Genomic DNA, 230,686 nt, shown 5'->3' with positions numbered 1-230,686 from the left:
AAACTTCTCTTGGTTTTGCTTTTATTTCCGGCTGTAATATGGGTGTTGTATCGACACTTCGTAGGCTTGCAGAATCGTTCTGTGCACATACTGATGCAAACACAAAAAGGAAAGCCGGAATAACTACATATACTTTCTTCATAGCTATCCTTTTATGTATAAATTATGTCCTTCTCGCTTATAGTTTTGCAATGTTTATGCCATGGGCAGGGTGGGGAACGATGGCTGTTTGGAAGATAAGAGAACAGTTACAAATGTGAAGACAATCAGCCTATTGAAAAAATATCCCGGATGACATATCCTGTAACAGATATTGATCACCCGGGATTATTGTTGTTGAGTTAATCTATTCTTCTGTCTGCGGTTGTTTCTTTACAGGCGCTGGCTCTTCGTCTGTTATAAATTGTTTTTCTGACAGGGAATGCACCAGCTCAGCTACCAGTGCCGTCCATCCGGTTTGGTGGCTGGCGCCAAGGCCCGCACCGGTTTCACCATGAAAATACTCATAGAACAAAACAAGATCGGCATTTTCTGAACGTTGATAAAACCAGCTGTATGCCCCATGCGCCGGGCGTTTGCCATGCTGGTTTGGTTGAAACAACGTGATCAATCGCCGCGTGAGTTCTTCGGCTACCTCTACCAAATTCATTTTATTTCCTGAACCAATAGGGCATTCCACTTCCAGCTCATTTCCATAAAACTCACCAAAGTGGCGAATTGATTGAATGATGATATAGTTTATCGGCATCCATAACGGGCCGCGCCAGTTGGAGTTGCCGCCAAACATATCTGATGTAGAATCGCCGGGTTCGTATTGTATCTTATATTCAGTACCACGGATGGTTACCGAAAACGGATTCTTTTCATGGTGTTTCGACAAAGCGCGTATGCCCCATGGTGATAAGAACTGCGTTTCATCCAACAACCGCTGCAACAGGAACACCACCCGTTCTTTTGGCACCAGTGACAGTAAAATAGTTTTGCCATCGCTTCTTTCTTCATTGGGCCAGAACTTATTATTTTTCTTCCGGTAGTTCTCGAACCAGGTGATGCGTTTTCTGAAATCACCCAGTTTATCGAGCATGCGCTTTTCAATGGTTGATACCGCGAAAAGACTGGTGAGGCCTACAATGGAGAAGATGCGTAAATGCAATGGTTCTGAACCGGCAATTGACAGGGTGTCATAAAAGAATTTGTCTTCCTGGTTCCACATGCCCTGCTCATTCAGCGCCTCGGCGATCATAACGAAGTGCTCGAAGAATTTTGTTGCAGTATCTTCAAATGAGTTATCGTGCATGGCTATTTCCAGGGCCATATCCATCATATTCAGGGCATACATCCCCATCCAGCTGGTGCCATCGGCCTGTTCCAGTTCCATATCGTTATGCACCAGGTGGCTGCGGTTAAATACCCCGATATTATCCAGGCCAAGGAACCCGCCCTGGAACATGTTGTTCCCATTGGAATCTTTCCGGTTTATCCACCAGGTGAAATTGATGATGAGCTTCTGGAAAATGCGTTTCAGAAATGGAATATCGCCCTTGCCGGTTTGCTTCTTTTCAATTCGGTACACTTCCAGTGCTGCCCAGGCCTGCACCGGTGGGTTCACATCACTGAAATTCCATTCATACGCGGGTAATTGTCCATCGGGTTTCATATACCATTCCCGCATGATCAGCGTAAGCTGGTGTTTGGCAAAAACCGGATCAACCATGGCCATGGGAATACACTGAAAGGCCAGGTCCCAGGCTGCATACCAGGGGTACTCCCATTTATCGGGCATGCAAATGATATCCTGGTTCTTGAGGTGTTTCCAATCATGGTTCCGCCCGGTTAACCTTGAGGCGCTTGCCGGCGTTATCTGGTCGCCGGTGGTTAGCCATTTTTCAACATCGAAGTGGTAATACTGTTTACTCCATAGTAAGCCTGCCAGCGCCCGGCGTTGAATTTTCGCCAGCCCGCTATTGGGCGTGTTGGCCAATACTTTTGCATAAAATGCATCTGCTTCCTCTTTCCGCAAAGTGAAGATGTCTTCAAAGCCAGGCTGAAAAGGAGTATCTATCATTTTATTGCTCAGGCGCAGATAAATGCTTTCTGACCGGCCGCCCTGTATCCTTAATTTGTATACAGGCGAAAACTTGGTCCCTGATTTCTTCTGCCGCAATGCCGCAATATTCTCTCCTTTTATGATGGCACCATGAAAGGCATCTTTGGTGAAAGGAGACAGATTGGGTTTGCCGTTCACTTTTTCAAAATTGGTTTCGTTCTCGGTGAACAGGCAATCGCGCGGGGGTTGAAAATATAAATAATAAGTTCCCAGCCGGTGATGAGTAGCTTTTACCGAGGTTTTATCGCGCCATGCAATAGAAGGTTTTTTCTTTGAGGCATCATGGCTCCAGCGGTTATAAAACCATAGGGTAGGCAATACTGTTATTTCGGCCGATTTGGTATGATGGTTATGAATATTGATCCTGATGCAAATATCACTTGAGCTATGTTTTGCGTAGGTAACGTTTACATCAAAATATTCATTGTTATTGAAGATGCCTGTATCCAGTATCTCGTACTCCGGCTCAGTGCGGGAGCGTTGTCTGTTTACAGATAAAAGGTCATCGTATGGAAATTTATTCTGTGGGTATTTATACAAATACTCCATGTAGTAATGGGTGGGCAAATTGTCGAGGTAGTAATACAATTCTTTCACATCCTCGCCATGATTACCTTCATAGTTGCCAAGGCCAAAAAGCCGTTCTTTCAGTATAGCGTCTTTCCCATTCCATACAGCTACGGAAAAACACAGGTTCTGAAAGAAATCAGAAATGCCGGCAATACCATCTTCGCCCCAACGGTAGGCGCGAAAACGGGCCTGGTCATGGGTTATATAATTCCAGGCATCGCTGTTTGGACTAAAATCTTCTCTTACAGTACCCCATTGGCGTTCGCTTAAATACGGTCCCCATTGCTCCAAAGGAATTGTCCTTGTGGAGTTAACCGCAAGTCGTTGATGTTCTGCACTCATGTTCCGGTTTTCTTCTGCTTTAAAAATTAATGCGCTGGCAAGCGACCGGCGGTAAGCATCAATTTATCGTTTTTGACTCAAAAATCCCCATTATGAAGTTACTGTATAAGAGACATTTAATAAAAGAATACTCCGTGTTTATCCCGGGAAATTAATAAAATGTAAATATGAGTCAGGGTTTATAAATATATCACATTACTAAGAATCCATTAGTTTTCCCTTTCCCTTATCCATATTTAAAAACGGGGTTAAGAGGTCAATGGGTACAGGGAATATGGTGGTTGAGTTATTTTCGGTAGCGATCTCCCTTAGGGTTTGCAGGTACCGCAAGGTAAGCGCGCTGGGCTGATCGCTCAGAATGCGGGCAGCATCTGCCAGCCGCTGCGAGGCCTGGTATTCCCCTTCCGCGGCAATCACCTTCGAGCGGCGTTCGCGTTCAGCTTCAGCCTGTTTGGCCATTGCCCGTTGCATTTCCTGGGGCAGGTCAATTTGTTTCACTTCAACGTTCGATACCTTTATACCCCATGGTTCGGTATGGGTATCAATGATCTGTTGCAGTTTCTGATTTATTTTTTCGCGTTGTGAAAGCAGGTCATCGAGCTCCGATTGTCCCAATACACTACGTAAGGTGGTTTGCGAGAACTGGGAAGTTGCCACCAGGTAATTCTCCACTTCTACAATGGCCTTTTGTGGCTGCAACACCCTGAAGTATACAACCGCATTCACTTTTATTGATACGTTGTCTTCGGTAATGATATCCTGCGGCGGCACATCCATTACCACGGTGCGCAAGCTTACTTTCACCATTTTGTCAATGACCGGTATTAACAGAATGAGGCCGGGCCCGCGAACTGCCATCAGGCGGCCTAACCTGAAGACAACACCCCGTTCGTATTCGCGTAAGATGCGAATGGCGCTTGAAAGAACAAAGACCAGGAACAACAATATAACAATGGCCGAAGCTGAGATAGGTAATGTGTTCATATAAAAATTGATTTATACTGAGGGCTCTATATATGGTTCAACCTGCAGGGTAAGATTTAAAAATCCGGTCACGACCACTTTCTTCCCTTCTGGAATAAGCCCCGTCGATGAGATGGCTTTCCAGATCTCCCCATGCATGCGCACCGTGCCAACGGGATTCAATTCACTTAACGACTGGCCAATTTCCCCCACCATGGCTTCGAGCCCGATGGCCGGCTTTGCCCGCTGGGCTTTTATTCCCATGCTTATTACGAACAGGAAGAACAGCGATGAAACAGCTACGGCTGTTATGATCACACTCAACGACAAACTGGCCATTGCCCAGGTTTCATCGGTTCTTATCAACATCAGGGAACCCAGCAATAAAGAAATAACTCCACCGATAGCCAGCAGGCCATGACTTACAATTTTTATTTCGAGCAAAAAGAGTATTACGCCAAAAACGATCAGCGCGAGGCCGGCATAATTTACCGGTAAGGTATGCATGGTGTACAGGGCAAGAATGATACTAATGCCGCCGATAATTCCGGGGAAAATAGCGCCGGGACTATAGAGTTCAAAGATCAATCCATACAGTCCCAGCATAAACAATATATACGCTACATTGGGATCGCTGAGAATGTTCAGCATTTTTTCACCCCAGCCCATATCGAGTGTTGTCACTGTTGCATTTTTTGTATGCAGCACAACGGTGCCTGTGCTAACGGGGATGCTTTTGCCATCGATACTGTTCAGCAATTCCTGTTCATTTGATGCGATCAAATTGATGACATTATTTTGCAGCGCTTCAGATTCAGTGAGTGACACACTGTTACTAACGGCCTGTGCGCCCCATTCCGCATTGCGCCCGCGTTTGGCGGCAATTGACCTGATGAACGCCATAGCATCGTTGGTAGCTTTTGCACTCATGATGGTATCCATTTCGCCCTGTGTAGTTACGGGATGCGCCGCGCCAATATTTGTACCGGGCGCCATGGCTGCAATATGCGCAGCCATAGTTATAAATACACCGGCCGAGCCGGCATGCGCACCACCGGGCGAAACATATACAATGATGGGAACCGGCGACTCGAGTATATCGCCTACAATAACCCGCGTACTTTTTAATAATCCACCAGGTGTATTCAAATGGATCAGTAAACAGGATGACCGTTCTTTTTGTGCAATGTCAATAGCGCGATGAATGAAGTCGGCGGTGGCGGGATTTATAGTAGCATCTAATTTTATGGAAAGTACTTTCTGCGCATACAATGCCCCCGGACTTACAATAAGCAAGAAGCAATATAGTAATAGGCGTCTCATACATTCAAATAGCTCTATCGTAATTTACTAAAATTGAGCGGGAATAGCAATTTTATAATTCTGCCCAAAAATTACATAAAACCAAATGTGTTGCAGGCCCAATCAGGCGTTTGGCGCTATATCTGAAACGCCCATCCGAGCAAAAGGCAGATCAATACAATAAGAGGAGAAGGAATGCGGGTAAATGTAAGCAACAGCCAGGTGCCCGCTATAACACCAATATTTACTAAACTAACAGTATGAAAACCGATCACAGAAATATCGCGCATCATATAAATGGTGCCGGCTACCATAATGCCAACTACCACGGCATTGATGCCTTCCATAGCGCGGTATACAATTACATATCGTTGCAGATTATACCAAATGGGAAAAAAGAAAAGTACCAGCAGGGCGCTGGGTAAAAAAATAGCAATGGACCCAATAACACAACCCAATATTTGCCAGCCAGTGCCTTTGTCTTTCATCGCCATTCCACCCATAAATGATGCAATGGAAAATACAGGACCGGGGATGGCCCTAACAACTCCGGCGCCGGTATAAAAATCGTTTCGCTCAATACTGATAACGCTTCCTTTTTTATTCAGGTTTTTTCTGATAACCACCGGCGACTTGGGGCGCTCAACATATTGCTCATACATCATGGGTATCAATACCTGTCCGCCGCCAAATACCAGGCTGCCGAAACGATAGGTATTTTCGAACAGGTTCAACGGGCGGCGATTGGGCCAGTCGTTCTTACGGGCCAATTCACTGACAACCCCGGCTACTAAAAAGATGATCGCGAACAGCCAGATATTTCCCCATTTTATTTGTTTAACGGGTTGCGCTTTTTCGGGAATGCGTTTATCACTCAGGTTAGTGACAAATCCGCCGATCACCAGCAACACCGGAAATATCCACGGCGATTTAAACAGGAAATAAGTAGTGATGGTACTCACTATCATTATCACCCGGGTAATATTATTATGTATGGCTAGTTTGAAAGACCGCGTTGCGGCAAAAGCCAGAAAGCCCACGGCCATGGGTTGAATGAATTTGAAGATGCCATTGCCCATTGACTGACTATCGAAAAATTGCAGCAGGAAAGAAAAGGCGCCCATCAAAATACAGGCCGGCGCAATCCAGATCATCAGGGTTAAAATGGCGAGCGGAATACCGCCGCGTTTATAACCGATGAGCGTTAATACCTGGGTAGAAGAAGCGCCGGGCAACAGCTGGCAAAAAGAATTATACTCAAGCAGTTCCTGTTCGGTAACATCATGCCGGCGATGAACAAAAGTTTTCATCACCATACCAAAATGCCCTTGCGGTCCGCCAAAGGCAGAAATACTATGAATAAAGACAGCTTTCAAGAAAGGTATATGGCGCAGAATAATCATTCCCATTCGTTCAATTCAACCTAAAGGGCACAAGTTAGGTAATGTGCAACATTTCGACGTCTTATAATCATGGTTTCCAGCGCGATCGGGGCTCAAAATAATTCCAGCACAAGGCCGAGAGTTTCCGGGTAAGTACCCAGGCCTCATTTGAGTTACCCCAACTTTGGTCCTGCAGGTTTTTGGTTTGAACCGAAAAAATGTACGGACCATGCGGCGCCATCACCAGCAATATTTCACTGCGCGATGCATTTACACAACCATTTTTAGATGCCACAAATATGTACGGCGGAATTTCCGCGATCGCTTGTTCATCATTATAATTTCTTCCCAACAACCTAATCATTTTTTCGCTGGAGCTTTTGCTGATCACCTCACCGCGATAGATTTTTTCCATCAGCGTACCCATTTCGCGCGGTGTGGTTTGTGCCCATCCGTATTGCTGGCGGTTGGCTTCCCGGCCCGGTGTTCTTGAATTCACCCGGGTATGAACCAATCCCAGGGAGTCGAGAATTTCATTGATGCGTGTGCCCGTTCCAGCCAAACTTTGCAACCACAAACTGGCAGTATTGTCGCTGGTGGTAAGCATCAGCATCATGACCTTGTTCAATCCTATTTTTTCCCCGTTTTTAAATGACCCCAGAATATCTTCCCCCGCATAAAACAGGGAGTCCTTATATTCCAGCGGTTGATGGTATTCAAGCTGACCTTTTTCAATCTTATCCTGAATACCGATCAGGATCGTGACCTTCACCATGCTGGCGGTAGGAAATATTGAATCTGCATTGACCATCGCACTTTTTCCCGTACGCAGATTTTTTACATACACCCCAATATCGCCATGCAGATCTTTCACAAGGTCGCTGAGCTGTTTTTGCAACCGGTGATCAACGGGTTGGGCCCATAAGGAAGAACCGAGGAATAATAACAGTGAAAATACAGTAATTATTTTCATAATATGAAAAGGTTCATTATTTTCTCTTTGCTCTGGTTGTTAGATAGCGGATGGAATTATTACTTGAGCACAAAGATTCAGTAAATAGTGAAAGGGAAAGGTGATTTTAATCAACTTCTAATAAAGTGATGATCAACAACGGGTTTATAGTTCCACGGTAGCCGGAAGTGGGATCGGTTGCAACCGGCAAATTACTGCAACCCTCATTGGTAGCCAGCGAACGCACAAATATAAAAGGTAAACGGGCAGTTTTGTGGCAGTACCGGCGCCCGCCCGGGATAACCTCAGCCTGTATTTTTTGGCGATAGTACACAGCCAAAACCCATAGTGCGAAATGTTGATGCAGGCGCTGCAACTTCCGCGATCAATAAACGCAGATCAACACCCAGGGCGTTGTTGAAAGCCAATATGGGCTGGCAATTTCAGGGGTGCGGTAAAAGTAAACTAACTACGTTCATCCGTTAGCGATAGTACCCGTTTCTCTCTATTTCCTGTAGCACTTTGTCTGGCACCAGATACCGGATCGATTTCCCATGCCTGATATTGTTGCGAATATGCGTAGCTGAAATTTGCAGCAGGGGCGCATCCATGATGGTTATACTGCCCTGCGAAAAATTATTGATCACTTCGTGGCCGGGCCGCCGGTATACGTAAATAGGGCAATGCTGCAGAATGAATTCATAGTTTTTCCATTTGGAAAGGTTTTCAAAACTGTCGCTGCCCATAATGATAGCGAACTGATGCGTAGGATATTTTTCATGCAAATAGGCCAGTGTATTCACGGTATAGGATGGTTGCGGTAAACGAAATTCAATATCGCTGGCTTTTAATTTCGGTTCCGTTTCGATGGCCAGCTGCACCAGGTTGAGCCGGTCGTAAGAATTCAACAAACTGCCCGATTGTTTGAATGGATTTTGCGGTGACACCACCAGCCATATTTGATCAAGATCAGAGTTCTGCAACATGTAATTGGCAATGATCAAATGACCATGGTGAATAGGATTGAACGACCCAAAGTATAATCCGATTTTCATCTGTAAATAATAATTGTGCTTTTGGCCAGCTGCTTATTGAATGAGTTGGCCAGGTTCTTACCATTGGCTTTGTAATTCCAGCTTTTAAAGTTCCTGAATTAACAGCGTCCGGTGACGAATAATTTCTGCAAAGAAACAGATTCAAAGATAGTGAGGATGAGTGGGTTGAAGGATTTTTGAAAGTAGGAGGACAGGAATTGCAATCTACAGTTCAGGTGATCAACTGTGGATCGCCAATGATTAATTATGCGGCGTTGGTAACTTACAATGGTGCATTACCTGGGAGCAATTGTGTATTACTCGCAAACAATGATGCATTACCCGGCGACAATGCAGTATAGTTCGGCGACATTGAATAACAGCTACCTGACTCTGGAGCATAAGTCGCTGACTTTGCAATGTAAGTAGCTTACAATGGTGCATTACTCACCAACAATGATGCATTGCTCACTAACATCGATGCGTTACTCGCAAACACTGGTGCATTGCTCGCTGACATTGATGAGTTGCTCACTAATATTGATTTGTTACTCGTTAACATTGGTGCATTGCTCACTGAGATTGATATGTTGCTCACTAACAATGGTGCATTGGTCAACAACTTTGAATGATAGGTAGCAGACCTTTGGACAAAAGTCACTGACTTTGACTGAGAAGTCACGAATTTATAAACACAAGTCGCGGAGCTATAGACCAAAGTCGCGGAGTAATGATACGAAGTCAGTTACTAATGATGCATTGTTAGCAAGCAATGATTCAGCGTAAGCAAGTAATGTTATAAAGTAAGTGAGTTATATAATGGAATAGGCAAGGGATATACCCTAATGGCAGCGGCATGCAGTCAAGTTTTTGACTTTAAATGTCCGGTTCAATATTCCTGGGGAAGGATGATAGAGGAACCCAACGGAGTTAAGGAGGAGAGTAAAAAAGAACCGGGAAGTGTTTATCTTATTCCCAGTTCTTCTACAAAAATGTTATCGGCTTCATTCAATCTTAAGCTGAGGTTATAGCCTGCCACAGTTATTGAGATGGGATCGCCCAGGGGAGCAATTTGTTCTACCTTAACCAATTCACCCGGCACACAACCCATTTCCATTAGTTTCAGAAACAGGTCGTTGTTTTCAAAAGAAAGTATGCGGGCAACGGTTCCTGTTCCTATTTCTGATAATCGTTTCATAATTCAATAGTCAACAAATGTAGCTTTGTATTATTTAAAGACTGTTACGAATTTCGAAAAATGCATAATAATAAATCAACTCCCCCCATTCAGTTTCACTTTTTATTACCTGTTTCTTTTACCCAACGAACGCTGGCTAAAGAAGTAATCCGGGATCTATTTAAGAAGGAGAAGACCAAATTGGAACAACTTCAGTACATATTCTGTTCAGACGAATACCTTTTGGAGATCAATAAACAACATCTACAGCACAACTATTATACAGATATCATTACGTTCGATCTTAGTAACAACCCAAAGGCTGTGATCGGGGAAATATATATAAGTGTTGACCGGGTAAAGGATAATGCCCAGAATTATGAAGTATCCTTTAAACAGGAATTATTAAGAGTGATCTTTCATGGAGCCCTGCATTTATGTGGTTATAAAGACAAAACTCAAAAGGACCAGGTCCTGATGCGAAAAGCCGAGGATAAATATCTACACTACTACTTATCTAAAGCTAAATAAGATGTTCCACGTGGAACCAAGATTATCAGCACCTTATTATCCTTACTTACTTCATTACAGAAGAACAAAGTGTCCCCTTTGGTAAGAACTGACCTTGGCCAAAGTAAATAGGAGTTCCGACTATATGATTGGAACTCCCTTTTCCTGTTTCCCGCCTTAAATAAATGATCAAGTTAGTTCCCCTGAACTCACCTTCTGCTCTTGCCAACCCTCCTAAAAACTTAACTATTCTAAGGTTCCTGAATACCCTTAGGACAAGCAATTTCCAGGGGTTCAAAACAAACATCAGTCTTCCCGACCTGAGGAGAAAAGAACCGAACTATTAAGGAGTCTTGAATTGAAATAACCTTAACTAACTATACTTATTACCCAATCTTTGATATTACCTGCTAACTAAAGAGACTAAATACCTGAAGTGATAGTCAAACTCTAAGTTCTGATCATCTATGAAGAATCTATTTAAACAGACCCCGAGTTCGTTCAACGACCTTATATAAAATCCTGGTAAAGAATCCCACCTTACCAGAAACTCCCTTCCTCAACAAAAGAGCTATGGTCCTAAGATTTCATAAATCCTTTCAAACTGAAAACCTCTAAAATCCTATCCTTAAGCCTCACCCTCTTATCCATACAGATAAGGCCAAAGGGGCAGGGTAACTAAAGGGAAAGAATACCTACCAGCAATATCCTGGAGATAAAAAGTCTATAATGAACATCGAGGAAGGCGCCTAAGTGAACCGTAAAAGTCAGGGATAAATCAACAATAAATACTCTAAGCCTTTGTTTCTCCCATCCAAGGTGAGCCAGGAAATACCAAATTGTATATAAAGTAGAAACCAACCTTTATAAAGGGCTTCCTTTAGATACAAGCTCTATTAGTAAATACAAGTTTAAGGGAAAACGGTGCCTTACAAGAAATGGGTAGAAACCTTCAACCCATAACCTTACTAAACCCATAAAGGGAGGGTAGGGAACCCAAAGGTTATACCATAGTGGAACAAGATGACCTTTACCAGGCACATACACTGGAATAAAAAAGGTCCATAATGACCTTACAACTACAGGCAAATCTTTCAAATAGGATAACCCTTTAAGCCTTGTGCATGTGGTCTTTCACTAATCCTTTGAAAGGGAAGGCTGGGTAATCGGGAACTATAACAAGGATAAAGCAAACTTTATCGGGAACATTCCAAGTTAAAAGAGTCCTTTTAAACCTACTATATCAGAGAGCCTACTCAATCAGCGAGGACTATCTTCTACCTTACCCCTTATCCTCCATTACAAATCTGTATAAATACGGGGGAACTCTGGCATTACTACAAGGAGATAACTAACCTTTACCAGGCATATCCTGGGAGGATCAAAAGCTGGAAGAATGGGTCAAAGACAGGATAATTGAACTTTTCAATCAGAAGACTATCTTCCACCTACCCCTAATCATCCCTTTCTAAACCTTAAAAATAAGGCTCGAGAACCTGGATTACAACAAGGAGGTAGCTAAGCTTTAAGAGGAATATCCTGGAAGGACCAGAAAGGTTGAAGGATAGGTCGAAGGATAGGATAATAGAACTCTTCAAACAGGAAGGGAATATCTTACCTTATTTTCCCTTTCTACTCCTTACAAATAAGGCCGGAGAATCCGGTTTTACAACAAGGAGGTAACCGCACTTTACAGGAATATCCTGAGAGGAGCAAAAGCTGGAGGAAGGAGTCAAGGATAGGATAATTGAGCTTTTCAATCAGGAGACTATCTTCCCTTTACCCTTATTTTCCCTTTCTAATCCTTACATATAAGTCGGGAGAATCCGAATAACTACAAGGAGGGTAACCAACCTTTATCAGAAATAACCAGGAAGGAACAAACTCTCGAACAATTGGTCAAAAGAAATGATAATTGAACTCTTCAAACAGGAAAGGACTACCTTCTACCTTGTCCCTAATTCTCCCCTTTCTACTCCTTTCAAATAAAGCAGGGGAACCCAGATTAATACAAGGAGCGGAGGTAACCAACCTTTACAAGGAAAAACCAGGAAGGAACAAAAGCTTGAAGAATAGGTAAAGGAGATGAGAGGTTACCCCTTTTAACAGGGGATTTAAATCTTCACCCTGTATAGGATCGACAAATAAAGACATCCTTAGTGGTAGGACTAATCAATCCCTATTAGAATCAAACTTGAAATCACCACACTTATATACCTCAATTACAGAGTAGTTGGTTCCACGTGGAACATCAAACCTCATTCCACGCAAAAGGAACATACCAGATCTGAAAGACTATTTATAGAAAACCCAATAACTAACTATACAAACGAATCTAATTGGGAGGGTAGAAGAAGAAAGATCAAAACTTGTAAGACTATCCTTTGTCCGTAGACTAATAAAACAGGATACCCTAAAATATTGGAAGGGCCCATCTTCCAGGGAACTTAGACATTCAAGAGGAGGGGAGTCCCCCACTTTTAAATATTTATAACCATAGACCTTTAAGAAAAAGGAAAAGGATAGCTAACAGAATTACCGGGTCAATTCCATAAATAGGTACCACTAATTAGAACCCTTCACCTGGATTATCAGTAGAATAGACCCCTTAAAAGAATGAGTAAACCAGTACCAGACAGATTCACCCAGATAAGTCCTTGTAAACAATTATCAAAAAAAGCACCCTCATCTAAACAACCCTGACTTAGCTGGTGCATGACCCTTCACTATTTCCTTCATTTGAACCCTATAAAAATCATGGTAAATGCACCTATTATGTACCAATCCCTAAGATCCCAATATCTATGCTCCATGATACGAAAGTTTGAAAAAACATGGGGCGAAGGCCCTTAGTAGATATATCCTAATTCCTGCTTAATGAGAAAACTCGCATACTAGTATGGTCCAGAGGCTTTCCCTATACCAATAAACCCAATCCAACATAAGACCAACCAGGTATAACCCTTCCTTAAGCAACCACTTAGTGCCCCAAAAATATTTCAGAGTTTACCAGAATGCTCACTATACATTTTATGGAACTGGCATAAAAGGAAATTTCTTAAGGGTCATCCAGGTTAAGGTTATCCCCCCTTTCTATCATTTTATAAAATGAGTTAACCCTCTACATCAATACTTCCTTTTACCTTTCGAATCCACAAGGGTGAACATTTATTTATCAGCTTTCCTATTGAAACAATAGAAGGGGATCAGTACCCAGGAGCCAAATTCGAACCAGCTATTTCAGACCCAGGATTAACTTAAAAACCCAAACAAATCATGAAGAATAACTTGAAAGGGAGAGTTTAGACGTTGATGGAGTTTAATGAGCGGTGTGTTGGTTATGTACTGGACTTATAGAATGCGTGGAGCGGGAAAGAGTAAAGCGATATTCTTCCTAAAGCAATCCTAAAACCCACCTTTCAATCCCCATTTTCCCTTACCCCTCCTTTTTCTCTTTTTACCCCTTGCTTACCATCTTGTAATTTTGCACCATGTTTCCAGAATACGATGTAATAGTTGTAGGGGCAGGTCATGCCGGTTGTGAAGCCGCCGCTGCTGCCGCTAACCTTGGGTCTAAGGTTCTTTTAGTAACCATGAACATGCAAACCATTGCTCAAATGAGTTGCAACCCTGCCATGGGTGGTATTGCCAAAGGTCAAATTGTACGTGAAATTGATGCCATGGGTGGATACTCAGGCATCGTCACCGACCTCAGCATGATCCAGTTTCGCATGCTTAACCTTTCAAAAGGTCCGGCCATGTGGAGTCCCCGTGCTCAAAGTGACCGCATGTTATTTGCCGCTACCTGGCGTGAGCTATTAGAAAAGACTCCTAATGTTGATTTTTACCAGGACATGGTAAAAGGTTTGGTCGTTAAAGATGGCCGCGCCTGTGGAGTAGTAACCGGCCTTGGTCATGAAATAAAATCAAAATCTGTTGTGCTAACTAATGGTACCTTCTTAAATGGTATCATTCATATTGGCGAAAAACAATTCGGCGGTGGCCGCGTAGCTGAAAAAGCTGCTACCGGTATTACCGAACAACTCGTTGAACTGGGCTTTGAAAGTGACCGCCTTAAAACCGGAACGCCACCCCGCATCGATGGCCGCAGCCTCGACTATAGTAAAATGGAAGAACAAAAAGGCGACGATGAAGTCGTGGGCTTCTCCTTTACAGATACCAAAAAACCTGTTGAACAACGTAGCTGCTGGATCACCTATACCAGCCAAAAAGTACACGATACTTTAAAAACAGGCTTCGACAGGAGTCCTATGTATGCGGGCAGAATTGAAGGAACGGGTCCCCGCTATTGCCCCAGCATTGAAGACAAGATCAATCGCTTTGCTGAAAGAGAAAGACACCAGCTTTTTATTGAACCCGAAGGCTGGAACACCATCGAGATCTATGTAAATGGTTTCTCTACTTCTCTTCCTGAAGAAGTTCAGTATGCCGCATTGAGACTTGTTCCCGGTTTTGAAAACGTACGCGTATTCCGTCCCGGCTATGCCATCGAATACGATTACTTTCCACCAACGCAGTTGAATCACACGCTCGAAACAAAAATCATCAGTAATCTATTTTTCGCCGGTCAAATAAATGGAACTACCGGTTATGAAGAAGCTGCCTGTCAGGGTTTGATGGCTGGCATCAACGCCCATCAAAAAGCAAAAGAACTGGACCCGGTTATATTAAAAAGAAGCGATGCTTACATCGGCGTTCTCATCGATGACCTCATAAGTAAAGGAACCGAAGAACCTTACCGCATGTTCACCAGCCGCGCAGAATTCAGAACTATCCTTCGCCAGGATAATGCTGACCTCCGGCTCACCGAATTAAGTTACCGGCTCGGATTGGCATCGCAGGAAAGAATGGACAAAGTGATCAGCAAAAAAGAAGGCGTTGAAAAAATAAAAGACATCCTGAAAGAAATATCGCTGGAGCCAGCTGAAGCCGATACCTTCCTGGCAGAAAATAATTCTGCCCCGCTTCCACAAAAACAAAAAGCCATTCAACTATTGTTACGCCCGAATATTTCATTGGATGGTATGATGGCCGGACTACCAAAAATAAAACAGGCGTTAACCGGATTCACTGAAGAAGTTATTGAGCAGGCCGATATCCAGATCAAATACAATGTGTATATCGAAAAAGAAAGAGAGCTCGTAAAAAGAATGAACCAGCTCGAAGATCTGCTGATACCAGAGAATTTCGATTATGATAGAATTGTCTCTCTGTCAGCCGAAGCCATGCAAAAATTCAAAAGAATAAAACCCCGTACATTGGGCCAGGCCAGTCGTATCAGTGGTGTAAATCCAAGCGATGTGCAGATCCTGATGGTGTATATGGGCAGGTAATTAAATTATAATTACTAATAATATATAATTGGTCAGTTGCATCTCCGGATTGCAATTGGCCAATTTCATTTTCAATTTATTTAAACCTGCGAATAGGGGACCGGTTCCAAAAATACTCTTCGAATGTTCGAAACCGTGTTCGCATATTGTGGTTCTGCCGAAACTTTCTTCCAGTCAGCATCTGCACTAAAAGCGGCCCAGTTCTTATCACGCTCTTCCATGTTTTTAAACGTGATCATATACGTTAGGCAGGGGAGGTTTGGTCCGGCAAGTACTTCGCCAAAAAATACAGGGGTCAACTTTGTTCTATAGAAAATGGGGAATTCCTCTTTATTAAACATCTTAATTTTCCGTTGAACCGCATCTTCACTGTACCCTTCGTAGGTGCGCAATTCAAAAATTCGTTGTTCTTTGGCGGGGACCTTTATAGCCGGCATTCCATCAAAGGCCAGTAACAAAGAAGTATTGACTCTATTGAAAACCGGCTTGTCGGCCGGCACCTGTCGCCAGGCTGTACTGTTCTTTAAAAAATCTTCGTCACGCTGCACACTCGCATTTATTGAAAGGTAATCTTCAAATGTTGGGTATACGATCAGCACATAAACTTTTGCCGGCTCGGTTTTACCGATCTCCTTAAAAACGCCAACCGTTTTAACCCCGAATTTATTCAGCGCCGGGATCAGGGATTTCTCCAGGTACTCATGCAACAGATTCTGATTGCTTCCAAAATGAATTTCATACTCACGCCATTCATAGAGTTCCTTTTTCTCCGCCTTGCTCGAATTTGCTAAAGTTGCCTGTCCTAAAAGAACGGCTGAGGAAGTCAGTGCTGCGTGCTCTATGAATTTTCTTCTTTTCATATGGAAGGGTTTATGTACCTATTCGAAAATGATGCAATCGACAATTTCTTCCAGAAACTGTTTATCGATCTCATTGAATGCAGCAAGTGCCTCACTGTCTACATCAAGCACACCCATCACTTTACCATCACGAATGATGGGCACCACAATTTCGGATCGCGACTTACTGCTGCAGGCAATATGTCCCGGAAATTTTTCTACATCAGGCACTATGATCGTTTGGGCTTTTTCCCAACTGGTGCCACAAACGCCCTTTCCCTTTCTGATGCGGGTACATGCAACCGGTCCCTGAAATGGCGCCAACACCAACTGGTTTTCTTTCACCAGGTAAAACCCGATCCACAACCAACCGAACTGTTCCATCAGGGCCGCTACGATATTCGCCAGGTTTGCCACCAGGTCAGGTTCACCTTCAACCAATGCTTTTATTTGGGGAATAACAGATTTATATTTTTCTTCTTTTGTGCCCTGCACAATGCTCAAGTCTTCTGCCATGGAGCAAATATAGTTTTATTGCAAATTCAACAAAATGGTTCGGCCCTAAAACGCCTTACCTAACAGCCATTGTTACGAAATTGGGGCTTTTCAATAGGTTATTCACAGACTTTTCCACACTATAATCCATATTTCGCGCTGATTTCCAACATTCTATCAATTGGCTTTTTGGAAGCTTTGCGCAATTCCTCATCCATGATGATCTCAGGCGTTTCGTATTCCATGCACAGGTACAGCTTTTCAAGCGTGTTGAGTTTCATGTGTGGACAATCGTTACAAGCGCAGCTGTTATTCGGTGGAGCGGGGATGAAAGTTTTATTGGGCGAAGCTTTTTGCATCTGGTGCAAAATGCCCGTTTCGGTAGCAACGATAAATTCAGTGGCATCGTTTTGCTGGGTGTATTTCAGCAAACCGGTGGTGGAACCGATATAATCGGCCAGGCGCAGAACGGCCTCTTCGCATTCGGGGTGTGCGATGAATTTGGCATTCGGGTGACGGATTTTCAATTTCGTGATCTTTTCGAGACTGAATATCTCATGCACCATGCAGGCGCCATTCCACAACACCATATCGCGGCCCGTTTTTTTCACCAGGTAGGCACCCAGGTTTTTGTCGGGGGCAAAAATGATCTTCTGGTTGGGTGGAACACTTTCCACGATCTTTTCGGCATTGCTCGAGGTGACAATGATGTCGCTCAGTGCTTTGATCTCGGCCGAGCAATTGATGTACGAGATCACGATGTGATCGGGGTGTTGATCTTTGAACTTTTTGAAAAGATCGGCCGGGGCGCTGTCGGCCAGGGAGCAACCCGCATTGAGATCGGGCAGCAGCACTTTTTTGTTCGGGTTCAGGATCTTCGCAGTTTCAGCCATAAAGTGCACGCCGGCAAAAACGATGATATCCGCGTTGGTTTTTTCCGCTTTTTGCGCCAGCCCCAAACTATCCCCAATGTAGTCGGCCACATCCTGAATATCGGGCTCCTGGTAATAGTGCGCGAGCAGGATGGCATTTTTTTCTTTTTTCAACCGTTCAATTTCAGAAAACAGATCGAGCGTGGGGTCAATTTCAATGTCGAGGAATCCGGCTTTCGCGATATTTTTTTTTGCGTTAGCTACGTGGATATCTTCCATAGTATTTATATTAATTCTATTTTTTTATAAATAATCTATTATTATTACGGCTGTGGATTCGTGGATAAAATGAAGACCGTAAAATTTGGTAAAGTTACAACAACCTGGTTATCCACGGTTTTCCACTTTCTTTCAACATACAACAAATAAGGACTGGTGTAGGTTTTAGCCAGTTTTCCACTCCGGTGGAATAAAAAGGATCGGGAAAAATTTAACGATAATAACATATAAAAAGTCTGTTAATGGCGGTGGAATAACTAAGGGTTTATATACACCGGGTGCTAGGGAAAAGTATTCAGTAAATCTTATTGGCCAACTATCCACTAAAACTGAAGGGCAAAAACCCGGGTTACCCACATGTTTTCAGGGTTATACAGTACCCCCTGTTAGCTTTGTTTTCACGGCCCTGTTCCACGATAGACGCCTATATTTAAATAAAAGGGTTTATTCACATGTATGGGTCCCTGTAAAACCTTTGCTCGATGCTGGTTTTGAGCGGTTTTCCACAGTTTGTTCATAAAGTTTTTTCTCCTATTTTTGCCATCCTTATTAAAAGAGGTATACACTTATAATATGTCAGTTATTCAAAAAATCCGCGACAAAGCAGCGTGGATCGTCATTGGTGCGATTGCATTAGCCCTTATAGCCTTTATTGTACAGGACGCCTTTATGGGACAGGGAGGCCGGGGCGGATGGTTTAGCGGAAGCTCAACCAGCCTGGGTAAAGTGAATGGTACCAATATCGACTACCGCGACTTTGAGACCCGTTACAAAATGGCCGAAGAAAACTATCGTGCCCAAAATTATCCCGTGAACGATCAATTGCGTAATAATATTCGCGAAACGCTCTGGAACGAGTTTGTTGAAGATGTGTTGATGGGTGATGAATACGAAAAATTAGGTATTCGTGTAGGTGAAAAGGAATTAGGTGACATATTATATGGAGCTAACCCTCCCCAAATGCTGAAACAGCAGTTTACCGATTCAACCGGTCATTTCAATGCTGGGGCAGCATACCAGGCGGTAAAATCATTGAAAAAAGGAACGCCTCAATTTGAGAGCTTCCAGGAATTTCAATATTCCCTGATGAAAAGCCGTCAGAAAGAAAAATTCACTTCGCTGCTGGGAAAAAGCATGTACGTTCCCAAATGGCTGCTCGAAAAAAGCAATGCCGAGAACAGTCAGCGTTCTTCTATATCATATGTAAATGTTCCTTATTCTTCTATTTCTGATTCTACTGTTAAAATAACAGATGAAGATGTGAAAGAATATGTGAATAAGAACCAGGAAATGTACAAACAGGAAAACGAACGCAGCCTGGTGTACGTAACATTTGATGCAGCCCCCAGCCAGCCCGATAGCCTGGCTATATTTGATGCTTTAGTTAAACAAAAAGAGGCACTGGCTGCTGCCAACACTACTACCGATATTCAAACCCTGTTGGCAAACAACTCAAGCGAAACACCTTATTTTGATGGTTATGTATTGAGCAGCCATATGCAAATGGGTAATGCCGATACACTTCGCAAACTGGCCGATGGCCAGGTGTTTGGTCCTTACCTCGATGGTCCTAATTATACCCTCGCTAAAATGGTTGGCCGTCGCAGCATGCCCGATAGCGTAAAATGCCGTCACATACTGATAAAGATCGCTGATCAGCAAGGTCAAACAAGAACCGATAGCGTTGCTCATAAACTGATCGATAGCATTGTAGCTGCTATTAAAGGTGGCGCCAACTTCGACAGCATGGTAGTTAAATTCAGTGATGACGCTGGCAGCAAGGATAAAAAAGGTGAATATGAATTCTCTTCCATGCAGTTCTCGAACCTGAGTAAAGAATTTGCTGAAACCATCTTCTATGGCAATACCGGTGATAAAAAAGTGGTAAAAGTAGAAGCTCCTGCTTACAGCGGATACCATTATATAGAAGTGCTGAGCCAGAAAAAAATTGAGACTGCCTTTAAGCTGGCTTACCTTTCGCGCCCCATCGTTCCAAGCGATGAAACTGTAAATGGCGCCAGTGGTATGGCTCAACAATTTGCATCAGAAAACCGCTCGCTCGATGCATTCAATGATAATGCTACCAAGAAAAAACTGAACAAATTCCCCAGTGAAGTAAAAGAATCTGATTTTATGATCATGGGTCTTGGCGAATCACGTGAAATTATTCGCTGGGCATTTACAGAAGCCAAAAAAGGCTCTGTAGCTGAACATGCTTACCTGGTAGGTGATAAATATGTGGTGCCAGCCGTTACTGGTGTTTATGAAAAAGGAACCATGTCGGTTGAAAAAGCCCGCCCGTTGGTTGAATACAAGATCCGTAATATTAAGAAAGCTGAAGAACTTACCAAAAAGATCGGCAACGCTGCTACACTGGATGCTGTAGCCCAGGCTACCGGTCAACAGGTAAGAAGGGCCGACAGTCTTGCTTTCGCCAGCACATTTATTCCTAATGTTGGTCCCGAAATGAGGGTGTTAGGTGCATCTTTCAATAAAGATTACCAGGCAAAAATTTCTACTCCCATAAAAGGAGAGATCGGCGTATTTGTAATTAAAGTGGAGAACATTTTTTCAACCCCCAATCCTAATTTTGATGCTAAAGCACAGCAACAGCAAATGCAGCAACAAATGGGAGCTATGATCGGGTACAGATCTATTGAGATCCTGAAAAAAACTGCTGACATAAAAGACAATAGGATCAAATTCTTCTAGTTGATAGATAATAAGTTAACGGGGCCAACGGGGTAATACCGGTTGGCCCCGTTTCTTTTTTGGGAAGTGCAAACAGGGATTCACTGATTAAATTTTTCCGTATTACCTTTGTACCTGTTCAGTGAAATTGAGTATTATGAGTGAAGAAATAGTAAATAAGGTCGCACAAAGCCAGCTGGTCACCCTTGACCTGGAAAGCTATTATCCTACGGATGAAATTGCGGTATTCGATCTGAAGCCGCATTTATTCATGGAGCTGATCCTGAAGGAAAAGGAATTCCGCACTGCTTTGCAAAATAACGATTGGAGTGTTTACCAGAATAAAGTAGTGGCTGTTACCTGCACTGCCGACGCCATTATTCCCATGTGGGCGTATATGCTGGTAGGTTCTTACCTGCAGCCTGTGGCAAAGGATATTATTTACGGCGATGAAAAAACAGCCCGTCAGCAACTTTTTGTACAACGCATTGAGGCCATTGATACAGAACCTTTCCTCGAGAAAAGGATCGTTGTAAAAGGTTGCGGCGATATACCTATAGGAGAGTTTGCCTACCTTGCCATCACGAAGAAACTGATGCCGGTAGCCAAAACCATCATGTACGGTGAACCTTGTAGTACTGTACCGATCTATAAAAAGAAATAACTAACTAACGATAAGCCTCCCGCCATAAAACGGGAGGCTTTTTTTTAGCCTGCCTGCCTAAAAGAATTAAAACCGTTCGACCATGGAAGTTGAAATCTTAGCACGGATTCAGTTTGCATTTACGATCGCCTTTCATTACATCTATCCGCCATTGAGTATCGGGCTCGGTTTATTGCTGGTGGTATTTGAAGGTATGTACCTGAAAACGGGCAATAAAATGTATGAACAGATCACCCGTTTCTGGATCAAGATCTTTGCTCTCATATTCGGGATTGGCGTAGCTACCGGTATCATTATGGAATTTGAGTTTGGCACCAACTGGGCCACCTACTCAAAATATGTGGGCGATATTTTCGGCAGCGCACTGGCGGCAGAAGGCATTTTTGCATTTGCACTGGAATCAGGCTTTTTGGGAATACTGATCTTTGGCTGGAACCGGGTAAGCTCGCGGGTGCATTTCTTTTCTACCATCATGGTGTTCCTCGGTTCCATGTTTTCGGCCATCTGGATCGTAGTAGCCAATTCCTGGCAACAAACGCCGGCCGGTTTTCATATTGTTGGCAGCGGCATGCAGGCCCGCGCCGAGATCACCGATTTCTGGGCCATGGTTTTTAATCCGTCGAGTGTTGACCGGCTCATTCATGTTTGGATTGCCGCGTTCCTCGCCGGTATTTTTTTAGTGTTGAGTGTAAATGCCTGGTATATTTTAAAAGGTAAGCACCTCGATATTGCCAAACGCTCATTCCGCATTGCACTGATAGCGGGTACTGTTTTTTCCCTGTTGCAGCTGGTGGCTGGGCACCGCAGTGCCGATGTAGTATATAAATACCAGCCTGCCAAGCTCGCCGCCCTTGAAGGTCATTATGATTCCATGGCGGTGGCCGATATGTTTTTACTGGGCTATGTAGATAATAAGAAACAAAAAACGACCGGGATAAAAATTCCCGGCGGTTTATCCTTTCTTACGCAATACGATTTTAATAAACCGGTGAAGGGATTGAATGCTTTTAAGCCCGAAGAAAGGCCCACACAGGTAAACACCATTTTTCAGTTCTATCACCTAATGATAGCCATTGGTGTATTTATGATCGGCTTAACGGTGTATGCCTCATGGTTGAATTATAAGAACAAACTGTTCGAAAAGCGATGGTTGATGTGGGTATTTGTGTGGGCGGTGCTTGGACCACAGATCGCCAATCAAACGGGATGGTTCGCTGCTGAAATGGGCCGCCAGCCCTGGGTGGTGTATGGTTTGCTTCGAACATCTGATGCCCTGTCGAAAACAGTAACGGCCAACCAGGTGGTTTTTTCATTGATCATGTTTATGGTGGTGTATATGTTGCTGTTTGTATTGTTCCTGTATTTGCTGAACAAAAAAATTATTCATGGGCCGGTTGACTATGGAACAAAAGAAGATATAGAGGAAGGCAGCAAGCGCGATAACCCGATATTGGACCACCACGCGTAGAATTTCTGATTTTGAGATGTAGTGATTTTGGGATTTCCTTTAATTCGGTCTTTGCTTCTGTATTCAGATCTCAAAATCGCGCAATCCCGAAATCTAAAAATTTCATGCTATTGTAATTATTGAATAAATTATCACAATGGAAACTTTCTTAGGACTTGACTACAATGTTTGGTGGTTTTTAGTTTTTGGCGCAACTATCAGTGGCTATGCGATACTCGATGGGTTCGACCTGGGCGCTGGTGCTTTGCACCTGTTGTTGAATAAAGAATTGAGCCGGCGCATTGCATTAAATGCCATTGGCCCCGTATGGGATGGAAATGAAGTATGGCTGGTGATTGGCGGGGGCGCGCTGTTTGCCGGTTTTCCCGTAGCCTATGCAGCGATCTTTTCTGCTTTTTATGTGCCGTTCATGATCTTCCTGGTAGGACTGATCTTCAGAGGTGTGGCGATAGAATTCAGAAGTAAGGAACCGGGATTGCTTTGGCGCAAAACATGGGATATCGTGTATTGCGTGGCTTCAATAATAATCTCTCTCTCACTTGGCCTCATGCTGGGTAATGTGGCTTACGGCATTTCATTAAATGAGCAAAAAGAATTCAGCGGCGACTGGCTCTCGTTCTTTAATTTCTTTTCAATTATGGTGGCCATAACAACGCTGGCTTTGTTCATGATGCATGGCGCTATTTATCTCACCATGAAAACCGAGAACCGGTTATACACCAAGTTGTATATTCTTGCCCGTCAGTTTATCATATTTTTTGTGCTGAGCTTTGTGATCACGACGCTGTATACGTTGTTATACATTCCGCACCTGGGTGATTTTTTCAGGGAGCATCCTTCTTCTTTTATCATTCCGGTGTTGATGGTATTATCTATTGCCAATATTCCGCGGCAATTGAAAATTGGAAAATACCGTTATGCCTTTATCAGTTCCTCAGTCACTATTTCTTTATTGCTGATAATGGTAGCGGTGGAAGTATTTCCTTATTTATTGTATTCGAAAGATAATCCGGCCAACAGTATAACGGTGCACAATGCGGCGGCATCGCCCAAAACCATGAAGATATTATTGATCATTGCCCTCATAGGTACGCCATTGGTAGGCATTTATACCTCATTTGTATTTTGGACGTTCAAGGGCAAAGTAAAGCTCGATGAAACCAGTTATTAGGAATTTCTGATTTTGTGATTTAGAGATTTTGAGATCTATTTTAGTTTGCGGGCTCTCCGATTATATTCAAATCCCAAAATCTCTAAATCTGCATTCTCTAAATCACTTTATCGTTGCACCAACACGTTCCAACAAGGCTTTAGTTTTTTTGATGCCTTCATCTTCACTTATTTTATCGCCTTCGTATTCGATACCCATGTATCCTTTAAACCCGGCGGCTTTCACCACTTTCAGCATTTTCACATAATCGGTTTCAATACAATTGCCCTGTTCATCAAAATCATGGGTCTTGGCGCTAACGCCTTTTGCAAAGGGCATCATTTCGCCAACACCTTTATACTTGTCATATTCTTCAATGCAGGGCGTGCCCCACAGTTGACCGCCTTCGCGTTTTAGACAGAAATTTCCAAAATCGGGTAGGGTGCCTACATTCTTGCGGTTTACCTTTTTCATTACCGTTGCCAGCCATTCCCCATTGGAAGTATAGCCGCCATGATTTTCCACAATCACATTGATGCCGGTTTTGGCGGCATATTCGCCCAGTTTCGAGAGGCTTTCAATGGCAGCTTTTTGTACTTCTTCGGCACTGCCCGTTCCGAATGCATTTACGCGAATAGTTATACAGCCGAGGTATTTGGCCGCATCAACCCATTTATAATGGTTTTCCACGGCCTGCATTCTTTTTTTGGCGTCGAGGTCGCCCAGCTCGCCTTCACCATCGCACATGATCAGGTGATTTTTAACGCCGTTATCATTACAGCGTTTCAGTAGCTCGGCCAGGTATTTCTCATCTTTTGCCTTGTCTTTAAAGAACTGGTTCACATATTCCACTACACTGATACCATATGTATTTTTTGCCACTGCCGGAAAATCGAGATTGTCGAGTTCCTTAGCGAACAGTTTTTTATGCAATGACCATTGGGCCAAAGAAATAGTAAAAAATAATGGAGCGGCGGCTTCGTTTGTTCCCGACGTATGCACGTTTGTTTGCATACCGGTTTGCGGTGAATTAATGAAGGATAAGCCGGTGGAAACGGCGCCAAATCCGGCTGCCAGTCCACCCAATTGTTTTAAAAAATGGCGGCGATTTGAGGGCATGTGAATAGTTTTGTTGAGTTGTTGAATTTACAACATGCCCGTAATATTTGAATGGCTTTCTTGTTAAAACCAACCTCTTTTCCTGAAATTCCGGAGCATCCAAAGGGGGATCAATAACATACACCCCACTGCCAAAAAAAATCCCCAACGATTATGGATGTAGGGGATCACTTCGAAGTTCATACCAAAGATGCCGCCGATGACAGTAGCCGGGGCCATAAGGCAGGTCACAATGGCCATTACCTTCATTACCTCGTTCATCTTCAGGTTCACATTGTTGATATAGAGGTCCTGCATACTCATGATGACATCGCGGTAGTTTTCGCTGAGATCAGCGGCCTGTACTATATGATCGTATACATCTTTATAATATTTGGTATGCCGGTCTTCGAGCAGATCGCTTTCACTGCGTATAATACCATTCAACAGGTCGCGTACGGGGGCAAAATTCCTTTTTAATACGATCAGCTCCTTTCGCAGTTGATTGATGCTTGCCAGCGAACGGGTATTGCTGTTGCGGATCACCTCTTCTTCTACTAATTCAATTTGCTCGCTCAGTTTTTCCATTACAATAAAGTAATTATCCACGATCATATCAAGCAGGGAGTAACAAAGGTAGTCGGCGCCACGTTGCCTGATCTTGACATTGTTGAGTTTCAGCTTTGTTCTGATCGGGTTAAAAACATCGCGTTGGGAATCTTCCTGAAAAGAAAGCACAAAGTTTTTGCCCAGCACAATGCTGATCTGTTCTGCTTCAACCGTTTTTTTCTGCTCGTTGAAATAAAGCATATTCAGCAGGCAAAACAAAATGCCATCCACCTCATCCATTTTTGGACGCTGGTTAATGCTAAGTATATCTTCAATAACCAGGGGGTGAATGCCGTAATAGTTACAAACGGTTTCCACATCATTCTTCCGCAGGCCATCAATGTTTATCCAGCTGATGTATTCGTTGTCTTTACAATGCAGGCATTCTGCCACCGTTTCTACCCCATATTCCTGAATGGTAGCTGCATTGTATTCATAAACCGAAATTTTAACCTCTTTGGCTTCTTCCCGTTGTGGCAATACTGTTGGGTTTACCTGCAATATTTCCTTGGTTCGGTCGGTGCCGAACAAAGATGGCAACATCAGGTAACGCAGGTACTTTTGCGGACTCATATAACAAAAATGGCTAAAAAATCTGAAATACAGAACCTGCGGCAAAATAAGGGCCACCTTCCCCGGCCGGGGAAGTAAATTAAATTGTATAACCGGTTTATTATTCTACAGAGTTGATGGTGAGGTCGGCCCCGAGGGTATTCCCTTCTATTTTTAACAATACCGGAAAGGCCGCATTATTGAGGATCCAGATACGGGTAGTGCCGTTTGAATTCTCCAACAAAAACGCATCAACCGGTTTGCCCGCCAGTTTTAATTGCTGTTGCTCAGTTGGTGCTTTCAGGGCAAAAGTTTGCTGATCAAAACTCATGGCCTTGTCTTTTTGCAACATACCCCATTGGGCTTTTGAAAACACAAGAATGCTTTGGTCATCAGGTACTTCTTCCTGGGAGCCGGGTGTGGGCTGGCCCCAGAAACCCTTCAGGGCGCTTTCCAATGATTTGCTTTTCATAATCCAGGCGCCACTGCCATAACCTTCAACCGTCCAACCCACTTTTAAGTAACCGGTATTTACCGAATCAAAGGAAAAAACGCAAGGGAAATTTTGTCCGTTTACATAGGCACTGTAGTTTAATTTGGTGCCCTGTTTAATAGATGGGGAAACTTTTTCCTGTGCCCATGACGACAGGGCAACCAGCAAGCAAACCGCCAGCATTATTTTTTTCATATAAAAAGGTTTTTGTGAATTTACGGAAAGCCGATTATTTGTAAGTTATTTAGTTTTTAAGTTGCAGGGAACGAACTCAATAACTGGCGCAAAAAAAACGGAGTTATCCTTAAGACAACTCCGTTTACTTATATCAGTAATATATATTTACAACTTCTCGTATAAAGCCCGCAGCTTTTCGCGCGTCATTATTTTTTCCCAGTCTTTACCCAGCGCATTTTCCCATAATGGTTTCATGCCCAGCGATACGTTGATCATGGTATCGAATTGCTCATCGGTAAGGCCTTTGCAAATACCAACGGGGATATCGATATTATTCTTCTCCACCATTTTTTTGAATTCCTTTACGCCTTCGGGATAGTAGGGCTCCAGGTGGTTCATTACAATACAGTTACCAATGCCATGCTTGGTACCCAGCAAATAGCTTAATCCATAGCTCACCGCGTGGGCCACGCCAACCTGTGAATAAGCGATGCTCATACCGCCGGCGTAGGAAGCCATCATCAGTTTGTCGTCACATTCGGCATCCCATTTATCTTTATTAACGAAAACTTCCCGGCACAGTTCCAGTGCTTTTTCGCCATATGATTTACTGAATTCGTTCAAATAGGTTCCTTCAAGGCTTTCAATACAATGGATATAGCAATCCATACCGGTATAGAACCGCTGGTTAACAGGTGCATTGGCTGTTAATTCAGGATCGAGCACGATTTGATCGAAAGGGGTGAAATCAGAATTCATCCCCAGCTTACGGGTTGGCCCGGTAAGTACGGTGGTGCGCGACACTTCGGCCCCGGTTCCGCTTAAAGTAGGAATACCGGCTTTATATACCCCCGGTACTTTAACGAGGTCCCAGCCCTGGTAATCGGCTGAAGAACCGGGGTTGTTCATCATCAGCGAAACCGCTTTGGCCAGGTCGAGGGTAGAACCGCCGCCAATACCAATGACGCCGCTCACGGTGCCAAACTCATCTTTTAATTGTTTGGCCAGTTTATCAACCTGGGTGGTCTTTGGTTCGTAGGTAACATCGGCAAAAATAATTTTGTCTTTACCGCGCAGGGGGATACGGCTAATAAGCGATTTGCCGTCGCCGGTAGGGGCGCCGTTCTCAAAAAAATGATCTACCAAAAAGATCATCGGCGCATCGCCTTTTCTATGTGGAGCTAAAATTTCATCAAGCTGGTTAAAACTGCCTCGGCCATAAACAACAAAGCTGACCATTTTAAAGTTTCTGAACTTCATATGCTTACGCTAAATGATTTTTAAAAGATACTGTGATTTAGCGGTGCGAAGGTAGTGGGAAAGCGTGAAAAGTGGAAACGGTCCGCCAGCTGGCAGAGGAAATAGCCCACCGTAATTTGTAACCGGTTCGGGGTTAGCGGGAAAACAATAAACCAGGAAAACCTTGCCCTTTACCAGCCAGCAGCCCACTCCCCACTCACTAATTTCCAATCGCTTACTTCCAGGCCGGGCTCATGGGCCATACTTTGGCCGTTGAAATGCGGGTAGCCCCGTTTTCGCTGAAAAATTCAATGCCATCATGGCCAGTAGCCGGGAAAAGCTGGGCGGTCAACACGGTGCTGCCATCATTGGCAAATACTTCCATAATGCTTTTATCGAGGAAAATATGCAACCGCAATTTGCCCTCCTGCAGCGGAACACGGGCCGAAGTATATTGCCAGGCAGTAAACTGATTATCGAAGCTGGTATTGCCGCTTTTTGAACGGTCGATGTACAATTTTGAACTGGCGGCCTCATAGCCGATAATAATGGATTGCCCGCCCCCGGCAGCCAGCCTTATTCCGCAATTGGCGTTTTTGGCGGGAACCAGTTCTGCATCCAGCTCAAGTACCTGGCCTTTGGCCGGAAATATTGCTACACTATTTACAGTCTTGTTCTGCCATCCGGTTACCGGGCCCCGAAGTGATTGTAACGCTTTCACTGGTTGCTGTAACAGCACCCAGGCATTACCCCACTTTTTCAGCTTCAATGTACGCGGAACCGATAGGGCGCTGCGCCAGGGCGAGGTGGGAATTGACTGGCCATATTTCCAGTTGTTCGCCCAGCCCAGTAAAACAGGGTCCTGGCCGGCGGGTAAATTATTATAGGTGACGCCTGCATAAAAATCAGGACCATAATCGGGGCGCAAAATGGTATCGGTTGGGTTTTCATTTTGAAAACGCGTTCCATTAAAATCACCTACAAAATATTGCATGGTGGTTTGCTGCGAATTAATGAGCACCCATTTGCTTTTTCCGGGCTGGCCATTGATGGGCACCTGCAACAGATCGGGACACTCCCAAATATCATTGGTATCGCCGGCCGGACCAAAATCGCTTTCATGCGTCCAGCTTTTTAAATCAACAGAGCTATGGAACTGAACCAGGTGCTCATGCGGTAATACTGTGGCCATGATCCATTTTTTGGTGGGTGCATACCAGAAAACCTTCGGGTCGCGAAAATCTTTTTTATTGAGGTCGAGCACGGGATTGCCTTCATATTTTTTCCAGGTTCTGCCATCGTCGAGACTGTAAGCGATGTGCTGGTTTTGCTGGTAATCGTCAATTTTTGATTTATCGGGAATAATGTGCGCGGTATAAATAGCTACCAGTGGAACCTGATTGGGTTTTTCAGCAAAATGGCTGCTGTTGTTTTTGTCGACCACACAACTGCCGGAGAAGATCATATTTTTATCATCTTCCGGAATGGCCAGCGCCAGGGGGTTCCAGTGAACTAGGTCGGCACTAACGGCATGGCCCCAACTCATATGGCCCCAGGTATTGCCCATAGGATTGTATTGATAGAACAGGTGATATTCTCCTTTATAATATACCAGTCCGTTAGGATCGTTCATCCAGTTATGATGAGGTGTAAAGTGGAATTGCGGGCGATAGGGTTCTTTATAGGTTGGTTTATTTTGTGGGAAAACCGAAAAATGGATCATACCTATAAATAATAGCAGTAAGGGTTTCATAATACGAGCAGTTTTGGGGGGAGTGAAAGGGTTATGCTAAATCTAACTCTTTTATGGGATATGGCAGAAAAATTAAATAGGACGGTCAGTCTGCTTATTAATATACTAAAAAACCACTTATAGACAAAATCTATCAGTTTATAGATTAATCCGATAAAAATCTATATCTATTTTTGGCATCTTTGCGCCACCTATCCAGGCATCCGCCAGCCGGCGGATATCGATTGTTTCCCAGCCATATATTAAAAGCCGAAGGTCTAAAGCCAACGCAATAATGCGTTTGGTCCATTAATTGTAAAAATTTTAAATCACAATATGAGTAACAAAGTGTTGTCTATCGGAACTCAGTTCCCGGCATTTAAAAAGAAAGCGGTTGTATCTATAGAGAAAGGAAAAGAGTTTATTGAGCTGACCAATGAGTACGCTACAGCAAAAGGTAAATGGACTGTTATGTTCTGGTGGCCGAAGGATTTCACTTTCGTGTGTCCGACTGAAATTGCAGAATTCAACAAAAAGCACAGCGAATTCACCGACAGGGATGCTATTTTGATCGGCGCTTCAACCGATTCGGAATTTGTGCATGCTGCGTGGAGAAGAGATCACAGCGATTTGCGCGATCTGAAATTCCCCATGCTGGCCGATACTTCAAAATCACTGGCTGAAGAGCTGGGAATTCTGGATGCAGAAGAAAAAATTGCTTACCGTGCTACATTCATCATCGATCCGCAGGGTATTGTACGCTGGGTAAGTGTATATGACCTGAATGTTGGCCGTAACGTACAGGAAGTTGTTCGCGTGCTCGATGCACTGCAAACAGACGAGCTGTGCCCCTGTAACTGGCAAAAGGGTCAGGAAACCCTGACTAACCAGTTAAGCATGAACTAATATTTTTCAGAGTTTGGATAACGCTACGGGGCCGGCTGTAAATGGATTGCGTTCCGCCACTGCTCTTTCGCGAAGCAAGGGCTGGTGGACGCCTCTTTGAAGTCGGGCCCCGTTCTTTTAAAAAAACGTAATATCATGAGCCAGGCAGTAGCCATACAGAATGAGACGTTCACCAATCTGTTGAATGATCTGCAAATACCCGATTATAGCCCCTCTTCCGCCGCGCAACAATTGTTACAGGCAGAATCGAAATATATAAAGGACCTTAAGATCAATGTGAGCAATGTGCTGAACAATACGCAGTACCTGAATAAAAAGGAAGCGTTGTTGCTGGCATATGCCGTTGCGGTGAATGAAAAATTCGATCTGTTGAAAGATACTTTCCGCACGCAGGCCCAGGAAGCGGGCGCCGCCGATGCCGAGCTGGCTGAAATAGTTTCGTGCACATCCCTGATGAACGCGAACAATATTTTCTACCGCTTCCGTCATTTTATGCAAAAGGATTTTTATTCCAATACACCGGCCGGTATAAAAATGAGCATTATGATGAACCCGGTGTTAGGCAAGGAATTCTTTGAGCTGGTGAGCCTGGTCATTTCTTCTATCAATGGTTGCGAAATGTGCATCACTTCGCATGAGCAATCCATTTTACAACATGGCGGTTCCGAAAGCCGTATTCTGGAAGGAGTGAAGCTGGGAGCGATCATCAGGTCGTTGATAACCGTACTGGCTTAATGGGAAGGGCCTCAAAAATTTTTTTCAGGTAGTCAACAAGGATAATGTAAAAGGGAAGGGTTCCACCGACTGGAAGTCCTTCCCTTAGCTATTTTATGCCACCAGCGCAGCTGCGCCAAAAACGCCGGCACTGTCGCCGAGGCTGGGTTTTAAAATTTGAACATCTACCCGGTTGTTGAAAATAAATTTATGCAGCGATTCTACACCGGCGGTGTAAATGCTGTCGATATTTCCAACCCCACCTCCTATAACGATCACATCAGGATCGAGCATATTGGTGATAACAGAAACAGCCTTGCCAAAGAAATGGTGCAGCCGGTCAATGGTTTTGATGGCTGCAGGGTCATTACCCTGCAGGGCATGCGCCAGAATATCTTTTAATGACAACATGGAACCGGTAATGCTTTTATAATACCGTTGCAAACCGGGCCCTGATAAAACGGTTTCTACACAACCGGTTTTGCCACAATAACAGGGACCGCCCGATTCATCGAGGAAATTATGGCCCCACTCGCCGCCGATGCCGTGTTTGCCATTCCAAACGTGTCCGTTAATTACAATACCCCCGCCAACGCCGGTGCCCATAATAATACCAAATACCATTTGAGCATTGGGTGCTTTTTCTTTTACAACACCCCAGTGTGTTTCGGCAAGGGCAAAGCAATTGGCGTCATTGGCCAGCACGCAGGGAATACCCAGTTTTTCTTCCAGGTCTTTTTTTAGTGGTTTTCCATTCAGTGCTGTGCTGTTGCAGTTTTTCATGGTCTGCAATATGGGGTCCAGCACGCCGGGCGTTCCTAATCCAATGCGGGCCGGTTCAAGACCCGATTGCTTTTTCATCGTTTTTACCAGCTGATCGATTTGGCCAATGATGTGTTCATATCCTTTATGACCTTCGGTATCGATGCGGGTCCTGAGAATGGGTTGCGGATTATCCAAAGAAGGAACGATAGCGCCTTCTATTTTGGTTCCGCCCAGGTCAATGCCCCAAAGTGGTTGCGTCATGTTGGTAGTTAAGTGGTTTAATTCTTCAATCATTTTAACAGCCTGGCTGCTCTTTCCAGGTCTTCGGGCGTATCAATTTCAACGCCCATATAGTCTGTTACGACCATTTTTAATGGTATTCCGTTTTCGAGGTAACGGAGGCATTCAATTTTTTCAGCGGCTTCCAATGGGGTCATGCGCCAGGTAGTGAAGCTCATGAGGGCCTCTTTGCGAAAGGCGTATACACCAATATGTTCATAATAAGTAATGATGGCTTCGTTGTTCCGCGGGTAGGGGATAATACTTCTGCTGAAAAAAAGCGAATTCATGTTTTTGTCAACCGCCACCTTAACATAATTAGGGTCGGCAATGAATTGCGGTTCTTTCAGCACCTGCATCAGGGAAGCCACCTGCACTTTGGCGCCGGCTTCACCTTCAAATACCTGTAATAATTTGTGCAGCGGTTCTTTTTTTACAAAGGGTTCATCGCCCTGCACATTTACGACGATATCTGTTTCTATATCGGCCACTGCTTCGGCAATGCGGTCGCTGCCGCTTTCATGCTCCTGGCGGCTCATACAGGCTTTGCCGCCATTTGATACAATTTCATTATAAATAATTTCACTATCGGTCACCACCCAAACTTCATCAAATAAACCTGTGGCTACGGTATTGTCATAGGTGTGGCGAATAACTGTTTTGGTACCCAGCTGCTGCATTAATTTGGCAGGAAACCGGGTTGCCGCATAGCGGGCCGGGATCATTGCAATTTTTTTCATCGGGATAAAGATAAGAAAAGCAGCTTTGAATGATGGCTAAACGCGGTCATTTCATTATATTTGAATGGGTTCCATTTTCCCTCCTGCGATTTGCCTGCCATGAAATTTTACCAAACTATTCTGTATGCAAGCTACCGAATTGCTAAAGTCTTATTTTGTGGATACCAATACCTGGGATGAAATGTACCGGGAGTCATCTGTGCGCGAACAGTACCAGCGGGTGGTTGAATTTATGCAGCAGCTTGATCTGGAAGAGTTGAACAAAAAAGAGGAGCTGGCCAAACGGCTCTTTATGAGCCAGGGCGTCACGTTCACCGTTTACAGCAGCGGCGAGGGCATTGAGAAAATTTTTCCATTCGATATTATTCCCCGTATCATTACCGCAGCCGAGTGGGAGCATATTGAAAAAGGCATCAAGCAGCGGCTGAAGGCCCTGAACCTGTTTTTAAAAGATGTTTATCACAATCAGTTTATATTAAAAGATGGGATAGTGCCCATCGACATGATATATAGTTGCCCGCACTATTTACGCGAAATGTTCAACCTGCCGGTGCCTTACGATCTGTATGTGCACATTGCGGGCATCGATCTCATCCGCAACAACGATGGTTCTTTTTATATATTGGAAGATAACCTGCGAACGCCCAGCGGCGTAAGCTATATGCTCGAGAACCGCGAGATCACCAAACGTCTTTTTCCCGATCTGCTGCCGCAGAATAATGTGCGAAGCGTAATAGAATATCCCAATATCTTACACAAAAACCTCGTATCGCTTTCGCCCCGGCAAATTGCCAATCCCACCATTGTATTGCTTACGCCGGGTATTTATAATTCTGCCTATTTTGAACATACAACACTGGCGCGGCTGATGGGGGTAGAACTGGTTGAAGGCCGTGACCTGGTTGTGGATAACCACCGGGTGTATATGAAAACCACTTATGGACTGCAACAGGTGGATGTTATTTATCGCCGCGTAGATGATGAGTTCCTCGACCCGCTCACATTTAATCCCAACAGTATGCTGGGCGTTTCAGGCATTATGAATGCGTATCGAAAAGGCAATGTGGCCATTGTTAATGCAATAGGGAATGGCGTGGCCGATGACAAAGCTATTTATTGTTATGTGCCCGATATGATCAGGTATTACCTGAATGAGGAACCCATATTAAAAAATGTGCCCACCTACCGGCTCGATGACCGGGAACAGCAGGAATATGTTTTCAACAATATTACCAACATGGTGGTGAAGAAAACCAATGAAAGCGGCGGTTATGGCATGTTGATGGGCAATGCGGCCGGCGAAGAAGAAATAAAAAATTACTGTGCGGAAATTATAAAAGACCCACGCCAGTTTATTGCGCAACCTATTATCAGCTTGTCGTCGGCGCCCTGTTATATGCAGGGAAAACTGCAGCCGCGGCGGGTTGATCTGCGGCCTTATGCCTTGTGCGGACCGGATGGTATTGAAATTGTACCGGGCGGATTGACGCGGGTAGCACTGCGCGAAGGCTCGCTGGTGGTTAATTCATCGCAGGGCGGCGGAAGTAAGGATACCTGGGTACTGGCAGTATAAGATAAATAACTAAAATAACAAACCAACCGAACTGATGCTTAGTAGAGTAGCCGATAGTTTATACTGGATGAGCCGTTACATAGAACGCAGTGATGGTATCTTGCGCATGTTGAAAGTTAACTATGCGTATTCGCAGGATAGCATCATGGAATTTTCGTGGCAGCCGGTGCTTCGCCTGTTCACCTACCTGGAAGAACCCGAAGCCAAAAAGCTGGAAACGAACCCGCGCGCTATTTTGCAATATATTGTCACCGACAGGGAAAATCCCAATGCAGTGGTGAATATTGTTACGCGGGCCCGTGAAAATGCCCGCAGTGTGCAGGACCACATCACCAAAGAACTGTGGCAATGTTTGAACGATTATTACCATACTACAAAAGAAGAGTGGCTTTCGCACTGGTTACAGAAAGATGATCCCATCACCATACTCGATGTACTCATAAAGCAGGGCCTCCTGTATTACGGAACGGCCGATATCACCATGTCGCGGGGCGAGGGCTATTCCTTTATGAACATTGGCAAATTCCTGGAGCGCGCCATATTATCGGCCGACCTGCTCAACATGCGGGTGATCAATAATCATTACGATATCGATACCGTGGCCGATGCCCCTTACTGGAAGTACCTGTTGTTGTCGATTGCCGGGTATGAATTATACCTGAAAACCTACCGCACCGGTTTTGATGCGCGCAATGTGGTGGAACAGGTTGTGTTGAACAACCATTTTCCGCGTTCCATCATTTACTCCATAACCCGGCTGCAACGTTATTTCGACCGGCTGAAGCAGGAAGGGAAAGTGAATAATTACCAGCAGCTCGATTTTATGATCGGCAAACTGCTGAGCAAGGTGCGTTATTCAACAGCAGATGCCATCATCAGCCAGAACCTGCACCAGTATTTAATCGATATCAAGAATGATCTGTACGCCATTGGCAATGCCCTGAACCAATGTTGTTTTGCGTATTCTTAAAACCAGTCAGGACTTTGTATTTTTGCCAACCATGCCACAATTCAAAATTCATCACGTTACCAGGTATACGTACGAAGTTCCGGTTCGTAACAGCGCCAACCAGATCATTTTGTTCCCTGTAAAAGATGATTATCAGACTGTATTAAAACAGGACCTTACCATCACCGGCGAGCCTGCCGTGGATATATATAAAGATTATTATGGTAATGAAGTGGGTTCATTCATGTTTGCCGAGCCACACAGCGAACTGAAGATTGACTCAAAGATTGAAGTGGTGACCAAAAGCAGGCCCCTGCCCGAAGATGCTGTTTCCAAAGAAGAGCAATGGAATAGTTTACAGGCAATAAAATACCAGGTGCCGCTCATTGATTTCCTGAAACAGGAATCCTGTGAAGTGGTGCATGAAATAAAACGCGATACCCAGGTAGGTCAATATTTGCAGGTTACTCCGTTAACCGCTGCCCTAAAGCTGAATGAATATGTTTACCAGGAATTTCAATATATAAAAGGGGTTACCAGTGTAGAAACCACTACCGATGAGATCTGGAAATTGAAAGCCGGCGTTTGCCAGGATTTTGCCCATATTTTACTGGTGATGCTGCGGATGACCGGCATTCCCGCCCGCTATGTGAGCGGATATGTTTGTCCGAACCACAACGGCATGCGCGGCGAAGGTGCCACCCATGCCTGGGTAGAAGCCTATATTCCCAATTATGGCTGGCTGGGTTTAGACCCAACCAATAATTGTTTTGTAAACGACCTGCATGTGCGACTGGCTGTAGGCCGCAATTTCAGAGATTGCTCTCCGGTAAAGGGAACCTATAAAGGTCCCTCCAACCACAGCCTCGAAGTGGGCGTATCGGTAAGTTATGAAGATGGTCATACACAGGATGATCAGGCAACCATATTGAAACCGCATCCCATTACCAATGGCGGAAACAAGAGCGATGAAAATTCATATAGAAAATATATGGAGATGATTCAACAGCAGCAACAGCAACAATAAGCATCCCCCAACCCTTCCGACTCGTTGGGATAAGCACTAGGGTCTAGGGAGACTCAGTTCTAGTAATCGGTCTTGATATTCTTATTGAACGGGATCTTCAATTGATACATCAAACTCTCATCTGTTTTTTCATCCAACACATCGAGCCCGTAATGCAACAGCCTGGGATCGGTATAGGCAAAGGTGCCGAACAGGCGGTCCCATAACGAAAAGATATTTGCGTAGTTTGTATCGGTATACGGGCGTTTATAATGATGATGCACTTTGTGCATATTGGGTGAAACGAAGATCCAGCTAATGGGTTTATCGAGCCATTGCGGAACGTGGATGTTGGCATGATTGAAATGCGTGAAAATGGCCGACACACTGCGGTATAAAAAATACATCCCAATAGAAAGTCCCAATGCATATACACCAATGATGGCAAAGCATTCCCTGAAGATCCACTCGCCGGGGTGATGCCGGGTGCCGGTGGTAACATCAACCTTGGTATCACTGTGGTGGATCATATGAAATTTCCACATCCACTTTATTTTATGCATCAGGTAGTGCGGGGCATACTGGGCGAAGAAATCCATAAACAGCAAACCCAGAATAATATTCACCCATAAGGGCAGCTTCAATACGTTCAGCAGGCCAAAATGGTTTTCAGTAACCCATTTGCAGGCTAAAATGGTAATGGAACCCAACACTATATTCAGTATAACAGTAGTGGTCAGGAATATCAGGTTAACGCCGGCATGTTTATAACGTTTCCAGGAAAAGGCAAAGAGCGGATAATACCCTTCAATGAGCCAGAAAAATACCATACCACCCAGCAAGATGGCCATCCGTTGCCAGGAGGCAATGTTCTCCCAAAATTGCATGAAAGTTTGCATGGCTTATGAATCGTTTGTAGTAGTAATTTACGGATAAAATTCCGTGTGAGTGCCTGCGCTGTGGACTTTGCGAAGGGGTTCAAATATTTTCAATGGCTTAATTTGTTAAACGAGGCCGTTTAATCTTTTTTATATCGTAAAATTTTACCATCGTTTATTTTTTCCATAAAAAACAAAACCCAGGCCATTTGCCGGGGTTCTGCTTTTGTAATAATAACAAACTATAAAAGAATAGCGATCAGGTGTTCAACATTAATGGCATTACCAGCATCAACAGCTCTTCATTATCATCCTGGTCTCCGGGACGTATGATACCGGCTTTTGTGCTCGTTGATAATTCAACGGTTACATCTTCCGTATCGGTAGCGCTTAACATTTCAATCAAAAATTTGGCATTAAAGGCAATCTGCAGGTCTTCACCATTGTATTGACACTTCATACGCTCATTACCTTCAAACGAAAAATCAATATCCTGTGCGGTTAACTGCAACTGGCTGCCGCTGATGCTCAATACAACCTGGTTGGTGCTTTTATTACTAAAAATACCTACGCGGCGTAAAGCGCCCTGAAAGTCGGTGCGGTTTACAGTTAATTTATAAGGGTTATCTGTAGGAATAACTACTTTATAATCGGGGAAACGGGCATCAATGAGGCGGCAACTTAATTGCGTGGTGCCATGAGTTACAAACAGGTGGTTGCTGTTGTAGCTGATGGTAAGCTCATCATCGTTCACCGGCATGGCTGCTTTTAACAGCGTAAGTGGTTTTTTGGGAACGATCAATGACTCGTTCTTAGGGCAGCTTACATCAGTGCGTTTGTAGCGAACCAGACGATGTGCATCGGTAGCTACGAACTGCAGCCCTTTTTTATCCATTTCAAAGAATACGCCTGTCATGGCCGGACGAAGGTCATCGTTACTTACTGCAAACAATGTTTTATTGATAGCTGTAACCAACGCTGCTGATGTAACAGTGAAAGAATTGGTATCATCAGCAACCGGGTCCTTTGGAAAGTTATCGGGATTTTCACCCATCACTTTGTACTTACCATTATCGCTGGTTATTTCAACCGCGTAATTCTTATCGATATTAAAAGTAAGTGGTTGCTCAGGAATGTTCTTTAAAGAATCCATCAGTATTTTGGCAGGAATACATACGCGGCCGGTGTCTTTCGCTTCTACTTCCAGCTGTATTTTCATTACCGTTTCCAGGTCGGTTGCCACTACCGAAAGCTGATTTTTTTGCACGTCAAATAAAAAATCTTCCAGGATCGGCAATACAGTATTGGCATTTATCACCCCGCTAATCTGTTGTAATTGTTTCAATAAAGCCGAAGAGGAAACGATAAACTTCATATAACTGATTAAGATTTGAGCAAATATAGGGTTATGACTGAATAATTTACCCGCTTTTTTTAAAACACGAAATCCACAAATACGCTATCTTGCCTGGCAGCGATATTGAAAATCCGGCTCCATGAAATGTGTATGGGGTGTCGATTTCAATATTTTCACTTTCCAAACCGTAGAAAGAATAAGCAGGCCGCTGGCGCCGTTTTCTGCAAAAGGGGTATTTCAACAGGTTTCGGCCGGGTGGTTGAGGCGGCTTTTCCCACATAATACTTATATACGTGGTGCTTTCGTTAATGCACAGCAACTGTAAAGGTTGGGTCTTCACCTGCCCGGACCAAATGCAGGCGGTTGGCCTTGATTTGGGAGTGGAAAGCATGCGAAATACATTGGTTATAAATTAAATAACAAGTATCCCGGTGGTTGGGCATTTTTGCAGCGGCAGTGGCTGAAATGAAAAATAAACAGCAATTTTACCAGCCAGCCGACCCGGTACAGCATTTAAAAACAATAAAACCTTATATGTTCGACAAACTTTTCGGACGTGGTAAAAAAAAGCCGGACAATCCGGACATCTCTTTCGGCCGTTATTCGGATAATAACAAAACGGTTGAAAAAGTGCGCCGTTGGACCGATGCCGACAATCTCTTCAAACAACAGTCGTATTACGAAAGCATCGATGCCTTTTTCGATTACCTGGCCGACGACAAACTGGGAAATGTGGTCCTGAAGCGGGATAATGACAGCGGTACCTTCCAGATCTTCCAGGGTTCCAAGATCGTTCGCGGCGAATTTGACAAGGAAAGCCTGAAGGCCGAGATCACCCTGGCCAAAATGCCGCAGGCCAGCGTACCTGTTATGCGCCGCCTGCTCGAAATGAACTTCAGCCTTTATTACAGCCGGTATGCACTCGACAATGACCGTTTGTGCATGCGGTTCGACAGCGATATAAGAGCTGCCAATCCCAATAAGCTTTATTACGGGCTGAAAGAGCTGGCCATTAAAGCCGATAAGCTCGATGACCTGCTGGTACAGGAATTTGCCGCCCTGCAAACCGTGGATACGGAACATATTACGGAGATTCCCACCACGGAAAAGGAAGTGAAATATAATTTCATGATGACCTGGATCAGGGAAACGCTCGATTATATAGCCACGCTGGATGCCGACAAGTTTTCGGGCGGAATAGCCTACCTGTTGCTTTCGCTGGCCTTCCGCATCGATTACCTGATTTGCCCCGATGGCAAGCTGTTGAACGAACTGGAAAAGGTAGTGGAGATCTATTACCGCAAGGATGAAAAGCAAACCATGGAGCGTAACCAGGGCATGATGGAAGGGTTTAAAAAACTGCTTGCCAAATCAAAAGAAGAAGTGTTCCCGTTCCTGTTCCGCTCAAAACATACGTTCGCAATTGTGGTTCCGCAACACCATCAAACGGTGGCAGATGCCATTAATGCAGCGGCGCAAAATATGGCCTGGTACCGCGATAACAGTTATCCGAACATTGCCAATAATGTGATGGAATATTCGCTGTCGTTCAGCCAGTATTCATACAGTTTGCCCAAACCGCTCAGCGATTTGATCTTATTATATTTTCAGATCAACTATCGCTCGTATTTTGAAGCGCTAGGGTTTACTGTTCCATATTATGATCAGCAGGGAAATCAATTCAATCCCGAAACCATTCGCGAACGGATAGAAGAGATCAGTGAAACCTGGAAAGCCAAGTATCCCAAACTGCAGTTCAGGATGGATACGTTGAAGTTCAATAACCTGGTAACCTTTAACAGCAGCTTCAGCACGGAAATTACATTCTTAAATTTCGATTCAAACTAATTATGGTTCAGGATATAATCGGGCAGTTTCATCCCGCCGTCATACAAATAGCCACACAAACCGGTACCGGTACCGGGTTTTATTTAAAGGAATTTGATGTTATTGTAACCAATGATCACGTGGTGCAGGGCAATGCCGAAGTAACCATCGCCGGGAAAACATTTGAAAAAACTTTATCACGGGTTTGGTATACCGATCGCAAACATGATCTGGCTTTTTTACAGGGCCCCGCCAATGTAGAGATACCTGACATTCGCCTGGGTAATTATGAAACTCTGAAAGATGGGGATGAAGTGCTGGCGATCGGCCATCCATACGGTTTTAATTATTCAGCAACCCAGGGCGTTATTTCAAAGGTTGACCGCATACGCGATGGATTAAAATTCATTCAGATCGATGCAGCCATTAACCCCGGCAACAGTGGCGGACCGCTGGTGAATGCCAGTGGAGAAGTGATTGGGGTTAATTCATTCAAGGTGCAGGGGGGTGATAACCTCGGGTTTGCCTTACCGGTAAATTACCTGCGGACAGCCCTGCAGTTGTATGCACCGCATAAAGGCACCAGCAGCACCCGTTGCCATAGCTGCGATTACCTGGTATTGCCTGAGAATATTGATTCGGAAAAGTATTGTCCGGCCTGTGGTACCGAAGTAAAATTGCCGCAATTACCCGAGCAGGAAGTAGCGCCTACTGGCGTTGCCAAAACCATTGAAGATATTTTAAAAGAGTTGGGCAAAGACATCAAGCTATCGCGCGATGGGGTGAACCGCTGGGAGGTTCGCGAAGGCAGTGCCAAGATCAAGATCAGCTACAATGCCGAAAATTATTTTGTGGTGGGCGACGCCTATTTGTGCCAGCTGCCGCAGGATGCACTTAAGATAAAACCGTTGTACCAGTTCCTGCTGCAGGAAAACTACCGCACCAATAGCCTCGTATTAAGCTGTCAGAACCAAAACATCGTGCTGTCGTGCATTATGTACGATCTCGATATTACGAAAGATGGCGGTGTGAAGGTCTTCGATAACCTGTTTAAGAAAGCAGATTTTTACGATGACCTGTTGAAGAATGATTATGGTTGTCTTGACAGAATTGAAGAATAGTTGACAGCGTCCTAATAATATTTGTAATGCAATCGTGAATCTGCCGGTTCACGATTGCCTTTTGCCGATGATACAACGAAAACAACTTACCAAAGAGCAGGCATTACAAAAGCTACGACATTATTGTGCTTACCAGGAACGCAGCCATGTTGAGGTGAAGGAAAAACTGTATTCCTTTGGCTTGCGGAGGCAAATGGTGGAAGAATCGATAGCGCAGTTAATTGAAGAAGATTATCTGAATGAAGAGCGGTTCGCCATTCAATTTGCCGGTGGTAAATTTCGCATGAAGCAATGGGGCCGGGTCAAAATAATTCATGCCCTGAAGCAAAAACAGGTAAGCACCTATTGCATCAACAAGGCCATAAAGGAAATAGATGCAGATGCGTACGAGAAAACTTTAGACAAGCTGGCGAAACAAAAATGGGGCACCATAAAAGGTGAGGGCGTGAATGGCTTTGTAAAAATGGCCAAAACCACTGATTATTTATTGCAGAAAGGGTTTGAACCGGAGTTGGTGAGGGGAGTGGTGGCGAGGTTGAAGGAGATGAAGAATGAGGAACATACTTAGCTCACTACTTCCACTTATCCGTACTCCGCTTCCTCACCGTAAAATAAAACCTACTTCCTTCCCCGGGTGTTGAATCAACCCAGATCTTTCCATTGTGCAGCTCCGTTATCTTTTTGCAATGCGCCAGCCCAATACCGGTTCCATCATATTCATTCTTCGTATGCAGGCGTTGAAAGATAATAAAAATGCGTTCCCAGTATTTTTCATCGATACCAATTCCATTGTCGGCTATTTTGAATTGCCAGTGGTCTTCTTTAGGTATGGCAGTAATTGTTATGACCGGTGGTTCGCCCGGTTTTCTGAATTTAAGGGAGTTACTGAGCAGGTTTTGAAAAAGCTGTTTCATTTCAGTTGCAAACCCCGAAATTACCGGCAGTTGGTCAAGATGAATAACAGCCTGGCTTTCCTGAATAGCCATCGTAAGGTCACTCAGCACTTCCTGCACCACCTTGTTACAATCGATCGGTTCCAGAATGCGTTCGCGCCCCAGTCGTGAATAATCGAGCAGGTCCTGCACCAGCCGCCGCATTCTGTCTGAAGCATCGGTAATATAATTGATGTATTTGGTTACGTTCTCATCGGCCTGGTCCTTATAATGCCGTTTCAGCAATTCAACAAAACCCGAAACGGTTCGCAAAGGTTCCTGCAAATCGTGCGATGCTACGTAGGCAAACTGTTCCAGTTCAATGTTCTTTTGTTTAAGGTCTTCTGCATATTCATTCTGCCTGAGCTCGGCCTCGCGCCGTTCGGTAATGTCGCGAATAAAAGCGCAAAAGAAATCGTTGTCCTTTTGCCGCATGGGTATTATTGTTAGCTCAACCGGAAACTCGCGGCCATTGCGGTGCAGCGCGGTAATTTCAATCAGCTTATTAATAACATTTTGCTCTTGCGTGGTTATATACCGTTTTAATCCTGCTTCGTGCAAAGCGCGGTATTTTTCGGGAATGATGGTCTCGGACAACCGGCGGCCTTTGATCTCGCTTTCGGTGTAGCCGAAAATTTTTTCAGCCTGCGGATTCCAAACGGTGATACAACCATTAGTATCGATGCAAACAATGGCATCCAGTGCCGAGTTCATAATGAGCCGGGTTGTTTCTTCGCTCGAGCGCAGAATGGCTTCTGCCTTTTTTCTTTCACTTACATCGGTAATAAATGCGACTGCCATTTTTTTAATTCCCAGCTTATAATACCCCAAACTGATCTCAACGGGAAAAGTGCGGCCATTCTTATCGCGGGCGAACAGGTCTTTGCCTAAGCCCATTGGGCGCGCCTTGGGCGCCTTGAAATATTGGTGGCGGTGTTTGCGGTGTATGTCCTTTAAAGGTTCGGGGATCAATAATTCAATTGGCTTACCGGTCAATTCTTCCTTTGTATAACCGAACAGTTTTTCGGCATTGGGGTTTCCCAGGGTGATGTCGCCGTTTTCGTCGGTTACCAGAATACTGATGGTAGCATGTTCAAACAGGGATTTGAATGCTTTTTCATTTTCTAGGAGAATTTCATTGGAGTCTTTCATAAACACGATCGCCTTGGCAATTAGCAAACTTCCGGGAAGAACCGGGTTAATATTTTTTTTATCACTTCGGGCTGCAGCGGCTTGTTCTCAAACCCTGAGATCTCGATATTTTGCTGGGCAGCTTTTTCATCATCGGGGTTTAAAGAAGTCGTAAGCATGACCATAACAATATTGGCCTTTTGATTGGGCGGCAATTTTTGATAGTGTTGCAGAAACTCCCAGCCATCCATTCCCGGCATGTTAATATCCAGGAAGATCAGATCGGGGCGCGGATGGCTTTGCCCGTTACTGAATGAACCGCTACCGGTTAAATATTCCAGCGCTTCCATACCGCTGGTAACTACCTGCACATGGTGTGCGCAGCCCATTTCCTCAACTAATAGTTTGTTTAAGAAATTGGTAGGTTCATCGTCATCAATAAATAAAATGCACATAAGTTTTTGTTTCATGGTAATGAACTGGTTTTGAAAAAGAACAGGTACACGCCACCGTACTTCAGAACTAACCAGATATATTTAACCATTACAATAAAATGTTGCGCGGGAAAATTCGAGTTACACAGGGTTGGGAGAAACCTGGGAAATAAACAGCAACCTGTAGAAGAACAATGCGGAACTGGAGATCATTAACAGGCAACCGACAGGCATAAGTAAAAATAAGCATAATTCAGGTAAAGCGCGGGCTTTTTATAAACACCCGTAAAAAAGAAAAACCCCACCTTTCGGCGGGGTAATTACTTCATTTAAGGGATCCTTGGTAAACGTTAGGTTTTACATTGGAATTGGACGGTTCCATAGTTTGGATTGACGGCTTTTCATGTATTGGACCTGGATGGTTTTCTAAGGACCGGACTGGTATTTTTCAGAAAATTGGATTCGCGTTAACTGTTAACACCACAAAGATGCTACGCCGATGAAGCATTTCAAACTATTTCATCGCTTAATTCCCCAGCCTGTATATATAACTTATTATAATTTACTGACAAACCCTTAGCCCCCGTTTAAGGGCTCCCGATAGTGTATTAACGCCCAAATCTAAACGCCGAAAAAATACCGGTAAAGGATCAAATACGCTGCATTATCGTCTCGTCTACACAGATTGCCATTTTGTCTATTTGTATTCCTATTTAATGGTTAAATGAGGAGTTGTAAGGGCTATTTTAATTAATTTGAATGCTTCCGACCGCAGTTAACCTATAAAAAAGCGCCTGTACCAGCCGTTTTCTGGTATAATTATTTATGACAAAATAGCAATACCCGACCGTTCTTTCTTTTTGTGTACCAGGCCATCGTACTGGCCGAAGAAAATTTCCTTCGTAATAAATTCGGCGAACAATGTAGGTATTTCCCTGCCCTCCCCATAAAGTCGGGTTTTCCGTTTGCCATTTCACAATTAATTTTGTACTGAAATCCACAATTGACACTGCTTCATGATCAATTCATCTGTAAAACTGTCAATTGGTGCGAAATGCCACTAACCGGGTATAAAACAGTTGTAATTTAATCCTAAACTGACGTGAATGGAGGGCTATGCAGACGACATAAAACCATTGGCATATTCCAGGAAGGAATGGGTGATAGCAGTTGTTATGATGCCACCCTTTTCCGTACTACTGAACTTTGTATTATTTGGGACCCAGTATTTTTCCTCCCTGAAAAATTTCCTGATCCCAACAGGAATAACCCTGGCTGTAATAACGCTGGTATATGTGTGCTGTGGAATGGTGGCCACCATGTTACGAAACCGCTTTCCCAAATACAGTCAAACCTTTACCCGCATAGCCATTGGCCTTTGCATTTACATAGCCCTGATGGTAACCGCACTCAGTATTATTTTCTGGGGCTACGATTATATTGGCTTTATGGGCTACCAGATAAACCTGAACAGGTATGCGTGGACACTCATCGTGGGCGCCATCTGTAATATCATGGCTACCAGCCTTAATGAAGGGGCCGCTTTTTTTGAACGCTGGCGCGAAGTGGTTGATGAAGCCGAACAGTTGAAAAAGGAGAATTTGCAAAGCCAGCTCGAAGGGTTGAAAGGCCAGGTAAACCCCCACTTCCTGTTCAACAGCCTTAATTCGCTTTCTTCGCTTATCAGCGATGACCCGGTAAAGGCCGAGAAGTTCCTCGATGAAATGAGCAAGGTGTACCGGTACCTGTTGCGCACGAACGAAGACGGATTAACTACCCTGCAGGCTGAAATGGATTTCATAAACTCGTATTTCCATTTGCTGAAAACGCGTTACGGCGATGGCCTGAATATGAATACCACCATCGAAGATCGTTTTCTCAGCTACCTGTTGCCGCCGCTTACGCTGCAAATGCTGGTAGAAAATGCGGTAAAGCATAATATGATCCTGAAAGACAACCCCTTGCAGATCATGATACTCACCACCAACAGCGGCCGGTTGATCGTAAGTAATAACCTGCAGCGGAAAGACAGGATGGTAAGCTCGAACAAAGTGGGGCTCAGCAATATCGTAAAGAAATACCGGCTCATGAAACAGGAAGAGATCAGCGTGCGCGACGATGGAAAGGAATTTGCCGTGATCGTTCCACTTATTCACCCTTAACCTGCATTTCAACGGGTAAAAACACAATTCATCCCCGAATTCTACAATTCATGCTCCGCCGGCCGGTCAAACAACCGGCGATTTGTAATTTGCGGGTTATATTCCACTAAAACCACGCACATGAAAGTACTTATTATTGAAGACGAGGAACTGGCGGTAAAAAAGCTGCAGAAAACGCTGGCGAGTGTAGATGCAACCGCGCAGGTTGTTGGGGTGGCCGACAGCATCAGGAGTTCGGTTAGCTGGCTGCAGAAAAACCCCAGCCCCGACCTGATATTGATGGATATTGAACTGGCCGATGGTCAAAGTTTTGAGATCTTCGATAAAGTGGAAGTTAAAAGCACCGTAATATTTACTACTTCATACGATGAATATGCGTTGAAGGCTTTTAAGGTGAACAGCATTGATTATTTGTTAAAGCCTATTCAGAAGGAAGACCTGCAGGCGGCCCTGGAAAAGTTAAAGAACCTGAAGTCGCTGTATGGAAATAGCAACAGTACACCCTCTTTGAATGTAGACAACCTGGTAAAAGAACTGCAACAAAAATTACAACCCAAAGAATACCGCAAACGCTTTTTGGTTAAACATGCTCAAAAACTGGTGAGCATTGATGTAGAAGAGATCGCTTATTTCTACAGCGATGGCCGGCTGAACTTTTTCAAAACAAATGATAACCGCAAGTTTGTGGTTGACTATACCATGGACGACCTGGAAGACATGCTCGACCCCGATCAGTTCTTTCGCATCAGCCGCGCATTTTATGTTGCAGTGAACAGTATTGACCAGATACACGATTATTTCGGCAATCGCTTATTGCTGAACCTGAAACCTACTGTGGATAAAGAAGCCATTGTGAGCCGGGAAAAGGTTACAGATTTTAAGAAGTGGATGGGGAAATGAGGCAGAATACGCTGCGCGGGGTCGAAGGGTTTCCCCAGAGACTGGGTGTTGTCGAGGGCCCGGGATTACTGATTAATTATAACTTTCACTGTAGTCCCTGTATTTATTTCTGATTTCAGGGCGAGTTTCGCGTTAATAGTGCCGGCGCGACGGCGCATTTCGCTGAGGCCGCGCGACAGTTCAACCAACTCTACATTAAACCCTTTGCCATCATCGCGAATGCACATGGTTAGGGTTGAATTCTTTGACTGCAGATCCACCTCAATATATTTTGCCTGGGCGTGGCGGGCGGCGTTGTTCACCGCTTCTTTATAAATGCTCAACATTTCATACCGCGTTTCCATACGCAAATACAGGTCTTTGACCTGTTCATCGACCTGGAAAATAATTGATGGGGTATACATGCTTTCCATTTCAGCAGCATAATTTTTCATTCTGTCAACCGTGTGTTGCAGCGTATCGTTTTCGGGACTGATGCTCCACACCATATCGTACATGGCCTGCACCATGCGGTTGCTGCTGTCGCTGATCTGGTTAATATATTCTTTCGTTCTTTCCCTGTCGGTATCAATTTTTCTTTTGGCCAGCTCACTGGTAATATTAATACTGCTGAGCGAATTGCTCATATCTTCGGTAAGGCTGGTGGCAATGCGGTTGCGAACACTTTCTGTAGCTTTTATTTTTTGCATCCGCAATTTGTCGACCCATAAAAAAATACCCAGCAATACAAAAACGATCAAACCAACAAACCACCAGGTTTGCCAGTACAATGGCTTAACTTTTATGGTGAGGGTGGTAATATTTTTCCCCGGGTTCCCTTCGCTATTTTCCGTAAACGCTTTGAACGTGTAGGTTCCCGGTGGTAAATAAGGGTACACGGCCTGGCTCGAGAAATCGGCCTGTATCCAGTTTTTGTCGATGCCTTCAAGTTTATATTTTATAAGCGAGGCGGCAATGAATGTGAGTGAAGACAATTCGATGGTAATGCTATTTTGGTTGGGCGCCAGTTCAATCATTTTCAGGTTAAGCAGGGAATCAACCAGCAGGGGCTTGTTCTGCACTTTAAAACCTGCGATGGTTACATTGGGCAAAGAATCCTCGTCGAGGTCCATTTTTTCCGGATCAAAAACAATGAACTGGTTGCTGCCGCCAAACACAAGCCGGCCATCGGGCAAACTGGCGGAGGCGCTTATCTCAAAATGATCGTTCATAATGCCATCCTGGCGGTCAAATACAATAAAAATATTCGACTTGTCGGGCCTAATCCTGAACAATCCGGTACTTTGCGTTACCCATAAATACCCATGCCGGTCTTTTTGAATTGCTTTTACATCAGTTGGCATATTGGAGGCCAGGCGAATGGGCGTAATTGTTTGTTTATTTGGATTGTATACGTTAAGACCGCAGCCGCCAATGATGATAGTGGTATCGTCGTAAATACAAAAGGCAAAAGCAGCATAATCCTGTAAACGTTGATGGGGAGGGCCCTCATGGTTAAAATGCTGCAAGATCTGTGCATTCTTGCTATCAAGAATATAAACGCCATTCGAGGTAGTGGCAACCATCAGGTTGCCGTTTCTGTCAACACACATTGCGGTAATGGTATGGGCATCTACACCGGCTATTTTTTCAACGTTTTTATTGAAATTATAGCCAGTCCCCGTTTGGGTATATTTAAATAACCCGTAGTTATGCGTACCTATCCATAAGTTGCCATTCTTATCTTCCACAACCTGCCTTACCGCTGAATGTTCTATGGCCGGGATATCATAATAAGTAGCGCTTCTGGTTATGCGATCGTATTTGTACAAACCACCCAATTGGGTGCCCATCCAAACGGTTCGGCCATCGTTTCCTAAACACATATTCGCCACATCGACATTATTCTTTTCAATGATACCTTTTATTTTTACCGGAATATTATTGAAAGAAGAATCATAGCGGTAAATGCCATTACGCCAGGAACCCATTAATATGGTACCATTATCGTACATAAAACTGAGCGCAGCGTCTTCGCCGGGTGTATTTTTTGTCCGGTTGATATGATGCACGTTTAAGAAATATTCCCTACCGGGGTTGAACCGGTACAATCCATTGTTGCTGGTTGCCGCCCAAAGATTTCCTTCCCGGTCTTCTTTCAGATCACTGACTGTTTCAAAAGCAATGCTCTGGTCACTTACATAGCCGTTGTGGACCAGTTGAAATTTTTTGTCTTTTTCCAGGTAGCGCGCAAAAATATTACCCCCATTTATCCAGATAGTACCGTTCTTTTGTTCTATCATCCCACTGGGCTGGTGATATGCTTTTATCAAAGGCCAAAAGCTGTAATTTTTTAAGATTATTGCATGACTATCCCGATCATAACAGTAAAGAGATGGGCCGCCTGCGACCGGTGGCCAGGTTAAAACCCAAAGCCGGTGTTTTGAATCCAGTAACATGGGGAACATATAGGGGATATTTCCCAGCTGATCAATCAATGATTCTTTCTCAACATTGTGACCTCTGTAACTCAATTGGTGGGTACGGGCGTTGAGCACCACCAGGCCCGAGTCGGTACCCAGGTAATATTTGCCGGCACTAATGTCTTCACAAAAAGAAAGGATTGACCAATTGGACGGAAGGGGCATCAATTGCCCGGCGGGAACAAACCGGTTTTCTTTTTCATAATACACCAGCAATTCACTTCTCATGCACACCAGGTAAATATGACCGCGGCTATCTGAAGTAATATATTTAGCGCTTAAAATGAAACTCTTTTTTGCAATGGGAACCGTTACCTCTTTGAACCGGAAATGTTTGGTATCGAAAATGCCTACATGACCTGCAGCGGTCAGCACCCAAAGATTATTTTTAGTATCGCGGAAAAGCCGGATGATATTATTTTCAGGAATGCTTGCCAGATCATCTATACGATGCTGAAAAGTGATAAAGCGCGTGCCATCAAAACGCTGCAATCCACTAGCGGTTCCAACCCACATATAGCCTTCTTCATCCTGCACAACGGCTCTTGCATCATGGCCGACCAGGCCTTTATCGGTATCGTAATGTGCAAACGTATATTGCCTTTCATCTTGCGACAGGCAAACCAGGCTACACACGAACAGGAAAAGAATGCTTAAGGATAGTCGTTGCACAAAAAAGTAATGTATTATCAAATATAAACTTTTGACAATGCAAAATGTGGATTTGTGCTAATGAATTGTTGATACAGATGCTGAACCGCCAAAAACCGGGAATGAATTGTACCCGCAAAAAATTGCAGCGGCCAATTCATACATTTTCAATTACAACTCATGCATGCCACCCTTCATACCCGTATTGCATTATCTCAATTTTACAACGCCATATAATTTAAAAACTGTAAACTTTTTCAATTATGAAGGATACCTGGGGTATTGGGTCACTGGCAGGAAAGAAGATCCTGTTTGCCAATTTTCCGGCCGACGGGCACTTTAATCCTTTAACCGGGATAGCGGTATACCTGCAGCAACTGGGCTGCGATGTGCGTTGGTATGCGGCTCAGGAATATGCCGGAAAAATAAAAAAGCTGTCTATTCCCCATTACCCTTTTCAAAAGGCAATGGAAGTAACCGGTTCCAATCTTGAGCAGGTATTTCCAGAACGGAAGCAAATAAAAAACGCGGTTAGAAAACTGAATTTCGATATCCAGCATCTGTTCATAATGCAGGCCGAAGAATACTATGCCGATATTCTGGAAATTAACCAGACGTTCCCTTTTGATCTGTTGATCTGCGATAACGCCTTTACGGCCATTCCGTTCATAAAAGATAAAATGCAAAAACCGGTGATCGCCATTGGCGTTCTTCCGCTTACCGAAACATCGAAGGACCTGCCACCAGCAGGTTTGGGTATTACACCATCGAATACCTTTGCGGGAAAGATAAAGCAAGTCCTGTTGCGTTATTTAACGAAGCAGGTGCTGTTCAAAGGATCGAACCGGTTGTTATACCGCATCATGGAAAAACAGGGACTGGAGCACCATAACCATTCCGTGTTTGATATTGGAATAAAAAAGTCATCACTATTATTGCAAAGCGGCACCCCTTCCTTTGAATATAAGCGCAGCGATCTGGGAAAGAATATCCGGTTCATAGGGCCCTTGCTGCCTTACTCAACCCAAAAGCACAACCAATGCTGGTTCGATGAACGATTGAAACAATACAGAAAAATTGTCGTGCTCACCCAGGGTACCGTTGAAAAAGATGTTACGAAATTATTGGTGCCTACACTGGAATCACTCAAAAATACTGATACGCTCGTGATCTGTACAACTGGTGGTTCGCAGACGCACGAATTAAAAACAGCTTATCCACACCCTAATTTGATCATTGAAGATTTCATACCCTTTAATGAAGTAATGCCTTATGCCCATGCTTATATAACCAATGGTGGTTATGGTGGCGTAATGCTGGGGATAGAAAATAAGCTGCCATTGGTTGTGGCCGGCGTGCATGAAGGCAAAAACGAGATCTGCGCCCGTGTAGGATATTTTAACCTGGGCATAAACCTTAAAACCGAAAGACCCAACTTGGCACAAATACGGCATGCAGTAGAAAATGTAATTGGGAACCCCTTATACAAAAAGAATGTAGAAGCGCTCAGTCGTGAGTTTGCCCGCTACAATCCCAATGAGCTGGTAGCCCGTTATGTTGCTGAATTGCTGGAACCGTTACATGAAAATAGGATCATCAAACGGGGAATAAACAACCTCGTAGTTATTTGATCAACCAGTAATAAGAAATAGCTGTCACAGGAGAGAAAACCTGCTTAACCCCGTAAGGCTTGGCGGGTTTTTAATTTTGATATACCTTCATTAACTAATAATCAATATGCGTTACAATATTTTTAACCAGATACACAAAGCGCTGCGCGCTCTTTTATACGATACGGCACTGATTATACAGCAAACTGATTTTACCAATGCAGCAGAAACAGCAAAAGCACTGGAAAAAATAAAGGTGCTTGTGGAGCTATTTGATAAGCATGCTTATTACGAGGACAATTATATTTTACCAGCTATTGAAGAATTCGATGCGGCAGTAATTAAAGATTTTGAACAGGAACACCAGGAAGATTATGCGTTGGGGCAACAGCTGAGGCAATTAATGGATGGGTTAACTAAGGCAATTGCCCTTAACGACCGCATTGAAGCCGGGCTTGCCCTTCATAATGCCTTTGTAGCGTTTATGGTATTTAATTTAACCCATATGGCTAAAGAAGAACAGCTATTGAATGCCGTATTATGGAAACATTTTGATGATGGACAGATCATGGCGCTTAACAGAACGATAGTGGCGAATATTTCACAGGAGGAAATGGAGCTTGGCAATTTTTGGATGCTTAAAAGCTTGAACAACCTGGAGATCATAAACTGGTTAAAACTTGTACGGGTCAATGCAACTGAGCCGGCATTTCGTGGCTTATACCTGATGGCCAGCGATGCATTACCTGATAACCGCTGGCAAACAATAAAGGAAGCATTGGGAGAAGGTGCCGTTGCCTGATAAGGAATTTACTAAATAAAAATCCGCCCCGGCTCAGCCGGGGCGGATCCTGATGCTCCTGTACATGGTTACTTTATCACCTTCATTTCAATTCTTCTATTGGCCGCTTTTCCTTCTTTAGAGTTATTGTCTGCTGCCGGTTCTGCTTCGCCCTTACCATCTGTTTCAAGTCGTGTTTCTTCAATACCATATTCGCTTACGAGGGCTGCCTTTACTGCTTCGGCCCTTTTTTGTGATAGTTGAAGGTTGTCTTTATCGTTACCATCGCTATCGGTAAAACCGGTTATCTTTATCCGCACCTCTTTATATTCTTTTAATATTGCGGCAATTTCTTTTATGGTGCCATAAGATTCGGGTTTCAGCGTGGCGGCATTTACATCGAACAAAATAGCAGTGGTGCTGAATTTGCCTTCATCGATCAGCTTGTGACGGGTATCGGGCAGGCCTTTGGCCATTTTAAAATTACTGACATAAATACCATACTGACTGTCGTTATAATTGGTTTGGTGTACGCGAATCTGCAATTGGTTCATTACATAATTTACAGGAACACCTTTTGGCACATCAAAAATCTTTGTAGCATTTGCCCACATGCGAAAGCGTTCTTTTTGTACCTGAATGGCCATATGCACCGGTTGTGCGTACCATTGTTCAAGCTCGGGCAATGCTTTTGGTTCACCAACAAAATAGCTTTTGCCATCTACATAAGATTTGAGGGCCACTTTAGTGCTTTTGAATTCACCGGGACTGAACAACGCGGTTACGCAACCATATTTGTTATCGTCCTTTAAAAATTCATTGTCTGACGTGGGTTCTGTACCTGAGGAAAAAAGGCCAAAAGAAACCTGCGGATACATCCAGCCATTATTTTTTAATTGCAGAATGATATCGAATTCAATAGTATAATTCTCCCCAAACTCGGTTTTGTTGGCGGTAAGATAAGTGAATGGATGATGAACACGGAGCCATTTGCCGGGGTATTTATCGAGGGTAGTTATTTCACCGGTACCATTGGTGTTCCAGCCGGTGGGCAATTCGCCGGGTGATTCCTGCTCAAAGTTTTCGTAATAAAAGATTGTTGAGCCGGCGATGAAATCAAATTTTGTAGTGCTTTTTAATGCCGGGCCTTCAGCAGTTGCGGTTCCGCCGGAAGCTGTAGATGCAGATGTGGTAGTGACTGTTTTTCCTTCCGCTGCATCAAGCGCTTTGTCAATGGCATTATCTACTTTTTTGTCGACCCGTTGGGTTGTTTTGTTTTTTACTTTGTTCACCAATCCGCCCAATTGGGCAGAGCCTACAAATGGAAAGGTGGCCAGCAGGGTAGCCACGGCAAAATTTTTCATGGTAAATACTTTTAATACCCAAAGCTACCGGGCATTAAAAGCAATACAGTACGAAAGCTGGGTGAATTGCGGAAAGCGGTGAATCGATCGCTGATTTTAGGATTTAGGGATTTTGAGATTGCTGTAATTCGCAATCTGCCGAATAATTCAATAATCCCAAAATCGAGAAATCTCAAAATATCATGACGCTGCTGTTAACTGCAAACTCACCTTCTTCACATCTGTAGTTACATCATAAATGATCTTGAATTCATCGGTAACCGACTTTACAGCCAGTAATAATTTGCGGGTGTCGGTATCAGTTAAACCCAGCTGTAATTCTTTTTGCCGGTTTATCATTAAGGTGTTCACTCTTTTATCGATCTGTTGCCAGTTGGGCGGCCGGGTTGCATCGGCGGGCGGTTCCTCCCCATTGATAATGGTTTTTGATGCAGATAATTCCGTTTCAATATAATTGGTTACCGGTATAAAATCTTTTGTGGCATTGATGGCGGCGAATTGCTGCCCGAAATGCGATAGGGTGGCAATATGTGAGGTGAGCAGGTGGTTATACACCACGAACTGGTGAATTAAACTAATGTTCTTTTGTTGCCATTTGGGTTCGGCCAGCATGCGGTTAAATGCATCAGATAAATTGCCCAGTGCAACAAATGCTTCCTTGCGGCTTACACGGTATTCCATTGGCAGCACCGGTTTGCCCATAAATGAAGTAACAACTGTTTTAAACCAGGCGGTGTTTTTATCAATGGCATTGGCTATTAAACTAGAGATCTGCTCGTGTTCCCACAGCGGCACCAGTAATAAATTGGCGATAAAGGCAATAACAGAACCAATGGTGGTATCGAGGAGCCTGTCGGTAAGCACGCCTTTAATAGGTGTATTGTATAGTAACTGAAAGATCAGCAGTACATATGGCGTCATAAATATTACGCTCCACATATAATTGGTGCGAAGCAGGCTGTAAGTGCCCAGCATCAGCAACAGCATAATGAAAAACAATACTGTTTTATCTTTTATAAAATACAAAACGATCAAACCGATAATAGCGCCTGCGATGGTGCCAAATAACCTTTCGAAATTTCGTTTTTTGGTAAGGCTGTAGTTAGGTTTCAGGATCACAATAATGGTAAGCAGGATCCAGTAGTTATGGCCAACCTGCAGGAACAGCGAAAAAATATAGCCGGCCAGGGTGGCGAGGCTTACGCGCAATGAATGCCTGAAAAAGTTGGATTGCAGGCTCAGGTTATCGGTAAGCACCTTGAAGCTGAAATCCTGCCGGGTAACAAATTTGTCGTAATCATCGGGTTGGGTAGTGATCGTAACTTTTTGCTGATAAGAGGTATATAAATGCAGGGTATGAATGCGGTTGGCAATGTCTTCAATATTACTCAGGATGTTCCGCATGGTAATGAAATACTCCAGCGTGGCCGGCGTTCTTTTTTTATTTCTTACCTCAATATAAAAAATACGGACTTCCCTGATAGCGTCGGCGAGCGCCTTTGTTTCGCGCGACCGGCGGCCGCTTTTTACGGCAATGCTGATGTCGTCGAGCTCAGCGGCCAGCTGTAGAATGAGCTGGCGGTACCGGTTCATGAGCCCGGTTCCTTCAAAAACGGCATGTAACTCTTTGTAGTCATCATGGTACGAGGTCATTATCTTTTCAAAAAGATCGATCAAGCTTCTGAAAAGCATCAGCAGGGTGCGGCCGGTATTGGTAGATTCTTTTACAATATAGCGGCTCTTGAATAGCAGTTCCCGCACCAGTTCCTGGTCCTGGTGAACGATCACCTGTTGCTCGATCATTTGCCGGTAGGCCTTGTCATAATCAACGTCTTCATCATAAAACAACGCCCTGATGCGGATGTAATTGGCAGTAGCCGCCATGCATTCACCCAGGGCCTGTTGCGACAGCCGGTAAGGGTAGAATTTGTGTAACAGTAAACTTAAACCTGTGTACCATAAACCCCCGAGTAAAATATAAGCCGCCTGTATAATTACTTCCCTGCCCTGGCCGGGATGCCCTATTTGTAAAACCATAATGAGCAAAGCGGAAACCCCAATGGAAATGGCGCGGCTGCCGTATACCCCGATCATGGAATAAACAAAACAAAAAACGGTAATGAGGATGCCCAGCAAAACAGGGTAGGAGGCGGAGAGGCTGGTTAATGTGGCCGTTACTACCAGGAACAACAAACATATCAGCATCCCATTGCGCCTGTGGTGAATGGGGCCGGGGTTATCAGTACCACTTACGCACATAGCGCCAAGAGATATGGCCACCCCTTCAGACAGCATATTAAAATAGCTGAAAATTAAAGCAGGTAAAACCACCCCAATCGTAATACGTATACCTGAACTGAGGTAATAACTGTACAAAAAGCTCTTATACTTTTTCAGATAATCCATTGGTTATTAAAGTACGTATTTTTTAACGGGTGTATGTGCTAAAAGTTGAGAATTAACGATGAGGAAAGGTGGTTAGTATAATATTGGAATATAAACATTAAAAGGCGCCCTCTGATTTTTGATAAAATATTGCCCGGCTTTGTTAATCTGCCCCCAGGTATTGTTTTTTTTTAATGGTAATGTTGTATCTTTAAAGAGATGATGTATCACAAGTTCCGGCTAAATACGGATGCCGCCCTCCTAAGACTTATTGATAGAAATACCTGCTATAATTTTTAAAGCATTAGCATCCGTGCTCGTTCCATTAAATATTTTCAGGGCCAACGTGTGCCCATTTATACCTAACACACCTTATCTCTAAATCCTTCCCTGGTTTGTATAACATATGCCACGTTTTTTCATTTGTGCGAAAAAAATTATGCACTTTTTGCACAGCCCTGAACTGGCATCATTATTTTAACCGTTTTTAAACGCTAAAATTCATCAGGCTACTACATGCGTATAAACCGGAGCACTAACCGGTTGCGAAAGAGATCATGAGCATGCTGAAATGCTTACCAAACTGATAGCAAATTTCCCCCCTGGCCCATTTAGCCATTGGAAAAACGGTAACATCGAAAACGGTAATGAACACAGGCCTTCACCAACTATGAAAATGAAATTCATTTGCTCATGTTTAAAATATACAACTATGGAGCTGGAAGAACCTGTTTTAAAAATTTTACGGAAGAAGTACCAACCATCTTCTTTTATTGAAACGCATTGTAATCATTACGATCTGGCATTTAAAACCGATAAGGAGGGGGATGCCATTGTACTGGTCCTTGGCCGTAAGGATGATTCGGGCCAAATAAAAGGAGAACGTTTTACGCGACGTCTCCGCCAAATGGCTAATGGCCGCATTGTAAAAGAATATTGGGAACACAAGGGCAAAGCAAGCTAACACAGGATGGGTCCTAATTACTAAAGGACAATTTATCCGTACCCTAATTTCAATGTTTAACCAAAGCTGTATTTTTACGAAGTTTGTATTTTCTTTCTCCGCGTTATAAAACTGCTATACAATTATCCAGATTTTAATACAACGGCCCATTCTTTGCACGTATAATTTTTATGAAACCCAGTTTTGGCCTGTTTGTGCTGGTTATAATAGCCTGCAATAACCCGTTACCCGTACCAGTTCACACATCTGCAGATACTACATCCATTATTGACACAACATTTACAACAAAGCCGGTTGATACAGAAGAACCGGGATCACCTACATCTTTTATTCCTGGTTATTATACCGGAGTAATTCCCTGCAACGATTGCCGGAACATTACCCGCAGAATGCTGTTTTTAGCCGATCACAGCTTTCATATGAAAGATGAATTCAATGGAAGGGAAGCTGTTCCCCAGGAAACAGAAGGCCGCTGGCAAACCACCAACGATCAATTGCAATTGCTGGTGAATAATACCGTTACCAGGCGATTTGCTGTTACCAACAAAGGATTGAGTGAATTAAACCTTTCCGGCGCACCCAATGCGTTGTATCCTGATAGTTACCTCAGCCGCAAAACAATTGGCGCCGATAATATTGCCTGGATGGAAAAGAAAGCTGCCGGTATTGATTTTTTTGCCCTGGGCAACGAACCTTTTTGGCTGATGGAAATTGACCGGGATAAACAGATAAACTTTTTGCGGGTCGATAGCAGTGCGCCCACTGTATTCCCTTATGTGGCAGCGGTACAACAGAACGGTCAATATTTATACAATTTGCAAAAGGATTCTGCTACTATGCAAATAATTATTACGCCGCAGTTCTGTACCGATGGCATGAGCGACAACTGGTATGAATATAAAGTGGAAGCGAAGTATAACGGGTTGATGTATGCAGGATGTGGGGTGCAACTGAATAGTCAGTGGTGAAAATTGGTTAATGGTAGTCGTGAACATGAAACGGAAAATGTGAAATGAAAACCGGAAACCCCGGTTCATATCTCCGGGTCCTCCGGACTTTCCTGTTCCGGCAAATGCGCAACGTCTCTAAAGATCATTCTTTCATCTTCAACCGTTAATTCGCCCCCGCGCAGGGAACGGTAATAGGCCTGACCGGCGGCAATGGCTTCTTCCCTGTTATCACCAGCCAGGGCCGCTTCATATTTATCTTTCAACAACTTTAAAGCATCGGTTTTATTCAAATAGCCAACAGCAATAAAGATGATGATCAGCAATCCAAAGGCAAGAAATAATATTTTTTCTGTCAGGCTCATCATGCTTTCCGGTGTTTCAACAAAGTTAACAGTTCAGATCATTTAACAGGCCAACCATTATTTTGCCGGTTGGCATCGGGCAGCAGATGATCGGGGTCAAGGGTAACCGACGTTACCGTTGCTGTTGTGGGAACCGTAAAAGTACAGGTAGTGTGCTGGAACCAGGTTTCAACAGGCAATTGAATGCGTTGGGTGGTGCCATTATTGAATACCAGTTGAACTACAACTGGCATAACCATTTTATCGAGGTTGGCAATCGTGATCTGCGCCTCATTACCGGTTACGTTTACCTGCTGTATGGCCTGGTCGAGCGACCAGTTATTGCAAAACCATTCGCGCCAGAACCAGCTGAGGTTTTCACCACTTTCATTATCCATGGTATGAAAAAAATCATCGGGTGAAGGATGTTTGAACGCCCAGTTCTGAATATATCGCCGGAAGGCATAATTGAACCGGTCTTTTCCCAGAATATATTCGCGCAATAGCACCAGGCCATATGCCGGTTTAAAATAAGAAATGGGATGACGCCAGGTTTCGGGAATGGCATCGGCTGCCATCATCATGGAGGGCGCTTTGGGATCGCTTAAAAAGGGCACCATTTCATCGGCCGGATTACCCCCACCCGGCGCATACTCGCTGTCGCGCTTGGGTGCATATTCGCCTTTGTTGAAAGCATCCGATGCATAAATATCAATAAAGGTATTGAAGCCTTCATCCATCCACGCGCTGCTGCGTTCATTGGAGCCAACGATCATCGGGAACCAGTTATGGCCTATTTCATGCGCGGTAACCCAGTATAATTCCCTGCCTTTATCGTTGATGCCATCGAACAAAATACCCGGATATTCCATTCCTGCGGCAATACCGGCTTCGTTGATGGCAGTAGGGTAAGGATATACGTACCAGTTTTGTGAAAAATGTTCAATGGAAGCTTTCAGGTATTCGGTAGAACGGCCCCAGGCATCGTTACCATCGCTTTCAACAGGATATACCGACATGGCCATGCATTTTTTGCCATTGGGTAAATTAACTTTCGCTGCATCCCAAATAAATGCGGCAGAAGCGCCAAAAGCCACATCACGCGTATTGTTCATTTTGAAATGCCAGGTGAGCATGCCTTTTTGCATCGGCCTGCTGTGCGGGTCAGTTAATTCGGCCGCTGATCGTATAATAACCGTTTTATCGCTGCTACTGGCCGCTGCCAGCCGCGCTATTTGCTGCCTGGTGAGCACTTCTTCTGCATTTTGCAATTCACCGGCGCCTGCCACTATTATATTCCAGGGCACGGTTATCCGGTAATCAAAATTGCCATATTCACAATAAAACTCGCCACTGCCCAGAAAGGGCAATGTGTTCCAGCCTTGCAGATCATCGTACACGCACATACGCGGATACCATTGCGCTATTTCGTAAATGGTGCCGTTCTTTGTTTTCACATAATCGGTTCGGCCCCCAAATGCGCCGGGAATGGTATAATGATATTTTATATGAATGCTGATGGTACCGGTTTTTGCGGGCAGGGCTTTATTTAACCGGATCTGCATGCGCGTATCAGTGACTATATAATCGGCAGGTTTTGCAGGAAGGTCCTGACTGATCTTTACATCGTCAATTTCAAAGCCGGTTGTAAACTCCTGCGGTTGTTGATCGAAAAGGAAATTACTGCGGGCTCCTTTTTTATATATGTTCTGATCGAGTTGCAGCCAGAGCGATCTCAATGTATCGGGACTGTTATTGGTGTACCTGATAATTGCGTAGCCCGTTAATTGTTGTTTTATGGTATCAATGGTTGCCTGCAAACTATAATCAGCGCGGTTTTGCCAGTAGTGGGGCCCGGGTGCGCCATTGGCCGACCGGATGGTATTGCCTTTATTTATATAGAATCCCGGTGCAAAAGCTTCTGCGGGGTTATATTTTGATTGTGCAAAACAGGAAAGCGAAAAAATTAAAACCGTGGTAACTGACAAAAATGATTTGTGCATGCAGGTATAATTATCGGACAGCAAATTAAAAGAAAAAGGGCCGACTAAAAACTTTTAGCCGGCCCCGGTATAGCTTAATCATTTATTAATAATCGCTTGCTTTGGGTGCGCCACCTTTAGGAACGGTGTCTTTTTTAGTACCAGCAGGAGTAGGTTGCGCCGGCATGTCTTTATAATCATCTGCAGTGGCGCTGCCTCCAGCATTTTCGACACCCTCATTAATAATAGTTGGTGCATTTTTAGTCCAATCGGGAACTGAATCCAAGGCCATCCCCTCTGGTCTAACAAAACCAACCTTACTATCCAGTCCGGTGTTCTTATCCTTCAGGCAGCTTGAATAGAAATAAGCCCAAACGGGTAAGGCCACAGAGGAACCCTGGCCAACAGCCGTGCTGCTGAAGCGGATGAAGCGGTCGTCGCAACCCGTCCATACGCCACACAACAATTGCGGGGTGTAACCCATGAACCAGGCATCACTGTTATCATTGGTGGTACCGGTTTTACCGGAAACATTTGTAACATTGATGCCATAACTGGCTGCCCGTTTACCAGTACCAAACTTCATTACCCCATTCATCATGGTAATGATATTATAAGCAGTAGAAGCGCTGATCACTTCTTTACGTTCAGAAGTAAACGATTGCAGCACGTTGCCATTTTTATCTTCAATACGGGTAAGGTACATGGGTTTTACTGAAAAACCACCCGCCGGGAACATGCTGTATGCCTGCATCATTTCGTATAAAGAGGTTTCACCACTACCCAGGCATATGGCCGGCACGGGTTCAATATTGGTTTGCACCCCCACGTTTTTCAAAAATTCAACAAAGCGCACGGCAGCGTCGTTGCCTTTATTGCCCAGCTGTTTCATAATGTAAGCGGTGGCACAGTTACGTGATTGGGCAAGCGCTTCGGCCATGGGCATGGTTTGGTTCGAGCATGATGCTGTGGTAGCCGGTACATTGCCGAACCCTTCAAAATTCTGTTGTACATCTTCTACGGGAGTAGAAGGGGTAAAACCCCCATTTTCAATGGCCATTCCATACAACAATGGCTTGATGGTACTGCCTACCTGCCGTTTTGTATTGAGGTTAACATGATCGTATTTGTAAGTTTTAAAATCAATGCCGCCCACCCAGGCTTTTATAGCGCCGGTTTGCGGGTCCATGGCCATAAAACCGGCCTGTAACATGGCCCGGCAATATTTAATGCTATCGTATGGCGTCATTAAAGTATCTATTTCGTGCTTATTGTTCCAGGCAAACACGCTCATTTGTGTTTTGGTATTAAATGCCTGGCGGATCTCATCATCGCTGGCGCCATTTTTTTTCATATTCTTCCAGCGATCGCTTTGTTTCATGGCTGCTTCCAGCACATTTTCATGATCCTTCCATACTGACCCGTTCTTGATATTCTTTTGTGCTATCAGGATCTTCTGCATATAGGCAATATGCTTTGATACGGCATCTTCGGCATACTGCTGCATACGTGGATTGATGGTGGTATAAATCCTCAATCCATCCTTGTATAAATTGTAAGGCTTGCCGGTGGCCGGGTTTTCATGATCCTTACACCATTTTTTTAATTCCTCACCCAACACGCCGCGGAAATAAGGCGCGAGCCCGTTATTTTCATTCAGCTTCTTATAATTCAGTTTTATGGGTTCTTTGTCTAATGCAAGGGCTTGTGGTTCGGTTAAAACACCGTTTCTAACCATTTGGTGCAATACGGTGTTCCGTCTTGATTTTGCCCTTTCGGGAAAACGGCGCGGATTGTAGATCTCACCGTTCACCATGCCCACCAGCACGGCAGCTTCTGAAGTAGTTAACTCGTCAGGCTCTTTCTGGAAAAAAGTTTTAGCGGCATTCTTGATGCCGTAAACATTATCTCCAAATGCAACGGTATTCAGGTAAAGCGTAATGATCTCTTCTTTCGAAAAATTGCGCTCCAGCTTTACAGCAATAATGGCTTCTTTCAATTTCTGGATTATACGCAGCACAATATTGCGGGTGCCCCAACCTTCGGTAAACAGGTTTTTGGCTGTTTGCATGGTAATGGTACTGGCGCCACCACTGGTACCAAAAGAAGCAAAGGAGCGGATGAGTGAGCGAGCGTCGATGCCATTATGTTCACGAAAACGTTCATCTTCGGTAGCGATCAGCGCCTTTATTACCTCCTGGCTGATATCTTTATATTCAACATCAATACGGTCTTCGATGAGGTATTTGCCCATGAGCGTACCGTCTTCAGCATAAACCTGGCTGGCAATGAGGGCGGTTGGGTTGGATAATTCTTTAATGGAAGGCATTTTGCCCAATAAACCGATATTGGCGGAAACTATTAACAGGATCCCCAATAACAGTCCGCTAAAAAAGACCCACCAGAAGATTTTTACTCCCTTTTTCATAGATCAGAGATTATAGGTACAGTTCTCGTTAAATATTAAAAAAGCTAATGTTTGGAACGGTGTTAAAAATAGTAATAAGCCCTATTATTTTCAACGGTAGGGAAGAAAAGTTCTAAGTTTCTGCCCGCCTTCGTTAAAACTACGGACGGGCAAACATAATGGGGTTCACCACAAGATACAATTAAACCCACAGCTACAAAAGCCGGCCTGCCGAATTAACACAAAACTTTACAGGAGCGAGCCCTGGCCAAAAAAGAACCGGCCGGTCCTGTTTCGCGAATCGGCGAAAGGGACCGGCCGGTTGTAATTAACTATGATTTACTTATACCAGCGCTTTTTGCCTGTCAGCGCTAATAATATTATTCTTTATGGAAGAAGCCGCCGAATTGGCTGCTGCTTTTTTCTCCTGGCGATATTTGGCGAGGTTTATCAACAGCACGCTCAATAGAATAACTGCCAGTCCGGCAATTTGCAAAAAGGTCATTTGCTCGCCGGCGAATATCACGCCTAATAAAACGGCCACAACGGGATTTACATAAGCATAAGTGCTTACCTGTGTGGCTGACCGTACCTGCAATAACCAAACGTAGGCGCTGAAACCGGCCAGTGATCCCATTGTGATGAGGTAGAACAGGGAGAACCAGGAGCTGGCTGTTACCGAGTGTATATCAAATGAGCTCCATTCGTTATTTAAAAAGCTGCCCGGAATAAAAGCAATACCGGCTGCCAACATTTGCCAGGCCGTATTTACGGTGGCAGAATTTGATTTCGATTTGTATTTGCTATATAAAGAACCGCCGGCCCAGCTCATGGCACCGATGATCAGCACGATCAATCCAATTACCTGGTGGCCATTGCCGGCTCCCAATGCTTTGGATGTTTGCTCGCTGAACAACAGGATCACGCCAATGAAGCCGACGATCAAACCTATTATAGTGTTGCGGCTGGTAAGGTTTTCTTTCCATTTTGGTTTATCAAGTACAACAAACCAGATGGGCGCCGATGAAACCAGTACGGCAACGAGCGAACTGGCGAGTGATTGTTCGGCCCAGATCACTGCGCCGTTCCCAATGAATAACATCAGGAAACCGCTCACTAATGCCGGTTTTATATGTGACCAATTAAATAACTTTTCCCCTTTAATAGCGCAGTAGCCGAGTAATAGCCCACCGGCAATAATAAAACGAATGGCGCCGAGGATAAAAGGTGGTATGTGTTCAATGGCGCGTTGAATAAAGAAATACGTTGAGCCCCATACCAGGTAAACGGTTGCAAAGGCAATTACTACCATTAAAGGAGAAGCGCTTCTTTTTGCATCAATCGACATACAGTTAAATTTTAGGAATCACCAATTGTTGTTGCTCTTTCACGGTTTCCAAAACGATGGTTGTTTTAGTGGATGCGATGTTAGGGATCTTTTGCAGCTGCTGCCGCATCAGATTCATGAGGGACGAAGAATCTGCCGTACGAACTTTTATGAGATAACAATCTTCACCGGCAATATGATGTACCTCCTGTACCTCAGGGATAGCCGCTAATGCCTGGGCCGTGTTGCTGCTGCAGGTAAAACCTTCAGAGGAACGAATAAAAATAAAGGCCAGTAATTTTTGCTGAACTGTGGCGGGATTGATTTGGGTGGTATACCCCTGGATCACTTTTTTTTGCTCCAGTTTTTTTACCCGTTCCAGAACGGCTGATGGGGCCATATTTAATTCGCGGGCCAGATCGGCATTTGAAATGCGGGCATTGGCCTGCATACGTTCCAGGATCTGTAGATCGGTATTATCTAAAACGACATCCATTCCGATGAATTTTCTGTAAAACTAATGTTTTTCTGAATAAAATTCTGAAAGCAAGAATATTTTAAGAAATTTATTGTAAATTTGTGGGGTGTTACCGAATAATTGTCGGGAATGGGTCGCTATTGACTGAATTACAGAAGATTATAGAAAAACGAGCGTTAGTTTACGACAAGGAACGAATCCATTGATTGACCGGGTTAGTAAGTTTTAAGTATTTCTATCAGGGTTCAAGCCATGAAAAAGGAAAAGTCATCTGTTGCAGGATGACTTTTTTTATTTTGTAAAACTTTCCCAATTTCAGGGTAATGAACAGTGCCATATACGTTTACTTGGGAGAATTCGTTATATTGAACACTTCCTGGAATGTGATTCCATATTATTATGCTTTTGTAACTTTACCCGTTAAAATTGAATTGTATGTCACTGTTTAACACAAATAAGAATAAAGACAAAAAGAAAGGCAACTCCACTGCAGGGAAACAATCACCCATTCCAGCCAAAGGGAAAAGCAATTCTAAAGGAGCTGCCAAATCAACCCGTGTTACCGGTCGTGCACAAAGGGGTTCATAACGTTACGGTTCCTCATATTGATGTTTAAAATACCCACTTACCATCGGGCGTGCAGCATTATACGCTCTGGAAAGAATCACTAAAAAAATGTGAAAAAAATACAGTGCCATTCCATGGTGTGGCATGGCTATTCCGGCATAGTTGTTGGGAAAACACTGTATTCTTTACATTTTAAAAAGGGAGGTTCTTTTGAAAACAAAAAAGCAAGTAACAAGAACAGAAGAGTTTGAAATGGTGGTTGACGAAACTCCGTTGTTTGTAAAAGCCACCTCATTTCAAACCTACACTATGGAAATCCAATACCGGGTAAGTGTGAATGGAAGTCCGGTGTATATTTTTGGATGGCATCCGGTAACGAAGCGAATAACCGCCATCGACAGAGGGTCTGCTGCGCATAATATTCCACCTAAAGTGGCTGAAGCTATTGGCGATCAGCTATACAGCAGAATGGCAGCATAATATATTCCCGTGTAAAATATGTAAACGAAGCCCCGTTCACCAGCTGGCGAACGGGGCTTTTTATGATAATTATCCCTGTTTAAAGCCTGTTAAAAAATTGTGCAGTACCATTTTCTAAAATGGAAATGGTAAACATACCTTTGGCGAGGTTATAACAGAAAAATATTACTTATGGACATCAGCGGCAAAATTATTCAGTTCTTACCGGTTCAATCGGGACAGGGAAAAAATGGTACCTGGAAGAAGCAGGAATTCATTCTTGAAACCGGCGATAATTATCCTAAAAAAGTATGTATCGCTGTTTGGGGCGATAAAATTGATATGGGCAGTTTTAAAACCGGCGACCTGGTTGATGTTTCCTTTGATGTGGAAAGCCGGGAATACAATGGTCGTTGGTATACTGATGTAAAAGCCTGGAAAATGGTTGCCAAAAGTGCCGGGGGCAATGCACCTGGTACAAATGCCAGCTACAATGATATGCCGGGCACCTTTACAGCATCACCCGCCGGTGACGACGATCTGCCATTTTAATGAAATGAACATAAAAGATTAGCGGAGATAGTTAATTACCAATATTAACTACCTCCGCTGTTTTTATTTAGAGAACCGTCCTAAGCTGTTATTGGATCACCAGGTTGTACTTTTTAGCCTGTTGCCTGATTATTTTTTCAATTTCAGTTTCCAGGGTTTGTTCATTGGTCTTCGTTGATTGTTTTGCTTTTTCTGAAGCAAGGTATGTTTCCCTTTTTGCAGAAACAGTGGCGATCTGCTTTTGAATAGCTGTACGCTCATTGCTTTTCGTTATTACGATCTGTTTTATTTCAGCCCGGCTTTTTGACTTTAATGATGCTGGCAGGGTATTGAGGTCTACCTTTTCAACAATGGCAGGGTCGGCCTGGCTGGCATCAACCAGGTCCCAACTGGAATTATTATACAACTGCGTTTTCCCTTTCACTGAAACCCGCTTGGCGGCAGCAGCCTTATTCATTCCGTAATTCATTTTATCAACTTCTTCCTGTTTCGCCATGGATGCCCGGCCGGTTTGTCCATACCCAATATAAGTTCCGTTTAATTGAATGTTCAATTGAAACAATATAGTATCGTAAGGAGTAGCAACATCTATCATTTCGGCGTTTTGATTAATATTGGTAAAGCTGCCGGTACCGCATTCACTACCCAGGTTCCAGTGTTCGCGAATACCCTGGTTGCGGTCGCCACAATAAATGGTATTTATGATCACGCCTTTCTTTTTGGCTTCTGCACAGGCCTGGGTGTAGGAGATATCGCCCTGTAAAAAATCTTCATTACCGGCTATGAAAATAACTTTATAATCATCGGGGTTGCTGTCCCATTCCAAACTGGTTAATGAAGTGTACATAACATGGCCGCAGTATTCATCGCCACCATTGGTAGTAAGCCTGAACAAATTGCGTGATACTTCATCGAGGTCACGGGTAAAATAATTGATCTGTTTTACATAGCCAGCCTTTGCATCATTGGATGGGCGGCCATATTCATACAGCGCTATCTCAACAGTGGGGGCAACATCATTACAGGTGGCTTTACCCAATACGCTTACCATATTCCATAATTGGGCCTTTGCCTGCCCAATAAGGCCATCCATACTATTGCTCACATCGAGCAGCACGGCTATCTGTACTTTCTTTTGGCGATGTGGGTTGGCTAATTGCGGCGATGAAATGGTATTTGCGCCTTTTTGTTTTACAGGCGGTTTTTTTGAATACATAAGCGTCATGGCGCCAATGATAAAAAGACAACTTGCAAACAGCTTATACAGGGTGTTCATAAAAGTGGTTTTATATTTTATACCAGATGCCCGATTTTTCCCATTACATAAATCTTTTTTGAATATCAACCCGCTTTTAGATTATTTTAACAATAATGATAAACCCATAAATAAAAAACCCTCCCGGCAGGCCGGGAGGGTTATAGTTCATCTGATGCATGTAACTCAGCTAATGGGTATTTCCTGTTTTGGAGCGGTGCTTCCTTCAGTCAGCGGAAGGCTAACTTCCAGCACACCATCAACATATTTCGCTGAAATGCGGGCGGTATCCACGCTGTCGTTCAGCAAAAAGGTTCTCACAAAACCACCGCGGCTGTATTCGCGTTGAACCCAGTCGGGACGGGGAAAGCCTTCGGGTGGCGTGTAGGAAATGGTGAGCTCTCTTCCGCTTACATCAATGGAAAAATGCTCTTTAATACGACCCGGCGCAAACACCAGCATTTCGTAGCTGGTATCGGTCTTGTACACATTGACGGCAGCCCGTTGCATACTCCGGTAAGGCAGGTGCCGGTGACTGCCTCCGTAATGTTCGCCTTTTGCGGCGCATGACTTGTTGTAGTTCATGTTCTTTCTTTTAAAATAAAAAATGGTTATCTCTTTGAATGACGAATGAGCAGGCCGGATATTGTATATTAGTGGCTGTGACGACAGATCAGGAAAAAATAGCATTTAAGAACCAGCTAAAACAAGCTGGCGAACAGCTTATTGAGCAGCGGATAGCCGCAGCCAGAACGCTGATCAATGAAGCGCAGGAAGCGGCCAATAGTGAAGAAAAAAGCTCAGCGGGCGATAAGTATGAAACAGCCAGGGCCATGAACCAGCTGGAAAAGGAAATGCATTCGAAACAGCTGGCCCAGCAGTTGAAAGAACTGGCCCATTTACATGATGTAAAAACAGATGTTGTTTATAGAGAGGTTGTTACAGGTGCCTGCATCAATGGCGGCGGCATCCTCTTTTTTATTGCTGCGGGCCTGGGTAAACAAACCATTGATGGAAAGGGGATCATATATCTTTCTCCACTGGCGCCGCTGGCGAAACAGCTGCAACATAAAAAAGCAGGCGATCATTTTGTTTTTAATGGAAAGGAAATAGTCATTGAGACTATTTATTGATGCGTATATTGCGCCTCTAAATTTTAACAACAACAATGGCTTCAACAAAGATCACAGTAAACAGCAATGGTTCTATTAAAATAGAAGGTGATATGGAGATCGTAGATAAAAATGGAAATATTTATGACCTGGGTGGGCGCGAAGTAATTTCAATGTGCCGTTGTGGTATGTCGAAAAACAAACCTTTTTGCGATGGTTCTCACAAAGGGCATTTCGAACATGAAGCCGTGGCTTTCGCCCTTCCGCCCAAAAAATAATTCAACTTCGTAAAGGCATTTTACCCGGTATGCGTACTCACTGGTTTCAATTCTTCAAAAATACCGGTCTGTCTGTTCTTGCGCACATTGTCCCAAATAAAGTAGCGGCCATTCATGGCCACATACACGCCGGGGGGCAGGGACTGTACAAAGGCGAGTGCGCTGCCGAGGTTAAAAAGGCCATCAGAGCTACCAAACTTAATGGGGATCATGGCCCCTGTTAACACAATGGTTTTACCCGAAACCTGCTGCGCCAACACCCGGGCGGTTTCGGCCATGGTATCGGTGCCATGGGTAATGACGATCTTATCTTCTTCGCATTGCCGGCATTCATCAGCGATATAGTTCCGGTGCTCGGGGGTCATTTCAAGACTGTCGATCATCATAAGCGTCTTTATTTGCACCGTTAAACGGCTTCTACCCAATGAAAGCAGCTCCTGCATGTGGGTATCTTTAAAATACAACTCCCCGTTCAGTTCATTGTATTCCTTGTCAAAAGTGCCGCCGGTAATAAAGATGCGAATAGCCATGTTTGCATTGATTGATACTGCAAAGATATTCCGTAATAACAAGCCGGGCCCACCTTTAATGGTCATTTATACAGAAATTGAATATGTAAATGAACGTAGAAGATTCATTAAAAAACATTCACTGTAGCAGTAAAAGCGGTGGATATTATTTAACAATACCGGTAGTTTGATGTTTGTGTATCATCCACTTTATACAGTTCATGTTGCCAATTCTACAGTTCGCGCCACTGCCTGAAGTATACCGTAAACGTCGGTGGTAATATTGCACCAGCTTTCACCGCCAGCAAGTATAGCCAATACGCCGGTGAAGTAAAACAATAATACAAACTACACACATTAACACTCATGAAAAAGATCTTCCTGTTAGCCGGTGCAATGGCCATGCTGGTTTTGGGCTCGTGCAAAAAAGACAAAAACTCAGCTGGCGATAATAATGGCGGAAAAACAAAGTTGTTGAAAAAACTAACCAGAACCGAGAATGGCAAAACAACGGTTTATAACTTTACATATGATGGTAATAAACTAACGTCATACAGCAGTTCAGATAACCTTGAAACAACTTCATTCACTTTCGATGGGGCCGGCAACATAACGAAGCTGGAGAACAAAAGCAACAGCTACAATAGTACATATACCTTTTCTTACAATAATGGGATCCCTGTGAGTGGCACCACAAAAGTATTGCATAATATAGGAAGTGGACAGGAGAGTGTTGTACAGGATGATGTACTCACCTATACCGTTACAAACAACCAGGTTTCAAAGATCAAAGAAGAAAGCAAACTCGATGGAACCATTACAACAGCCAACCTTACGTATACCATCAATGGCAATCTGGAAAAACTGAACATAGCGGGCGACGAGCCATTTTCGGTAACATTTACCTATGGCACCAAAAAGTCAGGCTTCCCCATCGTTTCAAAATGGGTGCTTGATATGGGCTATACCTTACGGTTTTCTTCAAAGAATGAAACCTTAACAGCGTTTTATGATTTTCCGGGTACCCAGTTCGATGAAACGGTCAATACCAAATATACCTACGATGGGGATGGATACCCGTTAACCTCCAACGACGGAGACACCCAATTGACGTTTGAGTATTAATACAAGTATAAGCCGATCAACAAAAAGCAACCCTCCCGATGTATTGGGGAGGGTTTTGTTTTTTAAAATGTCATTAAATAGGGTGTGGAAAAGCTGCCTTGCTTACGAGTTTCAACGTTCCTGGTTATTTTTGTTGCTACTAAATTCATTCAGGCATGAAGATCCTTTTAGTGGAAGACGAGGCGGCACTTGCCGGTATGTTGAACAAGGGACTGAAAGAGGCAGGCTACGCAGTAACGGTAGCGCCTGATGGCCTCATAGGGCATGAAATGGCCGTAAAAAACCAGTTCGACGTAATGATCCTCGACATTATGTTGCCGGGCCTGAATGGGATACAGTTGTGCAAGCAATTGCGAAAGCAGCAGGTTGATACGCCCATTCTGATGCTTACCGCATTAGGCACTACGGAAAATATTGTGGCGGGTCTCGACAGCGGCGCCGATGATTACCTGGTGAAACCATTTCATTTTGCTGAGCTGGAAGCCCGGCTTAGAACGCTGGTGCGGCGTAAATCTGTGGGCAATAATGCGCCAACCGATGTACTGCAAGTTGGCGGTCTGTTGCTCAATACCAGCACAAAAACAGCCAGTTTGAATGAAGAACCGGTAACCCTTACTGCCACCGAATACCGCCTGCTTGAGTTCATGATGCAGAACCGGGGCCGGGTACTTACCCGCATGGAGCTGCTGGAAAATGTATGGGGAATAGATTTTAACATGAGCACCAATGTGGTGGATGTATATGTGAATTACCTGCGCAAAAAAGTGGATGCCAACCCCGACCGCAAATTGATACATACCATGATAGGGATGGGTTATATTCTTAAAGAAGATAAAAAAAGCTGATCACTTTGAAGATACAGACACAAACCGCCTTGTTGTTTACTGTGCTTACGGCTCTGTTGATCCTGTTCATCAGCTTTACCACCTATTACTTCATTAGCCGGTTTGCATCGAATGATTTTTTAAAACGGCTTGAACTTCGGGTACGGGTAGCTGCCAAGTTGCGGTTTGAACAAAATAAAGTATCAACAGCTACCTACCAGGAGTTGCGGCGGCAGTACCTGGAGGTGTTACCAAAAGAACACGAATACCTGCTTACCTGGGACTCTGTTTCCAATACAATAAAATCACCGGTACAGGGGTTGCCCCGGTCATTTTATTACCAGATAATTGAAGGGCAGGGGAAAACCGTTTTTATAGAAAAGAATAATGTGCATTATGCCGGTATTTTATACCATGCTGAAGGCGGCCGGCATTGTATAGTCATAAAATCGGCGGTGAACGAATATGCGAACCGGTTATTATATACCCTGGCCCGAGCCAAGATCGCCACTTTTGTGGTAGGCGTGCTGTTGGTGTTCACCACTGGTATAATCTTCAGCCGCAAAACATTTCAACCGGTGCGGCAACTGATCAGCAAAGTGCAGGACATCAGCGCGCACAACCTGCATCTGCGTTTGGAAACAAAGAAGGGCAAAGATGAAATGACCGAGCTGGCGCATACCTTCAACACCATGCTCGACCGGTTGCAAACGGCTTTTGAAACGCAGAACAATTTTGTGAGCAATGCATCGCACGAATTGCGCACCCCACTTACTACTATTATGGGCGAAGCGGATATTGCCCTTAAAAAAGCACGTACCAATGAAGAATACCGGCAAAGCCTGCAGGTGATCTTGAACGAAGCCGGTAAGCTCGATCATTTGACCAGCAGCCTGCTGGCATTGGCGCAAAGCGGGTTCGATGGCAAAAAGCAACGCCTCAGCCTGGTGCGCATGGATGAATTATTGTGGGAAGTAAAACAGGCCGTAGATGAGTTGCATCCCAACAACCAGGTTCAATTGCATTTCGGCGAACTGCCGCCCAACGAGCAGCAGTTATCAGTAGAAGGAAATTATCATTTATTAAAACTGGCGCTTACCAATATTGCCGTTAATGCCTGTAAGTACAGCAATGACCGGCTTGTTCAGCTCACGCTGCAGGTGGTAAAACAAAAGATCAGGATAGGTATTATTGACAATGGCATTGGGATACCTGCGCCGGAGCTTAAATATGTATTTGAGCCTTTTTACCGGGCCTCCAACACCAATCGGTTTGAAGGGCATGGCGTGGGGTTGCCGTTGGCGCGGAATATTATCCGCCTTCATAAGGGCGAGTTGGTCATCAAATCGGAAGAAGAGAAAGGAACTACCGTCGAGATCACGCTGAGTTCCCCATCCTGATATTTTCTAATCCCATTCTTATTTCTTTTTTAATACATTCTTAAATGCCTCTTAAGCGCGTCTAATACCATTGTGCCAGTTTTGCTACTGTAAACATCATTGTTAATTTAATGATATCAGTATGCGAAATGTATTAGTACACACCGATTTTTCAGCTGCTTCTTTTGACCTGGTTGAAAAAGCCATTCACACGATGGGTGAACAGGTTTTGAACATAACCCTGTTCCATGCTTTTCAAATGCCATTCTTTGTAAATGATCTTATAAGAAATCAACGTAAGCCTTACCATGACCTGCTAACAGATGCATTCAGGAATAACTGCAAACAAATAAAACAGCAGTACCCCCGCCAGGTGAACAGTATTGTCTTCCGTCATTTATATGGAAATACGCCGGCTGTTTTCCGGCATTTTGTTGATGCAAATGATATTGATCTTATTGTTTATCCTGAGTTGTATGAATTTGTTCAGGTGCACCCTGATAGTGTAAACCCCGACACCATGTTCAAAAAAAGCAGGGTGCCGTTGTTACGTCAATTCAAATCAAAACGCCGCGTAATTACCATTCCCGAGATCAGGGCGGTGGAAGAAGAAGCAGTAGCCTTGCTAAAGCTGTTGAATGCGCAAAGCTAAGGCAGAACAGGATGAGTGCGATTATTTCAAAACGCTAAACGTTGGTTTGATGTTATTAAAAAAGAATATCCCATTTGGCTATGTATTGGGAAAAGTGAAGTTCGAGTTGTTGATCATCTTGGTGTACAGTGCAACCATTGCAGTTATACACCAATGGTTCCTGAAATTGCCGATCAGTATACCCCTGGCGGTGCCAACTATATTGGGTACGGTAATATCCTTGTTGCTGGGTTTCAGAAGCAACCAGGCATATGACCGCTGGTGGGAAGCAAGGCAGGTATGGGGCGCCATAGTAAATGATTCACGCACGCTGGCAAGGCAGGTATTGGCTTTTACCGAAAGCCAGTTTGAAGAAGATGAAGTGCATCAATTGCGGCAACGAATGGTGCGCCGGCAGATTGCCTGGTGTTATGCCCTGGGACAAAGCCTGCGCCGGTTGAACCCGGCCAGCGGGCTCGATAAATATTTAAGCCGCCGTGACCTGGAAAGTTTGAGCCGGTTTAACAATGTGCCTATGGCCCTGCTCGATCAACAGGCACGTGATCTGCGACGCGGTTTGGAAGAAGGGTTTATTAACCGGTATCAACAAATTGAGATGGACCGTACCCTTACCCGGTTATGCGATGCCATGGGAAAATGCGAGCGCATAAAAAACACCGTGTTTCCTAGTACCTACAGTTTATATATTCACTTTTCGCTGTTGCTATTTATATGTATGCTGCCTTTTGGTGTCATTGATTATTTCGGGTTTCTTGAAGTGCCCCTGGTGGTAGCCATCAGCGCTTGTTTTTTACTGATAGAAAAAATGGCTATCCATTTGCAGGATCCCTTTGAAAACAAACCAACCGATACACCCATGACGGCCATTGCCGGCACAATTGAAAGGGACCTGCGGCAAATGCTGCATGACCAGGATATGGTGGAAGAAAAGCGTCCCGAATCGTTCTATTATATTTTGTAATGAAGGAATGCTATCGCAACCGCCCATCCGGCTCCCATCCCCACAATACCGCCTATTATGGATGCTACTGCATCCATAATATCGTAGATGCCAAATCCTGTGATTTTTGAAAACAATTCAAAACCATAGCTAATTATAATTACGATTACCAGGGTAATAATTGTAGAGAGGAATGGTTGATTGGGGAATAACCAAATATCAATGATTTGAAATATTACACCCAGGAGAGTACCGGCATAAAAATGTTTCCATTTATCGGGCGCTATTTTTTTAAACATAATATAGTTGTTAAGCTTGCAAAGAAGCTATTTTGAATTTAGGGCATATATCGTTTAGCAGCAATTATAAGCTACAATTTGTTCTTTTCAATTTATTATTTAGTTTTGCATTCCGATAATACGACATAACGTATCATGATCAGAACCACTACATACAAAACAGGTATAAACGCAAATACGGCTATCAGAGCTGTAATTGCCAGTACCTGTATTGTCTTTATAGGAAATGGGGAGACAAACCCATTACCGGATAAAAGGGGATGATCATAATATTACAATAATATTAAGGCCTTCCCGGTATTCGGGAAGGCTTTTTGTTTGTCTCCCCGGCATATCCCCATCATTTCAACAATTAATTATTAATGAGCAATATGAAATTCATCATCAAAACATTTAAAAGCGTAGTTACCAAACATGGTCCGTAATGTTAGGTTGAATTGCATATTGCAAAAGCCTCTCGTTACGAAACGGGAGGCTTTTTTATTTCTGCTTTATTTAAATACTATATGAAACGGATACAACAACTCAGGAATATTGGAATTATGGCGCATGTCGATGCCGGTAAAACAACTGTTACCGAACGCATGCTGTATTATACCGGCTTTATTCACCGGTTAGGAAACGTTGATGAAGGAAATACGGTGATGGACAGTGATCCGCGGGAAGAAAAAAGAGGCATTACCATTTCTTCGGCAGCCATTACTACCTATTGGGATCATAATGAAAGCAGGTACCAGATCAATATCATTGATACGCCCGGGCACGTTGATTTTGCGGCAGAAGTGGAAAGGTCATTGCGGGTATTGGATGGTGCAGTGGCGGTGTTTTGCGCCAGATCGGGCGTACAACCGCAATCGGAAAGTGTGTGGCGGCAGGCCGATCGTTATAATATACCGCGTATTATTTTGATCAATAAAATGGACCGGCAGGGTGCTCATTTTATGCGGGTTGTAAATGAGATCAGGCAACAGTTACAGGCGAATGCAGTTCCTGTACAGCTTCCTATTGGCGCTGAAGACGCTTTTAGCGGTGTTATCGATCTCATAACAATGAAAGCGTTGATTTGGAACAACGATGATGGAAAGCAATTTGAAGTAACAGCTATTCCTGCGCACTTGTTGCCGGAAGCTGAGCAGCTTCGTAACCAGTTGTTGGAAGAATTGTCGTTGACGAATGAGGCGTTTTTTGAACAGTTCACTACTGATTTCACCACGATATCAGCAGAAAGCATTTATAAAGCATTGCGTGAAGCAACTATAAAGATGCAGGTTGTGCCGGTATTGTGTGGTGCTGCGTATAGAAATAAAGGCATACAATCGTTGCTGAATGCTGTTGTACAGTATTTGCCTTCGCCGGAAGATATACCAGCAGTAACAGGCATTGACCCATTGAATGATCAACCTGTGGATGTGCGAACCGACCGGGATGCTTCCTTTGCAGCGCTTGCTTTTAAGATCATCACCAATGATTACACGGGCAAGCTGGCATTGGTAAGGGTATATTCAGGTACGATACACCAGGGCGATACATTATGGAATAGCAGGACCGGAAAGAAGGTGCGGGTGAGCCGGCTGATGCGGATCATGTCTGATAAATATGAAACCGTAGATCAGATCGGCGCCGGTGATATAGGCGCATTGGTTGGATTGAAGGAGGTGAAAACAGGCGATACGCTGGCAGACCCCGAATGTCAGGTGGTACTGGAGAATATCCGGTTCCCCGAACCAATGATCGGCTATTCGATTGAAGTAAAGTCTTCGAAGGAGTCGGGTAAGTTAAGCGAGGCGTTATCGAAGCTTGTTGACGAAGACCCAACGCTGGTAGTAGAAGCTGATAAAGAAACCGGTCAAACGATCCTTAAGGGAATGGGCGAGTTGCACCTGGAAGTTGTGTTGGAAAAATTAGCGACTGAATACCAGGTTGAAGTTAATAAAGGACAACCGCAGATAGCCTATAAGGAAATTTTCACACAGGCTGTGTTGCACAGGGAGATCTTTAAAAAGCAGAATGGAGGTTCAGGTAATTATGCTGAAATACATTTTGAGTTATCTCCGCGTGAGCAGGATCTGCCGGGGCTGGAGTTTATTAATGAGATCAAAGGCGGTGCTATTCCAAAGGAATTCATCGTTGCCGTTCAAAAAGGATTTGAATCGGCCATGCAAACCGGTATGCTGGCAGGTTATCCTGTTAAATCGATGCGGGTAAGATTGTTCGATGGAGATATCCATGATAATGATTCCCATGCGCAGGATTTTGAACAGGTGGCCAGTATGGGCTTTAAGGTAGCTGCGGTAAAAGCAGCGCCCAGGTTGTTAGAGCCGGTTATGCTTGTGGATGTTGCAACGCCCGATGAATACACAGGTGTAATTACCGGTGACCTCAACCGTCGCCGCGGTATCATCAGGGGAATTGAATTGAAGGGTAATGTACAGTGCATAAAGGCTGAAGTTCCTCTCAGTGGATTATTCGGTTATATTACTACGTTAAGAAACATTTCATCGGGCCGGGCGGCCGTGTCGGTAACGTTCCATGATTATCAACTGGTGCCCGACAATGGCGTTGGTATAAAGTGATATGGAAATGAACAAGGCTTCTGCAAAGAGGCCTTGTTTTTTTATTAAGCAGAAATTATTTGGAGATTCTTTTTGTTATCAGAAACCTTTTATTAATTTTGTAGCATGATTCGCACAAATACATATTTACTGTCTTTATCACTCAGTTGTTATAGCAACGAGCTGAAGGGCGGTTATATTCCTGCGAATGAGAGTTAATAAATAACATTACTTAAATACGCATAAGCCCTTCAGGTAAAACACTTGAAGGGTTTTTTGTTTTTAGCCCCTTAGCCCAACGGGAGAGGCGCCTGTCTTAGGAACAGTGTAGTGTGAGTTCGAATCTCACAGGGGCTACTGCTATGCCCAGCCGCATAGTCCAACAGGAAGGAGACAGCAGTTTTAAAATCTGAACAGTCCGGGTTCGAATCCCGGTGCGGCTACATTTTGAGCAGGTACTCAATGCTGGTGGAGAGATTGGTCTGCAAAACCAATGTAACATGGGTTCAATTCCCATCCTGCTCTCATCATATACGGAAGGTTAGCATAATTGGCAATGCAGCAGTCTTGAAAACTGCCGTACGTATAACAGCGTTTGCAGGTTCGAGTCCTGCACCTTCCGCAATCACCCGCTGAAACCTTATCGAAGGCGGATGAAAATAAGGTACTTTGAATGGAGAGTAGGCAGATATTGGTTTGCTGCGGCATCCTGCTAAGATGTTTCCCGTTTAACCATGGGATGAAGGTTCGATTCCTTTGCTCTCCGCTATCACCCGACGGCACAAGAACTGCCTTGTGCCGATATCTAATTAAATTCCCTTTTCTGAAGGCTACGACTTATTATATGACATTGGCATTTTTTCAAAACCTCTTTAACAGACCGGTTCTTTTCAGGCATGGCATTAATACTTTCAAATTCCACTTCAAGATGCGGGTCGGCGATCTTTTTAATGAGACTGTCCAACGATTGTATGTTGCTAACATAGACCGGCTGGTTATTATACACAGCAGACAGGCTATCCTTTGATAATGTTACTTTTAATTTGGTTTTACCGGCGTTGAGATCAGTGGTTTGTGCATAAGTAAGGGCAGAAATACAAAGGCCGGCGAGAACAAGGAAAGTATATTTCATACATTGGTTTTGAAAGTAGATGCCGGCAGTTTGCAGATTACATACCAGATATAAAAAAGGGCCATATTTCTACGACCCTTTCTTCGGTATACGAGCGGCAGCGAACTACCGCTACAAGTATTTATTTTGTAAATATGGTACTTTGGTGGTCGCCGGTTTTGTAATCAGTAAGTTTAATTACATAGGCTCCCTGCGGCAGCATACTTACATTTAGTTTTATCTGATTGCTGGTTTCATTTAATTTTTCTCTTTTTAATATGATGCCAGCCATGTTGACAAGCACCATTTCTTTATTGAGAAAATCATTTCCCGGACTTTTAACATACACATAATTACGTGCTGGATTTGGTGAAACACTCATATTACCTGCTGAGGAACTATTCCTGATGGTGATGATTTTGGAATAAAAAGCTGAAGTGCCCGATTCAACTGCTTTAATTCGATAATACTGTACTTCATCAGTTACTTCATTATCAACATACCGGTAATTTATAGTGGTTGAACCTGTGTTTGTTTTGGGCGTAATTTTCGCAATTGATTTGAAGTTATTTGCGGTGCCGTTGCTTCTTTCAATTTCAAAGTGATCGGCTTTATCTTCATTGGTTTCCCATTCTATAGTATTCGCATTAGTGTTGCGATACCCGTTGCATGAGAGTATCTGCAAGGGAAGTATGATGGAAACATTTTCTGCTATCCCGGCATCGGGAGCGCCGCCAAAAGGAACAGACTGGCCAAAAAAATCTTTATCTATTCCGGTAATCTGCCCAATATTAATAGCGGCAGAGGCCGGCTGCAGATTATAATTCCATAAAGTAGGGTCATTGGAAGAAATAATATCTGTGAACAGCGATATAGCGGTATTCAGGGTTTGTTCAGAAGCATCCAGAGAATACCCAAAGCTTCCCCCGCCCATATGGAACAGATTGTCCTGGTGAACGAGCTGCTGCCCGTTAAAGGGTTGCGCCACAGGATCTGTGATGTTGGAAGAGGTGTTGATCCAGAAAATATTGTTTTTCATGGTGAGCACATTTGGAACCGTAGGCGTTCTGGAAATACCGATCAGGTTTTTTACATCGGCCAGCCGGGGCGCATGCGTTTCAACAACGTTATTATTGTAGAACTGAATATTCTGTACATCCAGGCCATAAGTACCTTCTGTGTTGATCCAGAATACGTGGCCGTTGTTGACCAAAAGATTATAGCCAATAACATTATTAAGTGCCTGTCCGCCTGAACCGCTGCCAAATTCCATAAAACCGAGGTTTTCACTGGCAGTGTTGTATAATATTTTGTTATTGGAAATAGCGCCATACATTTCAATGGCGCCACCATCCATTTGGTAATCGTAACTAAGGCCCCAGCATTCCTTGATTTGATTATGCGAAATGGTGTTATTTGAACCCTTTACAATAATTCCGTTGGCGCCAAAGTCGTCCCAGGCTACATCGGGCGTATTGATGATCATTCGCAGATTACTGATGTTGCAATAGGATACCGTATTATCGTTTCCACCATCGAGGCCAACACCTGCCCCCAGCTTTGTTATGGTAAGGTTTTTTATAATGTTATGGGAGCAATTATAGGTATACACACCATAGCCTACATTGGCAGTAATACTGTGATCAGTTTCAGGCATCGAGGCATCTTTCAGTTCAAAGCCATCGATCACCACATAATTTGCCTGGTATAACCGGATGATAACCCGGTTATAGATCATGGGTTCAGTATTGTTTGCCAGGTTATATTGAAATACCGGAGCATTTCCCGAACCATAAGGCATGAACACGATAGGAGCGAGGCTGCTGCCCGAACTGTTGATAGAAAGCGGGCCCAAATACTGTTGGCCCCGTTTAAAAAAAACGGAATCGCCGGGCTGGAAATAATTAACATACTCGGGAACATCGGCTATTGATTTCCAGGGATCAGTCAACGTTCCCTGGTTTGATCCGGAAGAAGATGGATCTACATAATAGTTTTTTGCAAACACGGACATTGTTGCCAATACAAACAGGCACACGAAGCAAGTTGCTACTGGTATTTTCATTAGGTTATTGGTTATTGAACGTTTACAAATCAGGCGCTGTATAAACGAGAGCCAAAACTAGGCCATTCTAAAGATGGGAGAAACTGTTAGATGTCAAGAGTACACGTATACACTTACACTTAAATTAACGGATATTTTATTTTCAAAAAATTCATACTGCGAGTTGTGTGCAGAGGGAGAATGATGTAGCGCCATTAAAGAGCCGCTATTGATTTCGGATCAGATCAAATTGTTGGGGGATTAATTTTCGTCACATATTGGATCAAGCGAAGTACATAAAAAAGCCTCTGATTAAAATCAGAGGCTCTTCGTGGTGTGGGGCGGGATCGAACCGCCGACACAAGGATTTTCAGTCCTTTTCCGCCGCGGCGGATACCGCACCATCGGATGCTTTCAAATATTTTGTGACGTAATTTTTGATTTCTTCTCTTCCCCGACCTGTTTTAAGAAATTTTTCCCTTGCCATTGCTTGTTGTTTAGTAGAATACTCTTCCGTTTGGATTAAAGTCCATGGTCTATAGCGAAGGGTAAAGCCTGTACTTTCAGTGATATTATGCTCACTGAGTCTTCTTTCGACGTTGTTGGAAAATCCAACATAAGTTTTGCCGGAAGAAATTGAATAAAGGATGTAAACGAAGTACATAAAATAAAAAAGCCTCTGATTTTAATCAAAGGCTCTTCGTGGTGTGGGGCGGGATCGAACCGCCGACACAAGGATTTTCAGTGTAAATTCAATGACTTAATTTGGTTTCAGGTGAATTCAAAACACTGATTATCAATTACATTCTTAAAAGCGAATTCAAATAACTTCATCCAAATGGGGCAATTGTTAGACCTATGTTAGACCTGATGATTTAGTAATTTTTGGTTTTTTGGCAAGTGAAATTTGCTATGTTCATTTTATTTCTTTGTTATCCACAACAACTGATACTCCAATCATCATCAACCCCAGTGAAGCAATTAGTCCGCCTATAAGCGCTGCATTCTTATTCTTTGTTGTTAGCCCTGTAAGAGTGATGATGCCACCAACTACAGCCATTCCTTTACCAAAATTTTCGACTTGCTCCGAAGATGGTAAACCCCGCTGTACCCAATTTGCGAAATGTTCACAGTTATTGATTATTAGATTGTAAGCCTTCTCATTAAGCCTGCTTAAGGCTCGCCGAACAGCTATGCTTCTTTGAGTCTCAGTACCTGTGAAACGATTGATTTTTACAGGTACATATGTTCTGACGAATTTAATAAATTCGTCATTTGAAATGAACTTTATTCCATCACCATAATTTGCAATGAATTTATGCTGATTGAACCGATCTTTTCCCAAGTAGATAACGTAGTGATCGAATATACCTAAGTTTTCTTTCCGAACAACTACTGCATCAGCAGGTTTCACCTGATAAGCAGCTACAAATTGGCCTAAATCCATAAGAGTAATTTTTTGTCAAATATCGACTGTCATCTATCTCGAACCAAGGGACTATCGCCAATAGTCCCTCAATAGTCCTTCAATAGTTCCTTAACGAGAATTCAGTTTATTAATCAATTCATCAACTTCTGATATGATTTCCTTGTACTTATCGGGTTCTTGGGTCATTTTAGAACTGAGTTTTTTTAATGCATTTTTTGGCAACGGTTTTTCAGCAAAATCCACTATATGACGCTCAGCAATAGCAAAATATCCTTTCGACGGCACTGGACGTATAAAATCTTTTTCATGAAGCATAAATAAAAGCCTGGCTAACTCATATCTGTAATTTGTATTCCAATGCACTTTTAGCGATTCGTCTTGGTTGTCAAAAAGCTTTACAAATCCGTTTTGGGATTTTATCCAGCCCTTTTCCTTTAACTCACTTGTGAGGAAGCCTGTATCGCACTTCTTTGTCCATTTCAAAAAGGAAATAGGGCCTTGTTCAATTTTCTTTATCTTCTTTGCCGCATTGCTTCCATCAATAGACTGAATCATTTCGTAGAACCCGCTGAGGTGCATTAATTGGTCAATATCGTTGTAATCATAAGACCAAAGACTTGATGTTGATTGTAAACCTTCTTGTACTGCCTTTAAAACTTCCAATGCATCATTGGGAAAAAGCTTGATAATAGAGGCAAACATTCGAACTGATAAGTTCGCTACAGCTTGCTGAATTTTTCTTTTTTCAAAAGGATCCGTTATTAAGGTTACTTTGGAATTAATTGCTACAAGTAGATTTGAAGCTGAGGAAGATAAAATAGGAAGGGGTGCTTTATTATTAGTTGAAAGATGCTTTTGAATTTGCTCAATAAGCAGAGTACCATGTTTTAGAATTAAATCAGCAAGATCATACTTTTTCAAAAGGATTAGTATTTCCTGCTTCTCAGGAGAAATAAAATGCTGCTCAATTATATCTTTAAGTATATCCAATCTGAAAGTAAAATTGCACCATTCAAATTATTCTGGAAGAAATTCCTTCATCTTATTCTCGCAAGCCTCAATAATTTCTTGTTGCTCAGGTTTCATCTGATTCTTTTTAACCGCTAATGAATCAATTATGCCGCTAGGAAACCAATATATAAAATGTGAATTAGAAGATTCGTAATTAAAAGCATCTCTCGTTCCGGAAATAATTCCTTCCATTTCAAAATTTGATGTTCTTATAATTACTTCCCGTGGTTCAATATATTGCATACGTATTGTATTTTAAAGCTAAAGAGATTTTGAGACAGTCCTAAATTTAATATTTACTATCCAATAACCATCTTAGCTTCCATTGATTTCAAACAAAATCTTTAATCACAAACCCCCATATATATTGAATTGAATTCATTTGTATCCAATCGGTTGACTTTCAACCTTTAATAGGCGGCGATAGTACGAAACGCACCTTATGAATCATTAAATTGCCACGTCCCTGCAACTGCACAAGGACAGCAAATTAATGTCTTCTGTAAGTATTATTAGACGCAAAAAACAAAATAAAGATGGTACTTATCCCATCGCTATCCGGATCATTAAAGATCGGTTCCCATCTATTATTACGATTGGCAAAATAGCACTTGAACATTGGGATGATGATAAAAAGGAAGTCAAAAAATCCCACCCTAATCATCAGCGCTTGAATAATCTGTTTCGTAAAAAATTGGCGGAAGCTACCGATAATGCCCTTGATATAGAAACCAAGAAGCCTGAAGCCACCGCTAAAGCCATCCGGCAAAAAATCAAGCCAAAAGCCGGAGTATCGTTTTTCGCACAAGCGGAAGAATACCTGAAAGTAAAAAAGGCGACAAATTATAATATCTATATGTCGGAAAGACCACGGATCAAACATTTCCGTGAGTTTCTGAATGGACAAGATCTCGTGTTTTCAGATTTGACGGTTGGATTGCTCCAGCGTTTTGAAACCTGGCTTAAAACAGTATACAAACCCAAAGGAAAAAAGAAAAAACGCCTCAACGACACATCGGTCGCCAATCATTTCGTAACCATCCGTTCTGTCTTTGCATTTGCAAGGGATCAGGCTGGTGTCGATGAGAAATTGACACCGTTTGGTAAAAAGGGATTTAAAATCGTTTTTCCCGAAACAACAAAGATCGGCCTTTCCCGGACAGAGGTAATTGCCCTTGAAAACGTCGAGCTTGTTGATCCTCGTTATGAACATGCCCGAAAGCTGTGGCTGTTCCTGTTCTATTTTGCCGGAATGCGGGCTTCCGATGCTTTTCGCCTGAAATGGCCTGACTTTCAGGATGGCCGTCTATATTACACAATGGGCAAGAATAAAAAGACGGGTTCATTGAAAGTACCCGATGAGGCTGCCCGTATCCTGAAATACTACGAACAATTCAAGGAAAACAAGAATGATCTGGTGTTCCCTGAATTAAAAGGCGTTGACTTGAGCGACCAGTTTGTCACAAAGCGAACAATCGGTTTCAAGATCAGTGCTATTGATAAATTTTTGCAAGAGCATGTTGCACCTGCTGCGGGGATTGAAAAAAAACTTACTCTCCACATTGCCCGTCATACATTTGCGACTTTGGCAGGCGGGACGGTTGATATTCAAAAACTGCAAAAGCTCTACAGGCATTCAGATGTGAAAACGACTATCAATTATCAACAAAACTTTATTCATGAAGACGCGGACGAGGCTTTGGATGCAGTTCTTAGCAAGACCAAGGCACAATCCGTAAAGCCTGTATAACTGTTTCTATTGGTAGAACATTCTGATTACAGATAGGGTAAAATCATGCATTATCAATATTTTATCACTAAATGAAGCGTTCTTGTTCTGGAATAAAAAAATGTTCTTGTAACCTGTAACGTAACATGTTATATTTGTACTATGATCGTCAGTATTCAGCACAAAGGGCTTAAACGCCTATGGACAAAAAACGATACGTCCAAGCTGCCACCCGATCAGGTCGATAAAATCAGGTTTATCCTGACGTTGCTCGACGCTGCTGAAAAAGTTAACGACATGAACTTTCCCGGCTCCGGCTTGCATCCTTTAAAGGGCGATTTGGTCAATTACTGGTCGGTCACCGTTAAGGCTAACTGGCGGATCATCTTTCAGTTTGAAGATGGGAAAGCATATCTGGTCGATTACCTCGACTATCATTAAAAGGAGACTATTATGCTCAAGCAAGGAATGAAACCGGTGCATCCCGGACAAGTATTGAAAAACCTGTATATGGAACCGCTTGGTTTGAGTCAGGCCGATGCTGCGGAAAATCTCGGCATCGCCCGTAAAACCCTGTCCATGTTGCTGAACGAGCATCAAGGCATCAGCGCGGAAATGGCTTTACGGTTGGCAAAGGCGTTTGATACAACGCCGGAATTGTGGATGAATATGCAGCGCAATTATGATTTGCAAAATGCGAAAGACAAAGTGAAACTTGGAAGAATCAAAATTTTCCGGCGTCCAAAAAAGTTGCCTGCTGAAACGGTGGTTTTAAAAGGCAAAACGATAACACCTGCTGCAAACCACGTTCATTGAATCAGTGCGGTGATGCTCATAACAAAAAAGCCACCCCTGCGCTTTGATCCATCAGGGGTGGCGAAACATAAGGGTACGGAAACATTACGGGCCAGTCGGCTATTTACCGGGCTTCTTCCCGAAGCGGAAATACAGCCCTGCTTGAATGGCATTGATAGTGATATGTTGATCTTTAAAGCCTGTCAAAAAACTAATGCCGTTTCCTGAACACCTGTTGGATAATCCGAATACATAGCGAACGTCTATACCAAATCGATATTTGAATGTCCATTCAATGCCGCCTACAGCCGATAGTCCGGCCTTTGTATAGCTGCTGTCGGTGACATTCACGATTTTCTGACGTTGAATGTTGACATCATAATAATGCTGCTCGGCTTTGAGTAAAACGTCCAGTTGTGGCCCGGCATAAACGGCAACCTTGCCGATATGGTACTTTGCCAGTACGGGGACGGCGATTTGGTGCAGCCGTTCAAAAGCTGTCACACCTTCTTTAACCGAATGACCGACATAGAAAATTTCCGGCTGCAAGCTGAAATGCTTTTTGATCTTCACTTCAACCTGCCCACCAGCATAGAAATAATTATCATCGCTGACCTCGAACAAAGCCGGGTCCATAACGGACGCTTTAAAGTGCGGGAAATTAAATCCGGCTTTAATGCCAATGCGGACTTTGCTCTGGGCGTTTACTTTGCAAACAAGGAGGCAGATAAGAACCAATACATTAAATGGTTTGATAGACATACATGATGATTTAAGGTGTTATTGAAGCTGGATGTTTTTACATTGGTTTTGCTCACAGGGAACAATGATCGTCCCTGTCCAGGTCTTTCCCGTGCAAGTAGCCCTGTACGTGTAGGTCTTGCCCATATACAGGTCGAATGTGGCATACTTGTTATAGTTGACGTTACTGCATTCGGGCGCTGAAGCGGCGGTATAAGAAATCTTTCCCTGAAAAGGGGTGACGACTTTCCCATCAACGTCTTTGACCTCAACGGTGATTTGCCCACAGGAAAAATCATGGTCGATCCAGAATAAATAAGTGTTGGAAGCGACTACTCCGCCATAAGAACCGCAATTGCCGCTGTCATCTTTCTTTTTGCAGGACGACAGCAAGAAAAAGCAAAACGTAAAGAATGAGACAAGTACGGCTGTTGATAGAATACAAGCAGTAATAAGAAGTGGTTTCAGTTTCATGGTATATATTATTTGAGTTGTGAAATATCGCGTAAGAGGCCGTGTACCTCGCTGGCTTGCCAGCCTCGTTTCTTGCCGTTCAGTTTTTTTAGCCCTAACCGGTTAAGCCTCTCGGTTAAGGAGCGCACTGTTGTATATTTCTTCTTCTCTCTTCTGATCGTGTATCTGATCTTTTTCAGATAGGCTCGTTTCTTGCGTTTAAGTGTCCGTATCAGTTTCTTGACATTACCGACGAATTTGTAGCCTTTGTCCCTTTTGGCTTGCAAGGAGCGCTTTGTGTTTTCCCGGTTCTCTTCTAAAAACTTCTCGTCATAAGCAGCCTGAATATGCTTTTGAAAATTATCGGCTGTCGGGTTGTCCATGCTGACAAAGTGAACTTTCTGACGTATCAAACTCGAAATAAAGAACTCGCTACGTCCCAAACGACTTTGGGCCGCTGCCAGCAGATCGAACTCGGGATGAAGCAGGCACCAGTTAACGGCTTTGAGGACTTCCGGTCGTTTCTCATGGTCTTCACCGCTTTTAACCTCCCGGAACTCTTTTACCAGCAAAATTTTATTCGCCTTGCAGTATGCCTTAATCATAGCGCGTTGAGCCAATAGGCCCAATCCGCTTTTGCCTTGCCCCGGCGTTGATACACGGATATATGAAACCGCTTTTTTCATCGGCCTTGCCTTGAATCTGTTCTATTAGTCTCGAAGAAGTATTTTTGAACAAAATCGAATAAAAAATAAATAAGGCAATACAGCGGAAACCCTGCATTTTCAGGGGTTGCAGCGTTTTTGTTTTTTCAAAATAAAACGTTCACCTGTTCTGTAACTATCCTTCATATCTAACCGAACAAATATATTTGCAGCACAATTTAACGGCATTGATTAGTTGCACAGAAAACGATTGTTACTTCACTAAAACTGCGTATCAATGGAAAACGTGCTTATGCAGGTGTGTCGCGAAATGCACAACCTGACCAAACGACAAGTCGCCCACAAAATGGGCATTCCCACGCCTGAATACTACGAGTTGGAAACGGCAAAAATTTCAATGACACGAGAACACGGCAAGGCGCTCGAAGCTATTTACAACATCAAATTCAATTACTTCATTCATGCTTCCGAGCAAATTGAGGAGATAAGAACCCTCCGGGAAATCATCAAACAGCAAAAAGAAGAATTAAAACGGCTGAACCAGCTTATGGAAGGCGGGTATGAATTTATCCATCAGAGCAAGCAAGCAAAGGCCTCCTGATATGAAAGCGCCGGGAATATCGGATCAACTACTCGTTGATCTGCTCGTGAAGAAAGACAGGAGCGCCTTTACCTTTTTGCAGGACACCTATTCGCCGTCATTGCATGGCCCGCTTATCGAGCTTTTGCGAGATAAGGACATTGCTGCCGATGTGCTGCAAAAGGCATTTATTGCCGCCTATTTTACCATCAGTGACCGCAAACGCCGGGGGCAGAAACTTTATACCTGGATGCTCAATATTGCTCTGCGACATGCCATTGAAACGGTCTCGGTGATCGAGAAATGGCCAACTGCCAGCCAGTTGCAAACAGCATCCGGTGGCATAAACGCTCTACTCAATCGAATGGATGCGGGGCCGCGTGAAGTGATCCGGCTGATTTACGACAGGGGCTATAGCAAGGCAAAGGCGGCGTCCCGTTTAAAACTACCAATTTACCGAATAGACGAATTACTGCAAACCGGCTTGCAGGAACTGCAACAGTATCTGAATGCGTATCAGTGGAAATGACCTTAAAACAAAACAATGGAAGTCTTTTCAGAGTATCACAAGAGCAAAGAAACTTTATTCAAGCGTGCCAATGAAATCCTGAAAGATGGCGGCATATACGATATCATCCCGTGTCAAGCAGGGTTTCTGATGTATTACACTCTCAGTGAAAACTGTAGGATTGCGTATACTGTTCTCAAGGGCAGAAATGATGAGGCATTTAAATTCACCATCGGCAACAAAATAGATCCTCAAAATGAGATTGAACTTGTAAAGGGGGACGTCTTGTATTTCTGTTATCAGAGGTCGAAAAAAACTTTCTTTTATTGTCCGAAGGCGCTCATTGGAAAACGCGAATTTAGAATGGAAGCCAGCATAGGTTTTTCCACATATGGCCAAAAAACTGCTATGCTTAAGGAAGGTTTGATTGAAAGCTGCTTATCCTGTGATATTTCAACCTATTACTACAATTTGATACACAACTATAAATGTGACGGCGTTGCCTATCGAAACCGTTGGCGCGAAGAACAATCCGATAATGCGTTCTAAAAAATGTTTCTCGATGGGTAATTGCTCGCAAACTACCGATTACGGCAGCATAGAAACCATACTTACGGAAGGCTTGATTGAAAAAGCGCATATTCAGTAACCAATTTATTCATATAAAAAATACCAAACTATGGAAGCGCCGGAATTTGAAGAAGAATTTATCGACTATGAGGAACAGTCAACACTTGCAGCCAGAACCTGTTTTGATCGAATGAAGGACGCCCTTCATGGCGTTCAGGATATTTATAAGTATTTATGTCGGCACGAAAATGCGGATATACGAACGCTTAAAGTCGCAGACTTATCTTATCCTGGCACGCGTGGCCTATACAACCATGTCGCTCATATCCGGCTCGCAGGTCGATGGATTGAACGGGCAGGATTTGAGCGCGGTGACCATGTGCAGGTCATTACGGTAAAAGGCATGGTGCTGGTCGTGCCTGTACAGATGCCTCCCGATCCAGAAGAATAGGAATAATAGATAACCGATCAAACCTCGTTGTGTGTGGCTTACTAACCCATGCCCCAGTAGCAACCGGGACATTACCCGGTTGCAGGGGCTTTTTTCAAAACGTTTTCTTTTTATGCTTATCCAAATAGGCATTAATGGATTCATAATTATACAGGATAACCTTTTTCATTGGTTGTGTGAATTCAATCTTTCCTTTATCGCGCAGATTCTGCAACGTTGTTTTGCTCGTAATGTTAAGCATTTTCATTGCTTCATCATCGGATATCCACTTGTTTTGTTGAACCGGTAATTTGTTCATTAGACGTTCTGCTACTTTATCAACAAGGGCGTGAAACGCGTCATCTTGTATGCAAATAATGTTCATGTTTAAATTATTTATTTGTTAGTAGGTTGAATAATTCCTCACGATTTTTAAATTGTCGGCGCATCAATGCGGTTAACAGGATACCGTCATTCGACCAATATTGTTCGTAATCTTCACGCAGTTTGGTAATGATCTCCAAAACTTCAGGTGGTGCATCGGTGTACGTACAACTATGCTTCTCCAATAACTGCTGTTCTGTATCTGAAACTGCTATGCGCATCAGCTCTTTGTGGTATTCAAAGGCTTTGATCTGGTTTTCCTGCTTGGTAAATAAATCTTTTAACCGTGTATCATAAATCATAAGTAATGTTTGAATGGGTGTGATAAATGTTACTAGAGATCAAGGCGCAACTGCTTCTTTTGCTGGCGCTTGTCTGCTTCTTCAATAGCCTGCTTTAACTCCTGCAAAGCCTTTTCAAGTTTCTTATTGGGTTTACGCGTCAGGGACTTTTCTACAGCGGTTATTTTTTCCTGTTGCTGTTTGAATGATTGCAAGAGCTCATGGGCCTTTTGTTGTGCAGGATTATCAATGGCTTTATCCAGCATTTCTTGTGTGGCAATTTTCTTCAGGCGCATTTTTTCATTGAAGGTTTTCAACTCGTTCTGCCGTTGGTCGTATTTCTTTTTTTGTTCAAGGATGACAGTCAGGCTGTTTTCTTGTAGCCGGTCAAAGTAATCAGCATCTTGCCGAATGCGCGCCTCACGGATCACCGTCTTATCCAGTTCCAGCTTGCAACCTTGCAAGCGTTCCCTGACCTGTTTCGTCCGTACATTTTTCAACTGGCGTACAAGGTCATAGCTTATACCTGTTTTTTCATCCACTACCATAAAGGGACGCCGCGATTGACTTTGCACAATGGTATAGCCATGCCGCTCGGCAGCGCTGATAAAATCTTTTCCGGTTGTGGTCTGCTGCCAAAGTTCAGTCAATGTATTTTTGATCAGATCCCGATCGTGATTGCGAAACGGGGTGCGCTTTTGTTCCAGTACTTCTTCAATTTCTCGACGTGCTTTTGATAATGCCAGTTTGAAGAACTTGTCCGGTATGAGTTTTCCGTTTTCATCCACGCGCGAATACCCTACGTGCATATGGACGTGCTGTTTATCGTGCAGCACCATTATGCGCGGTTGCTGTGCGAAGTGCATATGCTTCTCGACTATATCCGTACATTTCAACCAATCTTCAGCCCGCATCACAGCGTCTTGGGGTGGATTTATTACTAAGTGGAAAATTTCCTTCTTGGATTTTGTCAATGCACCTTTTAGTGAAAACTCCCGCAAGGCCAGATAAATATTATCCTTGTGAATGGTGCCACGTATATCGAACACTTTGGCGTTGTCGTTCGCGGGGTTGTTCATCAGATACCGGGCCATCTGTCCACCGTTGCCCCGTGTCCGGCCAATTAAAATCATGATGACAGTTTTTTTATCAGGTGACCGGAAAGGTTTTTTATCCCTGTCAAGGTATCGGTCAAGAGTTCCATTTGATCAGGGTTATTCACAAATTTTCCTGAACTGACAATTTGATCCAGAACGTTCCCGATTTTATTCAGGTTGTTTAACTCCATTATCAATGCGGCTTTATCCGGTGCTGCTGTCTGCATATAGGCGGAATCGCCTAACGCCGACTTGCGGATGAAGTCTGCGACAGAAATGCCGGCACTGATTGCGCGTGATACAATTTCATGCGCTTCTTCAATTGTTAGCCTTAACTCAAAACGCTGGCTGCGCCGCTTGTCAGCAGCTTTATATGAACGAGGCATACATAATGTTTTAAGGTGAAAAATTTCAGCCGAGAGGGTAAAGGGAGAACGCAGTACCTCTCCCTTTCAAGATGGCTTGTGCAGGACAGAATGTACGTAACAAGCCACATCTTGAGCATTTATTAAAAAATGCCAATCCTGAGGCGCGGGATGAACACAGGAACGGACGGCTTATACAAAAAGCAACGGCCGGGCCTGTGTCATAACGCGTCAAACAAAGACCTTACTGCTCCTGCCCGTGATCCCTTTTCCGGTGCTGCATAAAAAACTTTATGACTTTATCCAGCTTGGATTGCTGTTCCGGTTCGTAATTCGGCTGATAGATTTGGCGCTTGGGTTCAGCATCAGCTGACAGCGTTCTGGAATCGCGAATGATCTGGTTTACCTTCCGCCAGTTCTGGTATTCCTGCTCATGCGCCGTATACATTCTGTCCAGTTCAACCTTGTGGCGCTTCAAAAGGTTTTCCATTTGTTCTTGCCTTTTGGAAGCAAAATATTTTGAGTAAGGGTTTGCCTGTCGCTCCTTATCGTGTCTGGATAACATCTGTTTGAGTTCCTGACTTTGCATTGTATCCAAATCAATGCGTTCTTGTAGATGTTTTTCAACCAGTTCTTTCGATGTCATAAAAATGCGTTTGAACGTTTAAAAATCTTGTCTGGTTTGACGGTTTCTGTTACACTTGATCATGAGCCATTCTACTATCATCAATGCCAATGAAAACCGTGTCTCGTCCTGGCTAACAAGAGGTGACCGGGCGGACAACGAAAGCTACGCGCTGTTTATCCCTGTGGCAGATGCATTGATTGCCAAACATGCCACACAGCCGTGGAAAAATTCACCGGGTGATTGGTGGTATCAGCGTATGCAATTTGCCATTTGCTGCAAGTTGTCGCAACCCAACCGAACGCGCGAAAGCACGATGAACACAATTGCGCTGTTTCTGGAATGCCACCTGATCAACCTTTATAATGATCCAGAGTTCAAAGACCTTTAGGCAATCCGTTGGGGATGGTGGGCCATCTTCATAAAATACTCATGTGTTTCATCAACAGGCAGTTTCCCTGCTTTCAATAATGCCCGTTCTTCCTTTGTGAGCCATTTTTCATCCAGCGATACACCTTCATAGCGGTTCTTGAAATATGGTGTATCATCCAGCACAACCTTTGCTCGGTCACAAAGAGTGATAACACCATTCATATTGCCAATCTGTTCAGGTGTTAAAAGAGGTATTTTTTCTTCTACATAGGCAATACTGTTAGATGTGCTGGCCTCTTTCCCCTCTGTAAAGCTGGTCGAATGCTGTTCCTTTATGCGTGTTTTGGTGCCCAGTATCTTGGAAAAATATTCCCTCGTTGCTAAATCTCTAATACCACCTATGCACTGTAGAACGCCAGCGTTGGCTAAAAAGACAGTCATGCCATCTTCTCCATATATATCACGCAGGGATGCGATGGACTGCGCATAAATCCACATGCGGATATTCTGCCCGCGGCCAAAAGCAAAATTTCGTTTGGCATCATCGAACCTTTTCAGGAGCGGAAATTCATCTAAAAAGAATTGAACTGGATTGGCTGGCTTTGCATTACAGGCTTTCAAAGAAAGTGCAATGACCATGCGGGCCCAGCCATCGTAAACATCAACAAAGCGCTCCGGCAGGATCAGGTAGACGGTAACATTACCTTTCGCTGACAGGTCATACGGATTGAAATCATTTTTAGAAAGATTGTGGCGCAGTTGCGGGCTGGCAAAAAGCTCGGTTCCATTTTGCGCATTACTGCGAATACTGGCCAAAGTAGCTGCGCTGTCAATTAACCCCAAAAGTTCCTCTGCGCCAATTGAAATAATTCCATCCAACGCGGTATTCTGTTTCATGGAAAGCAAAAGGTTGGTAAACTCATCACCGCTTGTTCTGAGCATTTTGTAAAGCGTGTGCATATTCCGCTCTTTTTTAGGCAAAGCGGTCGCTATATGTTGAAGACAGAGACTTACAACATGCCTTCCTCGTTGCGTCCAGTACGGTTCTTTTGCATTAGGATTATCCGGGATCAGCGCTTGTGCAATGATATTGGTGTTTTCAATCAGCTCGCTTTCATCTTCGAGAAAGATGAAAGGATTAAAGCCTGAGTTTCTAATGCCATGCGTGGCGCGAATCGATGTTTGATCATCAAATGGATCGATGATATAAACGGTTTGACCCATTGCCTTTTGGGCGGATGCCGTAATCTGGCTTAGCTCCCTTTTGATATCCAGTACGAAGTTGCTGCTGAATGGTTGTATCAAGAGGTTCGGGATGAGGTGCAGACTTGATTTCCCGGCACCTGAACCGCCGATTACAATTCCATGCACATTTTTCGTACAGATATAGTCACCGCCGAGCCATACGCCTTCTGTTTTATGAGGATCAGGACGGATGATGCGGGCAAATTCTTCGTCTGTTGACCAGCGGGCGTCATTGGGGTTTGTAACAATGTCAAGTCCATCGGCAACAATCTTCCATTTGATACGGATAATGATAAAGACGACGGCTAACAGAAAAGTGATGAAGATATTAGTTCCATCAGCATTCACGCTGAAACAGGTCATAAAACTGATCAGAAAAAACACGACAATAACGGTCAGTACGTAATTGCGCCTGTATCTCTTACTTGTTGGCATGGTAAAGAATTGAAGATTAGAAAAAGATGTTTAAAAATGGGCGGGTTGATTAGGCCCGCCCGTTACAGTAATTGCGCCTGGGTTATTTCTTGCCCAGATTGTTCAAGGCATCTTTGGCGCTTTTCTCGCCGTAATAAACCTTGCTGCCGATTTGGGTCTTATTGCCTTCGACAGTGATCTTGTCACCGTTAGGGGCAATTTGATACGGCCCGTAATGTGAGTCCGAAGCGCCATTTTGCGTAGCGACCTGGCGGACTGTATTTTGCTGTTTGCTGTTCATGTCTGACAGATTTAAAGTGAATAATAAATGATCATTTGGGCTTGCTTTCGGGCATGGCATGGCCAGTGCGCCTCAAGCGACATTTTTAAAGAATTACAGATATAATTTGTCTGGAAAGTTTTGAATGATTGCCGCTGTCCGGATCAGCGGCCAATACAATCTGGTAGGTGAGCTATGCCATTGGAACTGTTTTTTTGATCGCTTGTTCGATCATGCCTTTTAGCTTTTCGGCTATAGACTGAACGGCTTGTTGAATTGTCAACAGTTCGGCAAGTTGCTGCTCTGCCTCTGAAAATTCTGTTAAGTCGCTTTTTTCAGCGCTACCTTTTGGCTGTCGTGTGTGCTGGTTCATATATGTATGTTTTGGTTTTTAGTTTGAAGCGGTACAGTAAAATTCATTATCCTGATATACGTCATCGATAAACCAGTGATCGTGGATATTGATAAAGCGGAACCTGTAAAACCGGTACTTTAACTTGTCGGGGTCTAAAATCTGTTTTTTGAATTTCACTTTCTGAGCAGCGCTGGCATTCCCCCATTCATCAACTGGTTCCAATCCGATAAGAATAATCGCATCCAAAAGGCCCGGATTGATTTCAGTCAGTTGGTGAATGTAGTATCCTACGATCTCACGGTCGAACAGGAACACCTTTTGAAACTTTTCCCGATGACTTTCCATTCGGATAAACTGGCGCAGGTTTGGGGACAACATACCTTCAAGTTTCTTCACCTGTTTCCTGCCCATCAATACATAGAACGTATTCAGGCAGGAATGGACGTCCTTCACATAGTCGTTTGATCTGTTAAGAGCCGCCATAGTTATAATATTTAATATTATCAATGATTTATTATGGACAAAGATTTCTTGCCTCCACCAAAAGCGGAGTATTTAAGAATTGACATTATGTATATTATGTATTAGGAAAGGTGTCGGCAGTTTAATTTTTTTGAGACTGCCTATTAGGTACGCTTGTAACGATATTGGAGCATCACATGGCTTTTATAGGAAAAATTCTAACGATCAGAACGTGGCGTAAATATCAGAACAAATCGAGTTCTGAAGCGATGATGGCTTACTTAGAAGCATCTGAAGAAATGGTCCAAAAGCTTCAAGAAATCTCATCCCAATCCAAAAACTGTAAAGAACTCAAAGAGAATTTGTCAGCGTTTATTCAGGATCGTCAAAAGTTTAATGAGCATGTTAGTAAACATTGGAGAGGTCCTGAATTTGAATCTAAGCGGCCAATAGTCTAATAAAACCAACCATTACTAAGCCATTTGATCATTATGATGCTAAGTTAAGTACGGTTTTGCTTAAATGTATCAATGAAAGCTGATTACCAATCACTTGTGATCACAAATGTGATAGAGGGTTTTCATGAATAATTCATTCATGAAAGCGGAAATCCTTGTGCGGTCAGCATTTTACAAGAATAATTATTAAGTTTAGTAAAATAGAACCTGACATTACGTTTTAAAAAGAAAATAAAATTTTTTAAAAAATTTCTGCATGATCAAGAATGTAGAGTTTACGAAAAGTGATTTCGAGTTTTTTGAACTCTGTATAAGACTTAAATTTTGTTACGACAATCCTACAAGGACTAAGGACGCCGAAACCTCTAAGGAACTTTACCAAACAATTAGGGATTTGTTGGATCGACCAGAAAAAAATAATGCAATCAAAAATCAATTTTATTCATCAATAATACCAGCCATAAGTAAAAAGAATTTATTGACGTTTTATAGAAAAGTGAAACGTTTAACCAATCAAGAAAGGGTGGCAAAGAAATTCCCAGAAGTAGTAAAAGAAATAAAAGAGAAAATTGATGATTGGCAGACGATGCTTCTTGATAGGCACACCAAGAAAGATTATTACGTTGATCCAGGTGAGTGGGAACATAGAGAAATTCAACAAAGGCAATCAAAAAATTCAAAGCTTCAAAGAAAATCATCGGGAGGTATATTCAACGACGTGCTTAACCCTAGCAATGGAAAATTAGAATCTCAAGAAGTGGAAGATACTAATTCCCATAGAAATGAGAAGTCCAAATTAAATTCAAACACACAGGACATAGAAAATGAAAAGGTATCGGTTCTGAGCGTAAGTTCTGATCAGCATCTTGATATGTTAATCAAAGGATTAAACGAGTACTATAAAGACGCTAATTTAAAGATTGAGCTGAGACAGTTTAATATTTTAAAAGATCTTGCATCTAAACGAATTTCGAAGAATAGCGAAGGTCCCGCACTAAGAAAAAGAATTTTCTACAACGCCAAAGAAAAGCTATTGAGTTATAGCTGGCAGTGGTTCGAGTTAAAGAATGAACATATAATGAAACGGGAATTTAACTGGAATTATACCGAACCTCCCTTTGAATTAAAAAATCAAGCTATGGGGCATATTGATTTCTTAATCAATCATAATGACAATACATTAGGAAAGCAAAATCATTTGTTCTCTGCCGAGTTTCTATTTACTTATAAATACATTTTAATAAAAACGATCCCATCGTTGCAGACAGAAACACATGAATTCTATTGCTTTCCATTAACAGACAGTTGGGATATCCCTTCGATGATTACGGGGCATAAATTGGCATACAACAAAATCAAACAAACTATTACTGGTAGTATTTCAATAATACGTCAATGTGATGTCCTTAAGGACGATAAAAATTTAGAATATGGCGAATTCGACTTCAATGATGCGTCGCTACCGCAATCTGTTCGATCTATATTAGTTTGTCCAATGGAGCTTTCAGTAGCAGTCTTCAAAAACATTAACTCTAATCTTAGCCATCTTCTCAATGAAAGTTATGCAGTTCAGTGGCACATTGAGTCACTAAATATTCCGACAAGCACTGAAAGGGAAGATATGTGACTGCTATTAGTTTTTTTGATATTCTTTCCCGTCTATAAAAATAAACTCAGATAACTTATCAATATACCCGGGTTGTAAAAGGTAATAAGACCCGCTTGCATATTCAAATTGGCCCACATATTTGGGGATGTTAGCCCAGAAAGGAGGGTTGAATTCCTGTTCTCCGGCGGCCTTGGTGACATAAGTAAATCGGCCTTCTATCAATTGAACTGTGGCTATGCCATGCTCTTGTGCATATGTTTTGGCTCCTCCTTGAAATGGGGACGTAGAAAAGAGAATGCCTTTATGTGCTCCTAATGAACGAACTTTATCATTCAAAACCTGAACGATCTCTCTTTTTATTGGTGCAGAATGCCTCTTGCATTCAATCAAAATAACAATGTCACAATTTATTGCTTCAAAAGTTGCCTTTATATCGATTTGATAAGTCCCGTCGTGAGCCTGCATTTTAACATCATGAACGGCTTCGAATTTCTTTAGCCCTTTACCAGCTTCAAGCAAATACTCATGAACAAGTTTTTCAAACTCTTCAGGCGAAATTTCGATATTGTCTGGCATCTTTTTCATGGCAATCGGTTAAATTTTTCTTAGAAGGTTAGCGCTTCTTGCCTTTTCAATTAAATAATTCGTAAAAGCTGAACATGACACTAAAAAGAACCGTGCATCTGAAGTATCAATGTTTTTTTCTTCGAGCAATGCGTGCCGTATCCCATTCTTGTCATTGGTATAGGCATATAACTTTTCAAACCCTGCTTTCAAAACAGGATTTAGAAAGCCACTTTTTTCTAACTTATTTAATGCTTTTCCTAAAGTATTTTCAGGTTCAATAATACGGCTAATGACCTCAACCATACTTATGCTTTCCTTAATGGAATTCCTATAGTCAGGGTTTGGTTTTTTAGAGAACAAATCAATAGCAGCTTTCAGGTGTTCTTGAATTCCAATAATGTGATGTTCTTTTGCGAGGCTCCCAGTTGAATTTATTTCCGCTATTTCGGTACTATTTGTTATCTGAACGAATTTGTTACTAATAATTGTATAGGCCGAATTATGCTGCCTCAGTTTGCCATTAATATATTGAATGAAGTCATTGTATGAATAACGCCCTTCATTTTCATCGAATTGACGCAGCACGAATTCAAAAAATTCGTAGACTTTGTACCAAACGGATTTCTCAATATATTGTTTAACGACATCATCAAACTCATAATCGCGAGGAAAATCATCTAGCGGTTTTATTAAATAATGAACCCATATAATGCGACGTATGGTTCTATAACCATCTTCAGAATAACTTTGGGCGTCATGAAGAGGCTGTAAAATGAAAAGGTAAATCGCATTCCACAGTTCCGTTCGTAAATCGGTACTGATACTATCCACTTGAAATGGCACTTCAACAGGCTCAAATCCGTATCTTTTTCCAAATGATAAATTGTTTTTGTTCGCTGTCATGGTATTGCAATATAATGTTTTTGGTAAAATGCTATAAACTTTATCATGGATTCATCTTAATAGACAAGGACTTAAAAAACAATCCTCAATAGTAATGAATGATTTTATAAAGCAGGATTGTTATCAGCCTTATGCCTTTCTTTCCTCCACCACTGCCTCAATAACGACCGGCTGGCTGATTGTTTCCGGTAACACATAGCGCGGATTAATAACGTCAATCAGGTCGGGCTTTCGTTGGGTAAACTTCATCAGCAGGGTATTCAACAGGTATCCCTTTAGCGTGACAATCTCCGAAGTAAACCGCATGATGATCACATTGTGTTCGGTTTGCAGATGCAATTTTACCGATACCAAAAAGGGATAATAGAAAACTGCCTTGTTCCCATCCTCCCAACAAATCAGCACCCCGTTAAACAGGTCAGGCGACCCCGCATTTGTATTCACATACGGCCGGGTGGGATCGTTTTCCTTTAATTCGCGGTATAACTCATTAGACGGGTTTTGGTGCATAAGACCTTACAGTGCTTTCTATACGTGGCGGTTGTTGAGGTTCGACCTGGGCCTGTGGTGGCGCTGGTTGTTTCGGCTGCGCCTGTTGAGTGGCGATAAACTGGCTAAGGTTATCCCCGCCCATCAATTCAAGGGCCGATTGCCGGTCGCCTGTTTCTGACACGTGATCCAGTAAGGCTTCCTTGCATTCGGTATATACGCGCACCATATCTCGCGCCCTGCTTACTGATACATAGAACTGTTTCAGAGATGCGGCTGCAAAGGTGACCGCAGGCATTGCAATAAACACCTCGTCAACTGTTTTGCCCTGTGCGGCATGGGACGTGGTGGTATAGCCGTGATTGATATGGCCGAAGTCAACACCAATACGGTATTCAGCTCCGCTGGCCGGGCTTACCAGTGCAATAACACCATTATCATCAATGGATGCCACCTTCAGGCTTTGCCCATTGTTCAGCCGCTTGCCGTTACGGTCAAAGCTGCCACGGGTAATCGTAACCGTATCGCCAATGGCAAGCGGAATAGTGATTTTCCGATAGACAGTGAATTGGTGGGCCTTGTCCAGCGGCAGGGGCAAGGTGGCCCCATTGGCTTCGGTCATAATAACGCTGTTGCCTGATGCCTCATTCACCTGCCATATGCTGCCACGGGCAATGCCTTTAAGGTTCTGGTTAAACTGCACGGCCAGACCTGGCTGGTACATGCAAGGATCGGCCTTCTCTGCCTCGGTGTAGTTCAAATTAATGTAACGGGTGACGTTTATATCCTCCGGCCCGATGGTGCCAGCGGCGCGTAAGGCTTTACGCAGATCAGCGGTAACGGCCTCGCCCTGCTGGTGCGTGGGTGACACCACAAGGGCGGTGTTGCCTTTGGTGATGGCAGCCATATAATCGCTGACCAGTTGCGCATTCAGGCTGGCCGTATCGATTTCGGTTATGGCGTTAAATTCTTCCAGCCGTTCAAAGGCGGACTGGATATTGCCTGCGGCAATATCTTCAACGGCCTTGCGATAGCATTCATGGCGCTGACGATATATCTTGTTTACCTCTGCTGCCTTGATACCTGCAACGGTATTCAGGATACGAAGCGCATCGCCCCGTATAACGCTATTGTGTTGGCGTGTGTCTCCAAAAAGCAAAACTCGTGCGTTTCTGTCCGTGGCCAGTTGTAACACCGCCGCCATTTCCTTTACGCCCAATAACCCCGCTTCATCCACGATCAGCGCCCCATCCTGCAGGGCGTCCTGCATGTCGGGATCAACCAGCAACCGGGCGACGGTATCAGCGTCGCTAAACCCTTCTTCCCGCATTACCCCACGCGACGCGTTAGCCGTCGGGGCCACCATGACCGGGTTGATGCCCGTGCCCTGTATATGCCTGACCAGTTCTTTCATCAGGGTGGTTTTTCCGGTGCCAGCACCGCCCTGTACATTCGATACCCTGTCCGTGGTCGTCAGGACGTGGGTAATGGCTGCGGCATGTTCCCCCGTAGCGGTTAAGGGTGGTGCTTCGCTGTATAAGGGAACGCAACAACCCTTTCCCGCCATAGCAAGCCTGACCATGCGTTGTTCTTCGGCCAGCACCTCATGCGTGGTACACATGAGTTTCGAGCCATCCTGTATGCGGCGGATAATTCGTTTGTCCCGGTTGAACGCATCCGTGATCGCATCGAGGGTTATACCGGCATGGCCCAAACCATACCGGTAGGCGGCGGCAAGGATGCGGCGGTCATGGGCCACCGATGCCCGTTCAAAACATTTTGAAAGCGCGTGGTCGATACATTGTGCCGGTGTAATGGTTATAGTCTGTTGTTGGGGGATCACATTCTTTAGATTGCCACTGCTATCGCTATTATGCAGGTTCAGTTCAGCGATTTGCCTGTGCCAGTCCGCTTGCAGTTCGGCCATTGAAATATTTTTTTTCTTTTTGGCCCGTGTCTGTGCGGCAAGCTGGTCTAGCTCTGCCGTATCGGTAATATTGTTTTCCCGTGCAATCCGGTTGACCTCCTGATTGCGTTTGGAAAACAGGTCGATGACCGGCTGCGGTATGCCATCCAGTTCAAAGAATGTGGCGGTTTTACGAATGCTGTAGCCCAATGCCATTAATTTATCGGCCAGCTTCTTGTGATAGCGTGCCTGATAATAGGGCATGTCGCGCTTGATAAATTGGAACTGCCCGGCTTTATAAACCTGCTCTGCCTCATCCCATGTCACGTTAAAGACAGTGTTGTGCCGGTGCAGGTGCGGATCGGGGTTGGTATCATCATCGACCGGCCTTGCTGTTGAATGGTCAAAACCCGACCATAATAATTCACCTGTTTGGCGATTGTCGTTCTGCCCGTTCTTTCGCACGCGCGTTTGCGCATCATCTTGTATATCCAGCATGGTTTCATTTACTGATTCCTGAAACGCGGTAAGAATGTCCTCATGCCCGTAAACGGCGTAAGCAATGGAAACGGATTTGGGACAAAGGGCCGTTATATCATAATAGACGGTTCTGTCTTCGGTTGTGCGTTGTGTCAGTGTTTGGCCGGTAACCGGGTTGATATTCCAGCACAGAGAATGAAACACCTCTTTTGTCGCAGGTCCAGTAATCCTCAAACGATCTGCAATCTTGCCCTGAAACTGGCCGGGGCTTTCCTGCTGGTCGTTGATGTAATAACCGGCCTGTGAAAGCGCATCATTAAAATAATCCTCTGCGTGTGCCGCAGATTTAACCTGTATCATACGAAGCATGGGCCGTTATCTCTAGTAATCGAAACAAACAAAAAAGCAGCGCCCGTTAGAGGCGCTGCCAGTTGAGGCACATGAATTACGATGGTTTGCAACCGGGCGGTTTTTGCTTCACGTACCGCGAAAGCACGGAATCATCTTCTGTGATTTGTTCACAGGAACGGGCTGCATTTGCGTAAACACTAATCGGATATTTTGCTTCAAAATGCAGATCACGTTCGACACGCAAACCGTAAGCATTTTTCACACTGGAAATTTCTTCAAGGCTGACGTAACCAAGTTCGGGAAATCCCATACCCAGATCGCACAAGCCAAAAGCAAGATCGGGTTCTTCGGGATCAAGTTCGGTAATCAACCAGGTATGTCGCATTCCCGGCATAAATAATTTAATCACCGGATAATGGTCTTTGCCTCGCTGCTGCCCGTTTTTGATAAGCTGCTCGTATTGCGATTGCGTATAAAGTTTCATTGTCTTTCCTTTCTTGTGATAGTTGATGGGTACAAGGCGGGATCAGCCGAATGGCCAGTGAACGTTCCCGGCAAAAATTTTGGGTTGGGCGTGCGGGCGAAAATTTTTGTTGGGAATAAGGGAGCGCCTTCGGCACCGTCCCTTGTACGCATCCATCAGCTTTCACAGGGGAAGTGAAATGATCTGCGTTATACCTTGCGTTTCACGCTGGCTGCTTATACAGGAAGGCTATTTACAGGACGGGAAAAACATCGGCGATTAAAGGTTTTGCAAAAACTCGAAAACCAATAATCTTATCCTATCACCAGCAAAAATTCAGACATTGAAAAAGCACCCGGTTAGGGGTGCTTTCCAAAATTTAATCGGCTAATGCTATTAGGCTGGCGAAGACTTTTGAGTTAACCACCACGCATTCACCGTTTCATGCGGCGGGGGATATAAAGTGTTCATGGGCCGGTGAATTAAATCCACCTCTCGTTTGAATATTTCTTCTAGCTCCCTATCGGCGTTTTGACCGTCGGGTGTATTCGGCATATAAGTAAAGGCAACACAATAACCGTACTTGTAGACATACCCATTGCATTGGGGTAGGCATGAATAATCGTTCAGGATAAGCGCATCGCTTTTCAATACCGAAGCCTTTTGATATTCCAAAAGCGAAAAGAAATCCCACCTATCCTTAAACACATGAATATACGGTGGCCCGGTTACCTCCCCGCGAATAAAAGTCACCCAAGGCTGGCTTTCCAGATATTCACGGAAGTATTTATTTTCTATCAGATAGCCGTCATCATCATTTGGCAAGCCAAGCGCAAGAAAATGAGATTTTTGCTTCCGATCATAGACATTCACTTCCTGCATGTACTTCTGTGCAAGTTTCAATGAAATGCCTTTTGCTTCTACTTCCGCAATAAGCGCGGGATCTTCAATTTTTTTAGTGCTGCTGATTGTATAGCGTGGTTCACATTGGGATGGTTCGGCTTCTACAGTAACTGAGCCAGTCATTACTTTACCCATCGTGTTTTCAATAAAGGCGAGCGCATCTGAGATGTCATGCGGCTGGTTATTGTGTTCGAGATGGGCGATTGCAAAGTCAATGATTGTGCCGCCTCGCTTTTTCCTGAAGTCATACCAGAAGTTCTTTTTCAGGTTTACATGAAGGGCTGGGTTCTTACCTTTCTTCTTTTCAGGATAGTGATAATAAGCATCTTTTTTCGTCTTTCGTTCGGGTTTAAAACCCAGCTTGTCCAATATTTCAAAAAGCGATATAGTTTTCGCCTGTTTGCTATTCATATTATCCTCACATGGAAATAATGTTTCAGGGAACAGAGGGAAAGGAAGTTCTGATACAACTTTCTTTCCCGACTTTTCAGGTTAAGGCTTCAGCCTTCGTTCCCTGTATTCCTGTAGAACCGATTGCCAATAATATACTCGCCCATTTTTCTCTTTTTGCGGCTGTAGGTCAGGCGTTTTGATACTGTCATATACTGCAAGTGTGCCAACTGTATGCTTGATATAAGGCGCGGCATCCTTGCGGTATATTTTTCGATCTCCTGTTTTGGGTAATTGCATTGAAATTCCTTACTGGGTTGTTATTAAGGGTTGGATGAACACTTTGAGATTTCTCAAAAGTGTGGGGCATAAAACAATCTTTTTAAGAAAAGTCAATATTTATCGGAGCTAATTAAAGGTTTTTCTTCTTTTTATTTTAAGCGGTTACAATAATATGCATCTATAAGACGCGATGTTTTAAACTGCCCAGCAAAGCCGCAACTTTAATTCGCAACGAATTATTTCAGTTCAAAAGCAGATAACGATATTTTTCCCTTCCGTTTTCAAAATTTATGAGGGATTGAATGGCTACCATGCAGGAAATTGAACACGTATTGAAAGTGGCGGCAAAGGTTGTGGCGATGTATGGCGAAACCTATCTGCCTACGTTTCAACGTGTATATCTGGAATTGCAATTGATGAAGGAACGAGAAACTAAAAAAGCTCTTGCCTTAAAGCAAGCGATTGATTACGCTTAATCCCAATAATCATTGGAATAAGGGATGTCACAACATAACGGTGACTATCAAATTTAAAACCGGTGATTATCCCTTATTTGTCAACCAGATGGAGAAGGGGCGGAAATTGAGCTTAGAACCTGTCGGGTGCGCCAAACAACTATCATTTTCTGATTGATTGTCGCAACTAAACCTTTAATTCGCAGGTTTATTTCTCATTTAGCTTGGCTATGAGAGTATACACCAGCTCGTTTCTGTCCCGAATTTGTCACAACCAGAGGAACAACGAGCATGACGCACTTGCTGAATCGCAATGGCATTTACTACTACAATCGAAAAGTACCGAACGCTTATAGACAATACGACCCTCGCGACTATGTTCGCGTGTCTTTGAATACTGACAGCAAGAAAATCGCTATCCGGTTAGCCGATGAAAAAAACGACCAGCTAGAAGCCTATTGGCATACCCTGCATAAAACCGGGGAAATGCACAGTGAGTCCAAATACAAGGCACTTGTAGAACGCGCCCAGGTACTAGGGTTTGCATATTATTATAACCAATTCCTTGCAGAACGCCCGTTCCATGAGATCATTGCCCGCTACCAATACCTTGAAAAAGTAAACTTCAATGAGAAACAGGTTGAAGCGGTTCTTGGTGCCGAAGAAAAGCCTGTCATCCAACTTAAAAATGCCCTGCGGTTATTTTGGAATTTATCAAAAGATAAACTAATCGATAAATCCGAACGCCAAGTTAAAAAATGGAAAAATCCACGGAAAAGGGCCTTTAAAAATTTCCTGTTATGTGTTGGCAATAAACCACTACCAGAACTGACACGCAGCGATATAGTAAACTTTAGAAATTGGTGGATTGGGCGACTGAAGAGTGGTGAGTACGTTTCAAATACTGCCAACAAAGAACTCATCAATGTAAAAACGATCATTACAACGGTTGCCGAGCATTATGAGCTTGGCCTTGATGATATTCGTTTATTTAAGAAAATACAGATCAAGCGGGATGATGCAGGAAAACGCCCAGCATTTACTACTGAATATCTCCTTGAAACCTTCTTAAAACCCGAAAACCTTGCAGGGCTAAACGAACAGGCGAGAAATGCCTTGTATGCGTTTTCCGAAACGGGTGCAGGCATTTCCGAACTCGTTAGTCTGTTGCCGGAAGATATTCGCTTGGATGATGAAATTCCGCATATTGTTATTGTATCTCGCAAAGGCAGCACTCAAAAAACGAAGTACCGTCGACGGGAAATTCCTCTTGTTGGATTTGCGTTGGATGCTTTCAAAGAATGTCCTGACGGGTTTACAAGATATGCTGGCCGACCGGATAGCCTCACCACTCTTTTGAATAAGTATCTAACGGAAAACAAGCTATTTCCCACTGAAGAACATTCGGTCTATTCGCTGCGCCACAGTTTTCAGGATAGGTTGTTAGCCATTAAGGCGCTTGATAGGGAGCAGGCCGATTTGATGGGGCATAAGTTTGAACGTCCTGATTACGGCGAGGGTGTAACGCTTGCTCAAAAGCTGGAATGCTTAAAGAAAATTCAACTAAGGCGATGAAAAATTCATTCAGTTGTATATCAGAATATTCACTCTATAAAAACCATGGGGTTCGCTCCAATACAGGATGAAGTTTAAATTCCCCGCCCTGTCTCATGAACGCTCCGGTAAGATACGCGATATCACCGGCATATTTAGTCGTGATTGGCTCTGCACAATGAGAGTCTGTCGATGCCCAGTTCAGTTTCGTTAAACTTAAAACCTGCGATGCTAAAACTCGTAAATCCGGTGTTTTCGCCATGTTATTTTTAGCTTCAATGAAAATATTAAGCTCTAACGGCTTGGGTGTGCCCAATGCCCTTCTGTATGGGTTATCTCCAGTAGTTGACAATAAGATCTGATTTCCTCGCGTAATAACATACCTGCCTCTTGTTAAACTTCCTGTCGTTTCCGGGCGGTCATCATAAAGTCTAACATGGTGATGTGAATTGATCCAAACAAATACATACGTGCCGTTTGGTCTAATTGATCGTGCTGCTTTCAGAATTGCAGCTTTATCCTCTCTTGAGAATTTTGCCGAATAATGGAAACAAATTGTTGGCTCTTCAGATAATTTTAGTTTTGATAAGGTTGCTTTGACAAGCGCCTCATAATGTTTTACGCGATCATCGAATGCGAAAACTTCGCTTCCACCTGAGTAAAACTCCCACCTTCCATATTCATTGAAGACATTTGCGAAGGCCATGACTCGGTTTGAACCCTTGCGATAGTTCTGTGTATAGGATAGCCCTATGAAAAAATCACAGTCTGGTATTGATTCTGGTAAAACCCAAGGCGTTTGACCGCACTTCGCAACAATATTTAGGGCTAAGTTTAAATCTTTAAAATCAGGGTTGAGTAATGTCGGTGTATCAACCATCTGGCAAGGAATACCAGCTTCCAATAGCATTCTTTTTATGACGTAATATGGAGATGTTTCGTCGTCAATTGAATGTCCAACTTCTGGACAATGGACTAAAAAGATTCTTGAGAGTGTATTATCTCCTTTCCACTCCGGATGCTGCTCTAATAGGCGACCAATCTCATTTTGTAGATTTTGGGGATCAGCATTAACAACTGTATTATATGTTAGCTTTACCCCAAATGTCCTTTCACTGCCTTTGAATTTAAATTTTCCTGTACGAAGGCGATCTATTAAAGCCTGCATGTTCGAATGGAAATTCGAGCCGCATAGCGGGATTATCTCAATATTTTTCGGGCTATTATCGTATGATCCGTATTGAGTAATTCCTTCTCGAACATCCGGACTTGCTTTATGTTTCGAAAACTCGACTTGCGGTTCCTTTAAGCCATCTACTCGTAATAAATTAGACCCATCTCCTCTTGGTGACATTCTTAGCGGTTCGGTTGAAATTGTTAAAGCTGACGAACCGATCTTTAAAGGAAAAATATTTTCAAAAACATCATTTATTACATTCCGTGTAACATCGGCGCGTAGTCTTGATGCGTTTTTGTCTGTTGCAAAGGTCGCTTTTTTAATTTCTTTAGGTAAGTCATACTGCACACCAAGCGCCGCAAAAACTTGTTTGATTGATTCCTGTGGCAGCTTAGGAATAACTTTGTTAATTGGCAGCGTTTCTTCGGTCTTCGTATCAAAAATGAAAACCCTGCAATAGTCATTTTCGATCGCGACTATTTTCCCATGTGACCAGCCTTGAAATTGGCAAATGCATCTCATATTAATTACACGTTCCGCCGATATATAATTCAGGACTTTTGGAAGCAGCAAAACGGTTTGTACTTCAACGGTATAGTCAACCAGCAGGAATAATCGGTCTTTATACTCTTTCATTTGAAAAATATACGCTGGAAAGAGTTGGACGATTTGAGATACCGCAGCGACTGAGGGTAGTGCCACACCGCGTCTGTGTGCAGTAATTTGTCCAAATGAATCACGATCTATAAACCATCCACTCGCGGCCATCTTATTTTTCAATGCCAGTATGATTTCCCTTTTTTGATGGTCTCTTTTATCATGGTCGGGCTCAAGGGAAACGCCCATGAAAGGATAAAGGTTACTAAATTCGGGTGAATCCGCGTTTTCTTCATTTGAAGTCTCCTTACGCGTAGCAGAGTTATTATAAAGAATAACCCGGGTTTCTAATGGGGTGGTTATATATTCTGGCGCTTGCAAACCAAGCTTTGCCATTTCTTCACGCATTCTTTTAGTGCCTTCCTGCAAAGCTTGGACGAAGGCTCTTCCATTTGCATCTTTCATTGAACGCAGCCATTCCATGAGCTGTGGGTTGCGGGAATGGTGTTCAAGATGTGTATTGTCTAACGAAAAATGTTCCGGGACATCGACGCTTTGAATAATGCCACCTGGACTGATAACGACAAACGCATCAGTGTACTTATAACAAAAAATAGGCTTGCCGATGCCATAGTCCCTGTGGGCAACCGCATTCACTACAGACTCATCAATTGCAATGGTGGGGTATTCCGGTTCTTCGATAAAACCACCCGATGGATTGCGTCGTTGATATACTTCAAAGAAGGCAGATTCTAAAATAAACGTTCTAAAGTCCCTAATTTGTTTTGTAATGCTACCGGAAAATTTTTTATCGTAGGTGGGGGCTGGCCTGTTTCTATGCTCAGAGTAGGGAACATCAAACCTAACTAAACGAATGAAGGCTTGGGGAATATCTCTTTCTGGGTTTACACTAAAAAACAATGCACCTGAATTGGTAAACCAAAGTTCGTCATTAGGCATTTTTGTGATCCCGCCAAAGCGTTTCAACAACTCGGTGGTAGACCAGGTGTAAGATGCGCTATCTAAATAAGTATTCGCGAATTCTTTATATACATCACTATCGACATCGCTTTCATCAAAGCGACTACAATTTGTACGCTCAAAAGAAACAACACCTTTGTCTCTTTTCATCGATTCAATGTCAATATCTGTAAGTTCAAGATTTTGAAGGCCACTACGACGCCAAGCTCTCTTTGGGCTGCCTGCCGTTTCACAAATCGCCTTATCGGCATACCCGCTGTAAAATAGCCCTATTTGAAGAGTTGTTCCATTTATCTCAATTTCATGTATCTTAAAATCAACTTTATGATTCACTATATAGTTGATCTGTGCTAATGAATTGATTTGGTTTTCGTTCAAGTGGTTTATTCCCACTATTTGCCCATTGGAAGCTATGCCAAGGACAAGTAATCCGCCATCATGATTTTGGTTTGCAAATCCAGATAAAACGGGAACAATATTATCAGTTTTAAATGTATTTATATCTTGACTGCGTACAACACCATTGACTGCACGAGGGGCTTCCTTTCTATCGAAAAGTTGGCCTTCAAAATCACGATCATTAGGCAATGTCAAAAAATCCAAATATTGATCTGGATTGTCGAAAATGTGTCTTGGACTATTTCTTTTACCCATCTGAAAGCAATCGTTAGAAATGCAAATATCTATTTTCTACCATAGAAAATACCATCAGGTAAGATGGAAGGCCAATGTTAGACCTATGTTAGACCCAAACAAAAAAGCAGCTATGAATTACTTCATAACTGCTTGGTTGTCTGTGGTGTGGGGCGGGATCGAACCGCCGACACAAGGATTTTCAGTCCTTTGCTCTACCGACTGAGCTACCGCACCATCAAATTTTTCAGGTCCTTATCCGCCTTCGCGGCACCGAACCTTTAAATCGGGCAGCAAAAATAGGGGATATTCCTAACAAAAGTGAAAAAAATGGCAAAAGAATTCCAATTCTCTTCAATTATTTTATAAAAATCAAGTGTCTGCTTCAAACAGCAATGCCTGGATGATGAAAAACATTATGACGAGCCCCGTGAACAAGCTTATTCCCTTAAATCACCGGCCAGGCAGTACATGGGTTTGCCATTTTTCACTGCTGTTGATCGTAGTATGGGCCCATAAAAAAACATCCGCCGGGCAGGCGGATGCTATTGGCTTATTCATTATTCATGCCCTTATTGCAGTCTCTTATAGTTGATTTATACTAATTGTTCGCTTATACCGCTATTGTCGGTATTTTCTTATTGGGTGCCGTAGAGTCGGGGTCCAGTTCCAAAATCAGCTGTTTTACTTCCGGTGCAGGCGTTGTAACAGGTGCCTGGCCTTTTTTGGGTGTTGCCCGTTTGGTGGCCGGTGCAGCCTTCGGTTGGGCCGTTGTGGTTTCTGAAGATTCCTCCCCGGTTACCAACTCAGTTCCCGCTGCTTTTTCAAACAGGGGATCATCGATCCAGTGGCTATCATCTAATGTTTTTGAAGCTTTTTTTACTGTAGTATCAGTAGCAGAAGAAGACTTTTCCTGATTCTCGGCGCCAGTTGGGGAAACGGCACTGTTTTCCTGGTTAAAGGATAAAATTTTGCTGACTGCGCTCTGCTTACCCATAACACCATACACTCCCGCCAGCATCAGGCATGAAATGCCCATCAATACAATGGCTTTCATTAGGATTTAAATTTAGCGTTCAGGGGTTAAATAAAATCTAACACTTAAACGGAATTACGTAGTGTAAAGTATTAACAAGTAACTAAATATGCATTTTATTTCGATTAAAGGTGCCTATTGTTCGGTGAATGCCCGCTAAGAACGGTTTGGCTAAAAAGAAAAATGTATGCTCCGCAGTTAACGGGCATACATTTTTTATAATTAATTCAATCGAAAACCTACATTCCGTACTGGGCCAGGAATTTTATCCGCATGATCTTCAACTGCTCCCAGGTGAAGTTCTGATCTGATAATTCTTCCAATGCAACCTGCAACGACGAAGTTTCGCATCCTTTAAAATAATCGATTATATCTTCCTGCTCGTTTTCGTCCAACATTTCAGCAATGGCATAATCAAGGTTCAGCTTGGTGCCGCTGGCGGCAATGGTTTCCATTTCTTCCAGCATTTCATCCATACGCCAGCCCTTGTTCTTGGCAATTACCTCGAGTGGGATCTTTTTATCGGTTTGCTGAATAATATATACTTTATTACCGCTCTTGTTCACCACGCTTTTCATCACGAAATCGTCGGGGCGAACAATATTGTTTTCTTCTACATAGCGGGCTACCAGCTCAATGAATGGCTTTCCATAACGGATGGCTTTTCCCTTACTTACGCCAGAGCATTTCTCCAGTTCTTCCAGTTTTGTAGGAAAAAGGGTCGCCATATCCTGCAATGAGGTTTCCAGGAAGATCACGAACGGCGGCAGTGATTTTTTCTTGGCTTCTTTCTGACGCAGCTCTTTCAGCATTTCAAATAACTTCTCATCGGCTGCTGCACCGGTAGCTGCTTCTGATCCTTCATCATCATCGGCATTGGCCTCTTCATATAAATTGTTCAAAACGATCTTGAACGATTTTGGCTTTTTGGCAAATGCTTCCCCGTTCTTAGTGATCTTTAATACGCCATAATCTTCTATATCCTTGCTCAACAGTCCTTCCAGTAACATTTGCCTGATCAGCGAATTCCAGTAATGATCGGGCTGATCATTACCTATGCCGAATTCGGCAAGGCCTTCATGGCGGTACATCGCGATATTGGGTGTTAACCGCCCAATGATAATGTTTACCGTATAATCTGAGGCAAAGCGTTCATCGAGCGCTTTGATCACTTTCAACACCTTCACCACATTATCTTTGGCTTCTACCTGTTCTTTCGGGTGTAAGCAGTTATCGCATTGTCCGCAATTCTTTTCGGTATACTCTTCACCAAAATAGCTCATGAGTATTTTGCGCCGGCATACACCGCTTTCTGAGTAAGCTACCGTTTCACTGATAAGCTGGGCGCCTACTTCGCGTTCGCTGAGCGGTTTATCGCGCATCAAATGCTCGAGCTTCGATACGTCTTTATGCGAATAGTATAAGATACATTTTCCTTCCAGTCCATCGCGGCCTGCACGGCCTGTTTCCTGGTAATAGTTTTCAATGCTTTTGGGAATGTTGAAGTGAATTACAAAACGGATATCCGGTTTGTCGATACCCATACCAAAAGCGATGGTGGCTACAATAACCTGAACATCTTCATTGAGGAACAGGTCCTGCCGTTCTGCACGCAGCTTGCTGTCGAGGCCGGCATGATAAGCAACTGCTTTAATGCCATTGGCCATCAGCATATCGGCCAGCTCTTCAGTGGTCTTACGATTTAATGTATAAATGATACCGCTCTTGCCTTTCATTTGTACAATGAAACGCACAATACTTTTGATCGTTTGATCTTTCTTGATCTTGGGCTGTATTTCGTAATACAGGTTAGGGCGGTTAAAAGAAGATATGAAGATCTCGGGCTCTTTCAGTCCGAGGTTCTTGATAATATCACTTTGTACTTTGGGCGTGGCAGTGGCGGTTAATGCAATCACCGGTATATCGGGATTGATCTGCGTCATCATTTCACGCAACCTTCTGTATTCAGGTCTGAAATCGTGTCCCCATTCAGAGATACAATGCGCTTCATCAACTGCAAAAAACGACAATTTCAGATCAGAAAAGAACTCGAGGTTTTCCTGCTTGGTCAACGTTTCAGGAGCAACGTACAACATTTTAGTACGGCCGCTGAGCAGGTCATCGTGTACCTCGCGAATTTCCTTTTTTGTTAAAGTAGAGTTAAGAAAATGCGCTACATCATCTTTGCTGCTATAGCTGCGCACCAGGTCAACCTGGTTTTTCATCAGGGCAATAAGCGGAGAGATAATGATCGCCACGCCTTCGCTGATGATCGCCGGCAACTGATAGCATAAACTTTTTCCACCGCCTGTAGGCTTTATCACAAAGGTATCTTTGCCTGCCAATAAACATTTAATGATAGGTTCCTGGTTGCCTTTAAACTGGTCGAATCCAAATTGCTCCTGGAGTGCTTGATGTAAAGAAGCGCTGGAGATAGTAGAAGTAGAAGAAGTGTCAGCTTTTTTCTTTGCTACTGAATTGTCTTTTTCTTTCTGAACTTTTGCCGTTTTTGACGGTATTTTTTTTGATGTGGTTGACATTGCTCAAAGTGTTTCCTTCGCACAGATTGTTTCAGAAAATATTTAATTATTCTGCCTGCTTACTGCCGCTATATAACGGCAATAACGGTTTCATTGTTGCCCTTTAGCAAATCGTCAGATCAATTGAATGTGTTTAAATCAGGCCATTAGGATAAAGATGTATTACAGGCAGCATTGTAAAGGGATGCGAATTTAATTCATTTTTGTTGTTATGCCAATCTTTTAATTGTCAATTCCTCATATTTAAAAAGCTCCTTAAGTGATATTCAGCCTGTATTTTATTGCCTGTTTAATAAGATTCTACACTTCAATAACTGATAAACTGCTTAACTTAACAAAAGCTAAGTTTGTTTGTATAAGCATTTGATAAATAACGTATCGTGAGGCAATAAATAACGGTGAACAAATTTTGCGAAGGATGCCTTCCTTTGTTATTTAACAAACGTATGTTTATTGTTTTCAAAAATGCATAAAGCTTTGTGCAATTAACATTTTCAAGTAGGTTTGCGCCTTAATATGTCAACTTTGTCTGCCATTGATATTAAGTCTGTTGCGCTTCGAACCATAGGGTTGGAGGCGGAGGCTATAGCATCGTTACAAACCATGGTGAACGATGATTTTGAGCGTGCTGTGAGGTCGATCTACGAAACGAAGGGCCGGGTAGTGATCAGTGGAATTGGCAAAAGTGCCCTCATTGCTCAAAAGCTGGTTGCAACATTAAACTCAACGGGAACACCGGCTATATTCCTGCATGCGGCCGACGCCATACATGGCGATCTGGGTATGATACAACAGGATGATGTGGTGATGATCATCAGTAAAAGTGGTGAAAGCCCTGAAATAAAAGTACTTGTTCCCCTTATCAGGAATTTCGGTAACACTTTGATTGGAATGGTTGGTAATATGGGCTCCTTCCTGGCCCGGCAATCGGGCATTGTGTTAAATACCACAGTGTCGCAGGAAGCCTGCCCCAACAACCTGGCGCCTACTTCCAGTACTACGGCCCAGCTGGTTATGGGCGATGCCATTGCGGTATCCCTGATGGAGCTGAGGGGGTTCACCTCCGAAGATTTTGCCCGGTTTCATCCCGGCGGCACGCTTGGCAAGAAATTATACCTGCGCGTATCTGACCTGTATGTGAATAACGAAACGCCCAGGGTTTCACCATCTGCTACGTTAAAGGAAGTAATTGTTGAAATATCGAGAAAAAGACTGGGGACAACGGCTGTTACAGATGAGAATAACCATTTGCTGGGCATTATTACCGATGGCGACCTGCGGCGTATGCTCGAAAAGAATATACCATTAGACGGTATTATTGCTAATGAGATCATGACGCTTGATCCGAAAACCATTACAGCCGATGCGCTGGCTGTGGAAGCACTTGATCGTTTGCGGAAGTATGATATCAATCAACTGGTTGTTGTAGCTGCTGATTCAACATACCTTGGCTTCATTCATTTGCACGACCTGATCAGGGAAGGCCTTATTTAGCAGTATAATAAAAATCAATAAGATTGTAACTTTATCAACTAATAATGTTGACAATTTCCCGTTTATAGGAAATTGCTTCATTACCGATAAACCTGTCAACATTCCGGATTTAAACGAAGGACAACTTTATAAAAATGAACAAACATCATTACGTAGCAATAATGGCGGGAGGAATCGGCAGCCGTTTCTGGCCTATGAGCCGAACCAATTTTCCCAAACAGTTCCTTGACATTTTGAATACCGGTAAAACACTTATACAAGCTACGTATGACAGATTTGCTGCCTTTATACCGGCCGAAAATATTTATGTTGTCACTTCCAATGAGTATATAAATATTGTAAAGAAGCAATTGCCCCAATTGCCTTTGCAAAATATTCTTGGCGAACCGTCGCGAAAGAATACCGCGCCCTGCATCGCCTACATCTCCTACAAATTGCACGAGTTTGATCCCGAGGCTTCTCTTATTGTAGCCCCCTCTGATCACCTGATCCTTGACCCTGTTGCCTTTAATAAAGTTTGTTTTGAAGCACTCAGTTTTGTTGGTAAACACAACGCATTAATTACACTTGGCATAAAGCCTACCTATCCTCATACCGGTTATGGTTATATACAGTATGAGCAGCAGGCTGTAAGCGACAATGTGTATAAAGTAAAAACGTTTACGGAAAAACCTGAGCTTCCAATAGCCAGGACCTTTATCGCCAGCGGCGACTTTTTATGGAATGCCGGCATATTCGTATGGCAGGTAAAAAACATTATTCCTGCGTTTAAAAAACACCTGCCCGAAATGTATGATGTATTTGAGGCAGAAAAAGAGCATTTCAATACCACACAGGAAGTGCCGGCCTTACAACGCATTTATCCGCTTTGTACCAATATCTCCATCGATTTTGGTATCATGGAAAAAGCCGACAATGTATACGTAATTCCCTCTTCATTTGGCTGGAGCGACCTGGGTAGCTGGAACAGTGCCTGGGAAAACCTGGAAAAAGACTACATGAACAATGCCTCCGGCGGTGGAAATGTTATTGTATTCGACACACAGCGATGCATGGTACACACGCCCGAGAACAAACTGGTTGTAATACAGGGCATGGAAGATTTTATTGTAGTTGATACCAATGATGTTCTCCTCATTTGCAAAAGGGAAAAAGAACAGGATATCAAGGAATATGTAGCCGAGGTGAAAAGGAATAAAGGCGATAAATACCTGTAAGTGTAGATTATTCAATGGGCAGATGTGTTAGATAAATTGTAATTTTCTTATCTTTTTAGCCTAATTCAACCGGCAAATTCTCTTGTGCAGAATTTGCTAACCGGCCCATTGGTAAATGCTACATTTGATTTTATGGTTACACTCAACAACATTCTTTTTCTTGATATTGAAACTGTTCCGCAATTCGATTGCTATGATAAATTGCCGCCCGAATGGAAGGACCTGTGGGGTTTAAAAGCGGCTTATTTGATCCGCAATAAAGAAGAAGAAACCGTAGAAACCATTTATAACCGGGCCGGTATATATTCCGAGTTTGGTAAAATTGTATGCATCAGCTGTGGCATTATTCAGGGATATCATCCTGCAAAAAAACTGATCCTAAAATCATTTTATGGTGATGATGAAAGAGAATTGTTGTTGCAGTTCACCGACATGCTGAAACGCTGGGCTACTGATGCAAATAAATTCCTATGCGCGCATAATGGAAAAGAATTCGATTTTCCTTTCCTGTGCCGCCGAATGATCATACAAAACATTCCTATTCCCGCCATTCTCAATACACGTGGAAAAAAGCCCTGGGAAATAAGCCATCTCGATACTATGGACATGTGGCGTTTCGGGGATTATAAAAACTTTACATCGCTGAACCTGCTGGCCTGCACGCTGGGCATTCCCACACCAAAAGATGATATTGACGGCAGCATGGTTTGGGAAGTGTACTGGAAAGAAAAAAACATTGAACGTATTGTTCATTATTGCCAGAAAGATGTGGTCACCGTTGCCCAGGTATATTTGCGAATGACGGGTGAAGAATTTATCGATGCTGATAATATCGAGATCAAACAATAATATTTAAGCTGAGTTGTATGGATATTGAATCATTGCGCGACTATTGTTTATCGAAACCGGCCGTTGAAGAAACCCTTCCTTTCGGGCCCGATACCCTGGTGTATAAGGTTGGTGGCAAAGTGTTTTTAATTTGCCCCATGGAATCCGAAACTTTCCGGTTCAACGTAAAATGCGACCCCGAAAGAGCCATCGAGCTGCGCGAACGCTACGCCTGCGTTCAACCCGGTTATCATATGAATAAAAAGCACTGGAATACCATATACGTTGATGGAAGCGTATCCAATACCATGTTGAAAGAATGGATCAATGATTCATACGACCTCATCGTGGCCAGCCTGCCGGCAAAAACGCGCGATCAGGTTAAGGGCCAGCAATAATTTTGCACTACACATTTTCAATTTTTCACCTTGAGCCAAATTCCATTCCAATCTAAATTACCCGAAGTAGGCACCACTATTTTTACTGTCATGAGCGCCCTGGCAACCGAGCATAAAGCCGTAAACCTGGGCCAGGGGTTCCCTGATTTTCCCATGAGCGCTGCGCTTATTGAATTGGTGGCCGATGCCATGCGCAACGGGTTTAACCAATATTCGCCTATGCCGGGCTGGATGCCGTTGCGGGAAGCCATTGCCGAAAAAATTGAGTTTTTATATAACACAACCGTTAACCCCGATACAGAAATAACCATTACTCCGGGCGGAACCTATGCCATTTATACCGCGCTCACTACGGTATTGCAGCCGGGCGATGAAGTGATTGTTTTTGAACCGGGCTACGATAGCTATATTCCCAATATCGTTGTGAATGGCGCCATACCGGTGCGCATCGATCTGCAGTTTCCTGAATATAAGATCAACTGGGCTGAAGTACGCCAGAAGATCACACCGAAAACAAAGGTTATCATGCTGAATTCACCGCACAACCCTACGGGGGCTGTTTTGAGTGGGGATGATATCCAACAATTGCGTGAACTGGTGCAAAACACCAATATCATTATTGTTTCGGATGAAGTATATGAGCATATAGTTTTTGATAATGTAAAGCACCAATCTATTTTAAGATATCCCGATCTGGCGCAACGCAGCTTTGTATGTTTTTCATTCGGGAAAGTATACCATTGCACTGGCTGGAAACTGGGGTATGCCATAGCACCTGCCGGCTTTACAAAGGAATTTCGCAAAGTGCATCAGTTCAATTGCTTTAGCTGCCATACGCCCTCACAGGTTGCCCTGGCTACATTTCTGAAGAACAGGGAGTCGTATTTATCATTGGGCGCTTTTCTGCAGCAAAAGCGCGATTACTTTTTATCGCTGATGAAGAATACCCGGTTTACCATGCTCGATAGTAAGGGCAGCTATTTTATTTGCGCACAGTACAACCGTATCAGCGATGAAAGTGATAAGGATTTTGCCATTCGCATTACCCGCGAATTCGGGGTGGCGGTAATTCCGGTTTCGGCATTTTACCAGGACGCCACTGATAACAAAGTGGTGCGTTTCTGTTTTGGCAAAAAGGAGGAAACGCTGGCCCTGGCAGCCGAACGGTTAGCCCGCATATGAAACGACTAAAGCCGGCTCGCCCTGGCGGGGCGGGTCGCTCTTTGGTGAGCCGTTCGCCAGCCGGCAAACGAATCACCTTGGGAAGTTGCCGCCTGATTTTTAAATTAGCGATATGATTACGCTTATTCCTATGCTTACCGAACATGCCGCTGCGGTGCTTGAAATTTATGGTCATGGTATTGCTTCAGGCATGGCTACCTTCGAAACAATCGTGCCCGATTGGGAAGGGTTCAATGCCAAGTACCTCCCACATTCAAGATTACTGGCCGTTGACGATAATGTACCGGTTGGGTGGGCCGCCCTGGCACCCGTTTCAACAAGGGCTTGTTACAGCGGAGTAGCTGAAGTGAGTGTGTATATTCATCAACAGCATCAACGCAAAGGCATAGGAAGAACCTTGCTTGAAGCATTGATCAGCGCCAGCGAACAAAATGGCATTTGGTCATTGTTAAGCGTAATTCATGAAGAGAACCGGGCCAGCATTCATTTGCATGAACAATGTGGTTTCCGCTTTATTGGTTACCGCGAACGCATTGCCCAGCTCGATGGCATTTGGCGAACCACCGTAATGCTTGAAAAGCGAAGTAAAATTGTAGGACAATAAAACAACTCCTCATTAAAATCTACTTAAAGCCACTCTTTTCTTTTTCATCTTTCATTACAAGCTGCTCCTGACCAATACTTTCCCTGAAAGTTGTTATTGCAACCATTTAAGATTTCTATAACAAACTATTTCAATCATTTACCGTCATATATACAACCATGTATTGCGTAAATGAAAGAAACTGGTTTTGTTAGTTGTTAGTTAAGGGGAGTCGTTGATTAAGGCGCAACACGCGATACACATTACTTTTACTATGAATTAAACATGTAATTGTAAATACAACAAGATATTTAAGGACGGTTTATTTTTCATGGATTGGACAAAACAAAAAGGGGCTCTTTCGCGAGCTCTTTTTTTGATTTTGGGATTTAGGGATTTCGAGATTTTTTGATTTCTTTCAGTCGGGGGCACTTAGCAAATTTTTAAATCTCAAAATCCAGAAATTTCGAAATCTAAAAATCTATTTTAGCAACTGGTAAGCAATAAAGCTCATTATATAAGCGAGGCCGGTCATATACACCAGTTGTATCAGCGGCCATTTCCAGCTACGGGTTTCCCGTTTTACGATCGCCAGCGTACTCATACACTGCATGGCAAATGCATAAAAGATCATCAGGGATATTCCGGCAGCCAGGCTATACACTTTGGTTCCGTCGGGTCTTACCGCTGCATTCATTTTAGACATCAGGGTGTTTTCATCGGCATCGTCACCTCCTTCTACACTATACAAAGTGGCCATGGTTCCCACAAAAACTTCGCGGGCGGCAAATGAAGTGATCAATGCGATACCAATTTTCCAGTCGTAGCCCAGGGGTTGAATAACCGGTTCAATACTGCGGCCCAGTATACCGGCATAGGAGTTTTGTAAAAGTTCGGTATTCTTCAGGCGGTTCAGCTCGGCTGCCTGTTCAGGATGTTGTTTCACCTGCTGGGCGTAATGGGCTTCAACGCTTTTCATTTTTTCTTTGGGACCATAGGTGCTCAGCGCCCACAATATCAGGCTGATGATCATGATCACCCTGCCGGCATCAAATACAAAGATCTTTGCCTTGTTGATCATGGTTACAAACACGTTCTTCCAGCGGGGTGCACGGTACACCGGAAGCTCCAGTATGAAAAAGCTTTTTTCTTTTATATCAATAAACAAACGGGCGATATACGAAACCAGCAACGACATAATGGGTCCCAGTAAGTATAAGCCCATCATCACCAAACCCTGCAATCCCAAAAAGCCGGCAAACATTTTCTTTGGTATTACCAGTCCGATCAAAATGGTATATACCGGCAGGCGGGCGCTGCAGCTCATCAATGGGGTAACCAGTATGGTTAGCAGTCTTTCTTTTTTGTTTTCAATATTACGGGCGCTCATGATGGCCGGAACCGCACAGGCAAACCCGCTGATCATGGGCATTACGCTTTTACCGTTCAAACCCACTTTGCGCATCAGCTTGTCGGTTAAAAAACTAATACGGGCCATATAACCGGTATCTTCCAGAATGGTCACCAGGCCAAACAGGATCATGATCTGCGGTATAAATACCATAATACCACCTAACCCCGCCCAAATACCATTTATTAACAGATCGGCGAACCAGCCGGTTGGCAGTACATTGCTTAACCAGCTGCTTATTGCACCAAAACCCCAGTCGATGAAATTCATTGGATACTCGGCCAGCCAGAACACACTTTGAAATAACAAGAACAATACTGAAAGCAGAATAAAATATCCCCAGCGGCGGTGCAGGAAAATATTATCGAGCTTTTCGGTGAACAATGTTTTTTGCAGGGGCGATGGCTCCGATACCGATTGCTTCAGGATGGAACCGATACGCTGATACCGTTGCAAGATCTCTTCGGCCTGCGTTTTTGTATGATTGAAATTATTGACCTGTTCAATTGATTCAATTTTTTCCTGAAAACTTCCATTCAGGGAAAACGATTCGTGATTGATGAGGTAATGAATGGCTTTATAGTCGCTCAGTTCGGGGAATAATTCTTTTACACTGCGAATGGCAGCCGGCGCCAGGGCTTCGTTATTGATAAAATCGCGTACGGGCGCTTTATATAATTCGAGAGCGGTTTGTTCTATCGCTTTTTTCAGGGGTTGAATACCTTTGTTCTTGCGGGGGTTGATGGGAATTACCGGTACGCCCAGCTCTCTTTCCAATTCTGCCACATCGATCTGGATGCCTTTTTGGCGGGCGATATCCATCATGGTAAGGCCCACTACTACAGGTATTTTCAGGTCAATGATCTGGGAAGCAAATAACAGGTTTCGTTTCAGGTTGCTGGCATCAGCGATGAGCACCACCATTTCTGGCATTTCCACCTCTTTATCCTGCTGCATCAACACGCGGTAAGCTACCCACTCATCTTCGCGCCGGGGGTACAAACTGTAGGTACCAGGCAGGTCGATAATAGCGGCAGTGAGGCCCTCTGATAACTGACAGGAGCCTACTTTTTTGTCTACCGTTACACCCGGAAAGTTGCCTACTTTCTGGTTCAGGCCGGTTAAAACATTGAACAGGGAACTTTTGCCGCTGTTTGGATTTCCTACTAATGCAATATGTATCGTCTTCGCCATTACTAAAATACCCTTTTACCTAATACCTAAGCAAAAGGGTTTCAACAAGAGCGCAAAAGTACCGATTTTAACCGGGCCGGTATTTACGATATAAGTAAATATTAAGTGAAAAGGTGAGTCGCCCGTTGCCGGATGACTCACCTTCATATTTGATTTACCGTGATTTGTACTATTACTCCAACACCATTACAAACCCATCGTGACTACCCAGCGTCACCATTTGCTTTTTACCGGGTTGAACCGGAATAGCCTGCTGATCAATAAAGGTGTTGCCTTTGCTGTTTAAGAAAATGGTGGCTTTTTTAGCTTTGAACCCATCCAGATTGAGCGTCAGGTTTTTTTCTTCCCCGGTGCCATTGATGCCTGTGATATACCATTTGTTGCCTGCTTTTCGCGCCAGCACTATGTACTGACCGGGGAACCCATCAATGAATTTCACATCGTCCCAGTTGGTGGGTAACTGGCGCAGGAAATTTTTTACATAAACCGGCATATGGGCCATGCCTTCGGGTATTTCAATAAAATGCTGCGAACCTGATAAGAACAGGACTGATAAGGCCAGCTCAAACGCTGAAGTGGTTTGCCGGTTGATGCGCGGGATCTTATATAAACACATGGGCGTAAAGTCCATGGGGTCAAAGGCATTGCGGGTGAAGGGCAGCATGGCGGCGTGCGTGGGCTCTTCATCGGCATCGTGCTGGCTAAAGGTTATATATTCGAAACCTTTAATGGCTTCTGTGCTCATTAAATTTGGCCAGGTACGCTGCCAGCCGCGGGGCAGGGTAGCGCCATGAAAGTTCACCAGTAAATGATGCGCGGTAGCATCTTTTAAAATATCGAGGTAATAACGGATCATCGATTGACCGTCGCCACCAAAGAAATCGATCTTGGCGCCGGCCGCGCCCATTTTCTGTAACCGGCTGAATTCTTTTTCCCGCTCTTCGTGGGTAAGCAATTTATTACGGGGGTGATAGGGAGTCGAATTCCAGCTTCCGGCCGAATTATACCATAACCAGATGCCAACCTTCTTTTGCTTTGCATAATTGATCAGCAATTGTATGCTGTCGTATCCTATTTTGGTATCCCAATCGGCATCAATGAGGCTGTACTGCCAGTTCATATCGGCCGCATAATCAATAAAGCGTTTTTGAACGGAATACACCGTGGAATCATCTTTCAAAAGGGCCCAACTCCAGGCCGATTTGCCGGCCTTTGCAAAAGAAAAGTTCTGCGTTGTTGCAGCGGGTTTGGCCAGGTCGGTGCCCAGGGTTGATTCAATAATGGTGGCCAGGCTGCCAATGGTAATTACCCGCCAGGGCGAATACCAGGGCAGGGCAGATTGTGGTTTTAAACCGCTGCCGGGGATCACTTCACGGGCATCGGGAAAGGCTATATGATAATTGGCATTGGCCGAATCGTTATCGAGTTTGGTGGCGCACCAAGTGCCATCCATGTCGGCTTCGGTGATCAGCAGCCAATGGCCGGCCGATTGAAACAGGGCAGGGTACACCCAGCCGGCTTTCAATGGCGAAGGCGTTCCGGCTGCAATACCTTTCTCGTAAAATTCTTCATAACAGGGATTTACTTTTTCCCAGCCGGTTTTGGCCACACTCATAGGTTGCAGCCAGCCTTTGGCGCTTGCGGGAAAATGAAAAGAAGTAAATTCTGTATCTATTTTTTTAGGCTCGCCGTTGGCGCCGGGAAAATAATAGCGAAAGGCCACTCCGTCGTTGGAGAGTTGCCAAATGATATCCATCAATCCACCGGCTGCATTTTTATAATGGATCACCTGCCGGTTGGCCGTATACTCATTGTTCTGGCGTTTGCCGGTTTCCAGCCGGTATTTGTCTTTTACTATTTTAACCGGGTCGGAACCGGTTTGTGTTAGTGACTGAGAGAAATCGCCGTCGGCGCGTACGAGCCCGAGCAGCGAAGTTTCCAGCACTGCACTGCCTTTATATTGAACCGAATATTGCGGTTTCCCCGAAGCGTCGAGTGAGCAGGTAACTTTTATTGATTTATCCGGACTGGAAATGTTGACCGTGGGTGATTGGGCATAAGAAACACTACCCGTTAGAACGGTGAGGCAAAAAGCAACCAGTTTATTCATATTGCAATGCGTTATGTTATAGGTTTAATAGATCAGGGGTTCGAAAGTAAGGAATAAAAATAATAAATGTAAACAAGACATTAACTTGTCTGCAAGCCAATTTCCGCCTTTTTAAGTGCGCTGCGTTATACTATTTTATTTACTAATGTTTTACCTTCTTCGGCATCAGTAATATTCTGCAGGGTGGTTTTGGCTATCTCTATAAGCGCTTCATCAGTAAAAAATCCCTGATGGCTTGTTATTAATACGTTCGGAAAGCTCATTAACCGCATTATGTCATCATCTTCAATGATCTCTTCTGAGAGGTTATGGAAAAACAATTTTTCTTCCTGTTCGTATACGTCAATGCCCAGGTATCGCAGCTGGCCGCTTTTGAGGGCATGAATAACGGAACGGGTATCAATTAATGCGCCCCGGCTTGTATTAACAAGCATAACGCCGGGTTTCATCAAGCCTAATGTATCTGAATTAATAATATGCCTGGTTTGTTCGGTAAGCGGGCAATGCAGCGAAATAATATCGCACTGGGGCAGCAATTGTACCAGTGGCAGGTATTCAATGCCTTTTGCCTGTAGTTCTTTATTGGCAATAAGATCAAATGCCAGCACCCGGCAACCAAAGCCTTTCATAATATCACAAAATACCTGGCCTATTTTCCCGGTGCCAATAACCCCCACCGTTTTTCCATGCAGATCGAAACCGGTAAGTTTTTCCAGCGAAAAATTGCCTTCCCGCACGCGGTTATACGCCTTATGCGTTTTGCGGTTGAGGGTAAGAATAAGCGCCACCGCATGCTCGGCCACCGCGTAGGGCGAATAAGCCGGTACCCGCACTACTTTAATATTATGTAATTGGGCGGCCGCCAGGTTAACATTGTTGTACCCGGCACAACGCATGGCTATGAGTTGTATGCCCAAGGCCGCAAGCTGGCTGATGACCGCTTCGTTCAGCTGGTCATTTACAAAAACACACACTGCCTGGCAGCCATTGGCCAGCGAAACTGTTTTTTCGTTTAGCGGCGCTTCAAAAAATACCAGCTCGTGCCGGGTGTTAAAGCGGCTGAAATAATCCCTATCGTACGACTGGGTCGAAAAAAAAGCGGTTTTCATGGTATCAAAAGTAGGAGAAAGCAAAAGCAATTTGCCTGATCCTGCTCAGGCCCTTTTACAACCTAACAGTCATTAGTTATTCAAATATTTTTTATACGGTTTTATTTCAGCTCCCAAACTTCTGCCAATACTTATCTTTGCAGCCCTCCCGACGAGGTCGGGAGCCTTTAAAAATCTATAGGATATGTTCAACAAACGGGTAAAAGTTAAAGATCTGCTGGCCAGTGAGCCTACCGGTCAGGAAGTTATTGTTATGGGTTGGGTGCGCGGTTTCCGCAATAATCAGTTTATTGCCATTAATGACGGCAGTACCAATAATAATATACAGGTAGTGGTTGAATTGGGCATGTTGGATGAAGCAACCCAAAAGCGGATCACCCAAAGCGCTTCCATAAAAGCGACCGGAACCCTTATAGCTTCCATGGGTAAGGGCCAGAAAGTGGAAGTAAAAGCAACTTCTATTGAGATCCTGGGCGATTGCGACGCTGAAAAATATCCGTTGCAGCTTAGAAACAGACCAAGTCTTGAATATTTACGCGAAATAGCCCACCTCCGGTTCCGCACCAATACTTTTGGCGCGGTATTCCGCGTGCGGCATGCACTGGCTTTTGCCATTCACCAGTTCTTTAACGAAAAGGGGTTTGTGTATTTGCACACGCCCATCGTTACCGCCAGCGATGCTGAAGGCGCCGGTGAAATGTTCCGGGTTACTACCTTACCGTTCGATAACCCGCCGCGTAACGAAGACGGTTCCATCAACTTTAAAGAAGACTTCTTCGGTCGCAGCACCAATTTAACGGTAAGCGGACAACTGGAAGGCGAGCTCGCAGCCACGGCCTTTAGTGAGATCTATACGTTTGGTCCTACCTTCCGTGCCGAAAACTCCAATACCCCGCGCCACCTTGCAGAGTTCTGGATGATAGAACCTGAAATGGCCTTTTACGACCTCGAAGACAATATGAACCTGGCCGAAGAGTTCATAAAATACCTTATTCGTTATGCCATGGAGCATAACCGCGAAGACCTGGAATTCCTGGCGCAACGCCTGGCAGAAGAAGAAAAACAACTGCCCCAGGATAAACGCAGTGAAATGGGCCTCATAGAAAAGCTGGAATTTGTATTAAACAACAATTTTGAGCGCATTACCTATACCGAGGCCATTGATATTTTACTTAATTCACCGGCATATAAGAAAAAGAAATTCCAGTACGAAGTGAAATGGGGCATCGATATGCAGAGTGAGCATGAGCGGTACCTGGTTGAAAAGCATTTTAAAAAACCGGTGATCGTTACCGGTTATCCCAAAGACATCAAGGCGTTTTACATGCGGCAGAACGATGATGGCAAAACTGTAGCGGCTATGGATATTCTGGCGCCCGGTATTGGTGAAATAGTAGGTGGTTCACAAAGGGAAGAACGCCTTGAAAAACTCACCGAACGAATGAAAGAAATGCATATTCCGGTTGAAGAAATGTGGTGGTACCTCGATACCCGCCGTTATGGCTCTGTACCGCATGCCGGTTTTGGACTTGGCTTTGAACGGATGGTGTTGTTTGTTACCGGTATGACCAACATTCGCGATGTGATCGCATTCCCCAGAACGCCAAAGAACGCAGAATTCTAATAACATTATCTACAAATAAAAACGGTCGTCTCAGCTTAGCAGGGACGACCGTTTTTTTATTGTTTCTATTCATGAATAGAAACAATGGGTATATGTGTATGGGTTAGTAATTCTTTACTTTGGCTTTTATGGAACAGGCTGTCGATGAACTTGTGTTTTTTAGGTATCACCATTACCAGGTCGAGGTTGTTGTTTTCGGCAAATGCGTGAATGCTTTCGGCCACATCCTTCCCCGTAAGCTGAACGTAGGTGGGCCGCACATCATCGAGCATGGCATCGAGGTAAGCCGTATCCATAATAGCTTCTTCGGCCAGCTCATCCTCTTCCTGTTTTATATGCTGAACATTCAGCACATATAGGTCTGCATTGAATTCCCTGACTATATTTTTTATATATTCAACCGGGGTTGTATGTACAACATTATCAAAATCGCAGGCCAGTCCGATCTTTTTTATACCATGATACGTAGTGCCGGACGGTACTACAATTACCGGGCATTTCAAATGTCGTATAGCGGTTAACGTCGTACTGCCCATGATCATGCGTTCTAACCCGGTGGTGCCGTGACTGCCCATGATTATCGCCAGCGGTTCTACAGAGTTGCAAAGCTGTTCCAGCTCGTCGATGGTTTCGCCGAGGCGGGCTTCGGTAAATATTTCAATGCGGCCCGAGGTAACTGTTACCAGGCTTTTTTTAATTTCTTCGAGGCGTAACTCACTGGTTCGTTTTATTTCTTCAACCGATACGGTGGTTACAGGTGAAACAGGCCCGTCTGTATAGGATACCGGTATATTGTACACGTGCAGTAATACGATACCGGCATTAATTGCCTCTGCCATATCAACAGCATAATTTACTGCATTGACCGATACAGAGGAAAAATCGGTAGGAACTACCAGCGTTTTCATGTTATTTATTTTTGGTGATTAAAATTACCAACCCCATCTGGCTGTATGGCTGATTTCAGTCATTAAGCAAAATGATTTAAGTATATATGGAAAAATTGTGCCACCGCATCTTATAGTACAAACCAAATAGTTATGGCTGAAATTAACATCCCTGCCGCCGGCGGCAATAAACCCGGTGTGCGCAGAAGTAAAAAACATAGTACCCGCGTTGACTTAACTCCTATGGTTGACCTTGGGTTTTTGCTCATCACATTTTTTATTTTTACTACGTCTATGTCGGAGCCCATGCAAATGAAACTGGTGATGCCCGATGACACCGACCCCAAGACACCAGATATGAATGTGGGCAAAAGCACGGCATTGACCATAATACCGCTCAAAGACGACAAGATCTTCTACTATCACGGCGAGTTAACCGAAGCATTGCAAACGAATACATATGGGATTACCAATTATTCGCTGACTGATGGGCTGGGGCAGATCGTTAGGAACAAACAACGGGCCCTCGATAAAATTGGAAAACGCAAAGACCTTATGTTGATGGTTAAGCCAACACCCGAATCGAATTACCAGCACCTGGTAAACGTACTGGACGAAGTGTTGATCAACGATGTTAAGCATTATGCGATCATGGACCTTACCCCTGAAGAAAAGGCCGCAGCCGAAACTAAAACTGCCGCCGCATCGAATTAACAATCTGGTAATGACTTCCAGTTACCCAAATACCCTTATGCCGGTATTGCAATAATTTATTACTGAAATTTTGTGGGGGATGCAGGGTTTTGTAAATTGTATGTTCCTCGCAATTTTCAGGTAATTCATTGTATTAACCGAAATAAATAATTTTTATGGCAATACCGGCAGTCAACCTCGCCGATTTTTTATCAGGCGATCCGCAGCTGAAGCAAGCTTTCGTAAACCAACTGGGTAAGGCGTATGAAGATGTAGGATTTGTAGCAGTAAAGAATCATGGTATTCCCGATGAGCTTATTGCTGATCTCTACAAATATGTTCAACAATTCTTTGCACTTCCCGGTGAAACCAAAAAACAATATGAAATACCAGGGCTGGCGGGGCAGCGTGGTTATACGTCTTTCGGTAAAGAACATGCAAAAGGCAGTGATGCACCAGACCTGAAAGAGTTCTTCCAGTTCGGGCAGATCGTTGATGACAATGATCCGGTAAAAAGCGAATATCCCGACAATGTGCAGGTAGCCGATGTACCTTCATTTAATACCACCTTTACAAAAGCATACCGGGCATTCGAGAAATCGGGGCGGGCATTATTGCAGGCCATTGCCCTGTACCTGGGGTTGGATGAGCATTATTTTGATGAGCATATACATAATGGCAATTCCATTTTGCGGGCCATCCATTATCCGCCCATTACACAGGAACCCAAATCAGCCATTCGTGCCGAGCAACATGAGGATATTAATTTAATTACCCTGCTGGTAGGCGCTTCTGCCGACGGTTTACAGATCTTGACAAAACAAAACGAATGGGTGGGGGTAACTTCATTGCCCGAACAGATCGTGGTGAATGTAGGCGATATGCTTCAACGGCTTACCAACAATAAGCTGAAATCTACTACGCACCGCGTAGTAAATCCACCAAAAGAAATGTGGGGTACCTCACGGTTTTCAATACCTTTCTTCCTGCATCCAAAAGGCGAAATGAGCCTGGCCTGCCTCGAAAGTTGTATTGATGCCAGTCATCCCAAGGCATTTCCCGATGCTACAGCCGGCGAATACCTCGATGAACGTTTAAGAGAGATAGGACTAAAAAAATAACTATAAATAATTGTAAAAGAGCCCCGTATATCGGGGCTTTTTATTTAACCCCCACTTAACAGATTGCTGAGTACTTTAGTCTCATGAAACATTAATTATTCAAATCAAAAGGCGCCTTTCAATGTTGATATATAATTAATGCATGATCTTTTTCGTTAATAACAATAACACTTTAAAAGTAAATCCTGATTATATGAAAAGAAATGTACTTTATAATTTGTTGCTGTTACCACTGGCTATGTTGATAGCTACGTGGGGCATGTCGCAATCACTGGCTCCAGACCAGAATCCTGATTATATGATCAGCCAGGCAAAATATGCTCAAATGGCCGATTCATTGAATGCACTGCACGGCACTACGCCCCAGGAAACCTACAAAGCCATTGACTGGATGGCCGACAGGCAGGCACGCCGTGACGAGCGCAGGGCTTTCCGCCGCCAATTACGTTTGGAAAGAGCCAAATATGGCTGGTATTATAACGGCTATGGTTCTTACTATCCAACCTATTCATATTATCCCAGCTATTCGGGTAACTATTGGTATAACTATCACCCTTACCACAATTACAATTACTACCATTCGAATTGGAACAATTGGAACCTGGTGCCCCTGGCAGCAACTGCCGCAACTATTGGCTGGTTGTTAACCCGTTAAACAAAACCAACAAATAAGCTGTTCTGCATGCTATGGGATTGCTGAATAGATCCATCTTACTATAACTCCCTATTAAAATAAAAAAAATTCAGATGAAACGAATTTCTCTGGCCGTTGTGGCCCTGATTGTAGCCGGTATGAGCCTGTCGTCCTGTTCGCACAAAGTAACCCGTATTGATCCAGGTGAGCAGGTTGACCTCAGTGGCCGTTGGAACAATACCGATTCACGCCTTGTAGCTGAACAAATGATCGATATGGTGCTGAAAGAAAAATGGATTGGTGAGCACCAGGAACAGCATAACGGACAAAGACCCGTGGTGATCGTTGGTTTTGTTACCAATAAAAGCCATGAGCATATTGAAGCTGAAACCTTTGTAAAAGACGTAGAATCTTCCTTTATAAAATCAGGAAGAGTGCGTCTGGTACAGGGTGGTAAAAAAAGAGATGAGCTGCGTGCTGAAAAAGCCGATCAGCAAACAAATGCTTCCACCTCGAGCATGAAAAAGTTTGGCCTTGAACAAGGGGCTGATTATATTCTGCAAGGTTCTATCAACTCCATCGTTGACTCACAAAAACGTAAGAAAGTGGTATACTACCAGATTGACCTGGAGCTTACCAACATTCAAAGCAATGAAGTAGTATGGATAGGGGACAAGAAGATTGCCAAATTCGTGAAAAATTAATTGGTTCACCTGCAGCTTGCCTGCAATTCTCACTGGCATGGTTTTATCATCCAAACATATGATAAGGGCATTGGCAGTAGTCTGTTTCGTGCCCTTGTTATTTTCCTGCGCCTCTTACAATAATCGCATTGGTACTTATTACGACCAGGTGGTGAGTAACCAGTATGAAAAAGCGTATCTGGCCATCGATCATAACAAACTGTTGTTGCGCAAACGCAACAGGCTGCTGTACCTTTTTGAAAAGGGTAAAATGGCCCATTTGCTGAAGCAATACGATAGCAGTAACCTGTTCTTTAATGAAGCCGATCTGTTCATTGAAGATGCGCACACCAGCACCAAAGACATAGCCCTGGGCACTTTGCTGAACCCCATGATGGAAACATACAAGGGCGAGGATTTTGAAAAGTTCATGGTGCATTATTACAAGGCATTAAATTACCTGGGGCTTGGCCAGGGCGATGAAGCCATGGTAGAGGCCCGGCGAATTTCGCTCACCAGCTATGCACAACAGGAAAAAACCGGCGATAAGGCCAACAAATATTCAGATGACGCATTTGCGCTGATGATGCAGGGCATCATTTACGAGCAAAGCGGCGATATGAACAATGCGTTTATCTCGTACAGAAATGCCGTAGATCTCTTTTTAAAGAATAAGAATAGCTGGTATGGTGTTGGTTTGCCCGAACAGTTGAAACAGGACCTGCTGCGCACTGCGGCGGCAAATGGCTTTATGGATGAAGTGCAACATTATTCAACCCTGCTGAATACCACGCTGCAGCCGGTGGCAAAGGCAGCGGGTGGCGAGCTGATCCTTTTCTGGGAAAACGGACTGGCGCCGGTAAAACAGGAACAGGATTTTTTCTTCTCCCTTACTAAAAACGGACTCGGCAATTTTGCTTTTACTGATGCTACCGGAACCGTGAACGTTCCTTTTATTTTCGACAACAATCTTAATACCAATAATATTAAGGTCGAAGATGTACGGTCGTTGCGCGTTGCATTCCCCAAATACATGGAACAGCCTGTATTTTATACCCAGGGTTCTGTTTCATTAAATAATGCCCGGTATTCATTTGAGCAGGCCGAGAACGTTAATGACATTGCTTTTGCCACCCTGAAAGAGCGGTTTTTAAAAGATATGACCAAAACGCTTAGCCGGCTGGCCGTTAAAAAATTAGCGGAAGCGGCGGCAAGGGCCAACAAAAGCGAGAAGGACAAAGACGAAAGAGAGGCGGTGGCAACGGCCATTCAGGTTTTCAGTTTTGTTACCGAGAAAGCCGATACCCGTAACTGGCAGAGTTTACCACATACTATTTTATATACCCGCATACCGTTGCAGGCGGGTACTAATGAGTTAACAATTAACTTAAGTGGCGCCAACCAGCAAACCAAACCAATAAACCTGGTAGTTCAGGGCAACGGCCGTCTGCAGGTGCAAAATGTTTGCACGCTGCGGTAAGAAATTTCAAAAGCAGCTAATCCTTTATTAAATGAGAATATGAGCGGATGAGCATCCCTTTAAAAGGATCCTTATCCGCTTTATTATTTAATTGACCCCTCGGTACAATTTGGCAACCACTTTATTTTTAAAATGTGTCTGAAAAGGTTCTTTAGAACCATTTCATGTTTTTAAATGAGGGCCGTTGCAGACTTTAGTTCTTTTTAGCTAAAACCAGGTTTCTTTTCTGCCATTTTCCTCCATCCACCCTTATTTTTTAACCACTCATCCAATCCCTAAAAATCCTTTCTCGATAAGATATCAATTCAAGATATTGATAATCAATATTTATTGGTTAAACTGATTAGTTTAGAAAGAACATTACCGTAAAAAGAAAGGTACTGTGTGTTGCATAGTACTAAAATCCACCCTATATTTGTGTTGTGAAAGGGAATAAAACCCCGGCTTCACAAGTAGCCATGCCAATTCCAATTATTATAGCCATTTTGATCGCCCTGTTCACCCTGGGCGCAAAAATGAACCAACCGCAAAAGGACAGTCCGGCCCGTGTGGTGATCGTTGGCGGAAAACAATATTACCAGGTCGAAAAAAAAGATAATCGCGATACCCTGGTGTTGATGGCCCCCGTGCAGCATGATCATTCCATTACCATCAAAGCACAACCCGAAGCAGAATCATTTGAAAATATTTTCCAGTTATTGGGTTTATATCAGATCATAAAAACAGAGCCCATGACAGCAGTAAACAATTCTATTAACAGCAACATGAAACAGGCGGTTTGCCTTCAGTAAAAGTATAGCCATGAATATTGAGAACACCCAAAGTCAGATGCGGAAAGGGATACTGGAGTTTTGCATTCTCTCGATCATTCGCCGCGGGGAAGCTTACCCGAGTGATATAGTGGATGAAATGAGAGGTGCCAACCTCCAGATCCTGGAGGGTACCCTTTACCCCTTACTAACCCGGTTGAAGAATGCAGAAATGTTAACCTACAGATGGGTTGAGAGTAATTCGGGCCCTCCCCGCAAGTACTTTTCGCTTACTCCCAAAGGCGAAGAGTTTTTTAAAGAACTGGAAACTACCTGGAACGAGCTGGCCAATGCAGTGAACACACTGGCCAGTAAGCGCGAGTCGCTGATATCATCGGCTAGTACAGGTAGTAATAACACAGTAGAGAATTCATCCTATCCAACCGAAACAACCCAACCCAACAACTAAACTTCAACCAACAAACACTATTCACCATGAAAAAGGTAATCAACATAAATTTCCAGGGCAGGGTGGTTCCTATTGAGGAAACTGCTTACGAAATATTAAAGCAATACATTGAAAGCCTTCGAAGGTATTTTGCCAATGAAGAGGGGCGCGATGAGATCATCAATGATATCGAAAGCCGTATTGCCGAACTGTTTTCTGAAAGGTTAAAGAAAGGTTCTACCTGCATCACCGATGAAGATGTGCAGGCAGTAATGGCCAGCATGGGCCGCCCCGAAGATTTTGAAGAAGCGGAGGCAGGCACCAATGGCGGTAGCCAGTCGGCCGGAACCGGAGCCGGTCAACAACAAAGTGCCGGTCAGCAGCAATCGCAATCAACTGGTGGCGCAGCTTACAGTAGTGGTCCCGCCCGGGGCAAGCTGGTGCGGAATGCCGATGATAAAATAATCGCCGGTGTGTGCAGTGGATTGGCCAATTACTTTCACATTGACCCTGTGGTAATGCGCATCATTTTCGTAGTGCTGCTTTTTACCGGTGGTTCAGGCTTTCTTGTATACCTGATCTTATGGGTAGCCGTGCCTTCGCAATCGGTTCAATCGAACATCACCAAAAGGTTATACCGTAGTTCCGATGATAAGGTGATAGCCGGTGTGTGTGCTGGTTTAGCTGCTTATTTAAACATTAACACCTGGGTGCCCCGGTTGATCTTTGCTTTACCGCTGATTATAGGGTTATTTTCAGGGCCATTTAACTGGTGGTTTGGCGATGGCGATTTCTGGCTTGGTCCCAAAATAGTGACCGGCTCATTGGGAAGCACCTTGTTTGTAACATACATCGTGTTGTGGATTGCAGTACCCATTGCCTTTACTGCGGCTGAAAAACTCGAAATGCGGGGGGAGCGCGTTGATCTGAACTCTATTCGTGATACAGTTAAGGAAGACCTGGAGAGTTTCAGATCTAAAGCACAGAACTGGGGAAATGAAGTAAAGCAAAGCGCCCAGCAAATGGGTAACCAGGCCCGGCAGTTCGCCCAAAGTGAACGGGTTAAAACCTTTTCCACAGAAGCTTCCACAACAGCACGAACAGCAGGCAGCGGTATTGCGCATATCATAGGCGTGTTGTTCAAGGCTTTCTTCCTGTTCATCGTTGGTGTAGTTGCACTGGCCTTCTTTGGTGTCCTGATGGCCTTGCTTTTTGGTGGCGTACAGGTAATGGCGTTCAAGGAATTTTTGCTGGAAGGTTTCTGGCAAAACTCACTGGCCTGGTTAAGTGTTTTCCTTTTCCTTGGCGTTCCCGTCATTGCGCTCATAACCTGGCTCATCCGCCGTATTATGGGTGTACGTTCCAGGAACCATTACTTAGGGTATGTATTTGGCACTTTATGGTTTATCGGTATTGTTTGCGCCGCATTGCTTACCGGGAGTATATTACGCAGTTTTAAATCAAGGAATTTTTTAGAAGAGAATGTTGCCCTGGTACAGCCAGCACACGGGAAATTGTTGCTCGATGTTACTACCAGCACGTTTAATTACAGATATTATAGCAACGACTGGTTCGATTGGGATAACGACTGGCCTTTATTCGGCGAAAATCTTGACTCCATTCTGCTTAATACCGTTCGTATAGATGTAGTGAAAAGCAATGACAACGATTTTCATTTGGCGAAAGTAAAGTTCAGCCGGGGTAATGATCCGGTAATTGCAAGAAATACCGCTGAAAAGATCAGTTTCCCTATTACCCAAACTGATAGTGTTGTATACCTGCCTAAAGGATTTTCGATCAGTAAAAATGAACGGTATCGTGCGCAGCAGGTTCTGTTGATATTACAGGTGCCTGTAGGCAAAAGATTCACGTTCGACAAAAGCATTTCAAAATACAATTGGTTCGATGTGCGCTATAACCGCCACGGTGGTATAGATATCTCTGATAACTGGGACCGTACCTACTGGGTTGAATCGGGTAATGAATATATCATGACCCCCGATGGTCCCAAACAGGTTGAAAAGCTTGATCCTGAAGCATTGCAAAGAGGAGAATATAAAGAACGGGAAGGTGATAAAGATCATGATAACGACGGCGATAATGATGATGAAGACAGAAGTGACCGCAGCGAGCGCAGGAAAAGATCAACAACAACAGATACTACCGGTGGCTACCGTTACCACAAGCAAACACCCGCTAAAAAAACAGATTCTGTGCCTGCTAAAAGCTCAGCAAGCGTGTAAGATAACGACGACAAACAACCGGCTAAGTGATGTTTTGTATGGTTCTTGAAATAGCATTGGTGAATAGTGAATGAGTACATAAAATTTATATAAACCCTCCCCGCCGCTCTGCTTATCCGGTAGCCGGCAGCAGGCGGGGTTGAAGTTGGAACAACAGGGGCCCTTTTAAGGGCCCTTTTTCATTGACCCATATGTCTTGCGTTGATTGATCTGGTCACCGGCCTGCACGCCGGAGTTTTGGCGCAGGCGGTTTTGACCTGAAGTTTTAGCGCAGGGGGCTTTGTAAAACGAAAGCGCGAAAGCCGGCCAGGGAGGGCAAAGCCGGAAATAAGCAGGATGGTGGTAAGCCTTCGGCGTTAAGCGTTCAACCTGAAAACCCTATTTTTGCGGCCAAACAAAAACTACATAAACTGTATGAAGAACACGCCTTTCACGCAAAAGCACATTGCCCTGGGGGCTAAAATGGCTGAATTTGCCGGGTACAATATGCCCATTTCTTATAGCGGCATAAACGACGAACATGCGGCCGTTCGCACCAATGCCGGCATTTTTGACGTAAGCCATATGGGCGAGTTTATTCTGAAAGGAGAACATGCGTTGGATCTTATTCAACGGGTCACCTCTAACGATGCTTCCAAATTAACAGCCGGCAAAGCCCAGTACAGCTGTTTGCCCAACGACCAGGGTGGTATTGTTGACGACCTGCTGGTGTATTGTATTGAAGAGAACAAAGTGTATATGCTGGTGGTAAATGCTTCCAACATTGAAAAAGACTGGAACTGGATCTCGAAGCACAATACCAGCAATGTTGAGATGCACAACATCTCCGATAAAACCTGTTTGCTGGCCATACAGGGTCCCAATGCCACCAAAATGCTGCAGCCTCTCACTGATATTGATATTCTTAATTTAAAATATTACACGTTTGCAAAAGGCAGGTTTGCCGGCGTTGACAATGTGCTCATCAGCGCCACAGGTTATACCGGCGCAGGCGGTGTAGAGATCTATTTTGAAGATAAGAATGGCGATGCCGACAAAATTTGGGATGCTATTTTTAGCCAGGGCGGTACACAGGGCCTGAAGCCGATTGGCCTCGGTGCAAGAGATACCCTGCGGTTGGAAATGGGTTTTTGCCTGTATGGAAACGATATAGACGATACTACTTCACCCCTGGAAGCCGGGCTGGGCTGGATCACCAAATTCACCAAAGACTTTACCGCCCGCCCCATACTGGAAAACCAGAAAACAGCTGGCGTAACCCGTAAACTGGTTGGGTTTGAAATGGTTGACAAAGGAATTCCCCGTCACCATTACGATATAAAAGATGCAGCCGGTAATAAAATAGGGTTTGTAACCTCGGGCACCCAGGCGCCCAGTTTGCAAAAAGCCATTGGTATGGGCTACGTGGATCTTAGTCATGCATCGCTGGATGCAGAAATATATATCGGGGTGCGCGACAAGCTGTTGAAAGCGAAAGTGGTGAAGTTCCCGTTTGTATAACGATACAGGTATAAATTGTAAAGTGAAGGGTAGAAGGTTGTTGCAGCAATTGGATGTATGGAAAAAAACAGGAATCCAAGAAGTTGTACGGTCTTCTACCTTTTGCTTTTTTACCTTCGCTCCCCCGGCAAACCAAAGTGTACAATAAGGGGACGAAGACCGGATTTTAGCCTTGTGCCGTTGGGTGATAAACCCTGACGCCTGTACTTTGCGGCCCGATCCTTTTCCCCCCAGACTTTTGTACACTTGGCGTGTTTATTGCTGCTTGGGGAGAACGATTCCTAAATGATCATCCGTGTATGCCTATTATCCACCTGACCACCTTTATTGCCGCACCCATAGAAAGGGTTTTTGATCTGAGCCGTAGCATCGAATTGCATAAGAAGTCAATGGCCCATCATAACGAACAGGCAGTTGCCGGCACCACCATGGGTTTAATAAACCTGAATGAAACGGTGACCTGGAAAGCCAAACACCTGATGCGCACCCGCGTTCTGCAAGTACAGATAACTGCCATGGAAAAACCTTTTTCCTTTACAGATGAAATGAAAAAAGGTGATTTCAAAAAAATGAAACATGAACATCATTTCAAGGCAATAGAGAATGGCACACTGATGATAGACGTTTTCTATTATGAAGCTCCTTATGGCGGTTTGGGAAAATTTTTCAGCGGACTTTATTTATCGGCCTACCTCGAAAAACTGTTAGAACAACGAAATACAGTGATCAAAGAATACGCAGAAAGCAGTAAGTGGAAGCATGTTCTGGACAATAAACAATAGGTAAAATTCAAGGCAAAAAATAGGAAGGAATTATCAATTGTCTATTGGCCATTGCCGACTGATTTAATTACTTTTGCGGTTTATTAGAAATATGTCAAATAATAAACCGACTCTGTACACATCTCCGTCTCCTGCGTTACTTGATCTTTACGATATTAACAATACCATTGTAGTCATCATTGATGTTTTCCGCGCCACTTCAACCATTGCTACTGCGTTATACAACGGGGCCAAATGCATTATCCCGGTTGACAGTGTAGCCAAATGCATTGAACTGGGAAAGAACATTGACGCGATCACTGCCGGTGAACGCGACGGCAAAGTGGCCGAAGGACTCGAATACGGCAATTCACCCTTTGAATATTCAAAAGAGTTCATCAACGGCAAAACACTGGTGCTCACCACTACCAATGGTACCAAATTATTGCATATGGCATTGGAACGTGGGTCACAGCATATCATTACCGGTTCATTCCCCAACCTCACGGCTGTGTGCGATTATCTTATACAGCAGCAACAACCCGTATTGCTGGGTTGTGCCGCCTGGAAAGACCGCGTGAATATGGAAGATATGTTGTTTGCCGGCGCTGTTATAAGCCAGGTAAAAGAACATTTCGACATTAATTGCGACAGCTCGGGAATTGCTGAGACCCTGTACCGTAATGCCAAGAGCGATATGTACGGTTTTTTAAAAGAAAAGAATGCGACCCATTATCAACGCCTTACCAATTTTGGGTTGGAAAAAGATATCCGTTATTGCCTTACGCCCGATATTGCCAATGTACTGCCATTTTATGAAGATGGAAAACTGGTGATACATAATGGCAAGCGATAGCTGAACCGGCCAGTGGCCACTATTTTAGCTTTCCTTTAATAAACTAATTCAAATCCCTGTGCGTTATTTGCACAGGGATTTCTTTTTGCGGCACTCCTTAGTTGATCTGTTCTATCCTGATAAAATATAATATGGCTGTTAATGAATGGGTAAGTAACCCTGATGGCTATTCGTGTGTTAACCGCCAGTGGCAGCCGGTTTTATATAGATAACTTGTAAAACCGTGCAGCAAATTATATGGGCATAATGCATTCCTGTTGTAACCAGGGTATGATATTGTTCTAGGTCAATTGTGTAAATAAGGGTAATACCTTACCTCACTTGTTCAGTTTTATTGATCTTTGATAATAAATTATACACATTCCCTAAGCAGGTTGAAGGAGTATTCGGCTGGTTTTAATACTGTTTACGTAGTCTGGTAGCGGTTTTTATTAAAAAAATGAAGGTAAAAACAGACAATCAGGCATTATGTAAATAATTTTTTATAATATTTGTGCTGCAATTCGACGAGGGTGGAATTGAATTTGCATAATCTTCATTAAGCCTGATAGTAGATCATTTCATTATAAGGTGCCGCAGCGAGAGAGAAAAGAAAAATGGAAGAACCCGAACCGGTCGTAAAAGGAACCCATAACCCTGTTTATACGCTCTCAGGGTCAAAAATGTGACAGAAAAGCGGGATCGAACCCAAAAATTTTTGCTTTTTGTAAATTTGGCGTATTATTGTGTTTGGAATAGGGCTGATAAGTCATACCCGATACTCACAAAGCTCATCAGTTATTCTTTTCCACGCATATAAACTCATTTCAATTTTTTCACGAATTTTCAACGAACAAAGTTTGCTCGTCTGATTAAGGTGTTAACTCACAAGTTATTTTATGTATGACATTTTGCAATTGAACGACATGCTCGTTCCAGAACTGTTAGATATTGCTGAACAGTTAAAAATACCCAACGCAAAAAAGTTAGATAAACAGGAACTAGTATATAAAATTCTCGATAAGCAGGCTGTAATGGCAAGTGCAGTAAAGAATGGTGCAGCTGATGATAAAGGTAAACGTAAAAGAGTAGTAAAAACTACTACTGCAAACGCAACAGAAGAAGCCGATGTAGTAAGTGGTGACGATAAACCAGTGCGTAAAGAAATGAAAAAAGAAGCCCCTAAAAAGAAGGTAATTGAGAAACCGGCGCCGCCTGTTAAGAAGGGCCGTAAAAAACCTGAGCCTGAAGAAGAAGAAGAGGAAGAACAAACCCCCATATTACCAGTGCTGATGAATGATGAAGGTGATGACGATGAGATCCCCGAAATGGCCGATCAGGATGAAGAAGACGAAGAAGAAACCGGCACAATGATAGCCCAGGAAAATGAGCGAATCATAGAGCCACAACCATCCGCAGAGCAACAACATAAATCATATCCCCATCGCCGCGAATCTGCCTTTAATATTGAGTTTGATGGCGTTATTATGGCAGAAGGTGTTTTGGAAATGATGCCCGATGGATATGGCTTTCTCCGCTCTTCAGATTATAACTACCTCTCTTCTCCCGATGATATTTATGTTTCCCCTTCACAAATAAAATTATTTGGCTTAAAAACCGGCGACACCATCTTTGGTGCTGTTCGTCCGCCCAAAGAAGGGGAAAAATATTTTGCCCTGTTGAAAGTAGAGACCATCAACGGTAAACAACCTGAAGATGTACGCGACCGGGTACCATTCGATTACCTTACACCACTGTTCCCATACGAAAAGTTGAACCTGTTCACTGTTCCCAATCAATACAGTACCCGTATCATGGACCTGTTTACACCCATTGGTAAGGGACAACGTGGATTGATCGTGGCGCAACCAAAAACAGGTAAAACCGTGTTGCTGAAAGAGGTGGCCAACGCCATTGCAGCCAATCACCCCGAATGTTATTTAATGGTGGTGCTGGTTGATGAGCGTCCTGAGGAGGTTACCGATATGGAACGCAGCGTACGCGCTGAGGTGATCGCCTCCACCTTCGATGAACCGGCCGAAAAACACGTAAAGGTTTCTACCATTGCTTTGCAAAAAGCAAAACGCCTGGTAGAGTGCGGTCATGATGTGGTGATCCTGTTAGACTCAATTACCCGTTTGGCCCGTGCGCACAACACCGTAGCACCTGCTTCAGGTAAAGTATTATCGGGTGGTGTGGAAGCGAATGCCATGCAAAAACCCAAACAATTCTTTGGTGCCGCCCGTAAAATTGAGAACGGCGGTTCCTTAACCATACTGGCTACCGCATTGATCGATACTGGTTCCAAAATGGATGAAGTTATCTTTGAAGAGTTCAAAGGTACCGGTAACATGGAATTACAGCTCGATCGCCGCCTGGCCAACCGCCGCGTATTCCCGGCCATTGACCTGGTAGCTTCTTCTACCCGCCGTGATGACCTGTTGCTCGAGCGCGATGTATTGCAACGGATGAACCTGTTGCGCGTATATCTCACAGATATGAATACCGAAGAAGCAATGAACGAATTGCTGAAGCGGATGCGCGGTACTAAAGACAACTATGAATTTTTAGCAAGCATGAACGGCTGAAGGCCACATGCCTCTAATCATACTAAAAAGCCATCTCGCTAAAACGAGATGGCTTTTTTAATTACTTACCTTTATGGATGCACCTGACTATTAACGATTGGATCGGTTTTATTGGCGTTTTTGGGATGCTGTTAGCCTATTTAATGAACCTGTTTGGCAAGATCTCGAAAGACAGTTTGATCTATATATTGCTAAATATGTTTGGAGGCGGATTGTCCTGTATGGCTTCCTGGCTTATCAATTACCTGCCTTTTGTAGTGTTGGAAGGCACCTGGACGCTGGTATCGCTGGTTGCCCTCATAAGATACTTCAGGGCCCGTTGGGTCTGAACGCCGGGAGCGCGTGTTCGCTCACCGTCGCAAAGTTGAAGGCGCCGGTTCATGCCTTTACCAGGGCATCAATTTTTTTCGCCAGCTGCCGGTCCTTATCAGTAACTACATTTCCGGCGCTGTGGGTGCTTAACCATACCTCCACCTGATTCCATACGTTGGTCCATAAGGGATGATGGTCCATCTTTTCTGCCTCCAGCGCCACGCGGGTCATAAAGGCAAATGCTTCGGAAAAGTTTTTGAACTCAAATTTCCGGTATAGTTTATTATCCTGTTCCTGCCACATATGAGTAAGTTATTTGGGTGAATGGTAAATGTTTCCGGCTTTTGGTGAGCCTGTTACAAGGTGCAAGTTACAGGGTCGTGATTTCAGGACGCTGAAATTATTGTGAGGCTCTCGAAAATTGAGCCTTGTACCCTGAAACTTGCAACTGCCCGGTAACCGGTACCTGGTAACCGGCAACAGTTATCATAATCTTTTTTAGAATATCAGGTGTCCTTTATTCTTGATCTTCTCATTCGTGAGTTCCATCACCAGCTGTACGCCACCGATGCTTTTCACCGAAGTCAGAATTTGCTGAAAGAACGCATCGGGTACGGTATCGCCTTTCATCAGCCATAAAAAATCAAGATGCCTGAATTCGGGCAACAGGTATTCGCCGTCGTACTGGTTATTATATAAATAATGTACCAGGCTGCTTACCGGTTCGCGGTACTCAAAGACCGAAAAATAATAGTTCCGCTTTTTTTTTTGCAGCTGTATCTCTATATCATTGTTTATGCGAAAGTCATAATGCAGTAAATGGTTCAGGTGCCAGCAAAACTGGTAACTTTTAAGGGGCGCCACAATACCGGCTAAACGGGTATTGTCGAAAAAATCATTGGCCAGATCATCAAAGTCGAGCTTAAGTTTCATGCCATTATATTGCCATAAAGGTATAAAACTTAAAATTCAACATTGCCTTCTTTCATTTCTTCGCCTCTTTTATACTTTACCGTGGTTTTATCGCCCTTATTGAACTTTCCCAGGGCCTGCATATAAGTCTCGAGCGAGCTGGTATTGAACGTTCCTAATTGTATAATAATATCCCCGGTTTGAATGCCTGCTTTTTGTGCGGGCCGTCCATCGCTTACCCCGTCAACCCGTACCCCGCTGCCCGAAAAAGTATAATCGGGCATAATACCCAGGGTAACATTGAAGCGTGCTGTGGTCGACATGGCCGGTTCGCGCGTTTTTTGAAAAGCCAGCTTTCCTTTGGTATTGGTAATGTCTACAAGGGCCTCAATGTATTTGATGATGAAAGCCTCACCGGTATAATTGATCTTGTTAGCATCATCAGTAGGTTTATGATAATCGCTGTGTATACCGGTAAAGAAGAATAACACCGGAATATCTTTTAAGTAGAAGGAAGTGTGATCGCTGGGGCCAATGCCACTTGAGTCGTACTTAGCGGTAAAATATTTTTGTTTGCTCAACGCAGAGAATACGCTGCCCCAGGCAGGCGAGGTGCCATAACCGCCAATGGTAACCACTTTGCTGGAATCGTTTAACCGGCCAACCATATCCATATTCACCATGTAGTTCACGCTTTGCAGGCTGATGGTAGGGTGTTCGGTAAAGTATTTGGAACCGAACAAACCCAGCTCTTCGCCCGAAAAAGCGATGAACACGTAATTGTTGTTTTTGTCTTTCGACAGCTTCAGCAGTTTTGCCAGTTCAATAAGGGCGGCTGTTCCGCTGGCGTTATCGTCGGCGCCATTATGGATCTGTTTTTCGCCGCTACCGCGCTCGCGCGGTAGCAGGCTATTGCCATCTTCACCATAGCCCAGGTGATCGTAATGCGCTCCAAACACGATCGTATTGGAGGCGCCGTTATTTATGATGCCAATGACGTTGTTGCCAGTCCTTTTTTTATCGCTGATCACTGTTTTTAAACGCAGGTCGAGGGTGGCCGCCTCATCGGCAAGGAATTGCTTGCAGGCTTTGGCTGTTAAATACACAACCGGTATGGCCAGCGGGCGGCTATTGTCCTTTCCATCAAATTGTAAATTATCGGCTATGCCCGAGCTGTTATATACAAATAAAGCGGTGGCGCCTTTTTCAGCAGCTTTGGAGGCAATTGATTTTATGGCATTGGTTAAATCAAAATGCGGGTTCTCCCTGTTATCCTCAATCACTTCTTTCAGATCGTTAAACCAGGGAACGCCTTTTTCTTTCAGTGCGGGCGATACGGCGGCTTCAAGGCTTGCAGTGGGGCAAAACACAAACGGAAAATACTCCTCATTTAATTTCAGTTCCCGATCATTTATGAACAACAACGTGGAAGCATTGACCTGCTTGCCATCGTAGATCTCAAATGGCTGTAGCCAGCCCTGATCACCTTTCGGTTCCAGGCCAGCCTGCTGAAATTGGGTGCTGATGTATTCGCGCGCCAGTTTTTCTCCGTTAGAACCGGCCCTGCGGCCTTCCAGCTTATCATCTGCCAGGTACGCAATGTGCGCCTGCAGGTTGGTAATCATAACTTTATCAGCTTTTTTCAATTTCTGTCCAACCGAAGAAAGGGAGGCGAATAACAGAACGATCAATAAACGCATGTACAGGTTCATTGTATTATTTTTCAGGCTTAGGTGCAAACAAAGTTATAATTAGACAAAGCCTATACCAATAATTGTTTATCATAAATTCCTGCAATTTGAGCCCGCGGGGCAATGGGTACGAAAAGTACTAATTAGCCGGCCGTTCAGGTTTGAGAGAAGAAAGAAATAATACTATTTTAACAGATTTCAGGTGGCCGGCATCCGTGGGAAAGTAATTAAGTAGAACCACCTAATTAAAACACATTTTTTAACCTTTTCCAACAAATACAAACCGGGTAAATGAACAAATTATTTTATTATCTGTTTATAATTGCCTGCTAACCGGATATTTCCGATATTGTTGTGCATCGACCCTCTATTATAATTTTGTTTCGGATCGCTTTTTTCTTTATAAGCTCGCCTTTTTTCCTTTACTTTTGCAGATTGCCCTTTTTTGATCGGCAAGAGGAAATTTAAATTTAAGCATGGCACTACCTCATCTTATTAAGTATGTGTATACCAATGGAACTGACGAAGTGATCCGTAGGGGAAAGAAGATACACGCCATCGGATATGTTGAACTGGTGGATTATGATGAACTCCTTGATTCTGTTACCTTCAGGGTGAAAGATGACAGCTATTCCACTTACTACAAAGTAAACATTCAGAAGTTTAAGGATTCGCGCACCCTTTCGGTACGCTGCGCCTGTCCATATAACCTGGGCGATATCTGCCGCCATGAAGCGGCCGCCCTTATTCAGCTGCAAGAAATGCTGGATAAAAATATGCTGAAGACCGAAAAGGTTGATTACGATCAGAAGCATACCGTGCTGAAGATGAAATTCATTGATCTGAAAACATTACGGTTGCTGTGCTCGCCCGAAACCTATACCGAAGCCGAAAAATACCTGCGCACTCAACGCGCAGATATAGAATTTGCGCAGGATGAAGTGGTAAAAGCTACGGTGACCATTGATGGCACTCCCTGGAAAGTGGTTATCCGCAAAAACGAAGAAAGGAATTTTGATACCAGTTGCAATTATGAAGACCGCCAGCATCCGCTTTGCCTGCCCAAGGTCATCGTTTTTCTGCAATTGCTGAATGGATATGGCCCCTACTATTTCGATACCATTCGTAACTGGGATAAAGAAAAAAATAAATTACTGGAAGCCTATGGTTATACGCTGAGCGATAACCTCGAAGGCAAGTTTGAATTTACCTATAAAGATGGCAAGCCGTTCCTGCGCGTGCTCGATGCATCGATCAAACGCATTTCACCACAGGATGCTTCGCGTTCAAAACCCAGGCCTGTAGTGGCTGAAGCCCCGGTGGCCACAGAAGAGGAAGCAACGGTTTCCGAAGCGGAAAAAACACCCGGTGTTTCACATCGTATAGGCGTGGTGTTTAATTTCAACCACGAAAATTATCCGGGTTTCTCCGTTGATGCCATTAGCGGCGAAATAAATGAAGAAGCCACGCATTTCACTGGTAAGGTTGAAAAGCTTGACCTCAGCAAGTTTGTGAATATTGATATATACAGTGAGAACGACAAACAAATGATTCCTCAGCTGCGTAAAATGCAGGACGTTGAGGTAACCAAATACCTTAACCGCAACTCGCCTTTCAGCGGCATCTGGGAAAACATCATTCATCATGAAGAAGATGACCTGCCCGAAGAAACAAAGGCCCTGATGGTAGAATACCTGCATCCCAAACTGAAGAAAATGTTTGCGGAAATTGCAGCCAATCCATTCGTGTTCTATCTCAATGGTAAAAAGCCTTTCAAAACCGATAACCTGCATACCGCCGGTATAGTAACAGACTATATTACGCCCTACTTTAAAGTAATTGCCGGTAAAAGCAATTATGAAATGGAATGCTGGGTAAAGCTGAATGGCCAGCAGGTGAATATCAGTGAGAATGCTATCAACAGCAGTTTACTTTTCTTTTACAACGATAATTTATTCCTGTGGGATAAACCCGAAGACGTAAGCCTGGTTACCCAGTTCCACGGAAAAGGAAAACTGGTTTATTCAAAAGCCGACTGGCCCGAGCAATTGCGTAAGATGGTATTACCACTCACCAAGGAATATCATGTTGAATTTGATGGCAGCCTGGTAAGTGAAGTAAAAGATGGCGACCCCGAAAAAAGAGTGGTGCTGCAGGAAAAAGGCGATTATCTCGTATTTCAACCATTGTTCTCGTATAAAGGGTTTGAAACAAAACCGGGTGGAAAAGATGAGCTGGTAATACCCGATACCGAAAGAGTAGTGATCGTTCACCGCAATAAGGAAAAGGAACTTCAGTTCATCAAAAAGCTTGAAGCGCTGCATTCAGGGTTCATTAGGCCCGAAGGCGGTCAGCAACTGGCGTTGAAAGGCAGTGATGTGCTGAAGAACAACTGGTTCTTTTTGTTTGTAGACGCCATGAAGGAACTGAAGATCCCGGTATTCGGGTTCGATGCATTGAAGAATTTCCGTTTCAATACGGCACGGCCGCAAACAAAGATCCATATCAGCAGCAATACCGATTGGTTCGATGCGCGGGTTGATATTGTGTTTGGCGATCAAAAGGTAACCATTGCCGATGTAAAGAAAGCGCTGGCCAACCGGCAACAGTTTGTACAACTGAACGACGGCACCCTGGGTATTTTACCCGAAGAGTGGATCAAAAAATACTCACTGCTGTTTCGTGTTGGCGAGGGTAAGCAAAACCAGTTGCGCCTGTCGAAATACCACATGAGCGTAATTGATGAGTTGTATGATAACCGCAGCGAAGAAGAGCTGGTGCTGAAGCTCGAAGAGAAATACGAACAATTAAAAAGCTTTAATAAAATACAGGAGATCCCGCTTCCTGAACACCTGAAGAGTGTGCTTAGGCCTTATCAGGAACACGGGTATCACTGGTTGCATTATCTCAGTGAAATAGGCTGGGGTGGCATTTTGGCCGATGATATGGGTTTGGGTAAAACCGTACAGGCATTATCGTACCTGAACTATTATCGCACCAGCCGGGGCAAATTGCGCGCATTGGTGGTTTGTCCAACCACGCTGATGTTCAACTGGGAGAATGAGATCAAGAAATTTACGCCTTCGCTTACCTATTATATTCACCATGGCGGTGAACGTACAAGGGGCAAGGAGCAGTTCATGAGTGCCGAGATCATTATCACCACCTATGGAACATTACGCAGCGATATAAAACTGCTGGTTGAAGTTCCGTTCGATTATGTGGTGCTCGATGAATCGCAGGCTATTAAAAACCCCACCAGCAAGGTTACCAAGGCTGCCTGTTTGTTACAATCGAAGAACAGGATATGCCTGAGTGGTACGCCACTGCAGAACAATACCTTCGACATTTTTGCCCAGATGAACTTTTTGAATCCGGGTATGTTGGGCAGCGTGGAGTTTTTCAGACAGGAATTTGCTATTCCTATCGATAAATTCGGCGAGGCCGACCGCAAAGACCATTTACGTAAATTATTATATCCGTTCATTCTGCGCAGAACAAAGGAACAGGTAGCAAAAGACCTGCCCGATAAAATAGAAACTATTCTGTTCTGCGAAATGGAATCGGAACAAATGGCCATTTATGATGCCTATCGCAACGATTTCCGCGATAAGATCATGGGCACCATTGAGCAGCAGGGTATACAACGTTCGCAATTGACCATTTTGCAGGGGTTGATGAAACTGCGTCAGATATGCGATTCGCCGGCCATCCTGAATGAAGCGGAAAAATTCCCCAATCATTCAATTAAACTCGAAGAGCTGGCCCGTGAGATCACGGAAAATATCAGTAACCATAAAGCGCTGGTGTTCTCCCAATTTCTCGGAATGCTGGCCCTCATCAAGGAAAAACTGAGAGAGCTGGAAGTTGATTTTGAATATTTCGACGGAAGCACATCAGCGATTGACCGCGAACGCGCCATTCAACGTTTTCAGAACGATGAAAACTGCCGCGTGTTCCTGATCTCCCTTAAGGCCGGGGGCGTGGGTTTGAACCTCACTGCTGCCGACTATGTGTATATTGTTGATCCCTGGTGGAACCCCGCGGTTGAGCAGCAGGCCATTGACCGTACGCATCGTATTGGGCAAACGAAGAACATCTTTGCTTATCGCATGATCTGTAAAGACACCATTGAAGACAAGATCCTGCAGTTACAGGATAAAAAACGTTTGTTGGCCAAGGACCTGATCACCGACGATGAAGGATTTGTTAAGTCGCTGACAAGAGAAGATGTGGAATACCTCTTCAGTTAATCGTTAATAACCTGGTTTACATCGACAGTTGTCGAAAATTTATATATAGAAAGTGTGCCACGATACGCCTTCAAAAGCGCCGTATCGTGGCATATTTTTTTGGGCAGTACAGGTAAAACTTATCCTGACGATAAAACTTTTAAGGTCATAATTTGTTCACACAAGTTTAGCGGCGGGGTGGCGTCTAAAAGTTTATATCTCTAACGTTCATTAACCATACATGAAAAAGATTTTTACCCTGTTCATTATCATCTTTGCATTTGCCACTGCTGGTTTTGCCCAAAAAAGGGTTTCGGGCAGCATTCAGGGTAAATTATATGATACGCTTTATAAAGAGACCCTCGTTGATGCCACTGTTACGGTTTTGCATGCAACCGATTCAACCGTAATAACTTATACCCTGGTTAATTCTAAGGGTGAATTTCAGATCAACAACCTCGATGCCGGTACCTACCGCCTCATGATCACCTACCAGGGTTACGTTCCCAAATACAGGCGGTTTACTATTTCGGCTGATTCCCCGGCTATTCATTTTGGCACCATATTAATGGATAAGAAAAACAGTATGTTGCAGGAAGTGATTGTGGAAGCGCCGCCTATACAGGTAAAAAAAGATACAGTTGAATACCGGGCCGATGCCTTTAAAACAAAACCAAATTCCACGGCAGAAGACCTGTTAAAAAAATTGCCGGGCGTGCAGGTTGATAAAGATGGGAATGTAAAGGCACAGGGCGAGGATATACAAAAAGTATATGTTGACGGAAAAGAGTTTTTTGGAACCGATCCCAAACTGGCCACCAGAAATATTACCGCCGACATGATTGAATCGGTGCAGGTATTTGATGATATGAGTGACCAGGCCAAATTCACCCGTATTGATGATGGCAGCCGTTCAAAAACGCTGAATATTAAATTAAAGAAGGATAAGCGTAAAGGTTATTTCGGCCGTTTTATCGCCGGTTATGGCGACAATGACCGCTACCAGGCCAGCGCCATGTTTAACAAGTTCGATAACGATCGCCGCATATCCATTCTCGCCGGTTCAAACAATTTGAATAAATCAAGCTTTTCATTTAATGATATTGTATCCAACATGGGTGGTTTTGGTTCACGCGGCCAGGGCGGTAGTGGTGGTGGCGGCGGTTTTAGCGGCGGCGGTGGTGGTGGTAACCGTGGTGGCGGCGGTAATCGCGTCGGTGGCGGCGGAAGTTCCGGCTTCAGCAGTTTCGGCAGCAGCAATACCGGCATAACGAAAGCAACCAATGTTGGCATAAACTATACCGATAAATGGGGCAGTAAAGTTGATGTTACCGGCAGCTATTTCTTTTCAAACAGCGAGAATCGTAAAGATCAGCAAAGCCTTACCCAGCAGCTGTTATTAAATGATTCATCGACGTTGAAGAGTGAAGACATGCATTCCACTACTCAAAACCAGAATCACCGGTTCAATTTGCGGTTTGAATATTATATCGATTCCATGAACTCCCTGTTGTATACCCCCAACCTGGTTATACAACATTCTGATTCTTATACTTACGATACCTTATTTACCCACTCCATTAAAACAATAGATTATTTAGCCAATGAGGGAAAAAGCATTAACAGCAATGTACGCGATGGCATAACGTTGAACAATAATTTATTGTACCGCCGCAGGTTTCATAAAACGGGTCGCACATTGACCATTGGTTTTAATAACAGCATAAATAATAGTACTGGCAACGGCACTACGCAATCGCCGTTGAAGTTTTATGATTCTACAGGCAGGTTATTAAGTACAATAAACCAGGACTATAAGTCATCTCAAAAAACAAGATCGAGTAGCAACATTGTAAGTACTTCTTATACTGAACCCATTGGTAATAATAAGATCATTGAACTGAATTATGCTTATACCAACAAGCACACTACCAGCGATCGAAATGCCTTTAATTATAGTGCAGTTTCGTTGAAGTATGATTCAATTAACAAGGCCCAGACCAATTATTTTGAAAATGATTTCATCGCCCATAGGGCAGGAGCCAATTTTCGTGTTCAAAATAAATTGTATGGCTGGCAGTTAGGCGCTGCTGTTGAGTATTCTGAATTGAACAACCATAGTATACGGGCATTGACCGGAAAGGATAGCACCGTGAAACAGGATTTCGTTAACTTTTTTCCAACAGCCAATTTCAATTATGCTTTCAGCCGTTCAAAGAATTTACGGGTGTTTTACCGGGGAAGAACCAATCAGCCCTCCATATCACAATTGCAAGACGCGCCTGACCCAACGAATATCTTAAACGTTACTAATGGTAATCCATCATTGAAGCAGGAATTCGCCCATAATGTGAACATCAATTACAATACATTCGATGCGGTGAGCTTTCGGTTTTTATCGGTTAATATTAACCTGAATAAAACGCAGAACCAGATCGTGAATAGTGTAGATAGCCTTCGCCCTGCTTTACAAAAAAAGCTGGGTATTGATACTTCAGTGCGGGGCGCGCAATACACCGTTCCTGTGAACCTGAACGGTTCGTTCAGTACCTCGTCGTTTGTAACGCTGGGTTTTCCGTTGAAGGGAAGAATGAAAGGAAGCAGCCTGAACTTTAATAACAATATCACTTATAACCGTGATATCAGCCTCCTTTATCAAAAGCAAAATATAACCAACACATTTGTGGTTACTCAAACTGCCGGCATTAATCTGGATATCAAAGAGGCATTGATCGTGGGACTTAATGCCAGCGTTGCATATAATAATGTAAGGTATACACTGCAGCCGTCGCTCAACGATGATTACTACACGCAAACCTACTCGGCTGATATAAGCTATACTTTTTTGAAAAGCCTGGTTTTTTCAACCGACTTTGATTACTATATAAATACAGGCCGGGCAAATGGATATAACCAAAGTATTCCATTATGGAATACAAGCCTTGCCTACGAAATATTCAAGAAGAAGAACGGCGAGTTGAAGTTCTCGGTGAACGACCTGTTGAACCAGAACCAGAGTATTGCCCGTACGGTGAGCAGCACCTCTATTGTAGATACCCGGTCTACGGTATTGAAGCGTTATTTTATGCTCACCTTTACCTACAACCTGAACCGCGCCGGCAATCAAAAACGCCAGGGACCCAGGCTACCGCGTAACATTGAACGGCAAATGGACCGCCAGATGAATAATGGCGGGCCTATGGGCAATATGCCGCCGCCGGGTGGTAGTTAATGAAACAATCAATCAGTATTTATAAATGGAGGCCCCCGGTTCAGTCGGGGGCTTTTTATTGGCTAATGAACAAAAAAAATCCCCTCCCGGGTAAGCGGGAAGGGCTCAGCACATACTAATGTGGTTTCAGAGGTAAGTGCTAATCGATATAAGTATAAATACTAATTATTAATGGAATTTTCTTCTCACCGGAGCAGGTGTACTGATAGGAGAATTTCCGAGCATTATTACTGCTAACAAACTTTTAACAAATCGGATGATGTTGGATGATGGGCGGTAGATGGTCTTGTGGATCTTCGCACGGTGCACATCATAGTACATTGGATTCTTTTCCATGGTATTGAATTAATTAGTGAATGAAATGAATAGGCCTCCCTTTGTAACGGTGAAAGGCATTTTTTTATTGTGTTGAGGTGAATTTAATATTTCCCGGTATTAAAGCAATCCGGATTTTGTTATTTTTCCATTCCAAACCCTGTAATATGTGCAAAGTAACCCCGTTTTTACTGGCTTTGTTAATAAGCCTGGGCGCCGGTGCACAAAGCGTTTTTACCAATAGTACCAATGCCGCCCTGAAAATGGTGATAGAAGACTATCCCAACCACTTCAGCAATATAAAAGGCGATCGTATTTCAACTTATGAACCAGCCATAAATTATAAATCAAAGGTGATCATTCCGGGAGCGGTGAACTGCATGCTTACCGAGTACAAAACATATGAAACCTTTAAGTGGGACTGCGAGTTGTTTTCATCGGCCGACTTTCAAAAAGCAAAGGCCCGGTTCAGCGATCTGTATAGCGAAATTCACAATACCATAATCAAGCTCGATGGGCAAAAGCCAGTCATTTTGAACGGCCAGTTTGAAACCCCCGAAAAGGACAGAAAACAAACTACTATATACTTTCACTTTTTGCCCGGCACCGGTATTATCCAAAAATTACATGTTGAAATGCAATTAAGATCGGAAGAGGGGGTTTACAAGATCATTTTGCAGGTTTACGAGGAAACGCCCGGTGGTACTTTCAATATGCAGACGATGGTATAAAAAGTATAAACATTAACCTTCATTAACATTAAACCAACCTCGCTTAACCTTCATTGCCAGTATGTAAGAATATTTTCGTAGTGACTTTACAAACACGAAAATATAACTGGTATGAAGAAGATCTGCCTGCTGATCGTTACCTGCTTCCTGTATTCACTGGCAATGGCCCAAAAGAACGGCCAGGTTAAGGGCATTGCGTTTGACACCCTCTCAAAACAGGCGCTTGTATCGGCCACGGTTACCCTGTTACAAAAAAAAGATTCTTCGCTGGTAGCTTTTACCATGACCAATAGCCAGGGGCAATTTGAAATAACCGGTTTGCCCAACGGCGAGTACCGCCTGTTGATAACCCATGTAAACTATCATAACTCCAGTAAATTTTTTACCATTGACGATGCCCGTAAACAGGTAAACCTGGGCAATATAATCATGAACGATGTTACCCGCGTGTTGAGCGAAGTGGTGGTAACAGCCGAAGCACCGCCGGTGACTTTACTCGATGATACCATACAATACAATGCCGGTTCTTTTAAAACCATACCCAATGCCACCGTAGAACAATTGCTGAAGAAAATGCCGGGCATTAAAGTAGAAAAAGACGGCACGGTTAAAGCACAGGGCCAGGAAGTAAAGAAAGTGCTGGTTGACGGAAAGGAGTTCTTTGGCAACGATCCCAAAATAGCAACCCGCAACCTGCCCGCCGATGCGGTTGATAAAGTGCAGGTATACGATAAAATGAGCGATCAGGCACAGCTCACCGGTTTTGATGATGGCAACAGTGAAAAGACCATCAACCTGAAATTAAAGAAAGACAAGAAGAAAGGAATGTTTGGAAAAGTGAATGCGGGTGGCGGTACCAACGACCGGTATGAAGGCAGGTTTAATGTGAATTCGTTTAAAGGCGCCCGCCAGTTTTCGGTGATCGGTATGGGCAACAACACCAATTCGGAAGGTTTTTCTTTCATGGACATGTTGAATTTTAATGGTGGCCTTAACAGCATGCAACAAAGTGGCGGTGGTCTTGAAATAAATATCAAAAACGATGGAAACAATAGCCAGAACGATAACAGCAATGGCATAAGGAGCATTTGGGGCGGCGGGTTTAATTACAACAACCTCATTGGCAACAAAACCAATTTTACCAGCAACTATTTTTACAACCGGTATAACCCCAACACAGAGAGCCACATTCACCGGCAATATTTTTTACCCGATTCATCTTACTATTATAACCAGAATGCTTTTACAAAAAATCTCAACAACACCCATAAGCTCAACCTGGGCGCCGATATACAACTCGATTCTTTTCATTCTATAAAAATATCGCCTTCCATAGGCTATCAGCAAACAGGCAATGCTACCCTTAGCGATTATAATATGCAGTCGCTGACCCAACAGCTTGGTACCAGTGGTACCAGCAACAATGAAACAAATAGCCATGGATATAACTTTCGCAACGATTTGTTGTTCCGCAAAAAATTCAGGCGTGGCGGCAGAACGCTTTCTTTAAGCCTGCAAAATAACTGGAATGCCAGTGACGGCGATGGCAGTTTGATCTCCACAAACACCTACCGCAATCCCCTGGGTACGGTTATAAGGACCGATTCCATCAATCAACGAAATAGCAACAGCAGCGACCTGAACAGTTATACGGGCCGGCTGGTATATACCGAACCCATTTTCAAAAGATCGTTGCTCGAGTTTAGCCTGGCTAAAAGCAACAGTAAAAGCACGGCAACGAAAACAACCTACGACTATAATAAAATTAGCGGCCAATTCGATCAGCTGAACGACCGGCTCACCAACGATTATGAAAACACATATGGTTACAATTCAGCCGGTATTCGCTGGCGCATGCAACAACGAAAATTCAATGCATCGGCCGGCGTGAACTGGCAACAGGCAGAGCTGGAAGGCAGGATCGCGATGACTGGAAAAGATTCCCTCATTAGTAAAACATTTTATAACCTGTTACCCAACGCCCGGCTGCAATATAATTTTACCAAATACCGTACGCTTCGGTTGAATTATACCACCAGCACCAACCAACCAACCGTTTCTCAATTACAACCAGTGCCCGATAACAGCGATCCGTTGAATATAAAAGCGGGGAATGCCGATCTTAAACAGGAACTAACGCATACCGTGCAGCTGAACTTTTTTTCAGTGAACCCTTTTAAGAACAAGAACCTGTTTGCGTTCCTTAATCTGCGACGAACCGATAACAAGATCGTTGATTATGGTACCATTGATTCAGTAGGCGTAAAAACCACCCGGCCGGTAAATGTGGATGGCGCCTATGATATAACCAGTTCCTTCAACCTGGGTTTACCCCTTCGAATTTTGAAAGGAACGGTGAACTTCGGCATCAATGAAAGCTATACAAAGAATAAAACGTTTATCAACAGGGCTGAAAATATGATCAATACATTGAACATTGGCCCCGACGTACGTTTTGAAATAAATGCTACAGAAAAGCTGGATGTATCATTGACAGCCGGCATTAATTATTACAAAACCCAATACAGTTTACAGCAATCATTAAATACAGAATACCTGAATCAGCAATACAGTACTGAGTTAAACTGGCAGTTACCGAAGCGTTTTTTCTTTAATACAGAATTTACCTATTCAATCAACAGCCAGCGTGCCAGCGGGTATAATGCAAAGGTGCCGTTATGGAATGCTTTCATCAGCAAACAATGCTTACGGTTTAACCGCGGCGAAATAAAACTGTCAGCATTTGATCTGTTGAAACAGAATGTGGGCATAAGCCGTAATGCCAGTCAAAACTATATTGAAGACAAACGGGTGAAGAACCTGCAACGCTTTTTTCTGTTGAGCTTTACCTATAGCCTTACAAAGAACGCGTTAAGCGCACCTGGCCAGGAAGGCGGCATACAAATCATTAAAAGATAGCATGCGGGAGCTATAATCCTTGCCAGGCGGCCATTCAGGACATGGTAGCAAAATTGCATAGGTGGTATTGAAATCCACAAACAATACTACAATGTCAAGAAAAAGCGCTGCCCTGGCGGCACCTGCAACCCACGTAGAAGGAATGGGTTCCATTCCGCATGAAAATGGCGTATTCTTCAGGGTTTGGGCCCCCCATGCCAAAAAAATATTTGTTACCGGTGAATTCAATAATTGGGCAAAAACAAAACACCCCATGACCCATGAAGGCAATGGTTATTGGGGGTTGAATGTTCCGGAAGCTGCTGTCAGCAACCAGTATAAATATATTTTACATACCGATGTGGGCGAGCTTTACCGCAACGATCCCTACGCCCGGGGAGTAACCAATTCAGCAGGCAACTCCATTATTGCCGATCCGCATTTCGACTGGACCGATCACGATTTTCAAATGCCATCCTGGAATGAGCTGGTCATTTATGAATTGCATATAGGAACTTTTAATGTAAGGGAAGATGGGCGTCCCGGAACTTTTGAAAGTGCAAAGCAACGGTTGGGCTATTTAAAAGCGCTGGGAGTGAATGCCCTTGAAATAATGCCCGCTTCCGAATTTCCCGGCGGCTTTTCGTGGGGGTACGATCTCTCGCATCCTTTTGCCATTGAAACTGATTATGGGGGTATACGCGGATTTAAAGAGCTGATAAACGCTGCACATGAACTGGGCATTGCCGTTATACTCGACGTGGTGTATAATCATTTTGGCCCGGCAGACCTTGACCTGTGGAAGTTTGACGGCTGGAGTGAGAATGACCTTGGCGGTATTTACTTCTACCAGGACTGGCGGGCCGAAACGCCCTGGGGCCATACGCGACCCGATTATGGACGGCCCGAAGTAAGACAGTATTTGCGCGATAACGCTCTGATGTGGCTGGAAGATTATCATATCGACGGACTGCGTACCGATGCCCTGTTATTTGTTCGGAACGTGCATGGCAAGAATACACCTGAAGCCGACCTGCCCGATGGCTGGTCATTAATGAGGTGGATAAATGAAGAAGTGCAAAAGCGGTATCCCTGGAAGATCCTGATAGCCGAAGACCTGCAAAACAATGAATGGATCACCAAAAAAACGCAGGATAATGGGGAAGGGTTTAACACGCAATGGGATCCCTCATTTACATTTAATGTACGGGATGTATTGAAAGTGACTGAAGATGCCCACCGCGATATGAGCAAAATTCAAAACGCAATTACCCATTGTTTCAATGGCGATGCCTTTCAACGGGTGATCTATACCGAATCGCACGACGATGTGGCAAATGGTAAAACTCGTGTGCCCGAAGAAATAGCACCCGATGATGCGCAGGGCTGGTTTGCCAAAAAAAGATCGGTGTTGGGTGCCGTAATGATTTTTACCTGTGCCGGTATCCCCATGTTATTTCAGGGGCAGGAATTTGTTGAAGATGGCTGGTTCGATGCAAAAAATCCGCTCGACTGGTCGAAGTTCTCCTCCTTAAAAGGTATTGCCCGGCTTTACCGCGATTGCATTGGCCTGCGCCGTAACCTCGATGGATTAACCAAAGGGCTTTCGGGCCAACATACCCGCATCATTCATGTAAACAATGAAGAAAAAATAATAGCCTATCATCGCTGGAACGAAGGCGGACCTAAAGACAGTACCATTGTGGTATTGAATTTTGCCAATAAAGAACATAAGAATTATGTAATAGGAATGCCAGAGGAAGGAGTTTGGAAAGTTCGTTTCAACAGCGATTGGAAAGGATATGATCCAACTTTCACCGATTCACCCGCTCTGGAAATCGAAACATTTGAAAGCAAAAAAGACGATCAGGAATTTAGCGCTGCCATTAACCTGGGGCCATATAACGCCTTGATACTTTCACGTGATTAAAAAATGAAGGGCCGGATAGACATCCAGCCCCGTATTAATCCAATATCCTATGAAAAACCACTTTGAAATTACCATCAAAAATTCATAAAATCTATGACCACCATCACACAAACACTTGTTTAGCGATTTCTTGATTTGCGCTAACTTTTTTCATGTTGATCAACAAAAACAACCCGTACTACCGGGTTAGAAAAATAAAAAAGGCCGGATAGAAATCCAGCCCGTGTTAATCCAATATCCTATGAAAAACCACTCTGAAATTAGAATGAATCTTTCAAATATTTTATGACGGCCATCATCAAGTTTAATGATTTTGACAATGGTTCTAAAGGTTATCCATTATGCGATGCATACAACTAATTGCTCATGTGCATAACTCTTCGGCCACTTCCATTACGCTGCATCTCTTCCATCATTTTTTCACGTTCTTTTGTAAATTCTTCTGCCGTAACTTTTTTCCCCTTTTTGGGTTCTTTAATGCTGGCGATGTCACCTTTAGTGGAAACTTCTATGGCTTTGTAAGTAGTGTTACCGTTAATATCAATCTCCAGGATCAAACCGGGTAACTGGCCTGCATAGTCTGGCCCCGCCGGTACCGGAACAGCCGGTGCAAACCAAACGATCACCTTACTTGTATCGGGCATCTCTTTTCTGCTCATATTACCATTCTCCATCGATATCATGCTGCGTTTGCCAATCTTTGTTGTAGTGGCTTGCTGGCAGGTATAACCCAGCAAATTCCTGGTTTCGCCGGTTAATTTCCAATTTCCTTTACCAATACTATCGGTGATGAGGTATTGTTTGGTGGCAAATTCCCGTTGTTCAACTTTACGGCCTTCGGCAAAATTCAGCCAGGTAATATCATCGTCGCCCATGCCAAAAGTGCGTATCTGAATACCGTTCTCATTGCCAGGGAGATCATTGGCCGTATTATCTACTACCTGCCGGCGCAACATCTGGTTATTTCCGAACAGTACTTCCATTTTGATAACGATCCGGGGCGGTGGCGGCATGCCTTCGGGGGCGCCATTACCAGCCATCCTGATCTGCATTTGCGGGGTAAATTCATATACTGCGCGTCCGGCTTGCTGCTGGGCCTGAATTGGCGTTACCATGAATAAACCGGCCAAAAAATATATCGCTTTCATACGTATTTTATTTGTTTCAAAACTATTACAGCTCACAACGGTAACAGGTTAATGCACCTTGGTTTAATGTTAATTAAGGTTAATGGTATTGGCCCGGCCGGTATTATTCGGCTACTTTTGTAATGTTATGAATGGGCGCCGACTATATTTACCGGTAGTTTTAATGTTGCTGGCAATTTTGGCTGTAGCAACCTTCCAGGTATTCTGGCTTATCAAAAATTTCAGGGAAGAAAAACAGGAGACCGGTTTTCGCACCAACGTATTATTCGGCGAGGCACTGCAACGCATTCGCGCCGAAAAACTAAAACTGGATACCAATTTTAGCACCGACGTTAAGTTCAGGGTAGCCGGCTATAGCGCTGTTGGCATGCTGGATGCCATGCGAACAAGAGTACTGGATACGATGGCCCGTGATAGAAAGGTGCGGGTATTTGTTACCTCGAAAAATACAGCATTCATTCGAGAAGGCGTGCCTGCAGATTCAATGAATGAAATTCATGTTTTTAAGGACGGTCCCGGCCCGGGCATTGTGCGGGTATTGAGCAAGGTAGATTCGCTGCAGGACAGTATTGGCGTAAAGGAATTGAGTGATAAATATGCGCAGGTATTAAGAAAGGAAAGAATATCACTGCCCTTTTATATAACCAGCCGCAAAGCGGTTTTGCAAGATGGGTTTCCGCCCCCACCATTTGAAGAAATGCAGAATGAAATTACCATTGGCTTTAATCACCCGGTAACATACAGGTTGGAAGTGGGAAATATGAACGCCTTTGTATTGCAAAAAATGTGGTCCCAGCTATTGGTTTCGGTTGTGCTGGTTGGGCTTACGGTATTTTCTTTTGCCCTTTTATTACGCAGCCTGGTGCAGCAAAGAAAATTAACGCAAATCAAAAACGACTTCATCAGCAATATCACCCATGAGCTAAAAACGCCTATTGCGACAGTAAGCGTAGCCATTGAAGCCTTACGAAATTTTGGTGCCCTGCACGATGAGGAGAAAACCAAAGAATACCTGGCCATTTCATCAAACGAATTAAAACGGTTATCGTTCCTGGTTGATAAAGTATTGAAATTGTCGATGTTCGAAAAGCACCAGGTTGAATTGAAAGAAGAAACCATTGACCTTGCGGTGCTGGTAAAAGAAGTGGTTAACTCCATGAAACTGCAATTTGAAAAATACAGGGCCCAGGTAAATGTGCAAATGCATGGGTATCGGTTTGAAATAGAAGCCGACAGGCTGCATATAACCAGTGTGCTGTTCAATTTGCTAGATAATGCGCTGAAGTATAGCAGGGAAAATCCTTCCATACACCTTGAGCTGAAAGATGAAACAGAACGTATTCTGTTGAGTATAACTGATAATGGCATAGGCATCCCCCCTGAATACCATAAAAAAATATTCGATAAATTTTTTCGTGTTCCGGCCGGCGATACCCATAATGTAAAAGGATATGGATTGGGACTCAGCTATGTATCGTATGTTATTCAGCGGCATTATGGTTCTATTGAAGTAGAAAGCCAGCCGGGCATTGGTAGCCGATTCATTATTAAACTTCCTGCAGCTCCATGAGCAAAACCAAAATTCTGTACGTTGAAGACGAGCTGTTTCTGGGCAAAATTGTAAAGGAAAGCCTGGAGAGCCGGCAATTTGAGGTGGTAATGGAAAGTGACGGCCTCAATGTGCTCGCCGTTTTCAGGCAGCTGGCGCCCGATGTTTGCGTGCTCGATGTAATGCTGCCCAATAAGGATGGTTTTACCATTGCCGGCGAAATACGCGAAATAAACGCCACGGTTCCCATTATCTTCCTTACTGCCAAAACCCAAACCGATGATCTGGTAAAAGGGTTTTCGATTGGTGGAAATGATTATATCCGCAAACCGTTCAGCATGGAAGAATTGATCGTGCGCATTGAAAATGCATTGCGGTTCAGGGAACAGGGAGTCAAAGCGGTGAATGGCAAAGACACATTACAAATAGGAAAATACAGTTTTCATGTAACCCGCCAAATGCTGACGGCTTGTAATGAAGAACGGAAATTATCGTTCCGCGAAAGTGAGTTGCTGAAATTGTTATACGAGAACCGCGATAAGATCATTGACCGCAAAGACATTTTGAATTTGCTTTGGGGCAATGATTCATTTTTTAACTCCCGCAACCTCGATGTTTACATCACTAAATTGCGCAGCTACCTTAAAGAAGATGATCTGCTGGAAATAATTACCATCAAAGGGGTAGGGTACCGGTTTGTTGTGGGTTAGCCAAAAGACCCTGAACGAAGTCGCAGGGCCGGTGGTAAAGCGTTGAACGAAGTTGAAACGCTATTGACCGGTTAGCGGCCGGTGATCTTAATGGTTTGTGGCTGTGGCTTTTTCATTCTTTGAATAAACCACATAATAGTGAAGCTGGGAATGAAATCGGTGCCCGGCAATATTTCTTCAATAAAGTTGAACAATCCGCCAAAAGCGCCTTTCCAGCCACCGAAGGTTTTATAGAAAATGAGCGCAGAAACAGGCGCCCAAATGATATCGCCAAATTCACCGACACCGGGAATGGCGTAAGTTGCATAACCGATGAGGTCCATCAGTACACAAAATACCAAAGAGGTTGAAGTTTGCTGTTTGTTCATTTCCTGAGTTTAATGCTAATAAGACAAATAATGGGTCGCAGAAGTTGTAAGATAATTACAGGGCAGATGTTAAAATTTAGCAGGGAAATTCGTGTTACACCAATAACATCCTCTTTTTCAGCACCGATTCAATTTCTTCGAGCTTGAAGGGTTTTGAAATATAGTCGTTCATGCCGGCCTCAATACATTTTTCCTTGTCGCCCTGCATGGCGTCGGCGGTAAGTGCAATTACGGGGATGAGGCTGTAAGGCCCGGGCAACTGGCGAATAAGGCGGGTAGTGGTAAAGCCGTCCATTTCGGGCATATTCACATCCATAAATATCAGCTGGGGATCTTGTTGCTGCAGTAATTCAAGCGCCTGTTTACCATTGGTGGCTTTGATGACAGCAAATCCCATTTTGCCCAATACTTCGGTGATCAACAACATGTTAATGGGTTCATCTTCCACTACCATAATGGTAGCCGCATCGGCAATTTTTTCAATGACCGGTATGTGGCTGATCTTTTCCGGCTGTTGTTGCCCGGTAGTGAACATCGCTGAAAGCATGGCATACAGCTCATATAGTTTTACCGGCTTCGACAGAAAACTATGAATGCCCAGTTTTTCTGCCTGCCGCTGGAACATGTTCTTCTCGAGCGAGGAAAGCATCATGATCACCGGTTGCGTATATTCCTTTGCCGATTTCCTGATCTCCTGCACCAGTTTCATTCCATCCATTTCGGGCATATGGTGATCGGTGAGTATAAGATCGAGTGGTTCGCCTTTCTTTTGAATGCGTTGTAATATTGTTAATGCTTCGCGTCCGCTACTGGCCGTTTCGCAGGGAATGCTGAAATAGCGGAAAATTTCCTGCATCAGCCAGCGGTTACTGGCATTGTCGTCGATGACCAGCACTTTTTTTAATGGCGGGCGATAAGCGCCTGTTATTTGCGGTTCGCTATTCACGATCTCGAGCGGTATGCGCAGCGTAAACGTACTGCCGCGGCCGGCTTCACTTTCCACATTTAAGTTGCCATCCATTAACTCGGCGAGGCTTTTTGAAATGGTGAGCCCTAAACCGGTTCCACCATATTTACGCGTTGTTGAGGAATCGGCCTGCGTAAAACTGTCGAATATCTTCAACAGTTTTTCCTTGGGAATGCCAATACCCGTATCCCGCACCGATAAGTCGATATCAATACACTTTTTGCCTTCTTTCGTGTACATGTTACCAGCCTTTTTCAGCGATACAAAGATCTCGCCCTTCTGGGTGAATTTAATGGCGTTGCCCAGCAGGTTCACAAAGATCTGGCGTATGCGAACGGGGTCGCCGCTTACGCGGGAAGGCAACAGCGGGTCAATATGACAAACCATTTCAAGCTTTTTCTCAAACGCCTTCACTGTTAACATATCAATCGTTTCTTCAACCAGCTCATCAATTCTGAAAGCCGTATTGTCGATCTGCAGTTTGCCTGCTTCCAGTTTTGAAAAGTCGAGAATATCGTTGATAATATCGAGCAGGCCGTAGGCCGATTTCTTTACATTTTCGAGGTAATCGCGCTGCGAATGTTGCAATGAAGTGGTAAGCACCAGGTCGGTAAAACCGATGATACCATTCATGGGTGTACGCAATTCATGGCTCATGTTGGCCATAAACTCACTTTTGGCCTGGTTGGCCGATTCGGCCATATCTTTTGCCTGCACCAGTTCCTGCTCCATTTGTTTACGCTCAATGGCGGCGGCAAGGGTGGCGGCAAATGATTGCAGAATGCTGAACTCGGTGATGGTCCAGTCGCGCTCCTGGGTGTTGTCGCTGAAGGCAACAAAACCCCAGAAGTAATGCATGGTGAACACGGGCAGCACCGCGGCGGTTTTAACGCCCCGTTCATCATAATATGCCCGTAGTTCTTTGTCGTGTATATTCCTTACGTGGCTGCAGAAGATCTCTTCTTTTATAAGGGTTTGAAAAAGCGGGGACCTAACATCCACTACCCGGTTCTGAAAATCGGGGGTGCGATAAGTGAGTTCATCGGTTGCACTTTCCCATTGCCAGAGCCTGCTGGTATACCATTTATCTTCGGCCAGCACGTATTCATTTTTGTACACATTGAGGTTGTCGACCTGCATTTTCATGCCCAGCAGCTGAATGGCTTCGCCAATGGCCTGGTCGAGGTTGTTATTACTGATAAGCAAATGGGTTGCTTCGGCTACTGCCTGCAGTAACTGGTCTTTCCGCCGCAGGTTTTCTTCTACTTTTTTCAGCGGTGTAATGTTATGTACAAAACCCAATACGCCCCATACACTGCCATCTGCATCCTTGAGCGGTACTTTTACCGTACTCATGGTATTCTGCTGGCCATTGGCATAATTCGGTTCTTCGGGTATGTACATGATCTTACCCGTTTTCACTACTTCATCGTCATCGGCCCAAAAGCCGCGAATACCGCGTGTAGGATCGCCGGTAACGTATTCGGCCGGGAAGCCAACTTCCAGATCGTCTTTACCAATGATTTCCTTGGGTGTTCTGCGCAATGAATCGGCGCAGGCCTGGTTTATAAGCAGGAACCGGTGGCCGGGGTCTTTTATAAAGATCCAGTCGGGGGTACTGTTAATGATGGTGCGCAGCAGTTCTTCCGATTGTTTTACTTCGGCGAGCAGCTGTTCTCGTTCTACCTCGGCTTTCTTTTGTTCGGTAATATTACGCGAGGTGGTAATGATCTTTACCACCTGGTTGTTTTCCTTCACCGGTTTCAGAATGCTTTCGAGCCAGATGTATTCATTTCGTTTTGTTCTGATGCGGTAACGAAGAGTGAGATTATCGATGCGGCTGATGACAGTATGGTTCTTATGCAGTTTGAACGCCTGCTCATCTTCGGGATGCACAAATTCAAGGATGGAACGGCCTTCCATTTCCTCGCGCAAATAACCAAGCGCTTTTTCTACGGAAGGCGATACGTATTGAAAAATACCATCGGGGCTGCTAACCGAAATAATGTCTTCGGCATGCTCGGCCAGCAGGCGGAATTTCTGTTCGCTGTTTTGCAGGGCCTGCTCGGCAATTACTTTTTCTGTTACGTTTACGCCAATGCCCTGAATTTCAGAAAGGCCGTCTTCATTTTGCAGGGCAATGAATTCCCAATCGGTCCACTGGAAATCGCCGGTGTTTTTGATCGTTTTTCTGATCAGCAGTTTATATACAGTGCCCGGGTTTAACCAGCATTGATTGGCCACTTCCTCGCAGCGGTGCAGGTATTTGGGATGAATGGTTGTATAAAAGGGAATACCAAACAGATCTTTTTCGTTGTACCCGAAAGTTTTTAAAAACTGCGGGTTGGCGTAGGTGTAATTGCCGTTGCGGTCTATACGGATTACATAGTTTGTTTGGGAATTGAGGATAGATGACAGGTATTGCTTTTCGCGCAGCAGGGCATTGCGGGCCGTTTGCAGTTCTTCATAATTCTTTTTATTGCTGCGCAGCAACGGATCAATTACCAGGAAAATAAGACAAATGAGGGCAACGATCAGTGAAATGAATTTACTGGTATTGATGGTGGAAGATTCTTCAATTCTATCAGTTACCACTTCGGTGTAGCGTTGTACCACCCCATTCATCAATGGAAAGAACTTTCTTTCGCTGTATAAGATCTGTTGTTTGTACAGGGCGCCGTTGATGGCCAGTAACTGGCTATCGGCCAGGTATACTTCCTGTGCTACGGCAACAATTCCTTTAAAATGGGTTTGTGCATTGGTGAGGTCGCGGGTAATTTCGAGCAGGTCGGTAGTAACCGGTTCGTCTTTTACGATCTTTATTTTATCGCGCAGGAGCTGGTTGCCGGTAATGAAGCTGTCGGTGGCGCCGTGCAATTGTTCCCTGATCAACAGTTTCTCAGGCTCGGGCAGGCTGCCCTTGGTTAGCAGCATAACATCCTTCGTAATAAGCTGGCCGAGTGTTTGTTGTTGCCCGCTGATACTCACCAGTTTTACCATTTTTTCATTCTGTTTGCTCGACAGATGAATCATGTAATAACCGAAGAAATTGAGTAAAAGCACGGCAGCAAGCAGCACTACAGCAATTCTTACCAGTTTACGAAAGGGACTCTTCATTGATTTTTAAAGGATACTATACCTACCCAAATATATAACTGATAAATAAGGATTGTATTGAATATCAACTCCTGTTTTTTACCATAAATAAGGGTAATCATTAATTAATTGACGATCGTCATACAATTGCTAAACAGAAATGGCAGGGCACCGGTAAGGGAATAAGGTGGGTGCAGGATTGGGGGCAACGGTCAATGGTGAATGGTCAATAGACTGCCTGCTATAGCTGACTTGCGCAAGGCAGTTGAGCTTTGATACATTGGGCCTGCTGCCGTGCTAAAGCATAATGACCCTGGCGCAGCTGGCAATAGTGAATGAACGCCCAATTCGGGGGATCTATTCACCATTGACCACTCACCATTCGCCTAATAATCAATCACTTGTTCTTCAATTGCCGCCGGCATCTGACGCCATTCGTATTGTTGGTTGCGTAATTGCGGTTCAAACCCAGCCTCTTTTATTGCCTGTTGAATGCTTTTGTAAGTAAACCGGTGAGGGGCGCCGGCGGCGCTTACCACGTTTTCCTCGAGCATGATGCTGCCAAAATCATTGGCGCCCGAATGCAGGCAAATCTGGGCGGTTTGTTTGCCCACCGTGAGCCACGATGCCTGTATGTTCTTCACATTGGGCAGCATGATGCGGCTGATGGCGATCATGCGAATATATTCATCGGGCGTGGTGAGGTTATGCACGCCGCGGATCCTGGTAAGCAAGGTATCCACATCCTGGAACGTCCAGGGAATGAAGGCGAGGAAACCCTTGGCTTCGGCCGGTTTTCTTGACTGTACTTCCCTGATCTTCACCAGGTGCTCGAACCTTTCGCGCAGCGTTTCCACATGCCCGAACATCATGGTGCCCGAGGTGGTTATGTTCAGTTTATGCGCTTCGTGCATGATATCGAGCCACTCCTGTGAACCGCATTTTCCTTTGGAAATAAGGCGGCGCACCCTGTCGACCAGGATCTCTGCGCCGGCGCCGGGCAGGCTGTCCATACCGGCTTCTTTCAGCGCGGTAAGCACCTCGCGGTGGGTCGATTTTTCGAGTTTTGTGATATGTGCCACTTCCGGGGGCCCCAGGGTATGCAGCTTAATGGTGGGGAACAGTTGTTTTAATTGTTTAAACAGGTCGACATAGAACTGTAAACCCAGCTCGGGGTGGTGGCCACCCTGCAACAATAACTGATCGCCACCCCAGCGGATGGTTTCATCAATTTTCTTTTTATAGGTAGCGATATCTGTAATATAGGCATCCTTATGGCCGGGTATGCGAAAGAAATTGCAGAATTTACAGTTGGCGATGCAAACGTTGGTAGTATTAACGTTGCGGTCAATTTGCCAGGTGACCTTTCCATGGGGAACCTGCTTTTTACGCAACTCATTGGCTACAAACATCAGTTCGGTTAATGGGGCCTGTTCAAAAAGGAGCATTCCTTCCTCAATGGTCAGCATGTCAAAATTCAGGGCTTTCGCGTAGAGCTCGTCCAGATGCATAAAAATTTATTGTAGCAACAAAAGTACTAAACGAACGGTTCAGAACATACCGTATAAATGGTTTTAGTATGCGCATTTCGTAATCAGATTGCTGCAGTTGGGGAAGTATTACAGGCAGTTTATGTGTTTTTATACCAATGGTTTACCAATTTCAGATAAAAATTTTATCTTACTTACTGCATTCAAATTGATCGTAATGCAGTCCGAAAACCAGTATAGCCAGGAAACCCGAAGATCCGGATATAAAAATTCAGCCTTTTACGGGAGTCGATTTTTTGGCCAGCTGGCAAACCGGACCGGGGATAGAGCTATTTTTATTAAACCTGCTCCCATGCGATTGCTAACCATACCCATGCTGCTGTTGTTGTTTTCTGTATCCTTTGTACAGGCGCAGGAAGAATTTATTCCTCCGCCGGCAAAGCTTATTGCCCGTTTCCCCTTCAAACTCCTTACCGGTGGCATTATTACCGTAAAAGCACGCCTCAGCAATTTTCCCGACACCCTCAATTTCGTTCTCGATACCGGCAGCGGCGGTATTTCGCTCGACTCCAGTACGGCCGACTATTTAAAACTGCAACCTCAGTTAAGCGACCGCACCATCAGGGGCATAGCCGGGGTGCGGCGGGTGTACTTTGCCTACAAACAAACCCTGCACCTGCCCGATCTGTCGGTTGAGAACCTGGATTTTCATATTAATGATTATGATGTTTTGACCAGCGCTTATGGCGAAAAGATCGATGGCATCATCGGGTTAAGCTTTTTATCGCGCTATATTGTGGGGATCGACTACGACAGCCTGAAGATCTCAGTATATACAAAAGGCACTATAAAATACCCCCGAGGCGGCTATCTGTTGAAACCCCAGATACAAACTATTCCCATTTTAACGGCCAACATCCGCGATAACCGGCCCCTGTCGTCCCGCTTTTATTTCGATACCGGCGCCGGCATGTGCCTGCTGTTATCGGCCGATTTCGTAAGCGATAGCAATTTCATAAAGCCCAAACGCAAATGGTATGCTACCCAGGCGGAGGGGCTGGGCGGAAAAGCGCCTATGAAACAGGGAGTTGTAAAGCAATTGCAGGTGGGGCCTTTCCGGTTCAGGAACGTGCCTACCTATATTTTTGACGATGAATATAATGTTACCCAATACCCGGCCCTGGCCGGACTGATCGGGAACGACCTGTTTCGCCGCTTCAACCTCATCATCAATTACGAGCGAAGGGACATTTACATGATACCCAATTCGCATTATAAAGAACAATTTGACTATTCGTATACCGGCCTGGGCATGTATGTGGTAGATGGGGAAATACAGGTGGTAGATATAATGCCCGAATCGCCTGCCGAACAGGCCGGTTTCAAGGCGGGCGATGTGATCATGGCGGTGGCGAACAATTTCAGTAATAACATTCAAACCTATAAAAACCTGATGCAAACCCCGGGTGAAAGGCTGAAAATACTGGTATTGCGTAAAGAAGGTCCAATTGTACTTACCATGAAAGTAAAAAACATTCTCACCGGACGTTAAAGGGTCTTTTATAAACCCTTTTCAACCAAATACCTCAACTTGTCGTTAATTTGTAGTCCTTCGGTCCTTCGGCTTCGCTCAGGGCAAGCCCGCTCAGGATCGGAACCTGACAGGTCACTGGCCGCATGCAGCAAAAAATTGCGGCTCATTTAAAAGTAATTACGGCAATATGATACAATTTGAAAAATTCACGCTATCGAATGGATTACGGGTTATAGTACATGAAGATCATTCAACGCCCATGGCAGTATTAAATGTGATGTACGATGTGGGCGCCAAAGATGAAGATCCCAATAAAACCGGGTTTGCTCACCTCTTCGAGCACCTGATGTTTGGCGGTTCGCGCAATATTGAAGATTTTGAAACACCGCTTCAGATGGCTGGTGGCGAAAACAATGCCTATACCAGCAATGATGTAACAAACTATTATATTTCATTGCCAGCCGAAAACCTGGAAACGGCCTTCTGGCTCGAAAGTGACCGCATGCTGTCGCTGGCCTTCAGCGAAAAAAGCCTGGAAGTGCAGCGCAAGGTGGTAATTGAAGAATTTAAGGAGCACTACATCAACAAACCCTACGGTGATGTATGGTTTAAGTTGCGCGAAATGGCCTATAAACAGCATCCCTACCGTTGGATGACCATTGGTAAAGAGCTATCGCATATTGAAAATGCCAGTTTGCAGGATGTAAAGAACTTTTTTGCCAAACACTACCGCCCCATGAACGCCATTCTGGTTGTGGGCGGAAAAGTAAAAACAGAACAGGTTCGCCAGTTGGCCGAAAAATGGTTTGGCGATATACCTGCAGGTGCAAAATATGAACGCCAGATCCCCGATGAGCCGGCACAGGCAGAAGCCCGCGAAATGGAGGTAAAGGCCAACGTGCCGCTCGATGCCATTTACAAAGTATGGCATATGGATAACCGCCTCGATCATGGATATTATGTGGCCGACCTCATTACCGAAGTGCTGGGCGGCGGCGGTTCTTCCCGACTTTATCAAAAACTGGTAAAAGAAAAGAAATTGTTCAGCCAGATAGAATGCTATCATTTTGGAACGGTCGAAAAAGGCCTGCTGGCAGTAGAAGGCAAGCTGGTAAAAGGTGTAAAAATGGAAGACGCCGAAAAAGCCATCAATGAAGAAATTGAAAAGCTGAAACAGGATGGCATCAGCGAAAAAGAGCTTACCAAAATAAAGAACAAGACCGAAGCCACGCTTGCTTTTGAAGATATGAGCGTACTTACGCGCGCCAATAACCTGGCATTTTATGAACTGCTGGGCGATGCGGCGCTGTTCAATGCTGACCGCGACAAGTATTTCTCCGTAACCGGCGACGATATTTTGAGGTACAGCCAGAAAATATTCAACCCGAATAATTGCTCTACACTCAGATATTATAGTGAGAATTAATTGAAGAAAAAAAGACGATTAAAAAGAAGATATGCTTAACAGAACTATTGCGCCTCCAATTATAGACCCGGTTGCATTTGATATAAAACTGCCGGCTTATAAAAAATATATACTCACCAACGGCATTGAAGTGTTTGCGGTTGATATGGGCACCGAAGATACCTTAATGGTAAACTGGGTATTTGCTGCCGGTAACTGGTTCGAGAATAAAAAGGCCGTTGCCGCCGCTACCAATTTCCTGCTGAAGAACGGCACCAGCAAACGCAGCGCTTTTGACATAAACGAGCATTTTGAGTTTTACGGCTCTTACCTTAACCGCGCCTGTTATAACGAAACGTCTGAAATAACGCTGCACACCTTAAGCAAACACATTAATGAGTTGTTGCCGGTGGTGGCAGAACTGGTGCAGGATTCTGTTTTTCCGCAGGAAGAGCTGAACATTTATGCACAAAATGCACAGCAGCGGTTAAAGGTGAATTTGCAGAAAAGCGAATTTGTTGCCGGCCGGCTCATCGATGCCTACCTGTTTGGCGATAATCACCCGTACGGAAAATACCTGAACCTGGGCGATTATGCGGCAGTGACGCGGGAAGATGTGGTTTCGTTTTATAACGATTATTACAAAGAAGGCCGTTGCGTGATCTTTGTGGCGGGCAAATTACCGAAAGATCTTATTGAATCGCTTGAAAAGAATTTCGGTAAACTGCCCTTAAAGCCCCGTTCGCTGGTGGCAGAAACCATTCAACATCCTCTGCAGCCAGCGGCTGAGAAAAAGCATTATATAGTGAATGATCCCGACGGGGTGCAAAGCGCCATTCGTATTGCGCGGCCCTTCCCCAATCGCAAACACCCCGATTTTCAGAAAGTGCTGGTATTGAACAATGTGCTGGGTGGTTTTTTCGGTTCGCGCCTTATGGGCAATATCAGGGAAGACAAAGGCTATACGTACGGTATTTATAGTTACCTGATGAATTTCACAAGCGAAAGCGGCTGGATGGTGAGCACCGAAGCCGGCCGCGATGTAACGGCTGAAACGGTGAAGGAAATATATATCGAATTGCAGCAGCTGCGCGATGAGGAGATTGACGACGAGGAACTGATGATGACACGCAATTCGATGATCGGCACCATTCTGGGCGACCTGGATGGACCCTTTCAGGTGATCGGCCGCTGGAAAAATATGATCCTGAACAATGTGGATGATGACTATTTTGAGCGTGGTGTGCAGATCATTAAAACCATAACCGCCAAAGAGCTGCATGAGCTGGCGAACAAGTACCTGGCGCCAGAGGAGTTTTATGAATTAGTGGTAATTTAGTAAATGAATATATAACAAGCCCGTCTGTTCCCAGAGGCGGGCTTGTTACTTTTTCCGGTTTCAACCGACTTATTTAATTAATCAATGGGACCCTGAGCGAAGTCGAAGGGTGGGTTCACAACGTGTTGAGCGAAGTTGAAACGCGGTTAAATTAAACGTCATTGACAACTAAACCACTATCGTTATGAATTTTATCATGCGTATTATTGTCACCTCCATTGTTGCATTTGGGTTATCGTATATTTTAAGCGGGGTACATTTCAATACGTTCACCTCGGCGATCGTTTTAGCCATTGTACTGGCCATTTTGAATGCCATTGTAAAACCCATTCTCATCTTTATCACCCTCCCCATTACCGTGGTTACATTAGGGCTGTTTTTATTTGTGATCAATGCCCTGATCATTTTGCTGGCCGATAGTCTTATAAAGGATTTTTGGGTCGACGGTTTCTGGTGGGCGCTGTTGTTCAGCCTGCTGCTGTCGGTAGTTACTTCGATATTATATAAAGAAAAAACCGAGGAAAAAGAATAGCCGCCAGCCGCGGTTGAAGTTCTATTTACCCTAACTTCATGGTATACTTTTTTTATACCATTTTTTATGCACTTCGACAGTAAAGATTTGACCCACGACCAACTGGTTCATTTTTACAAGAGCCTGTTATTGCCCCGGATGATCGAAGAAAAAATGCTGGTGTTGTTACGGCAGGGAAAGATATCAAAATGGTTTAGCGGAATTGGCCAGGAAGCCATTTCAGTGGGTGTTACCCTGGCGCTGGACGAAGATGAGTGGATCTTACCCCTGCACCGCAATCTGGGCGTTTTTACCACCCGTCATATGCCGCTGCACAAATTACTGATGCAATGGCAGGGCAACCAGAGCGGATACAGCAAAGGGCGCGAGCGCAGCTTTCATTTTGGCCATGCGCAGCATCATATTTGTGGCATGATCTCGCATCTGGGGCCGCAGCTAGGCATTGCAGATGGTATAGCCCTGGCGCATAAACTCAAAAAAGAAAATAAAGTAGTGGTGGTGTTCACCGGCGAGGGCGGCACCAGTGAAGGCGATTTTCACGAAGCCGTGAATGTGGCTGCTGTGTGGGACCTGCCGGTGATATTTGTAATTGAGAACAATGGCTATGCGCTCAGCACGCCTGTGCATGAGCAGTACCGTTGCGAAGCGCTGGTTGAAAAGGCCCGCGGCTACGGCATTGACGGGGTGAAAATAGATGGCAATAATATTCTCGGTGTTTATGATACCATCAAGGGCGTAAAGCAATATTGTGCCGAATTCCAGCGGCCCTACCTCATTGAATGCGCCACTTTCCGCATGCGCGGCCATGAAGAGGCCAGCGGTACCAAGTATGTGCCGCCTTATTTGTTTGAAGTGTGGGAAATGAAAGACCCCATCAAAAAATTTGAAGAGTTCCTGCTATCGAAACATGTTCTTACCAGGGAGGTGATGGATGCCATTCACCAGGACCTGAAAGAATACATTGACGTAGAGTGCTCCATTGGGTTTAATGCAAAGCCAATGGTGGTGGATAGTCATAAAGAGCTGCAGGAGGTATACGCGGTGAAGAAGAATGAAGGTGCCGGAGTGCAAAGTTCAAACGCGTATGGTGCAGAACCCGCACCAAATACAATTTATATACAGCACCCGGCAGATACTGTTTCGCACCATCGCTTTATTGATGCCATAAAAGACGGGTTGAAACAAAGCATGCACCGGCATGCCGACCTCATTTTAATGGGACAGGATATTGCAGAATATGGCGGCGTATTTAAGATCACCGAAGGTTTTGTAGATGAGTTTGGAAAAGAGCGGGTGCGCAACACGCCGCTGTGCGAAAGCGCTATTATTGGCGCCTCGCTGGGGTTAAGCATCAAGGGGTACAGAAGCATGATTGAAATGCAGTTTGCCGATTTTGTGACCATGGGTTTTACCCAGATCGTGAACAACCTGGCAAAGATGCATTACCGTTGGGGGCAACCGGCCAATGTGGTCATTCGCATGCCGTGTGGGGCGGGGGTAGGGGCAGGGCCATTCCATTCGCAAAGCAATGAAGCCTGGTTTGTGCATGTGCCGGGGTTGAAAGTCGTTTATCCATCAACGCCTGCCGATGCCAAGGGGCTGTTGATAGCGGCCATCAATGATCCCAATCCGGTCCTGTTCTTCGAGCACAAGATGTTGTACCGAAGCGTTAGCGGCGATGTGCCCGATGCGTATTATGAAACCGAGATCGGCAAAGCACGGCATGTGCGTTCGGGTGAGGACATGACCATTATAACCTATGGGTTGGGGGTAATTTGGGCAGAAGAGTATGCGTCGGAACATCCCGAGATCTCAATAGATATTCTTGACCTGCGCACCCTATTGCCGCTCGATTACGAGGCCATCAGGGAAGCCGTTGGCAGAACCGGGCGGGTACTCGTATTACACGAGGATACGCTCACCGGTGGAATTGGCGGGGAGGTTGCCGCCTGGATCGGCGAGCATTGTTTTCAATCGCTCGATGCGCCGGTATTGCGCTGTGCCTCGCTCGATACGCCAGTTCCCTTCAATCTGGAGCTGGAAAATAATTTCCTGGCGAAGGCGAGGTTGGGGGAAACGGTGGAGAGGTTGATAAATTATTAGTTTCAGGGGTGTTGGTGGGGGATTAACAATCAGATATTAAGGAATTGGGCGGCTTTCGGTTTTCGGGGTGAATTAGTATCTTTATTGGCCCTGCTGAAAATAATAACCTTGGAAGTAATATGCGCATATTTCTTTTTCTGATCCTTGTAGTAGTAGGCTGTAATGTCCTTGATGCACAATCGCTACAAAAGCCCGTGACCGATGCCTACCTCGTGAGCCGGATGGTAGAGAAATTCCATATTCAACCCCGGCCCTTAGACGATGAAAGATCAGAGGCCATCTTCCGCGAATTAATGTCGTCGCTCGACGATCAGCGCATTTTCTTTACGCAGGACGATATGAAAAAACTTACCGCCTATCGCCTGCAGCTCGATGATGAAATAAAACAACGGAAATCAAACTTCCTGCAGTTACTGGTTACAACCTATAAACAGCGGTTGCAACAGGCAGATACCATGCTCGATAACATCTGCAAAACCCCCTTCAATTTCGCGCTGAAGGAAAGATATACAGTGGCAGAAGATACTATTTATCCCAGGGATATAGCGGCTATGCATGTTAAAATGTACAAGTTGCTAAAACTGTATGTGCTGGCCGGCGTAATGCAATATGCTGATGCCATCAACCCCAACAAACTGCCTGTAAAAAAATTTGTCGACAGCATTGAACCTTCGTTACGCAAAAAAGCCAATATAACCATTAAGCGATCGGTAAAGCGGATATTGCAAAGTCCGCAAGGCCTTGAGTTTATTATTGGCAATATGTATTGTGAGGCGCTGGCCACAACCTATGACCCGCACACTGCCTATTTTTCAGCCGATGCAAAAGAAGATTTCGAAAGCAATCTCGGTAAAAAACCACTCGAGTACGGGGTAACTTTCAGTAAAGACGAAGACGGCCATGCGCAGATCGATTACCTGAAGCCCGGCAGTTCGGCTTATCAAAGCGGACGACTGAATAAAGGCGATAAAATACAATCCATACAATGGGAGAAGAAAGAGCCGATTGACGTATCGGATGCCGAAGTAAGTGAAATTGAGCAGGCACTGGCAGCAAACGGTGGTAATACTGTTAATATAACCGTGAAAAAAGCAGATGGTACTTTGCGCCAGGTGGCTTTGCATAAAGAGCGGTTGGAAAAAGAGCAGGAAGAAGAGGAAGAAGATAAAGTGAAAAGCTTTATTCTGCAGGGCGACCGCAAGGTGGGTTATATTTCCCTGCCTGCATTCTATTCAGATTGGGAAGGCACGCTGGGTATAAATGGTTGCGCCAATGATGTAGCCAAAGAGATCATTAAACTGAAGAAGGAAAATATTGAAGGGCTGATGCTCGACCTGCGGTATAATGGCGGTGGTTCCATGCAGGAAGCCATTGAGCTGGCCGGGATTTTTATTGATGCCGGTCCGGTTGGGCAGGTAAAGACCCGCGACCCCAAGGCTATTACCCTGAAAGATGTAGTGCGCGGCACTATTTACGATGGGCCCTTGCTGTTACTGGTGAACGGGTTCAGTGCATCTGCTTCGGAAATGGTGGCAGGAGTTATGCAGGATTATAACCGCGCGTTGATCGTGGGCTCGCCTACTTATGGAAAAGCCACGGCGCAGGTAGTTTTGCCCATTGATACAACTATTAACCTGGAAAACTATAATGGAAAGGCGGCTACCTCCAGTTATATAAAACTCACTACTTCAAAACTGTTCCGCATAAATGGAACAACGGCCCAGGCGCATGGCGTGCAACCCGATGTGCTGTTGCCCGACCTTACCGATGCAACACCCGAAAGGGAAGCAAATGAAAAAAATGTGCTGCCGGCATCTACTATTGACGCCAACAAGTATTACAAACCATTACCCCCGTTGCCGGTGGCTGCAGCTGATGCTGTGGCGAAAAAAGAAATGGCGTCATCGGCTTATTTCAAATATGTGCAGCAATTCGTTGAGCATGCAAAAGCTGCTGTTGCAAAAAAAGATTATTCCCTATATATAGAAGATGCCTGGTTGGAAAAGAGGAGGAAAGATCAGGTGGAAGCATCATTAAAAGAGCCGGAAACGGAGAATGCCATTTTTAAAGTGATTAAACCGGCAACAAATCAAAAACAACGCGAACACGATGGCGAATTAAATGAGGAATGGAAAACAGACCTGTTAAATGATGCGTATGTAAAAGTCGCCTATCAATTGATGGCCGCTATGAAACAATAACCAAAAGCCCTTAATATCAGCCAAAACACTATGCTATGGAATTAAAGAAATGCAACCTTGTTATCCTGCTGTTTTCATGTTTAAGTTTCGCCTTATCAACGAACGGACAGGCCATTGAAAATCCCGGTGAATATATGACTGCCGTTTACAATGCCCGCACCGAAATGGATGCCAAGTATATGCAATACCTGAGTGCTGCTGCGCATGGCCGCCGGGCGCGTAAGGTAGAAAAGCTGCGTCAGGAAGTATTGGAAAGCATTAACCAGAGTAAATACAAAACGACCGATCTGCCAAAATATAAAGGTGATAATACCCTGCGCCAGGGAAGCATAGATTACATCACGCTTTGTTATCGCGTTTTCAATGAAGATTATAAAAAGATCGTTGACATGGAAGAACTGGCCGAGCAATCATTTGATGGCATGTCGGCCTATTTATTATTGCAGGAAAAAGTAACAGAAAAACTAACCGAAGCATCGACAAAACTGCAAAATACATCGAAGGAATTTGCCGCGAAGTACAATGTAAAGATCGATGATACCCAAAGCGCCCTGGGCTCAAAGCTGGACGTAGCAGGTAAACTGAATGATTATTCCAATGCGTTATTCCTTATTTTCTTCAAATGCAACTGGCAGGATAAAGAAATGACAACTGCCATGAACAATAAAAAGGTGAATGATGTAGAGCAGGCACGCAATGCTTTATTGCGCTATGCCAACGAAGGATTAAAAGGAGTAGATACCCTGAAAAGCTTTAACAATGATCCCTCACTGGCCAATGCCTGCCGCGATGTATTAAAGTATTATAAAAAGATGGCCGAGACCGATGTGCCCAAGCTCACTGATTTTTATTTGAAGGAAGAGAATTTCAATAAAGCAAAAAAGAACTTTGAAACAAAACCGGCCAGCAGCCGCACTCAGGCCGATATAGATGCCTACAACAAAGCCGTTAAAGATTATAACGAGTCAATAGATGCTTTCAATAAAACCAACAATGCGATAAACAAGGAACGCAACCAGGTTATGAATACCTGGGAAGATGCGCAAAAGAAATTCCAGGATGCGAATATGCCGTATTATAGGAGGTAGTGTTGGTCAGTGATCCACAATAAGCGTATGTGATTTGTAAAACTAATTTGAATATAGGTATGTGAAGTAGGAAGTAAGAAGCAGGAATTTCGCGAGCTTCTTACTTCTTCTTCGGCCCTTGCGGAATAATGATCAGCGCATCAGAAAACGGAAGCACCCATATCTTTCCTCCCGGTTCAAAGCCTACACGTTGCAACCATTTACCCCGCAGAATAATTTCAACCTGTTCCGGACAATATTCTTTTATTTTAATACTTCTTAAATTCCTTTTTATATGGAATCCGTTGTAATGGATAATATTTAGCGAATTGAGAAACGGGCCTTGTGCCAGTGACCGTATGATATATTCTACGGCTTCCCATGTTTCAACTGCAGTAGCTCCTTGGGGCGCACATACTAATTCCTCTTTTGACATGATTTAATTTTTAGAATTGTGTAATTATATTTCCTCAATTACCGGCTTAGCCTTCATGAGGCAGGCGCCGGCATTCAACCATTCAAGCAATGCCATTACAGCGGGTAGAAATTCATTAATAAAGGAGGGGTAACCAATTTGCAGTTCATACCGCATAAACTCAAGGAGGATCCGGCACAGGTTACAACTGAGGTTTGTGGGACTGTTTTCGTGCATGAACTCAGTTGCAGAATCTAAAATGGATTGATTGAACAGTTCGCCAGTTTGTTGCATTGGGTCGGCCACTTCAAGTAATTGAAGCAACTGTTTTATATCGTATAGAGAACTGGCAAAGTTTACCGCCTGTTCATTATTCGCCTGGTGTTCCATGAGGGCAAAGATGAGCTTGTACAGGTCTTTGGCCAGTTTACCGGGCTGATGATTGTTAAAAAAGGTGAAGGTTTTGTCGTAAAAGCCAATGAGCGGATCAGTTGCAATCTGCTGCTCGTCGTGAATAGGCATTCGAACCAGCTTTGCGACGGTTAGTTCAAGAATTTTGGTCATAGTACAACGTTTAATAAAAGGTTATTAAATGATGTGCTATTAAACAGAGTTTATAAAACCGATAGCTTTCTATTGGGGTTGGATAAACGAAATAACCACAAAGCCCTTATGTATTTTACATTTTGCCCGTGTAAAGTATACGGTTCTGTATGTTTTTTACCGGATTAAATTGTACTTTTAATATATAACTTTACCGTTATGTCAATAAACCCACTACCAGGTAAAATTCATGAAGGTCATAATGTTAAACGCTTACGGGAAATACTCGGCATAAAACAGGAAGTATTGGCCGATGCATTAGGCTTTAACCAGCAGAAAATATCTTTATTGGAACAAAGAGAATATATTGACCCCGCAGTTCTGGAAGAAATAGCTAAAGTATTGAAGGTCCCTGTTGAGGCTATAAGGAACTTTAGCGAGGATGCTGTCATATTTAATATTCAGAACAATAGCTGGCATGATAATTCAGCCAACAATAACAATTATCTGTGTAATATAAATCCAATAGAAAAGATAATTGAGTTGTATGAAGCTTTACTTAAAAGTGAGCGGGAAAAGGTAGCGCTACTGGAAAAGATGTTAGAGAAAAAATAGAATCTATAATCTTAGTAGTTAACCTAGGCATACTCGAGAATGTGTGGGGTGAGTTTTGTTGGCGAAGAAATAATAAAAGTATTCTATGACATTGGATGAATTTAATTCCTTTTTCAGAATTTCTGGGGAAATTGAAAAGGAGCTTTGGAAAAAGGCTGCGTTTGTATTTGATACATCTTCGATATTGGAGATTTATTATTATTCAGAACAAACTCGTCAACAAATCTGTACAAAATTATTTTCTAATTTAAAGGATCGTTTATGGTTAGCAAATCATACTTGCTACGAATACTTAAAAAATAGAGAATCCGTAATTCGAAAGGTTTATTCTGAAAAGTATTCTGGTTTAAAAAAGGAACAAATAAATCCTATAGATGAGTGTATTAATGTTTTAAAAACTAGAATCCAGGAGATAAAACAGAAAACAGGAAACGAACATATACATCCATTTATAGATCAAAATTTATTTGATCCAGTATATAAAACAATTGACTCTCTTAAAACTGAATTCGAAAATTTTCAAAAAGAATTTGACAAGGAAATTAAGAAAAGAGGTGTTGAATTAAAACGACTGGAAGAAGATGATGATGTATACCATCAGTCTCAAAATGCTTTAAGATTACTGAAGAGTATGATTTTGCAAGAATCAATAATATAATTAGCGATTCTAGGAGTAGGTTCGAAAACAAAATTCCCCCCTGGTTATCAAGATGCTATTGGGAAGGATAAAAAGGATGGAATTCAAAAATTTGGAGATTTAATAATATGGAATCAAGTAATTGAATTAGCTCAAAAATTAAATATTCCAATAATTTTTGTGACTAATGATATTAAAGAAGACTGGTGGAATAAAAAGGAAATCCCCAAGGATGATTTGATCTTAGAATTTAAATTGAAAACTGGAAAACAGTTTTGGGCATATACTTTTAGCGATTTTTTGTATAAAGCTAAGGAAATATTAAAACTTGATATTGCTAATAAAACCTTAGAAGAAATAGAGAAAATCAGTTCTGAGATTACTGATATTGTAGACGACGAATTAGCTAGTAAAGAAGCTTTTAAATATTGGAAAGATGAAAACGGATTTTATAATTTTTCATTGTATATGGCAAATGGACTCCCCATTCTCTATTCAAATCCATATCTTACAGAAGGCTTATGTTTGGATACTATAGAAATCATAAGAAAGTATGGAAAATACAATGAATTTTATGAGGAAATAGCACGTGCTAAGGGAGATTATTTTTTTAGATTTGTTACACCCAATGGCGATGTAATTGCACGAAGTATAATATTGTCAACAGCATATGAAAGAGATTTATGTATTGATACATGTAAAAAGATAAGTCAGACTGCTCATGTAATTGAAGTCATAAGGTAATGGTTAGTAGTAATGTATTTCATCTATAGGCTGCAAATCGGTTTCTAACCTCTATCATAATTAACTTTCGTCAATTTCTTTGCGTAATTGCTAATACTCTCACGTAATTGCCTAACTTAGTAATATTCTTTATTACATAATCCTTTCCAAACAGGCATTATGCATATAACTTACGAAAATAAACTAACTCACATCTTCAGCCCAGCGGGTTATTTGAAGTTTATTAAAGAACAAGCAAACAGGGATTCAATCGAAAAAGTAAAAATTATTCCCCCAAAACTCGGCTCATCGGGTTTTGGAAAAATTTATGTCGAATTAAAATATGCATCCAAATACTTCCGCCCAAACACCTGATTTTGATCTTACTCCAGAACTTCTACGAGACTTTATTGAAGTTCAGAAGCAAAAAACGGTAAATGATGCGAAAGAACTCCAATTAAAGGAAAAGCAATTGGAGTTAAATGCCAAGTATGCTGAAAGAACATTGGATCACCAGGTATTCTATTTATCGCATCAGCCTGCAGAGAATAGAAAAACTTTAGCTAAAATTGGTTGGATCGTAGGATTATTATTAGTTGTTGTAATGGGCTTTTTAACCACATGGATTTGTTTAGGAAAAGAACAGTTTGCATATAAATTTTTACAAGGCTCAGGATATATTATTACTACCGCTTTGGGTTATTGGCTTGGAAGTAAGAATAAAAGCATTAGGAATGATAAAGCAAATAACGGTATCAATGATGCTGAAGTTGTTGGATGAATATTTTGCATAGCAAATCGACTGCACACTCCTGAAGCGCCCTTTTATAATAGGACTTACTCACTAATTCAGCGCCCATCGACGGATAGTATCTTTTTATAAAACATTACAAATAAAAAACCGCCCCCGTTTTACCAGGGGCAGTCCTTTCAATGACAAAAACGAAACATCAGTTTAAGAAGGTTCTATCACCTTTTCGAGCGAATGGCTGTTGCCCGGTTTGTCGGTAGCCGTTGCTTTAATGTGCGAACCTACAGGCGTTGCATTGTTTTGAACGGCCGTATACAACCATTGCTGGCTATTGGCATCAAAAACAGCGCTGCCTTCTTCCACCAGCGTACCACTTGCGGTGGTGATGGACACTTTCACGGATTGCACCTTGATGATATCTATCACTCCTATTTTGATAACACTGTCAACCACACCGGTATAATCTGTGGTGTCGATCTCGTTTATCTCGGGATCGGTAAACCAGTCGGCTATAGCCATGTTGAAGGCCGATTGACCGCCCGTTGCCTGGGAACTGTAGAACTTGCGGTTCTCCGTATTCTTCAGGATGCCGCGTGCCCAGGAAGCCGCTTCTTTGAATTTACTTTGTATCTCCAATTGTCCTTCGGTAAACACGTTGGAGCGGATGGGGATGGCCGTCGCAATAGTTTTACCCCCGCGCTGGCGGAAAACGAGCAGCTTGCCCAATTTCCCCGACATGCCATGCATGACGTAGTTATTTTTAGATTCTGCCATAAAATCAATTTTTAAAATGTTGGAATAAAATTGTTACCACGCTTTCCGGCCGGGAGGCAGGATGTACGGCAGCATTCCGGCGCTAGCTTCCGGTTTCGCTTGCCGCACTCACTGCATAAGCGTAGATCAAAATTGAGGCAGAAAAGCCGATCGATTTACCAATTTGATACCAACTTGGTAAAGATTTAGTTATTCACATTTGTTGAAGCAAGTGTAGTTGAAAACGATAGTAATGTTCAACAGAATTTTCGAGTATCCACCGTCTTATACGATTTTTTTCCGAATATATTTACCAAGTTGGTAAAGGAATATTTTTGCCACCCTACTGCATTTATTGTTCCCATTTAGGGAATACTTTCAGAAAAGCTACGGTCTAGCTTCGGTTAAGCTTCGGTCAAGCTTCGGTTATCCCGGATTGGGAAAGGCGGTCAAAAAAGCGGGGAGTTATATATAGCGCCCACTTATGCATGTTTATACACAAAGCTTGTTGATCAGATCAGGACCTGAAATTTCTATTATTGGGTAACTCATTATTTAGTGGCTCTGTTTGATTTCTTCCTGCCATTTATACAATCCGTCAAATACACCTCCATCCAGGAATATGTTTAAAAACTCAGCCAAAGAATTTGTCAATACGGCAACTTTACCATTATTGTTATATATAGAATAGCTCTTGTTCTTATCATTGATAGAAATTGACCACATATCACAGTAGATCATGTATTCTGCAAAATGAAAATCCTTTTCTCTTTCCAAATAGCCACAGGATCCTTTTTCTATTATTTCATGTAGAGGAATAATTCTGAATAAGTCTTCCTCCGATTCAAACCCATTACAGAAACTGTAGAAAGTCTTAAAATCATCAGGAAGTTTTATTTGCCTGATCACTTCAAAAGCAACTATATCTTCGGGTGACGCTTTGGGATAAAGAGTAATTCCAAGTTGAACTCTTTGGTTCTGAATTCTCTCAATTACATCTGTAATAGTTGGCGACATAAATTATTTTTTGGGCTCTTCATTGACCTCCCCCGGATGATACTGCTTCTCCATGCCCTTCATTACATCTTCTTTATAAAACAACACATCCTTAAAAACACCTTTGGTGTACATCTCCGCCTGATCACCGAAATGCTTCGATGCGGGATTACCGCTTTCGCCGCCGGCCAGCAATGATTTGGCCTTTACCTTCTTCCCAAATTCAACCGCGCACACAAAGCTGTTGCCATTGTAACCATACCTTTTTAATCCGCCGTTGTTGTACCGGCTTACATACGATGGTAAACATCCCCAGGTACTGGCGGCCATACCTACGGGCAAACTGGGCTTGCTGTCGTCATAGGTTTCCTGCAGTTTGCCGGTGAGCCGTTGATAACGGTTGATGGTTCCCCAACTGGTTTTCCAGGTGCCGTATTTGCTATTCAATTCATTCACTACCGACAACAAAGTGCCCGCTAATTCTGAGGCAGTGGCGCTGGCTGCATACTCATGTATGCGCGTTACCAGATCAACTTCTTTTCCGTTTAACCGTACCAGGTTTATCAATGATTGTAATTTTTGTATCCACTCAATGGCCAGCGTAGTGGCAATGGAGTTGGCGCCCGACTTCAGGTCCCAGTTCTTTAATACGGCAACCGGTTCTGCCAATTTTATATAAATGGAATCCGTCTTTGTGAGATCGGTTTTATAGTGATTTATTAATGCAGGTATTAATTCTTCAAAGGCTGATAAGTAAGTGTTGTATCCCGCGGCTATCAGAGAGTCGATCGTGAATTTTTTTGCTTTCTCAAGCAATCGGGCTGCGGTTATGCCGCGGAAGTTCTCCGGCTCGGTAGACATATACGCCGGATACATCTCCTTTTTCGGACTGCTACTACCCGATGCGGTGAAGGGCGTGCTGTTGCAGTTTTGTATAAATCCGCTGGCCGGGTCATACAGGTGAATGGTTTGATCAACGGGATGCAGCCCCTTCCATTCAGTGGCTTCTATGCTGCCATCAACCGGTTTCGTCCAATCATATGCCGTATCGCGCCTGGGAATGAAATTGCCATGCCAGTAGGCGATATGCCCGCTGTCGTCGGCAAACACCGTGTTGTTCGATGCGTTTGACATCAAATTCATCGTCTTTTTGAACGCAGCAAATCCATTGGCCCTGGTGCGCTCCCACGATTGTATAAGGGCACTCAACGACCGGTTATTGGCTTTTACACTGATCCATTGTCCATTGCGGATGCCCATGATGGGCCCATGGTGCGTAAGCCAGGTGTTGATGGTAATTGATTTTATGCTGTCGCCTTCTTTATAGCTCAATGTTACCGGGCGTTGCTTTACCGGTATTGTTTTCCCTTTGTACATATAAATGAAGGAACGCCCTTTTTTGACGATCTTTTCTGCATACAGATCGGCAACATCTGTATAGCTCGATGTATGCATCCAGCCGCAATGCGCATTAAATCCCTGGTAAACGAATAACTGCCCCCAGGTAACTGCCCCGTATGCATTCAGTCCTTCTTCACTGATAACATGTACTTCGGGCCTGAAATAGAATGTCACATGTGGATTGATATACAACATGGCCTTGCCCGAGGCCGTACGTGAAGGCGCCAGTGCAAATCCATTTGAGCCGGTCGCTTCTTCGTCTTCCGGTTTTTTGGTTAGAACCGTAGGCGCAGATGCAGTATCGCCGGTATAGAATTTCTTTACTTCATCGATGGTTAACCCGCCCGATTGAATGGCCGAAATACTACCATCGGTCCACATCAATTGGAACCAGGGCTCAAAACGGGTGAGCAATGCGGGCTTTACCGTTGGGTTTTTATACAGGTAATAATTGACGCCATCTGCAAAGGACTGCAGCAATTTTTTTAACCAGTCTGGACTGCGATTATAATCCCTGATAGCAGCGGCGGAATCGATGAGTAATCGTGTGTACAGATCGGTGTACAGGTTCTTTTCGCCCTGTATTTCGGCGCTTCTGCCTAAAATATCAATGTAGTTATTTTCTACTCGTTTAAAATCGTCTTCACATTGGGCATACAGTAACCCGAATACGCAATCGGCGTCGGTTTTGCCATATATATGCGGAATGCCCCATTTGTCGCGGATGATAGTAACCTGTTTTGCCTGTTGCTGCCAGCGGGAAATTTCTTCCTGGGTAAAGGTCTGGGCCAGCAAGGATACCGGAAATAACAAGAGTATGATCAGCTTCATGGCCTAAAGTTAGTCAGTTATTAATTTCGTAAGTTATTAAGTTTAAAAGGCAACTCACCTTAACTACTCAATAACTGAAAAACGCACTAACTTATTTTCTATAGGCGGGTCCAAATAATGCCACACCACTTCTCACTCCCGTATGCTTCTCTTTATCCACCACTACCTGACCGTTCACCAGCACATAATAAAACCCGGTTGAATACTGGTGCGGTTGTTCAAAAGTGGCATGATCGCTCACGGTTTTATCATCAAATACTACAATATCTGCAGCCATACCTTCTTTCAACAGTCCGCGGTCTTTTAACTGGAATTTTTGCGCGGCCAGCGAGGTCATGCGCCGGATGACTTCTTCGAGGGTGATCACCTTTTCTTCCCGTACATACTTGCCAAGCACGCGTGCATTGGTTCCATAACCACGCGGATGCGGCATGCCTTTACCCGGAACCGGAACGCCGGCATCGGCGCCGGTCATACAAAAAGGATAGCGCATAATGTATTTCACATCGTCTTCATTCATGCTGTGGTAAACCATTTGCGCGCCGCCTTTTTCTACCATATCCATAATGGTTTCTGCTTCAAAAGGAGCTTTTGACTTTCGGCCCATTAGCTTATTGATCTCGGTAATACTTTTGCCGTTGTAGCTGCTGTCGGCCCCGTAACTGGCCACTACGCAATAACTATAATTTTTAAATTTGTATTTGCGTAATTGCGCAAGCATTTGTTGTTTGATCTTCGCCCTTAGCGCGGCATCGTGCAAACGCATTTTAAGGGAATCGTTACCGCCGGCAAATGCCCAGTCGGGCAGGCGAACGCCGAGGTTGGTGCTGCTGGCAGTATAAGGATACTGATCAATGGTAACATCCCAACCTTCGAGGCGGGCTTGTTGTACCAGTCCTAAAGTAATATTGCTGGTACCCCAGTTGGCTTTACCGCCTATTTTAAAATGCGAGATCTCAACGGGAATATTGGCGGCTTTTCCAATATTGATGGCTTCATTGATGGCATCTACAGCTTTGCTCTCTTCATTGCGGATGTGCGAAGCATACACGCCGTTATACCGCGCTGCTGCCTTTGCCAGGCCAACCACTTCTTCCGTATTGGCAAAGGTGCCGGGAATATAAATAAGCCCGGTGCTAAGGCCAACCGCGCCATCTTTCATAGCTTCTTCAACCAGTGATTCCATTTGCTGTTGTTCGGTTGTTGTTGCCAGGCGGTTATCGCGGTGCATGACCTTCTCGCGCACCGTATTATGCCCTACCAGCGAGGCAATATTGATAGAAGGATGCAGACTGTCTATGCGCCTGAAAAAGTTTTTCAGATTTAACGCTGACCCGCCGCAATTGCCGGTTATGACGGTTGTGACGCCATCGTAAATATAATTATCGGCTGTTGGCCATTCGAAGATGTCTCTTTCTACGTGCCCGTGCACATCAATAAAACCAGGCGCAACAATCATCTTATTGGCATCAATGATCTTTGGAGCGGTATAATCGGTAAGCTTTCCAACAGCGGTTATTTTACCGGCTGTTACGGCTACATCGCCATAAAACCAGGAATTGCCGGTACCATCTATGATTCGGCCGTTTTTTATAAGTATATCGCAGGCTGTTTGCGCATTGCCCGTTAGGCAGGCAAAAAGGATAAATACAGTAAATAATTTTCTCATAGCTGATCTTAAAAATACTGAACCATTTTTGAATTTCCGGCTGCGTTTTTTTGCCGGTGCAAGGTGGCGGAGAGCTCACCTTTGATGCCTGACAGGGTGAACCCCCTCTTAAAGGAAACCCACTCTGTTGACGAAATTCCACAACACCGCAGCCGCGATGGGCGGGGCTGGAATGATTATTTTATAAGTATGGGAAAGAAAGTATTTTATGAATCGTCCATACCGATTTTATCGGGATGGTAAGATCCATCTGACCAAAATAAAAATTAAAAAATATCAGATGAAAAAGACTATTTTTTTTTATCACCTGTTGATCGTGCTGGGTTTATGCGGATTAATTTATTGTGGAAATGGAGGCGATAAAAATAATTCCGGCGGGCAGGGGTATGATTCTACCACAACAGATTCAACAAATGCAGCGCAGCATGTTGATCCGTCTAACGCATATCCACAGCCTCCCGTAACTGGTTCTAACCAGGATAGTAGCCACGTGAAGGATACTGCAAACAGACCTGGATACTAAACATAATTCCAATCAGGAGGGGATAAGATATAATGAATTGATTTTTGCTTCAGGTTGGTTTTAGTTTCGCACAAAAAAGAAGGAGCGTATAGCCCCTTCTTTTTTATCTGGAATAAGTATTAACCAAGCGATTTCAGCCATTTAACCAGGTCATCCCTGGTTTTACCTGTTTTTTTCTGCATACGGCCCAGCCATTCTTCATCTTTCCCTTCTTCGTATTTAATATCATCATCGGTAAGGCTTCCATAGGCCTGCTTGATCTTCCCTTTCCACTTATTCCAGTTGCCTTTAATTTCCAATTTATCCATAAATTGTTTTAGCAATAATGGTAAAAAACCTATGCCAGCTTTGATCTATTGGCTGTAGTGCTTATTTTTGCCAAAATGAGAACAGGTTTGAAACACGCAATTAGGGCTATTTTTTTTGATATTGACGGAACGCTGATAACAAATCAAAAGGTAATCTCCAAAAATGTAATTTCAGAAATACATCGAGTTCGTGATGCTTACAATATCCCAATGTTCTATATTTCAGCACGAATGCCAAAGGCAATTAATACAGTAGCTCTCAATCTGAATTTGAACGAAACTATAATAGCTTACACTGGGGCGCTTATTTTAAATAATAATACGATAATCAGGAAGTCTTTCATTGCGGAAGCTATAAGTTCAAAAATTGTACAGGAAGCAATCAATGCCAACATTGAATACATAGGTGTATATTCTTTTGATAACTGGTATGTCAATAGTGATAATTACTTTACACAAAGGGAGATCAATGCAACAAAGGTTTTACCAGAATATGTAGCAATAGAAAATGTTACAGTTGAGAATGTTCAAAAGATAATGCTGCGGGATGCTCCTGAAAAGATCAGCGCTATTGTTGATAAGTTAAGGTCACATCCTGAGGTTAATGTTTTCAAAACCCAGGCTAATGCTTTGGAAATATTTGATAACTCCTGTTCAAAAGCGGTGTCTGTGAAATATATGTCGAACCAGCTAAACATTCCATTGGAAAGCATGATGGCTATTGGCGACAGCGAGGGTGATAAAGAAATGATCCAGACGGTTGGGTATGGCATCGCCATGGGCAATGCTGATGACTCTATAAAAAAGATCGCTTTTGATGTTACCAGTTCCAATGATGAAGATGGAGTGGCCAACGCATTGAAAAAATATTTTCCATAGCACTTACTACTTGTGTATAATAGTAAGTGCTATAGCTTTATTGACAACACATTAATCGGCCGTGGCGCCTTTTTCTCCCACAAACCAGTGTTCTTTATTCCTGAATAATACATTGAAAGTGGTCAGCGATCCATAAATGCGGGTAATGTATTGCTGCAGGTTCACTTTTTCTTCATCGCTCAATTGCTTGTGCGCATTGATCTGTTGTTCAAGCACCCGCAGCCGGTCGCGCAGCATCACGATCTTGTGAAAGAACACATCAATAGGCACTTCTTTTCCTTTCTGTGATTTATCGGCCGGTTGCAATATCATTATGCCGCCCTGCCAGCGATCGCCCAGCGGAACAACTTCTGAAAAGCCGCCCCACAGGCGCATTATCTTCAACAACGACTTTTCAACATCGCTGTGTGTTTCTATTTCTTCGGAAACATTTTCCGGAATGATCTCTTCGAGGTGGCTGTCGTTTTTGTCGATCTCCTTTATTCCATGATTAATAAAAGAGATGAGGTAGGTTGCGTACCTGATACCTACAATTACACCGGGGCCGTGGTGCCGGTGCTGTAAACGGGTTCCTATACCGAGGTTAAGTTGATCCATATACTGAGGTTTTCAACCTGAAATATACAATGAAGATCTCATTAATGTATTTATCATGTATTGAAAAGAATGTCACTTATTTCCGGTAAAACTCATACGGTGTAAACTCAACAAAGTCATCGACTGTTACAGTAACAGATCTTACTTTCCCTTTATCAGTTGTAAACGGCCATTCTCTTATTCCATACAGCGGATCATTAAAGGTGGCCAGAAAACGGTTGCCACCCAATGGTTCCAGCGTGGCAAAACGGCCATGATGGTGTTCAAAACGGGCGATCAATTTTCCGTTCTCATTTGCGATCGTCATTTTACCATACACTTCATGTTCATAATTACCGGCGTACGAGGCAAGGGGCAGGGTAGCAGGCCGGTTCATGGCAATAGTATCGCGCATATTTTTTAACCACTGCGCAGTTTTTTGCACTCCCTGTTTGTAATTGTTGAAATGTAACTGGCTATAATTCCTATAAGGCAAACCCAGATATGCATCGAGTATTTCGTTCTTCAACGATTCATAAAACCGGTTGGCATCGGTATTGGTAAATACAAGAATGCCCAGCTTTTCTTCGGGCACCAGGGTTACGCTGGTTACAAAACCATTAACGCCACCTGTATGCGATACAATTTTTCTTCCACTATATTCTTCCATAAACCAACCCAGTCCATATAATGAAAAATGGGCCCTGTTAAACCGGTGACCTCCATTGCCGAGTATTGAATTGGGCGTCCAGGTTTGCATGATGGCGCCCTGGGGAATGACTTGTTTATCATTATACCTTCCAAAATTCAAATGCGCCAGTACCCAGTGGCTCATATCGCTTACACTCGACGATATACTGCCGGCTGGCGCCAGGTTGTCAATATTTCCATAAGGGATCTTTTTCAACACCCCCTGCGCAACAGTATGTGCAGAAGCCTTATTGGCGGCCATGCTTATATCTTTCGATAAAGCCAGCGTATTGTTCATTTCGAGCGGCGTGAATATTCTTTCTTTTAAAAATTCAGCCCAGGATTGTCCGCTTACTTTAGGAATAATTTCACCCGCCGTCATAAAAGCGGCATTGGTATAACCCCAGCGGCTGCGAAAACTGTACAACGGTTTTACGCGCCCGAATTTTTCCCGTACTTCTGCCGTGGTGAGGTCGCTATCAAAATACATGAAATCGCCCTGAAAGGTTTCGAACCCCAACCGGTGACAAAGCAGGTCGCGGATGTTGGCTTCTTTGGTAACCCAGGGATCAAAGAGTTTGAAATCGGGTAAATATTTTATTACGGGGCTATCGAGTGATAATTTCTTATCAACATGCAGCATGGCGAGCGCAGTGGCCGTAAATGCTTTTGAATTGGAACCGATCATGAATAAGGTGTTTTCATCCACCTTATCAGTAGTGCCCAATTCTCTAACGCCATACCCTTTCATAACAACCACTTTTCCATCTTTCACCACGCATACAGCCACACCGGGTATTTGCCAGTCGGTCAGCGCTTTTTCAACATACGCGTCCAGACTGTCTTTTACAAACGAAGGCGTTTCCTGTGCCAACAGGTTGGCAAAAAGTAAGCAGCAGGAAAAGAGGATGAGGTATTTTTTCATGTTACGAAAGATTAAGGTTTAATAATTCATAGCTTGGTATACCAGTACTTTATACTGATTACCGAGATTTCCCCAGCTGGTAGGCCATATGTTGCGGTACACCAAACCGATGAGTTTTTCTTTGGGGTCAACCCAATAGGTGGTAGCGAACATGCCGCCCCATTCAAAGGTGCCTACCTGTGTGGGTAACTCGGCGCTTCCCTTTTCAGTAGTAAGGCCAAAACCCAGTCCGAATTTGTTGGGGCCGCGGTTGATGTCCCCGATCTGGTTCATCGTCATCATGCGAACACTGTTATGGCTAAGCAGCCGTTTGCCTTTGTATTCGCCGCCATTCAGCAACATTTGCAGGAATATGGCGTAATCATATATAGTAGAGGATAAACCGGCGCCGCCCGAAAAGTAAGTGCCATTCATGTTGGGATAATCGCGATACATATTACCGTACAAACTTAATTTCTCCGCCATTTTAACCGCCTTTTTGGTGCTGCTGTCTTCTGTATACAATATAGCGAGCCGTTTTTGTTTAGCTGCAGGCAAATAAAAGTAGGTGTCTTTCATGCCCAGGGGCTCAAAGATGCGTTTGTGCAGGAAATCTTTCAGGCTCATGCCCGATACCACTTCAACCAGGTAACCGAGTACATCGGTATTCAAACCATAGGTGAATTTTTCGCCGGGCTGGTGAAACAAGGGCAATTTGCCGAGGATCTTCATTTTATCGGCCAGTACAAATTCAGGGATGCCAATTCCGCCAACAATGCCGGCTTTATAGTAGATGTTTTTGGCTTCGGTTGAACCGATCTGTGCATAACCAAGACCGCTGGTATGCGTGAGCAGATCGCGGATAGTGATCTCTCTTTTGGCCGGAACCGTAGTATAGGTAGTATCTTCTTTATTGTATTTATCAAGCACTTTGGGCTTTTTGAATTCGGGAATGAAGTTGGAGATGGGATCATCCAACATAAATTTTCCTTCTTCATACAACATCATTATCGCAACGCTGGTAATGGCCTTTGTTTGGGAGGCAATGCGAAAGATGGCGTCTTTTTGCAATGGTGTTTTGGTATCCAGGTCGTTATAGCCAAAGTTTTTATAATATACGATTTTGCCATCATGAACGATCATGGCTACGGCCCCGTTCATTCGCCCCTGGTCAACATATTCTTTTAATACCGTATCAATGCGGGCTAAGCGCTTTGTTGAAAACCCGCCGGCCTCGGGCGTTGTTGCCATGCTGAGCGCGGGATGGGCAGTTTGGGAAAAGGAAACCGCAAAGCATAGAAGGACAAATGAAATTGTGCTTATGACCTTTTTCATGATAGCAGGAAGTGTTTAGTGCAGGAAGTTAGTATTATAATTGAAACAAAATTCAGTGTTGGGAAAAGTTGCGGCGTAGTCGGAAGAATTAGAAATACATTAAGAAAGGAAGGGGACGACGGGGCAGAAGAAGGGGCCATCCAGATTAAAGTTGGGGCAGGTTGTGATAATAGAAGGCCGAAGTGGGTGGTAAGAAGTAAGAAACAGGTATACGTAATTTGGAGTTGGGTATTCGGGTTTATGCAGTGGATTGCAATTGCCAGTTGATTAACCGACTGGCAATTGCCGGGCTTTTACCCAAGATCTCATTATTATATTAGCTAATTAATTTACTCTCCCTCTTTCTTCAACTCGCCCATGATCTGCTTCAGCTTCATGTACTTTTCAAAACTCTTCTTAATGTGCGACTGCAGCTCGTAGTCGGTGGCCGTTTCTATAAAAATGAGATCGGGTTTGTAGCGCACCATAAAAGTATCGAGCTCGGCGCCACGTAACTGGGTGAGCCTGATAACCAGGGCGCGGTTAAAGCGGTGTTCAATATATTTCTCTTTTTCTTCCTCCATCAGGCGATCCCTGAATGCCGCCATACGGCGGTTTTTGCGGAAGTTGAAAACGTCAATAAGCTGGTCGAGGTCAACGCCCACTGCCGCATTTTGCGTTGTTGGCTTAACTATGCCCAGTCCGGGTTTTTTGTAGTTGAACGCCTTGGCATATTCCCGCCGGTTTTCAATGGAGTCAAGATGGTAATTGCGTTGCTTTACCATAACGGGCTTTAGTTCCGTAACATTTACGTGCAGGGAAATTTCAAAATTCTGCTGATTGGGGATAGAACTTACCGGGTATTTGGGCGTACCCCGGCCTAAATAGGAAAACCAGATGGAGTCGGTTTCCTTTACATATATTTCATAGCGGCCCAGTGAATCGGTTACAGTGCCGGTTCCACCGGTGCTCATTACACTCACTGATACCAACGGTATTGATTGGGTCATGTCAAACACTTTTCCTTTCACCTGGATCTGTATCTGGCTAAAACCTGCAAGCGAACCGCAAACCAGTAAAATTAAAATTATGTACCGTTGTAAAATCAAGCTGGTGTAATTGAATTTGTGATATTACTGCAAGAATTTGAAATATACATAAATCGTTGGATGGATTTAACGGCGATTTTGCAGTTCGTGTGCCAGTTTTTCTACAACCAACGGGTAATGTTCGTGTTCCAATGCGTGAATTTTTTGTGCCAGGCTGGCCGCCGTATCATTTTCATCGATGGTACAACGGGCCTGAAAGATCAATTTGCCATGGTCATATAATTCATCAACATAATGAATGCTGATACCGCTTTCTTTTTCTTTGGCGGCAATTACGGCTTCATGAACAAATGTGCCATACATGCCTTTGCCCCCATAATTTGGCAACAGGGCGGGATGTATATTAATAATACGTTGCTGAAATGCCTGGATCAATGCAACAGGAACTTTCCATAAAAACCCGGCAAGTACAATAAAATCAACATTATGTTGTTTTAATTCGTCGACGTAGGCATTGCCTCTGAAGAACTGTTCCTTCTCTATTAATAAGGCAGGAATATTTTCTTTTTGTGCAATGGTTAATACGCCAGCGCCTGGTTTGTTACAAACAATTAATGCTATTTTAATTCCGGCCTGTTGCCTGAAATGGTCGATCAGCTTTTGCGCGTTTGATCCGGCACCCGATGCAAAAATGGCGATGTTGACGGTTTGTTCTTTCCAAGTGCTCTGCATATTATTATAATTAACTACGTTTAGGTCGTTTATGGGTTGCCTGTTGCCAATTGGCAGTTGCCTGTTGAGGATGCCCATTCGTTTAAGGATCTTCTTTTCATATTTCCAGAAAAAATTGAATTGTCCGAAAGGAAATGCGAAAAGAAGGATAAGTATCTGGTAACCGAAGATCAGTATTGCTATCTTAATGGCCCAGAACCAAAACGATGAAGCATCCAGTTGCAGCCAGAAGGTTGCCTGTCTGGTTACCCAGGCGGTGGTAGTGCCGGTAATAGCAAAAACACACAGTATCAAAAATAACTGAGTGCCATTTACGTTCCATTTGCGTTTCAGTTTTTGAAACATGAACGCAAAAGTGCAGGAAAATTTCGGGGATCAGAAAAGTCGTTTTTATACAGCAGAAATCAATAGTTGTCAACTTGACAAAATCATGACATTTCTTGCTGAACCGTATTAACAAACGGGGTAAAATCGGCTGAAACCCGCGCCCAGCCTACATTAAAAAAATTTTGAACAGGTTGTGATTTTGTTAAATTCCTGACTTATTTTTGCACCCAATTCGGGAAATTTTTCCACATAATTTCATCATATCCAGCAATATGATTGATCATCGAGCAAATGTTAAGCGAACCCTCTTCAGTGCATTGTTCTTTTTACTATTGTCGTTCGGAAATAAGTTAACAGCTCAGGATGGGCAAGCAATATTCAAAGATAATTGCGCTTCCTGTCACTCTGTTTTCAAACCAATGACCGGACCGGCATTAGGAGGAGTTACAACACGTGGCCCCTGGACTGACCATAAAAAGATTTATGAGTGGGTTCATAATCCGACCAAGTTCATGGCTTCTGATCCGTATACCCAGAAGCTGAAACAGGAGTTTAATGGTGTCGTGATGACTCCCTTTGCATCCCTGTCAGAAAAAGAAATTGATGCCGTAATTGGTTACGTAGAGGCCACCTTTAAAAAAGGTCCTTCTGGCCCTACCCCACAAACTCCAGGTACTCCAACCACTCCAGGTGAAGAATCAGACAACGCCATCCTGTATGGTGTGTTAACCCTGATTCTTGCAGTAGTAGCATTGATCATGCTGAACGTTAACAGCAATCTTAAAAAGCTGTCTGACGATAAAGAAGGCGTACCTACTTACGAGCCGATCCCTTTCTACCGCAACAAATCTTACATCACTTTAATAGTGCTGATCCTCTTTGTAGTTGGCGGTTATTATATAGTGAAAGGCGCCATTGGTTTGGGCCGTAGCCAGAACTACCAACCCGAACAACCTATTTTCTACTCCCACAAAGTACACGCCGGTGTAAACCAGATCAACTGTTTGTACTGCCATGGTGGTGCAATGGAAGGTAAACATGCCAACATTCCTTCAGTGAATGTTTGTATGAACTGCCACATGACCATCAGTGAGTACTCAGGTTCTGCCGGTAAATTGTACCGCGAAGACGGAACAGAAGTGAACGGTACCAATGAAATTCAAAAGATATATGCAGCTGCCGGTTGGGATCCCGCTAAGAGAGCTTATAGTGGCGAAGGCAAGGAAATTCAGTGGACCAAAATTCACAACCTGCCCGACCACGTATTCTTCAGCCATGCCCAGCACGTAAATGCCGGTAAAGTACAATGTCAAACCTGCCATGGTGAGATCACCAAAATGGATGAGGTAAAACAATTTGCTGACCTGAGCATGGGCTGGTGTATCAACTGTCACCGTACTACTAAAGTGAACTTCGGTGGTAAAGGTGAAGAAGGCAACAAATTCTATAGCATATATAAGAAATACCACGACGAGATCAAAGAAGGTAAAAGAGACAGTGTAACTGTTAATGATATCGGCGGCCTGGAGTGTCAGAAATGTCACTACTAGTACTGATGTGGTAATGACCATTAAACCTTTAAAACCCAAGATTTGAAAGCGGCCGGTCAAAAATAAAATAAGGTCAATTTCAAATTCCAAATTCACAAATTCTCAAACTATAAGATAAATGGCTAAAAAAAAGTACTGGCAGAGTTTCGGAGAGCTCAATAACAGTGAGGCCTATGAAAAGTCGATTTCAAACGAATTCAAGGAAGAATTACCGTTTGAAAGTGTAGCTAAAAAAGGATTGGATACCAGTCCTGCCTCCCGTAGAGACTTTTTGAAATATCTCGGTTTTAGTACAGCGGCTGCAATAGCCGCGGCCAGTTGCGAAACCAAAGTCAGAAAGGCGATCCCTTATGTGAACAAGCCTCAGGATATGGTGCCGGGTATTGCGGATTACTATGCTACTACTTATGTTAGTGGCGGTGAGGCAATACCAGTTGTAGCCAAAGTGCGCGATGGACGTCCAATTAAGTTAGAGGGTAATACCCTGTCTACTTTCAGCAAGGGCGGTTCTTCTGCCCGTATGCAGGCGTCGGTGCTCGATTTATATGATACGGCCCGTTTAAAGACCCCCTATCTTAATAACTCAGCAGCCAGCTACGAGGCAATTGACCGCGAAATTAAAGGTGCATTGGCCGGTATCGGCGGCGGTCAGTTAGTAATATTGACCTCAACCATCACTTCGCCTTCTACCAAACAGGTTATCGCAGAATTTTTAGCGAAAAACCCCAACAGCAAACACGTTCAGTTCGATGCCATATCGTACAGCGGTATGCTGCTGGCCAATGAAGCTACCTTCGGAAAACGCGCTATTCCTTCATATAATTTCGAGAACGCTCAAACAATAGTGAGCCTTGGTGCCGACTTCTTATGTACCTGGTTGAGCCCTGTTGAATTTCAACATGGTTACAGCAAAACCCGTAAGGTGAATAAGAAGAAGCTCGATATGAGCAAGCACTATCAGTTCGAAAGCATGATGAGCACTACCGGTGCTTCTGCCGACGAACGTTTCACCCACCGTCCTTCAGAAGCCGGGATCGTAGCAGCTGCTTTATTAAGCGCTGTGAATGGCCAGGGTGCTGCGGGCGTATCGGGTAAATTAAAAACAGGTATTGAAGCAGCCGCGAAGGACCTGATTGCCAACAAAGGCAAAGCCCTGGTAGTAAGCGGTAGCAACAATGTACAGGTTCAGATCCTGGTAAATGCTATCAACGATGCCATCGGTGCTTACGGTTCTACCATCAGCTGGGGTGCCCCCATCCTGATGCACCAGGGTATTGACAGCGAAATGGTTGCCCTGGTACAGGATATGGAAGCCGGCCGCGTTGGTGCATTGCTGATCTATGGCGCCAATCCTGCTTATGAATTTTTCGATGCAGAACGTTTCAAAAAAGGGTTGAAAGCCGTTAAGGTTTCTGTTTCTTTCAACGACAGAAATGACGAAACAACCCAATTGTGTAAATATATTTTACCAGCTCCCCACTTCCTCGAAAGCTGGGGCGATGCAGAACCCAAAGCCGGTTATGTGAGCTTAATTCAGCCCACTATTAACCCGCTGTTCAATACAAGACCTTTCGAACAAACATTATTGAGCTGGGCTGGTAACACCACTGCGTGGGATGTATACCTCAAAAATTACTGGATCACCAAATTAGGCAGCCAGGCAAATTTCGATAAAGCATTACAGGATGGTGTAATTGAAACACCTGCTGCTGAAACCGGCGCTACGTTCAACGCAGGCGCTGTTTCACAGGCAGTTGCTGCCGCCAATGCCATGAAGAAAGGCGGTGAGTTTGAAGTAGTGGTTTATCAGAAAGTGGGTGTTGGTAATGGTAAACAGGCAAACAACCCCTGGTTGCTCGAATTGCCCGATCCTATCACCCGCGTAAGCTGGGATAACTACGCTGTTATTTCACCCGTACAGGCCAAGAAATTCGGCATTGACCTCGGCGACAGAAGATCTGCCGACAAATACGAGGTTACTACCGCAAAGCCTGTTGTTATAGTAAAAGTTCATGGTAAAGAACTTGAACTGCCTATTATAGTTATTCCTGGTACACAGGACAACACCATCGCTATCGCAGTAGGTTATGGCCGCGACTTAAAGGTTGGCCGCGCTGTACAGGCTGCTGAAGGCGGAAGCTTAGGTAAGAACGCCTATCCTTTGCTGAGCTTCAATGGTTCTACCATTGAGTGGAGCGCCCCTGCTGAAATGGCGGCAACCGATAAGGTTTACAAGATCGCCCAGGGCCAAACACACAACAGCTACGAAGGCCGTGAAGGTGTGGTTCGTGAAATCACGCTCGACGAATATAAAAAAGAGCCGGAGATCATTCGCAACGAAAGAGCTGCAGAACTGAAGAACTTCGGTGGCATTGAGAAATTCGAAAAAGACGGCACCCATTACCCTGTGTACGAGCGTCCGGGTATTAAATGGGGCATGAGCATCGACCTCAACAGCTGTTTTGGTTGTGGTGCCTGTGTGGTAGCCTGTCATATTGAGAACAACGTTCCAATCGTAGGTAAACACGAAGTAATGCGTTACCATGATATGCACTGGTTGCGTATCGACCGTTACTTCAGCGGTAACCCCGATGATGCGGAAAGCATTCAAACTGTGTTCCAGCCCATGCTGTGCCAGCATTGCGACAACGCGCCTTGCGAAAACGTTTGTCCGGTGGCCGCCACGCACCACAGCAGCGAAGGCATTAACATGATGGCTTATAACCGTTGTATTGGAACCCGTTATTGCGCTAACAACTGTCCTTATAAAGTACGTCGTTTCAACTGGGCCGATTACACCGGCGCCGACAGCTTCCCCAACAACCAGCAACCGCTGGTTGATGAAGGTGCACTCGACGATGTTGTACTGATGATGAACGATGACCTTACCCGTATGGTGCTGAACCCCGATGTTACAGTACGTAGCCGTGGTGTAATGGAAAAATGTTCATTCTGCGTACAAAGAGCACAGGCTGGTAAACTGGAAGCCAAAAAGCAAAACCGTCCGCTCGAGGACAGAGACTTCCAAACTGCCTGTCAACAGGCCTGTTCAGCCGACGCCATTGTATTTGGTAACGTGAACAATACAGAAAGCGCCATTGCAAAAACGCGGGAAGAGAACGATAACCGCCTTTACTATGCGCTGGAAGAAATTCACACCATGCCAAATGTGAACTACCTCGCCAAAGTGAGAAACACGCACGAGATCAGCAATGAAGGCGTGCTGGGTGGTGGAGAACACATTGCAGCTGCTGCCGAACCTGCTGCTGAGCATAAAGGATAAGTAATTAGGTTGATATAAACATTTTTCGGCTAACATTTTCCCGGTAGATCGGGAAGAAATAGCTAAAAGCATATAACATGGCATTATTAAGATACGAATCGCAAGTAAGACCTCCGCTGGTAGACAACGACAAGAATTATCACCAGGTTACGGAAGATATTGTGCGTCCTATTGAAGCAAACCCTAGTCGCCTCTGGTGGGTCGGTTTCTTAATCTCCCTTGGATTGTTAGGCTTTGGTGTATTTTCAATCTATCGCGAGGTGACCTATGGTGTAGGTCAGTGGAACCTGAACAAAACCATCGGTTGGGGCTGGGACATCACCAACTTCGTGTGGTGGGTGGGTATCGGTCACGCCGGTACTTTGATCTCTGCGATCCTGTTGCTGTTCCGCCAGGGATGGAGAACGGGTGTGAACCGCGCTGCGGAAGCGATGACCATCTTCGCGGTAATGTGCGCCGGTCAGTTCCCGATCTGGCACATGGGTCGTGTGTGGATGGCCTTCTTCGTACTGCCTTATGCAAATACCCGCGGTCCGTTATGGGTGAATTTTAACTCGCCGCTGTTGTGGGACGTATTCGCGATCTCTACATACTTCACTGTATCATTGTTGTTCTGGTACTCTGGTCTTATTCCTGACCTCGCTACCGTACGTGACCGCGCCAAATTGAAATGGCGTAAATATATGTACGGTCTGCTGTCCTTCGGCTGGACCGGTTCTACCAAACACTGGCAACGCCACGAAAGCTTATCGCTGGTACTGGCCGGTATGAGTACCCCGCTGGTATTATCAGTGCACACGGTGGTATCGTTCGACTTCGCCACTTCAGTTGTTCCTGGTTGGCACACTACCATCTTCCCGCCTTACTTCGTTGCGGGTGCCATCTTCTCAGGTTTTGCGATGGTGCAAACCCTGCTGTTGGTAAGCCGTAAAGTGCTGAGCCTGGAAGAATATATCACCATCGAGCACATTGAGGTGATGAACAAAGTAATTGTATTGACCGGTTCAATCGTAGGTGTTGCCTACTTAACCGAGTTGTTCATATCATGGTATGGCCAAAACCCCAACGAAGGTTGGGCATTCGCTCAGAACCGGTTGAACATTTTCAGCCCCTATGGCTGGGCCTACTGGCTGATGATGGGTTGTAATGTGATCTCTCCGCAGATCTTCTGGTTCCGCAAATTGCGCCGTAACCTGGTGGTGACATTCTTTATGTCGGTGATCGTAAACATCGGTATGTGGTTCGAGCGCTTTGTGATCATTGTTACCTCTATCTACCGCGATTACCTGCCCAGTAGCTGGAGTACTTATTATGCACCATCTATTTGGGAGATCGGGTTCTATATGGGTACGTTCGGTTTGTTCTTTACCTGCTACTTCCTGTTCTCGAAATTCTTCCCCGTAATTGCGGTGGCTGAAATCAAGCACATTCTGAAGCGTTCAGGTGAGAACTACAAGAAAGGCCATGCCAATGTTGAAAAGGAAAGCGCCGATCATTTGTATCATGAGATCCACAGCGATCATCATTAATAGGTAGGAGAGGCATAATAGAAACAGAAAACACGAAATAAGAAATATCAAAATCTTTATATGGCTGTTAAAAAATTTGTTGTCGGTTGTTTTGATGAAGAGGGGCCGTTATTTGATGCCGTTAAAAAAGTACGCAAATCAGGTTACAAGCTGCACGATGTGTATACCCCTTTCCCCATTCACGGCTTAGACCAGGCCATGGGTTTACGGGATACCAGCATCCATACAGCAGGATTTTTATACGCTCTTTTTGGTACCACTTCCATGTTGTCATTCATGACATGGGTATTTACTGTTGACTGGCCGTTTAACGTGGGTGGTAAACCGCACTTTGCATTGCCAGCCTGGATCCCCATTACCTTTGAGTTCACTGTATTGTGTTCTTGCGTAGGTATGGTGATCACTTTCATGTATCTGTGTCAGTTGGCGCCTTTTGTAAAAAAGCACCACTTTCACCTGCGTTCAACCGACGACCTGTTTGTTATGGTTATTGAGTGTACACCAAAAACAAACGAAAGCGAAGTAAGTTCGTTCCTGACCAGTATTGGCGCCAAAGAAGTAAATACACAAATGGCCGAAACCGGTTGGTGGTTAGGTAGATACGATAGAGAACAAAAATTGTTTGAAGGTCAAAGCGAAACTGTTTCTGCATAATATCTGAATAATTTAAGATGAAAAAATTATCAATTATTTCTGTTTTAGTGATGGCTGTGATAGTTTGGAGTTGCAGTGACGTACGTAGAACACCGGGCCATGTGTATATGCCTGACATGGCTTACAGCCGGGCATATGAAACTTATGCGCCCATTGATACGCTCGCAAAGCAGGGTATTCATTATAACCGCATGCCGGTAGCCGGCACTATTAAAAGAGGCGAATTACTGCCTTTTCCTCTGGCAAAAGATAAAGCTGGCGACACCGCCAATTACGCACAATCAGTGCATGTAACAAATCCGTTACCTGCCCTGAATGCTGTACAAATGAAAGAAGCAGAACGCTTATACCTGGTAAACTGTGGTATTTGCCATGGCGCAGCCCTCGATGGAAATGGCCCCTTATACAATGGGGGTAATGGACCATTCAGCGCAGCGCCCGCAAACCTGGCAGGTAATGCAAAATATGTTAACATGCCTGAGGGACAGATGTTCTATTCTGTTACCTATGGAAGAAATTTAATGGGAAGCTATGCTTCTCAACTGAGCAGCACACAACGCTGGATGATCATTCACTATGTGAAATCAAAACAGGGTAGTGGCAAACAAGCCGCAGCAGCAGCACCTGCTACTGATTCAGCAGCAGCTGCAAAGGCGCCTGCTGCAGCACATGACTCGGCTCACAGCGCCAAGAAAAGTGTAGATTCAACCGCTAAAAAATAACTGGACACGAACACAGAACATATAAATTACTGATAATGGCTATTAAAGAGTTTTTCGACATCCCCGCACGGTACAGAACCTGGTCAATGGCATTGATGGGAGTCGGCATTTTATCTGTTATCGTCGGTTTTATATTATATGGAACCGGTGAACATCACGGTATGAGATTTTGGGCCAGCCTGTTGCAAAACAGTACCTACTTTTTGCTGGTGACCAACGCCGCTATGTTTTTCATTTGCGCCACTACCCTGGCCTTTGGCGGCTGGCAAATAGTTTTCCGTCGGGTTACAGAAGCCATTTCGGTAGCCGTTATTCCTTTAGGAATTATAGCTCTGATCGTGTTATTTGCCTGCATCTATCTTGATCCGCATGTTTATCATTGGCTTAATCCTGAAAAAGGCGACAAGATCCTGGAAGGTAAATCTGCCTTTTTGAACAAAGGATTCTATTCAACCTGGACCATTCTTACTATTGGTTTGTGGATGGTATTGGGAAATAAAATGCGCCAGTTATCGCGTGAGCTGGATAACAATCCATTACCCGATGCAGAAGCTGGCCGCAAATACATCTTTAAAAATACCGTTTGGGCTGCCATCTTCATTGTATGGTTTGCATTAACAGTAATGTCAGTGACGCCCTGGTTCTGGTTAATGAGCATCGATGCACATTGGTTCAGTACCATGTATAGCTGGTATACTTTCGCAAGTACATTCGTAGCCGGTATGGCCCTGATAACCATATTCGTGGTTTATTTGAAAAATCAGGGTTATCTCGAATATACCAACGAAGAGCATATTCATGACCTCGGTAAGTTCATGTTTGCCTTCTCTATCTTCTGGACGTACCTGTGGTTTGCACAGTACATGCTTATCTGGTATGCGAACATGCCCGAAGAAACAATTTACTTCAACTCGCGTATTACCAGCAAGAGCCACAGTGGTGCATATACAGGCCTGTACTGGTTTATGTTCTGCATCAACTTCATTGCACCGATCCTGATATTAATGAGACGGGGTTCAAAAAGGAACTATACTACCGTTACATTTATGGCGATAGTGATAATTTTTGGCCACTGGTTAGATTTTTATCAAATGGTATTCGCGAGCCTGTTCCCTGATCATGTTACCCTGAACCTGTTCGATTTTGGTGTGGCAGCCGGCTTTGTGGGTTTGATCATGTTCTCGACAGCAAAGGCTTTAACAAAAGCACCTTTGATTGCCAAGAACCATCCGTTCATCAAAGAAAGTATTATCCATCATACCTAAGCCGAACCGCGAAGGTGTGATACTTAATAAATCAACGAACTTAGTTTCGATAGTATAAAATATATTGAACGATCATGACAACTACCGGATTATTTTTGTTAGCCATCCTGGCGCTTGGGTTTCTGATAACGTTTCAGATAGCCAAGGCGAGTGAGTATGTTTCTGTTTTAAAGGGAGAAAAAAAGTCTTTCGAACAAAATAACAGGATCAACGGATTCTTGATGGTAGTATTCCTGGTGCTGGGGCTTATAGGCGTGTATTTGTGCAATAAAGCACTGTACCCAAAGACGCTGATGCCCTATCCGTCAGCATCTGAACATGGTGAGAACATTGACACCATGTTGAAGATCACTTTGCTGATCACAGGCATCGTGTTTTTACTTACCCAGATCTTACTGTTCTGGTTTGCCTACAAGTATCAGTACAGCGAAAAAAGAAAAGCTTTCTATTATCCCCATAACAACAAACTGGAGATGATTTGGACAACCGTTCCCGCTATTACCTTGTGTATATTGGTAGGTTTCGGTTTGTACTACTGGTTCAAGATCACCGGTGAGGCGCCAGACAATGCCATGAAGGTAGAGATCACCGGCCGTCAGTTTGGTTGGATCTATCGTTACCCAGGTAAGGATAACGTGTTCGGAAAGAAATATTTCCGCATGATCGATGAAGCCGATGGCAACATCCTGGGTATGTTGTGGAAAGACAGCACCATGCATACACCCAACGGTGTGCAAAATATTAAAGCTGACCCTACTGGGTACGATGATATCATTGAAACATCTGCCATGTATTTGATCAAAGATCAGCCGGTAAAACTGATCATCAATTCACGCGATGTGATCCATGACGTAGGTCTGCCTCATTTCCGCATGAAAATGGATGCTGTGCCTGGTACGCCAACTACTATGTGGTTTACGCCCAAGTACACTACCGATGAAATGAAAAAAATTACCAATAACCCCAATTTTGAATACGAGATTGCCTGCGACCAAATGTGCGGAAACGGCCACTATTCAATGAAAGGGCTTATTAAAGTAGTAACCCGCGATGAGTTTATTTTATGGCGGGCAAAACAACAACCCGGTTACAAACCAGCCACCGCTGCTGCCCCTGCACCTGCCGAACAACCGGCAGCACCTGCAGATACAGCAAAGAAGGCTTCAGCTGGCGCCTTAGTACCTAATTCTACTTTGGCATCAAACAAATAACCGGTACCCGAGAAACTGAATTAATTACGACTTTCAAAAAAAGATACAATGAGCCACGGTCACGCAGAAGTTTTAACAACGCATGAAGTGCATCACGATGAGCATGGCGTGCATCACCATCATCAGTCGTTTATTTCTAAATACGTATTCAGCCAGGATCACAAGATCATTGCCAAGCAATTCCTGATCACTGGTATGATATGGGCCATTATTGGTGGTTTGATGTCGGTGTTGTTCCGTTTGCAATTAGGTTACCCCGACCAAACCTTCCCCTGGCTGGAAGATATTCTGGGTAATTGGGCAAAAGGCGGTAAAATTACCCCTGAGAACTATTATGCCCTGGTAACCATGCACGGTACCATTCTGGTATTCTTCGTGTTAACCGGTGGTTTGAGCGGTACCTTCGCCAACTTCCTTATTCCCCTGCAAGTGGGCGCCCGCGATATGGCTTCGCCCATGATGAACATGTTGTCGTACTGGTTCTTCTTCGGTGGTAGCATCGTTATGATGTCTTCCCTGTTCATTCAAACCGGTCCGTTCAGCGGCGGGTGGACAGCCTATCCGCCATTGAGCGCCCTGGGTGATGCTTCACCCGGTTCCAAAACCGGTATGGACCTGTGGATCACCGCTATGGCTATGTTCGTAGTATCTTCATTGCTGGGTGGTTTGAACTATGTGTCTACCGTATTGAACCTGCGTACCAAAGGTATGAGCATGACCCGCTTACCGTTGACCATCTGGGCGCTGTTCTTTACCGCGGTATTAGGTATCTTATCATTCCCTGTATTATTATCAGGTTTCATTCTGTTGCTGTTCGATCGTCACGCCGGCACCAGCTTCTACCTGTCGGATATTTATATTGCCGCTACCAACCAGGCATTACCCAATGAAGGTGGTAGTGCGATCCTGTACCAGCACTTGTTCTGGTTCCTGGGTCACCCTGAGGTGTACATTATCCTGTTGCCTGCAATGGGTATGGCATCTGAGATCTTATCAGTTAACTCACGCAAACCGATCTTTGGTTATATGGCCATGGTGGGATCGCTGTTCGCAATCACCATCCTCGCCTTCCTGGTTTGGGCACACCACATGTTCGTAACCGGATTGAATCCGTTCCTCGGATCTGTATTCGTGTTGCTGACCCTGCTGATCGCTGTGCCTTCAGCCATCAAAGTATTCAACTGGTTAACTACCATCTGGAAAGCAAATATCAAGTTCACCCCCGGTATGTTGTTCGCATTAGGTTTTGTGAGCCTGTTCATCTCTGGTGGTTTAACTGGTATCTTCCTTGGTAACTCAACACTGGATATTCACCTGCACGATACCTATTTTGTGATCGCGCACTTCCATATAGTAATGGGTGTGTCGGCATTCTTCGGTATGTTCGCCGGTATTTACCACTGGTTCCCCAAAATGTATGGCCGTTATATGAACAGTACATTGGCCTATATCCACTTCTGGGTTACCCTTATTGGTGCGTACCTGATCTTCTGGCCGATGCACTACGAAGGTTTGGCCGGTATGCCCCGCCGTTACCTCGATTACAGCAACTGGGCTTCATTCAATCAATTTGGTGATCTGAACAGGTTCATCTCAACTGTAGCAATGATCGTTTTCTCTATACAATTACTGTTTGTGTTCAACTTCTTCTACTCTATTTTTAAAGGAAGAAAAGTGACTACACAAAACCCGTGGGGTTCAACCACTCTTGAGTGGACTGCACCCATTCACCCGGGCCATGGTAACTGGGAAGGCGAGATCCCTGAAGTTCACCGCTGGGCTTATGATTACAGCAAGGACGGACGTGATTTCATTCCGCAAACTGAGCCTATTGCCGCGAATGAAAGCAAGCACTAATAATAGAGTGCTATTTAAGAGGTTGATTATTTAAATTATTAACAATAGATGCAGCAAGTAACCGTGAAGCAACAGAGTTCTTTAAATATTGCCGGTAAGGTAAAAGACTATATGATGCTGATTAAATTCAGCCTCAGCTTCATGGTTGTGTTTTCTGCTGTTATCAGTTACCTGCTGGCGCCCCAGATCGTAAAGGGGCATTGGGACTGGCAGTATATTACACTGCTGTTTATTGGTGGATTACTGGTTACAGGAAGCGCCAATGCAGTAAACCAGATCGTTGAAAAAGATACAGATGCCATGATGATGCGTACTTCCAAACGGCCGGTGGCCGCAGGAAGAATGCAACCGGCAGAAGCCTGGGCATTTGCTATCATTGCCGTTGCGGCTGGCTGTTTTATACTCGGTTATTTCTTTAACTGGTTATCGGCCGGGTTGGCATTGTTCAGCTGGTTCGTATATGCCTACATGTACACGCCATTAAAGAAAGTGAGCTCCATATCTGTGCTGTTAGGAGCAGTGCCGGGAGCGTTGCCCTGTTTAATTGGCTGGGCTGCAGGCGAGGATAAATTAACCGCAGGCGGTTGGGTGCTCTTTGCCATTCAGTTCTTTTGGCAGTTTCCGCACTTCTGGGCTATTGCCTGGATTGCGCATAAGGACTATTCCAATGCCGGGTTCAAACTGATGCCATCGGTTGAAGGGCCAACGAAATATTCGGCCGTGCAGTCGATTATTTATTCCCTGGTATTGATACCGGTTGGCGTACTGCCGTACCTGGTTGGCATGAGTGGTATGACGAGTTTCTGGATCGTATTGGCGGCAAACCTGTTCATGCTTTGGCAAAGTATCAGGTTGTATCGCGAAATGGAGAAGAAGGCTGCCCGCCGGGTAATGTTCACCAGTTATATCTATTTACCGATAGTGTTACTGGCTTTGCTGGTAGATAAGATTGGATAAGGACAATCACAAAAAACTATAAAACCGTGATGACAGAAGCAGTGAGTACGCAAAGAAAAAAAATACATCCTCACAAGTTCACCTTGTGGGTAGGCATAGGCAGCATCATTATGATGTTTGCAGGGTTAACCAGCGCCTATATCGTAAAAGGCAGCATGGGTAATTTCCCTACCATTAAAATGCCACAGCTCTTTTATTATTCAACCGCTGTAATACTGATCAGCAGCTTTACCATGCAATGGTCGCTGAAGGCATTTAAAGAGCGGGGTATGCAACAGTACCGCCGGTTATTAACGGTGACCATGATACTGGGCGTAGGTTTCATTGCCATGCAGCTCATTGCATTTTCGCAGCTGTGGGAAAGCGGAACCAAATTGAAGGGAGCAACCGGCTCAGGCCAGTTCTTATACGTTATTTTCGGATTGCATGCGGTGCACGTGCTGGGTGGCGTTATTGCTTTAATAATAATGTTCATCAAAGCTTTCAGCGCACGCATCAGGAATTATAACCCGGTGCCGGTAGAAGTAATGAGCACTTACTGGCATTTTGTAGACCTTTTATGGGTTTATTTATTCGTGTTCTTTTTGTTTAAATCATAATTGCAGAACTACTAATATTAAAATAGTAACATGGCACAAGTAGCAACGGCTAATCAAAGCATGTGGTCAGGTGGAAAAAGCCCATTTAAAGTGGAGTATGGAAAGCTGATGATGTGGTATTTTTTGATGAGTGATGCTTTTACCTTTGGCGCATTCTTGATTTCGTATGGAACCATCCGTTTTTCAACTAACTCATGGCCCGACCCCAATCACGTATTCAGGTCATTCCCTATCGTCGGCGAAATGCATATTCCGCTTGCGTTCGTGAGTTTGATGACCTTTATCCTGATCATGAGTTCGGTAACCATGGTATTGGCCGTTGGCGCTGGTCATGAAATGAACAGAAAAGAAGTGTTGAAATGGTTAGGCTGGACCATCCTCGGTGGTATCGCATTCCTGAGCTGCCAGGCATGGGAGTGGTATCATTTACATGCAGAGGGTGCCTGGTGGGGTCACAATCCGTTCCCGAACATCGATGGAACGCAGGCTTCAACCAACTTTACCAACTTCTTCTTCACCATTACAGGTTTCCATGGATTTCACGTATTGAGTGGTGTGGTGATAAACATTATCATGTTCATCATGACCTATAAAGGTGTATTCGACAGAAGAGGCCATTACCTGATGATCGAAAAGGCTGGTTTGTACTGGCACTTCGTTGACCTGGTTTGGGTATTCGTGTTCACTTGTTTTTACCTGTTCTAGTTGAGTTATTCAACCTGCAGCAGCGATACAAAAGGCATTAATTGATTTATATACAATATTGAGAATATGGAAAATGCACATGTAGCAGAACATTATCACGCTCACGACGAGCAACATACTTTCGACAGAAAAGCGATCTGGAGAACTTTCCGGATACTCTTATACATCACTTTGTTTGAACTGGCCCTGGCTATCAGTTATTATGAAATTGAGTTTTCGAACCCTCATTTGGTAAAACATTTACTGAATGGTGTATTTATTGTTCTTACCCTGGCTAAAGCCTTCTTCATTATTGCCGAGTTCATGCACCTGCGTCATGAGATCAGGAACCTGATACTCACCATTTCAATTCCGGCTTTATTGTTCATCTGGTTCATTACCGCCTTTTTGTGGGATGGAAATTCTTACAAGAACCTGCGTAATACCTACGATCGTCATTACAAAGATCATAGTGCTGAGCAGGCGCCAAAACCGGCTGAACACCATGAAACTCAGGAGCCCGGTAAATTAGATTAATTGACTTTACTGCTAATGTGATATAAAAAGGAACCATCCCGGCCCGCCGGGATGGTTCCTTTTTTGGGATAGAACCGGCTAATGACCAAATGGTTATAAGCGAAGATGTCCGGTTCAATGGATAGGAAATACATAAATGTGTAATATTCTAACAAAAAACCGCGCGGCATTACATCGTGCGGTAACTTTGCGCAGCAAAAGAAAAAATCGTGAGTCAGAAAGCATTATTAGCCCTGTGTATCGCCATTTTTTTACCGGTTGTCAGCTACTTTATAGTTAAAGGAGTTAGCCGCGACGCTATTCATATGCCCGCGCATTATTACCCCGACGACGTTGTTGAATCAATAAAGAACGGGAAGCGGGTGAGCGATACCATCTGGCACCAGACAGGCGATTTCAAACTACAGAACCAATTGGGTCAAACAGTATCGCTGCACGAACTGCGTGGGAAAATTGTAGTGGCCGATTTTTTCTTCACCCATTGCCCCTCTATTTGTCCTTTTCTTACCAAAAACATGAAGGGCCTGCAGGATGCATTGAAAATGAAAGATGTTACCAGGCGGGTTGATACTTCCTTTGTGCAGTTTTTATCGTTCAGTGTAGATCCCGAAAGAGATTCTGTAGCGCAGTTAAAAAAATATGCCGATCATTTTGGCGTAAACCCCGATGTATGGTGGATGCTGACAGGGCCCAAAAAGACGATCTATGATTTTGCCCTGAACGAAGCAAAACTGGGTTTACAGGATGGGGAAGGAGTTGATTCCCTGTTCATACATACGCAAAAGTTTGTGGTGCTCGATAGAAAGGGTGTAGTGCGCGGTTATTACAATGGCCTCGATACGCTTGAATTATCAAAACTGGCAGAAGATATCACCTTGTTGATGCTGGAAAAAGATAAAGACGAACCTTCACCGGTATTGGCACAACTGAAAGGCCTGTGGCCAATTTATATTGCCGTTATTGTGGCTGTTGTGCTATTCGTGTGGATCACCCGCAAACCAGCAAATGAACCCAAAATATAATCTATGCTACCTCCTGTACTGGCGAAAAACGATAAAAAGGCCACCTGGCTTATTCTTGTATTTTCTGTTATAGTATTTGTTGCCGTGTCGGTGTTAACCCGTGTGAAGCTCGAAGTTGACCTGGGTTTTGATGTGCATTTCTTTGCGAAGTTGAATGCGATCATCAACTCAGTGGTAAGCCTGTTGCTGCTGGCGGGGTTAATGGTTGTAAAACAAGGTAAATACCAGTTGCACAAGCGCATTATGATAACCGCCCTGGTATTATCGGTTATATTCCTGGTATCATACATTTGCCATCATCTGCTGGCCGGTGAAACCAAATTTGGCGATATAAACCATGATGGAATTGTGAGCGATGCCGAAAAAGCACTGGCCGGCCCCAAAAGAATTTTTTATTTTATTATTCTTTCCACACATATTCCGTTAGCCGGTATTATTCTTCCCTTTGTACTTTATACAGCTTACAGGGCGTTAATTGGCGAATGGCCCAAACATATTAAACTGGCCCGCATTACCTGGCCCATTTGGTTATATGTTTCAGTAACCGGCGTGCTGGTGTATTTATTGATCAGTCCGTACTATTAATTTTTGAGGTGCGGCGTGATCAATAAAGTGCGGAAGGCGCAACCGTATTCACCATTGACCATTCACCATGCAACAACCCAACGCTTTTACTTCATTAAGGATCGTGCATATTGCCTTGCTATCGGGTATGACTGCGTTTGCTATAGTTGCAATGACGTTGGTGAATACCGGGTTTGCTGCTGTAGTTGACGACTCAACACAAAGGATATTGCAGGTTGTTTGTATACTGCTTTCTGTCCTGGCCCTGTTCGCAGGCTTTAAATTTTTTAAGAAAAGGATCTTAGCAGCGCGTAACCATATGGAAGCAGGAGAGAAAAGGATGGAGATGTACCGCACTGCCTGTATTTTGTGGTGGGCAATGATTGAAGGGCCGGGCATTGTTGCCGGTGTTGCTTTTGTATTATCGGGCAATTATGCTTTTTTTGCCCTCGCCGTTTTTCATATACTGGCATTACTGACATTTGCACCGCGCAAAGCGAATATTATTTTGTTCCTGAATTTGAGCAAAGAGGAAGTGGTTCGGTTAGAAGGAGGAAAGTATACAAAGAAGTAGGGGATCAAAATTGCCGGCTTGTGCGCCGGGGCCATGACCTGGGTGTGTTGCCCACGCACGATCAAAAACATTTCAATTATGAAGCAACTAGTTTGTATTACACCGGGGCAGCTCGAATACCAGGATGCCCAACAACCGGTAGCCACGCCAAAACATTCCCTGCTTAAAATAAAACGGATAGGCATTTGCGGAACCGATCTGCATGCGTATGAAGGCACACAGCCATTTTTTAATTATCCACGCATTCTGGGTCACGAACTGGCTGCTGAATATGTATCGGGCGATGCGCCGGGTTTTGAGCCGGGGGAAGCTGTTACCATTATTCCCTATTTCAATTGCGGAAAATGTATTGCCTGCCGCAATGGCAAACCCAATTGTTGTACCAGCATCAATGTATGCGGTGTGCATGTTGATGGTGGTATGCGCGAATATCTGGTGGTTCCATCCTATTCTTTATTACATGGCGATGGCTTAAGCTTTGATGAGCTGGCATTGGTAGAACCGCTGGCGATTGGTGCACATGGCGTACGCCGGGCAGGCGTACAACCGGGTGAATATGTACTGGTGATTGGCGCCGGCCCTATCGGATTGGGCATAATGGAATTTGCCCGCATAGCCGGTGGTCATGTTATTGCGATGGATATAAACGAGCAACGGTTATCGTTTTGCCGTGAGAAGCTGCAGGTGGCGCATACCATCAATGCAGCGAGTGAAGAGGTGATGAAGCGTTTGCAGGAGATCACCAACAATGATATGCCAACCGTAGTGATCGATGCTACCGGTAGCTTAAAAGCGATCAACAATGCATTTCAGTATATGGCGCATGGCGCGCGGTATGTGCTGGTTGGTTTGCAAAAGAATGAAATTAGCTTTTCACATCCTGAGTTCCATAAGCGTGAAGCCACTTTAATGAGCAGCCGCAATGCCACCAAAGAAGATTTTGACCTGGTGATGCAAAGCATGAAAAAAGGACTGGTAAACCCGGCTACTTATATTACTCATCGCGTATCATTTGATAAGGTAAAGAATGAGTTTGCCAGCTGGCTGAAGCCGGAGACAGGCGTTATTAAGGCGATGGTTGAGTTGTAATTAAGTTCATAAGTTATTTAGTTCAAAAAGGTAAGAACTGAATAACTCAGGAATTAATCCGGTTTGCCCCGATACCGGTAACCCACAACGGTTAGCTGGTTAATAGTATCAGGTGACTATCTCATAGCTCAGTCGCAGGGTCCCAGAACAGCTTCCTGAAATCGACTATTGTATCGTTCCTGACTTTTATGCCTTCTTTCTTAAGCAGGGCTTCCATTTTGGAGGGCGGGTTAAAATGATGTTTTCCGCTTAACATGCCATTGCGGTTCACCACGCGATGGGCCGGAACTTTTGGTTTGGCCGAACCGGCGGCATGCATGGCCCAGCCCACCATACGGGCCGATAATTTTGTACCGAGGCAGGAAGCAATGGCACCATAAGAAGTGACGCGTCCTTTGGGAATTTGCCGGGCCACTTCAAATACCAGTTCAAAAAAAGAATGGTCTTTTTTACCCGAAGGAGTAACGGTGGCCAGTTTTTCCCTGGCTGAGTTATTTTGTTTGCGTGTTGCCATCTTGTTTATGTTGATTGATCAACTGGCTTTTTCGCGGCTCAGGAACATTTACATAGTCAAAGGGGCAATGCCGGCAGCCGTTCCCGCAACAATACCCTCTTTCGAGGTGATATTGCGCCGTAAGCACCATAAACCCCTGTTCGTTGTAATAAAAATCAACTCCTTCGGTCAGCTTCTTCTTCAAGCAATAAAATTTTTAAAGCGCTTTCTTTATCGGGTAAAGGAGTGGCCGGCAGCATGAACTGCAAATAATGCACTTTGTTGCTTTGGGCTATGTCGAGACCCTCGTAATGCGTTTTTATTTGTAAAACCTCGCTAACTGATTCCCCGGCATATACATCTTCTATATCTTCTATAACCGGCAGATCGTACAGGTCAATGACCCATTTGGTGAACCGGTACAAACTGGGCGAATCGGTTTTCAGGTGAATATAACCACCCGGCCGCAGAATTTGTTGGTACAGGCGCAGGAATTTGGGATGGGTCAATCTTTTGCGGGCCTTGGAGGTCCTTAATTGCGGATCGGGGAAGGTTAACCAGATCTCCGATACTTCGCCCGGCCCAAAATATGTGGCAATACGATCGATCTGGGTGCGCAGAAAGCCAACATTGGTTAAGTTTTCCTGCAGGGCTTTTTTGGCGCCTACCCAAATGCGGTTCCCTTTCAGGTCAACACCCAAAAAGTTCCGTTGGGCATATAACCGGCCCAAACCCACCGCATATTCACCCTTGCCACAAGCCAGTTCAAGCGTAATGGGATTGTTGTTATGAAAAAAGGTATTCCAGTTTCCCGGCATGTTTTCCGGGTATTGCAGCACATTTGAGAAGGTGCTTACTTCTGCGAAGCGTTGTAATTTTTTTTGACCCATGGATCGGCAAAAATAGGCGAGAAAATGTAGGGAAAAAAGATTGGTTGCAGAATGAGCGTATGGAGGTATATAAACTAAAAACCCCCGGTATACAATACCGGGGGTTTATTAAGCTGTAGAGGGAGGATTCGAACCTCCACGGGGCAGTTAGCCATGGTGCAAATCTGTGGTGGTCAACCCCAGTCGGCCTAATTGCTTAAACCGGCATTACACCACGTTTATCCCGAACTCCCCACCCCCGAGACAAGAGGGCATGTCTGCCAAAGTTCCATCACTCCACAAGATAAAAACGTGTAAAAAAGCTGCTGTAGGAGGAGGATTCGAACCTCCACGGGGTTGTTAGCCACGCCCGAAAGCGTAATTTGTCCTTCCTGAAATTAACCAGTATTCCCCACCCTCGAGACGAGAGGGCATGTCTGCCAAAGTTCCATCACCCCACAGTATTTATCGCTGTTTAAAGAGCTATTTCATAGCAATATTAAAGAAATTGCCAGTATTGTTGTAAATTATTCAACAAAAATTTTGAAAGTTTCGACAATATATAAATATTTGCATACTTGCTTGAAATTTGTAAAAAAACGATTGCAAAAATGGCGACTAAATTGAATTTAGATAAACTGGACCTGCAGATAATCCATGAGATGATGGATAATGCAGAAATTTCTTATGCAGACCTGGGTAAGAAGTTATTCGTTTCCGGAGGTACTATACATGTACGTATAAAAAAGCTACAGGAAGCAGGTATTGTCAAAGGTACAAAATTAAATGTGGACCTAAAACAGCTCGGATATGACGTAATTGCGTTTATTGGCATATATCTTGAGAAAAGCTCCCTGTACGATTCAGTAGCCAAAGAACTGCAGCGCATCCCCGAAATTGTACGTTTGAATTATACAACAGGTAATTACAGCATGTTTGCTGAAATAGTTTGTAAAGATATTAATCAATTACGGTTTGTATTACACGATGAATTACAGAAGATAAAAGGAATTGAGCGCACCGAAACGTTTATTTCACTGGAGGAAAGTTTCACCCGTAATGTTCAGGTTTTTACACAGTAACTATTATTTCAGCCTTACATTTATACACAACCGGTTGTCTGTAGCGTTTTTAAATGTATTTTTTTAAACTATATCTTTACCTCTTATGAAAAAAATTATCCTGGTTGGTTTGGCCTTTTTGCTGGCGCTTACAGTAACCGAAAGTTGTAAAAAGAAAAAAGACGGCGGCAATGACAGATGTGGCGAACAGGAAATAAAAGTAACAACTATTCCTGCCAATGGTACTGTTGATCCTCCTGCACCCGGCACTACCTTTCCTTTAATTGTGAATATTGAAACCATGCCTCCATCAGGCGCTTCCATAACAGTAACAGCTAAACAGGATGGCAATTCAACGGCTTATTTTACTGAAACCCGCGCCAATGCAACAACCTCAAACAGTTTTCAAATTACCAGTACGCCTGCAGGTGTTACCTGTGTTGTTGAAGTGGTTGTAACATCCAAAACCTGCAATACCAACCAGTGGAAAGGCAGCTACCGCTATTCGGCTAAATAAATTTGTAACCTGTTAATATATTTACCCCGGTACAAGCCGGGGTTTCCTATTTATGGCAGTACCTGCCTGCAGGTAGTTTATAACTGTGAGCAACATTCGGTCAGGCTATTCTTTTACCTGTAACGCATCGCGTAAGCCATTGCCCAGCATATTAAAGGCCAGCACCAGCAGCATAATGGCAAAGCCGGGCGCCAATGCCAGCATAGGATTATGTGTAATAATGAAGTTGTAATTTTCTTTGATCATTAACCCCCAGCTTGGCTGTGGGGGCTGTACCCCAACACCCAAAAAGCTCAAACCGGCTTCAATAACAATGGCAGATGCAAAATTGGAAGCCGCCACTACCATAACCGGTCCCATTACATTAGGCAGCACATGGCGTAAAATGATGCGGGTATGTGAAAAGCCCAATGCTTTGGCTGCTTCTACATATTCCAGCTCGCGTACGCTTAATACCTGTCCGCGAATGATGCGCGCCACGCTTACCCACATGGTTAATCCAATGGCTACAAAAACCTGCCAGAAGCCTTTGCCCAACACCAGGGTAATGGCAAAAACAAGCAACAGGGTAGGGATGCTCCAGATCACATTGATGAACCACATAATGGCATCATCGGTTCTGCCCCTGAAATAACCCGCCAGTGCGCCCAGCATTACGCCAATGCTCAATGAAATAAGTACGGTTACCAGGCCAACTCCCAGGCTTACGCGTACGCCTACCAGTAACCGGCTTAAAATATCGCGGCCATATTTATCGGAGCCCAGCCTGAATTTTTTTGTTGTGACCTTAAACGCACCGGAAGCTGATCCTTCCTGCCAGCGGGTTTGTGAAAGTGGCAGGGCCACTCTTTCATAAATGCCTTCATCAATGTATTTCTGAATGATCAGGCTATCCTTTGTTGCCTGATAGCTTTGAATGGGAATATATTGGTATTTGTCTTCTGCACCATAAAACAATCGCTCAAAAAATGGGGTAGGCTTTATCTTTTTTTCCCTGGGTAATTGCAGGAACAGCCGGGAATAGCCGGGTTGCTGACCGCCAATTTCCACTATCATCCTGTTCGCATTGGGCGAGCCATCCGGAGCCAGCAGATAAGCAAATACAGCTATCATAATGGCCAGAACGATAATAGTAATACCAATCAGTGCGCCTTTGTTCTTTTTAAGTCGCCGCCAGGTTGTTCTTGTGGTGGCTGTAGTCATAATTGTTACAGGTTACATGTTGCAGGTTACAGGGGCCTTGAAACCCAGACTTTATCGGGGCAGGCTTTGCAACCCCGTAAAAGCGGGGCGGGCTCTGTAACTTGAAACGTACTCCTATTGTAATAATGCTTATTTATTTAACAATGTATTATTTCTTAATCGTGCGCCCTTTCCACTCGTATTTTCCGAACTTACCCAACCAGCCTGCAATGATGGTATAACCAATATGCAGGGGTTGTAAAAAAGGAAAGTACTTCATTAACCTTTGCTGGCCAAAAAAGATGGCTACCGAATTTACGAACGGAAATTCGATCAGTACTTTGGCCAGTAATAAAAGCAGCACCAGCATCATCCAGGTATGGTTCCAGAACGACGCAATGGCTCCTGCCAGAAAACAAACATTCAACAGGTATACAAGTAATAATACCCAAAAAATGCGCTTGTCATCGTAGTGGTCGGCCTTGCTGGCCCAGCGAATGCGTTGGTGAAAGAATTGCTTCCAGCTGGCGGCCGGTTCAGTAGTTACAATGGCATGGCGGTTTTTTAGGTAAAACACTTTTTCAGGATATAATTTGAAGATCTTATGCATTAAGAGCATATCATCGCCCGATGCAATATGATCAATATTATTAAAGCCGTCTACTTCATAGAATGCCGATCGTTCGTAGGCCAGGTTAGCGCCATTGCACATGGAGTGAAAACGTTTGTATACCGATGCGGCTGTAATGCCCTGCAGGGTTAAAAAATCAAGTGTTTGAAAAATAGATAACAGTGACGATCTATTATAATACGTTACCGGCGCGGCAATGAATTTGGCTTCGTTGGTTTCATAGAATGAAGCAATTGTTTGCAGCCAGCCCGCATCAAACCGGCAATCGGCATCGGTGGTCACAATCAGTTCACCTGCCGCTGCATTGATACCGGTTTCAATGGCCTTTTTTTTATAGGAAGCGATGGCATTTCGCTCTTCCACATGATCAGATAGCTGCAATGTTTTAAGCTGCATCAGTTCGCCATTGTATGCCTGTAGCAATGACCAGGTATTATCGGTTGAATGATCGTTTATGATAATTACTTCGTATAATTCTTTCGGGTATTGCTGATCCTGTAACGACTGCAGCAGGGCATTGATATTCTTTTCCTCATTACGGGCCGAAATGATGACCGAGATAAACACCGATGCCTGTTTTTCGGGTAACGCAAATTCAGGCAACCGGTTCCATGCTTTATGATAGTAAGCTATCAGCATTGCATAAACCACCATGAACATAAAGAACAGGAAAAAGAAAAGTGGCATCATTCAATTGGATTTGGAAATATATTTTATGATTGTATTGCCTGCATTATGTGATTCACATACTTTTCCTGCAACACCTGGTGGCCCGTCTGAATAATATGCAACGTACAGAAAGATTCAATACCGGTGCGAAATTTTTCTCCCCGTTCGTGCCGGATTATGCGGTCGTACTTTCCATATAATAAGTGAACAGGCAATTGGTTTGCACGAATTAGTGTTTTTATAAATGCAAGATCAGGTTTTATGGTGCGCATACAGGTCCAGCGTTCATATAACAACCTGCGCACAGTGGTATCATGAATATAATAGCGGGTGAATTTTAATACACTTTGATTGATGAGCTTTAACCGGTTGCCCGTTTGTAACAGCCAGAAGAACCAGGCCGGGTGTTTCATGGTAAAACCAAAGAGGCGGTTGCCGAGATAAGTTTGGGTAGCCAGCCAGTACCAGATATTTACTTTTAATCCATCGGGCGCCAGCAATACTGTTTTCTCAATTTTATTGGGCATTGATTGCAATAATTGTAAGGCCACTCTGCCGCCCATACTAAAGCCAAGCAGGGTGATCTTGCTTGCTTCCTGGCCATGTTTTTCAAGCAGCAATTGTGTTATGGCAAGCAGATCGGCAATAGAAAATGTAAGTCCTTCGTGCCATTGTGTTTTGCCATGATAAGGAAGGTCTAAGGCAATAACCGTATAGTCGGGCGGAACGTAGTTTTCCAAAAAATGAAAAGTGGTTTCCGATTCGCCATAGCCATGCAAACACAAAATTATTCTGGGTCCGGCGCCAAACCAGCAATAATGCACCTGGGAACTCCGGTATTGAATAAAAGCAGTTTGCATGATGCTTAAAATTAGCTACAATATAGGTATTAAGCAGCATACGGGGTTTGGGGGCGAACAACAGCACCAGGGAGGAAAAGCATATCGTTTGTACGATGGAGATATGTGATGGTGAAAGAAGGAAGTGATTACATGACCAATTAATTTTAATCAACAGCAGAATTTCCGGTTAAAAAAATTGAACAAATTTTTTAATTGGAAGGGCGTTCAATTTAATTACAAAGCCGTTCAATTAAATTAGCAGGCCGTTCATTTCAATCAGCAAGCTCTTCAATTGAATTAGCAGAGCGTTTAATTCAATTAGCAAGCCCTTCAATTCAATTACACAGCCGTCCAATTCAATTAGCAGACTAGACAATTGAATTGAAAGGGTTTTTAATTCAATTGGAATAAGCGGCTCAAGTTTTATAAAGTATTCATTTCCAGCTAGTTGACTGATTATTACAAATTTCGGGTTGCCCCATGCTCTTTATTTTTGCTCCACTCACCCAAAAACTCCACAGCATTCCTTACCATTCCACCGTTCACAAAAATTTATCCCTAAAACTTGTAGAAAAGCCCGGAAAAGACTAGATTTGGATAGTTGTATAAGCAACTATATGTCAAACAACCAATTCAAGAGAGGCGAATTATACAGTTTTATCACTGGCAAGGCATCAACGGCCATTGCCCGCCGTTTGCAGAAAAAGTTCAATGCAGCGAATCTGAATTTAACTATTGAGCAATGGAGCGTGTTATATCATTTATGGAAACAGGATGGCATCAGTCAGCAGGAATTGTGTAATGCTTCTTACCGCGACAAGCCCAGCATTACCCGCCTGGTCGATAACCTGGAGAAACTGCAACTGGTAAAACGTGTTCCATCAGAATCTGACCGTCGCATGAACATGATCTATTTAACAAAACAGGCACAAAAGTTACAGGATCAAACCATGGAGCTGGCCAACGAAACACTGAACGAAGCATTGGAAGGCGTATCACCCGAACGAATAGATATATGCCGCGAGGTGTTACAGCTTGTGTATGATAATTTGAAGTAGTTTGACAAATTGAAAAGAGATAAGGTGACCGGGCCGTTATTGACCACTCACCATTGACCATTGCAACAATATTCACCCAACATAAACACATTTTTATGAGTTCCACCACACAACAAAAAAATATACTCAAAGGTGGCGAGTGGCTGATCAAGGAGAGCTCTCCCTTTGAGACCTTCATCCCGGAAGATTTTTCCGAAGAACAACAAATGGTAAAGGACATGTGCGCTTCGTTCCTCGATACGGAAATAATGCCTATCCTTGACCGTATCGATAAACTGGAACCCGGCCTTATGCCATCATTGGTTTCCAAAGCCGGTGAGCAGGGCTTGCTGGGCGCTTCCATTCCCGAACAATATGGTGGGTTGGGCAAAGACTTTATCACCAGTAACCTGGTAGGTGAAGGACTGGGCGGCGGCTTTTCATTCTCAGTAGCCGTATCGGCACACATGGGTATTGGCACCCTGCCTATTCTTTATTTCGGCACCGAAAAACAAAAAGAGAAATACATTCCCAAACTCGCTACCGGTGAATGGAAAGGCGCCTATGGCCTTACAGAACCCAATAGTGGCAGTGATGCTTTGGGCGCAAAAACAACCGCCAAATTAAGTGATGATGGAAAGTATTATCTCCTGAACGGACAAAAATGCTGGATCACCAACGGTGGCTTTGCCGATGTATACACTGTATTTGCAAAGATCGACGGCGACAAGTTCTCTGCATTTATTGTTGAAAGAGGGTTCGAAGGTTTTACCCAGGGCGCTGAAGAACATAAAATGGGTATCAAGGGTTCTTCTACCGTTCAACTATTTTTCCAGGATTGTAAAGTGCCTGTTGAAAACCTGCTGGGCGAAGTTGGCAAAGGGCACATTATTGCCTTTAACATCCTGAACATAGGCCGGTTGAAATTATGTGCTGCTGCATTGGGTGGTGCAAAACGGGCCACCACTACCACTATTCAATACGCCAATACGCGCGAGCAGTTTAAAACACCCATCGCTTCCTTTGGTGCCATAAAAAATAAACTGGCCGAAATGGCCATTACCATGTGGGTATGCGAAAGCGCTTTGTACCGTACCGCCAAATGGATCGACGATAAAGAACATGAACTGCTGGGCGCCGGTAAATCATTTGGTGAAGCCGTACTGGGCGGGGCCGAAGAATATGCCATTGAATGCGCCATACTGAAAGTATTTGGCAGCGAAACGCTTGATTTTGTGGCCGACGAAGGCGTTCAAATACACGGTGGTAACGGGTTCAGCGATGAATATGTTATTTCAAAAGCCTATCGCGACAGCCGCATCAACCGCATTTACGAAGGCACTAATGAGATCAACCGCCTGTTAACGGTTGATATGGTGTTGAAGCGCGCCATGAAGGGCCGGTTAGATCTGATGACGGCCGCTATGAACGTGCAAAAAGAATTGATGAGCATCCCTGATTTTGGAAGTGGCGATGAAGAAGCGTTTGCCAAAGAGAAAAAAATAATCGCCAATTTTAAAAAGGCGATCCTGTTAACAGCGGGCGCTGCCGTGCAAAAGCTGATGATGAAGATTGAGCAGGAACAGGAAATATTAATGCACATCGCCGACATGGCCATTCAAACCTTTGCGGCTGAAAGCGCCCTGTTGCGTGCAATGAAGCTCGTTGAACGTAAAGGCGAAGCAGCCACTGCGTATGAGCTGGATATAACAAGGACCTGGCTGTACGATGCCGCCGACATTATAAACAAACATGGCAAAGATGCCATTAATGCTTTTGCCGATGGCGACGAACAACGCATGATGCTGTTAGGCTTAAAACGCTTTACAAAGGTTGAACCCTTTAACAGCAAAGAAGCGAAACGCCGCATTGCTGCAAAGCTGATCGGCGATAACAGGTATCCGCTATAGTTTTGAGTAAGCCTGCTTTGAGCAAAGCCGAAAAGTCTAAAAATTCATCAGGAAAGTATATGTGAAACCTTTTGCACCTCGCCTTCGCCGGGCTTCGGCGAAGCGAGGCAGAAGGTTTTTTTATTTGGCCGGCTCCTCCTCATCAGTTTTAAATGCGGCGCGGGCCAACAAAACGAATCCGGCTGCAGACATGAGAATAAAACAGGTGTGCGATACTCTGTCAATATAGCCTGTTCGGGTCATCATAATTGCCATGGAAGTGATAACAGCCAGTATGCAAACTAAAAATAAGCTGTTGAAAAAGGGTATGATACGCATAGGGTTTAGATTTGAAGCAAATTTCAGTTTGAATATAATATCTCCCATGCAAATTTTATAGCTTTTGTCGAAAATCAGTCGTGATTTGTAGAAATTCTAAGGGTTTGCCCCTGCTCCTGAATATTTTCACAATTTATATTTGAGCAATTCCCCCTTCATTAACAAGCTTTTGTAAAAGCGGGCGGTTATAGCGAACCGGCTGCCTTTTTCGGTTATTTTTGTCCACATGATGAACTGGCAACAACTTTTCAGCACCAAAAGAAGCGGTTCTGAACACAGAACGGCTTATTCCGATGCCATCCGTACCTCTTTTCTGCGCGATTACGATCGCCTTATTTTTTCATCTGCTTTCAGGCGGCTGCAAAACAAAACGCAGGTGTTTCCCCTGCCGGGGCCCGTTTTTGTACATAACCGGTTAACGCATAGTTTGGAAGTGGCTTCGGTGGGCCGTTCATTGGGCAAGGCGGTTGGCGATGCCATTGCCCAGAAATATCCCAATGAAAATGATACGTTCCGCGAATTCTATAAATACGAATTGCCATCGGTGATTGCCGCCGGTTGCCTGGCGCATGATATTGGCAACCCGCCATTCGGGCATTCGGGCGAAGATGCCATTCGCACATTTTTCAGGGAATTGGCTGGAACCGAAAAACAACAATTCGCCGAATCGCTGAGCGAGAATCAGCAGCGCGATTTCCTGTTTTTTGAAGGGAACGCCAATGCATTCAGAACCCTTACCCACAGCTTTAATGAAAAAACACCGGGCGGCTTTCGATTAACCTATACTACGCTTGCTTCCATCATTAAATACCCGGCCGATTCGTTGCATGGGTTTAACAAGCAACAGCTGGTAACAAAGAAATCGGGGTTCTTCGATTCGGAAATTGAAACCTATAAACATATTGCCAAAGACCTGGGCATACCTCAATTGGATGCTGCCAAAAACATCTTTGCCCGCCATCCCTTTGTATACCTGGTTGAAGCGGCCGATGATATTTGTTACCGGATCATTGATTTTGAAGATGCGCACCGGTTAAATATTATTTCAATTGACACCATTAAAGAACTCTTCCTTGCGTTTTTTAATAATGAAGAAGGGTACGATGCCCGCGAACGGGTTGAACAGGTCTTTAATGAGATCAACGACCACAACCAGCGGGTGCAGTTCCTGCGCGCCAAACTCATAAACCTGCTGCTTAACCGGGTTACAACAGTGTTCATGCAAAATGAAGAAGCGCTGCTGCAGGGCACTTTACAAAAATCACTGATCGACTATTTGCCCCAAACAGAACAGCAGCTTATTAAATCCATTGACAGGTTCTCCATTGAACATATTTATAATCACCGGTCGGTAGTTGAAATTGAAATTGCCGGTTACAATGTAATTGGTGGTTTGCTGAAAGAGTTTTTTGCCGCCGTGATAAATCCACGCACAGCAAAATCGCAGAAACTATTGCAGCTGATATCACAACAATTTGTAATAACCGGCGAGCCCGGCAAGCTGTACAACGATATTCAGTCGGTGGTTGATTTTATTGCGGGTATGACTGACCTGTATGCAGTGGATGTTTACCGTAAGATCACCGGTATTGCATTTCCGCAGATACGATAATGCAGTATATTTTCTTAGCTTTACCAAAACCTTATAAATATGTCGACCCGACGTGAATTTATTAGCAATACCGGCAAGGCAATGGTTGCCGGCGGATTGGTTACCTTAACAGAAAATGAGACTCCCCATATGATCGAAAACAAGTTTATACACCACGTTTATTTCTGGTTAAAAAATACCGGTAGCAAGGAAGACCGTGCAAAACTGGTTGAAGGTTTGCAAAAATTATCAAAAGTAACAACTATCAAAACCTTTCATATTGGCATGCCGGCCGATACTAATCGCGATGTAATTGACCGGTCATATGCTATTTCCTGGTTTGTTTTGTTCGACAATGCTGCCGACCAGGCAAGCTACCAGGTTGATCCCATACACCTGAAGTTTGTTGAAGAGTGTTCACACTTATGGAGTAAAGTGGTCGTGTATGATTCGGTAGATGTTAAATAATTGAGGGTTTGCCATGAACGGATATTTATTGCGCGAGCAGGCGTTTACTGCAGGGGAAGACACGTTTGTTGAAAGTACAAGCGAGGAGAACAACTATGCAGTTGTTTTTGAAGACGACACCGACACCGGGTATTTTTATGCAATAGAAATAGAACCGGGTTCGGGCAAACAGAATATTCTGGATGCTGTTCATATCTATAATATCGAAGAAGTACCTGAGGAACACCGGAAAGGCAACCTGAAGATCATTTGGTCAAAAAACTGGTTGTGTTGCGCCCTCATCATAAATAATTATTGCCACGCGGTTTTTGATTTCGAGAATCATGGCGGTTATTGCCGTAATGAATTTCCGCCTCCCAATTCCATTTGGACAAAAGGCAATCGCAAGCTCACCAATGAAATGGTAGCTGCATTCTTCTCCTGATACCCGTCTTTATTTTGCCAGGGGTGCTGTTTTGGCCGGTTTTGCTGTGCTGGCAGCTGAGGAGGCCAGTTGGCGGGCTTCCAGTGACCTGGTTTCTGAAACCATTTGCCACATAGTGGTGAAGTCGCCTTCTGCTTTTAGATCTTTCATAAGGCGGTACAGGCGGTGTTGTAATTTTTCGCCCGACCATCTTTTTGCATAACCCGGAATTTCAAATTCCCAGATGTCGGTAAATTCCCAGGGATGAAAATACAAACAGAGGTAACCGTCTTTGCGTAAAGCCTGAATGGCCAGATATTTAAAAACGCTGTACGGCATATTTTTAAATGCCAGCCAGAAAAGCGGGATGCGCATGCGTGGACTTACTGATGCGGGTACCCGCAACAAATTTTGGTCGTAGTACGTTGTGCGTGGAAGCGACAGGTCGTTATACCGGCCCGGGATCCAGGTGGGATTCACCGATGAATCATAGCTGTACCCGGCCTGAATAACATCCTGCACAGGCACTTTTTTCAGACGGGGCATTCTTAAACCATATACCGGCTGGCCGGTAATGTTTTCCAGTTCCAGTCTGCTTTGTAAAAGATCGGCTGTTTTGTATTGGGAATGATAGAAAGTGTGCGAAGCTATTTCATGTTTGCGGGTCAGCTGCCTGATGCTATCGGGGAACCAGTTGGCAAAATGTGCGGTTGTAAAAAAAGTACATTGCGCATCGGTACCGTTAATAACCGACATAGTAGCCTGCAGGCCCTTGAAGCCGGTTTCCATTTGTTCGTATATGGAAAGGTTTTGATTATACTCTAACGGCATATCAAACTCTTCTACATCAAAACTCATCAATATGTATCGCTGCTGGCTCATGAATATTTGATTCTTTTACAATGTAAACAGGTCGATGTTTGTTTTGCATGAACAGCTTGCCTAAATAAATGCCAATGATACCGAGGATCATCAGCTGAAGGCCGCCAAAAAATACGATGGTAACTAATATTGAGGTCCAACCCGAAATGGTATACCCGAAATAATAGCTATATAAAGCATAAGGAATATACAGGGTCGATAAAGCTGCAAAAGTGAAGCCAATGTAAGTGGCTGCATACAGGGGGCGTATGCTGAATGAAGTAATACCCTGCAACGCAAACCGGATCATTTTTTTGGAAGTATATTTCGAAGCGCCCGATTTACGCTGGTCTGGCTCATATTCAACAGGCAATTGTTTGAACCCGGCCCATTTTACCAGTCCTCTGAAAAAAGGTTCAAATTCCTCTAACCCGCGCAATACATCTGCCACGTTGCGGCTCATTAATCTGAAATCGGCTGTTCCTTTTTCAAGTTTGATATCGCTGAGCCAGTTCAACACCTTGTAAAAAAGATTGGAAGTCACTCTTTTTAAAAAAGGCAGGTTCTTATCTTCCTTCCGTACCGTGTAAACGACATCGTACCCTTCTTCCCATTTTTCAAGCAACTGGGGTATTAAATGAGGCGGGTGTTGCAGATCGCCATCCATGGTGATCACACAATCGCCGTCGGCTTTATCTAACCCAGCCTTAATAGCCGCCTGATGGCCAAAATTGCGCGAAAAGGAAACGTATTTGATATTATCATCCTGCACAGCCAGTTTCTTGATCTCATGCAGGGTGAGATCGCTGCTTCCATCGTCAACAAAAAGGAGATTATAACGGTAAGGCAGTCCGCTAAAAATGCGTTTTATGGTCTTTGCCATTACCGACACATTTTCCCTTTCATTATGCACCGGAACAATGATAGATACCAGTTTACTCATACTGTCATTGTTTTAAGGGTGAATAAAAAGGGGGGTGTTACTTTTAAAGTACTGAAATGAAAGCGAAGTGGGTGCAACGCAAAACCATACATAACCTGCAAGCCGGGTGCTGACAAGCTTCGGGTGTTACACTTGTATGGTGTTTTTCGATTCGGTGTTAACATCTCAATAACTAAACGTAAAACGGCCTTTTGGCGGTTTCCCCTATGCTCAAAGGCAAAAATTTATCCAATCAGGATAAATTTTTACATAATTATTGAGTTATAACAAACCTGTAATTGTATTTGTTTGAAAGTAAGTTATTTATGTAAAGCGTTAAATCTTTATCCAACCTGTCATTTTAGCTGGCCGGCTGCTGCCTCATCAACAAACCAGTGTAATTCGCCGCTGGCGGGTTTAATGATCTGGGAGGGATACTGATCAACATTGGGGGCGCCTTTTAGTACTTCATATAAGGCGTTGGCTTTGTTGGAACCGAAGGTGAGGAACACCACTTTAGCCGCCCGGTTTACAATAGGGGCTGTTAGTGTTATCCGGTACATTTGCTGGGCATCGAGGTAAAAGGAAGTAACCCAAGCCTGTTGTTCATGAATAACGGGGGTATGGGGAAAGAGTGATAGGGTATGTCCATCGTCGCCCATGCCACTGAGCACCAGGTCGAAGCTGGTACCTGTGGGCTGAAAGTACTGGTGCAGCATGGCTTCATAGGCTTTGGCCGATTCTTCGGGCGACAGAGTAGTGTCCATAATATGAACCTGTTCGCGCACCACGGGCACCTTGCTCAGCAGGTGGTCGAAGGTCATTTTTGCATTGTTGCGGTTATCTTCAAAAGGAACTGCCCGCTCATCGCCCCAGAAAATATGCAGTTTGCTCCAGTCAATACGCTCCCGGTGAGGAGAAGCAGCCAGTAATTCATACAATTGTTTGGGCGAATTGCCGCCGGTTACCACCCAGGTAAAACGATCCTGTTTTTGAAGGGTTGTTTCAATGGCGCTGGTGATAAATTCGGCGAGGGCCTGGCTTACCAGTTCGGGTGAATTATATATATGGAGCATGTTGAGTTCTTATTAAAAGAGAAGCTTGTCCCCGTAGGGACAAGCTTTATGATAATTATATTATAAGTGTGCCTGTACGCCCTGGTGCGCAATAGGTAACGTGATCCAGTTGCGGCCATCACGGGCAATAAGTGCTTCCGCATCTTCGGGTCCCCAGCTGTCGGGTGAATAGTTGGGGAAATCGACCGGGGCTCTGCTTTCCCAGGCTTCCTGAATGGGCATTACTACTTTCCAGGCAGCTTCAACCTGGTCGCTGCGCATGAACAGGGTAGCGTTGCCTTCCATTACATCGAGCAACAGGGTTTCATATGCTTCGGGATCATCATCGCCGTAGGTGTCTTTATAGTTGAAGATCATATCAACCGGGTTCAGGGTCACCGTTTGTCCGGGGCGTTTTGCCTGGAACCGTAAGCGGATGTCCATTTCGGGTTGAATACTGATGGTAAGCCTGTTGGGCCTCCAGGTAAGCGCTGCTTCGGGTGGGAAGGCAAAATTAGGCGCCTGTTTGAACTGGACGGTAATGATGGTTGACTTTTCGTGTAACCGTTTACCGGTACGTACATAAAAAGGCACATCCTGCCAGCGCCAGTTATCAATATAGAACTTTACCGCAGCGAATGTATCGGTTGGTGAGGCGGGGTTTATTTTATCTTCATTGCGGTAACCGGGTACTTTTTTGCCCTGCAGCCAGCCGTCGGAATACTGTCCGCGCACAGCATATTTATGCACTTCTTCCTTGCCGTATTTGCGAATGGCGTTCAATACATCAACCTTCTTATTGCGAATTTCATTGGCGTCAAACGATACGGGGGCTTCCATGGCCACCATGCACAGCAATTGCAGAATATGGTTCTGCACCATATCGCGCAGGGCGCCGGAGCGCTCATAATAATCTCCGCGGTTTTCGAGGCCAACGGTCTCGGCAGCGGTTATCTGAATATGATCAATATAATTCCGGTTCCAGATGGGTTCAAACAATGCATTGGCAAAACGGAGGGCCAAAATGTTTTGAACCGTTTCTTTACCCAGGTAGTGGTCAATACGGTAGATCTGGGTTTCGTCGAACATGGAAGTGAGCAATCCGTTCAGCTCATGGGCACTTTTAAGGTCATGACCGAATGGTTTTTCCACCACAATACGGGTGCATTTGGTATCGTGGCAAATATTTAACGGGCCCAGTTTGCTGGCGATCTGCGGCACCAGGTGCGGCGCCACCGACATATAAAATATAACGTTGGGGTGTTCGCCAAATTCCTGTTCCTTTTGTTTTACGATGTCGGCGATCTTCTGGTAATCGGCATCATTGCCTACATCCATTTGCAGGTAGGAGATATTTTTAGAAAATTCCTGCCATTTGCCGTTTTGATCGCCTTTGCGGCGGCTGAACTGCTGAATACCATCGAGCAGATGGCCTCTGAACTTTTCATCGGTATAGGGGGTTCTTCCAATGCCTACAATATGGAATTTCTCAGGCATCCAGCTATCGATGAAAAGGTTGTATAAAGCGGGTGAAAGTTTGCGTTGGTTTAAATCGCCACTGCCTCCAAAGATGAATAGCAAAGAGGCTGGCGGACATTTATGGTTTGTCATATTCTGAATTGAGATATCTTATTTAAGCTATGATCAATTATTTCTTACCCCACGCTGTATGGAAGGTGCCTTCCTGGTCAATACGCTGGTAAGTATGCGCGCCAAAATAATCGCGTTGTGCCTGCAGCAGGTTTATAGGCAATTGCTTGCTGCGGTAGGTATCGAAATAACTCAGGGCGCTCAGTAAGGCCGCGGCCGGTATGCTGTGTTGAATGGCCATCGCCGCCACTGCGCGAAGACCCGCTGAGTTGTTCTGCAATATTTTGGCTACCTGGGTATCTAATAACAAATTCGACAGCTCAGGGTTCGCTTCAAAAGCATTTCCAAACACGGGAAGCAGGGCCGAGCGAATGATACAACCGCCACGCCAAACGCTTACTACCTTAGGCATGGGTATCTGCATATCGAGGTCGGTACCGGCTTTATGCAATTGGGCCAGCCCCTGCGCGTAGCTGATGATGGTGGCAAACAGCAGGGCATCGTGCACCTGTTGAATAAATTGTTGTTTGGGTACCCCAATCAGGCTCGATGTTTCGGGGTATAAAGCCGAGGCCTGTACCCGCTCGCTTTTTAAAGCCGACAGGTTACGCATGGTAACGGCCATATCGATGGTAGGAATGGGAACACCCAGGTCCATGGCATCTTGTGAGGTCCATTTACCGGTGCCTTTTGCGCCTGCTTTATCGAGGATCATATCAACGAGGCGGTTGGGCGTTTTATCGTCTGGTTGTAAAAAGATGTCGGCAGTTATTTCAATAAGGAAAGAGCGCAGATCGCCCTTGTTCCAGGTATCAAAAACAGTGTGTAATTCATCGTTGCTAAGACCAAGACCGCGATGCAACAGATCGTAGCATTCGCTTATCAGTTGCATAATGGCGTATTCGATGCCATTGTGCACCATTTTAACATAGTGACCAGCGGCGCCTTTACCCAGGTGGGCAACGCAGGGAACCGAATCAACTTTGGCGGCAACCGCTTCGAGCATGGGGCGAACATGGGGATATGCTTCGGGATCGCCACCGGGCATAATGCTGGGGCCGGTGCGGGCGCCCTGTTCACCGCCTGAAACGCCGATGCCCATGAAATGAATGCCTTTTTGCTGCAGATAGGTAACGCGTCTTAAGGTATCGGTGTAGTGACTGTTACCGCCGTCGATGATGATATCGCCTTTTTGCACCAGGGGCAGCAGGCTTTCAATTACATCATCAACCGGTTTACCGGCGGGTACCAGCATCATGATCTTGCGGGGAACTGCCAGCAGGCTGATCATATCCTGTAACGAACCAACGCCCTTTACGGTAGTGCCGGCGGTGGCATCCGATTCAAGAGCCGAAGTTTTCTGGTTGTCTTTGTCGAATCCGATTACTTTAAATCCGTGATCGGCCATATTGAGCAGAAAATTTCTACCCATAACGCCAAGGCCAATCATACCAAAATCAAATTGTTGTGCGCTCATTGCAAATAGATAAGGTTGCAAAAGTAGGCAAATTGCAAATAGGCGGGCGGGGAATAGGAAATTTGAATATTATCAAATATTTAGGCGCGATGTTATGGCTGCTGTGGTCAGTCAAACCATTATTGCGGCAAACGTTTGGTTTTTTCTAACGTAAACGATTGCGGGAAAGGCAATTGGGAGGAATTTTCGGTGTGGTGAGCCTGTTTATTAATTTAATTATGTGATCGCCAGTGATTCACCATTCACCCCTGACCACTCACCAAAAACAAACCCCATTTGCCGGAACGTACAAATGGGGCTGTAAATAGTTTATTATCCGTATGTGGAATGTTATGTAGCGTTACTGACCGGGAGCTGGCGGCGGTGGAGGCGGCGCCTTTCTTTCTTCTTTAGGGGCCGTTACTTCAGGATGCGCTTTTCCATTATGACAGGTCATACAACCAACCGGTGGTATGGGGTTTTGATCGTCCTTTTTATAATGGAAGAATTTTTTGTTAATACGGGTGGTCATGCGCATCATATCGCGGGCAGCATTTTTTTCACCTTTTTCATCGCTGGCGAAATCCAATTTTTTCGGATTGTCTTTTTGGGCGGCATGGCAGAAATTACACCTAACGCCCAGCGAACTGTTGAACTGATGCATCACGCTGTCGAGTTCATCGTGACTGATGTTTTTCGGTAATACTTTCAGGTTTTTGAACGTAGGATGGTCCGGAGCACTGGCCGCAATGCCCAATACTACCAACGCAACTAAAGTGCCGGCAACCGTAATTTTCTTTTTAAAGAACATAGGCAGATTTGTTTTAGCTATTGAAAATGGGTTAAAAATGAATAATACAAGATACAGGATTCAGACCACAAGACAAGGAGCGG

The 230,686-nt window shown here is 44.0% G+C and carries 201 protein-coding genes, 7 tRNA genes and 1 pseudogene (1 of these 209 running past the window's edge); 110 read left to right on the top strand and 99 right to left on the bottom strand.

Translation table 11 applies throughout. The features are described from left to right. The 8 genes from A3860_RS02920 to A3860_RS02880 form a co-directional block, all read right to left on the bottom strand. On the bottom strand, window positions 1-142 hold the start of the coding sequence (locus A3860_RS02920) for a phosphatase PAP2 family protein (RefSeq protein ID WP_081145020.1). The gene continues 731 nt to the left of window position 1, outside the view; 142 of the gene's 873 nt are visible here — the first part of the coding sequence; the start codon lies at window positions 140-142; its stop codon lies off the left edge, out of view. A 204-nt stretch (window positions 143-346) separates the two neighbouring features. Further along, window positions 347-3,019, bottom strand: a complete 2,673-nt coding sequence (locus tag A3860_RS02915) for an MGH1-like glycoside hydrolase domain-containing protein (RefSeq protein WP_081145019.1) — start codon at window positions 3,017-3,019, stop codon at window positions 347-349. Window positions 3,020-3,217: 198 nt separating this feature from the next. Then, window positions 3,218-4,003: a slipin family protein gene (locus A3860_RS02910; RefSeq protein ID WP_081145018.1), complete on the bottom strand. Its 786-nt coding sequence runs from the start codon at window positions 4,001-4,003 to the stop codon at window positions 3,218-3,220. 12 nt (window positions 4,004-4,015) lie between these two features. After that, the gene (locus A3860_RS02905; protein WP_081145017.1) at window positions 4,016-5,305 is read right to left on the bottom strand and encodes an NfeD family protein; all 1,290 of its coding nucleotides are present in this window, start codon (window positions 5,303-5,305) and stop codon (window positions 4,016-4,018) included. 116 nt (window positions 5,306-5,421) lie between these two features. Beyond that, on the bottom strand, window positions 5,422-6,660 hold the full coding sequence (locus A3860_RS02900; protein WP_245843460.1) for a chromate transporter: 1,239 nt from the start codon (window positions 6,658-6,660) through the stop codon (window positions 5,422-5,424). A 94-nt stretch (window positions 6,661-6,754) separates the two neighbouring features. Continuing rightward, the gene (locus A3860_RS02895) at window positions 6,755-7,639 is read right to left on the bottom strand and encodes a serine hydrolase (RefSeq protein ID WP_143773917.1); all 885 of its coding nucleotides are present in this window, start codon (window positions 7,637-7,639) and stop codon (window positions 6,755-6,757) included. 461 nt (window positions 7,640-8,100) lie between these two features. Next, a complete protein-coding gene (nadD, locus tag A3860_RS02885; protein ID WP_081145013.1) occupies window positions 8,101-8,673 on the bottom strand; it encodes a nicotinate (nicotinamide) nucleotide adenylyltransferase in 573 nt (190 codons plus the stop codon). 943 nt (window positions 8,674-9,616) lie between these two features. Then, the gene (locus tag A3860_RS02880; RefSeq protein WP_081145012.1) at window positions 9,617-9,850 is read right to left on the bottom strand and encodes a FeoA family protein; all 234 of its coding nucleotides are present in this window, start codon (window positions 9,848-9,850) and stop codon (window positions 9,617-9,619) included. A gap of 60 nt (window positions 9,851-9,910) precedes the next feature. Here A3860_RS02880 and ybeY point away from each other — a divergent pair, with 60 nt between their 5' ends. Together ybeY and mnmG are read left to right on the top strand one after the other, a co-directional pair. Then, window positions 9,911-10,360 (top strand): rRNA maturation RNase YbeY, encoded by a 450-nt coding sequence (ybeY, locus tag A3860_RS02875; protein ID WP_081145011.1) that lies wholly within the window; start codon window positions 9,911-9,913, stop codon window positions 10,358-10,360. 3,470 nt (window positions 10,361-13,830) lie between these two features. Next, window positions 13,831-15,693 (top strand): tRNA uridine-5-carboxymethylaminomethyl(34) synthesis enzyme MnmG, encoded by a 1,863-nt coding sequence (mnmG, locus tag A3860_RS02865; RefSeq protein WP_081145009.1) that lies wholly within the window; start codon window positions 13,831-13,833, stop codon window positions 15,691-15,693. 80 nt (window positions 15,694-15,773) lie between these two features. Here the strand turns inward: mnmG and A3860_RS02860 are convergent, their stop codons facing one another. From A3860_RS02860 to nadA, 3 genes are all read right to left on the bottom strand, one after another. After that, complete coding sequence (locus A3860_RS02860; RefSeq protein WP_081145008.1) at window positions 15,774-16,553, bottom strand: NIPSNAP family protein; 780 nt, start codon at window positions 16,551-16,553, stop codon at window positions 15,774-15,776. 18 nt (window positions 16,554-16,571) lie between these two features. Further along, window positions 16,572-17,048 carry a GAF domain-containing protein gene (locus A3860_RS02855; protein WP_081145007.1) on the bottom strand — a complete coding sequence of 159 codons (477 nt, stop codon included), beginning with the start codon at window positions 17,046-17,048 and terminating at the stop codon, window positions 16,572-16,574. Between the two features lie 119 nt (window positions 17,049-17,167). Next, complete coding sequence (gene nadA, locus A3860_RS02850) at window positions 17,168-18,178, bottom strand: quinolinate synthase NadA (RefSeq protein WP_081145006.1); 1,011 nt, start codon at window positions 18,176-18,178, stop codon at window positions 17,168-17,170. 573 nt (window positions 18,179-18,751) lie between these two features. Between nadA and A3860_RS02840 the strand changes: the two genes are divergently transcribed. The 4 genes from A3860_RS02840 (at window position 18,752) to cydB (ending at window position 24,172) form a co-directional block, all read left to right on the top strand. Further along, window positions 18,752-20,890, top strand: a complete 2,139-nt coding sequence (locus A3860_RS02840; RefSeq protein WP_081145004.1) for a peptidylprolyl isomerase — start codon at window positions 18,752-18,754, stop codon at window positions 20,888-20,890. 136 nt (window positions 20,891-21,026) lie between these two features. After that, complete coding sequence (locus A3860_RS02835) at window positions 21,027-21,533, top strand: DUF2480 family protein (RefSeq protein ID WP_081145003.1); 507 nt, start codon at window positions 21,027-21,029, stop codon at window positions 21,531-21,533. Window positions 21,534-21,615: 82 nt separating this feature from the next. Further along, window positions 21,616-23,001: a cytochrome ubiquinol oxidase subunit I gene (locus A3860_RS02830; protein ID WP_081145002.1), complete on the top strand. Its 1,386-nt coding sequence runs from the start codon at window positions 21,616-21,618 to the stop codon at window positions 22,999-23,001. Window positions 23,002-23,137: 136 nt separating this feature from the next. Beyond that, the gene (gene cydB, locus A3860_RS02825; RefSeq protein ID WP_081145001.1) at window positions 23,138-24,172 is read left to right on the top strand and encodes a cytochrome d ubiquinol oxidase subunit II; all 1,035 of its coding nucleotides are present in this window, start codon (window positions 23,138-23,140) and stop codon (window positions 24,170-24,172) included. 102 nt (window positions 24,173-24,274) lie between these two features. Here cydB and A3860_RS02820 read toward each other — a convergent pair whose 3' ends face one another. The 5 genes from A3860_RS02820 to A3860_RS02800 all read right to left on the bottom strand — a co-directional run bounded on the left by A3860_RS02820 (window position 24,275) and on the right by A3860_RS02800 (window position 30,072). Continuing rightward, window positions 24,275-25,270, bottom strand: a complete 996-nt coding sequence (locus tag A3860_RS02820; RefSeq protein ID WP_081145000.1) for a sugar phosphate isomerase/epimerase family protein — start codon at window positions 25,268-25,270, stop codon at window positions 24,275-24,277. 63 nt (window positions 25,271-25,333) lie between these two features. Beyond that, a complete protein-coding gene (gene corA / locus A3860_RS02815) occupies window positions 25,334-26,431 on the bottom strand; it encodes a magnesium/cobalt transporter CorA (RefSeq protein ID WP_081145163.1) in 1,098 nt (365 codons plus the stop codon). A 100-nt stretch (window positions 26,432-26,531) separates the two neighbouring features. Next, window positions 26,532-27,098: a hypothetical protein gene (locus A3860_RS02810; RefSeq protein WP_081144999.1), complete on the bottom strand. Its 567-nt coding sequence runs from the start codon at window positions 27,096-27,098 to the stop codon at window positions 26,532-26,534. A 147-nt stretch (window positions 27,099-27,245) separates the two neighbouring features. Then, window positions 27,246-28,340, bottom strand: coding sequence for an iron-containing alcohol dehydrogenase family protein (locus A3860_RS02805; protein WP_081144998.1), 1,095 nt, complete (start codon window positions 28,338-28,340; stop codon window positions 27,246-27,248). Window positions 28,341-28,554: 214 nt separating this feature from the next. Beyond that, window positions 28,555-30,072 carry a glycoside hydrolase family 32 protein gene (locus A3860_RS02800; RefSeq protein ID WP_081144997.1) on the bottom strand — a complete coding sequence of 506 codons (1,518 nt, stop codon included), beginning with the start codon at window positions 30,070-30,072 and terminating at the stop codon, window positions 28,555-28,557. A gap of 315 nt (window positions 30,073-30,387) precedes the next feature. On the opposite strand from A3860_RS02800, the gene A3860_RS02795 reads away from it, so the two are divergent. Together A3860_RS02795 and A3860_RS02790 are read left to right on the top strand one after the other, a co-directional pair. After that, window positions 30,388-30,957 carry a peroxiredoxin gene (locus tag A3860_RS02795; protein WP_081144996.1) on the top strand — a complete coding sequence of 190 codons (570 nt, stop codon included), beginning with the start codon at window positions 30,388-30,390 and terminating at the stop codon, window positions 30,955-30,957. Between the two features lie 135 nt (window positions 30,958-31,092). Continuing rightward, window positions 31,093-31,692 carry a carboxymuconolactone decarboxylase family protein gene (locus A3860_RS02790; protein WP_081144995.1) on the top strand — a complete coding sequence of 200 codons (600 nt, stop codon included), beginning with the start codon at window positions 31,093-31,095 and terminating at the stop codon, window positions 31,690-31,692. A 93-nt stretch (window positions 31,693-31,785) separates the two neighbouring features. Here A3860_RS02790 and A3860_RS02785 read toward each other — a convergent pair whose 3' ends face one another. Beyond that, entirely contained in the window at window positions 31,786-32,697 is a 912-nt protein-coding gene (locus A3860_RS02785) for an ROK family protein (RefSeq protein ID WP_081144994.1), read from the bottom strand. Between the two features lie 29 nt (window positions 32,698-32,726). Beyond that, the gene (gene kdsB, locus A3860_RS02780) at window positions 32,727-33,455 is read right to left on the bottom strand and encodes a 3-deoxy-manno-octulosonate cytidylyltransferase (RefSeq protein WP_081144993.1); all 729 of its coding nucleotides are present in this window, start codon (window positions 33,453-33,455) and stop codon (window positions 32,727-32,729) included. Between the two features lie 124 nt (window positions 33,456-33,579). Between kdsB and A3860_RS02775 the strand changes: the two genes are divergently transcribed. From A3860_RS02775 to A3860_RS02765, 3 genes are read left to right on the top strand one after another with little or no spacing between them, the layout of a single operon-like run. Continuing rightward, window positions 33,580-35,028, top strand: a complete 1,449-nt coding sequence (locus A3860_RS02775; RefSeq protein ID WP_081144992.1) for a circularly permuted type 2 ATP-grasp protein — start codon at window positions 33,580-33,582, stop codon at window positions 35,026-35,028. A 34-nt stretch (window positions 35,029-35,062) separates the two neighbouring features. Continuing rightward, window positions 35,063-35,998 (top strand): alpha-E domain-containing protein, encoded by a 936-nt coding sequence (locus A3860_RS02770; RefSeq protein WP_081144991.1) that lies wholly within the window; start codon window positions 35,063-35,065, stop codon window positions 35,996-35,998. A 31-nt stretch (window positions 35,999-36,029) separates the two neighbouring features. Then, window positions 36,030-37,004 carry a transglutaminase family protein gene (locus A3860_RS02765; RefSeq protein WP_081144990.1) on the top strand — a complete coding sequence of 325 codons (975 nt, stop codon included), beginning with the start codon at window positions 36,030-36,032 and terminating at the stop codon, window positions 37,002-37,004. Window positions 37,005-37,063: 59 nt separating this feature from the next. Here the strand turns inward: A3860_RS02765 and A3860_RS02760 are convergent, their stop codons facing one another. Both A3860_RS02760 and dnaN read right to left on the bottom strand, forming a co-directional pair. Next, window positions 37,064-37,882: a sterol desaturase family protein gene (locus A3860_RS02760; protein ID WP_081144989.1), complete on the bottom strand. Its 819-nt coding sequence runs from the start codon at window positions 37,880-37,882 to the stop codon at window positions 37,064-37,066. 238 nt (window positions 37,883-38,120) lie between these two features. Beyond that, window positions 38,121-39,236, bottom strand: a complete 1,116-nt coding sequence (gene dnaN, locus A3860_RS02755) for a DNA polymerase III subunit beta (protein WP_081144988.1) — start codon at window positions 39,234-39,236, stop codon at window positions 38,121-38,123. A gap of 121 nt (window positions 39,237-39,357) precedes the next feature. Between dnaN and A3860_RS40410 the strand changes: the two genes are divergently transcribed. The 4 genes from A3860_RS40410 (at window position 39,358) to A3860_RS02735 (ending at window position 42,734) form a co-directional block, all read left to right on the top strand. Next, window positions 39,358-39,543, top strand: a complete 186-nt coding sequence (locus A3860_RS40410) for a hypothetical protein (protein ID WP_143773916.1) — start codon at window positions 39,358-39,360, stop codon at window positions 39,541-39,543. 209 nt (window positions 39,544-39,752) lie between these two features. After that, window positions 39,753-41,066 carry a type III secretion system chaperone family protein gene (locus tag A3860_RS02745; RefSeq protein ID WP_081145162.1) on the top strand — a complete coding sequence of 438 codons (1,314 nt, stop codon included), beginning with the start codon at window positions 39,753-39,755 and terminating at the stop codon, window positions 41,064-41,066. A 2-nt stretch (window positions 41,067-41,068) separates the two neighbouring features. Next, on the top strand, window positions 41,069-42,166 hold the full coding sequence (locus A3860_RS02740; protein WP_081144986.1) for a trypsin-like peptidase domain-containing protein: 1,098 nt from the start codon (window positions 41,069-41,071) through the stop codon (window positions 42,164-42,166). 67 nt (window positions 42,167-42,233) lie between these two features. Beyond that, complete coding sequence (locus tag A3860_RS02735) at window positions 42,234-42,734, top strand: regulatory protein RecX (RefSeq protein ID WP_081144985.1); 501 nt, start codon at window positions 42,234-42,236, stop codon at window positions 42,732-42,734. Between the two features lie 4 nt (window positions 42,735-42,738). On the opposite strand, the gene A3860_RS02730 is transcribed toward A3860_RS02735, so the two are convergent. Then, window positions 42,739-44,250 (bottom strand): PAS domain-containing sensor histidine kinase, encoded by a 1,512-nt coding sequence (locus A3860_RS02730; protein ID WP_143773915.1) that lies wholly within the window; start codon window positions 44,248-44,250, stop codon window positions 42,739-42,741. Window positions 44,251-44,270: 20 nt separating this feature from the next. Continuing rightward, window positions 44,271-44,699 (bottom strand): response regulator, encoded by a 429-nt coding sequence (locus tag A3860_RS02725; RefSeq protein ID WP_081144983.1) that lies wholly within the window; start codon window positions 44,697-44,699, stop codon window positions 44,271-44,273. A 1,070-nt stretch (window positions 44,700-45,769) separates the two neighbouring features. On the opposite strand from A3860_RS02725, the gene A3860_RS02720 reads away from it, so the two are divergent. Then, window positions 45,770-46,825, top strand: a complete 1,056-nt coding sequence (locus A3860_RS02720) for a sensor histidine kinase (RefSeq protein ID WP_081144982.1) — start codon at window positions 45,770-45,772, stop codon at window positions 46,823-46,825. A 120-nt stretch (window positions 46,826-46,945) separates the two neighbouring features. Next, on the top strand, window positions 46,946-47,725 hold the full coding sequence (locus A3860_RS02715) for a LytR/AlgR family response regulator transcription factor (RefSeq protein ID WP_081144981.1): 780 nt from the start codon (window positions 46,946-46,948) through the stop codon (window positions 47,723-47,725). A gap of 65 nt (window positions 47,726-47,790) precedes the next feature. Here the strand turns inward: A3860_RS02715 and A3860_RS02710 are convergent, their stop codons facing one another. After that, window positions 47,791-50,859, bottom strand: coding sequence for a ligand-binding sensor domain-containing protein (locus tag A3860_RS02710; RefSeq protein WP_143773914.1), 3,069 nt, complete (start codon window positions 50,857-50,859; stop codon window positions 47,791-47,793). A 242-nt stretch (window positions 50,860-51,101) separates the two neighbouring features. On the opposite strand from A3860_RS02710, the gene A3860_RS02705 reads away from it, so the two are divergent. Together A3860_RS02705 and A3860_RS02700 are read left to right on the top strand one after the other, a co-directional pair. Then, entirely contained in the window at window positions 51,102-52,469 is a 1,368-nt protein-coding gene (locus A3860_RS02705; protein WP_081144979.1) for a glycosyltransferase, read from the top strand. Window positions 52,470-52,575: 106 nt separating this feature from the next. Further along, window positions 52,576-53,250, top strand: a complete 675-nt coding sequence (locus A3860_RS02700) for a hemerythrin domain-containing protein (RefSeq protein ID WP_081144978.1) — start codon at window positions 52,576-52,578, stop codon at window positions 53,248-53,250. Window positions 53,251-53,318: 68 nt separating this feature from the next. Here the strand turns inward: A3860_RS02700 and A3860_RS02695 are convergent, their stop codons facing one another. Next, window positions 53,319-54,593, bottom strand: coding sequence for an OmpA family protein (locus tag A3860_RS02695; protein WP_081144977.1), 1,275 nt, complete (start codon window positions 54,591-54,593; stop codon window positions 53,319-53,321). Window positions 54,594-54,773: 180 nt separating this feature from the next. Next, the gene (locus tag A3860_RS02690; RefSeq protein WP_081144976.1) at window positions 54,774-56,999 is read right to left on the bottom strand and encodes an FUSC family membrane protein; all 2,226 of its coding nucleotides are present in this window, start codon (window positions 56,997-56,999) and stop codon (window positions 54,774-54,776) included. Window positions 57,000-57,690: 691 nt separating this feature from the next. On the opposite strand from A3860_RS02690, the gene A3860_RS02685 reads away from it, so the two are divergent. Both A3860_RS02685 and A3860_RS02680 read left to right on the top strand, forming a co-directional pair. Beyond that, window positions 57,691-57,942: a hypothetical protein gene (locus A3860_RS02685; RefSeq protein WP_081144975.1), complete on the top strand. Its 252-nt coding sequence runs from the start codon at window positions 57,691-57,693 to the stop codon at window positions 57,940-57,942. 170 nt (window positions 57,943-58,112) lie between these two features. Then, entirely contained in the window at window positions 58,113-58,910 is a 798-nt protein-coding gene (locus A3860_RS02680; RefSeq protein ID WP_081144974.1) for a copper resistance protein NlpE N-terminal domain-containing protein, read from the top strand. A 65-nt stretch (window positions 58,911-58,975) separates the two neighbouring features. Here A3860_RS02680 and A3860_RS02675 read toward each other — a convergent pair whose 3' ends face one another. The 5 genes from A3860_RS02675 to A3860_RS02655 form a co-directional block, all read right to left on the bottom strand. Then, window positions 58,976-59,257 (bottom strand): hypothetical protein, encoded by a 282-nt coding sequence (locus tag A3860_RS02675; RefSeq protein WP_081144973.1) that lies wholly within the window; start codon window positions 59,255-59,257, stop codon window positions 58,976-58,978. A 35-nt stretch (window positions 59,258-59,292) separates the two neighbouring features. Next, the gene (locus tag A3860_RS02670) at window positions 59,293-61,236 is read right to left on the bottom strand and encodes a M1 family metallopeptidase (RefSeq protein WP_081145161.1); all 1,944 of its coding nucleotides are present in this window, start codon (window positions 61,234-61,236) and stop codon (window positions 59,293-59,295) included. An 85-nt stretch (window positions 61,237-61,321) separates the two neighbouring features. Beyond that, window positions 61,322-63,643 (bottom strand): transglycosylase domain-containing protein, encoded by a 2,322-nt coding sequence (locus A3860_RS02665; RefSeq protein WP_081144972.1) that lies wholly within the window; start codon window positions 63,641-63,643, stop codon window positions 61,322-61,324. Window positions 63,644-63,965: 322 nt separating this feature from the next. Next, window positions 63,966-64,970 carry an EamA family transporter gene (locus A3860_RS02660; protein WP_081144971.1) on the bottom strand — a complete coding sequence of 335 codons (1,005 nt, stop codon included), beginning with the start codon at window positions 64,968-64,970 and terminating at the stop codon, window positions 63,966-63,968. 4 nt (window positions 64,971-64,974) lie between these two features. Next, window positions 64,975-65,445 (bottom strand): Lrp/AsnC family transcriptional regulator, encoded by a 471-nt coding sequence (locus tag A3860_RS02655; protein ID WP_081144970.1) that lies wholly within the window; start codon window positions 65,443-65,445, stop codon window positions 64,975-64,977. Between the two features lie 417 nt (window positions 65,446-65,862). Between A3860_RS02655 and A3860_RS40905 the strand changes: the two genes are divergently transcribed. The 3 genes from A3860_RS40905 (at window position 65,863) to A3860_RS02645 (ending at window position 67,005) form a co-directional block, all read left to right on the top strand. After that, window positions 65,863-66,015, top strand: a complete 153-nt coding sequence (locus A3860_RS40905) for a hypothetical protein (protein ID WP_158085121.1) — start codon at window positions 65,863-65,865, stop codon at window positions 66,013-66,015. Between the two features lie 189 nt (window positions 66,016-66,204). Beyond that, on the top strand, window positions 66,205-66,474 hold the full coding sequence (locus A3860_RS02650) for a hypothetical protein (protein ID WP_143773913.1): 270 nt from the start codon (window positions 66,205-66,207) through the stop codon (window positions 66,472-66,474). Window positions 66,475-66,645: 171 nt separating this feature from the next. Continuing rightward, window positions 66,646-67,005, top strand: a complete 360-nt coding sequence (locus tag A3860_RS02645; RefSeq protein ID WP_081144968.1) for a DUF3127 domain-containing protein — start codon at window positions 66,646-66,648, stop codon at window positions 67,003-67,005. Between the two features lie 88 nt (window positions 67,006-67,093). Here A3860_RS02645 and A3860_RS02640 read toward each other — a convergent pair whose 3' ends face one another. After that, window positions 67,094-68,281 carry a vWA domain-containing protein gene (locus A3860_RS02640; RefSeq protein ID WP_143773912.1) on the bottom strand — a complete coding sequence of 396 codons (1,188 nt, stop codon included), beginning with the start codon at window positions 68,279-68,281 and terminating at the stop codon, window positions 67,094-67,096. A gap of 165 nt (window positions 68,282-68,446) precedes the next feature. Next, window positions 68,447-68,845 carry an Hsp20/alpha crystallin family protein gene (locus tag A3860_RS02635; RefSeq protein ID WP_081144966.1) on the bottom strand — a complete coding sequence of 133 codons (399 nt, stop codon included), beginning with the start codon at window positions 68,843-68,845 and terminating at the stop codon, window positions 68,447-68,449. 38 nt (window positions 68,846-68,883) lie between these two features. Between A3860_RS02635 and A3860_RS02630 the strand changes: the two genes are divergently transcribed. Further along, the gene (locus A3860_RS02630; protein ID WP_081144965.1) at window positions 68,884-69,393 is read left to right on the top strand and encodes a hypothetical protein; all 510 of its coding nucleotides are present in this window, start codon (window positions 68,884-68,886) and stop codon (window positions 69,391-69,393) included. Between the two features lie 35 nt (window positions 69,394-69,428). Further along, a complete protein-coding gene (locus A3860_RS02625; protein WP_081144964.1) occupies window positions 69,429-69,650 on the top strand; it encodes a CDGSH iron-sulfur domain-containing protein in 222 nt (73 codons plus the stop codon). Window positions 69,651-69,670: 20 nt separating this feature from the next. Here A3860_RS02625 and A3860_RS02620 read toward each other — a convergent pair whose 3' ends face one another. Further along, window positions 69,671-70,246: an asparaginase domain-containing protein gene (locus tag A3860_RS02620; RefSeq protein WP_245843459.1), complete on the bottom strand. Its 576-nt coding sequence runs from the start codon at window positions 70,244-70,246 to the stop codon at window positions 69,671-69,673. Between the two features lie 279 nt (window positions 70,247-70,525). Here A3860_RS02620 and A3860_RS02615 point away from each other — a divergent pair, with 279 nt between their 5' ends. The 5 genes from A3860_RS02615 (at window position 70,526) to A3860_RS02595 (ending at window position 75,100) form a co-directional block, all read left to right on the top strand. Then, the gene (locus A3860_RS02615) at window positions 70,526-71,284 is read left to right on the top strand and encodes a hypothetical protein (RefSeq protein WP_081144963.1); all 759 of its coding nucleotides are present in this window, start codon (window positions 70,526-70,528) and stop codon (window positions 71,282-71,284) included. Between the two features lie 155 nt (window positions 71,285-71,439). Further along, window positions 71,440-72,129 (top strand): response regulator transcription factor, encoded by a 690-nt coding sequence (locus A3860_RS02610; RefSeq protein ID WP_081144962.1) that lies wholly within the window; start codon window positions 71,440-71,442, stop codon window positions 72,127-72,129. Window positions 72,130-72,134: 5 nt separating this feature from the next. Continuing rightward, window positions 72,135-73,508, top strand: coding sequence for a sensor histidine kinase (locus A3860_RS02605; RefSeq protein WP_081144961.1), 1,374 nt, complete (start codon window positions 72,135-72,137; stop codon window positions 73,506-73,508). A 121-nt stretch (window positions 73,509-73,629) separates the two neighbouring features. After that, window positions 73,630-74,139 carry a universal stress protein gene (locus tag A3860_RS02600; protein ID WP_081144960.1) on the top strand — a complete coding sequence of 170 codons (510 nt, stop codon included), beginning with the start codon at window positions 73,630-73,632 and terminating at the stop codon, window positions 74,137-74,139. Beyond that, window positions 74,126-75,100, top strand: a complete 975-nt coding sequence (locus A3860_RS02595; protein ID WP_245843458.1) for a bestrophin family protein — start codon at window positions 74,126-74,128, stop codon at window positions 75,098-75,100. The genes A3860_RS02600 and A3860_RS02595 overlap by 14 nt, the downstream gene beginning before the upstream one ends. On the opposite strand, the gene A3860_RS02590 is transcribed toward A3860_RS02595, so the two are convergent. Then, the gene (locus A3860_RS02590; RefSeq protein WP_081144959.1) at window positions 75,088-75,378 is read right to left on the bottom strand and encodes a hypothetical protein; all 291 of its coding nucleotides are present in this window, start codon (window positions 75,376-75,378) and stop codon (window positions 75,088-75,090) included. The genes A3860_RS02595 and A3860_RS02590 overlap by 13 nt on opposite strands. A 506-nt stretch (window positions 75,379-75,884) precedes the next feature. Here A3860_RS02590 and fusA point away from each other — a divergent pair. From fusA to A3860_RS40895, 6 genes are all read left to right on the top strand, one after another. After that, the gene (gene fusA / locus A3860_RS02585) at window positions 75,885-77,951 is read left to right on the top strand and encodes an elongation factor G (protein ID WP_081144958.1); all 2,067 of its coding nucleotides are present in this window, start codon (window positions 75,885-75,887) and stop codon (window positions 77,949-77,951) included. A 263-nt stretch (window positions 77,952-78,214) separates the two neighbouring features. After that, window positions 78,215-78,287, top strand: a tRNA-Leu gene (locus A3860_RS02580). 11 nt (window positions 78,288-78,298) lie between these two features. Next, window positions 78,299-78,373: transfer RNA gene (locus A3860_RS02575), tRNA-Leu, on the top strand. Between the two features lie 6 nt (window positions 78,374-78,379). Beyond that, window positions 78,380-78,455: transfer RNA gene (locus tag A3860_RS40900), tRNA-Cys, on the top strand. A gap of 10 nt (window positions 78,456-78,465) precedes the next feature. Next, window positions 78,466-78,552: transfer RNA gene (locus A3860_RS02570), tRNA-Ser, on the top strand. A gap of 53 nt (window positions 78,553-78,605) precedes the next feature. Further along, window positions 78,606-78,696: transfer RNA gene (locus A3860_RS40895), tRNA-Ser, on the top strand. Between the two features lie 39 nt (window positions 78,697-78,735). On the opposite strand, the gene A3860_RS02565 is transcribed toward A3860_RS40895, so the two are convergent. The 7 genes from A3860_RS02565 to A3860_RS02535 all read right to left on the bottom strand — a co-directional run bounded on the left by A3860_RS02565 (window position 78,736) and on the right by A3860_RS02535 (window position 83,768). Continuing rightward, window positions 78,736-79,062, bottom strand: a complete 327-nt coding sequence (locus tag A3860_RS02565) for a hypothetical protein (RefSeq protein ID WP_081144957.1) — start codon at window positions 79,060-79,062, stop codon at window positions 78,736-78,738. A 121-nt stretch (window positions 79,063-79,183) separates the two neighbouring features. Next, on the bottom strand, window positions 79,184-81,106 hold the full coding sequence (locus A3860_RS02560; protein WP_081144956.1) for a T9SS type A sorting domain-containing protein: 1,923 nt from the start codon (window positions 81,104-81,106) through the stop codon (window positions 79,184-79,186). A 311-nt stretch (window positions 81,107-81,417) separates the two neighbouring features. Further along, window positions 81,418-81,488: transfer RNA gene (locus A3860_RS02555), tRNA-Phe, on the bottom strand. Beyond that, window positions 81,456-81,749, bottom strand: a complete 294-nt coding sequence (locus A3860_RS02550) for a GIY-YIG nuclease family protein (RefSeq protein WP_081144955.1) — start codon at window positions 81,747-81,749, stop codon at window positions 81,456-81,458. The genes A3860_RS02555 and A3860_RS02550 overlap by 33 nt, the downstream gene beginning before the upstream one ends. Window positions 81,750-82,001: 252 nt before the next feature. Then, complete coding sequence (locus A3860_RS02545; RefSeq protein ID WP_081144954.1) at window positions 82,002-82,532, bottom strand: lecithin retinol acyltransferase family protein; 531 nt, start codon at window positions 82,530-82,532, stop codon at window positions 82,002-82,004. A 90-nt stretch (window positions 82,533-82,622) separates the two neighbouring features. Continuing rightward, window positions 82,623-83,504 (bottom strand): hypothetical protein, encoded by an 882-nt coding sequence (locus A3860_RS02540; protein WP_081144953.1) that lies wholly within the window; start codon window positions 83,502-83,504, stop codon window positions 82,623-82,625. A 27-nt stretch (window positions 83,505-83,531) separates the two neighbouring features. Next, a complete protein-coding gene (locus A3860_RS02535; RefSeq protein ID WP_081144952.1) occupies window positions 83,532-83,768 on the bottom strand; it encodes a hypothetical protein in 237 nt (78 codons plus the stop codon). Window positions 83,769-84,018: 250 nt separating this feature from the next. Between A3860_RS02535 and A3860_RS02530 the strand changes: the two genes are divergently transcribed. The 3 genes from A3860_RS02530 to A3860_RS02520 all read left to right on the top strand — a co-directional run bounded on the left by A3860_RS02530 (window position 84,019) and on the right by A3860_RS02520 (window position 86,070). Further along, on the top strand, window positions 84,019-85,275 hold the full coding sequence (locus tag A3860_RS02530) for a site-specific integrase (RefSeq protein WP_081144951.1): 1,257 nt from the start codon (window positions 84,019-84,021) through the stop codon (window positions 85,273-85,275). Window positions 85,276-85,416: 141 nt separating this feature from the next. Then, the gene (locus tag A3860_RS02525; RefSeq protein ID WP_081144950.1) at window positions 85,417-85,695 is read left to right on the top strand and encodes a type II toxin-antitoxin system RelE/ParE family toxin; all 279 of its coding nucleotides are present in this window, start codon (window positions 85,417-85,419) and stop codon (window positions 85,693-85,695) included. Window positions 85,696-85,707: 12 nt separating this feature from the next. Continuing rightward, window positions 85,708-86,070, top strand: coding sequence for a HigA family addiction module antitoxin (locus A3860_RS02520; protein ID WP_216823358.1), 363 nt, complete (start codon window positions 85,708-85,710; stop codon window positions 86,068-86,070). A 99-nt stretch (window positions 86,071-86,169) separates the two neighbouring features. On the opposite strand, the gene A3860_RS02515 is transcribed toward A3860_RS02520, so the two are convergent. The 3 genes from A3860_RS02515 to A3860_RS02505 are packed head-to-tail and all read right to left on the bottom strand — an operon-like array spanning window position 86,170 to window position 87,929. After that, window positions 86,170-86,811: a porin family protein gene (locus A3860_RS02515; protein ID WP_081144949.1), complete on the bottom strand. Its 642-nt coding sequence runs from the start codon at window positions 86,809-86,811 to the stop codon at window positions 86,170-86,172. An 18-nt stretch (window positions 86,812-86,829) separates the two neighbouring features. After that, window positions 86,830-87,264: a hypothetical protein gene (locus A3860_RS02510; RefSeq protein ID WP_081144948.1), complete on the bottom strand. Its 435-nt coding sequence runs from the start codon at window positions 87,262-87,264 to the stop codon at window positions 86,830-86,832. An 8-nt stretch (window positions 87,265-87,272) separates the two neighbouring features. Further along, complete coding sequence (locus A3860_RS02505; protein WP_081144947.1) at window positions 87,273-87,929, bottom strand: recombinase family protein; 657 nt, start codon at window positions 87,927-87,929, stop codon at window positions 87,273-87,275. Window positions 87,930-88,185: 256 nt separating this feature from the next. Between A3860_RS02505 and A3860_RS02500 the strand changes: the two genes are divergently transcribed. From A3860_RS02500 to A3860_RS02485, 4 genes are all read left to right on the top strand, one after another. Then, window positions 88,186-88,509 (top strand): helix-turn-helix domain-containing protein, encoded by a 324-nt coding sequence (locus tag A3860_RS02500; RefSeq protein WP_081144946.1) that lies wholly within the window; start codon window positions 88,186-88,188, stop codon window positions 88,507-88,509. A 1-nt stretch (window position 88,510) separates the two neighbouring features. Next, window positions 88,511-89,017, top strand: coding sequence for an RNA polymerase sigma factor (locus A3860_RS02495; protein ID WP_081144945.1), 507 nt, complete (start codon window positions 88,511-88,513; stop codon window positions 89,015-89,017). A gap of 15 nt (window positions 89,018-89,032) precedes the next feature. Further along, window positions 89,033-89,545, top strand: coding sequence for a hypothetical protein (locus tag A3860_RS02490; RefSeq protein WP_081144944.1), 513 nt, complete (start codon window positions 89,033-89,035; stop codon window positions 89,543-89,545). A 130-nt stretch (window positions 89,546-89,675) separates the two neighbouring features. Continuing rightward, window positions 89,676-90,017: a SymE family type I addiction module toxin gene (locus A3860_RS02485; protein ID WP_081144943.1), complete on the top strand. Its 342-nt coding sequence runs from the start codon at window positions 89,676-89,678 to the stop codon at window positions 90,015-90,017. A 94-nt stretch (window positions 90,018-90,111) separates the two neighbouring features. On the opposite strand, the gene A3860_RS02480 is transcribed toward A3860_RS02485, so the two are convergent. The 5 genes from A3860_RS02480 to A3860_RS02460 all read right to left on the bottom strand — a co-directional run bounded on the left by A3860_RS02480 (window position 90,112) and on the right by A3860_RS02460 (window position 92,769). Then, window positions 90,112-90,381 carry a helix-turn-helix domain-containing protein gene (locus A3860_RS02480; RefSeq protein ID WP_081144942.1) on the bottom strand — a complete coding sequence of 90 codons (270 nt, stop codon included), beginning with the start codon at window positions 90,379-90,381 and terminating at the stop codon, window positions 90,112-90,114. A 7-nt stretch (window positions 90,382-90,388) separates the two neighbouring features. Next, on the bottom strand, window positions 90,389-90,682 hold the full coding sequence (locus tag A3860_RS02475; RefSeq protein WP_081144941.1) for a hypothetical protein: 294 nt from the start codon (window positions 90,680-90,682) through the stop codon (window positions 90,389-90,391). Window positions 90,683-90,714: 32 nt separating this feature from the next. Further along, window positions 90,715-91,794: a relaxase/mobilization nuclease domain-containing protein gene (locus A3860_RS02470; protein ID WP_081144940.1), complete on the bottom strand. Its 1,080-nt coding sequence runs from the start codon at window positions 91,792-91,794 to the stop codon at window positions 90,715-90,717. Continuing rightward, complete coding sequence (locus A3860_RS02465) at window positions 91,791-92,144, bottom strand: plasmid mobilization protein (RefSeq protein WP_081144939.1); 354 nt, start codon at window positions 92,142-92,144, stop codon at window positions 91,791-91,793. Before A3860_RS02465 ends, A3860_RS02470 begins: the two co-directional genes overlap by 4 nt. Window positions 92,145-92,367: 223 nt before the next feature. Further along, window positions 92,368-92,769 (bottom strand): hypothetical protein, encoded by a 402-nt coding sequence (locus A3860_RS02460; RefSeq protein WP_081144938.1) that lies wholly within the window; start codon window positions 92,767-92,769, stop codon window positions 92,368-92,370. A gap of 61 nt (window positions 92,770-92,830) precedes the next feature. Between A3860_RS02460 and A3860_RS02455 the strand changes: the two genes are divergently transcribed. After that, complete coding sequence (locus A3860_RS02455; RefSeq protein ID WP_143773910.1) at window positions 92,831-93,139, top strand: hypothetical protein; 309 nt, start codon at window positions 92,831-92,833, stop codon at window positions 93,137-93,139. Here A3860_RS02455 and A3860_RS02450 read toward each other — a convergent pair. From A3860_RS02450 to A3860_RS02435, 4 genes are all read right to left on the bottom strand, one after another. Continuing rightward, window positions 93,136-94,800: a type IV secretory system conjugative DNA transfer family protein gene (locus tag A3860_RS02450; protein WP_081144936.1), complete on the bottom strand. Its 1,665-nt coding sequence runs from the start codon at window positions 94,798-94,800 to the stop codon at window positions 93,136-93,138. The genes A3860_RS02455 and A3860_RS02450 overlap by 4 nt on opposite strands. Before the next feature lie 82 nt (window positions 94,801-94,882). After that, window positions 94,883-95,080 (bottom strand): hypothetical protein, encoded by a 198-nt coding sequence (locus A3860_RS02445; protein WP_081144935.1) that lies wholly within the window; start codon window positions 95,078-95,080, stop codon window positions 94,883-94,885. 172 nt (window positions 95,081-95,252) lie between these two features. Continuing rightward, window positions 95,253-95,432, bottom strand: a complete 180-nt coding sequence (locus tag A3860_RS02440; RefSeq protein ID WP_081144934.1) for a hypothetical protein — start codon at window positions 95,430-95,432, stop codon at window positions 95,253-95,255. A gap of 18 nt (window positions 95,433-95,450) precedes the next feature. Beyond that, on the bottom strand, window positions 95,451-95,897 hold the full coding sequence (locus tag A3860_RS02435; protein WP_081144933.1) for a hypothetical protein: 447 nt from the start codon (window positions 95,895-95,897) through the stop codon (window positions 95,451-95,453). A gap of 693 nt (window positions 95,898-96,590) precedes the next feature. Here A3860_RS02435 and A3860_RS40890 point away from each other — a divergent pair. After that, a complete protein-coding gene (locus A3860_RS40890) occupies window positions 96,591-97,961 on the top strand; it encodes a hypothetical protein (protein WP_081144931.1) in 1,371 nt (456 codons plus the stop codon). A gap of 6 nt (window positions 97,962-97,967) precedes the next feature. Here the strand turns inward: A3860_RS40890 and A3860_RS02420 are convergent, their stop codons facing one another. The 6 genes from A3860_RS02420 to A3860_RS02395 all read right to left on the bottom strand — a co-directional run bounded on the left by A3860_RS02420 (window position 97,968) and on the right by A3860_RS02395 (window position 104,416). Further along, window positions 97,968-98,528: a restriction endonuclease gene (locus tag A3860_RS02420; protein ID WP_081144930.1), complete on the bottom strand. Its 561-nt coding sequence runs from the start codon at window positions 98,526-98,528 to the stop codon at window positions 97,968-97,970. Window positions 98,529-98,537: 9 nt separating this feature from the next. Then, window positions 98,538-99,413: an AbiJ-NTD4 domain-containing protein gene (locus A3860_RS02415; protein WP_081144929.1), complete on the bottom strand. Its 876-nt coding sequence runs from the start codon at window positions 99,411-99,413 to the stop codon at window positions 98,538-98,540. A 129-nt stretch (window positions 99,414-99,542) separates the two neighbouring features. Beyond that, the gene (locus A3860_RS02410; RefSeq protein WP_081144928.1) at window positions 99,543-99,923 is read right to left on the bottom strand and encodes a hypothetical protein; all 381 of its coding nucleotides are present in this window, start codon (window positions 99,921-99,923) and stop codon (window positions 99,543-99,545) included. Continuing rightward, window positions 99,904-102,648, bottom strand: a complete 2,745-nt coding sequence (gene mobF, locus A3860_RS02405) for a MobF family relaxase (RefSeq protein ID WP_245843457.1) — start codon at window positions 102,646-102,648, stop codon at window positions 99,904-99,906. The genes A3860_RS02410 and mobF overlap by 20 nt, the downstream gene beginning before the upstream one ends. 85 nt (window positions 102,649-102,733) lie before the next feature. Further along, window positions 102,734-103,123 (bottom strand): DUF2958 domain-containing protein, encoded by a 390-nt coding sequence (locus A3860_RS02400; protein ID WP_081144926.1) that lies wholly within the window; start codon window positions 103,121-103,123, stop codon window positions 102,734-102,736. A 375-nt stretch (window positions 103,124-103,498) separates the two neighbouring features. Further along, the gene (locus tag A3860_RS02395; RefSeq protein ID WP_081144925.1) at window positions 103,499-104,416 is read right to left on the bottom strand and encodes a hypothetical protein; all 918 of its coding nucleotides are present in this window, start codon (window positions 104,414-104,416) and stop codon (window positions 103,499-103,501) included. Between the two features lie 563 nt (window positions 104,417-104,979). On the opposite strand from A3860_RS02395, the gene A3860_RS40885 reads away from it, so the two are divergent. Both A3860_RS40885 and A3860_RS02390 read left to right on the top strand, forming a co-directional pair. Continuing rightward, on the top strand, window positions 104,980-105,153 hold the full coding sequence (locus tag A3860_RS40885) for a hypothetical protein (protein ID WP_158085120.1): 174 nt from the start codon (window positions 104,980-104,982) through the stop codon (window positions 105,151-105,153). Window positions 105,154-105,423: 270 nt separating this feature from the next. Further along, complete coding sequence (locus tag A3860_RS02390; protein ID WP_081144924.1) at window positions 105,424-106,707, top strand: site-specific integrase; 1,284 nt, start codon at window positions 105,424-105,426, stop codon at window positions 106,705-106,707. A gap of 34 nt (window positions 106,708-106,741) precedes the next feature. Here A3860_RS02390 and A3860_RS02385 read toward each other — a convergent pair whose 3' ends face one another. From A3860_RS02385 to recQ, 4 genes are all read right to left on the bottom strand, one after another. Then, window positions 106,742-110,095, bottom strand: a complete 3,354-nt coding sequence (locus tag A3860_RS02385) for an ATP-binding protein (protein ID WP_081144923.1) — start codon at window positions 110,093-110,095, stop codon at window positions 106,742-106,744. Window positions 110,096-110,238: 143 nt separating this feature from the next. After that, a tRNA-Phe gene (locus tag A3860_RS02380) sits at window positions 110,239-110,311 on the bottom strand. A gap of 376 nt (window positions 110,312-110,687) precedes the next feature. Beyond that, the gene (locus A3860_RS02370; protein WP_081144921.1) at window positions 110,688-111,131 is read right to left on the bottom strand and encodes a hypothetical protein; all 444 of its coding nucleotides are present in this window, start codon (window positions 111,129-111,131) and stop codon (window positions 110,688-110,690) included. Window positions 111,132-111,349: 218 nt separating this feature from the next. Beyond that, window positions 111,350-113,650: a DNA helicase RecQ gene (gene recQ, locus A3860_RS02365; RefSeq protein WP_216823357.1), complete on the bottom strand. Its 2,301-nt coding sequence runs from the start codon at window positions 113,648-113,650 to the stop codon at window positions 111,350-111,352. A 516-nt stretch (window positions 113,651-114,166) separates the two neighbouring features. Between recQ and A3860_RS02360 the strand changes: the two genes are divergently transcribed. The 6 genes from A3860_RS02360 (at window position 114,167) to A3860_RS02335 (ending at window position 119,373) form a co-directional block, all read left to right on the top strand. Continuing rightward, window positions 114,167-115,144, top strand: a complete 978-nt coding sequence (locus A3860_RS02360; protein ID WP_081144920.1) for a KpsF/GutQ family sugar-phosphate isomerase — start codon at window positions 114,167-114,169, stop codon at window positions 115,142-115,144. A 134-nt stretch (window positions 115,145-115,278) separates the two neighbouring features. Continuing rightward, complete coding sequence (locus A3860_RS02355; protein ID WP_081144919.1) at window positions 115,279-116,361, top strand: mannose-1-phosphate guanylyltransferase; 1,083 nt, start codon at window positions 115,279-115,281, stop codon at window positions 116,359-116,361. A gap of 84 nt (window positions 116,362-116,445) precedes the next feature. After that, complete coding sequence (locus A3860_RS02350) at window positions 116,446-117,210, top strand: 3'-5' exonuclease (protein WP_245843456.1); 765 nt, start codon at window positions 116,446-116,448, stop codon at window positions 117,208-117,210. Between the two features lie 17 nt (window positions 117,211-117,227). Next, a complete protein-coding gene (locus A3860_RS02345) occupies window positions 117,228-117,587 on the top strand; it encodes an MmcQ/YjbR family DNA-binding protein (RefSeq protein WP_081144918.1) in 360 nt (119 codons plus the stop codon). Between the two features lie 30 nt (window positions 117,588-117,617). Further along, the gene (locus A3860_RS02340) at window positions 117,618-118,769 is read left to right on the top strand and encodes a methionine aminotransferase (RefSeq protein WP_081144917.1); all 1,152 of its coding nucleotides are present in this window, start codon (window positions 117,618-117,620) and stop codon (window positions 118,767-118,769) included. 112 nt (window positions 118,770-118,881) lie between these two features. Next, the gene (locus A3860_RS02335) at window positions 118,882-119,373 is read left to right on the top strand and encodes a GNAT family N-acetyltransferase (protein WP_081144916.1); all 492 of its coding nucleotides are present in this window, start codon (window positions 118,882-118,884) and stop codon (window positions 119,371-119,373) included. Window positions 119,374-119,833: 460 nt separating this feature from the next. On the opposite strand, the gene feoB is transcribed toward A3860_RS02335, so the two are convergent. The 3 genes from feoB to A3860_RS02320 form a co-directional block, all read right to left on the bottom strand. Next, window positions 119,834-121,957: a ferrous iron transport protein B gene (gene feoB / locus A3860_RS02330; RefSeq protein WP_081144915.1), complete on the bottom strand. Its 2,124-nt coding sequence runs from the start codon at window positions 121,955-121,957 to the stop codon at window positions 119,834-119,836. Between the two features lie 172 nt (window positions 121,958-122,129). After that, window positions 122,130-124,067, bottom strand: coding sequence for a glycoside hydrolase family 97 protein (locus A3860_RS02325; RefSeq protein WP_081144914.1), 1,938 nt, complete (start codon window positions 124,065-124,067; stop codon window positions 122,130-122,132). Between the two features lie 125 nt (window positions 124,068-124,192). Further along, window positions 124,193-125,176 (bottom strand): 2-hydroxyacid dehydrogenase, encoded by a 984-nt coding sequence (locus tag A3860_RS02320; RefSeq protein WP_081144913.1) that lies wholly within the window; start codon window positions 125,174-125,176, stop codon window positions 124,193-124,195. 184 nt (window positions 125,177-125,360) lie between these two features. On the opposite strand from A3860_RS02320, the gene asnS reads away from it, so the two are divergent. Continuing rightward, entirely contained in the window at window positions 125,361-126,800 is a 1,440-nt protein-coding gene (asnS, locus tag A3860_RS02315; protein WP_081144912.1) for an asparagine--tRNA ligase, read from the top strand. Between the two features lie 65 nt (window positions 126,801-126,865). Here asnS and A3860_RS02310 read toward each other — a convergent pair whose 3' ends face one another. Beyond that, window positions 126,866-127,708: a universal stress protein gene (locus A3860_RS02310; protein ID WP_081144911.1), complete on the bottom strand. Its 843-nt coding sequence runs from the start codon at window positions 127,706-127,708 to the stop codon at window positions 126,866-126,868. A gap of 132 nt (window positions 127,709-127,840) precedes the next feature. Here A3860_RS02310 and A3860_RS02305 point away from each other — a divergent pair, with 132 nt between their 5' ends. The 13 genes from A3860_RS02305 to A3860_RS02245 all read left to right on the top strand — a co-directional run bounded on the left by A3860_RS02305 (window position 127,841) and on the right by A3860_RS02245 (window position 141,751). Further along, the gene (locus tag A3860_RS02305; RefSeq protein ID WP_081144910.1) at window positions 127,841-128,401 is read left to right on the top strand and encodes an ExbD/TolR family protein; all 561 of its coding nucleotides are present in this window, start codon (window positions 127,841-127,843) and stop codon (window positions 128,399-128,401) included. A gap of 155 nt (window positions 128,402-128,556) precedes the next feature. Beyond that, a complete protein-coding gene (locus A3860_RS02300; RefSeq protein WP_081144909.1) occupies window positions 128,557-129,501 on the top strand; it encodes an isopenicillin N synthase family dioxygenase in 945 nt (314 codons plus the stop codon). Window positions 129,502-129,694: 193 nt separating this feature from the next. Further along, a complete protein-coding gene (locus tag A3860_RS02295) occupies window positions 129,695-130,156 on the top strand; it encodes a hypothetical protein (RefSeq protein WP_143773909.1) in 462 nt (153 codons plus the stop codon). Between the two features lie 92 nt (window positions 130,157-130,248). Next, on the top strand, window positions 130,249-130,839 hold the full coding sequence (locus A3860_RS02290; RefSeq protein WP_173820150.1) for a penicillin-binding protein activator LpoB: 591 nt from the start codon (window positions 130,249-130,251) through the stop codon (window positions 130,837-130,839). A 37-nt stretch (window positions 130,840-130,876) separates the two neighbouring features. After that, window positions 130,877-132,298: a COG3014 family protein gene (locus A3860_RS02285; RefSeq protein ID WP_245843455.1), complete on the top strand. Its 1,422-nt coding sequence runs from the start codon at window positions 130,877-130,879 to the stop codon at window positions 132,296-132,298. Between the two features lie 458 nt (window positions 132,299-132,756). After that, window positions 132,757-133,089, top strand: coding sequence for a hypothetical protein (locus tag A3860_RS02280; protein ID WP_143773907.1), 333 nt, complete (start codon window positions 132,757-132,759; stop codon window positions 133,087-133,089). Between the two features lie 10 nt (window positions 133,090-133,099). Further along, window positions 133,100-133,516 carry a PadR family transcriptional regulator gene (locus A3860_RS02275; protein ID WP_081144905.1) on the top strand — a complete coding sequence of 139 codons (417 nt, stop codon included), beginning with the start codon at window positions 133,100-133,102 and terminating at the stop codon, window positions 133,514-133,516. 26 nt (window positions 133,517-133,542) lie between these two features. Beyond that, window positions 133,543-135,738 (top strand): PspC domain-containing protein, encoded by a 2,196-nt coding sequence (locus A3860_RS02270; protein ID WP_081144904.1) that lies wholly within the window; start codon window positions 133,543-133,545, stop codon window positions 135,736-135,738. Window positions 135,739-136,152: 414 nt separating this feature from the next. Further along, window positions 136,153-137,238, top strand: coding sequence for a glycine cleavage system aminomethyltransferase GcvT (gene gcvT / locus A3860_RS02265; protein WP_081144903.1), 1,086 nt, complete (start codon window positions 136,153-136,155; stop codon window positions 137,236-137,238). 299 nt (window positions 137,239-137,537) lie between these two features. Then, window positions 137,538-138,020, top strand: coding sequence for an SRPBCC family protein (locus A3860_RS02260; protein WP_081144902.1), 483 nt, complete (start codon window positions 137,538-137,540; stop codon window positions 138,018-138,020). Between the two features lie 91 nt (window positions 138,021-138,111). Continuing rightward, entirely contained in the window at window positions 138,112-138,855 is a 744-nt protein-coding gene (locus tag A3860_RS02255; protein ID WP_081144901.1) for a 2-phosphosulfolactate phosphatase, read from the top strand. Between the two features lie 878 nt (window positions 138,856-139,733). Continuing rightward, a complete protein-coding gene (gene rho / locus A3860_RS02250) occupies window positions 139,734-141,422 on the top strand; it encodes a transcription termination factor Rho (protein WP_081144900.1) in 1,689 nt (562 codons plus the stop codon). 77 nt (window positions 141,423-141,499) lie between these two features. After that, window positions 141,500-141,751: a CBU_0592 family membrane protein gene (locus tag A3860_RS02245; protein ID WP_081144899.1), complete on the top strand. Its 252-nt coding sequence runs from the start codon at window positions 141,500-141,502 to the stop codon at window positions 141,749-141,751. 49 nt (window positions 141,752-141,800) lie between these two features. Here the strand turns inward: A3860_RS02245 and A3860_RS02240 are convergent, their stop codons facing one another. The 3 genes from A3860_RS02240 to A3860_RS02230 form a co-directional block, all read right to left on the bottom strand. Then, window positions 141,801-142,037, bottom strand: a complete 237-nt coding sequence (locus A3860_RS02240; RefSeq protein WP_081144898.1) for a 4a-hydroxytetrahydrobiopterin dehydratase — start codon at window positions 142,035-142,037, stop codon at window positions 141,801-141,803. 195 nt (window positions 142,038-142,232) lie between these two features. Next, window positions 142,233-142,667, bottom strand: coding sequence for an IPExxxVDY family protein (locus A3860_RS02235; RefSeq protein ID WP_081144897.1), 435 nt, complete (start codon window positions 142,665-142,667; stop codon window positions 142,233-142,235). A 29-nt stretch (window positions 142,668-142,696) separates the two neighbouring features. Beyond that, on the bottom strand, window positions 142,697-144,358 hold the full coding sequence (locus A3860_RS02230; protein WP_081144896.1) for a M28 family peptidase: 1,662 nt from the start codon (window positions 144,356-144,358) through the stop codon (window positions 142,697-142,699). Window positions 144,359-144,813: 455 nt separating this feature from the next. On the opposite strand from A3860_RS02230, the gene A3860_RS02225 reads away from it, so the two are divergent. The 5 genes from A3860_RS02225 (at window position 144,814) to A3860_RS02205 (ending at window position 157,675) form a co-directional block, all read left to right on the top strand. Further along, window positions 144,814-148,590, top strand: coding sequence for a DEAD/DEAH box helicase (locus tag A3860_RS02225; protein WP_081144895.1), 3,777 nt, complete (start codon window positions 144,814-144,816; stop codon window positions 148,588-148,590). Window positions 148,591-148,810: 220 nt separating this feature from the next. Continuing rightward, window positions 148,811-151,801: an outer membrane beta-barrel protein gene (locus tag A3860_RS02220; RefSeq protein WP_081144894.1), complete on the top strand. Its 2,991-nt coding sequence runs from the start codon at window positions 148,811-148,813 to the stop codon at window positions 151,799-151,801. 482 nt (window positions 151,802-152,283) lie between these two features. Next, the gene (locus A3860_RS02215) at window positions 152,284-152,847 is read left to right on the top strand and encodes a hypothetical protein (protein ID WP_081144893.1); all 564 of its coding nucleotides are present in this window, start codon (window positions 152,284-152,286) and stop codon (window positions 152,845-152,847) included. A 111-nt stretch (window positions 152,848-152,958) separates the two neighbouring features. After that, window positions 152,959-155,766 (top strand): outer membrane beta-barrel family protein, encoded by a 2,808-nt coding sequence (locus tag A3860_RS02210; protein WP_081144892.1) that lies wholly within the window; start codon window positions 152,959-152,961, stop codon window positions 155,764-155,766. Between the two features lie 91 nt (window positions 155,767-155,857). Then, window positions 155,858-157,675 carry an alpha-amylase family glycosyl hydrolase gene (locus A3860_RS02205; protein WP_081144891.1) on the top strand — a complete coding sequence of 606 codons (1,818 nt, stop codon included), beginning with the start codon at window positions 155,858-155,860 and terminating at the stop codon, window positions 157,673-157,675. A gap of 356 nt (window positions 157,676-158,031) precedes the next feature. Here the strand turns inward: A3860_RS02205 and A3860_RS02200 are convergent, their stop codons facing one another. Further along, window positions 158,032-158,823, bottom strand: a complete 792-nt coding sequence (locus A3860_RS02200) for a GLPGLI family protein (protein WP_081144890.1) — start codon at window positions 158,821-158,823, stop codon at window positions 158,032-158,034. Between the two features lie 163 nt (window positions 158,824-158,986). Here A3860_RS02200 and A3860_RS02195 point away from each other — a divergent pair, with 163 nt between their 5' ends. Together A3860_RS02195 and A3860_RS02190 are read left to right on the top strand one after the other, a co-directional pair. Beyond that, window positions 158,987-160,393: a sensor histidine kinase gene (locus A3860_RS02195; protein ID WP_158085119.1), complete on the top strand. Its 1,407-nt coding sequence runs from the start codon at window positions 158,987-158,989 to the stop codon at window positions 160,391-160,393. Continuing rightward, entirely contained in the window at window positions 160,390-161,082 is a 693-nt protein-coding gene (locus A3860_RS02190) for a response regulator transcription factor (protein WP_081144888.1), read from the top strand. The genes A3860_RS02195 and A3860_RS02190 overlap by 4 nt, the downstream gene beginning before the upstream one ends. 71 nt (window positions 161,083-161,153) lie before the next feature. On the opposite strand, the gene A3860_RS02185 is transcribed toward A3860_RS02190, so the two are convergent. The 3 genes from A3860_RS02185 to mqnC all read right to left on the bottom strand — a co-directional run bounded on the left by A3860_RS02185 (window position 161,154) and on the right by mqnC (window position 167,024). Further along, complete coding sequence (locus A3860_RS02185; RefSeq protein ID WP_081144887.1) at window positions 161,154-161,450, bottom strand: hypothetical protein; 297 nt, start codon at window positions 161,448-161,450, stop codon at window positions 161,154-161,156. Window positions 161,451-161,544: 94 nt separating this feature from the next. After that, a complete protein-coding gene (locus A3860_RS02180; protein WP_081144886.1) occupies window positions 161,545-165,534 on the bottom strand; it encodes a response regulator in 3,990 nt (1,329 codons plus the stop codon). Between the two features lie 365 nt (window positions 165,535-165,899). Beyond that, window positions 165,900-167,024, bottom strand: a complete 1,125-nt coding sequence (gene mqnC, locus A3860_RS02175) for a cyclic dehypoxanthinyl futalosine synthase (RefSeq protein WP_081144885.1) — start codon at window positions 167,022-167,024, stop codon at window positions 165,900-165,902. Window positions 167,025-167,355: 331 nt separating this feature from the next. Here mqnC and A3860_RS02170 point away from each other — a divergent pair, with 331 nt between their 5' ends. From A3860_RS02170 to A3860_RS02140, 7 genes are all read left to right on the top strand, one after another. Then, window positions 167,356-168,555 carry an aspartyl protease family protein gene (locus A3860_RS02170; protein WP_081145154.1) on the top strand — a complete coding sequence of 400 codons (1,200 nt, stop codon included), beginning with the start codon at window positions 167,356-167,358 and terminating at the stop codon, window positions 168,553-168,555. A 169-nt stretch (window positions 168,556-168,724) separates the two neighbouring features. Further along, window positions 168,725-169,963 carry a M16 family metallopeptidase gene (locus A3860_RS02165; RefSeq protein WP_081144884.1) on the top strand — a complete coding sequence of 413 codons (1,239 nt, stop codon included), beginning with the start codon at window positions 168,725-168,727 and terminating at the stop codon, window positions 169,961-169,963. A 31-nt stretch (window positions 169,964-169,994) separates the two neighbouring features. Continuing rightward, a complete protein-coding gene (locus A3860_RS02160) occupies window positions 169,995-171,281 on the top strand; it encodes a M16 family metallopeptidase (protein WP_081144883.1) in 1,287 nt (428 codons plus the stop codon). Window positions 171,282-171,465: 184 nt separating this feature from the next. Next, window positions 171,466-171,813 carry a phage holin family protein gene (locus A3860_RS02155; RefSeq protein ID WP_081144882.1) on the top strand — a complete coding sequence of 116 codons (348 nt, stop codon included), beginning with the start codon at window positions 171,466-171,468 and terminating at the stop codon, window positions 171,811-171,813. A gap of 66 nt (window positions 171,814-171,879) precedes the next feature. Then, window positions 171,880-173,916 carry an alpha-ketoacid dehydrogenase subunit alpha/beta gene (locus A3860_RS02150; RefSeq protein WP_081144881.1) on the top strand — a complete coding sequence of 679 codons (2,037 nt, stop codon included), beginning with the start codon at window positions 171,880-171,882 and terminating at the stop codon, window positions 173,914-173,916. Between the two features lie 119 nt (window positions 173,917-174,035). Further along, window positions 174,036-176,117 (top strand): S41 family peptidase, encoded by a 2,082-nt coding sequence (locus A3860_RS02145; protein ID WP_081144880.1) that lies wholly within the window; start codon window positions 174,036-174,038, stop codon window positions 176,115-176,117. 35 nt (window positions 176,118-176,152) lie between these two features. Further along, window positions 176,153-177,205 carry an LIC11966 family surface protein gene (locus A3860_RS02140; RefSeq protein ID WP_081144879.1) on the top strand — a complete coding sequence of 351 codons (1,053 nt, stop codon included), beginning with the start codon at window positions 176,153-176,155 and terminating at the stop codon, window positions 177,203-177,205. 100 nt (window positions 177,206-177,305) lie between these two features. Here the strand turns inward: A3860_RS02140 and A3860_RS02135 are convergent, their stop codons facing one another. Both A3860_RS02135 and A3860_RS02130 read right to left on the bottom strand, forming a co-directional pair. Next, window positions 177,306-177,620 (bottom strand): hypothetical protein, encoded by a 315-nt coding sequence (locus A3860_RS02135; RefSeq protein ID WP_081144878.1) that lies wholly within the window; start codon window positions 177,618-177,620, stop codon window positions 177,306-177,308. A 24-nt stretch (window positions 177,621-177,644) separates the two neighbouring features. After that, on the bottom strand, window positions 177,645-178,163 hold the full coding sequence (locus tag A3860_RS02130; RefSeq protein WP_081144877.1) for a hypothetical protein: 519 nt from the start codon (window positions 178,161-178,163) through the stop codon (window positions 177,645-177,647). A 198-nt stretch (window positions 178,164-178,361) separates the two neighbouring features. On the opposite strand from A3860_RS02130, the gene A3860_RS02125 reads away from it, so the two are divergent. The 3 genes and pseudogenes from A3860_RS02125 to A3860_RS02105 all read left to right on the top strand — a co-directional run bounded on the left by A3860_RS02125 (window position 178,362) and on the right by A3860_RS02105 (window position 180,898). After that, window positions 178,362-178,757, top strand: a complete 396-nt coding sequence (locus tag A3860_RS02125) for a helix-turn-helix domain-containing protein (RefSeq protein ID WP_081144876.1) — start codon at window positions 178,362-178,364, stop codon at window positions 178,755-178,757. Window positions 178,758-178,842: 85 nt separating this feature from the next. Further along, a pseudogene (locus A3860_RS42020) lies at window positions 178,843-180,138 on the top strand (PIN-like domain-containing protein). A gap of 322 nt (window positions 180,139-180,460) precedes the next feature. Next, on the top strand, window positions 180,461-180,898 hold the full coding sequence (locus A3860_RS02105; protein ID WP_081144872.1) for a hypothetical protein: 438 nt from the start codon (window positions 180,461-180,463) through the stop codon (window positions 180,896-180,898). 174 nt (window positions 180,899-181,072) lie between these two features. On the opposite strand, the gene A3860_RS02100 is transcribed toward A3860_RS02105, so the two are convergent. From A3860_RS02100 to A3860_RS02085, 4 genes are all read right to left on the bottom strand, one after another. Next, window positions 181,073-181,642, bottom strand: coding sequence for a hypothetical protein (locus tag A3860_RS02100; protein WP_081144871.1), 570 nt, complete (start codon window positions 181,640-181,642; stop codon window positions 181,073-181,075). A 534-nt stretch (window positions 181,643-182,176) separates the two neighbouring features. Then, the gene (locus A3860_RS02095; protein ID WP_081144870.1) at window positions 182,177-182,638 is read right to left on the bottom strand and encodes an SMI1/KNR4 family protein; all 462 of its coding nucleotides are present in this window, start codon (window positions 182,636-182,638) and stop codon (window positions 182,177-182,179) included. A 3-nt stretch (window positions 182,639-182,641) separates the two neighbouring features. Beyond that, complete coding sequence (locus A3860_RS02090) at window positions 182,642-184,849, bottom strand: penicillin acylase family protein (protein ID WP_081144869.1); 2,208 nt, start codon at window positions 184,847-184,849, stop codon at window positions 182,642-182,644. Window positions 184,850-184,940: 91 nt separating this feature from the next. Further along, window positions 184,941-186,518, bottom strand: coding sequence for an N-acyl-D-amino-acid deacylase family protein (locus tag A3860_RS02085; RefSeq protein ID WP_081144868.1), 1,578 nt, complete (start codon window positions 186,516-186,518; stop codon window positions 184,941-184,943). Window positions 186,519-186,798: 280 nt separating this feature from the next. Here A3860_RS02085 and A3860_RS02080 point away from each other — a divergent pair, with 280 nt between their 5' ends. Continuing rightward, window positions 186,799-187,041, top strand: a complete 243-nt coding sequence (locus tag A3860_RS02080; protein ID WP_081144867.1) for a hypothetical protein — start codon at window positions 186,799-186,801, stop codon at window positions 187,039-187,041. 119 nt (window positions 187,042-187,160) lie between these two features. Here A3860_RS02080 and A3860_RS02075 read toward each other — a convergent pair whose 3' ends face one another. Beyond that, window positions 187,161-187,349, bottom strand: coding sequence for a CsbD family protein (locus A3860_RS02075; RefSeq protein WP_081144866.1), 189 nt, complete (start codon window positions 187,347-187,349; stop codon window positions 187,161-187,163). Window positions 187,350-187,436: 87 nt separating this feature from the next. Between A3860_RS02075 and A3860_RS02070 the strand changes: the two genes are divergently transcribed. After that, the gene (locus A3860_RS02070) at window positions 187,437-188,228 is read left to right on the top strand and encodes a Cof-type HAD-IIB family hydrolase (RefSeq protein WP_158085118.1); all 792 of its coding nucleotides are present in this window, start codon (window positions 187,437-187,439) and stop codon (window positions 188,226-188,228) included. 51 nt (window positions 188,229-188,279) lie between these two features. Here A3860_RS02070 and A3860_RS02065 read toward each other — a convergent pair whose 3' ends face one another. The 5 genes from A3860_RS02065 to purN all read right to left on the bottom strand — a co-directional run bounded on the left by A3860_RS02065 (window position 188,280) and on the right by purN (window position 193,838). Further along, window positions 188,280-188,825: a hypothetical protein gene (locus A3860_RS02065; RefSeq protein WP_081144864.1), complete on the bottom strand. Its 546-nt coding sequence runs from the start codon at window positions 188,823-188,825 to the stop codon at window positions 188,280-188,282. A gap of 76 nt (window positions 188,826-188,901) precedes the next feature. Next, on the bottom strand, window positions 188,902-190,419 hold the full coding sequence (locus tag A3860_RS02060; protein WP_081144863.1) for a serine hydrolase: 1,518 nt from the start codon (window positions 190,417-190,419) through the stop codon (window positions 188,902-188,904). Window positions 190,420-190,437: 18 nt separating this feature from the next. Continuing rightward, window positions 190,438-191,733, bottom strand: coding sequence for a serine hydrolase domain-containing protein (locus A3860_RS02055; RefSeq protein WP_081144862.1), 1,296 nt, complete (start codon window positions 191,731-191,733; stop codon window positions 190,438-190,440). Between the two features lie 329 nt (window positions 191,734-192,062). Further along, window positions 192,063-192,731 carry a hypothetical protein gene (locus A3860_RS02045; protein WP_262497276.1) on the bottom strand — a complete coding sequence of 223 codons (669 nt, stop codon included), beginning with the start codon at window positions 192,729-192,731 and terminating at the stop codon, window positions 192,063-192,065. Between the two features lie 156 nt (window positions 192,732-192,887). After that, on the bottom strand, window positions 192,888-193,838 hold the full coding sequence (gene purN, locus A3860_RS41815; RefSeq protein ID WP_245843454.1) for a phosphoribosylglycinamide formyltransferase: 951 nt from the start codon (window positions 193,836-193,838) through the stop codon (window positions 192,888-192,890). A 254-nt stretch (window positions 193,839-194,092) separates the two neighbouring features. Here purN and A3860_RS02035 point away from each other — a divergent pair, with 254 nt between their 5' ends. The 16 genes from A3860_RS02035 (at window position 194,093) to A3860_RS01960 (ending at window position 211,917) form a co-directional block, all read left to right on the top strand. Then, window positions 194,093-195,370, top strand: a complete 1,278-nt coding sequence (locus tag A3860_RS02035) for a c-type cytochrome (protein WP_081144859.1) — start codon at window positions 194,093-194,095, stop codon at window positions 195,368-195,370. A 118-nt stretch (window positions 195,371-195,488) separates the two neighbouring features. Next, window positions 195,489-198,653, top strand: a complete 3,165-nt coding sequence (locus tag A3860_RS02030) for a TAT-variant-translocated molybdopterin oxidoreductase (protein WP_081144858.1) — start codon at window positions 195,489-195,491, stop codon at window positions 198,651-198,653. Window positions 198,654-198,730: 77 nt separating this feature from the next. After that, window positions 198,731-200,182 carry an NrfD/PsrC family molybdoenzyme membrane anchor subunit gene (gene nrfD, locus A3860_RS02025; protein WP_081144857.1) on the top strand — a complete coding sequence of 484 codons (1,452 nt, stop codon included), beginning with the start codon at window positions 198,731-198,733 and terminating at the stop codon, window positions 200,180-200,182. Window positions 200,183-200,242: 60 nt separating this feature from the next. Next, the gene (locus tag A3860_RS02020; RefSeq protein WP_081144856.1) at window positions 200,243-200,836 is read left to right on the top strand and encodes a DUF3341 domain-containing protein; all 594 of its coding nucleotides are present in this window, start codon (window positions 200,243-200,245) and stop codon (window positions 200,834-200,836) included. Between the two features lie 17 nt (window positions 200,837-200,853). Beyond that, window positions 200,854-201,558, top strand: a complete 705-nt coding sequence (locus tag A3860_RS02015; RefSeq protein WP_081144855.1) for a c-type cytochrome — start codon at window positions 200,854-200,856, stop codon at window positions 201,556-201,558. Between the two features lie 35 nt (window positions 201,559-201,593). Next, a complete protein-coding gene (locus tag A3860_RS02010) occupies window positions 201,594-202,823 on the top strand; it encodes a quinol:cytochrome C oxidoreductase (RefSeq protein WP_081144854.1) in 1,230 nt (409 codons plus the stop codon). Window positions 202,824-202,897: 74 nt separating this feature from the next. After that, window positions 202,898-204,034 carry a cytochrome c oxidase subunit II gene (locus tag A3860_RS02005; RefSeq protein WP_081144853.1) on the top strand — a complete coding sequence of 379 codons (1,137 nt, stop codon included), beginning with the start codon at window positions 202,898-202,900 and terminating at the stop codon, window positions 204,032-204,034. A gap of 48 nt (window positions 204,035-204,082) precedes the next feature. Next, a complete protein-coding gene (locus A3860_RS02000; RefSeq protein WP_081144852.1) occupies window positions 204,083-205,891 on the top strand; it encodes a cytochrome c oxidase subunit I in 1,809 nt (602 codons plus the stop codon). Window positions 205,892-205,939: 48 nt separating this feature from the next. Further along, entirely contained in the window at window positions 205,940-206,848 is a 909-nt protein-coding gene (gene cyoE, locus A3860_RS01995; protein WP_081144851.1) for a heme o synthase, read from the top strand. 29 nt (window positions 206,849-206,877) lie between these two features. Continuing rightward, window positions 206,878-207,447 carry a cytochrome c oxidase subunit 3 gene (locus tag A3860_RS01990; protein ID WP_081144850.1) on the top strand — a complete coding sequence of 190 codons (570 nt, stop codon included), beginning with the start codon at window positions 206,878-206,880 and terminating at the stop codon, window positions 207,445-207,447. A gap of 30 nt (window positions 207,448-207,477) precedes the next feature. Then, the gene (locus A3860_RS01985) at window positions 207,478-208,152 is read left to right on the top strand and encodes a cytochrome c oxidase subunit 3 (protein ID WP_081144849.1); all 675 of its coding nucleotides are present in this window, start codon (window positions 207,478-207,480) and stop codon (window positions 208,150-208,152) included. A 66-nt stretch (window positions 208,153-208,218) separates the two neighbouring features. Then, window positions 208,219-208,668 carry a cytochrome C oxidase subunit IV family protein gene (locus A3860_RS01980; RefSeq protein ID WP_081144848.1) on the top strand — a complete coding sequence of 150 codons (450 nt, stop codon included), beginning with the start codon at window positions 208,219-208,221 and terminating at the stop codon, window positions 208,666-208,668. A 209-nt stretch (window positions 208,669-208,877) separates the two neighbouring features. Then, the gene (locus tag A3860_RS01975) at window positions 208,878-209,690 is read left to right on the top strand and encodes an SCO family protein (RefSeq protein WP_081144847.1); all 813 of its coding nucleotides are present in this window, start codon (window positions 208,878-208,880) and stop codon (window positions 209,688-209,690) included. Window positions 209,691-209,693: 3 nt separating this feature from the next. Further along, window positions 209,694-210,275 carry a DUF420 domain-containing protein gene (locus A3860_RS01970; RefSeq protein WP_081144846.1) on the top strand — a complete coding sequence of 194 codons (582 nt, stop codon included), beginning with the start codon at window positions 209,694-209,696 and terminating at the stop codon, window positions 210,273-210,275. 67 nt (window positions 210,276-210,342) lie between these two features. Beyond that, on the top strand, window positions 210,343-210,828 hold the full coding sequence (locus A3860_RS01965; protein WP_081144845.1) for a hypothetical protein: 486 nt from the start codon (window positions 210,343-210,345) through the stop codon (window positions 210,826-210,828). 78 nt (window positions 210,829-210,906) lie between these two features. Next, on the top strand, window positions 210,907-211,917 hold the full coding sequence (locus tag A3860_RS01960; protein WP_081144844.1) for a zinc-binding alcohol dehydrogenase family protein: 1,011 nt from the start codon (window positions 210,907-210,909) through the stop codon (window positions 211,915-211,917). 121 nt (window positions 211,918-212,038) lie between these two features. Here A3860_RS01960 and A3860_RS01955 read toward each other — a convergent pair whose 3' ends face one another. The 3 genes from A3860_RS01955 to trmB are packed head-to-tail and all read right to left on the bottom strand — an operon-like array spanning window position 212,039 to window position 213,300. After that, window positions 212,039-212,431, bottom strand: a complete 393-nt coding sequence (locus A3860_RS01955; protein ID WP_081144843.1) for an MGMT family protein — start codon at window positions 212,429-212,431, stop codon at window positions 212,039-212,041. After that, window positions 212,409-212,615 (bottom strand): DUF5522 domain-containing protein, encoded by a 207-nt coding sequence (locus A3860_RS01950; protein ID WP_081144842.1) that lies wholly within the window; start codon window positions 212,613-212,615, stop codon window positions 212,409-212,411. Before A3860_RS01950 ends, A3860_RS01955 begins: the two co-directional genes overlap by 23 nt. Further along, window positions 212,587-213,300: a tRNA (guanosine(46)-N7)-methyltransferase TrmB gene (gene trmB, locus A3860_RS01945; protein ID WP_081144841.1), complete on the bottom strand. Its 714-nt coding sequence runs from the start codon at window positions 213,298-213,300 to the stop codon at window positions 212,587-212,589. Before trmB ends, A3860_RS01950 begins: the two co-directional genes overlap by 29 nt. Before the next feature lie 590 nt (window positions 213,301-213,890). On the opposite strand from trmB, the gene A3860_RS01940 reads away from it, so the two are divergent. Further along, window positions 213,891-214,361: an Lrp/AsnC ligand binding domain-containing protein gene (locus tag A3860_RS01940; protein ID WP_081144840.1), complete on the top strand. Its 471-nt coding sequence runs from the start codon at window positions 213,891-213,893 to the stop codon at window positions 214,359-214,361. 85 nt (window positions 214,362-214,446) lie between these two features. After that, a complete protein-coding gene (locus A3860_RS01935) occupies window positions 214,447-214,857 on the top strand; it encodes a hypothetical protein (RefSeq protein WP_081144839.1) in 411 nt (136 codons plus the stop codon). A gap of 105 nt (window positions 214,858-214,962) precedes the next feature. Here the strand turns inward: A3860_RS01935 and A3860_RS01930 are convergent, their stop codons facing one another. The 3 genes from A3860_RS01930 to A3860_RS01920 form a co-directional block, all read right to left on the bottom strand. Continuing rightward, window positions 214,963-216,060 carry an ABC transporter permease gene (locus A3860_RS01930; RefSeq protein WP_081144838.1) on the bottom strand — a complete coding sequence of 366 codons (1,098 nt, stop codon included), beginning with the start codon at window positions 216,058-216,060 and terminating at the stop codon, window positions 214,963-214,965. A 148-nt stretch (window positions 216,061-216,208) separates the two neighbouring features. Next, window positions 216,209-217,360: a glycosyltransferase gene (locus A3860_RS01925; protein ID WP_081144837.1), complete on the bottom strand. Its 1,152-nt coding sequence runs from the start codon at window positions 217,358-217,360 to the stop codon at window positions 216,209-216,211. Window positions 217,361-217,383: 23 nt separating this feature from the next. Then, window positions 217,384-218,199 carry an alpha/beta fold hydrolase gene (locus A3860_RS01920; RefSeq protein ID WP_081144836.1) on the bottom strand — a complete coding sequence of 272 codons (816 nt, stop codon included), beginning with the start codon at window positions 218,197-218,199 and terminating at the stop codon, window positions 217,384-217,386. A 599-nt stretch (window positions 218,200-218,798) separates the two neighbouring features. On the opposite strand from A3860_RS01920, the gene A3860_RS01915 reads away from it, so the two are divergent. Both A3860_RS01915 and A3860_RS01910 read left to right on the top strand, forming a co-directional pair. After that, window positions 218,799-219,239, top strand: a complete 441-nt coding sequence (locus A3860_RS01915; protein WP_081144835.1) for a MarR family winged helix-turn-helix transcriptional regulator — start codon at window positions 218,799-218,801, stop codon at window positions 219,237-219,239. 95 nt (window positions 219,240-219,334) lie between these two features. Continuing rightward, on the top strand, window positions 219,335-221,128 hold the full coding sequence (locus tag A3860_RS01910) for an acyl-CoA dehydrogenase family protein (RefSeq protein ID WP_081144834.1): 1,794 nt from the start codon (window positions 219,335-219,337) through the stop codon (window positions 221,126-221,128). 120 nt (window positions 221,129-221,248) lie between these two features. Here the strand turns inward: A3860_RS01910 and A3860_RS01905 are convergent, their stop codons facing one another. After that, on the bottom strand, window positions 221,249-221,446 hold the full coding sequence (locus tag A3860_RS01905) for a hypothetical protein (protein WP_143773900.1): 198 nt from the start codon (window positions 221,444-221,446) through the stop codon (window positions 221,249-221,251). Window positions 221,447-221,672: 226 nt separating this feature from the next. Between A3860_RS01905 and A3860_RS01900 the strand changes: the two genes are divergently transcribed. Genes A3860_RS01900 through A3860_RS01890 form a run of 3 tightly spaced genes read left to right on the top strand, consistent with a single transcriptional unit; the run spans window position 221,673 to window position 223,929 of the window. Beyond that, a complete protein-coding gene (locus tag A3860_RS01900) occupies window positions 221,673-223,058 on the top strand; it encodes a deoxyguanosinetriphosphate triphosphohydrolase (protein ID WP_245843453.1) in 1,386 nt (461 codons plus the stop codon). A gap of 39 nt (window positions 223,059-223,097) precedes the next feature. Beyond that, window positions 223,098-223,505, top strand: coding sequence for a Dabb family protein (locus A3860_RS01895; RefSeq protein WP_081144832.1), 408 nt, complete (start codon window positions 223,098-223,100; stop codon window positions 223,503-223,505). 13 nt (window positions 223,506-223,518) lie between these two features. Continuing rightward, entirely contained in the window at window positions 223,519-223,929 is a 411-nt protein-coding gene (locus tag A3860_RS01890; protein ID WP_081144831.1) for a DUF2251 domain-containing protein, read from the top strand. Between the two features lie 9 nt (window positions 223,930-223,938). Here A3860_RS01890 and A3860_RS01885 read toward each other — a convergent pair whose 3' ends face one another. The 6 genes from A3860_RS01885 to A3860_RS01860 all read right to left on the bottom strand — a co-directional run bounded on the left by A3860_RS01885 (window position 223,939) and on the right by A3860_RS01860 (window position 230,603). Beyond that, window positions 223,939-224,790: a polysaccharide deacetylase family protein gene (locus A3860_RS01885; RefSeq protein WP_081144830.1), complete on the bottom strand. Its 852-nt coding sequence runs from the start codon at window positions 224,788-224,790 to the stop codon at window positions 223,939-223,941. Next, the gene (locus A3860_RS01880; RefSeq protein ID WP_081144829.1) at window positions 224,756-225,712 is read right to left on the bottom strand and encodes a glycosyltransferase family 2 protein; all 957 of its coding nucleotides are present in this window, start codon (window positions 225,710-225,712) and stop codon (window positions 224,756-224,758) included. Before A3860_RS01880 ends, A3860_RS01885 begins: the two co-directional genes overlap by 35 nt. A 335-nt stretch (window positions 225,713-226,047) precedes the next feature. Then, window positions 226,048-226,767 carry a 6-phosphogluconolactonase gene (pgl, locus tag A3860_RS01875; RefSeq protein WP_081144828.1) on the bottom strand — a complete coding sequence of 240 codons (720 nt, stop codon included), beginning with the start codon at window positions 226,765-226,767 and terminating at the stop codon, window positions 226,048-226,050. 60 nt (window positions 226,768-226,827) lie between these two features. Continuing rightward, window positions 226,828-228,357: a glucose-6-phosphate dehydrogenase gene (gene zwf, locus A3860_RS01870; protein WP_081144827.1), complete on the bottom strand. Its 1,530-nt coding sequence runs from the start codon at window positions 228,355-228,357 to the stop codon at window positions 226,828-226,830. Window positions 228,358-228,394: 37 nt separating this feature from the next. Continuing rightward, complete coding sequence (gene gndA / locus A3860_RS01865) at window positions 228,395-229,813, bottom strand: NADP-dependent phosphogluconate dehydrogenase (protein WP_081144826.1); 1,419 nt, start codon at window positions 229,811-229,813, stop codon at window positions 228,395-228,397. Between the two features lie 340 nt (window positions 229,814-230,153). After that, window positions 230,154-230,603 carry a c-type cytochrome gene (locus tag A3860_RS01860; RefSeq protein WP_081144825.1) on the bottom strand — a complete coding sequence of 150 codons (450 nt, stop codon included), beginning with the start codon at window positions 230,601-230,603 and terminating at the stop codon, window positions 230,154-230,156. Between the last annotated feature and the right edge of the window lie 83 nt (window positions 230,604-230,686).

Origin of the sequence: Niastella vici, assembly GCF_002077945.1 — a bacterium.
Classification (GTDB): Bacteria; Bacteroidota; Bacteroidia; order Chitinophagales; family Chitinophagaceae; genus Niastella; species Niastella vici.
Note: the sequence above shows the minus strand (reverse complement) of the source record. Positions and strands in the feature narration are given on the sequence as shown.

Excerpts from the sequence above, each read along its gene's own strand:
- A3860_RS02775 (WP_081144992.1), top strand. The coding sequence starts at position 33,580 with ATGCAAGCTACCGAATTGCTAAAGTCTTATTTTGTGGATACCAATACC.
- A3860_RS02355 (WP_081144919.1), top strand. The coding sequence starts at position 115,279 with ATGAACAAACATCATTACGTAGCAATAATGGCGGGAGGAATCGGCAGC.
- A3860_RS02530 (WP_081144951.1), top strand. The coding sequence starts at position 84,019 with ATGTCTTCTGTAAGTATTATTAGACGCAAAAAACAAAATAAAGATGGT.
- A3860_RS02210 (WP_081144892.1), top strand. The coding sequence starts at position 152,959 with ATGAAGAAGATCTGCCTGCTGATCGTTACCTGCTTCCTGTATTCACTG.
- A3860_RS01930 (WP_081144838.1), bottom strand. The coding sequence starts at position 216,060 with ATGACTACAGCCACCACAAGAACAACCTGGCGGCGACTTAAAAAGAAC.
- A3860_RS02460 (WP_081144938.1), bottom strand. The coding sequence starts at position 92,769 with ATGACATCGAAAGAACTGGTTGAAAAACATCTACAAGAACGCATTGAT.
- A3860_RS01960 (WP_081144844.1), top strand. The coding sequence starts at position 210,907 with ATGAAGCAACTAGTTTGTATTACACCGGGGCAGCTCGAATACCAGGAT.
- A3860_RS02720 (WP_081144982.1), top strand. The coding sequence starts at position 45,770 with ATGGAGGGCTATGCAGACGACATAAAACCATTGGCATATTCCAGGAAG.
- A3860_RS02105 (WP_081144872.1), top strand. The coding sequence starts at position 180,461 with ATGCATCCAAATACTTCCGCCCAAACACCTGATTTTGATCTTACTCCA.
- A3860_RS02690 (WP_081144976.1), bottom strand. The coding sequence starts at position 56,999 with ATGGATTATCTGAAAAAGTATAAGAGCTTTTTGTACAGTTATTACCTC.
- A3860_RS02515 (WP_081144949.1), bottom strand. The coding sequence starts at position 86,811 with ATGTCTATCAAACCATTTAATGTATTGGTTCTTATCTGCCTCCTTGTT.
- A3860_RS02715 (WP_081144981.1), top strand. The coding sequence starts at position 46,946 with ATGAAAGTACTTATTATTGAAGACGAGGAACTGGCGGTAAAAAAGCTG.
- dnaN (WP_081144988.1), bottom strand. The coding sequence starts at position 39,236 with ATGAAGTTTATCGTTTCCTCTTCGGCTTTATTGAAACAATTACAACAG.
- A3860_RS01985 (WP_081144849.1), top strand. The coding sequence starts at position 207,478 with ATGGCACAAGTAGCAACGGCTAATCAAAGCATGTGGTCAGGTGGAAAA.
- nadA (WP_081145006.1), bottom strand. The coding sequence starts at position 18,178 with ATGGAAGATATCCACGTAGCTAACGCAAAAAAAAATATCGCGAAAGCC.
- A3860_RS02300 (WP_081144909.1), top strand. The coding sequence starts at position 128,557 with ATGGCAATACCGGCAGTCAACCTCGCCGATTTTTTATCAGGCGATCCG.
- A3860_RS02880 (WP_081145012.1), bottom strand. The coding sequence starts at position 9,850 with ATGAAACGATTATCAGAAATAGGAACAGGAACCGTTGCCCGCATACTT.
- A3860_RS02770 (WP_081144991.1), top strand. The coding sequence starts at position 35,063 with ATGCTTAGTAGAGTAGCCGATAGTTTATACTGGATGAGCCGTTACATA.
- A3860_RS02015 (WP_081144855.1), top strand. The coding sequence starts at position 200,854 with ATGAAAAAATTATCAATTATTTCTGTTTTAGTGATGGCTGTGATAGTT.
- A3860_RS02270 (WP_081144904.1), top strand. The coding sequence starts at position 133,543 with ATGAAAAAGGTAATCAACATAAATTTCCAGGGCAGGGTGGTTCCTATT.
- A3860_RS02760 (WP_081144989.1), bottom strand. The coding sequence starts at position 37,882 with ATGCAAACTTTCATGCAATTTTGGGAGAACATTGCCTCCTGGCAACGG.
- A3860_RS02205 (WP_081144891.1), top strand. The coding sequence starts at position 155,858 with ATGTCAAGAAAAAGCGCTGCCCTGGCGGCACCTGCAACCCACGTAGAA.
- A3860_RS01885 (WP_081144830.1), bottom strand. The coding sequence starts at position 224,790 with ATGAGCCAGCAGCGATACATATTGATGAGTTTTGATGTAGAAGAGTTT.
- A3860_RS01880 (WP_081144829.1), bottom strand. The coding sequence starts at position 225,712 with ATGAGTAAACTGGTATCTATCATTGTTCCGGTGCATAATGAAAGGGAA.
- A3860_RS02545 (WP_081144954.1), bottom strand. The coding sequence starts at position 82,532 with ATGGATTTAGGCCAATTTGTAGCTGCTTATCAGGTGAAACCTGCTGAT.
- A3860_RS02480 (WP_081144942.1), bottom strand. The coding sequence starts at position 90,381 with ATGAACATTATTTGCATACAAGATGACGCGTTTCACGCCCTTGTTGAT.
- A3860_RS01920 (WP_081144836.1), bottom strand. The coding sequence starts at position 218,199 with ATGCAAACTGCTTTTATTCAATACCGGAGTTCCCAGGTGCATTATTGC.
- A3860_RS02675 (WP_081144973.1), bottom strand. The coding sequence starts at position 59,257 with ATGATGAGCCTGACAGAAAAAATATTATTTCTTGCCTTTGGATTGCTG.
- A3860_RS02610 (WP_081144962.1), top strand. The coding sequence starts at position 71,440 with ATGAAGATCCTTTTAGTGGAAGACGAGGCGGCACTTGCCGGTATGTTG.
- A3860_RS01905 (WP_143773900.1), bottom strand. The coding sequence starts at position 221,446 with ATGCGTATCATACCCTTTTTCAACAGCTTATTTTTAGTTTGCATACTG.
- mqnC (WP_081144885.1), bottom strand. The coding sequence starts at position 167,024 with ATGCATCTGGACGAGCTCTACGCGAAAGCCCTGAATTTTGACATGCTG.
- A3860_RS02215 (WP_081144893.1), top strand. The coding sequence starts at position 152,284 with ATGTGCAAAGTAACCCCGTTTTTACTGGCTTTGTTAATAAGCCTGGGC.
- A3860_RS02475 (WP_081144941.1), bottom strand. The coding sequence starts at position 90,682 with ATGATTTATGATACACGGTTAAAAGATTTATTTACCAAGCAGGAAAAC.
- A3860_RS02520 (WP_216823358.1), top strand. The coding sequence starts at position 85,708 with ATGCTCAAGCAAGGAATGAAACCGGTGCATCCCGGACAAGTATTGAAA.
- A3860_RS02455 (WP_143773910.1), top strand. The coding sequence starts at position 92,831 with ATGAGCCATTCTACTATCATCAATGCCAATGAAAACCGTGTCTCGTCC.
- nrfD (WP_081144857.1), top strand. The coding sequence starts at position 198,731 with ATGGCATTATTAAGATACGAATCGCAAGTAAGACCTCCGCTGGTAGAC.
- A3860_RS02665 (WP_081144972.1), bottom strand. The coding sequence starts at position 63,643 with ATGAAAAAGGGAGTAAAAATCTTCTGGTGGGTCTTTTTTAGCGGACTG.
- A3860_RS02835 (WP_081145003.1), top strand. The coding sequence starts at position 21,027 with ATGAGTGAAGAAATAGTAAATAAGGTCGCACAAAGCCAGCTGGTCACC.
- A3860_RS02090 (WP_081144869.1), bottom strand. The coding sequence starts at position 184,849 with ATGAAGCTGATCATACTCTTGTTATTTCCGGTATCCTTGCTGGCCCAG.
- mobF (WP_245843457.1), bottom strand. The coding sequence starts at position 102,648 with ATGATACAGGTTAAATCTGCGGCACACGCAGAGGATTATTTTAATGAT.
- cyoE (WP_081144851.1), top strand. The coding sequence starts at position 205,940 with ATGCAGCAAGTAACCGTGAAGCAACAGAGTTCTTTAAATATTGCCGGT.
- A3860_RS02170 (WP_081145154.1), top strand. The coding sequence starts at position 167,356 with ATGCGATTGCTAACCATACCCATGCTGCTGTTGTTGTTTTCTGTATCC.
- A3860_RS01900 (WP_245843453.1), top strand. The coding sequence starts at position 221,673 with ATGATGAACTGGCAACAACTTTTCAGCACCAAAAGAAGCGGTTCTGAA.
- A3860_RS02260 (WP_081144902.1), top strand. The coding sequence starts at position 137,538 with ATGCCTATTATCCACCTGACCACCTTTATTGCCGCACCCATAGAAAGG.
- A3860_RS02795 (WP_081144996.1), top strand. The coding sequence starts at position 30,388 with ATGAGTAACAAAGTGTTGTCTATCGGAACTCAGTTCCCGGCATTTAAA.
- A3860_RS02550 (WP_081144955.1), bottom strand. The coding sequence starts at position 81,749 with ATGTACTTCGTTTACATCCTTTATTCAATTTCTTCCGGCAAAACTTAT.
- A3860_RS02525 (WP_081144950.1), top strand. The coding sequence starts at position 85,417 with ATGATCGTCAGTATTCAGCACAAAGGGCTTAAACGCCTATGGACAAAA.
- A3860_RS01980 (WP_081144848.1), top strand. The coding sequence starts at position 208,219 with ATGGAAAATGCACATGTAGCAGAACATTATCACGCTCACGACGAGCAA.
- A3860_RS02510 (WP_081144948.1), bottom strand. The coding sequence starts at position 87,264 with ATGAAACTGAAACCACTTCTTATTACTGCTTGTATTCTATCAACAGCC.
- gcvT (WP_081144903.1), top strand. The coding sequence starts at position 136,153 with ATGAAGAACACGCCTTTCACGCAAAAGCACATTGCCCTGGGGGCTAAA.
- A3860_RS02080 (WP_081144867.1), top strand. The coding sequence starts at position 186,799 with ATGAAAAAGACTATTTTTTTTTATCACCTGTTGATCGTGCTGGGTTTA.
- A3860_RS02625 (WP_081144964.1), top strand. The coding sequence starts at position 69,429 with ATGGCTTCAACAAAGATCACAGTAAACAGCAATGGTTCTATTAAAATA.
- A3860_RS02165 (WP_081144884.1), top strand. The coding sequence starts at position 168,725 with ATGATACAATTTGAAAAATTCACGCTATCGAATGGATTACGGGTTATA.
- A3860_RS02415 (WP_081144929.1), bottom strand. The coding sequence starts at position 99,413 with ATGACAGCGAACAAAAACAATTTATCATTTGGAAAAAGATACGGATTT.
- A3860_RS02735 (WP_081144985.1), top strand. The coding sequence starts at position 42,234 with ATGATACAACGAAAACAACTTACCAAAGAGCAGGCATTACAAAAGCTA.
- A3860_RS02280 (WP_143773907.1), top strand. The coding sequence starts at position 132,757 with ATGCCAATTCCAATTATTATAGCCATTTTGATCGCCCTGTTCACCCTG.
- A3860_RS02615 (WP_081144963.1), top strand. The coding sequence starts at position 70,526 with ATGAAAAAGATCTTCCTGTTAGCCGGTGCAATGGCCATGCTGGTTTTG.
- A3860_RS02740 (WP_081144986.1), top strand. The coding sequence starts at position 41,069 with ATGGTTCAGGATATAATCGGGCAGTTTCATCCCGCCGTCATACAAATA.
- A3860_RS02840 (WP_081145004.1), top strand. The coding sequence starts at position 18,752 with ATGTCAGTTATTCAAAAAATCCGCGACAAAGCAGCGTGGATCGTCATT.
- A3860_RS01925 (WP_081144837.1), bottom strand. The coding sequence starts at position 217,360 with ATGATGCCACTTTTCTTTTTCCTGTTCTTTATGTTCATGGTGGTTTAT.
- A3860_RS02190 (WP_081144888.1), top strand. The coding sequence starts at position 160,390 with ATGAGCAAAACCAAAATTCTGTACGTTGAAGACGAGCTGTTTCTGGGC.
- A3860_RS02235 (WP_081144897.1), bottom strand. The coding sequence starts at position 142,667 with ATGAAACTTAAGCTCGACTTTGATGATCTGGCCAATGATTTTTTCGAC.
- A3860_RS02160 (WP_081144883.1), top strand. The coding sequence starts at position 169,995 with ATGCTTAACAGAACTATTGCGCCTCCAATTATAGACCCGGTTGCATTT.
- A3860_RS02805 (WP_081144998.1), bottom strand. The coding sequence starts at position 28,340 with ATGAAGTTCAGAAACTTTAAAATGGTCAGCTTTGTTGTTTATGGCCGA.
- gndA (WP_081144826.1), bottom strand. The coding sequence starts at position 229,813 with ATGAGCGCACAACAATTTGATTTTGGTATGATTGGCCTTGGCGTTATG.
- A3860_RS02790 (WP_081144995.1), top strand. The coding sequence starts at position 31,093 with ATGAGCCAGGCAGTAGCCATACAGAATGAGACGTTCACCAATCTGTTG.
- A3860_RS01940 (WP_081144840.1), top strand. The coding sequence starts at position 213,891 with ATGGCGACTAAATTGAATTTAGATAAACTGGACCTGCAGATAATCCAT.
- A3860_RS02320 (WP_081144913.1), bottom strand. The coding sequence starts at position 125,176 with ATGAAAACCGCTTTTTTTTCGACCCAGTCGTACGATAGGGATTATTTC.
- A3860_RS02130 (WP_081144877.1), bottom strand. The coding sequence starts at position 178,163 with ATGACCAAAATTCTTGAACTAACCGTCGCAAAGCTGGTTCGAATGCCT.
- A3860_RS02635 (WP_081144966.1), bottom strand. The coding sequence starts at position 68,845 with ATGAACTACAACAAGTCATGCGCCGCAAAAGGCGAACATTACGGAGGC.
- asnS (WP_081144912.1), top strand. The coding sequence starts at position 125,361 with ATGTTCAACAAACGGGTAAAAGTTAAAGATCTGCTGGCCAGTGAGCCT.
- A3860_RS02500 (WP_081144946.1), top strand. The coding sequence starts at position 88,186 with ATGGAAAACGTGCTTATGCAGGTGTGTCGCGAAATGCACAACCTGACC.
- A3860_RS01910 (WP_081144834.1), top strand. The coding sequence starts at position 219,335 with ATGAGTTCCACCACACAACAAAAAAATATACTCAAAGGTGGCGAGTGG.
- A3860_RS02230 (WP_081144896.1), bottom strand. The coding sequence starts at position 144,358 with ATGAACCTGTACATGCGTTTATTGATCGTTCTGTTATTCGCCTCCCTT.
- A3860_RS02095 (WP_081144870.1), bottom strand. The coding sequence starts at position 182,638 with ATGTCGCCAACTATTACAGATGTAATTGAGAGAATTCAGAACCAAAGA.
- A3860_RS02400 (WP_081144926.1), bottom strand. The coding sequence starts at position 103,123 with ATGAAACTTTATACGCAATCGCAATACGAGCAGCTTATCAAAAACGGG.
- A3860_RS02420 (WP_081144930.1), bottom strand. The coding sequence starts at position 98,528 with ATGAAAAAGATGCCAGACAATATCGAAATTTCGCCTGAAGAGTTTGAA.
- A3860_RS02445 (WP_081144935.1), bottom strand. The coding sequence starts at position 95,080 with ATGAACAGCAAACAGCAAAATACAGTCCGCCAGGTCGCTACGCAAAAT.
- mnmG (WP_081145009.1), top strand. The coding sequence starts at position 13,831 with ATGTTTCCAGAATACGATGTAATAGTTGTAGGGGCAGGTCATGCCGGT.
- A3860_RS02225 (WP_081144895.1), top strand. The coding sequence starts at position 144,814 with ATGGCACTACCTCATCTTATTAAGTATGTGTATACCAATGGAACTGAC.
- cydB (WP_081145001.1), top strand. The coding sequence starts at position 23,138 with ATGGAAACTTTCTTAGGACTTGACTACAATGTTTGGTGGTTTTTAGTT.
- A3860_RS02285 (WP_245843455.1), top strand. The coding sequence starts at position 130,877 with ATGGTTTTATCATCCAAACATATGATAAGGGCATTGGCAGTAGTCTGT.
- A3860_RS02035 (WP_081144859.1), top strand. The coding sequence starts at position 194,093 with ATGATTGATCATCGAGCAAATGTTAAGCGAACCCTCTTCAGTGCATTG.
- A3860_RS02325 (WP_081144914.1), bottom strand. The coding sequence starts at position 124,067 with ATGAATAAACTGGTTGCTTTTTGCCTCACCGTTCTAACGGGTAGTGTT.
- kdsB (WP_081144993.1), bottom strand. The coding sequence starts at position 33,455 with ATGAAAAAAATTGCAATGATCCCGGCCCGCTATGCGGCAACCCGGTTT.
- A3860_RS02820 (WP_081145000.1), bottom strand. The coding sequence starts at position 25,270 with ATGCCCTCAAATCGCCGCCATTTTTTAAAACAATTGGGTGGACTGGCA.
- A3860_RS01935 (WP_081144839.1), top strand. The coding sequence starts at position 214,447 with ATGAAAAAAATTATCCTGGTTGGTTTGGCCTTTTTGCTGGCGCTTACA.
- A3860_RS02440 (WP_081144934.1), bottom strand. The coding sequence starts at position 95,432 with ATGAACCAGCACACACGACAGCCAAAAGGTAGCGCTGAAAAAAGCGAC.
- nadD (WP_081145013.1), bottom strand. The coding sequence starts at position 8,673 with ATGAAAATCGGATTATACTTTGGGTCGTTCAATCCTATTCACCATGGT.
- A3860_RS02495 (WP_081144945.1), top strand. The coding sequence starts at position 88,511 with ATGAAAGCGCCGGGAATATCGGATCAACTACTCGTTGATCTGCTCGTG.
- A3860_RS02490 (WP_081144944.1), top strand. The coding sequence starts at position 89,033 with ATGGAAGTCTTTTCAGAGTATCACAAGAGCAAAGAAACTTTATTCAAG.
- A3860_RS02410 (WP_081144928.1), bottom strand. The coding sequence starts at position 99,923 with ATGCACCAAAACCCGTCTAATGAGTTATACCGCGAATTAAAGGAAAAC.
- rho (WP_081144900.1), top strand. The coding sequence starts at position 139,734 with ATGTATGACATTTTGCAATTGAACGACATGCTCGTTCCAGAACTGTTA.
- A3860_RS02565 (WP_081144957.1), bottom strand. The coding sequence starts at position 79,062 with ATGAAATATACTTTCCTTGTTCTCGCCGGCCTTTGTATTTCTGCCCTT.
- A3860_RS02830 (WP_081145002.1), top strand. The coding sequence starts at position 21,616 with ATGGAAGTTGAAATCTTAGCACGGATTCAGTTTGCATTTACGATCGCC.
- A3860_RS02220 (WP_081144894.1), top strand. The coding sequence starts at position 148,811 with ATGAAAAAGATTTTTACCCTGTTCATTATCATCTTTGCATTTGCCACT.
- recQ (WP_216823357.1), bottom strand. The coding sequence starts at position 113,650 with ATGTCAACCACATCAAAAAAAATACCGTCAAAAACGGCAAAAGTTCAG.
- A3860_RS02100 (WP_081144871.1), bottom strand. The coding sequence starts at position 181,642 with ATGGCAGAATCTAAAAATAACTACGTCATGCATGGCATGTCGGGGAAA.
- A3860_RS40905 (WP_158085121.1), top strand. The coding sequence starts at position 65,863 with ATGTCACTGTTTAACACAAATAAGAATAAAGACAAAAAGAAAGGCAAC.
- A3860_RS02730 (WP_143773915.1), bottom strand. The coding sequence starts at position 44,250 with ATGAAAGACTCCAATGAAATTCTCCTAGAAAATGAAAAAGCATTCAAA.
- A3860_RS02140 (WP_081144879.1), top strand. The coding sequence starts at position 176,153 with ATGGAATTAAAGAAATGCAACCTTGTTATCCTGCTGTTTTCATGTTTA.
- A3860_RS02505 (WP_081144947.1), bottom strand. The coding sequence starts at position 87,929 with ATGAAAAAAGCGGTTTCATATATCCGTGTATCAACGCCGGGGCAAGGC.
- A3860_RS02245 (WP_081144899.1), top strand. The coding sequence starts at position 141,500 with ATGCACCTGACTATTAACGATTGGATCGGTTTTATTGGCGTTTTTGGG.
- A3860_RS01860 (WP_081144825.1), bottom strand. The coding sequence starts at position 230,603 with ATGTTCTTTAAAAAGAAAATTACGGTTGCCGGCACTTTAGTTGCGTTG.
- A3860_RS02695 (WP_081144977.1), bottom strand. The coding sequence starts at position 54,593 with ATGAAAAATTTTGCCGTGGCTACCCTGCTGGCCACCTTTCCATTTGTA.
- A3860_RS02345 (WP_081144918.1), top strand. The coding sequence starts at position 117,228 with ATGGATATTGAATCATTGCGCGACTATTGTTTATCGAAACCGGCCGTT.
- A3860_RS02560 (WP_081144956.1), bottom strand. The coding sequence starts at position 81,106 with ATGAAAATACCAGTAGCAACTTGCTTCGTGTGCCTGTTTGTATTGGCA.
- ybeY (WP_081145011.1), top strand. The coding sequence starts at position 9,911 with ATGCATAATAATAAATCAACTCCCCCCATTCAGTTTCACTTTTTATTA.
- A3860_RS02800 (WP_081144997.1), bottom strand. The coding sequence starts at position 30,072 with ATGAAACCCTTACTGCTATTATTTATAGGTATGATCCATTTTTCGGTT.
- A3860_RS01970 (WP_081144846.1), top strand. The coding sequence starts at position 209,694 with ATGCTACCTCCTGTACTGGCGAAAAACGATAAAAAGGCCACCTGGCTT.
- A3860_RS02240 (WP_081144898.1), bottom strand. The coding sequence starts at position 142,037 with ATGTGGCAGGAACAGGATAATAAACTATACCGGAAATTTGAGTTCAAA.
- A3860_RS02860 (WP_081145008.1), bottom strand. The coding sequence starts at position 16,553 with ATGAAAAGAAGAAAATTCATAGAGCACGCAGCACTGACTTCCTCAGCC.
- A3860_RS02535 (WP_081144952.1), bottom strand. The coding sequence starts at position 83,768 with ATGCAATATATTGAACCACGGGAAGTAATTATAAGAACATCAAATTTT.
- A3860_RS02185 (WP_081144887.1), bottom strand. The coding sequence starts at position 161,450 with ATGAACAAACAGCAAACTTCAACCTCTTTGGTATTTTGTGTACTGATG.
- A3860_RS02910 (WP_081145018.1), bottom strand. The coding sequence starts at position 4,003 with ATGAACACATTACCTATCTCAGCTTCGGCCATTGTTATATTGTTGTTC.
- A3860_RS02360 (WP_081144920.1), top strand. The coding sequence starts at position 114,167 with ATGTCAACTTTGTCTGCCATTGATATTAAGTCTGTTGCGCTTCGAACC.
- A3860_RS02135 (WP_081144878.1), bottom strand. The coding sequence starts at position 177,620 with ATGTCAAAAGAGGAATTAGTATGTGCGCCCCAAGGAGCTACTGCAGTT.
- A3860_RS02335 (WP_081144916.1), top strand. The coding sequence starts at position 118,882 with ATGATTACGCTTATTCCTATGCTTACCGAACATGCCGCTGCGGTGCTT.
- A3860_RS01965 (WP_081144845.1), top strand. The coding sequence starts at position 210,343 with ATGCAACAACCCAACGCTTTTACTTCATTAAGGATCGTGCATATTGCC.
- A3860_RS02485 (WP_081144943.1), top strand. The coding sequence starts at position 89,676 with ATGGAAGCGCCGGAATTTGAAGAAGAATTTATCGACTATGAGGAACAG.
- fusA (WP_081144958.1), top strand. The coding sequence starts at position 75,885 with ATGAAACGGATACAACAACTCAGGAATATTGGAATTATGGCGCATGTC.
- A3860_RS02595 (WP_245843458.1), top strand. The coding sequence starts at position 74,126 with ATGCGCAAAGCTAAGGCAGAACAGGATGAGTGCGATTATTTCAAAACG.
- zwf (WP_081144827.1), bottom strand. The coding sequence starts at position 228,357 with ATGACAAACCATAAATGTCCGCCAGCCTCTTTGCTATTCATCTTTGGA.
- A3860_RS02470 (WP_081144940.1), bottom strand. The coding sequence starts at position 91,794 with ATGATTTTAATTGGCCGGACACGGGGCAACGGTGGACAGATGGCCCGG.
- A3860_RS02000 (WP_081144852.1), top strand. The coding sequence starts at position 204,083 with ATGAGCCACGGTCACGCAGAAGTTTTAACAACGCATGAAGTGCATCAC.
- pgl (WP_081144828.1), bottom strand. The coding sequence starts at position 226,767 with ATGCTCCATATATATAATTCACCCGAACTGGTAAGCCAGGCCCTCGCC.
- A3860_RS40410 (WP_143773916.1), top strand. The coding sequence starts at position 39,358 with ATGAAATGTGTATGGGGTGTCGATTTCAATATTTTCACTTTCCAAACC.
- A3860_RS02065 (WP_081144864.1), bottom strand. The coding sequence starts at position 188,825 with ATGGATCAACTTAACCTCGGTATAGGAACCCGTTTACAGCACCGGCAC.
- A3860_RS02670 (WP_081145161.1), bottom strand. The coding sequence starts at position 61,236 with ATGCACAAATCATTTTTGTCAGTTACCACGGTTTTAATTTTTTCGCTT.
- A3860_RS02655 (WP_081144970.1), bottom strand. The coding sequence starts at position 65,445 with ATGGATGTCGTTTTAGATAATACCGATCTACAGATCCTGGAACGTATG.
- A3860_RS02660 (WP_081144971.1), bottom strand. The coding sequence starts at position 64,970 with ATGTCGATTGATGCAAAAAGAAGCGCTTCTCCTTTAATGGTAGTAATT.
- A3860_RS02180 (WP_081144886.1), bottom strand. The coding sequence starts at position 165,534 with ATGAAGAGTCCCTTTCGTAAACTGGTAAGAATTGCTGTAGTGCTGCTT.
- A3860_RS40885 (WP_158085120.1), top strand. The coding sequence starts at position 104,980 with ATGGCTACCATGCAGGAAATTGAACACGTATTGAAAGTGGCGGCAAAG.
- A3860_RS01955 (WP_081144843.1), bottom strand. The coding sequence starts at position 212,431 with ATGGCAACACGCAAACAAAATAACTCAGCCAGGGAAAAACTGGCCACC.
- A3860_RS02765 (WP_081144990.1), top strand. The coding sequence starts at position 36,030 with ATGCCACAATTCAAAATTCATCACGTTACCAGGTATACGTACGAAGTT.
- A3860_RS02385 (WP_081144923.1), bottom strand. The coding sequence starts at position 110,095 with ATGGGTAAAAGAAATAGTCCAAGACACATTTTCGACAATCCAGATCAA.
- A3860_RS02640 (WP_143773912.1), bottom strand. The coding sequence starts at position 68,281 with ATGAACACCCTGTATAAGCTGTTTGCAAGTTGTCTTTTTATCATTGGC.
- A3860_RS02085 (WP_081144868.1), bottom strand. The coding sequence starts at position 186,518 with ATGAGAAAATTATTTACTGTATTTATCCTTTTTGCCTGCCTAACGGGC.
- A3860_RS01895 (WP_081144832.1), top strand. The coding sequence starts at position 223,098 with ATGTCGACCCGACGTGAATTTATTAGCAATACCGGCAAGGCAATGGTT.
- A3860_RS02150 (WP_081144881.1), top strand. The coding sequence starts at position 171,880 with ATGCACTTCGACAGTAAAGATTTGACCCACGACCAACTGGTTCATTTT.
- purN (WP_245843454.1), bottom strand. The coding sequence starts at position 193,838 with ATGTTTCAAAAACTGAAACGCAAATGGAACGTAAATGGCACTCAGTTA.
- A3860_RS02435 (WP_081144933.1), bottom strand. The coding sequence starts at position 95,897 with ATGGCGGCTCTTAACAGATCAAACGACTATGTGAAGGACGTCCATTCC.
- feoB (WP_081144915.1), bottom strand. The coding sequence starts at position 121,957 with ATGGCGAAGACGATACATATTGCATTAGTAGGAAATCCAAACAGCGGC.
- A3860_RS02680 (WP_081144974.1), top strand. The coding sequence starts at position 58,113 with ATGAAACCCAGTTTTGGCCTGTTTGTGCTGGTTATAATAGCCTGCAAT.
- A3860_RS02590 (WP_081144959.1), bottom strand. The coding sequence starts at position 75,378 with ATGTTTAAAAAAATAGCGCCCGATAAATGGAAACATTTTTATGCCGGT.
- A3860_RS02125 (WP_081144876.1), top strand. The coding sequence starts at position 178,362 with ATGTCAATAAACCCACTACCAGGTAAAATTCATGAAGGTCATAATGTT.
- A3860_RS02895 (WP_143773917.1), bottom strand. The coding sequence starts at position 7,639 with ATGAAAATAATTACTGTATTTTCACTGTTATTATTCCTCGGTTCTTCC.
- A3860_RS02645 (WP_081144968.1), top strand. The coding sequence starts at position 66,646 with ATGGACATCAGCGGCAAAATTATTCAGTTCTTACCGGTTCAATCGGGA.
- A3860_RS02395 (WP_081144925.1), bottom strand. The coding sequence starts at position 104,416 with ATGAATAGCAAACAGGCGAAAACTATATCGCTTTTTGAAATATTGGAC.
- A3860_RS02020 (WP_081144856.1), top strand. The coding sequence starts at position 200,243 with ATGGCTGTTAAAAAATTTGTTGTCGGTTGTTTTGATGAAGAGGGGCCG.
- A3860_RS02725 (WP_081144983.1), bottom strand. The coding sequence starts at position 44,699 with ATGAAACAAAAACTTATGTGCATTTTATTTATTGATGACGATGAACCT.
- A3860_RS40890 (WP_081144931.1), top strand. The coding sequence starts at position 96,591 with ATGATCAAGAATGTAGAGTTTACGAAAAGTGATTTCGAGTTTTTTGAA.
- A3860_RS02745 (WP_081145162.1), top strand. The coding sequence starts at position 39,753 with ATGTTCGACAAACTTTTCGGACGTGGTAAAAAAAAGCCGGACAATCCG.
- A3860_RS02075 (WP_081144866.1), bottom strand. The coding sequence starts at position 187,349 with ATGGATAAATTGGAAATTAAAGGCAACTGGAATAAGTGGAAAGGGAAG.
- A3860_RS02620 (WP_245843459.1), bottom strand. The coding sequence starts at position 70,246 with ATGACCATTAAAGGTGGGCCCGGCTTGTTATTACGGAATATCTTTGCA.
- A3860_RS01890 (WP_081144831.1), top strand. The coding sequence starts at position 223,519 with ATGAACGGATATTTATTGCGCGAGCAGGCGTTTACTGCAGGGGAAGAC.
- A3860_RS01990 (WP_081144850.1), top strand. The coding sequence starts at position 206,878 with ATGACAGAAGCAGTGAGTACGCAAAGAAAAAAAATACATCCTCACAAG.
- A3860_RS02370 (WP_081144921.1), bottom strand. The coding sequence starts at position 111,131 with ATGAAAGCCATTGTATTGATGGGCATTTCATGCCTGATGCTGGCGGGA.
- A3860_RS02465 (WP_081144939.1), bottom strand. The coding sequence starts at position 92,144 with ATGCCTCGTTCATATAAAGCTGCTGACAAGCGGCGCAGCCAGCGTTTT.
- A3860_RS02450 (WP_081144936.1), bottom strand. The coding sequence starts at position 94,800 with ATGCCAACAAGTAAGAGATACAGGCGCAATTACGTACTGACCGTTATT.
- A3860_RS02915 (WP_081145019.1), bottom strand. The coding sequence starts at position 3,019 with ATGAGTGCAGAACATCAACGACTTGCGGTTAACTCCACAAGGACAATT.
- A3860_RS02600 (WP_081144960.1), top strand. The coding sequence starts at position 73,630 with ATGCGAAATGTATTAGTACACACCGATTTTTCAGCTGCTTCTTTTGAC.
- A3860_RS02390 (WP_081144924.1), top strand. The coding sequence starts at position 105,424 with ATGACGCACTTGCTGAATCGCAATGGCATTTACTACTACAATCGAAAA.
- A3860_RS02010 (WP_081144854.1), top strand. The coding sequence starts at position 201,594 with ATGGCTATTAAAGAGTTTTTCGACATCCCCGCACGGTACAGAACCTGG.
- A3860_RS02785 (WP_081144994.1), bottom strand. The coding sequence starts at position 32,697 with ATGACGCAACCACTTTGGGGCATTGACCTGGGCGGAACCAAAATAGAA.
- A3860_RS02005 (WP_081144853.1), top strand. The coding sequence starts at position 202,898 with ATGACAACTACCGGATTATTTTTGTTAGCCATCCTGGCGCTTGGGTTT.
- A3860_RS02855 (WP_081145007.1), bottom strand. The coding sequence starts at position 17,048 with ATGGCAGAAGACTTGAGCATTGTGCAGGGCACAAAAGAAGAAAAATAT.
- A3860_RS02145 (WP_081144880.1), top strand. The coding sequence starts at position 174,036 with ATGCGCATATTTCTTTTTCTGATCCTTGTAGTAGTAGGCTGTAATGTC.
- A3860_RS02055 (WP_081144862.1), bottom strand. The coding sequence starts at position 191,733 with ATGAAAAAGGTCATAAGCACAATTTCATTTGTCCTTCTATGCTTTGCG.
- A3860_RS02030 (WP_081144858.1), top strand. The coding sequence starts at position 195,489 with ATGGCTAAAAAAAAGTACTGGCAGAGTTTCGGAGAGCTCAATAACAGT.
- A3860_RS01915 (WP_081144835.1), top strand. The coding sequence starts at position 218,799 with ATGTCAAACAACCAATTCAAGAGAGGCGAATTATACAGTTTTATCACT.
- trmB (WP_081144841.1), bottom strand. The coding sequence starts at position 213,300 with ATGGGTCAAAAAAAATTACAACGCTTCGCAGAAGTAAGCACCTTCTCA.
- A3860_RS02705 (WP_081144979.1), top strand. The coding sequence starts at position 51,102 with ATGAAGGATACCTGGGGTATTGGGTCACTGGCAGGAAAGAAGATCCTG.
- A3860_RS02255 (WP_081144901.1), top strand. The coding sequence starts at position 138,112 with ATGTCAAATAATAAACCGACTCTGTACACATCTCCGTCTCCTGCGTTA.
- A3860_RS02295 (WP_143773909.1), top strand. The coding sequence starts at position 129,695 with ATGAAAAGAAATGTACTTTATAATTTGTTGCTGTTACCACTGGCTATG.
- corA (WP_081145163.1), bottom strand. The coding sequence starts at position 26,431 with ATGAGTCCGCAAAAGTACCTGCGTTACCTGATGTTGCCATCTTTGTTC.
- A3860_RS02685 (WP_081144975.1), top strand. The coding sequence starts at position 57,691 with ATGGAGCTGGAAGAACCTGTTTTAAAAATTTTACGGAAGAAGTACCAA.
- A3860_RS02155 (WP_081144882.1), top strand. The coding sequence starts at position 171,466 with ATGAATTTTATCATGCGTATTATTGTCACCTCCATTGTTGCATTTGGG.
- A3860_RS02290 (WP_173820150.1), top strand. The coding sequence starts at position 130,249 with ATGAAACGAATTTCTCTGGCCGTTGTGGCCCTGATTGTAGCCGGTATG.
- A3860_RS02310 (WP_081144911.1), bottom strand. The coding sequence starts at position 127,708 with ATGAAAACGCTGGTAGTTCCTACCGATTTTTCCTCTGTATCGGTCAAT.
- A3860_RS02905 (WP_081145017.1), bottom strand. The coding sequence starts at position 5,305 with ATGAGACGCCTATTACTATATTGCTTCTTGCTTATTGTAAGTCCGGGG.
- A3860_RS02200 (WP_081144890.1), bottom strand. The coding sequence starts at position 158,823 with ATGAAAGCGATATATTTTTTGGCCGGTTTATTCATGGTAACGCCAATT.
- A3860_RS02810 (WP_081144999.1), bottom strand. The coding sequence starts at position 27,098 with ATGAAAAAAATAATGCTGGCGGTTTGCTTGCTGGTTGCCCTGTCGTCA.
- A3860_RS02195 (WP_158085119.1), top strand. The coding sequence starts at position 158,987 with ATGTTGCTGGCAATTTTGGCTGTAGCAACCTTCCAGGTATTCTGGCTT.
- A3860_RS02700 (WP_081144978.1), top strand. The coding sequence starts at position 52,576 with ATGCGTTACAATATTTTTAACCAGATACACAAAGCGCTGCGCGCTCTT.
- A3860_RS02630 (WP_081144965.1), top strand. The coding sequence starts at position 68,884 with ATGACGAATGAGCAGGCCGGATATTGTATATTAGTGGCTGTGACGACA.
- A3860_RS02305 (WP_081144910.1), top strand. The coding sequence starts at position 127,841 with ATGGCTGAAATTAACATCCCTGCCGCCGGCGGCAATAAACCCGGTGTG.
- A3860_RS02275 (WP_081144905.1), top strand. The coding sequence starts at position 133,100 with ATGAATATTGAGAACACCCAAAGTCAGATGCGGAAAGGGATACTGGAG.
- A3860_RS02060 (WP_081144863.1), bottom strand. The coding sequence starts at position 190,419 with ATGAAAAAATACCTCATCCTCTTTTCCTGCTGCTTACTTTTTGCCAAC.